This is a genomic window from Streptomyces sp. NBC_00554 (genome assembly GCF_041431135.1).
Classification (GTDB): domain Bacteria; phylum Actinomycetota; class Actinomycetes; order Streptomycetales; family Streptomycetaceae; genus Streptomyces.
In genome coordinates this window covers 5271498-5502183 of record NZ_CP107799.1, presented here as the reverse complement: position 1 = coordinate 5502183, position 230686 = coordinate 5271498, and the positions used below count along the sequence as shown (strand labels likewise).

At 69.4% G+C, this 230686-nt stretch carries 203 protein-coding genes, 9 tRNA genes, 3 rRNA genes, 1 pseudogene and 1 riboswitch (2 of these 217 only partly in view); of the genes and pseudogenes, 108 read left to right on the top strand and 108 right to left on the bottom strand.

Annotation, left to right across the window (positions count from 1 at the left end):
- Positions 1-1355: the 5' portion of a M1 family metallopeptidase gene (locus OG266_RS24225; protein ID WP_371548373.1), read on the bottom strand. 127 nt of this gene lie to the left of the window's left edge; the window shows 1355 of its 1482 coding nt (coding positions 1-1355); it begins with the start codon at positions 1353-1355; the stop codon falls past the left edge of the window.
- Positions 1356-1362: 7 nt separating this feature from the next.
- Here OG266_RS24225 and OG266_RS24220 point away from each other — a divergent pair, with 7 nt between their 5' ends.
- The gene (locus OG266_RS24220; protein ID WP_266464097.1) at positions 1363-1863 is read left to right on the top strand and encodes a hypothetical protein; all 501 of its coding nucleotides are present in this window, start codon (positions 1363-1365) and stop codon (positions 1861-1863) included.
- Between the two features lie 221 nt (positions 1864-2084).
- Here the strand turns inward: OG266_RS24220 and OG266_RS24215 are convergent, their stop codons facing one another.
- On the bottom strand, positions 2085-2765 hold the full coding sequence (locus OG266_RS24215) for a pentapeptide repeat-containing protein (protein ID WP_371548372.1): 681 nt from the start codon (positions 2763-2765) through the stop codon (positions 2085-2087).
- Between the two features lie 143 nt (positions 2766-2908).
- Between OG266_RS24215 and OG266_RS24210 the strand changes: the two genes are divergently transcribed.
- From OG266_RS24210 to OG266_RS24200, 3 genes are all read left to right on the top strand, one after another.
- Complete coding sequence (locus OG266_RS24210) at positions 2909-4072, top strand: NAD(P)-binding protein (protein ID WP_371548371.1); 1164 nt, start codon at positions 2909-2911, stop codon at positions 4070-4072.
- 39 nt (positions 4073-4111) lie between these two features.
- The gene (locus tag OG266_RS24205) at positions 4112-5092 is read left to right on the top strand and encodes a zinc-binding dehydrogenase (protein WP_266459477.1); all 981 of its coding nucleotides are present in this window, start codon (positions 4112-4114) and stop codon (positions 5090-5092) included.
- Between the two features lie 185 nt (positions 5093-5277).
- Positions 5278-6711 (top strand): MFS transporter, encoded by a 1434-nt coding sequence (locus OG266_RS24200; protein WP_371552930.1) that lies wholly within the window; start codon positions 5278-5280, stop codon positions 6709-6711.
- A 41-nt stretch (positions 6712-6752) separates the two neighbouring features.
- Here OG266_RS24200 and OG266_RS24195 read toward each other — a convergent pair whose 3' ends face one another.
- The 3 genes from OG266_RS24195 to OG266_RS24185 all read right to left on the bottom strand — a co-directional run bounded on the left by OG266_RS24195 (position 6753) and on the right by OG266_RS24185 (position 9348).
- On the bottom strand, positions 6753-7229 hold the full coding sequence (locus OG266_RS24195; protein ID WP_371548369.1) for an N-acetyltransferase family protein: 477 nt from the start codon (positions 7227-7229) through the stop codon (positions 6753-6755).
- A 64-nt stretch (positions 7230-7293) separates the two neighbouring features.
- A complete protein-coding gene (locus OG266_RS24190) occupies positions 7294-8691 on the bottom strand; it encodes an NAD(P)/FAD-dependent oxidoreductase (RefSeq protein WP_371548367.1) in 1398 nt (465 codons plus the stop codon).
- Between the two features lie 9 nt (positions 8692-8700).
- A complete protein-coding gene (locus tag OG266_RS24185) occupies positions 8701-9348 on the bottom strand; it encodes a rhomboid-like protein (protein WP_371548366.1) in 648 nt (215 codons plus the stop codon).
- 3 nt (positions 9349-9351) lie between these two features.
- Here OG266_RS24185 and OG266_RS24180 point away from each other — a divergent pair, with 3 nt between their 5' ends.
- On the top strand, positions 9352-10194 hold the full coding sequence (locus OG266_RS24180; protein ID WP_371548364.1) for an aminoglycoside phosphotransferase family protein: 843 nt from the start codon (positions 9352-9354) through the stop codon (positions 10192-10194).
- A 76-nt stretch (positions 10195-10270) separates the two neighbouring features.
- Here the strand turns inward: OG266_RS24180 and OG266_RS24175 are convergent, their stop codons facing one another.
- Positions 10271-11323, bottom strand: coding sequence for a PucR family transcriptional regulator (locus tag OG266_RS24175; protein WP_371548362.1), 1053 nt, complete (start codon positions 11321-11323; stop codon positions 10271-10273).
- Between the two features lie 522 nt (positions 11324-11845).
- On the opposite strand from OG266_RS24175, the gene OG266_RS24170 reads away from it, so the two are divergent.
- Positions 11846-12439: an ALF repeat-containing protein gene (locus OG266_RS24170; RefSeq protein ID WP_371548360.1), complete on the top strand. Its 594-nt coding sequence runs from the start codon at positions 11846-11848 to the stop codon at positions 12437-12439.
- A gap of 72 nt (positions 12440-12511) precedes the next feature.
- Here the strand turns inward: OG266_RS24170 and OG266_RS24165 are convergent.
- Positions 12512-12590: transfer RNA gene (locus OG266_RS24165), tRNA-Thr, on the bottom strand.
- 175 nt (positions 12591-12765) lie between these two features.
- Here OG266_RS24165 and OG266_RS24160 point away from each other — a divergent pair.
- The 4 genes from OG266_RS24160 to OG266_RS24145 all read left to right on the top strand — a co-directional run bounded on the left by OG266_RS24160 (position 12766) and on the right by OG266_RS24145 (position 17240).
- Positions 12766-14172: an RNA-guided endonuclease InsQ/TnpB family protein gene (locus OG266_RS24160; RefSeq protein WP_371548359.1), complete on the top strand. Its 1407-nt coding sequence runs from the start codon at positions 12766-12768 to the stop codon at positions 14170-14172.
- Positions 14173-14566: 394 nt separating this feature from the next.
- Positions 14567-15703: an ABC transporter ATP-binding protein gene (locus tag OG266_RS24155; protein WP_266459456.1), complete on the top strand. Its 1137-nt coding sequence runs from the start codon at positions 14567-14569 to the stop codon at positions 15701-15703.
- Between the two features lie 262 nt (positions 15704-15965).
- The gene (locus OG266_RS24150; protein WP_326722273.1) at positions 15966-16424 is read left to right on the top strand and encodes a hypothetical protein; all 459 of its coding nucleotides are present in this window, start codon (positions 15966-15968) and stop codon (positions 16422-16424) included.
- 84 nt (positions 16425-16508) lie between these two features.
- On the top strand, positions 16509-17240 hold the full coding sequence (locus OG266_RS24145; RefSeq protein WP_266459453.1) for a nucleotidyltransferase family protein: 732 nt from the start codon (positions 16509-16511) through the stop codon (positions 17238-17240).
- Positions 17241-17322: 82 nt separating this feature from the next.
- On the opposite strand, the gene OG266_RS24140 is transcribed toward OG266_RS24145, so the two are convergent.
- From OG266_RS24140 to OG266_RS24115, 6 genes are all read right to left on the bottom strand, one after another.
- Positions 17323-18999: a DoxX family protein gene (locus OG266_RS24140; RefSeq protein ID WP_266459451.1), complete on the bottom strand. Its 1677-nt coding sequence runs from the start codon at positions 18997-18999 to the stop codon at positions 17323-17325.
- A 117-nt stretch (positions 19000-19116) separates the two neighbouring features.
- Positions 19117-20061 carry a 23S rRNA (guanosine(2251)-2'-O)-methyltransferase RlmB gene (rlmB, locus tag OG266_RS24135; protein ID WP_266459450.1) on the bottom strand — a complete coding sequence of 315 codons (945 nt, stop codon included), beginning with the start codon at positions 20059-20061 and terminating at the stop codon, positions 19117-19119.
- Between the two features lie 143 nt (positions 20062-20204).
- Positions 20205-21605: a cysteine--tRNA ligase gene (cysS, locus tag OG266_RS24130; RefSeq protein ID WP_266459448.1), complete on the bottom strand. Its 1401-nt coding sequence runs from the start codon at positions 21603-21605 to the stop codon at positions 20205-20207.
- 329 nt (positions 21606-21934) lie between these two features.
- Positions 21935-22456 carry a 2-C-methyl-D-erythritol 2,4-cyclodiphosphate synthase gene (ispF, locus tag OG266_RS24125; RefSeq protein WP_371548355.1) on the bottom strand — a complete coding sequence of 174 codons (522 nt, stop codon included), beginning with the start codon at positions 22454-22456 and terminating at the stop codon, positions 21935-21937.
- Complete coding sequence (ispD, locus tag OG266_RS24120) at positions 22446-23216, bottom strand: 2-C-methyl-D-erythritol 4-phosphate cytidylyltransferase (protein WP_329546884.1); 771 nt, start codon at positions 23214-23216, stop codon at positions 22446-22448. Before ispD ends, ispF begins: the two co-directional genes overlap by 11 nt.
- A 358-nt stretch (positions 23217-23574) precedes the next feature.
- Positions 23575-24057: a CarD family transcriptional regulator gene (locus OG266_RS24115; protein WP_006380568.1), complete on the bottom strand. Its 483-nt coding sequence runs from the start codon at positions 24055-24057 to the stop codon at positions 23575-23577.
- Between the two features lie 656 nt (positions 24058-24713).
- Between OG266_RS24115 and OG266_RS24110 the strand changes: the two genes are divergently transcribed.
- Positions 24714-25379, top strand: a complete 666-nt coding sequence (locus tag OG266_RS24110; protein ID WP_371548353.1) for a DUF461 domain-containing protein — start codon at positions 24714-24716, stop codon at positions 25377-25379.
- Between the two features lie 90 nt (positions 25380-25469).
- Here the strand turns inward: OG266_RS24110 and OG266_RS24105 are convergent, their stop codons facing one another.
- Together OG266_RS24105 and OG266_RS24100 are read right to left on the bottom strand one after the other, a co-directional pair.
- Positions 25470-26150 carry a response regulator transcription factor gene (locus OG266_RS24105; RefSeq protein WP_009340348.1) on the bottom strand — a complete coding sequence of 227 codons (681 nt, stop codon included), beginning with the start codon at positions 26148-26150 and terminating at the stop codon, positions 25470-25472.
- Positions 26147-27421 carry a cell wall metabolism sensor histidine kinase WalK gene (locus OG266_RS24100; protein ID WP_266459440.1) on the bottom strand — a complete coding sequence of 425 codons (1275 nt, stop codon included), beginning with the start codon at positions 27419-27421 and terminating at the stop codon, positions 26147-26149. The genes OG266_RS24105 and OG266_RS24100 overlap by 4 nt, the downstream gene beginning before the upstream one ends.
- Positions 27422-27658: 237 nt before the next feature.
- Between OG266_RS24100 and phoU the strand changes: the two genes are divergently transcribed.
- From phoU to OG266_RS24085, 3 genes are all read left to right on the top strand, one after another.
- A complete protein-coding gene (phoU, locus tag OG266_RS24095; RefSeq protein ID WP_371548350.1) occupies positions 27659-28360 on the top strand; it encodes a phosphate signaling complex protein PhoU in 702 nt (233 codons plus the stop codon).
- 174 nt (positions 28361-28534) lie between these two features.
- Entirely contained in the window at positions 28535-28687 is a 153-nt protein-coding gene (locus OG266_RS24090) for a hypothetical protein (RefSeq protein WP_266459435.1), read from the top strand.
- Positions 28688-28868: 181 nt separating this feature from the next.
- Positions 28869-29816, top strand: a complete 948-nt coding sequence (locus OG266_RS24085) for an SMP-30/gluconolactonase/LRE family protein (RefSeq protein WP_371548348.1) — start codon at positions 28869-28871, stop codon at positions 29814-29816.
- 44 nt (positions 29817-29860) lie between these two features.
- On the opposite strand, the gene OG266_RS24080 is transcribed toward OG266_RS24085, so the two are convergent.
- The gene (locus tag OG266_RS24080) at positions 29861-30541 is read right to left on the bottom strand and encodes a hypothetical protein (protein ID WP_371548347.1); all 681 of its coding nucleotides are present in this window, start codon (positions 30539-30541) and stop codon (positions 29861-29863) included.
- Between the two features lie 202 nt (positions 30542-30743).
- On the opposite strand from OG266_RS24080, the gene OG266_RS24075 reads away from it, so the two are divergent.
- The 3 genes from OG266_RS24075 (at position 30744) to OG266_RS24065 (ending at position 33678) form a co-directional block, all read left to right on the top strand.
- Entirely contained in the window at positions 30744-31244 is a 501-nt protein-coding gene (locus OG266_RS24075; protein WP_266459430.1) for a hypothetical protein, read from the top strand.
- A gap of 230 nt (positions 31245-31474) precedes the next feature.
- Positions 31475-31684: a hypothetical protein gene (locus OG266_RS24070; protein WP_371548345.1), complete on the top strand. Its 210-nt coding sequence runs from the start codon at positions 31475-31477 to the stop codon at positions 31682-31684.
- Between the two features lie 719 nt (positions 31685-32403).
- Entirely contained in the window at positions 32404-33678 is a 1275-nt protein-coding gene (locus OG266_RS24065) for an ice-binding family protein (RefSeq protein ID WP_371548344.1), read from the top strand.
- Between the two features lie 408 nt (positions 33679-34086).
- Here the strand turns inward: OG266_RS24065 and OG266_RS24060 are convergent, their stop codons facing one another.
- Complete coding sequence (locus OG266_RS24060) at positions 34087-34848, bottom strand: phosphoglyceromutase (RefSeq protein ID WP_266459427.1); 762 nt, start codon at positions 34846-34848, stop codon at positions 34087-34089.
- Between the two features lie 148 nt (positions 34849-34996).
- On the opposite strand from OG266_RS24060, the gene OG266_RS24055 reads away from it, so the two are divergent.
- The 3 genes from OG266_RS24055 (at position 34997) to OG266_RS24045 (ending at position 38027) form a co-directional block, all read left to right on the top strand.
- On the top strand, positions 34997-36256 hold the full coding sequence (locus OG266_RS24055) for an MDR family MFS transporter (RefSeq protein WP_371548343.1): 1260 nt from the start codon (positions 34997-34999) through the stop codon (positions 36254-36256).
- 133 nt (positions 36257-36389) lie between these two features.
- Positions 36390-36893, top strand: a complete 504-nt coding sequence (locus tag OG266_RS24050) for a hypothetical protein (protein WP_371548341.1) — start codon at positions 36390-36392, stop codon at positions 36891-36893.
- Between the two features lie 162 nt (positions 36894-37055).
- On the top strand, positions 37056-38027 hold the full coding sequence (locus OG266_RS24045) for an N-acetylmuramoyl-L-alanine amidase (protein WP_371548340.1): 972 nt from the start codon (positions 37056-37058) through the stop codon (positions 38025-38027).
- Between the two features lie 48 nt (positions 38028-38075).
- Here the strand turns inward: OG266_RS24045 and OG266_RS24040 are convergent, their stop codons facing one another.
- Positions 38076-38531: a DUF2000 family protein gene (locus OG266_RS24040; RefSeq protein WP_371548339.1), complete on the bottom strand. Its 456-nt coding sequence runs from the start codon at positions 38529-38531 to the stop codon at positions 38076-38078.
- A 50-nt stretch (positions 38532-38581) separates the two neighbouring features.
- Here OG266_RS24040 and OG266_RS24035 point away from each other — a divergent pair, with 50 nt between their 5' ends.
- Both OG266_RS24035 and OG266_RS24030 read left to right on the top strand, forming a co-directional pair.
- Complete coding sequence (locus OG266_RS24035) at positions 38582-39412, top strand: AraC family transcriptional regulator (protein ID WP_371548338.1); 831 nt, start codon at positions 38582-38584, stop codon at positions 39410-39412.
- A gap of 38 nt (positions 39413-39450) precedes the next feature.
- Entirely contained in the window at positions 39451-40098 is a 648-nt protein-coding gene (locus OG266_RS24030) for a methyltransferase domain-containing protein (protein WP_371548336.1), read from the top strand.
- A 1-nt stretch (position 40099) separates the two neighbouring features.
- Here the strand turns inward: OG266_RS24030 and OG266_RS24025 are convergent, their stop codons facing one another.
- From OG266_RS24025 to mshA, 3 genes are all read right to left on the bottom strand, one after another.
- On the bottom strand, positions 40100-41800 hold the full coding sequence (locus tag OG266_RS24025; RefSeq protein ID WP_371548335.1) for a glycosyl hydrolase family 28-related protein: 1701 nt from the start codon (positions 41798-41800) through the stop codon (positions 40100-40102).
- A 137-nt stretch (positions 41801-41937) separates the two neighbouring features.
- Positions 41938-42438: a YbjN domain-containing protein gene (locus tag OG266_RS24020; RefSeq protein ID WP_371548332.1), complete on the bottom strand. Its 501-nt coding sequence runs from the start codon at positions 42436-42438 to the stop codon at positions 41938-41940.
- Positions 42431-43768, bottom strand: coding sequence for a D-inositol-3-phosphate glycosyltransferase (gene mshA, locus OG266_RS24015; RefSeq protein ID WP_266459404.1), 1338 nt, complete (start codon positions 43766-43768; stop codon positions 42431-42433). The genes OG266_RS24020 and mshA overlap by 8 nt, the downstream gene beginning before the upstream one ends.
- A 279-nt stretch (positions 43769-44047) precedes the next feature.
- Here mshA and OG266_RS24010 point away from each other — a divergent pair, with 279 nt between their 5' ends.
- From OG266_RS24010 to OG266_RS24000, 3 genes are all read left to right on the top strand, one after another.
- Positions 44048-44866 (top strand): class I SAM-dependent methyltransferase, encoded by an 819-nt coding sequence (locus OG266_RS24010; protein ID WP_371548331.1) that lies wholly within the window; start codon positions 44048-44050, stop codon positions 44864-44866.
- Positions 44867-45053: 187 nt separating this feature from the next.
- On the top strand, positions 45054-46151 hold the full coding sequence (locus tag OG266_RS24005; RefSeq protein ID WP_371548330.1) for an NlpC/P60 family protein: 1098 nt from the start codon (positions 45054-45056) through the stop codon (positions 46149-46151).
- A 340-nt stretch (positions 46152-46491) separates the two neighbouring features.
- Positions 46492-47826 carry a PP2C family protein-serine/threonine phosphatase gene (locus tag OG266_RS24000; RefSeq protein WP_266459397.1) on the top strand — a complete coding sequence of 445 codons (1335 nt, stop codon included), beginning with the start codon at positions 46492-46494 and terminating at the stop codon, positions 47824-47826.
- Between the two features lie 80 nt (positions 47827-47906).
- On the opposite strand, the gene OG266_RS23995 is transcribed toward OG266_RS24000, so the two are convergent.
- The 3 genes from OG266_RS23995 to OG266_RS23985 all read right to left on the bottom strand — a co-directional run bounded on the left by OG266_RS23995 (position 47907) and on the right by OG266_RS23985 (position 49709).
- The gene (locus tag OG266_RS23995; RefSeq protein WP_266464082.1) at positions 47907-48245 is read right to left on the bottom strand and encodes a DUF2516 family protein; all 339 of its coding nucleotides are present in this window, start codon (positions 48243-48245) and stop codon (positions 47907-47909) included.
- Between the two features lie 152 nt (positions 48246-48397).
- Entirely contained in the window at positions 48398-48997 is a 600-nt protein-coding gene (locus OG266_RS23990; protein ID WP_266459390.1) for a hypothetical protein, read from the bottom strand.
- Between the two features lie 163 nt (positions 48998-49160).
- Positions 49161-49709 carry a helix-turn-helix domain-containing protein gene (locus tag OG266_RS23985; protein ID WP_266459380.1) on the bottom strand — a complete coding sequence of 183 codons (549 nt, stop codon included), beginning with the start codon at positions 49707-49709 and terminating at the stop codon, positions 49161-49163.
- A 220-nt stretch (positions 49710-49929) separates the two neighbouring features.
- Between OG266_RS23985 and OG266_RS23980 the strand changes: the two genes are divergently transcribed.
- From OG266_RS23980 to OG266_RS23965, 4 genes are all read left to right on the top strand, one after another.
- The gene (locus OG266_RS23980; protein ID WP_371548329.1) at positions 49930-50433 is read left to right on the top strand and encodes an NUDIX domain-containing protein; all 504 of its coding nucleotides are present in this window, start codon (positions 49930-49932) and stop codon (positions 50431-50433) included.
- A gap of 223 nt (positions 50434-50656) precedes the next feature.
- Entirely contained in the window at positions 50657-51349 is a 693-nt protein-coding gene (locus OG266_RS23975) for a hypothetical protein (protein ID WP_371552928.1), read from the top strand.
- A 330-nt stretch (positions 51350-51679) separates the two neighbouring features.
- Positions 51680-52270 (top strand): Clp protease N-terminal domain-containing protein, encoded by a 591-nt coding sequence (locus OG266_RS23970; protein ID WP_371548328.1) that lies wholly within the window; start codon positions 51680-51682, stop codon positions 52268-52270.
- Positions 52267-52878, top strand: coding sequence for a DUF6461 domain-containing protein (locus OG266_RS23965; protein ID WP_371548326.1), 612 nt, complete (start codon positions 52267-52269; stop codon positions 52876-52878). Before OG266_RS23970 ends, OG266_RS23965 begins: the two co-directional genes overlap by 4 nt.
- 89 nt (positions 52879-52967) lie before the next feature.
- Here OG266_RS23965 and OG266_RS23960 read toward each other — a convergent pair whose 3' ends face one another.
- On the bottom strand, positions 52968-53765 hold the full coding sequence (locus tag OG266_RS23960) for a maleylpyruvate isomerase family mycothiol-dependent enzyme (protein ID WP_371548324.1): 798 nt from the start codon (positions 53763-53765) through the stop codon (positions 52968-52970).
- A 540-nt stretch (positions 53766-54305) separates the two neighbouring features.
- On the opposite strand from OG266_RS23960, the gene OG266_RS23955 reads away from it, so the two are divergent.
- Both OG266_RS23955 and OG266_RS23950 read left to right on the top strand, forming a co-directional pair.
- Entirely contained in the window at positions 54306-55157 is an 852-nt protein-coding gene (locus OG266_RS23955; protein ID WP_371548322.1) for a nitroreductase/quinone reductase family protein, read from the top strand.
- Entirely contained in the window at positions 55154-55822 is a 669-nt protein-coding gene (locus tag OG266_RS23950) for an SDR family NAD(P)-dependent oxidoreductase (RefSeq protein WP_371548320.1), read from the top strand. Before OG266_RS23955 ends, OG266_RS23950 begins: the two co-directional genes overlap by 4 nt.
- Before the next feature lie 27 nt (positions 55823-55849).
- Here OG266_RS23950 and OG266_RS23945 read toward each other — a convergent pair whose 3' ends face one another.
- Positions 55850-57889: an AAA family ATPase gene (locus tag OG266_RS23945; protein WP_371548318.1), complete on the bottom strand. Its 2040-nt coding sequence runs from the start codon at positions 57887-57889 to the stop codon at positions 55850-55852.
- A gap of 54 nt (positions 57890-57943) precedes the next feature.
- Positions 57944-58576, bottom strand: a complete 633-nt coding sequence (locus tag OG266_RS23940) for a TetR/AcrR family transcriptional regulator (protein WP_371548316.1) — start codon at positions 58574-58576, stop codon at positions 57944-57946.
- 101 nt (positions 58577-58677) lie between these two features.
- Between OG266_RS23940 and OG266_RS23935 the strand changes: the two genes are divergently transcribed.
- Positions 58678-59649 carry a zinc-binding dehydrogenase gene (locus tag OG266_RS23935; protein WP_371548314.1) on the top strand — a complete coding sequence of 324 codons (972 nt, stop codon included), beginning with the start codon at positions 58678-58680 and terminating at the stop codon, positions 59647-59649.
- Positions 59650-59670: 21 nt separating this feature from the next.
- On the opposite strand, the gene OG266_RS23930 is transcribed toward OG266_RS23935, so the two are convergent.
- From OG266_RS23930 to OG266_RS23905, 6 genes are all read right to left on the bottom strand, one after another.
- Positions 59671-60477, bottom strand: a complete 807-nt coding sequence (locus OG266_RS23930) for a hypothetical protein (RefSeq protein ID WP_371548312.1) — start codon at positions 60475-60477, stop codon at positions 59671-59673.
- A 122-nt stretch (positions 60478-60599) separates the two neighbouring features.
- Positions 60600-62729, bottom strand: a complete 2130-nt coding sequence (locus OG266_RS23925) for a phosphotransferase (protein WP_371548310.1) — start codon at positions 62727-62729, stop codon at positions 60600-60602.
- A gap of 240 nt (positions 62730-62969) precedes the next feature.
- Positions 62970-63842 carry a winged helix-turn-helix domain-containing protein gene (locus tag OG266_RS23920; RefSeq protein WP_371548308.1) on the bottom strand — a complete coding sequence of 291 codons (873 nt, stop codon included), beginning with the start codon at positions 63840-63842 and terminating at the stop codon, positions 62970-62972.
- 380 nt (positions 63843-64222) lie between these two features.
- Positions 64223-65305 carry a phosphotransferase family protein gene (locus tag OG266_RS23915; RefSeq protein WP_371548306.1) on the bottom strand — a complete coding sequence of 361 codons (1083 nt, stop codon included), beginning with the start codon at positions 65303-65305 and terminating at the stop codon, positions 64223-64225.
- A 130-nt stretch (positions 65306-65435) separates the two neighbouring features.
- Positions 65436-66143: an HAD family hydrolase gene (locus OG266_RS23910; RefSeq protein WP_371548304.1), complete on the bottom strand. Its 708-nt coding sequence runs from the start codon at positions 66141-66143 to the stop codon at positions 65436-65438.
- Positions 66144-66187: 44 nt separating this feature from the next.
- Positions 66188-67069, bottom strand: a complete 882-nt coding sequence (locus OG266_RS23905) for a winged helix-turn-helix domain-containing protein (RefSeq protein ID WP_266459353.1) — start codon at positions 67067-67069, stop codon at positions 66188-66190.
- A 170-nt stretch (positions 67070-67239) separates the two neighbouring features.
- Between OG266_RS23905 and OG266_RS23900 the strand changes: the two genes are divergently transcribed.
- Positions 67240-67428 carry a hypothetical protein gene (locus OG266_RS23900; RefSeq protein WP_266459350.1) on the top strand — a complete coding sequence of 63 codons (189 nt, stop codon included), beginning with the start codon at positions 67240-67242 and terminating at the stop codon, positions 67426-67428.
- Between the two features lie 42 nt (positions 67429-67470).
- Here the strand turns inward: OG266_RS23900 and OG266_RS23895 are convergent, their stop codons facing one another.
- Positions 67471-68394, bottom strand: a complete 924-nt coding sequence (locus tag OG266_RS23895) for a winged helix-turn-helix domain-containing protein (protein WP_371548302.1) — start codon at positions 68392-68394, stop codon at positions 67471-67473.
- Between the two features lie 207 nt (positions 68395-68601).
- Here OG266_RS23895 and OG266_RS23890 point away from each other — a divergent pair, with 207 nt between their 5' ends.
- Positions 68602-68787 (top strand): hypothetical protein, encoded by a 186-nt coding sequence (locus tag OG266_RS23890; RefSeq protein WP_266459344.1) that lies wholly within the window; start codon positions 68602-68604, stop codon positions 68785-68787.
- 167 nt (positions 68788-68954) lie between these two features.
- On the opposite strand, the gene OG266_RS23885 is transcribed toward OG266_RS23890, so the two are convergent.
- The 3 genes from OG266_RS23885 to OG266_RS23875 form a co-directional block, all read right to left on the bottom strand.
- A complete protein-coding gene (locus OG266_RS23885) occupies positions 68955-70244 on the bottom strand; it encodes a GNAT family N-acetyltransferase (RefSeq protein ID WP_371548299.1) in 1290 nt (429 codons plus the stop codon).
- Between the two features lie 147 nt (positions 70245-70391).
- Positions 70392-71378: an asparaginase gene (locus OG266_RS23880; protein WP_371548297.1), complete on the bottom strand. Its 987-nt coding sequence runs from the start codon at positions 71376-71378 to the stop codon at positions 70392-70394.
- Positions 71379-71505: 127 nt separating this feature from the next.
- The gene (locus tag OG266_RS23875; RefSeq protein WP_371548295.1) at positions 71506-72171 is read right to left on the bottom strand and encodes an AmfC protein; all 666 of its coding nucleotides are present in this window, start codon (positions 72169-72171) and stop codon (positions 71506-71508) included.
- 218 nt (positions 72172-72389) lie between these two features.
- On the opposite strand from OG266_RS23875, the gene dtd reads away from it, so the two are divergent.
- Positions 72390-72815: a D-aminoacyl-tRNA deacylase gene (dtd, locus tag OG266_RS23870; protein WP_371548293.1), complete on the top strand. Its 426-nt coding sequence runs from the start codon at positions 72390-72392 to the stop codon at positions 72813-72815.
- 3 nt (positions 72816-72818) lie between these two features.
- On the opposite strand, the gene OG266_RS23865 is transcribed toward dtd, so the two are convergent.
- From OG266_RS23865 to OG266_RS23835, 7 genes are all read right to left on the bottom strand, one after another.
- Entirely contained in the window at positions 72819-73784 is a 966-nt protein-coding gene (locus OG266_RS23865; protein ID WP_371548291.1) for a folate-binding protein YgfZ, read from the bottom strand.
- Between the two features lie 9 nt (positions 73785-73793).
- Entirely contained in the window at positions 73794-74231 is a 438-nt protein-coding gene (locus OG266_RS23860) for a Fur family transcriptional regulator (RefSeq protein WP_326722218.1), read from the bottom strand.
- Between the two features lie 21 nt (positions 74232-74252).
- Entirely contained in the window at positions 74253-74603 is a 351-nt protein-coding gene (locus tag OG266_RS23855; RefSeq protein ID WP_266459317.1) for a response regulator transcription factor, read from the bottom strand.
- 90 nt (positions 74604-74693) lie between these two features.
- A complete protein-coding gene (locus OG266_RS23850) occupies positions 74694-75269 on the bottom strand; it encodes an FABP family protein (RefSeq protein ID WP_329546850.1) in 576 nt (191 codons plus the stop codon).
- 215 nt (positions 75270-75484) lie between these two features.
- Positions 75485-76462: a hypothetical protein gene (locus OG266_RS23845; protein ID WP_371548287.1), complete on the bottom strand. Its 978-nt coding sequence runs from the start codon at positions 76460-76462 to the stop codon at positions 75485-75487.
- On the bottom strand, positions 76459-77313 hold the full coding sequence (locus OG266_RS23840; RefSeq protein WP_371548285.1) for a hypothetical protein: 855 nt from the start codon (positions 77311-77313) through the stop codon (positions 76459-76461). Before OG266_RS23840 ends, OG266_RS23845 begins: the two co-directional genes overlap by 4 nt.
- Positions 77310-78044: a hypothetical protein gene (locus OG266_RS23835; protein ID WP_371548283.1), complete on the bottom strand. Its 735-nt coding sequence runs from the start codon at positions 78042-78044 to the stop codon at positions 77310-77312. Before OG266_RS23835 ends, OG266_RS23840 begins: the two co-directional genes overlap by 4 nt.
- A 193-nt stretch (positions 78045-78237) precedes the next feature.
- Here OG266_RS23835 and OG266_RS23830 point away from each other — a divergent pair, with 193 nt between their 5' ends.
- Entirely contained in the window at positions 78238-78600 is a 363-nt protein-coding gene (locus OG266_RS23830) for a DsrE family protein (protein WP_266459308.1), read from the top strand.
- Positions 78601-78632: 32 nt separating this feature from the next.
- Here OG266_RS23830 and OG266_RS23825 read toward each other — a convergent pair whose 3' ends face one another.
- The 9 genes from OG266_RS23825 to OG266_RS23785 all read right to left on the bottom strand — a co-directional run bounded on the left by OG266_RS23825 (position 78633) and on the right by OG266_RS23785 (position 84271).
- A complete protein-coding gene (locus OG266_RS23825; protein ID WP_371548282.1) occupies positions 78633-79016 on the bottom strand; it encodes a VOC family protein in 384 nt (127 codons plus the stop codon).
- Between the two features lie 10 nt (positions 79017-79026).
- On the bottom strand, positions 79027-79287 hold the full coding sequence (locus tag OG266_RS23820) for a DUF3099 domain-containing protein (protein ID WP_266459303.1): 261 nt from the start codon (positions 79285-79287) through the stop codon (positions 79027-79029).
- 89 nt (positions 79288-79376) lie between these two features.
- The gene (locus tag OG266_RS23815; RefSeq protein ID WP_054232391.1) at positions 79377-79664 is read right to left on the bottom strand and encodes a DUF1416 domain-containing protein; all 288 of its coding nucleotides are present in this window, start codon (positions 79662-79664) and stop codon (positions 79377-79379) included.
- A gap of 36 nt (positions 79665-79700) precedes the next feature.
- Positions 79701-80540, bottom strand: coding sequence for a sulfurtransferase (locus OG266_RS23810; protein ID WP_266459300.1), 840 nt, complete (start codon positions 80538-80540; stop codon positions 79701-79703).
- Between the two features lie 145 nt (positions 80541-80685).
- Positions 80686-80766: a putative leader peptide gene (locus OG266_RS23805; protein ID WP_350310325.1), complete on the bottom strand. Its 81-nt coding sequence runs from the start codon at positions 80764-80766 to the stop codon at positions 80686-80688.
- Positions 80767-80985: 219 nt separating this feature from the next.
- Positions 80986-81729, bottom strand: coding sequence for a DUF2993 domain-containing protein (locus OG266_RS23800; protein ID WP_266459297.1), 744 nt, complete (start codon positions 81727-81729; stop codon positions 80986-80988).
- Between the two features lie 140 nt (positions 81730-81869).
- Positions 81870-83069, bottom strand: a complete 1200-nt coding sequence (locus tag OG266_RS23795; RefSeq protein ID WP_371548281.1) for a hypothetical protein — start codon at positions 83067-83069, stop codon at positions 81870-81872.
- Positions 83070-83077: 8 nt separating this feature from the next.
- Positions 83078-83332: a MoaD/ThiS family protein gene (locus tag OG266_RS23790; protein WP_266459291.1), complete on the bottom strand. Its 255-nt coding sequence runs from the start codon at positions 83330-83332 to the stop codon at positions 83078-83080.
- Between the two features lie 87 nt (positions 83333-83419).
- Entirely contained in the window at positions 83420-84271 is an 852-nt protein-coding gene (locus tag OG266_RS23785) for a S9 family peptidase (RefSeq protein ID WP_266459288.1), read from the bottom strand.
- A gap of 252 nt (positions 84272-84523) precedes the next feature.
- On the opposite strand from OG266_RS23785, the gene OG266_RS23780 reads away from it, so the two are divergent.
- The 11 genes from OG266_RS23780 to OG266_RS23730 all read left to right on the top strand — a co-directional run bounded on the left by OG266_RS23780 (position 84524) and on the right by OG266_RS23730 (position 96671).
- Positions 84524-85342: a response regulator transcription factor gene (locus OG266_RS23780; protein WP_266459285.1), complete on the top strand. Its 819-nt coding sequence runs from the start codon at positions 84524-84526 to the stop codon at positions 85340-85342.
- Between the two features lie 23 nt (positions 85343-85365).
- Positions 85366-86388 (top strand): LacI family DNA-binding transcriptional regulator, encoded by a 1023-nt coding sequence (locus OG266_RS23775; RefSeq protein ID WP_266459282.1) that lies wholly within the window; start codon positions 85366-85368, stop codon positions 86386-86388.
- Between the two features lie 198 nt (positions 86389-86586).
- Complete coding sequence (locus tag OG266_RS23770) at positions 86587-87792, top strand: S1C family serine protease (protein ID WP_371548279.1); 1206 nt, start codon at positions 86587-86589, stop codon at positions 87790-87792.
- A 33-nt stretch (positions 87793-87825) separates the two neighbouring features.
- Positions 87826-88011, top strand: coding sequence for a hypothetical protein (locus tag OG266_RS23765; protein WP_266459277.1), 186 nt, complete (start codon positions 87826-87828; stop codon positions 88009-88011).
- Positions 88012-88122: 111 nt separating this feature from the next.
- Positions 88123-88854 carry a response regulator transcription factor gene (locus OG266_RS23760; RefSeq protein WP_266459274.1) on the top strand — a complete coding sequence of 244 codons (732 nt, stop codon included), beginning with the start codon at positions 88123-88125 and terminating at the stop codon, positions 88852-88854.
- A complete protein-coding gene (locus OG266_RS23755) occupies positions 88851-90284 on the top strand; it encodes an ATP-binding protein (RefSeq protein ID WP_371548278.1) in 1434 nt (477 codons plus the stop codon). Before OG266_RS23760 ends, OG266_RS23755 begins: the two co-directional genes overlap by 4 nt.
- Positions 90285-90375: 91 nt before the next feature.
- On the top strand, positions 90376-93135 hold the full coding sequence (locus OG266_RS23750) for an AAA family ATPase (RefSeq protein WP_371548277.1): 2760 nt from the start codon (positions 90376-90378) through the stop codon (positions 93133-93135).
- A 135-nt stretch (positions 93136-93270) separates the two neighbouring features.
- Positions 93271-94095, top strand: coding sequence for an alpha/beta fold hydrolase (locus OG266_RS23745; RefSeq protein WP_371548276.1), 825 nt, complete (start codon positions 93271-93273; stop codon positions 94093-94095).
- Between the two features lie 18 nt (positions 94096-94113).
- Entirely contained in the window at positions 94114-94962 is an 849-nt protein-coding gene (locus tag OG266_RS23740; protein ID WP_371548275.1) for an alpha/beta fold hydrolase, read from the top strand.
- A 31-nt stretch (positions 94963-94993) separates the two neighbouring features.
- Positions 94994-95797: an alpha/beta hydrolase gene (locus OG266_RS23735; protein WP_326722199.1), complete on the top strand. Its 804-nt coding sequence runs from the start codon at positions 94994-94996 to the stop codon at positions 95795-95797.
- Between the two features lie 82 nt (positions 95798-95879).
- Positions 95880-96671 carry an MBL fold metallo-hydrolase gene (locus tag OG266_RS23730; protein ID WP_371548274.1) on the top strand — a complete coding sequence of 264 codons (792 nt, stop codon included), beginning with the start codon at positions 95880-95882 and terminating at the stop codon, positions 96669-96671.
- A gap of 88 nt (positions 96672-96759) precedes the next feature.
- Here the strand turns inward: OG266_RS23730 and OG266_RS23725 are convergent.
- Together OG266_RS23725 and OG266_RS23720 are read right to left on the bottom strand one after the other, a co-directional pair.
- A pseudogene (locus tag OG266_RS23725) lies at positions 96760-96903 on the bottom strand (sigma factor-like helix-turn-helix DNA-binding protein); the annotation flags it as partial.
- A gap of 104 nt (positions 96904-97007) precedes the next feature.
- Entirely contained in the window at positions 97008-97769 is a 762-nt protein-coding gene (locus OG266_RS23720; RefSeq protein WP_371548273.1) for an SDR family oxidoreductase, read from the bottom strand.
- 171 nt (positions 97770-97940) lie between these two features.
- Between OG266_RS23720 and OG266_RS23715 the strand changes: the two genes are divergently transcribed.
- Positions 97941-98708 carry a response regulator transcription factor gene (locus tag OG266_RS23715; protein WP_371548272.1) on the top strand — a complete coding sequence of 256 codons (768 nt, stop codon included), beginning with the start codon at positions 97941-97943 and terminating at the stop codon, positions 98706-98708.
- Here the strand turns inward: OG266_RS23715 and OG266_RS23710 are convergent.
- The 3 genes from OG266_RS23710 to OG266_RS23700 form a co-directional block, all read right to left on the bottom strand.
- Positions 98621-100504, bottom strand: coding sequence for an ABC transporter ATP-binding protein (locus OG266_RS23710; protein ID WP_371548270.1), 1884 nt, complete (start codon positions 100502-100504; stop codon positions 98621-98623). The genes OG266_RS23715 and OG266_RS23710 overlap by 88 nt on opposite strands.
- A gap of 132 nt (positions 100505-100636) precedes the next feature.
- Positions 100637-100759 (bottom strand): hypothetical protein, encoded by a 123-nt coding sequence (locus OG266_RS23705; protein ID WP_266459256.1) that lies wholly within the window; start codon positions 100757-100759, stop codon positions 100637-100639.
- A 294-nt stretch (positions 100760-101053) separates the two neighbouring features.
- Positions 101054-102853 carry a bifunctional UDP-sugar hydrolase/5'-nucleotidase gene (locus OG266_RS23700; protein ID WP_266459246.1) on the bottom strand — a complete coding sequence of 600 codons (1800 nt, stop codon included), beginning with the start codon at positions 102851-102853 and terminating at the stop codon, positions 101054-101056.
- Between the two features lie 201 nt (positions 102854-103054).
- Between OG266_RS23700 and mshD the strand changes: the two genes are divergently transcribed.
- On the top strand, positions 103055-103981 hold the full coding sequence (mshD, locus tag OG266_RS23695) for a mycothiol synthase (RefSeq protein ID WP_371548268.1): 927 nt from the start codon (positions 103055-103057) through the stop codon (positions 103979-103981).
- 165 nt (positions 103982-104146) lie between these two features.
- Here the strand turns inward: mshD and OG266_RS23690 are convergent, their stop codons facing one another.
- Together OG266_RS23690 and OG266_RS23685 are read right to left on the bottom strand one after the other, a co-directional pair.
- On the bottom strand, positions 104147-104812 hold the full coding sequence (locus OG266_RS23690; RefSeq protein ID WP_371548267.1) for an ABC transporter: 666 nt from the start codon (positions 104810-104812) through the stop codon (positions 104147-104149).
- 71 nt (positions 104813-104883) lie between these two features.
- A complete protein-coding gene (locus tag OG266_RS23685) occupies positions 104884-106461 on the bottom strand; it encodes an ABC transporter permease (RefSeq protein WP_371548266.1) in 1578 nt (525 codons plus the stop codon).
- 227 nt (positions 106462-106688) lie between these two features.
- On the opposite strand from OG266_RS23685, the gene OG266_RS23680 reads away from it, so the two are divergent.
- Positions 106689-107888 carry an IS110 family transposase gene (locus tag OG266_RS23680; protein WP_371548265.1) on the top strand — a complete coding sequence of 400 codons (1200 nt, stop codon included), beginning with the start codon at positions 106689-106691 and terminating at the stop codon, positions 107886-107888.
- A gap of 8 nt (positions 107889-107896) precedes the next feature.
- Here the strand turns inward: OG266_RS23680 and OG266_RS23675 are convergent, their stop codons facing one another.
- The 3 genes from OG266_RS23675 to OG266_RS23665 all read right to left on the bottom strand — a co-directional run bounded on the left by OG266_RS23675 (position 107897) and on the right by OG266_RS23665 (position 110375).
- Positions 107897-108793, bottom strand: a complete 897-nt coding sequence (locus tag OG266_RS23675; protein ID WP_266464067.1) for an ABC transporter ATP-binding protein — start codon at positions 108791-108793, stop codon at positions 107897-107899.
- A gap of 68 nt (positions 108794-108861) precedes the next feature.
- Positions 108862-109704 (bottom strand): zf-HC2 domain-containing protein, encoded by an 843-nt coding sequence (locus OG266_RS23670; protein WP_371548264.1) that lies wholly within the window; start codon positions 109702-109704, stop codon positions 108862-108864.
- Positions 109705-109832: 128 nt separating this feature from the next.
- Entirely contained in the window at positions 109833-110375 is a 543-nt protein-coding gene (locus tag OG266_RS23665) for an RNA polymerase sigma factor (protein WP_329546828.1), read from the bottom strand.
- Positions 110376-110498: 123 nt separating this feature from the next.
- On the opposite strand from OG266_RS23665, the gene OG266_RS23660 reads away from it, so the two are divergent.
- The 11 genes from OG266_RS23660 (at position 110499) to pstB (ending at position 122208) form a co-directional block, all read left to right on the top strand.
- Complete coding sequence (locus tag OG266_RS23660; protein WP_266464063.1) at positions 110499-110888, top strand: GntR family transcriptional regulator; 390 nt, start codon at positions 110499-110501, stop codon at positions 110886-110888.
- Positions 110885-111805 (top strand): ABC transporter ATP-binding protein, encoded by a 921-nt coding sequence (locus OG266_RS23655; protein ID WP_266459229.1) that lies wholly within the window; start codon positions 110885-110887, stop codon positions 111803-111805. The genes OG266_RS23660 and OG266_RS23655 overlap by 4 nt, the downstream gene beginning before the upstream one ends.
- Positions 111802-112791, top strand: coding sequence for an ABC transporter permease (locus OG266_RS23650; protein ID WP_371548263.1), 990 nt, complete (start codon positions 111802-111804; stop codon positions 112789-112791). The genes OG266_RS23655 and OG266_RS23650 overlap by 4 nt, the downstream gene beginning before the upstream one ends.
- The gene (locus OG266_RS23645) at positions 112788-113789 is read left to right on the top strand and encodes a hypothetical protein (protein WP_371548262.1); all 1002 of its coding nucleotides are present in this window, start codon (positions 112788-112790) and stop codon (positions 113787-113789) included. The genes OG266_RS23650 and OG266_RS23645 overlap by 4 nt, the downstream gene beginning before the upstream one ends.
- A 305-nt stretch (positions 113790-114094) precedes the next feature.
- The gene (locus tag OG266_RS23640; RefSeq protein WP_266464061.1) at positions 114095-116326 is read left to right on the top strand and encodes an RNA degradosome polyphosphate kinase; all 2232 of its coding nucleotides are present in this window, start codon (positions 114095-114097) and stop codon (positions 116324-116326) included.
- Positions 116307-117347: a CHAD domain-containing protein gene (locus tag OG266_RS23635; RefSeq protein ID WP_371548261.1), complete on the top strand. Its 1041-nt coding sequence runs from the start codon at positions 116307-116309 to the stop codon at positions 117345-117347. Before OG266_RS23640 ends, OG266_RS23635 begins: the two co-directional genes overlap by 20 nt.
- Positions 117348-117376: 29 nt before the next feature.
- Positions 117377-117799: an NUDIX hydrolase gene (locus tag OG266_RS23630; RefSeq protein ID WP_266459217.1), complete on the top strand. Its 423-nt coding sequence runs from the start codon at positions 117377-117379 to the stop codon at positions 117797-117799.
- 280 nt (positions 117800-118079) lie between these two features.
- On the top strand, positions 118080-119204 hold the full coding sequence (gene pstS / locus OG266_RS23625; RefSeq protein WP_266459214.1) for a phosphate ABC transporter substrate-binding protein PstS: 1125 nt from the start codon (positions 118080-118082) through the stop codon (positions 119202-119204).
- 109 nt (positions 119205-119313) lie between these two features.
- Positions 119314-120324 carry a phosphate ABC transporter permease subunit PstC gene (gene pstC, locus OG266_RS23620; RefSeq protein ID WP_266459211.1) on the top strand — a complete coding sequence of 337 codons (1011 nt, stop codon included), beginning with the start codon at positions 119314-119316 and terminating at the stop codon, positions 120322-120324.
- A complete protein-coding gene (pstA, locus tag OG266_RS23615) occupies positions 120321-121379 on the top strand; it encodes a phosphate ABC transporter permease PstA (protein ID WP_266459207.1) in 1059 nt (352 codons plus the stop codon). The genes pstC and pstA overlap by 4 nt, the downstream gene beginning before the upstream one ends.
- 52 nt (positions 121380-121431) lie before the next feature.
- Complete coding sequence (gene pstB, locus OG266_RS23610) at positions 121432-122208, top strand: phosphate ABC transporter ATP-binding protein PstB (protein WP_266459204.1); 777 nt, start codon at positions 121432-121434, stop codon at positions 122206-122208.
- A 111-nt stretch (positions 122209-122319) separates the two neighbouring features.
- On the opposite strand, the gene OG266_RS23605 is transcribed toward pstB, so the two are convergent.
- Positions 122320-122481, bottom strand: a complete 162-nt coding sequence (locus OG266_RS23605) for a hypothetical protein (protein ID WP_266464380.1) — start codon at positions 122479-122481, stop codon at positions 122320-122322.
- A 119-nt stretch (positions 122482-122600) separates the two neighbouring features.
- Between OG266_RS23605 and OG266_RS23600 the strand changes: the two genes are divergently transcribed.
- Positions 122601-123428 (top strand): hypothetical protein, encoded by an 828-nt coding sequence (locus OG266_RS23600; RefSeq protein ID WP_371548258.1) that lies wholly within the window; start codon positions 122601-122603, stop codon positions 123426-123428.
- A gap of 124 nt (positions 123429-123552) precedes the next feature.
- The gene (locus OG266_RS23595; RefSeq protein ID WP_266459200.1) at positions 123553-123756 is read left to right on the top strand and encodes a hypothetical protein; all 204 of its coding nucleotides are present in this window, start codon (positions 123553-123555) and stop codon (positions 123754-123756) included.
- 74 nt (positions 123757-123830) lie between these two features.
- Here OG266_RS23595 and OG266_RS23590 read toward each other — a convergent pair whose 3' ends face one another.
- Positions 123831-124190, bottom strand: a complete 360-nt coding sequence (locus OG266_RS23590; RefSeq protein ID WP_266459198.1) for a metal-sensitive transcriptional regulator — start codon at positions 124188-124190, stop codon at positions 123831-123833.
- A gap of 290 nt (positions 124191-124480) precedes the next feature.
- Between OG266_RS23590 and OG266_RS23585 the strand changes: the two genes are divergently transcribed.
- The 3 genes from OG266_RS23585 to OG266_RS23575 all read left to right on the top strand — a co-directional run bounded on the left by OG266_RS23585 (position 124481) and on the right by OG266_RS23575 (position 127921).
- Positions 124481-125101, top strand: coding sequence for a DUF47 domain-containing protein (locus OG266_RS23585; RefSeq protein ID WP_266459195.1), 621 nt, complete (start codon positions 124481-124483; stop codon positions 125099-125101).
- Between the two features lie 7 nt (positions 125102-125108).
- A complete protein-coding gene (locus OG266_RS23580; protein ID WP_266459193.1) occupies positions 125109-126107 on the top strand; it encodes an inorganic phosphate transporter in 999 nt (332 codons plus the stop codon).
- A gap of 260 nt (positions 126108-126367) precedes the next feature.
- The gene (locus OG266_RS23575; RefSeq protein ID WP_371548255.1) at positions 126368-127921 is read left to right on the top strand and encodes an FAD-dependent oxidoreductase; all 1554 of its coding nucleotides are present in this window, start codon (positions 126368-126370) and stop codon (positions 127919-127921) included.
- Positions 127922-128005: 84 nt separating this feature from the next.
- Here OG266_RS23575 and OG266_RS23570 read toward each other — a convergent pair whose 3' ends face one another.
- Positions 128006-128707 carry a phosphatase PAP2 family protein gene (locus OG266_RS23570; RefSeq protein WP_371548253.1) on the bottom strand — a complete coding sequence of 234 codons (702 nt, stop codon included), beginning with the start codon at positions 128705-128707 and terminating at the stop codon, positions 128006-128008.
- Positions 128708-128900: 193 nt separating this feature from the next.
- A complete protein-coding gene (locus OG266_RS23565) occupies positions 128901-129908 on the bottom strand; it encodes a bifunctional lytic transglycosylase/C40 family peptidase (RefSeq protein ID WP_266464059.1) in 1008 nt (335 codons plus the stop codon).
- A gap of 262 nt (positions 129909-130170) precedes the next feature.
- Here OG266_RS23565 and OG266_RS23560 point away from each other — a divergent pair, with 262 nt between their 5' ends.
- Positions 130171-130917, top strand: a complete 747-nt coding sequence (locus OG266_RS23560; RefSeq protein WP_371548252.1) for a cyclopropane-fatty-acyl-phospholipid synthase family protein — start codon at positions 130171-130173, stop codon at positions 130915-130917.
- A 65-nt stretch (positions 130918-130982) separates the two neighbouring features.
- Here OG266_RS23560 and OG266_RS23555 read toward each other — a convergent pair whose 3' ends face one another.
- From OG266_RS23555 to OG266_RS23545, 3 genes are all read right to left on the bottom strand, one after another.
- Positions 130983-132893, bottom strand: coding sequence for a hypothetical protein (locus tag OG266_RS23555; protein WP_371548250.1), 1911 nt, complete (start codon positions 132891-132893; stop codon positions 130983-130985).
- A 109-nt stretch (positions 132894-133002) separates the two neighbouring features.
- Positions 133003-135654 (bottom strand): LuxR C-terminal-related transcriptional regulator, encoded by a 2652-nt coding sequence (locus OG266_RS23550; RefSeq protein ID WP_371548248.1) that lies wholly within the window; start codon positions 135652-135654, stop codon positions 133003-133005.
- A gap of 57 nt (positions 135655-135711) precedes the next feature.
- On the bottom strand, positions 135712-136173 hold the full coding sequence (locus tag OG266_RS23545; protein WP_371548246.1) for an ATP-binding protein: 462 nt from the start codon (positions 136171-136173) through the stop codon (positions 135712-135714).
- 205 nt (positions 136174-136378) lie between these two features.
- Here OG266_RS23545 and OG266_RS23540 point away from each other — a divergent pair, with 205 nt between their 5' ends.
- The 12 genes from OG266_RS23540 to OG266_RS23485 all read left to right on the top strand — a co-directional run bounded on the left by OG266_RS23540 (position 136379) and on the right by OG266_RS23485 (position 150073).
- Complete coding sequence (locus OG266_RS23540; protein ID WP_371552925.1) at positions 136379-137224, top strand: helix-turn-helix domain-containing protein; 846 nt, start codon at positions 136379-136381, stop codon at positions 137222-137224.
- A gap of 11 nt (positions 137225-137235) precedes the next feature.
- The gene (locus tag OG266_RS23535) at positions 137236-137421 is read left to right on the top strand and encodes a DUF397 domain-containing protein (protein ID WP_371548245.1); all 186 of its coding nucleotides are present in this window, start codon (positions 137236-137238) and stop codon (positions 137419-137421) included.
- Complete coding sequence (locus OG266_RS23530; protein WP_371548244.1) at positions 137414-137650, top strand: DUF397 domain-containing protein; 237 nt, start codon at positions 137414-137416, stop codon at positions 137648-137650. Before OG266_RS23535 ends, OG266_RS23530 begins: the two co-directional genes overlap by 8 nt.
- Complete coding sequence (gene bla / locus OG266_RS23525; protein ID WP_371552923.1) at positions 137644-138549, top strand: class A beta-lactamase; 906 nt, start codon at positions 137644-137646, stop codon at positions 138547-138549. Before OG266_RS23530 ends, bla begins: the two co-directional genes overlap by 7 nt.
- A gap of 78 nt (positions 138550-138627) precedes the next feature.
- A complete protein-coding gene (locus OG266_RS23520) occupies positions 138628-140847 on the top strand; it encodes an MMPL family transporter (RefSeq protein WP_371552922.1) in 2220 nt (739 codons plus the stop codon).
- Positions 140848-141131: 284 nt separating this feature from the next.
- Complete coding sequence (locus OG266_RS23515) at positions 141132-142448, top strand: peptidase S8 (protein ID WP_371548243.1); 1317 nt, start codon at positions 141132-141134, stop codon at positions 142446-142448.
- A 401-nt stretch (positions 142449-142849) separates the two neighbouring features.
- Positions 142850-143158, top strand: a complete 309-nt coding sequence (locus OG266_RS23510; RefSeq protein ID WP_266459173.1) for a hypothetical protein — start codon at positions 142850-142852, stop codon at positions 143156-143158.
- A 178-nt stretch (positions 143159-143336) separates the two neighbouring features.
- Entirely contained in the window at positions 143337-144191 is an 855-nt protein-coding gene (locus OG266_RS23505; RefSeq protein WP_371548240.1) for a hypothetical protein, read from the top strand.
- On the top strand, positions 144181-145494 hold the full coding sequence (locus OG266_RS23500) for a hypothetical protein (RefSeq protein WP_371548239.1): 1314 nt from the start codon (positions 144181-144183) through the stop codon (positions 145492-145494). The genes OG266_RS23505 and OG266_RS23500 overlap by 11 nt, the downstream gene beginning before the upstream one ends.
- Positions 145491-147050, top strand: a complete 1560-nt coding sequence (locus OG266_RS23495; protein ID WP_266459169.1) for an SCO6880 family protein — start codon at positions 145491-145493, stop codon at positions 147048-147050. The genes OG266_RS23500 and OG266_RS23495 overlap by 4 nt, the downstream gene beginning before the upstream one ends.
- Positions 147051-147064: 14 nt before the next feature.
- Entirely contained in the window at positions 147065-148489 is a 1425-nt protein-coding gene (locus tag OG266_RS23490; RefSeq protein WP_266459167.1) for an ATP-binding protein, read from the top strand.
- Between the two features lie 15 nt (positions 148490-148504).
- Positions 148505-150073 (top strand): type VI secretion protein, encoded by a 1569-nt coding sequence (locus tag OG266_RS23485; RefSeq protein ID WP_371548237.1) that lies wholly within the window; start codon positions 148505-148507, stop codon positions 150071-150073.
- On the opposite strand, the gene OG266_RS23480 is transcribed toward OG266_RS23485, so the two are convergent.
- The gene (locus OG266_RS23480) at positions 150070-150663 is read right to left on the bottom strand and encodes a GNAT family N-acetyltransferase (RefSeq protein WP_266459162.1); all 594 of its coding nucleotides are present in this window, start codon (positions 150661-150663) and stop codon (positions 150070-150072) included. The two genes, OG266_RS23485 and OG266_RS23480, sit on opposite strands and share 4 nt — an antisense overlap.
- 149 nt (positions 150664-150812) lie before the next feature.
- On the opposite strand from OG266_RS23480, the gene OG266_RS23475 reads away from it, so the two are divergent.
- The gene (locus OG266_RS23475; RefSeq protein ID WP_371548234.1) at positions 150813-151574 is read left to right on the top strand and encodes a CDP-alcohol phosphatidyltransferase family protein; all 762 of its coding nucleotides are present in this window, start codon (positions 150813-150815) and stop codon (positions 151572-151574) included.
- Between the two features lie 45 nt (positions 151575-151619).
- Here OG266_RS23475 and OG266_RS23470 read toward each other — a convergent pair whose 3' ends face one another.
- The 5 genes from OG266_RS23470 to OG266_RS23450 all read right to left on the bottom strand — a co-directional run bounded on the left by OG266_RS23470 (position 151620) and on the right by OG266_RS23450 (position 161018).
- Entirely contained in the window at positions 151620-154424 is a 2805-nt protein-coding gene (locus OG266_RS23470; RefSeq protein WP_371548232.1) for a hypothetical protein, read from the bottom strand.
- Positions 154425-154629: 205 nt separating this feature from the next.
- Positions 154630-154746, bottom strand: a 5S ribosomal RNA gene (gene rrf, locus OG266_RS23465).
- Positions 154747-154833: 87 nt separating this feature from the next.
- Positions 154834-157958 (bottom strand): 23S ribosomal RNA (locus OG266_RS23460).
- 320 nt (positions 157959-158278) lie between these two features.
- A 16S ribosomal RNA gene (locus OG266_RS23455) occupies positions 158279-159806 on the bottom strand.
- Together the 16S, 23S and 5S rRNA genes form the textbook arrangement of a ribosomal RNA operon.
- 663 nt (positions 159807-160469) lie before the next feature.
- Entirely contained in the window at positions 160470-161018 is a 549-nt protein-coding gene (locus tag OG266_RS23450) for a MarR family winged helix-turn-helix transcriptional regulator (protein ID WP_266459156.1), read from the bottom strand.
- A 147-nt stretch (positions 161019-161165) separates the two neighbouring features.
- Here OG266_RS23450 and OG266_RS23445 point away from each other — a divergent pair, with 147 nt between their 5' ends.
- Entirely contained in the window at positions 161166-162437 is a 1272-nt protein-coding gene (locus tag OG266_RS23445) for an MFS transporter (protein ID WP_371552920.1), read from the top strand.
- Positions 162438-162503: 66 nt separating this feature from the next.
- Here the strand turns inward: OG266_RS23445 and OG266_RS23440 are convergent, their stop codons facing one another.
- The 3 genes from OG266_RS23440 to OG266_RS23430 all read right to left on the bottom strand — a co-directional run bounded on the left by OG266_RS23440 (position 162504) and on the right by OG266_RS23430 (position 166725).
- Complete coding sequence (locus tag OG266_RS23440; protein WP_371548231.1) at positions 162504-163331, bottom strand: class I SAM-dependent methyltransferase; 828 nt, start codon at positions 163329-163331, stop codon at positions 162504-162506.
- A 234-nt stretch (positions 163332-163565) separates the two neighbouring features.
- The gene (locus OG266_RS23435) at positions 163566-165224 is read right to left on the bottom strand and encodes a SpoIIE family protein phosphatase (RefSeq protein ID WP_266459152.1); all 1659 of its coding nucleotides are present in this window, start codon (positions 165222-165224) and stop codon (positions 163566-163568) included.
- Between the two features lie 124 nt (positions 165225-165348).
- Positions 165349-166725 (bottom strand): NAD(P)/FAD-dependent oxidoreductase, encoded by a 1377-nt coding sequence (locus OG266_RS23430; RefSeq protein WP_371548228.1) that lies wholly within the window; start codon positions 166723-166725, stop codon positions 165349-165351.
- A 376-nt stretch (positions 166726-167101) separates the two neighbouring features.
- Between OG266_RS23430 and OG266_RS23425 the strand changes: the two genes are divergently transcribed.
- Together OG266_RS23425 and OG266_RS23420 are read left to right on the top strand one after the other, a co-directional pair.
- Positions 167102-167881 (top strand): TetR/AcrR family transcriptional regulator, encoded by a 780-nt coding sequence (locus tag OG266_RS23425; protein ID WP_266459148.1) that lies wholly within the window; start codon positions 167102-167104, stop codon positions 167879-167881.
- 295 nt (positions 167882-168176) lie between these two features.
- Positions 168177-170162, top strand: coding sequence for a sigma-70 family RNA polymerase sigma factor (locus OG266_RS23420; RefSeq protein ID WP_371548226.1), 1986 nt, complete (start codon positions 168177-168179; stop codon positions 170160-170162).
- A gap of 58 nt (positions 170163-170220) precedes the next feature.
- Here the strand turns inward: OG266_RS23420 and OG266_RS23415 are convergent, their stop codons facing one another.
- Together OG266_RS23415 and OG266_RS23410 are read right to left on the bottom strand one after the other, a co-directional pair.
- On the bottom strand, positions 170221-173745 hold the full coding sequence (locus tag OG266_RS23415; protein WP_371548224.1) for a BTAD domain-containing putative transcriptional regulator: 3525 nt from the start codon (positions 173743-173745) through the stop codon (positions 170221-170223).
- A gap of 480 nt (positions 173746-174225) precedes the next feature.
- Positions 174226-176322, bottom strand: a complete 2097-nt coding sequence (locus tag OG266_RS23410; protein WP_371548223.1) for an asparagine synthase-related protein — start codon at positions 176320-176322, stop codon at positions 174226-174228.
- 703 nt (positions 176323-177025) lie between these two features.
- Between OG266_RS23410 and OG266_RS23405 the strand changes: the two genes are divergently transcribed.
- From OG266_RS23405 to OG266_RS23390, 4 genes are all read left to right on the top strand, one after another.
- Entirely contained in the window at positions 177026-178450 is a 1425-nt protein-coding gene (locus OG266_RS23405; protein ID WP_266459137.1) for an MFS transporter, read from the top strand.
- 192 nt (positions 178451-178642) lie between these two features.
- Complete coding sequence (gene lhgO / locus OG266_RS23400; protein ID WP_371548221.1) at positions 178643-179857, top strand: L-2-hydroxyglutarate oxidase; 1215 nt, start codon at positions 178643-178645, stop codon at positions 179855-179857.
- Positions 179858-180064: 207 nt separating this feature from the next.
- Positions 180065-180880 (top strand): tRNA (guanosine(46)-N7)-methyltransferase TrmB, encoded by an 816-nt coding sequence (trmB, locus tag OG266_RS23395; protein ID WP_266459131.1) that lies wholly within the window; start codon positions 180065-180067, stop codon positions 180878-180880.
- A gap of 69 nt (positions 180881-180949) precedes the next feature.
- Positions 180950-182299, top strand: a complete 1350-nt coding sequence (locus OG266_RS23390; RefSeq protein ID WP_371548219.1) for a PrsW family intramembrane metalloprotease — start codon at positions 180950-180952, stop codon at positions 182297-182299.
- A gap of 30 nt (positions 182300-182329) precedes the next feature.
- On the opposite strand, the gene OG266_RS23385 is transcribed toward OG266_RS23390, so the two are convergent.
- The 6 genes from OG266_RS23385 to OG266_RS23360 form a co-directional block, all read right to left on the bottom strand.
- A complete protein-coding gene (locus tag OG266_RS23385; RefSeq protein ID WP_371548217.1) occupies positions 182330-183274 on the bottom strand; it encodes an aldo/keto reductase in 945 nt (314 codons plus the stop codon).
- 111 nt (positions 183275-183385) lie between these two features.
- The gene (locus tag OG266_RS23380; protein WP_266459118.1) at positions 183386-184417 is read right to left on the bottom strand and encodes a M23 family metallopeptidase; all 1032 of its coding nucleotides are present in this window, start codon (positions 184415-184417) and stop codon (positions 183386-183388) included.
- 11 nt (positions 184418-184428) lie between these two features.
- A riboswitch (cyclic di-AMP (ydaO/yuaA leader) is annotated at positions 184429-184587 on the bottom strand.
- Between the two features lie 277 nt (positions 184588-184864).
- Entirely contained in the window at positions 184865-186100 is a 1236-nt protein-coding gene (locus OG266_RS23375; RefSeq protein WP_371548215.1) for a PP2C family protein-serine/threonine phosphatase, read from the bottom strand.
- A gap of 128 nt (positions 186101-186228) precedes the next feature.
- Positions 186229-186302: transfer RNA gene (locus tag OG266_RS23370), tRNA-Met, on the bottom strand.
- A gap of 82 nt (positions 186303-186384) precedes the next feature.
- Positions 186385-187596 carry an alginate lyase family protein gene (locus tag OG266_RS23365; RefSeq protein WP_266459112.1) on the bottom strand — a complete coding sequence of 404 codons (1212 nt, stop codon included), beginning with the start codon at positions 187594-187596 and terminating at the stop codon, positions 186385-186387.
- 236 nt (positions 187597-187832) lie between these two features.
- On the bottom strand, positions 187833-188972 hold the full coding sequence (locus tag OG266_RS23360) for a dihydrofolate reductase family protein (protein ID WP_266459109.1): 1140 nt from the start codon (positions 188970-188972) through the stop codon (positions 187833-187835).
- Positions 188973-189086: 114 nt separating this feature from the next.
- Between OG266_RS23360 and OG266_RS23355 the strand changes: the two genes are divergently transcribed.
- Both OG266_RS23355 and ribA read left to right on the top strand, forming a co-directional pair.
- Positions 189087-189596, top strand: a complete 510-nt coding sequence (locus OG266_RS23355; protein WP_266459106.1) for a MarR family winged helix-turn-helix transcriptional regulator — start codon at positions 189087-189089, stop codon at positions 189594-189596.
- A 167-nt stretch (positions 189597-189763) separates the two neighbouring features.
- Entirely contained in the window at positions 189764-190390 is a 627-nt protein-coding gene (gene ribA, locus OG266_RS23350; RefSeq protein ID WP_266459104.1) for a GTP cyclohydrolase II, read from the top strand.
- A 31-nt stretch (positions 190391-190421) separates the two neighbouring features.
- Here the strand turns inward: ribA and OG266_RS23345 are convergent, their stop codons facing one another.
- The gene (locus OG266_RS23345) at positions 190422-191009 is read right to left on the bottom strand and encodes a hypothetical protein (RefSeq protein ID WP_266459100.1); all 588 of its coding nucleotides are present in this window, start codon (positions 191007-191009) and stop codon (positions 190422-190424) included.
- Between the two features lie 645 nt (positions 191010-191654).
- Here OG266_RS23345 and OG266_RS23340 point away from each other — a divergent pair.
- Positions 191655-191915 carry a hypothetical protein gene (locus OG266_RS23340; protein ID WP_371548212.1) on the top strand — a complete coding sequence of 87 codons (261 nt, stop codon included), beginning with the start codon at positions 191655-191657 and terminating at the stop codon, positions 191913-191915.
- 372 nt (positions 191916-192287) lie between these two features.
- Positions 192288-193469: a hypothetical protein gene (locus tag OG266_RS23335; RefSeq protein WP_266459094.1), complete on the top strand. Its 1182-nt coding sequence runs from the start codon at positions 192288-192290 to the stop codon at positions 193467-193469.
- A gap of 400 nt (positions 193470-193869) precedes the next feature.
- Here the strand turns inward: OG266_RS23335 and OG266_RS23330 are convergent, their stop codons facing one another.
- From OG266_RS23330 to OG266_RS23320, 3 genes are read right to left on the bottom strand one after another with little or no spacing between them, the layout of a single operon-like run.
- Positions 193870-194724 (bottom strand): helix-turn-helix domain-containing protein, encoded by an 855-nt coding sequence (locus OG266_RS23330; protein WP_371548210.1) that lies wholly within the window; start codon positions 194722-194724, stop codon positions 193870-193872.
- Between the two features lie 33 nt (positions 194725-194757).
- Complete coding sequence (locus tag OG266_RS23325) at positions 194758-195285, bottom strand: DUF6879 family protein (protein ID WP_371548208.1); 528 nt, start codon at positions 195283-195285, stop codon at positions 194758-194760.
- The gene (locus tag OG266_RS23320) at positions 195257-195517 is read right to left on the bottom strand and encodes a hypothetical protein (RefSeq protein ID WP_266459079.1); all 261 of its coding nucleotides are present in this window, start codon (positions 195515-195517) and stop codon (positions 195257-195259) included. Before OG266_RS23320 ends, OG266_RS23325 begins: the two co-directional genes overlap by 29 nt.
- A gap of 242 nt (positions 195518-195759) precedes the next feature.
- Between OG266_RS23320 and OG266_RS23315 the strand changes: the two genes are divergently transcribed.
- Both OG266_RS23315 and OG266_RS23310 read left to right on the top strand, forming a co-directional pair.
- Positions 195760-195960: a hypothetical protein gene (locus tag OG266_RS23315; RefSeq protein ID WP_371548206.1), complete on the top strand. Its 201-nt coding sequence runs from the start codon at positions 195760-195762 to the stop codon at positions 195958-195960.
- Positions 195961-196434: 474 nt separating this feature from the next.
- Complete coding sequence (locus OG266_RS23310) at positions 196435-196842, top strand: hypothetical protein (RefSeq protein ID WP_266459070.1); 408 nt, start codon at positions 196435-196437, stop codon at positions 196840-196842.
- 162 nt (positions 196843-197004) lie between these two features.
- Here OG266_RS23310 and OG266_RS23305 read toward each other — a convergent pair.
- The 6 genes from OG266_RS23305 to OG266_RS23280 all read right to left on the bottom strand — a co-directional run bounded on the left by OG266_RS23305 (position 197005) and on the right by OG266_RS23280 (position 206301).
- Positions 197005-197077, bottom strand: a tRNA-Lys gene (locus OG266_RS23305).
- 121 nt (positions 197078-197198) lie between these two features.
- On the bottom strand, positions 197199-198758 hold the full coding sequence (locus tag OG266_RS23300) for an amino acid permease (protein WP_371548204.1): 1560 nt from the start codon (positions 198756-198758) through the stop codon (positions 197199-197201).
- Positions 198759-198819: 61 nt separating this feature from the next.
- Complete coding sequence (locus OG266_RS23295; RefSeq protein ID WP_371548202.1) at positions 198820-201942, bottom strand: FG-GAP repeat domain-containing protein; 3123 nt, start codon at positions 201940-201942, stop codon at positions 198820-198822.
- Positions 201943-202156: 214 nt separating this feature from the next.
- Positions 202157-204370: a DEAD/DEAH box helicase gene (locus tag OG266_RS23290; RefSeq protein WP_371548200.1), complete on the bottom strand. Its 2214-nt coding sequence runs from the start codon at positions 204368-204370 to the stop codon at positions 202157-202159.
- A 304-nt stretch (positions 204371-204674) separates the two neighbouring features.
- A complete protein-coding gene (locus OG266_RS23285; protein WP_371548199.1) occupies positions 204675-205196 on the bottom strand; it encodes a hypothetical protein in 522 nt (173 codons plus the stop codon).
- 256 nt (positions 205197-205452) lie between these two features.
- A complete protein-coding gene (locus tag OG266_RS23280; RefSeq protein WP_371548197.1) occupies positions 205453-206301 on the bottom strand; it encodes a dipeptidase in 849 nt (282 codons plus the stop codon).
- 90 nt (positions 206302-206391) lie between these two features.
- On the opposite strand from OG266_RS23280, the gene OG266_RS23275 reads away from it, so the two are divergent.
- From OG266_RS23275 to OG266_RS23255, 5 genes are all read left to right on the top strand, one after another.
- A complete protein-coding gene (locus OG266_RS23275) occupies positions 206392-206742 on the top strand; it encodes a metallopeptidase family protein (protein ID WP_266459059.1) in 351 nt (116 codons plus the stop codon).
- 208 nt (positions 206743-206950) lie between these two features.
- Positions 206951-208624 (top strand): metallophosphoesterase, encoded by a 1674-nt coding sequence (locus OG266_RS23270; RefSeq protein ID WP_371548194.1) that lies wholly within the window; start codon positions 206951-206953, stop codon positions 208622-208624.
- Positions 208625-208704: 80 nt separating this feature from the next.
- A tRNA-Glu gene (locus OG266_RS23265) sits at positions 208705-208777 on the top strand.
- A gap of 49 nt (positions 208778-208826) precedes the next feature.
- Positions 208827-208901, top strand: a tRNA-Asp gene (locus tag OG266_RS23260).
- 24 nt (positions 208902-208925) lie between these two features.
- A tRNA-Phe gene (locus OG266_RS23255) sits at positions 208926-208999 on the top strand.
- 101 nt (positions 209000-209100) lie between these two features.
- Here OG266_RS23255 and OG266_RS23250 read toward each other — a convergent pair.
- A complete protein-coding gene (locus OG266_RS23250; protein ID WP_371548192.1) occupies positions 209101-210162 on the bottom strand; it encodes an ABC transporter permease in 1062 nt (353 codons plus the stop codon).
- A 126-nt stretch (positions 210163-210288) separates the two neighbouring features.
- On the opposite strand from OG266_RS23250, the gene hrpA reads away from it, so the two are divergent.
- The 3 genes from hrpA to OG266_RS23235 all read left to right on the top strand — a co-directional run bounded on the left by hrpA (position 210289) and on the right by OG266_RS23235 (position 214931).
- On the top strand, positions 210289-214257 hold the full coding sequence (gene hrpA, locus OG266_RS23245; protein WP_371548191.1) for an ATP-dependent RNA helicase HrpA: 3969 nt from the start codon (positions 210289-210291) through the stop codon (positions 214255-214257).
- A 95-nt stretch (positions 214258-214352) separates the two neighbouring features.
- Positions 214353-214427: transfer RNA gene (locus OG266_RS23240), tRNA-Asp, on the top strand.
- Positions 214428-214712: 285 nt separating this feature from the next.
- Positions 214713-214931: a DUF6274 family protein gene (locus OG266_RS23235; protein ID WP_326722131.1), complete on the top strand. Its 219-nt coding sequence runs from the start codon at positions 214713-214715 to the stop codon at positions 214929-214931.
- Positions 214932-215322: 391 nt separating this feature from the next.
- On the opposite strand, the gene bldC is transcribed toward OG266_RS23235, so the two are convergent.
- The gene (gene bldC, locus OG266_RS23230) at positions 215323-215529 is read right to left on the bottom strand and encodes a developmental transcriptional regulator BldC (RefSeq protein WP_027749187.1); all 207 of its coding nucleotides are present in this window, start codon (positions 215527-215529) and stop codon (positions 215323-215325) included.
- 523 nt (positions 215530-216052) lie between these two features.
- Positions 216053-216901, bottom strand: a complete 849-nt coding sequence (locus OG266_RS23225; protein WP_371548189.1) for a hypothetical protein — start codon at positions 216899-216901, stop codon at positions 216053-216055.
- A 247-nt stretch (positions 216902-217148) separates the two neighbouring features.
- Here OG266_RS23225 and OG266_RS23220 point away from each other — a divergent pair, with 247 nt between their 5' ends.
- Together OG266_RS23220 and OG266_RS23215 are read left to right on the top strand one after the other, a co-directional pair.
- On the top strand, positions 217149-218231 hold the full coding sequence (locus tag OG266_RS23220) for a Leu/Phe/Val dehydrogenase (protein ID WP_371548188.1): 1083 nt from the start codon (positions 217149-217151) through the stop codon (positions 218229-218231).
- A 280-nt stretch (positions 218232-218511) separates the two neighbouring features.
- A complete protein-coding gene (locus tag OG266_RS23215; RefSeq protein ID WP_266459026.1) occupies positions 218512-218769 on the top strand; it encodes a DUF3073 domain-containing protein in 258 nt (85 codons plus the stop codon).
- Between the two features lie 113 nt (positions 218770-218882).
- Here the strand turns inward: OG266_RS23215 and purM are convergent, their stop codons facing one another.
- The 5 genes from purM to OG266_RS23190 form a co-directional block, all read right to left on the bottom strand.
- Complete coding sequence (gene purM, locus OG266_RS23210) at positions 218883-219956, bottom strand: phosphoribosylformylglycinamidine cyclo-ligase (RefSeq protein ID WP_371548187.1); 1074 nt, start codon at positions 219954-219956, stop codon at positions 218883-218885.
- A 34-nt stretch (positions 219957-219990) separates the two neighbouring features.
- Positions 219991-221520 carry an amidophosphoribosyltransferase gene (gene purF, locus OG266_RS23205; protein WP_371548186.1) on the bottom strand — a complete coding sequence of 510 codons (1530 nt, stop codon included), beginning with the start codon at positions 221518-221520 and terminating at the stop codon, positions 219991-219993.
- 61 nt (positions 221521-221581) lie between these two features.
- Complete coding sequence (locus tag OG266_RS23200) at positions 221582-222385, bottom strand: META domain-containing protein (protein ID WP_371548185.1); 804 nt, start codon at positions 222383-222385, stop codon at positions 221582-221584.
- Positions 222386-222456: 71 nt separating this feature from the next.
- Positions 222457-223257, bottom strand: coding sequence for a sterol carrier family protein (locus tag OG266_RS23195; protein WP_371548184.1), 801 nt, complete (start codon positions 223255-223257; stop codon positions 222457-222459).
- A gap of 73 nt (positions 223258-223330) precedes the next feature.
- Positions 223331-223969: a TetR/AcrR family transcriptional regulator gene (locus tag OG266_RS23190; RefSeq protein ID WP_371548183.1), complete on the bottom strand. Its 639-nt coding sequence runs from the start codon at positions 223967-223969 to the stop codon at positions 223331-223333.
- Between the two features lie 79 nt (positions 223970-224048).
- On the opposite strand from OG266_RS23190, the gene OG266_RS23185 reads away from it, so the two are divergent.
- Positions 224049-225533 carry an MFS transporter gene (locus OG266_RS23185; RefSeq protein WP_371548182.1) on the top strand — a complete coding sequence of 495 codons (1485 nt, stop codon included), beginning with the start codon at positions 224049-224051 and terminating at the stop codon, positions 225531-225533.
- Positions 225534-225654: 121 nt separating this feature from the next.
- Here the strand turns inward: OG266_RS23185 and purL are convergent, their stop codons facing one another.
- Genes purL through purS form a run of 3 tightly spaced genes read right to left on the bottom strand, consistent with a single transcriptional unit; the run spans position 225655 to position 228850 of the window.
- The gene (gene purL, locus OG266_RS23180) at positions 225655-227913 is read right to left on the bottom strand and encodes a phosphoribosylformylglycinamidine synthase subunit PurL (protein ID WP_371548181.1); all 2259 of its coding nucleotides are present in this window, start codon (positions 227911-227913) and stop codon (positions 225655-225657) included.
- Entirely contained in the window at positions 227910-228590 is a 681-nt protein-coding gene (purQ, locus tag OG266_RS23175) for a phosphoribosylformylglycinamidine synthase subunit PurQ (RefSeq protein ID WP_371548179.1), read from the bottom strand. The genes purL and purQ overlap by 4 nt, the downstream gene beginning before the upstream one ends.
- The gene (gene purS / locus OG266_RS23170; protein ID WP_060898438.1) at positions 228587-228850 is read right to left on the bottom strand and encodes a phosphoribosylformylglycinamidine synthase subunit PurS; all 264 of its coding nucleotides are present in this window, start codon (positions 228848-228850) and stop codon (positions 228587-228589) included. Before purS ends, purQ begins: the two co-directional genes overlap by 4 nt.
- Positions 228851-229211: 361 nt before the next feature.
- On the opposite strand from purS, the gene OG266_RS23165 reads away from it, so the two are divergent.
- From OG266_RS23165 to OG266_RS23150, 4 genes are all read left to right on the top strand, one after another.
- Positions 229212-229529, top strand: a complete 318-nt coding sequence (locus tag OG266_RS23165; protein WP_266458997.1) for an Lsr2 family protein — start codon at positions 229212-229214, stop codon at positions 229527-229529.
- 191 nt (positions 229530-229720) lie between these two features.
- A tRNA-Gly gene (locus OG266_RS23160) sits at positions 229721-229792 on the top strand.
- A 79-nt stretch (positions 229793-229871) separates the two neighbouring features.
- Positions 229872-229947 (top strand) — tRNA-Gly (locus tag OG266_RS23155).
- 137 nt (positions 229948-230084) lie between these two features.
- Positions 230085-230686: the 5' portion of an ATP-binding cassette domain-containing protein gene (locus OG266_RS23150; RefSeq protein ID WP_371548175.1), read on the top strand. It continues 379 nt past the right edge of the window; the window shows 602 of its 981 coding nt (coding positions 1-602); the start codon lies at positions 230085-230087; its stop codon lies off the right edge, out of view.

Genomic DNA, 230686 nt, shown 5'->3' with positions numbered 1-230686 from the left:
GCGGCGGCCCAGCCCTGGAGGATGTCGTAGAAGGTGTCGTCGCCGACGGTCTGGCGGATCTTGTGGAGGACCATCGCGCCGCGTTCGTAGACGGGGCTGTCGGAGATGTGTGCCGCGCTGGAGGGCTTGGCGGGCGGGAAGGACCAGAGGGCCTCGTCGAGGTCCGGGTCGTCGTAGTAGTCGCCCTGGTAGAGGGAGTTGAAGGTCTCTTCGGCCGTGTCGCCGTCGTGGTCCTCCTGCCACAGCCACTCCGCGTACGTGGCGAAGCCCTCGTTGAGCCACATGTCCCGCCAGGTCCTGGGCGTGACGGAGTCGCCGTACCACTGGTGGGCCAGTTCGTGGACGAGGAGTTCGGTGTCGGGGGCGCCGGGGAAGACCGGGCGGGTCTGGGTCTCCAGGGCGTAGTCCACATCGTCCTGGCGGTCGACGATCGCACCCGTCGAGGAGAAGGGGTACGGGCCGAAGTTGTACTCCTCCCACTCCATGATCTCGGGGATGCTCGCGAGCGGCTTCTTGCTCGCCGCGGCCTGCGTCGGGTCGACGGCGACGATCACGGGCAGGCCGTTCTTCGTCGCGGTCCGGGTGATGTCGTACGTCCCGATCGCGACCGTCGCCACATAGCTCGCCATCGGTTCCGCGGAGTGCCAGGTGAAGGTGGCGCGACCGTTCAGCGTCGTCTCGTCCTTCAACTCTCCGTTGGAGACGGCCTGCAGGCCCTCGGGGACGGTGACCTTGATGTCGTACGACGCCTTGTCGGAGGGGTGGTGGTTGCCGGGGAACCAGGTCATCGAGCCGGTGGGTTCGCCGAGGGCGAGGGCGCCGTCGGCCGTGCGCAGCCAGCCCTCCTCCGAGCCGTCGGGGTCGGTGAGTGTCTCGGGGGTGCCGGAGTAGCGGACCGTCGTGCGGAAGGTCTCGCCCTGGTCGAGGTCGTCGTGCGGGCGCACGGTCAGCTCGTGGCCCGCGCGGTTCCAGCGGGCGTCCGCCTGGTCTCCCCCGCTTCCGACGCTTCCGACGCTTCCGACGCTTCCGACGCTTCCGACGGTGACCTCGTCGACGTCCAGGCCCTTCAGGTCGAGGTTGAAGGCGCTGAGGTCCTGGGTGGCCTTCGCCGTGATCTCCGCGGTCCCCTTCAGGCGCTTGGTGCCCGGGTCGTAGGAGAGGGTCAGGTCGTAGTGCGTGACGTCGTAGCCGCCGTTGCCCAGCTTCGGGAAGTACGGGTCGCTTACGCCGGAGGCGCCGGGCTTGCCCTGCACGCCGCCGCTGCACGCGGTGAGCGCCAGGGCGATGGCCAGGGCAAAGGGGGCGGCGGCGGAGGATCGGGGCACGTCCGTGATCCTACGAGCACGTGACACCATCACCTACGTGCTCGACATCGGCTACGCCCTCTCCAACCGCTTCCCCGACCCCCCGCAGACCGACTACCGCCGTGCGGACGTTCACGCGCTGCGCCACGACCTGTTCTGCGGGGACGTCTATCTCGCCGATGCCAAGGCGGACCGGGAGCTGTCCACAGCCTGGGGATGGGTGCCGGTGCTGGACTTCGCGTGGGCGTTGTGCGACATCGTGGAGCAGCTGGACCGGGATCCGCGGGGGAGCCGGGCCTCGCGGCCGCAGCGGGCGGAGCTGGACTTCACCGAGTCGACCGACCGGATGCTCTTCGAGCGGCGCTTCGGGTGGGTGGATGTCGAGGCCGACTGGATGCGGGTCGAAGAGGCGCCGCTCACCTTCTCGCACGCCGAGCTTCGGCGTGAGGCGCGGGACTTTCTGCACGACCTGATCGCCGACCTCGTCGACCTTCACGAAGGGCTTCGCGAGAATCCGGCGGTGTGGACGCTGGAGGCTCGGTTTCCTCGGGTGCCGTGAGGTGACGGCGGGGAGTTTTTTCGCCCCCTCCGCCCCTACCCGTCCCGTACCTGGGGGCTCCGCCCCCAGACCCCCGTATCGCGCTGACGCGCTCGTCCTCAAACGCCGGACGGGCTAAAAACGGCACAATCCAGCCCCTCCGGCGTTTGAGGAGCGGGGTCTGGGGCGGAGCCCCAGGGACAAGGGACGGGTAGGGGCGGAGGGGGCGAAAAACCACCCCCCTACTCCACCCGCACCCCCATCTCCGCCGCCAACACCGGCGCCAGATCAATCAGTTGCCCCGCACTGATGACCGCCCCCGCCAGCCGATCCACCCCCCGCGCGATCGTGAACTCGGCGGCCCCCCGCAGGTCGACATCCGTCAGGCTCGCCCCCGTCAGATCCGCCCCCTTCAGAACACAGTCCACAAACTCGACCCGCTCCAGCCGCGCACCCCCAAAGTCCGGCTCCACCAGCACGCACCCCTGGAACACAACGTCCTTGAGGCGGGCCTTGCGCAAGTTCAGATAGTCGATCTTGCCGCCACGCACAAGCACCCGCTCCAGGACCGAGCCGTGAAGCTGCACCCCGCCCAGGCGCGCGTCGACCAGCTCGACGTCCCGCAGCGTCGACTCGGCGAGATCGGTGCCCACACCCCGTATGCCCGTCAGAACCGAGTCCAGGAAGCGCGCGTGATGCAGCCGCGTCTCGTCGAACGCGCACCCCGTCAGCGCGCAGTCCATGAACCGCGCTCCCCCGCCGTCCTGCCCGACGAAGTCCACGTCCCGGAACTCGAGACCGTCGTAATCCCCGTCGGGTTCCAGCCCGGCACCGCCGTACGGCTCCAGGGGCGGCAGCCGCAGCTCCGGCCGCCGCGCCCCCTTGACCGGTTTCTTCGCCTCGCCCGCCGCTTTGCCCACCATGCCCCCATGGTGCACCCCACCACTGACAACAGCCCTGACCTGCCAGTACCTGCCAGTTCACCTCCCCATGTCACATTCCGGCCCCCGCAATCAGTCAACACACAAGAGAGGCAGCGCACCCGGAGCAGAGGGAGACCCCAGCCATGCCCCACATCACCGTCATCGGCGGCGGCTTCGCCGGACTCACCGCCGCTGTCACCGCCGCCGAGACCGGCGCCAAGGTCACCGTGTACGAGGCCCACCACACGCTCGGCGGCCGGGCCCGCACCGCCGAGGGCCCCTACAAGACCAACGAAGGCCCGCACGCCCTGTACAGCGGCGGCCCGCACTGGAGCTGGCTCAGGCAGCGGAACCTGCTCGGGCCGCTCGCCCCGATCCCGCCCCTGGAAGCGGCCCGCCTCAGGCTCCACCACAAGGGCGCCCTGCGCCGCACCCCGCCCTTCGCGATGCTCAAGCTCCTGCGCCGTACGTCCCGACAGGCGCCCGTGGACGTCGACTTCATGACCTGGGCGACGGAACAGGCGGGCGAGGAGGGCGCTTTGGCCGCGGCGCACTACTCCGCCGTCGCCCTCTTCCACCACGACCCCGGCTCCCTCTCCGCGGCCTTCGTGCAGGAACGCCTGCGCCGCGCCACGAAGTTGCCGCCGGAGGCGCACTATCCGCGGGGCGGCTGGGCATCCGTCATCGACCGGATGGCGGCCCGCGCCTGGAATCTCGGTGTCCGGATGGAGACTCTGTCGAGGGTCGACGCGCTGCCCCAGGACGGCCCCGTCATCGTGGCCACCTCCCTCGAATCCGCCCGCCGCCTCCTCAGGGACGACTCGCTGACCTGGACGAGCGGTCGTACCGCGCTCCTCGACGTGGCCGTCCGCACCCGGCGCGGCGACGCGTTCGCCGTCTCCGACCTGGACGCGCCGGGCTGGATCGAACGCTTCACCGCGCAGGACCGCACCCTCGCCCCGGCCGGGGAGCAGCTCGTCCAGGGGCAGATCCCGATCGCCCCGCACGAGTCCCGGGCCGACGGGATCGCCCGCGCCGAGCACCTGCTCGACCTCGCCTTCGACGGCTGGCGCGAGCGCGTGACCTGGCGGAGCGAGGCCACCGCGAACGGGCGTACCGGCGCGGTGGACCTGCCCGGCACGAGCTGGCGCGACCGGCCGGCCATCGACCGCGGCGACGGCGTCTACCTCGCGGGCGACCAGGTCGCCGCCCCCGGCGTGCTCTCGGAGGTCTCCTTCAACAGCGCGCTCGAAGCCGTGACTCTGGCCCTCAGGATCCGGGAACGCCTTGACCTCAAGCATGCTTGAGGTCGGAGGCTGGCTGTACGACGACTCCGAGGAGCTCCCATGCACGCCATCCGCCAGCACGCCTTCGGCCCGGCCGAGAACCTCTCGTACGAGAGGACCGAGGACCCTCGACCGGGCCCGGGCCAGGTCCGTATCGCCGTCGCCGCGGCGGGCGTACACCTTCTCGACACCGCGATCCGGGAGGGCCTGCGGGGCCCGCTGCCCGAGCTGCCCGCCCTGCCCACGATCCCCGGCCGCGAGGTCGCCGGAACCGTCGAGTCCCTCGGCGAGGGTGTCGCCGGACTCTGGCTCGGCAAGCGCGTGGTCGCGCACCTCGGCTTCGCCCCGGGCGGTTACGCCGAACTCGCCGTCACCGACGTCGACCGCCTCCACGAGATCCCCGGCAACCTGGACTTCGCGCAGGCCGTCGCGATGATCGGCACCGGGCGTACGACGATGGGGATCCTCCAGTTCGCCGAGCTCGGCCCCGACTCCGTGGCCGTGATCCTGGCGGCCGCGGGCGGCATCGGCACCCTGCTCGTGCAGTACGCGAAACACGCGGGTGCCACCGTGATCGGGCTCGCGGGCGGCCCGGAGAAGGTGGCCCGGGTGGAGAAGAACGGCGCCGACCTGGCCGTCGACTACAAAGACTCGGACTGGCCGGAGAAGGTCCGCGCCTTCCTCGGCGGCAGAGAGGCGACCGTCGTCTTCGACGGCGTGGGCGGCGACACGGCCCGCAAGTCCGTCGCGCTCCTGGGTCCCGGCGGCACGCACCTCGTCTTCGGCTGGTCCGCCGAGGGCCTGCACAACGGCACCCCGCTGCTCGTCGAGGGCGTCTCCCAGGAGGTCCTCGGTCCCGAGATGATGCGGAGGGCGGGCGGCCCCAACCCCGTCCAGACCCTGGAACTCCGCTCCCTCAGCCAGGCCGCCGCGGGCCGGCTGACCCCGGCCGTGACACGCTTCCCGCTCGCCGAGGCGGCCGCCGCCCACCGCGCCCTGGAGAACCGGGCCACGGTCGGCAAGGTGGTGCTGGAGCCGTGAATCACCACAGGACCGGAGACAGCGACCACAAGACCGGAGACATGGGCCACAAGACCGGAGACAGCGACCAGCGGACCGGAGATGCGATACACCCGGATTCATGGTCTTCTGACCGGGTGAACGTCACCCGGACAGGTGAACCGGGCGTCCCGGCGGGCGCCGACCCCCGCCGCTGGTGGGCCCTGGTGATCATCGCTCTCGCCCAGCTGATGGTCGTCCTCGACGCGACCATCGTGAACATCGCTCTCCCCTCCGCACAGAGCGATCTGAACATGTCCGACGGCAACCGCCAGTGGGTCATCACCGCGTACACCCTGGCCTTCGGCGGGCTGCTCCTGCTCGGCGGCCGCATCGCCGACCTCGTCGGCCGCAAACGCACCTTCATCGTCGGGCTCATCGGCTTCGCCGCCGCCTCCGCACTCGGCGGCGCGGCCACCGGCTCAGGCATGCTCTTCGCCGCCCGCGCGCTCCAGGGCGTCTTCGCCGCCGTACTCGCCCCCTCCGCGCTGTCCCTCCTCACGACCACGTTCACCGACCCGAAGGAGCGCGGAAAGGCCTTCGGGATCTACGGCGCCCTGGCGGGCTCGGGATCCGCGATCGGGTTCATCCTCGGCGGCGTACTGACCGAGTACCTGAACTGGCGCTGGTGCCTGTACGTCAATGTCCCCATCGCCGTCATCGCGGTCTTCGGCGCGTTCGCGCTGCTGCAGGACCGCCCGGGAAACAAGGGTGCGCGTCTCGACGTACCCGGTGCGCTGATGGGCTGCGGCGGCCTGGTCGCCATCGTCTACGGGTTCAGCGAGGCCCAGCCGCGAGGCTGGACGGACTCACTGGTCCTGGGCCTCTTCGCGGCGGGCGTCGTACTCCTCACGACCTTCGTGTGGTGGCAGACCAGGGCCCCGAGCCCGCTCCTCCCCCTGCACATCGTCAAGGACCGCAACCGCGCCGGCTGCTTCCTGACGATGGGGCTCGCCGTCATCGGCATGTTCGGCATGTTCCTCTTCATGACCTACTACCTCCAGGTCATCCTCGGCTACTCCCCCGTGAAGACGGGCCTGGCCTTCCTCCCCATGACCGCCGCGATCATCATCGGCTCGACGCAGATCTCCGCCCGGCTGATGAACCACGTGGCACCCCGCACCCTGATGGTCCCCGGCATGATCATCGCCGCCTCCGGCATGCTGGTCTTCACCCAGCTCACCGTCGACTCCGCCTACGCGACCCACCTGCTGCCCGGCCTGCTCCTCACCGGCCTCGGCATGGGCCTGACCTTCATGCCGGTCTTCGCCACCGCCACCGCCGGAGTCGCCCCGCAGGACGCGGGCGTGACCTCCGCGACCGTCAACACCTCGCAGCAGGTGGGCGGTTCGATCGGTACGGCGCTGCTGAACACCATCGCCACCACCAGCGGCACGGCGTACATCGCCGCCCATCTGACCGACCCCGCCCAACGGGAGCTGATCACCCGCCAGGGCATCGTCCACGGCTACACCGTCGCCCTCTGGTGGGCCGTCGCCGTCCTGCTCCTGGCCGGCCTGATCGCGGGCCTCATGGTCACCGCGAAGGCCCCCAAGTACGCGGCGACCACGGCAGCCCCGCTCCCCGAGTCAGTCCCTTGAACCGGTCAGTCCCTTGAACCAGTCGGTCCCTTGGAGCCCAGTCAGTCCCGTGAACCAAGTGTCGCGAGCGCGCCATCCGTCAGCCGGTACACCGTCCACTCGTCCTGCGGCCGCGCGCCCAGCGCCTCGTAGAACTCGATGGACGGCTGATTCCAGTTCAGCACCGACCACTCCAGCCGCTCGTACCCGCGCTCCACACAGATCCGCGCCAGCTCGGCCAGCAACGCCTTCCCGTGCCCACCGCCGCGCGCCTCGGGCCGTACGTACAGGTCCTCCAGGTAGATCCCGTGCACCCCGCGCCACGTCGAGAAGTTCAGGAACCACAGCGCGAACCCGACCACCTCCCCCGACGCATCCTCGGCGACATGCGCGAACGCGGCCGGCCGCTCCCCGAACAGCGCCTCCCGCAACTGCTCCTGAGAGGCCCGCGCCTCCTCCAGCGCCTTCTCGTACTCGGCGAGTTCACGCACCAGGGCGTGGATGACGGGGACATCGGCGGGGGTGGCTGGGCGAATCATGGCCGCAGTTTCACATACGGGCGCGGGCCGGACCCAACGGGTTTCAGTCCCCCGGGGCACGGGGTCAGTGCCGCCCCGCCACCCGATCAGCCACCCGCGCCAACCGCGACGACTCCGCGCTGTGCGTGGTCAGTTCACGCCGGTCGGCCGTGCGGTAGGTGGCGTACATCCCGTGCACCCCGATCCAGCGGAACGGCTCCGGCTCCCACTTACGCACCTTGTGGTTGACCCAGGGCAGCCCGGTCAGCTCCGTGGCGCCCGACTGCCCGGAGTCCTGCTGGACGAGGTCGCGCAGGGTACGGGCGGCGAGGTTGGTGGTGGCGACACCGGAACCGACGTACCCGCCGGCCCAGCCGAGCCCCGTAGAACGGTCCAGGGTCACCGTCGCGCACCAGTCGCGCGGCACACCGAGCACTCCCGACCAGGCGTACTCCACCCCCACCCCGGTAAGGGACGGGAAGAAGCGGACGAGGATCTCGCGCAGTGCCTCGACGGTCGCCGGCTGCGTACGGCCGTCGTTGTCGGTGCGCGACCCGAAGCGGTACGGGAATCCGCGACCGCCGAGCGCGATCCGGCCGTCAGCGGTGCGCTGGGCGTACATGTACGCGTGCGCCATGTCGCCCAGGGTCTCCCGCCCCTCCCAGCCGATGGTCTCCCACTGCTCCGCGGTCAACGGCTCCGTCGCGATCATCGACGAGTTCATGGGCAGCCAGGTCCGCTTCTGACCCTTGAGGGACGCCGTGAAGCCCTCCGTGCAACGCAGCACGTACGGCGCCCGGACCGTGCCGTACGGAGTCACCGCATGCTTCGGCCGGATCTCCGTGACCGGCGTCTGCTCATAAATCGTCACGCCCAACGCCTCGACCGCGGCGGCCAGCCCCTTCACCAGCTTCACGGGATGCAGCCGCGCCCCGTGCGGCGTCCACGTGGACCCCACCACGTCCGCGACCCGGATCCGCTCGGCGGTCTCCACCGCGCCGAACAGCTCACGGTCCTTCTCCCCGTACGACAACTCGTCCTCATGGAACGCCTTCAACCGCGCCAACTGCGCCGGGGTGTACGCCACTTCGAGCACACCACCCTGGTGAACATCCGCCTCGATGCCCTCCTCGACGGCAACCCGCACCACCTCGTCGACCGTCTCGTTCATGGCCTTCTGAAGGCGTACGGCCGCCTCCTGCCCGTGCAGCTTCGCGTACCGGTCCCGCCCCGCGATGCCGTTGTACAGCCAGCCGCCGTTGCGCCCCGAGGCCCCGTACCCGCAGAACTTCTGCTCCAGGACGGTGATCCGCAGGAAGGGCGCCGCCTTCTTCAGGTAGTACGCGGTCCACAGACCCGTGTAGCCGCCGCCGACGATGACGACGTCCGCGGAGGCGTCACCGGGCAGGGGCTCACGCGGCGCAGGGAAGCCGTCGTCCGCGTACCAGAAGGAGATGCCGCCGTTGACCGTGCTGCTGCTCATGGCGGGACGCTAACCCCTGAGGGCGGCCACTGTCTCCTTCGGATTCCATGCTTTTCCGCGCCCCCTGACCAGCGGATAACAGCCCAGACCGATCAGCACCGAGGTGAAATGCCCGAGATCGGTGAAGGTACGGCCGGTCACCAGCGGCACCCCGTACACAACCAGCACCACCGCCACGTACGGGTACCTCCAGGGCGCCGCGATCCGGTACGTCAGCACCGCGATCACCCCCGCCAGCGCGTAACTCACCCCGATGTCCAGGGTGTTGACCGCCGAATGCGGCGCCACCCCGTGCCGGATCGCAAGCAGCAGCGCCCCCTCACTGATCAACGTCGCCAGCACATGCGCGGCCACACAGACCACCAGCCACCGCGCGGTACCCAGCCAGTGCTCCGCCTGCGCGTGGAACACGGTGTACAGAACGGCGTACGGCAGCCAATGCCCGCCGTCGATCCACATCGCACTGGAGAAGAGCACCCGCACCGGATTGCTCGACAGCTCATGGATGTTGGTGGACCGCTGCCGCAGGAACTCCTCCTCGAACTCCGGCGACATGTGGTGCATCGCCACGGTCGTGATGAAGAGGATCGCCAGCCAGATGTACGTTCCCGGGGCACGGCCGATGTACGACCGGGCGGCGCGCGAAACTCGACTCATGGGGTGATTGTCGTGGTGTGGGACGTCCGGCTGCTGGAACGGGGAGCGGAGTTTCTCGAGCGCTGGGGACTCCGGCAGGAGGGCCGGCCGATGAGCGGACGGGCCTCGGTCGTCCTGCCGGTGGTACGCGCCGACGGAACCCGGGCAGCGCTGAAACTCCAGAACCTCGACGACGAGACGGCCGGTGAGGCGCTCGCCCTGCGCACCTGGGGCGGCGACGGCGCCGTCCACCTCCTCGACTACGACCCGGACTCCGGCACGCTGCTCCTGGAGCGCCTCGACGAGAACCGCCCACTGGCCGCCGTACCGGATGTGATGGAGGCGACCGGGATCCTCGCGGACCTCCTCGCCCGGCTGACGTCTCTTCCGGCACCGGCGGGCCTGCGACGGCTCGGCGATCTGACCGCGGGCATGTTCGACCGACTGCCGGCGGTGCTCGATGCGCTGCACGACGAGAACGACCGACGGCTGCTGCGGGACTGCGCCGCCGCGCTGCGCGAGGTCGCGGACGAGCCGGGAGACCGGCTCCTGCACTGGGACCTGCACTTCGAGAACATCCTCGCGGCCGACCGCCAACCCTGGCTGGCCATCGACCCGAAGCCACTCGCCGGAGACCCTTGCTTCGAGCTGCTGCCCGCACTCTGGAGCCGCTTCGAGGAGGGACACCTGCTACGCCGCTTCGACCTGATGACGGAGACGCTGGGCGCCGACCGGGAGCGGGCGCGGGCCTGGACGCTGGGGCGGGTGCTGCAGAACTCGCTGTGGCGGGTGGAGGACGGGCTCGGCTTGGTCGCGGAGCAGCTAGCCATCGCAAGGACGCTGCTGGATTCGCGGGGGCGGGGCTGACTCGGGCGGAGACGCGGCCGACCCCGGCGGGGGTGAGACGCGGCGCCCACTCCGTGAACTCAGAACTCCTTCGAACTCAGAATTCCTTCGCCGGCCAGTCCAGCAACCGGGCCCCGATGACCGCGGTCTGGAGCGTGTAACGGTTCACCGGGTCGGCCGGACTCGCGCCGGTGAGCTTGTGGATACGGTCCAGCCGGTAGGTGAGGGCACGGACGCTGAGCGACAGACGCCGGGCGGCCTCCGCGGCGACACAACCGGACTCGAAGTACGCGGTAAGGGTGTCGAGCAGCGGCTGAGCACCACCGCGGGCCTGCCGAAGGGGGCCAAGGGTACTGAGGACCAGGTCTGCCATGGCCTGCCGGTCGCGGGTGAGGACCGGGTAGACGAGCAGGTCGGCGGCGCGCAGCACAGGTGCGTCGAGTTCCAGGCGCTCGGCCAGGTCGAGAGCGTTCAGGGCCTCCTCGTACGAGTGGACGACCCCGCCGGGACCGGGCTGGGGCCGGCCGATGGCGACCTGCCCTCCGTCCATGACGGCGTACGCCTGCTTCGCGAAGTAGGAGAGCACGTCGTCCTGGTCGCCCGGCGCGATGCACACCAGGCGCCCGTCCTTGGTCGTCACCAGGACGCTGCGGTCACCGAACCGCCCGATCAGCGCACGCTCCACCTCGCGCGGCACGGTGTCCCCCTCGTCGTACCCGGAATCACCCTGGGCCACGGCGACGGCATGCGCGTGCGACAGACGCAGCCCGAAGCGTTCGGCCCGCTCGGCGAGCAGGCCCAAGTCACTGCGCCCGTACAGCAGATCGTCGATGAACTCCCGGCGCGCGGCCTCCTCCTGGCGTACGGCGAGGAGTTGCGCACGCTCATAGCCCTCGGCGACGGCGTCGACGGCCTGCTCCACGGCGGCCAGCGTGCTGTCGGAAGCGGCGGCCGGCCAATGGACACGAGTGGCGGCCAGGTGCGCAACAACGAGAGCACGCAGCCCGTACCCCGCCTCGGCCGCCCGCTCACCCAACGCCCGGCGGGAGTCCAGCTCGTCACGGGTCAGCCGACGACCGGTCGCGGAGGCCTCGGCAAGGATCCGCGCATACCCGTCCAGAAACTCCTCGGGTATGCCCCGCCCCGTCATCTGCGCCCCCGGATTCCTGATGAGCCGTTGACGCCTTTCTAACGCATGGGGCTGTGGCGCGACCCGACGGGGCACGGGCTCACTGCCGGGACGCGGCAACCCGAACGGCCCCCCGGGCGACGGCGGAACCCTCACCGCCGTGCGGTACGCCGACCACCGGCGACACGATCCATCCGAGAGCCGCCTCCCAACACCCTTGCCACTCAACGGGGTTGACCCCCGATGCCGGCGTCTCCCCCGTCGACGCTCCGGCACCGGAGGTCCATCCGTCCCCCCGTTTCTGCCCTCCCATCCTGACCCGCCGCCGGCACCCGCCGCATTGCCGGAACCCGGCAGCATTTACGCGCCCTTGATGCCGGACACCACTACCTCCCAACACGACGTCAAGAACGCCCAGTCGGCAGCGAACGGGTCACGATGACTGCCGATTCCAATCTTGTGTCGCGATATCGCCCCTTGAAACGATCTCCCCCGCCGGCGACGAACAGCCGGCCACTCTTAAACCACTGGGGGATGGAACACATGAAACTGACCCGCGCGGCACTCATAGTGACCGCGGGCGCACTGGCCCCGGCCCTGCTGCTCTCCACACCGACCTTCGCCGCCGACACGACGACCTCACCCGTCGCGGCGTCGGCCACGACGGCCGACGCGGACTCGCCGTACGACTCGATGACGGACGAGGAACTCCGCATCGAGATCGCCCGCATCCTGGCGGACGAAAGCACCGGCAAGGCCGTGGCCAGAGAGGCCCAGGAGGCCCTCGACGGCACCGCCGAGGACATGCGCTACTTCCTGGAGACGGGCCGCTGGATAGCCCAGGACGAGGACAACTCCTTCGCCATAGTCAAGATCCTGGCCGACCCCACCACCGGCAAGGCCGTACGCAGAGAGGCCAACAAGGCCCTGGACGGCACCGCCGCAGACAGGACCTACTTCCTCGAAACCGGCCGAGCACTCGCCCAGGCCGAGGACGACCGAGTAGCCATCGCCACAATCCTGGCCAACCCCAACATCAGCGCCGCCCTGCGCGCGGCAGCGGAAGACGCGATAGACGGCACCCCGGAAGAGATGCGCTACTTCCTGGAGGTCGGGCAGTACGAGGTGGAGGGCTAGGACTGATCAGGTCAGCCAGCAGGAAGCCGAGACAAAAGGCCAGGTCAGATTACTTCTGACCTGGCCTCAAGGTGGAGCCTCCTGTCGGATTCGAACCGACGACCTGCTGTTTACAAGACAGCCGCTCTGGGCCGGACTGAGCTAAGGAGGCGCTGCGCACCACAACCCCGTACGCGAAGCGGCTCCACTGTACACAGACCCGGTTTCCCCAAGCCACGAAGTTCGTGACTCGCCTCAGCCTCGAAAACTGCGCGTAACCATCCGAGCACCCGTTCGTTGATCGCTCTGACGTGCTGTTCCGAGATCGGATCGTCGGGGAGGGATTCATGGGGGAGCCGGTGGCCAAGCCGAAGCCGGAAGCGGTGAAGGGCAAGGAGGCCGAGCGGATCAAGCGCGAGGCGCTCGGTATCGGCGAGCGCCGCAAGCACCACGCGCGCGAGGCGACTCCGCTGAAGGGGCATGCCAAGGAGCCCGACAGCCACCACCGGCTCTACCGGTTCCGCTTCTATCCGACCGCCGAGCAGGCCGGGCAGTTGGAGCGGACCTTCGGCGCCTGCCGGTGGGTCTACAACGAGGGGCTGGCTCTGCGGTCGGGCGCCTGGGAGCAGCACCGGGTGAATGTGGGGTTCGCGGAGACGTGCCGGGCGTTGACGGGCTGGAAGCGGGCGGAGGGGACGGCGTGGCTCAAGGAGGTGTCGTCGACGGTGCTTCAGCAGGCTCTGCGGCATCTTGATCAGGGGTACACGCGGTTCTTCAAGGGGTTGGCGCAGTACCCGAAGCGGAAGAAGAAGGGCCGGTCGCGGGATGCGGCGATCTATGTGCGTACGGGTTTCAGATGGGTCGAGGATCCGGAGCGGCCCGGTACGGGGTCCGTCACGTTGGCCAAGCAGTCGCAGCCGCTGGATATTCGCTGGTCGCGGGCGCTGCCCGCCGGGGTGTTCCCGGTGCGGTTGTCGGTGACGCGGGATCGGGCGGGTCGCTACTTCGTGTCCACGCTGGTGGAGGAGCAGATAGCACCGCTGCCTGCCGCGTTCGAGCCGGGTTCGCGGGCGCCGAAGGCGGTGGGGCTGGATCTGGGGATCGCGTCGCTGGTCACTCTGGACGACGGGACGAAGCTGGATCATCCGCGGTTGCTGAAGCGGTACGCGGAGAAGTTGGCGCGGTTGCAGCGTGAGCTGCACAAGAAGGTGAGGGGTTCCAGGAACCGGGACAAGGTCAGACAGAAGATCGCCCGCCTGTATGCGCTCATGGGCGACGTACGCAGGGACATGCTGGACCAGTTCACCACCCGCCTCGTGCGCGAGAACCAAGTGCTCGTGGTGGAGGACCTGTCCATCGTGACCCTGCTGCGTCCGGCGCGCGGCAAGGGCAGGCGGCGCAAGGCGAAGCTGAATCAGGCGATCATCGACGCCGGGTGGGGTGAGCTGCTTCGGCAGCTGCGGTACAAGTGCAAGTGGTACGGCCGAACGCTGGTGATCGTCGACCGTTTCTTCCCCTCGACACGGCGGTGCTCGGCCTGTCACACCAAGGGGCCGAAGATGGATGTCTCGGTCCGCGAGTGGATGTGCACCGAATGCGGTGTGGTCCACGATCGGGATGTGAATGCGGCCGTGAATCTCCGGGATGAGGGGATGCGGCTGTACTGGCTGGTGGCGGCCGGGCTGCCGCCGGGTAAGAAGGTTCCGGCCGTGATCAAGGCATCGGAGCTGGAGAAGTGTCTGCTGGCCGCGTAGGAGCGGCCGGTGCGGTACGGACCGACGGGCCGTCGGCCGGAATGCCTGTGGAGCGCGTGTAAGACCGCTCGGGCGCAGCTCTTCAGGGCTGTGTGTGTACGGCAGTGCGTGTTGAAGCAGGAAGTCGCTGTCTGCGAGCAGGCCAAAAGGCGATGACTCGGCCGGCCAGCATGGCGAAGGTGGCGAAGGTCAAAAGTGCGGTGCTCTGCCCCCTCGAAAATTTCCGCGAAATTCACAACCCCCCACCTACTGACAGAACAGGCAAACGCCGGGTACCGTCGCGGCCAGTTCACTCTTGTGGACTACACCACCGGCGTGGGTCCTCCCGTGCCGTGACACCACCTTCCACTACGGATCGTCCGGCACGTTCCTGCCGGTGAAGGGGGCCCTCACCATGGCCACTGTCTCGTTCAACAAGGCGACCCGCATTTACCCGGGTGGCGACAAGCCCGCCGTCGACCAGCTCGAGCTCGATGTCGCGGACGGCGAGTTCCTCGTCCTCGTCGGTCCCTCCGGCTGTGGAAAGTCGACCTCCCTGCGGATGCTCGCGGGTCTCGAGGACGTCAACGCCGGCTCGATCCACATCGGTGACCGTGACGTCACGCACCTGCCGCCCAAGGACCGGGACATCGCCATGGTGTTCCAGAACTACGCGCTGTACCCGCACATGACGGTCGCCGACAACATGGGCTTCGCGCTCAAGATCGCCGGCGTCAACAAGGCCGAGATCCGCCAGAAGGTGGAGGACGCGGCGAAGATCCTGGACCTCACGGACTACCTGGCGCGTAAGCCTAAGGCGCTCTCCGGTGGTCAGCGCCAGCGTGTGGCGATGGGTCGCGCCATCGTGCGTGAGCCGCAGGTGTTCCTCATGGACGAGCCGCTGTCGAACCTCGACGCCAAGCTCCGTGTCTCCACCCGTACGCAGATCGCGTCGCTGCAGCGCCGTCTCGGCATCACCACGGTGTACGTCACCCACGACCAGGTCGAGGCCATGACCATGGGCGACCGGGTGGCCGTGCTGAAGGACGGTCTGCTCCAGCAGGTCGACTCGCCGCGCAACATGTACGACCGGCCGAACAACCTCTTCGTCGCCGGGTTCATCGGTTCCCCGGCCATGAACCTCGTCGAGGTCCCGATCACCGACGGCGGTGTGAAGTTCGGCAACAGCGTGGTGCCGGTCAGCCGTGAGGCGCTGTCCACCGCGGCGGACCGCGGTGACCGCACCGTCACGGTCGGCGTCCGCCCGGAGCACTTCGACATCGTCGAGCACAACGGCGAGGCCGCCAAGTCCCTGACGAAGGACACCGAGGACGCTCCGGCCGGCCTGGCGGTCTCCGTGAATGTCGTCGAGGAGCTCGGCGCCGACGGCTACGTCTACGGCACCGCGAAGGTCGACGACAAGCCCACGGACCTGGTCGTCCGCGTCAGCGGCCGTGCGGTCCCGGAGAAGGGCTCCACGCTGCACGTCGTGCCGCGTCCGGGCGAGCTGCACGTGTTCTCGACCTCCACGGGCGAGCGCCTCTCCGACTGAGGCGGGCTGAGGCGGACTGAGGCCGCAAGGCCGAGGCAAGCCACGGCCGTTCAACACCCCCGTACGGGGTGAATTCACCCAAGTTGACGAAGAGGGCCCCGCAGCCTGCTGCGGGGCCCTCTTCGATGTCGACAAATACCCCGGCAGACCGGTCATTTCGATATGTGTACGTCAACGCGGTACCCCAAATTCGCCGCTTCCCCATCCCCCGAACCGGTGACTAAATGTCGCCAAATCATCACCCCACGCTACCCTCACTCGCGTGAAGCACTCCACCACTAACCAACGGACCCGGCGTGGCCGTGGCCCCGCCCGTCGGGTCGGCCGCACCCTCGCCCTCGTTCTGCCTGTCGTCCTGGTACTTTCCGGGACCCTCGCGGTCACCCGAGTCAACTGGTCGGGGACCACCTCGAACTCGGTGCTCACCGCCGCCGAAGCGTCCTCCGCGGATGTCTCCACTCGCGCTGTGTCCCGCACCCCGCAGGACGTCCTGCGCGACAAACTCCTCCTGGAACTCCAGGAGAAGAACCCGGGCGTCGCTCTCACCCACCTCCAGGAGGCGGTGAACGGCCGCCCGTCGCTCGCGAAGCACTGCGTCTCCATCGCCCGGGCACTGGGCCGCGCCGCGGTCCGTGCGTACGGCCCGACGCGCGCCCAGTCGTTCGCCAGGCCGGTCTGCGACACGTCTTTCGCCTCGGGGGTCGCGACCACGCACTTCTGAGCCGAGGGCGACCATTCAAGTACGGCCGGTTACGGAACGGTTGGGGACCGAGGCCGCGAGCGGGGTGCGACGTACAGTTCGGGCATGACCGATCCGAACGCCGCGTCGCGCCCCGTTCAAGCCGTTGTCCTGGCCGGCGGTCAGGGCTCGCGGCTGCGTCCCTACACCGACGACCGGCCCAAGCCGATGGTCGAGATCCCCGGCACGGGGACCCCGATCATCGGCCATCAGCTGACCTGGCTGGCCGAAGAGGGCGTGACCGATGTGGTCGTCAGCTGCGGTCACCTCGCCGAGGTCCTGCAGAAGTGGCTGGACTCCGCCGACCTCCCGGTGAACGTGACGACGGTCGTCGAGTCGGAGCCCCTGGGCCGCGGTGGCGGCCTCAAGTACGCCGCCGCGCACCTCCCCCACCCGGACCGGCCCTGGTTCGCGACGAACGGCGACATCTGGACCCGTTTCTCGCTGCGCGACATGGCGGACTTCCACACCGAGCGCGACGCCGTCGCGACCCTCGCGCTGGCCCGCCCGCGCATCCCGTGGGGCGCCGTGAAGACGGACGGCTTCGGGCGGATCACGGACTTCATCGAGTCCCCGCCGACCCAGTACGAGATCAATGCGGGCGTGTACGTCTTCTCCCCCGAGTTCGCCGATCTGCTCCCCGAGCGCGGCGACCACGAGCGCACCACGTTCCCGCACCTGGCCCGCGAACGCCGCCTGGCCGGCTTCTCGCTCCCGCAGGGCGCCTACTGGCGCGCCATCGACACCGCGAAGGACCTCACGGAGGCGGCGAAGGAGCTTGCGGCGCTGGGGCGTTGAGCGGCCCCTGCAGAGCTACGAGGACGGGGCCCCGCACGTGAATCGTGCGGGGCCCCGTCTTCGTACCGTCGTCCAGAGGGAGTTACCCCAGGAGGCCGCCCACCAGCCCAGGCTGCCCGGTGGAGCCGCCGCTGTCGGAGCCGCCTCCCGTCGAGCCCGAGCCGCCCGTGGAGCCGCCGCTGGACGTGCCTCCGCTGGACGTCGGGCCCGCGCTGGTGCTGGGCGCCTGGTTGGCCGGTGAGGACTGCTGGGGCGGGGCCTGGCCGCTGCTGCCCTGGGTCTGGCTGGGGCCGCTGGTGGCGGTGCCCGTGCCGGTGTCGCGGGCCGCGCCCGGCGTGGTGGCCGTCGTGTCCGGCGGGGCCGAGGCGGCGCCCTGGGTGGGTGCCTCGGAGGCCGACGGGGTGGGCTTGTCGCTGCGCTTGCCGGGCGTCTCGGGGAGCGGGGAGCCGGGCAGTTCGTTGCGCGGGGCCTCGCCGGGGCCGGGGACGACGATCCGGTCGGCGTCGCGGACGGCTCCGCCGAGGAGTGAGCCGACGAGCAGTGTGACGCCGACGGCGAGGGAGGCGATGAGCGCGCCCCTGCGCAGTACGCGACGGCGCAGGTCCCAGATGTCGGCGCGCGGTCCGAGGGTTCGCCAGGCCTCGCCTGCGAGGCGTCCGTCGACGGAGTAGACGGGGGCGCCCGCGATGATCAGCGGGGACCAGGCGGCGAGGTAGATGATGTCGGGCGCGTCGTAGGCGGGCACCGTCTTCCAGCTGACGGTGAGCAGGAGCGCGGCCGACAGGAGCGCGCCGACGACGGCGGCGACCCGCTGCCACAGGCCGAGCACCGTGAGGACGCCCACGATGACCTGGAGGAAGGCGATGACGAGCCCGGCGCCGACGGGGTGCTGGAGTGCGAACTGCCGCAGTGGCTCGGCGACTTCCCAGGGGTGCAGGGTGTTGAGCCACTTGACCATGGAGCCGCGCTCGCCGCCGTCGAAGTAGACGGGGTCGCAGAGTTTGCCCATGCCGGCGTAGATGGAGATGAAGCCGAGGAAGACGCGCAGCGGGAGGAGGACGACGCCGAGGTTCATCCGGCGGCCGGGGTAGTAGGCGTGCCGCACGGGGTCGGCGCCGTGCCGCCTGGCGGGGGTGTCGCCGTCGTCGAAGCGCTCGGGGTCTTCCTCGAACTCCTCGCCCGGGTAACCGGGTTCGTCGTACGCGCTGCCCACCGAGCGCATGTTCGGCAGCAGGCGGGTCTCGCCGGAGTCGTGGCTGCGCTGGCTGCCGACGATGGGCGTCTCGACGGTTTCGACGGTCATGTCGGCGTCGTAGTCATGGTGTTCGTCGATGCGCGGGATGACCTGGGTCGCTCCGGCGTCGCCCGCCGGGGCGGGGGCGCCGTGGCCGACACTGGTGCTCCGCACGGCTTGGAGCAGGCGGTGGGCGCCGGTGTCGTCCGGGGCGGACTTCCCGCTCCAGACGACGGGGGCGCGTCGGCGGCCACCGGTGGCGCCCGCCCCACCGGCCGCGCCCGTTCTGCCCGCCGTACCGACGGCGGCGATGCGCGCGGTGTCGTCGGTGGAACTCAAGTGCCGCGCGATACGCGGGGATTGGCTCCGCGGTGGGGCGCCTAGCTGCACGCGGAAGCTCGCATGATTGACGATGACCTGCGCCGGATCGCTCGGCACCTTCACCATGCTCAGCGCGGGAGCGTCGTCGAATCCCGACGAGCGGTCCCCCGTGGGTGTGCGGGGTGTTCTGGTGTCCACACTCATCTAACCGAGTGACGTGTGTTTAGGACACTGCTTTGACTGCGCCGATGTGTCCGGACCGCGTCAACATCAACCTGAACATCCTGATTAGCCCACGGGGGTGACTACGCGCACATGCGTTCAGGCGCGTCGCCGCGCCGCTTCGTAGAGCACAACTCCCGCTGCGACACCGGCGTTCAGCGACTCGGCGCCGCCGGGCATCGGGATCCGTACCCGGTAGTCGCAGGTCTCCCCGACGAGCCGGGACAGCCCCTTGCCCTCGCTGCCGACGACGATGACGACGGGACCGCCGAGGGCCGCCAGCTCGCCGACCTCGGCCTCACCGTCGGCGGCGAGACCGACGACGGCGATGCCCGCCTTCTTGTACGCCTCCAGGGTGCGCGTCAGGTTCGTGGCGCGGGCGACGGGTGTACGGGCGGCGGTGCCGGCGGACGTCTTCCAGGCACCGGCGGTCATGCCGGCCGCGCGCCGCTCGGGCACGACCACGCCGTGGCCGCCGAAGGCGGTGGCGGACCGGACGATGGCGCCCAGGTTCCGGGGGTCCGTGATGCCGTCGAGGACGACGATCAGCGGGTCCTCGCCGGCGTCGTAGGCGGCGGCGGCGAGGTCCTCGGGGTGTGCGTACTCGTACGGCGGGACCTGGAGGACGAGGCCCTGGTGGTTGAGTCCGTTGGTCATCCGGTCCAGCTCGGGGCGCGGCGCCTCCATGAGGTGGATGCCGCCGCGGTCAGCCACGAGCTGCAGCGCCTCGCGCACCCGCTCGTCGTTGTCGATGAACTGCTGCACGTACAGCGTCACCGCGGGCACGCCCTCGCGCAGCGCCTCCACGACGGGGTTGCGTCCGACGACCATCTCGGACGTGCCCTTGCCGCCGCGTCCCCTGGTGGGGGCGGGACGGCGCACGGCCTGCTTGGCCTTGGCGCCGGCGATGCGGTTCTTCTTGTGTCCCTTGCGCGCCTCGGCGGGCGGGGTCGGGCCCTTGCCTTCCAGGCCCCGGCGTCGCTGGCCGCCACTGCCGACCTGCGCGCCCTTCTTGCCGGACATGCGGCGGTTGTTAGCGGCCATGACCTACCCGTCTCTACTCATTGCTCGTTGCTCATCGCTCATGGAAAAGCGTGACGCGTGCGTACGTACGTATATGCAGTGTGCCGCCCGGAGAGCCGGGCGGCACAATCGATCAAGGTCGACGGGGGTCGACCGGGGGATGTTCAGCGTGGCCCGAGTGTCCAGCGCGGGCCCTGCGGGCCGTCCTCGATGACGAGCCCGGACTGGTTGAGCTGGTCGCGGATCGCGTCGGCGGTGGCCCAGTCCTTGCGGCCGCGCGCGGCCTCGCGCTGCTGGAGCACGAGGCGTACGAGGGTGTCGACGACGCCGTGCAGGTCTTCGCCGCGGTCGCTCTCGCCGGCCCAGTGCGGGTCGAGCGGGTCGAGGCCGAGGACGCCGAGCATGGCCCGGACCTCGGCGAGGCGCGCCACGGCGGCTTCCTTGTCGTCGGCGGCCAGTGCGCTGTTGCCCTGCCGGACCGTCGTGTGCACGATGGCGAGCGCCTGCGGCACGCCCAGGTCGTCGTCCATCGCCTCGGCGAAGGCGGGCGGAACCTCGGCGGCGGGCTCGACTACGCCCCCCGCCTTCTCCACCACTCGCTGCACGAAGCCCTCGATGCGCGCGAACGCCGACTCGGCCTCGCGCAGGGCCTCTTCGCTGTACTCGATCATCGAGCGGTAGTGCGGGGTGCCGAGGTAGTAGCGCAGCACGATGGGCCGCCAGTGCTTCACCATCTCGCTGACGAGCACCGAGTTCCCGAGGGACTTCGCCATCTTCTCGCCGGCGATGGTGACCCAGGCGTTGTGCACCCAGTACTTGGCGAACTCGTCGCCGAACGCCTTGGCCTGCGCGATCTCGTTCTCGTGGTGCGGGAAGATCAGGTCGAGGCCGCCGCCGTGGATGTCGAAGGCGGGACCCAGGTACTTGTGGGCCATGGCGCTGCACTCGAGGTGCCAGCCGGGCCTGCCGCGCCCCCAGGGCGTCTCCCACGTCGGCTCGCCTGGCTTGGCGGTCTTCCACATGGCGAAGTCACGCGGGTCGCGCTTGCCGGTCTCGCCGACGCCGGACGGCTGCTGGAGGTTGTCCAGCTCCTGGTTGGACAGCGCCAGATACCCGTCGTACGACCGCACGTCGAAGTAGACGTTCCCGTCCGCCTCGTAGGCGTGCCCGCGCTCGATGAGGCCGCGCATCATCTCGACCATCTCGGTGATGTGCCCGGTGGCGCGCGGCTCGTACGTGGGCGGCAGGCAGCCGAGTACGTCGTAGCCGTCGTTGAAGGCGCGCTCGTTCTCGTACCCGATCGACCACCAAGGGCGGCCCTGCTCGGCCGACTTGGCGATGATCTTGTCGTCGATGTCCGTGACGTTGCGGATGAACGTCACGTCGTAGCCGCGGTGCTCGAACCAGCGGCGCATGATGTCGAAGTTGAGACCGGACCGGATGTGCCCGATGTGCGGTGCGGCCTGCACGGTGGCACCACAGAGGTAGATCGAGACACAGCCCGGAATGAGCGGGGTGAAGTCACGGATCTGCCGGGCGCTGGTGTCGTACAGGCGAATCGTCACCACTCCAGGGTAGTGGGCGGTGGGTAGTGCCCCGCGACCCTTCTGGCCCATGGGGCATGTATTCGTGACATACGAGGCCGACGGCTGACTCCGCCGGAGCGGGTTCGCGCCTGTACAGCGGTTTTCGCCCCCTCCGCCCCTGCCCATTCCCGTCCCCTGCGGGCTGCCGCCCCCAGACCCCCGTATCGCGCTGACGCGCTCGTCCTCAAACGCCGGACGGGCTGAAGAAGCAGGATTTTCAGCCCCTCCGGCGTTTGAGGAGCGGGGTCTGGGGCGGAGCCCCAGGAACAAGGGACGGGAAGGGGCGGAGGGGGCGAAAGAACCACCCGTCAACCCACCCGCACCACCAACGCCGTAGCCACCGCCATCAGCCCCTCACCCCGACCGGGAAACCCGAGCCCATCGGTGGTCGCCCCGGAAACCGACACCGCCGCCCCCACCGCCTCGGACAGAACCTTCTGCGCCTCGTCCCGCCGCTTGCCGATCTTCGGCCGGTCCCCGACCACCTGAACAGCGACGTTGCCGATGACGAACCCGGCCGCACGCACGATCCGGGCAGCCTCCGTCAACAGCGTCACGCCCGACGCCCCGGACCACTCCGGCCGCCCGGTACCGAAGTGCGCACCGAGGTCACCGAGCCCGGCCGCGGAGAACAGCGCGTTGCACGCGGCGTGTGCGACGACGTCCGCGTCGGAGTGCCCCGCGAGCCCGGGCCCCTCCCCCTCCCACAACAGCCCGGCGCACCACAGCTCACGCCCGTCCTCGAAGGCGTGGATGTCGGTACCGATGCCGACCTGGGGCAGCAGCGGACCCCCCGGCGGCAGCCGGACGTCGGACGCTTCAGAACCCATCGTTGGCCCTCCTCCGTGCGAGAACCGCCTCCGCCAGCACCAGGTCCAGCGGCCGGGTCACCTTGAACGCCTCCTCGTGACCGGGCACGACCACGACCCGCAGCCCGAGCTGCTCGACCATGCTGGCGTCGTCGGTCACGTTGTCGGTGACGGTCTCGTGGGCCCGTACGAGGGTGGCCCGGTCGAACCCCTGCGGAGTCTGCACGGCCCGCAGCCGGGCCCGCTCGGGCGTGGCCACGACGGGCTCGGGCGCGCCGGGAACGGTCGCGGGCTCGACCTCTTTGACGGTGTCGGCGAGCGGCAGAGCCGGTACGACGGCGGGGGCGCCGTCCCGTACGGCCTCGATGACCGCGTCGACCGTGTCGACGGGTACGAGGGGGCGGGCCGCGTCGTGCACGAGGACGATGTCGATGCCGGGGGGCAGCGCGTCGAGGCCGTATTTCACGGACTCCTGGCGGCTGTCCCCGCCGGGGACGACGAGGAAGTCGGTCCGCTCGGGCAGTGCGTGCGCGTCGAGCAGGGTTTTCACCTCGGCGGCGCCGTCGGGCGGGGCCACGACCACGACCAGCGAGACGGCGCGGGACGCGGCCATCGCGCGGACCGCGTGGACGAGCATCGGCGTGCCGTTCAGTGCGCGGAGCGCCTTGGGTGCGCCCGGACCGAGGCGCACGCCCCGGCCGGCGGCCGGAATCACGGCCGCGGTACGGAGGCCCGGAGGGATGGCGGCTTCCGAAGGCGAGGGACGCGAATCGTCAGACATCGGTTCCTGTCAGGTTTGTGTGCTCGGCCGAGGTGGGTATGGCCACAGCGTGCCGGGCGCGACGCCTTGACCGGACCCTTCCGTGACATCTGGTCGAGGCAGCTGCCCGGGCCCGGCACACCAAGTGCGCGGGGCTCTGGTAATTCTGGCACCGTGCAGTTCCGGTTCCCGGACCGGGTGCGGGTACGAACATGCCGCAGCGCCCGGCGACAGCTAATGCGTCATCGGGCACCGCGGCATTTCATTGCACGCATCTCAAATTGAACTGCGCAGACTTACGCGTACGTCAAGACGGCTACGACTACCGTCTCGGCGGTTGCATACGTCGGGACGATTTCCGTCTCGGCGATTGCCGGCGTCAGGACGCGAGAACCTCGTCGAGCAGGGCCTCGGCCTTGTCCTCGTTCGTGTTCTCCGCGAGAGCGAGCTCGCTCACCAGGATCTGGCGGGCCTTGGCGAGCATGCGCTTCTCACCGGCGGAGAGTCCACGCTCGCGCTCACGACGCCACAGGTCACGTACGACTTCCGCGACCTTGATGACATCGCCGGAGGCGAGCTTCTCCAGATTTGCCTTGTAACGGCGCGACCAGTTCGTGGGCTCCTCGGCGTACGGCGCACGCAGCACCTCGAAGACCCGGTCCAGCCCTTCCTGACCGACCACATCACGCACGCCGACGAACTCCGCATTGTCCGCTGGCACACGCACCGTCAGGTCGCCCTGAGCGACCTTCAGCACCAAGTAGGTCTTGTCCACGCCTTTGATCTGGCGAGTTTCGATAGCCTCGATCAGCGCGGCCCCGTGATGGGGATAGACCACGGTGTCGCCAACCTTGAACGTCATGTGACAGGTACCCCTTCCGTGGCTATCCAGGGTAACACGGAAACGGCAGCTTCTGAATGGCGTTTTCGCAGGTCAGGGCATATCTCGGGGCTTGACAACCGCAACAGGAACGTGCTGCGAGAGGCGGGCGGAAGAGGGTATTCGCAGGTCGGGGCGGCTGTCCAGGGGAAGTGAAACGCGCACGTTACACACACCGGAAGCCCCTGACCAGGGTCTTAACGTCCCGTTTTGTCCGGCCCCAAGAGATCGACTTCCGCTACTCCGTTCGATGTCCGGAGTCGGGTACGAGACGAATCCGGAATTGATCACGGCCTTCGGTGAACTGCCGATGATCTACCGATGATCTACCGATGATCAATTTTTCTGGACCGCCGGACATTCCTTGCGCGAAATCCGCAAGCGGCAGTCGGTGGGAGTTATGTGAATGACGGACGAGTGACGGCCGAGTGCGGGCTCAAAGTAGCCGAAGAGACGGAAGAGGCGGGTGCGACGGACGGGGCGCGCGCACGGCGCACGGGAGCCCGTCGGTGCGTAGGGGCGGGTCGGGTGCGGTAGCTCCGGAACGGCTCGGTAACCTAAGGCCGCTGACAGACCCTTAGGGCGGCTTTACAACGGAGCCGTCCTGCTTCGCCCACGTTCAAGGAGTTGCCGCAGCCGTGAGCAGCAGCCTTCGACGCGGCGCTCTCGCCGCCGCCGCCCTAGCGTTCTCGATCGCCTCACTCGCCGCGTGCGCCGCCGGCAACAACGCTCAGACCCTGGAAGTGAAGCCGGACAACGCCGCGACCTCCGTCGGCGACATCAAGATCCAGAACGCCGTCGTCATCACCCAGCCGGACCTGGAGGCGACGGGCCCGGCCGCGATCTCCGCGACCGTGTTCAACAACGGTGACACCGCGCAGACGCTGGACTCGATCACCGTCGCCGACAGCGGCAAGACCGCCGAGATCAAGCCCGCCGAGGGCTCCGGCAAGCTGACGATCCCGGCCGGCGGCTACGTCATCCTCGGCGGCAAGGGCAACGCCGCCGCGGTGCTGGCCAGCGGCAATGACGCCATCAAGGACGGCAACGCCCAGAAGATCACCTTCACCTTCAGCCAGACGGGTGACGTGAACCTGCGCGCGTTCGTCATTCCGGCCGAGAGCTACTTCACCGGCTGGGGCCCGAGCGACGTGCCCGCGACGCCGGAGGCCACGGCCACCGCGAGCACCGAGCCGTCCGAGTCGGCCTCGGAGTCCGCCTCGGCCTCGGAGCCGCCGGCCGAATCCGTGTCGGGTACGCCCACCGACGCGGCCTCGGCCTCGGTCTCCGCAGCCGCCCATTGAGCCACGCACGCACGAAGGGCGGTACCCCGAGGGGTGCCGCCCTTCGTCGTGCGTCAGCAGTCGACGTACGGACTCGGTATCGGTGTCGGTTTACGGCTCAAACTTGTAGCCGAGACCGCGCACCGTGACCAGGTACCTGGGTGCCCCCGGGTCCGGCTCGATCTTCGCGCGCAGACGCTTGACGTGGACGTCGAGCGTCTTGGTGTCACCGACGTAGTCGGCGCCCCACACGCGGTCGATGAGCTGCATGCGGGTCAGGACACGGCCCGCGTTGCGCAGGAGCATCTCCAGGAGGTCGAACTCCTTCAGGGGGAGGTCGACCTTGGAGCCGGAGACCGTGACCACGTGGCGGTCGACGTCCATCCGGACGGGCCCGGCCTCCAGGGCGGCCGGAGTGACCTCCTCCGGCTCCCCGCGGCGGCGGAGCACGGCACGGATGCGGGCGACCAGCTCGCGGGAGGAGAAGGGCTTGGTGACGTAGTCATCGGCCCCTATTTCCAGCCCGACGACCTTGTCGATCTCGCTGTCCTTGGCGGTGACCATGATCACCGGAACGTTGGAGCGGCCGCGCAGCTGGCGGCAGACCTCCGTGCCGGGCAGGCCCGGCAGCATCAGGTCGAGGAGGACGAGGTCGGCGCCGTTGCGCTCGAACTCGTCGAGTCCGTCGGGCCCGGTGGTCGCGATGGCGACCTCGAAGCCCTCCTTGCGGAGCATGTACGACAGGGCGTCGGAGAAGGACTCCTCGTCCTCGACGACGAGCACACGGGTCACGGAAGGACCTCCGGGGCAGGAAGCGGGTCATACGGGGATGTGACGGTGGTCGTCCCGTCGGTGGGCTGCTCGTCCTCTTCGTCGAGTCCGGGCATGTGGTGTGTGGTCACGCGGTCGCGGGCCGGGCCCGCCTCCGGCAGCCGCAGGGTGAACGTGGAGCCCTGTCCCTCGGAACTCCACACCGTGACCTCCCCGCCGTGCGAGGCCGCCACGTGCTTGACGATCGCGAGCCCCAGCCCCGTACCGCCTGTGGCACGGGAACGGGCCGGGTCGACGCGGTAGAAGCGCTCGAAGACGCGCTCCTTGTCCTTTTCGGAGATGCCGATGCCCTGGTCGGTCACGGCGATCTCGATGAGGTCTCCGCCGGGCGCGTTCACCCGGCGCGCGGCTATGCCCACCCGGGTGCGGGCGGGCGAGTAGTTGACGGCGTTCTCGACGAGGTTTCCGAGGGCGGCGGCCAGCTGGCCCCTGTTCCCCCAGATGCTCAGGTCGGCGGTGCCGCCCGCGGCCATGGTGATCTGCTTGGCACCGGCCTGGTGGCGGCAGCGGTCGATCGCCTCGGCGACGAGTTCGTCCGCCCGTACCGGCTCGGCGTCCTCGAGGGGGTCGTCGTTCTGGACCCGCGAGAGGTCGATGAGTTCCTGTACGAGGTTGGTGAGCCGGGTGGCCTCTATCTGCATCCGGCCGGCGAAGCGTTCCACCGCCTCCGGGTCGTCGGAAGCGTCCATGACAGCTTCGGAGAGCAGGCTGAGCGCGCCGACGGGGGTCTTGAGCTCGTGGCTGACGTTCGCGACGAAGTCGCGTCGTACGGCCTCGATGCGCCGGGCCTCGGTGAGGTCCTCGACGAGGAGGAGTACGAGCCGGGAGCCCAGCGGCGCCACCCGGGCGGAGACGGCGAGGGCTTCCCCGCGTCCCGTTCCCCGCCTCGGCAGATCCAGCTCCACCTGTCGTATCTCCCCGTCACGACGGGTGTCACGCGCCATCTGGAGCATCGGTTCGACGGCGAGTTTGCCGCCGCGGACCAGCCCGAGGGCGTACGCGGCGGAGCTGGCCTTGACCACGGCGTCCGCCTCGTCCAGTACGACGGCGGAGGAGCGGAGCACGGAAAGGACCGTGTCCACGCCGGGCGGAAGCACTGGGTCCGTATGCAGCGAAGTGCGGGTAGGGCGTTTCTGGTCGCGCTCGCTCCAGCGGAACGCCAGCATGGCGATGACACCGGTAAGCACTCCGGCGATCGCTGCCGCTGCGGCGACCGCCGCGTTCACGTCCATGCCCCCAGGTTAGGCATGTCGTCACGCCAGGCCACAGCCATCCGGGTGCGACCTCGAACACTCGTCGCCCAGAGTTCACCCAGGAGCCAGTGATGGTTCATTTGGGGTGACTGAAACGGACGCGTACGGGCCTGAACGTGGGAGCGTGGGGTTCACGGGGCCTGCTCGGTGGCTATTTCCGATGGTCAGGGTCCAGCCCCCGGACCCCCGAAGCTGACGTGAGAGAGGGACAACCTGATGCGGGACGCGTACCACGAGGAACTTGACTCGATCGGCGAGGGCCTGGTCGAGATGGCCCGGCTCGTCGGGTCGGCGATCGGACGCGCCACGACGGCCATCCTCGACTCCGACCTGAAGCTGGCCGAGAGCGTGATCGCCGCCGACGAGAAGGTCGACGACCTTCAGCACGAGCTGGAGGCCCGGGCGATAGCCCTGCTGGCCCGCCAGCAGCCGGTGGCGACGGATCTGCGGATCGTGGTCACCTCGCTCCGTATGTCGGCCGACCTGGAGCGCTCCGGCGACCTGGCCCAGCACGTCGCGAAGCTGGCCCGGCTGCGCTTCCCCGAGCGGGCCATCCCGCACGACCTGCACGCCACGATCCTGGAGATGGGCCAGCTCGCCCAGCGCCTGATGGCCAAGGCGGCCGAGGTCATCATCACCAAGGACGTCGACCTCGCGCTCCAGCTGGAGCAGGACGACGACGAGATGGACCTCCTGCACCGCACGCTCTTCCAGCACCTGCTGGACGACAAGTGGAAGCACGGCATCGAGACCGCCGTGGACGTGACCCTCCTGGGCCGTTACTACGAGCGCTTCGCCGACCACGCGGTGTCCGTCGCCAAGCGCGTCGTGTTCCTCGTGACGGGCGAGCACGCGGACGAGCTCCAGCCCGACATCCAGCCGGAGATCCAGCCGGCGACGGGGGCCGAAGGGGCCTGATCCCGGCGGGGTGACCTGCCTGTGGGGATCTTGCTCCCGCACTCCGGGGCGCGTGCGAGCCTCGGTGCGCCGAGCGTGCGCCGTTGATGCACCCGCCGGAGTGGGCATGAAATGGGCGACAGGAGCTGTGCGGTGCAGCGTGCCTCGCACACCTCGTGCCTGAAGGAGGGACCCATGGCCGATTCCCCCAGCACGCCCGACCCCACACAGGACAGCGACACCCAGCAGCCCGCCGAGATCAAGAACCTTCCACTGTTCGGCGCCTGCGGCTGCGGTTCGGGGTGCGGGTGCGGTTGCCAGTCCGGCAATCCCTGCCAGTGCGGCTGACCGGGTAGACACGTACGTACGCCGAAGGGGTCCCGTCATCGTGACGGGGCCCCTTCGCGTTGTCCCGCGGGGAGTGCGCCGGGGAACCCCGGAAGCCGGCGGTCCGTTGCGAACTCATAGAACTCTTAAGCGAGTTGGAGTCTCTGAGTCCCACCCCCACTCTTCACGGAGGCCTGGAACCATGACCCGGAACCACCGCACCCAGCCGTCCCGGCGCGCCGTTCTCGGCGGCAGCGCCCTCGCCGCACTCGCGGTCACGGCAGGCACCGGCACGGCCAGCGCCGCCGCCCCGCGGGCCTCGTGGCCGACCGAGTTCCCGCTCCCCGACGGTTTCCTCCCCGAGGGGATCACCATCGGCAGAAAGCCGTACGCGTACATGGGCTCGCGCGCGAACGGCGCCGTCCTCCGTACCGACCTGCGCACGGGCGAGGGCAAGGTCTTATTCGCGGGCGGCACCGGCCTGGTCTCCGTCGGCCTGAAGCTGGACGACGACGGCCTGCTCTACATCGCCGGAAGCACGGGCATCGCGCGGATCCACGACTCCCGTACCGGCGAACTGGTCGCCACGCACCAACTGACCGAGGCGACCGGCCACTTCATCAACGACGTCATCCTGCTCGGCGACCGCGCCTGGTTCACCGACTCGCGCGACGCGGTGCTCTACGGCGTACCGCGCGGCCGCGACGGAGCGGTCCACGCCCTGCCGCTCACCGGCGACTGGGTCCAGACCCCGAACGTGAACAACGCCAACGGCATCGTCGGCACCCCCGACGGCCGCGGCCTGATCGTCGTCAGCAGCAGCCCGGGCGTGCTCTACAACGTGAGCGTCAAGACCGGGTACGCCACCAAGATCACGCTGGTCGGTGCGGACACCGTCGTCAACGGCGACGGCCTCGTCCGCATCGGCCGCACCCTGTACGTCGTACAGAACCGCCTCAACATCGTCACCGTCTTCGACCTCGACGCCAAGGCCACCACCGCCACCCTGCGCCGCACGATCACCGACCCGCGCTTCGACGTCCCCACCACCGCCGCCCGCTTCGGCGACCGCCTCTACCTCGTCAACGCCCGCTTCACCAGCCCGCAGCTGCCGGACACGACGTTCAACGCGGTGGCTGTCTCCCTCTGACCGGATGGCTCGGTGTGTGGCCCGGCGGTTTTTCGGGACCTGGCTCACTTCATCTGCTGGAAGAGCCAGTCCCTGATGCCCTCGATGGTGTAGGCGGCCCGCCAGGTGCAGATGTGGTTGCTTCCGCTGTCGTCCGACAGGCCGGGCCGCACCACCGTGCCCTTCTTCAGCGCCACGAAATTGACCGGGGTGCCCTTGGCGCTCATCTCGGCGGCCAGAGGGGCGAATTCCGAGACGGTCGACTGGCCGTCCCACACGGCACGGCTGATCTTCGCCCCCTCGTCCGCCAGGGTGTCCATGATCCCGGTCATGCCCGGGTACGCCTTCGTGTCGCCCTGCGAGACCACGGCCCAGATCTTCTGCTCGGCCAGCGGCTTGACGGCGTCGAGGTCCTCCCACTGGCCGGCCACCAGGAAGGACGCGGCGAACAGGTCGGGGTAGTTGAAGTCCAGCGCGCTCGACGTCATCGCGCCGCCGGACTGGCCGGTGGTGTAGAGCCGACCCGTGTCGATGCTGTATTTGCCGGTGACCGAGTCGATCAGGCCCTTGATGGTCTTGAGGTAGGTCGTGTTGCCGTCGCTGCCCTCGTCCTCGCCGGTGAACTGCGGTGCGAGCACGAACGACTCGTGCTTGGCCTGCTCCGTCGGACTCGCCCACACCACCGCGCCGAGGCCCTGCGTCAGCGTGATCAGCGGGTTCGAGCTGACCGTGCCGGCGTCGTGCATGAAGAGGACCATCGGATACGACCTGGTCCTGTCCTAGTTCTTCGGCACGAAGAGGTTGTACTGCAGGGACTTCCCGGTCTCGGCGTCCGTGCCGTACGGGGCGCCGAGACAGCGAGGGGCACCCCATTCACAGCAAAGGGTCCCTGCTCCGAGGACGCCGGAGGCGGGGGCCCTGGAGCCGGGTTCGCGTACGCTGCGCGCCATGGAGTGGGGGACTCTCGCGGTTGCGGCACTCGGCGCTGTCTTCGGGGTGGGGGCGACGGTGGTCGCGGACGTGTTCCGTTCCCGTCGCGAGCAGAACCAGCAATGGACCGACACCAAGCGTGCTGTCTACGTGCGCTTCCTGATGTCGCTGGCCCAGGCGCACAGCCGCATGGTGGTAGTCGCATTCCGCGAACAACCGGACGCCGTGCGCCGACAGGCCGTCCACGACGCGTTCCACAACGATCCGCAGCAGAGCGACGCCAAATCGGTGCTCCGGGAACTGGCCATCTCCGCCCCGGATCACATCTACAGAGCCGCACAGCCGGTCTACGACCAACTCCGAATCGCCCGCGACCTGCTGGCCGAACAGCCTGTCGGCGTCGAATCCGCCGAGTACCAACAGGTCATACGGCCCTTCTTCACAAGCCTGGAAGCCCTCCAGCAACTGATGCGGGACGACCTGAAACCGACGACATCCCGCCGTGCGGGTAGGGCCTGACTCTCTGCCACGGTTCCCGGTCACGCTCTCCGCCACGGTTCCCGGTCACGCCGACGACGCACCGACGTCCCCCAATTCACCGCGACAGGGGGGAGAGCAGCCCTCCCGGGGTGCAGCCACCCACACCCTTGATTCGGTGGGGCACTCCATGGTTCCGGCAAGCGCACCACGGCATCGTTCAACCCAACGGATCCCAAAGGCTCGCAGCCCCCATCCGGAAGGAAACGACCATGAAGTCGCTGCTGTCCGCCAAGACGAGCACCACGATGGACGACCACCCGTCCGAGATCCCCCACGAGAGCGACCTCGCCCCGCTGCTCGCCGCCTGGGATCTGGCCCACCCGGATGTCACCGACCCCGACTGGCGACACCTTCTGGAAGAGATCGCCCACCCTCGCACGACCCGGGCGTTCCAGAGCCTGGCCACGGTTGCGGCTTGAGCGCACAGCAGCGAGCCCCCCGCCTGCGAAGAAACCGCAGGCAGGGGGCTTCTTCAGCTCTGCTTACTTCTTCTTGCCCTGGGTCTTGTCGGGGATCTTGGTGAGCTGGGATCTCGCAGCTCAGGGCGGGTGCCATGTGCGGCGGAGCTGTCGTCATTGGTCGTCGTTGGTCCCTGTCGAGCAGCCTCGGACGGCCCAGGGACTGCCCAGCAATGGAGTGGATGCGCATCCTCAAAGTGCCGGCCGCAGGCGGGTAACCAGGCACATCTACTAAGAGGTGCGCTCGGGTCGGCCTGCACCTCAGCCCACGACAGTCAGCCACGACGGTGGGTGCGCCGGCCGAGCAGGCGCGCGTGTGCCTCGCTGTACCCCCACCGGCACCGCCATGATCCGGCCGGTGACCCGGCCCTCCCCGAGAACGAGCCGATGGCTCGGAATCAAGCACCGACACGACCGGCAGGGTGAATAACGCACTCCCGCCCCCCTTTTGGCCTCTTATCTGTATGTGCTTTATGAGGCTATTGCTAGCTTTTGAGTGGTCAATAACGGCTCGTCACCTCATCGGCAGGTGCCCGCCCCAGCGTTCCTCTGTTTTCGGCTGATTCCGCGGAACCTCGACACGAGACGCGGCTTCCGGCCCGACCGGAACTCGCTACGGGGATCGGGGATCCCCTTATGTCGGGGCGACTGAGCTCAACGGCGACAAGAAAGGTCAGTCCATGACAGCGGCCACATCGTCCCCGCCGCCAGGCAAAATCCGTATACATCGCCGGCTCAAGGCGCGTTTCGCGCTGGTGCCCGGAGTAGTACTGCTGGCCACGGCCACTGTGGCCTTGGGCACCGCGCAGGCCGCAGAAGCCCCTGTTGACCTGGGGACTGCCAAGACCTACGCGATCCTGGCCGGTTCAACGGTCACCAACACCGGCCCCTCCGTCATCAAGGGCGACGTGGGACTCGATCCGGGCTCTTCGGTGACGGGCTTCTCGTCGTCGACGCCCTCCGGCCCCGGACAGATCTTCGGCGACCTGAACATCTCCAACGGCGAGTCCCTTACGGCGAAGGCGGATCTGGGCACCGCCTACACCAACGCGGCCGGCCGGGGACCCGGGGCTGCCATTACGGACGACCTCGGCGGAAAAGTACTGGTACCCGGCGTCTACACGGCCACGACATCGATGGGACTCACCGGAGCCCTCACGCTCAATGCCAAGGGTGACCCCAACGCCGTCTTCATCTTCCAGGCCGGATCGACCCTGACCACCGCTACGGCGAGCAGCGTCATCCTCGTCAACGGTGCGCAGCCCTGCAACGTGTTCTGGCAGGTCGGCAGTTCCGCCACCCTCGGGACCGATTCCAAGTTCGTGGGCACGATCCTGGCCCAGGAATCCATCTCGTTGACGACCGGCGCCGAGATCCAGGGCCGAGCCCTGGCGCTGACCAGCGCGGTAACGCTGGACACCAACGTCATCACGTCGCCGACCTGCGCGACTGGCCCCACCGGGCCTGCCGGTCCCACCGGACCTGTCGGCCCCACCGGATCTGTAGGTCCCACCGGACCTGAGGGTCCCCAGGGGGACACCGGACCCACCGGGCCTCCCGGATCTGTAGGCCCCACCGGCCCCACCGGACCTGTCGGTCCCACCGGTCCCACCGGATCTGTCGGCCCCACCGGACCTGAGGGTCCCCAGGGGGACACCGGGCCCACCGGGCCTCCCGGATCTGTAGGCCCCACCGGCCCCACCGGCCCCACCGGACCTGTCGGCCCCACCGGACCTGAGGGCCCCAAGGGAGACACCGGACCTCAAGGCCCTGAAGGGCCGCAGGGTCCTGTGGGACCTGAGGGTGGCCACGGCGAGCACGGGGAGCACGGGGAGCACGGAGACCATGAGGAGCACGGCGGTAAGCCCCCCTGCCCCAAGCACGACGGTCCTCCCCCCTGGGAGCAGCACGACAAGGGCGGGCCGGGTAAGACGCGGGCCACGTGCGAGGGCTGAGCGAAAACACGGCCTCATCTTCTTGAGGAGAAAAGCGAGTTGAGTAAGGGGCGTCCCTCCGGGAGGACGCCCCTTACTCAAAACGAGACGGACAACGTCGAAGGGCCCCGCCGTGAACGGTGGGGCCCTTCGAGTCACGGCGGGACAGACATGCCGCAGTTGCTGAGTGGCGACAGGCGCGCCGCGAGTTGTACGGATCGTTCCTCAGCGCACTCACCAAAGGCCGAGGCGAGTCATGGACGATCAGCCGGGATGATCAGATGGCGAACCGGGAGCGAGCAGTGGCCCCCGCGACGTGCCCATCGCGCTCATCGGCACAGCCGGCGTCGCCGCACCTGACGGCCCAGACACAACAACAAGCCCCCTACCAGCGGACAACCCGCAGGTAGAGGGCTAGATCGTTCAGGCTTACTTCTTCTTGCCCTGATTCTTGACCGCCTCGATCGCCGCCGCCGCAGCGTCCGGGTCGAGGTAGGTGCCGCCCGGGTTGAGGGGCTTGAAGTTGGCGTCCAGCTCGTAGGAGAGGGGGATGCCGGTGGGGATGTTCAGGCCTGCGATGTCGGCGTCGGAGATGCCGTCGAGGTGCTTGACGAGGGCGCGGAGGGAGTTGCCGTGGGCCGCGACCAGGACCGTACGGCCGGTGAGGAGGTCGGGGACGATGCCGTCGTACCAGTACGGGAGCATGCGGAGGACGACGTCCTTCAGGCACTCCGTGCGGGGGCGCAGCTCCGGGGGGATGGAGGCGTAGCGGGGGTCGCCCGACTGGGAGAACTCCGTGCCGTCCTCGAGGGCCGGCGGCGGCGTGTCGTACGAGCGGCGCCACAGCATGAACTGCTCCTCGCCGAACTCGGCGAGGGTCTGGGCCTTGTCCTTGCCCTGGAGGGCGCCGTAGTGGCGCTCGTTCAGGCGCCAGGAGCGGTGGACGGGGATCCAGTGGCGGTCCGCGGACTCCAGCGCGAGCTGGGCGGTGCGGATCGCGCGCTTCTGGAGCGAGGTGTGGACCACGTCGGGCAGCAGGCCGGCGTCCTTGAGCAGCTCACCGCCGCGGACTGCCTCCTTCTCGCCCTTCTCGTTGAGGTTGACGTCCACCCAACCGGTGAACAGGTTCTTCGCGTTCCATTCGCTCTCGCCGTGGCGGAGGAGGATCAGCTTGTACGGTGCGTCGGCCATGCGTCCGAGCGTAATGGAAGGCTTCGTCACCTCGCGCGCCTGCCCGGAAGCCGGACAGTTGACGGCATCTGTTAATTGAGTGGCCGGGCAGGGCTGCGCATTTGTAAGTTGCGCTCATTGCCCGAGCCGCTTACTCCGTGGGGTCCCGATGTCATTCGCCGTCATGAGACGCGCCGCCCGTGAGAGCGTCTCCGGGCTCCCCCGCGAGTTCTGGTGGCTGTGGACCAGCACCCTCGTCAACCGGCTCGGGGCCTTCGTCGCCACGTTCATGGCCCTGTACCTGACACTCGACCGCGGCTACTCCGCCTCGTACGCCGGTCTCGTCGCCTCTCTGCACGGCCTCGGCGGCGTCGTCTCCTCGCTCGGCGCGGGGGTGATGACCGACCGGCTCGGGCGGCGGCCCACGCTGCTGATCGCGCAGGTGTCCACGGCCCTCTCAGTCGCGCTGCTCGGCTTCATGCAGCACCCCGTGGCCATCGCCGCGGTCGCGTTTCTGGTGGGGATGGCCTCGAACGCCTCGCGGCCCGCCGTGCAGGCGATGATGGCCGACATCGTGCGGCCCGAGGACCGGGTGCGGGCCTTCTCGCTCAACTACTGGGCCATCAACCTCGGCTTCGCAGTCTCCTCCATGGCCGCCGGCTTCATCGCCGAGTTCAGCTACCTCGCGGGCTTCCTCATCGAGGCCGGCATGACCCTCGTCTGCGCGCTCGTCGTCTTCGCGAAGCTCCCGGAGTCACGGCCGGTCCAGAGCGTCAAGGAAGCCGCGGCCGAAGACGGTGTCGGGCTCGGGACCGTGCTGCGCGACCGGCGCTTCATGAGCGTCGTCGGGCTGTCGTTCCTCGTCGCCCTCGTCTTCCAGCAGGGGTTCGTCGGACTCCCGGTCGCGATGGGCCAAGCGGGCTTCACCCCGGCCGACTACGGCATGGCGGTCGCCGTCAACGGCGTACTCATCGTCGCTCTGCAGATCCCGGTCACCCGTTTCATCGAGCACCGGGATCCCAAGCGGCTGCTCGTCGTCTCCTCACTCCTCGCGGGGTACGGCTTCGGGCTCACCGCCTTCGCCGGGTCGGTCGGCGTCTTCGCGCTCACCGTGTGCGTGTGGACCCTGGCGGAGATCGTCAACGCGCCCACCCAGACGGGGCTCGTCGTCCGGCTCTCCCCGGTGCACGGCCGCGGCCGCTATCAGGGCATGTACACGCTGTCCTGGGCGCTCGCCGCGCTCATTGCACCGCTGATGTCCGGCCTGGTCATCGACCGGTTCGGCGCGGAGTGGCTGTGGGGGCTGTGCGCGGTGGTGGGGACGGTGGCGGGCGTCGGGTACGGGGTGCTGATGCGGCGGCTTCCGGCGGAGGGCGATTGGGCCCCTCCGGCGCCCGTCACCGCGAAGACCGAGGTCAGCGCGGCGTGAGGACGCGCGCGGGGAGCGGGGTACGGGGGCGCGCACTCGGAGTCGGTACGGCGCGCGCACCTGAGTGCTCCGCCCACAGCGGCTGAGTACGCGTGCTCATGTCGCCCCGACCCCGCCCCGCCACGCTGGGCACATGATGAACCGAGGAACGCTTCTGTCCGCCGCCGCCGTCCTGGTCGCGGCCGTACCGGTCGCCGCGTGGGGGCTGCTGGGCCAGCAGAACTCCGGGGAGCTTCCGGCGTCCCAACTCGACTACACCTTCCAGCCGTTGGGGGTTCCGGACGGCCTGGACACGGTGCTCGGCGTGGTCGCCCTGGTGCTGGCGGGAGTCGGCGCGACGCTGCTCGTAAGTGCCTCGCGGAGCGGCGGGATGGACAAGAGCTGGTGGGGGGTTCTCGTTCCGCTGGTCATGGCCGGGCTGCTGGTCGGAGTGGGCTGGCGGGTGCTGACGGCCGGTGTGATCGGCGCCAACATCGGGGCCGGTCTCGTCATCATCTTCGGCGGTCCGGTGGTGGCGGGGCTGCTGCTGTGGGCGCTGGGCCGCGGTGTGTGGCTGGCGAACCACCGCCCGGGCCACCGTCCGGGCGGTGACAACAGGGGTGGCCAGTGGACCGGTTTCGCCCCGCGCGGCGCATAGGTTCCGCAATGCTGAGCGGTGCACACGACATGGCTCGACTCCCAGGCACCCGCGTCTCAACTCCCGTCCCGGGCTGAACACTTACGGCCCGGTACGAGTACCACCAGTACCCGCACCCGCACGACCGCCTGATGACCGCGCCGCCCCGAAAGGAACACAGCCATGGCCACACCTCTGACCGCCGCTGAGACCCTCGCCGCGATGAAGGCCGAAGGCCTCACCGTCCACGAGCACACCGGCTGGAAGACCCACAACCGCGACTCGGCGACGGGTAAGAAGTTCGGCCCCGTCATCGGCGTACTGATCCACCACACGGCGGGACACGACGACAGAGAGCTCTGCTTCAAGGGCAGGTCCGACCTCCCCGGCCCGCTCTGCCACGCCTGGCTGGGCAAGACCGACGGCCTGTGGCTGATCGGCCACGGCCGCGCCAACCACGCCGGCTCAGTCGACCTCGACGTCCTCAACGCGCTGCGCGAGGAGACCACGCTCCCGAAGGACAACCAGGCCAACGCCGACGGCAACGATGTCCTGTACGGCCTGGAGATCGAGAACCGCGGCAACGGCAAGGACCCGTACCCGGACGCGCAGTACCGCAAGGCCGTGCTCTGGGCCGCCGCCCTGTGCCGGGCCCACGGCTGGTCCGAGAAGTCGATCGCCGGGCACAAGGAGGTCCAGCCCGGCAAGGTCGACCCCAGCTTCGACATGGACGACTTCCGGTCCGACGTGAAGAAGCAGCTCGCGGACACGCCCATCAAGACCACCCCGGCCAAGCCGGGCACGCCCAAGCCCACCAAGCCGACGAAGCCCACCAAGCCCGGCACCGGTACCGCGTCCAAGCCCCGCGTCGACCTGTCCCGTCTCATCGGCGCCGCGAAGAAGGACCCGGCCGCCAAGCAGGGCCACGTCAGCTACATGGCGGGGACGAACCTCACCGAGGCCGCCCTGGTCAAGCTCGGCTACCTCGCCAAGACCTACGCCGGCGACGGCTCCTTCGGCTCGAAGACCATCGCCGCCTACGCCAAGTGGCAGCGCCACCTCGGCTACGACGGCGCCGACGCCAACGGCATCCCCGGCAAGATCTCCCTCAGCAAGCTCGGCTCCCAGAGCGGGCTGTTCGAGGTCGTCGCCTGAAGCAGGTCGTCGCCCGAGGCAGTGCGTCGCCTAAGGACTCAGGGGGCCTCAGGGATGCATCCGCGCCCCCTTCAGCACCTTGTCCACCGCGTTCCGCGGCCCGTACACCGCGAGTCCCACGAGGTCCAGATCCCCGGTCCGCACGGCCTTCACGGCCGTGCGGTTGTCCCGGTCGTTGCCGGTGGCGAACAGGTCGGAGGTGAAGACGGCTCGCGGCAGCACCCGCGTGAGGGCCCGGCCGTGCGCGGCGGTCAGGGTCTCCTTCGAGCCCTCGAAGATCAGCACAGGCTGGCGGAACATCGGCAGGTAGGGGACGCCGTCCGCATCGGCGTACGGCTCCCCGATCACCTCGGGAACCGTCGCCCCCAGGCCGCTGACCAGGAAAGCGGTCACATTCAGTCGTTGCCAGGGCTCCAGGTCGTCCCGCAGCAGGACGGCGATCTTGGTGTCGAAACGGATGGGGACGTTGTCCGCGGCGTTGTCGGCAGGGGTCTCGGTGCTCATGCCATCGAGACTGCCGACGTCCATGCGACGACGTCTTGTACGTTCTTTGCATGGCCCCGCAGCGCCCGCAGCACCGTCCCCCGCGCCCCCAGCGGGAGATCTCCGCGTGGCGCCCGCGCGTCCCGGGTGTCGTGGAGGTGTTCCACGCCCACTACACCGAGTACGCGTACCCGATGCATGTGCACGAGGCGTGGACGCTGCTGATCGTCGACGACGGGGCCGTACGGTACGACCTCGACCGGCATGAGCACGGCACCCCGCACGACACGGTCTCGCTGCTGCCGCCGTACATCCCGCACAACGGTTCCCCGGTCACCGAGGACGGCTTCCGCAAGCGCGTCCTGTATCTGGACCTGAGCCGGCTCGACAAGAGCTTCATCGGGCCCGCGGTGGACGCGCCGGACCTGGTGGATCCCGTACTGCGGCGCCGCGTGGGGCAGTTGCACACCGCGCTCGCGCATCCCGGGGACGAGCTGGAGGCCGAGAGCAGGCTGACCCTGGTGGGAGAGCGGCTGCGCGGGCATCTGCGGCCCCACCTGCCCGGAGAGCCCTCGCGCCCCGACCGCACCCTCGCCCACCGGCTGCGCGAGCTCCTCGACGCGCGGCTCGTCGAAGGCATCGCCCTGGAGGAGGCCGCCCGTCTCCTGCAGGCCCATCCCGCCCATCTGGTACGGGCGTTCAGCGCGGCCTTCGGGATAGCCCCGCACCAGTACCTGATGTCCCGCCGCGTCGAACGCGCCCGCCGCCTGCTGCTCGACGGACGGCCGCCGGGCGAGGTGGCACCGGCGACCGGCTTCTTCGACCAGTCCCATCTCACCCGCCATTTCAGGAAGTTGGTGGGAGTGCCCCCGGGGCGGTACGCGCGGTCGGGAAACAATTGAATTCCGCGGGCTCCGGTGATCGCCGTAGGCTCCCGCGCATGGACTGGCACGAATGGCATGCCGCGTACGACACTCCCGGCTCCTGGCTCGAACAGCGCCTCGCGCTCGTCCAGGCGCGCGTCCGCCTCGCCCTCGACGAGGCTCCGCCGGGACCGCTCACGGTCATCAGCCTCTGCGCCGGACAGGGGCGCGACCTGATCGGCGTACTCGCCGAACACCCGCGTCGCAGCGATGTCCGGGCGCGGCTCGTCGAGTTGGACGGGCAGAACGCCGAGGCGGCCGTGCGCGCGGCCGAGGCCGCCGGGCTGACGCAGGTCGAAGTCGTCGTCGGGGACGCCTCCTTGACCGACCACTACGCGCGCGTGGCGCCCGCCGATCTGGTGCTGCTCTGCGGCGTGCTCGGCAACCTCGCCGACGCGGACGTCGAGCGCGCGATCGACCACTGCACCATGCTGTGCCGGCCGGGCGGAACGCTGGTGTGGACGCGCAGCCGGCAGATCGAAGTCACGCGGGACCTGGTCCCGCAGGTGTGCGCGTGGCTGGAGGAGCGCGGGTTCGAGCGGCTGTGGGTCTCCGACCCCGAGCTCGGATTCGCCGTCGGGGCCCACCGGTACACCGGCGAGCCCCGCCCACTGCCGCCCGGCGAACGGATGTTCACCTTCGTCGGGTACGACGCCCTCCACTGAGTCAGAAGGCCCGCTGAGCCTCGTACAGGTTCCGCGGGCGTACGACGTCCGTGGTGCCGTACAGCTCCACGCGCGCGTGGAGGTCGCCGGTGAAGTCGGGTACGTCGATCTGGCCGAACTCCGTCACCTCGTTGATGCCGACCGTGGCGCTGTGGGGCGCGAGGCCGTCGATCTTCATCAGGCCGGCGCGGGAGTTGGTGACGCGGATGTTCCAGTGGGTGAAGCGGGCGCCGAAGAGGGGGCCCGCCGAGTAGTCGCCGCCGTGCGTGCCGGTGTTGTCGACCGTGATGTCGGTGCGGACGTTGGCGAACGGCAGGCCGCGGTGGGAGTCGAAGGTGCCCATCTTCATGTCGCCGCGGGACCAGACGTTGTACGAGGAGAGGCCTTCCACGTTGATGCCGTGGAGCTGGGTTCCGGCGGGCGCCGGGACCGTGCGCTGCTCGATGGTGAAGTCCTCGACGAGGTTGTCGTGCGAGCCCTCGCGGCAGAAGTACGGATGGTGGGCGCCGCGGCCCGCAACGCGCGTGCGGCGCAGGGTGCAGGCGGAGGCGGCGACCAGGCCGAAGCCGTTGTCCACGTGACGTACGACCACGTCGTCGGCCCAGCAGTCGTACGCACACTGGAAGGTGACGCCGTTGTAGCCCTTGTCCAGGAGGTGGGGGCTCTGCGGGGTTTCCACCGCTTCCAGGGTGAGGCCTTCGACGCCGGAGCCCGTCAGCGGCTCGACGTGCGTGGTCAGCCGCGGGTCCCATTCGGGGCGTACGTCCAGCGGAAGTGGCCTCTCCAGGGTGACCTTTTCGCCCTGCATGCGCGCGATGCGTACGGGCCACTCGTAGGGGACGTAACTCGTCAGCTTCGTCTTGTCGTCCCAGACGTACGCCTCGGTGCCCGGGCCGCCGCCCGACATGTGCTCCAGGAGCGTGTGGTCGGCGTCGTCGGCGAGGCGCAGGAGGACGAGTTGGCCGGGCTTCAGTTTCCCGGGGTCCGCCACGCGCACCGAACGGGAGCCCTGGCGCGCCGGTGCGAGGGTCGTCAGCGTCTGCCACTCGTCGCGCTTGTTGCCGGTCCAGCCCTCGAAGGGCCATGCCTTGGCCTTGATGGCGGTCGTGAGGGTCGTGAAGCGGTCCGTCGGGCAGAGCCAGATCAGGCCGCCGGCCCAGGACCAGGACGACTTGTCGCCGCCGTAGCGGGAGCCGTAGACGCCGATGAGCTCGGTGAGGTTCCTGGTCGCGTACAACTTCGTACGGCCGCTGCCGGCGCCGCGCAGGACGACGTTCGAGTACCCGATGCGGATCAGGTCGTCGATGCGGAAGGTGCCGGGCGGGATGAGAACCGTGCCACCGCCGGCCTTTCCGGCGGCAGCGATGGCACGGTTGATCGCGGGGGCGCAGTCGGTGGCCCCGTCGTCCGCGACGGCTCCGTAGTCCCGTACGTCGGTCACCACGGGGCGGCGGGGGAAGCGCGCCGCGCCGGCGCGGTAGCCGGCCCTGCCGACGTACGGGATCTGCGGGTGGGTGAAGGGGGTGCGGGTGAACTCGTGCCAGAGAGCGGGGACTTCGCCCCGCTGTGATGCCCCCTGGGACGCCCTTGGGGATGCGGACGTGGCGGCCGTCGCCGTTCCGCCGGTCGCGGCTGCGGCCGCCACGGCGATGGCGCTGCCGAGCAGGCCGCGTCTGCTGACCCCCATGTGCTGGTTGCCCATACCCGCCCGCCTTCCGTCGACTTCAGCTGAAGTTCATGGATGTAAACGACGTTCATATCTGCGTCGGCGGTGAGCATGCCACGGGGACCCCAGGCGGGGAAGGGGTCGTGCAGCGCTTGATTAGCGGATGACGGAGGTCAGTTGGCGGGACGCTGGGTCAGGTGGCTGAACGCGTCCAGGTTGCGGGTCGATTCACCGCGGGACATCCGCCAGGCGTACTCCTTGCGGATCGCGGAGGCGAAACCGAGCTCAAGGAGGGTGTTGAAGGAGCCGTCGGCGGCCTCCAGGACCGAGCCGAGCAGGCGGTCGATCTCGTCCGGCGTGACCGCGGCCAGCGGCAGCTTCCCGGCCACATAGATGTCACCGAGGGAGTCGATCGCGTAACTCACCCCGTACAGCTTGAGGTTGCGCTCCAGGAGCCAGCGGTGCACACCCGGTTCGTTCTCGTCGGGGTGGCGGATCACGAAGGCGTTGATCGACAGAGAGTGCCTGCCGGCGATCAGCGAGACGGTCGTCGACAGCTTCCGGGTTCCGGGGAGCTTCACCACGAAATTGCCGGGCCCGGGGCTCTCCCAGTCGAGTTCGGCGTCCTTGAGGACCCCCTCGATGACCTGTGCCGCCTGCCGTACATCAGCCATGGTGGGAGCGTACGCGACGCCTGTGTTCCTGCATCGCGGCCGTGTAGACGTCCGCCGTGGCCGCGGCCGAGGTGTCCCAGCCGAAGCCCATCGCGTGCCGGGCGGCGGCCCCGCCCATACGGGCGGACAGGTCGGTGTGGTCCGCGAAATCGCGCAGCACGCGCGCGTAGGCGGCGGGATCGTGCCCCTTCACCAGGAAGCCGGTCTCCTGGTCGCGGACGGCGACGGGCAGCCCGCCGACGGAGGCCGCGAGCACCGGCGTACCGGCCGCCTGAGCCTCTATGGCGACCAGCCCGAACGACTCGCTGTACGAGGGCATCACCAGCACCGACGCGGCCCGGAACCAGTCCGCGAGCTGCTCCTGCCCGACGGGCGGGTGGAAGCGCACGACGTCGGCGATACCCAGCCGCGAGGCCAGCTTCTGCAGCCCCTCGGGCTTGGCGAGGCCGCTGCCGCTGGGACCGCCCACTACGGGGACGACGATGTTCGAGCGCAGGTCGGGCCGCTCGTCGAGCAGGACGGCGACCGCGCGCAGCAGCACGTCCGGGGCCTTCAGGGGCTGTATGCGGCCCGCGAACAGGGGGATCAGGGCGTCCTGCGGGAGACCGAGGCGGGCGCGCGCGGCGGCACGGCCGTCGGCGGGGCGGAAGCGGTCGAGGTTGACGCCCGGGTGGACGACGGCGACCTTGCCGCGGTCGGCCTCGTAGTGGCGTACGAGCTCGTCGGCCTCTTCGGCGGTGTTGGCGATGAGACGGTCGGCGGCGCGCACGATCTGGGTCTCACCGATGACACGCGCGGCGGGCTCGGGGGTGTCGCCCTCGGCGAGCGCGGCGTTCTTGACCTTGGCCATGGTGTGCATCGCGTGCACCAGGGGGGCGCCCCAGCGTTCGGCGGCGAGCCAGCCGACGTGGCCGGAGAGCCAGTAGTGGGAGTGCACGAGGTCGTAGTAGCCGGGCCGGTGGCCCGCCCAGGCCTGCATGACGCCGTGCGTGAAGGCGCACAGCTGGGCCGGGAGGTCTTCCTTGGCGAGGCCTTCGTAGGGGCCCGCGTCGACGTGGCGCACGAGGACGCCGGGGGCGAGTTCGACGGTCGGCGGGAGGGCGGCCGTGGTGGCGCGCGTGAAGATCTCGACCTCGATGTTGATCGCGGCGAGGCGCTGGGCGAGTTCCACGATGTACACGTTCATGCCGCCCGCGTCGCCCATTCCGGGCTGGTGCAGGGGTGAGGTGTGCACGGAGAGCATCGCGACGCGGCGGGGCCTGCGGTGCAGCCTGAGGCGGCCGGACGCCGCCGGGGAGCGACGCCCGAGCCTGCTGACGTACTGGCTCACGTGGCGGTTCCTCCTCGCTGCGGGCATGCCTGCCGGAGGATGTGGGACACCCTCCAGAGAGGGAGAACGCCGGATCCGTCCGCTCCATTTCCTCTTTGCCGAATCATTACTCCTACTCGCTCAACCGTTCGAGGATCTTTTGCGTGCCGCGGGGCTGCCGGGGGCATCCGCGCCATCCGAGTCGTCCAGGTTCTCGCGGGTTCTCGCGGGTTCTCGCAAGTTCTGGGGGTTATCCACAGGCCCGCACGGCCTCCGTCGCGCCCGCATACCCTCGTACGCATGACAGCCCGCGCCGCGTCCCGCCCCGTGGGAACGGTGACGCGCGGGACGACCAACCCCAACCGCCTGCGCCGTATGGACCGCTGGATCGCGGCCACCCACGGAGCCGAACTGCGCCGTGCCGACGACCCTGTCGCGGTCGACCTCGGCTATGGCGCCGCGCCCTGGACCGCGGTCGAACTGCTCCAGCGCCTGCGTACCGTCGCTCCACGCACGCGCGTGGTGGGCGTCGAGATCGAACCGGCCCGGGTCGCGGCCGCGCACCCGTACGAGCGCGAGGGGCTGGTCTTCCGGCACGGCGGCTTCGAGGTCCCGGTGCCGGGCCGCCCCCTGCTCATCCGGGCGGCCAACGTGCTCCGGCAGTACGACGAGGAGCAGGTCGCCGCCGTCTGGGCACGCCTGTGCGCCCGCCTCGCACCGGCGGACCCCTCGGCCGGGTCGCGCGGCGGCCTGCTGGTCGAGGGCACCTGCGACGAGATCGGGCGCCGGCACGTCTGGGTCGCCCTCGGCCCGGAGGGCCCGCGCACGGTCACCTTCGCCACCCGACTCGGCTCCCTGGACCGCCCGTCCGACCTCGCCGAGCGCCTCCCGAAGGCCCTCATCCACCGCAACGTCCAGGGCGAGCCCGTGCACGCGTTCCTGCGCGACTTCGACCGCGCCTGGGCCGCCGCCGCGCCCTACGCCTCCTACGGCGCCCGGCAGCGCTGGATCCGGGCGGTCCGCGACCTGACGGCCGACTGGCCGGTGACGGACGGGATATCCCGCTGGCGGCAGGGCGAAGTGACGCTGCGCTGGGAGGCGTTGGCTCCCCGGGCGTGACCTGCGGGGGAACGATGGGTGTGAGCCGTTCGTCACACAGGCGGGGAGATCACGGGGAGATCGTCTTGCCGGGGCGAGGAGGGGGAAAGGGAGTTCTTGCTCGCCTCTGTCGTGTTGCGCGCCGACATGGCACGATCCCGGGGGCGTCCGTAAGTTACTGACGGTCAATCAGTTTGGGGGCGGGGAAATGGGATCCGGCAAGCGGAGCCTGACCACGGTGACCATGGCGCTGGCCTGCGCATGCGCCTGCGCGGTACTGGCGACATCCGGCCCGGCGTACGCGAGCCCGACACCGACTCCGACATCGACCCGGACGACGAGTCCGGATCTGTCGCTGCCCCCCACTTCGCCAACCTCCGTGAGCAACAAGGAGCTTGAAGCCGTACGCACGAAGCTGGACACCCTCTATCACTCCGCCGCGGTGGCGACGGACGCGTACAACGCGGCGGAGGAGAAGGTCAAGGAGCAGTCCGCCCAGATCGTCGGACTGGCCCGCGAGATCGTCGAGGGCCAGGAGAGACTGGACGACTTGAAGGACCTCGCGGGCGCCGCGGCCCGCGCGCAGTACCGCAGTGGCGGGCTGACGCCCGAGGCGCAGCTGTGGCTGAGCGAGGACCCGCAGGAGTTCCTGGACGGCGCGGGCCGGGTGCGCCAGGGCGAGCACGCGACCGAGGGCCTGCTCGCCGAGATGACGCGCACCCAGCAGGACTTGGAGCAGTACGCGAAGGACGCCTCCGCGCAGTGGACGAAGCTGGAGTCCAACCGCGAGGCCAAGGACGAGGCCAAGAAGAAGGTCAAGCAGCAGATCGCGGCCGCGGAGAAGCTGGAGGCGGACGAGAAGGCGCGGCTGGCGAAGCTGGAGGAGGAGGCCGCGTACCAGGCGCAGACGACCTGGCTGAACTCCGGCGTCACCCTGGGCAGCGGCGAGACGTCCGCACAGGGCAAGAAGGCCGTGGCGTACGCGACCGCTCAGATCGGCAAGGCGTACGAGTGGGGCGCCGAGGGCCCCAAGACGTACGACTGCTCGGGGCTGACCTCCCAGGCCTGGGCGTCCGCCGGCGACGGGATTCCGCGCACCTCGCAGGAGCAGTGGAAGCAGCTCACCCGTATCGACATCAAGGACATGCGCCCCGGCGATCTGATCATCTACTTCGACGACGCCAGCCATGTCGCGATGTACATAGGCGACGGCGCCATGGTGCACGCTCCCCGGCCCGGGCGCACGGTGACGATCGCGGGCGCGGGTTCGATGCCGATCCTGGGGGTCGTGCGTCCGGACGCGTGACGCGTGACCCGTGACTCGCACGGCGATGCCGGTGTCCACCCTGACCAGCGAACTGCCCGAATTGCCCTACTCGGTGCGGCCTGTCCGGAGTGACCTGTCCCACGTGACACAGCGCACGGTTGTGTTCGCCGCGCAACCTCGGTGACGTGACCTTCGTCATCCCTGTCGGAGCCCCGTCCTGTCCAAGTGCGTTACAGGATGCGGCATATGACGGTGGCTGTTTGCCAGACCCCGTGCGGTACACCATTCCGTTACGGCACCGGCTAACGCTATGGTCCCGGTCGGTGGTGCGAGGCCTTTCGCCCCACCAGCCCTCGGGGGGAGGGAAGGAACCCAGACGATGCCCGCACCCATACCGCGGCAGAGAGCGATCCCGGCCGTGGAAAGTGGTCAGGCTCCTGCCGCCTTCTCACCCGGCGGTCCACCCGGAGTCGAACCCGGCGAGCCCGCCGGGTCGGGATCGGCGACCGGCGCCGCGGCCCCTGCCGACAGCGCCGCCACGACCCACCTGACCCTGCTGGTCATCGAGGACGACCCGGCGGGTTCGCTCAGCGTGCCCGAAATGCTCGACGCCACGGGCAAGCCGATCCGGATCCGCAGCGCCCGCAACCTCACCGAGGCCGAGCGGCTGCTCACCGACGACGTCCACTGCATCCTGCTCGACCTCGCCCTGCCGGCCCCGGGCCGCTCCCCCGAGGCCGACGACGAGCTGGCCACGCTCAAGCACGTGCTGCGGCTCGCGCCCCGGCACGCCGTCCTCGCGCTCACCGCGTCCGGGGACGCCGAGCGCGGCACCGAAGCGGTGCGCGTCGGCGCCCAGGACTACCTGTTCCGCGACGAACTGGACGCACGGCTGCTGAGCCGCGCGATCCGGTACGCGGTGGAGAGGAAACGTTCCGACAGGGCCGAGCGGCGCCTCACCGAGTCCCGCCTGCGCGCCCAGGAGAACGCCCGTCTGGAGCGGGGGCTGCTGCCCACGCCGCTCCTGGAGGGCTCCCCGCTCCGCTTCGCCGCGCGCTACCGCCCCGGCCGCTCCCGGGCCCTGCTCGGCGGCGACTTCTACGACACGGTCCGTACGTCCGACGGCACCGTGCACGCGATGATCGGCGACGTCTGCGGGCACGGGCCCGACGAGGCGGCGCTCGGCGTGGAGCTGCGCATCGCCTGGCGCGCGCTGACCTTCGCGGGCCTGTGCGGGGACGAGCTGCTCTCCACCCTCCAGCAGGTCCTGGAACACGAGCGCGACAACGACGAGATCTTCGCGACGCTCTGCACGGTGGACATCTCGCCGGACGGCCGCCGCGCCGGGCTCTGCCTGGCCGGCCACCCGTCCCCGCTGATCGCCCGCCCGGGCCGCCCGGCCCAGCTGCTGCCGTACGAGAACGGCGGTCCGGCGCTCGGCCTGCTGCCCGGCGCCCGCTGGCCGCGCCAGCAGGTGGAGCTGGGCGGCGCCTGGAGCCTGATGCTCTACACCGACGGCCTCATCGAGGGCCGCATCGGCCAGGGCAACCAGCGGCTCGGCCAGGACGGCATGGTGGACATGGTCCGCCGCCAGCTCGCCCAGGGCCTCGAGGGCGAGGAACTCCTGCGCGCGGCGGTGAACGAGGTGCGCGAACTCAACGGCGGTGAGCTGACGGACGACGTGGCGGTGCTGTTGCTGGACCGCAAGCAGTAACCACCACAAGCAGTAACCGCCACAGGCCGCCGTACGACTGTTGCAACAGTCGTACGGCGGCCTGTGGCGGTCTGTGGTGTTTACCGGCCGCCGTTGTAGGGGCCGTACGGGCCGTCGCTGCTGCTTCCGCCGCGGCGGCCGCCGCCACCGCCGGAGACCTGGCGGATCGCGGGGCGTACGTCCACGAAGAAGACAATCGTGGCGACCAGGCCCGCGATCTGCAGGAAGATCATCGGGACCAGGAGGTTCACGGCGACCGTGACGCCCAGGATGATCAGCCAGAACATCTTGTTCTGCTTGTCTGCGGCGCGGTACGCGTCGTCGCGGGCCAGCGCGGCCATCACCAGTGCCACCACGGCGAGCACCAGCATGGCAAGGAAGATCACCGACATGAAGCCGCTGAATGCCGTCAACAGCACAATGCCCACCGCCCGATTCGAGTCGTCTCTACGCCACCGTACCCGGAGAACGGGCCGGGAACTCTGAGAGTGCCCGGCCCGTTGTCATCGGCTTGATGCGGCCGCCGCCGTCGGCGTGACGCCGACCGCTTGCCACCGCTGCCCGCTCCCGCCTACTTCGCCGGCGGAGTGGTCTTCTTGGCGGCGGTGGTCGTCTTCTTGGCAGCCGGGGCCTTCTTCGCCGCGGTCTTCTTGGCCGGAGCGGGCTCGGCCACGACCGCGACCGGCTTCGGCTCGTCCTTGACCTCGACCGGCTCGGCCTTCGGCTCGACGGCGACGGCCAGCTCCTCGATCTCCTCGGCGGCCTCGCCACGCCAGGTCTTCACGGCCTGCTCGCCCTGCTCGGCGACCTTCTCGTAGGTCTCGCGGGCCTTCACGGCGTACTCGGCGGCGACGCCGACGCTGCGCAGGGCGAGGTCCTGAGCGGACTCACCGATCTTCTTCAGGTCGGTGTCGAGGGTGCTGATGAACTCCGTCACCTTGGACTGGATCGTCTCCTGCGCCTCCTTGGCGCGGGTGGCGGCCTTCTCCTGGGCGGCGTTCGGGTCGAAGCTGCGGACCGTCTCGATCCGGGCCGGGGCCTCGGTACGGATCTGCTCCACGATCCCGGGCACCTTCTTGGCCTGCTGAACGGCCAGTTCAGCGGTGCCGGCGAGGAAGTAGAGCGGGGTCGGGTCCGTGGCGGCCTTGCGGATGTCGTCGGTGATGGCCATGCGATGGTCCTCCCGGATTCGCGTTCAGCTGAGGGTTTGGTCGGTCCGCGGGGAGACCTGCCGGTCGGCGGTGCTGCCTGCGGTGCTGGCGGTGCGTGTCGTTCGCGTCAACCGGTGTTGCGTGTGGTTCTCGTCGACCGAACTGGTGTTGCTGTGGATCTCGTCAACTGGCGGTCTGCTGCGGACCGGCATCACTGCCGTCGGTCGTGCGCGGGCCGCGGACGGCGGTGTCCGCTGCGCTCCCCGGTCCCGGGTGTTCCGCATCCGATATGTCCTGATCCAGATGTACGTCGTCGTGCCGTACGTCAGCGTGCCGCACATCGGCGTCGACACCCTGATCGCCCTCGTCCACCTGGGTGATCTCGAACCCGTTCTCCTTGCGGAAGGACTCGTAGATCTGGAGCAGCACCTGCTTCTGCCGCTCGTTCAGCGTGGGATCGGCGAGGATGACGGCGCGCGTCTCCACCTCGTCCCGGTCCCGCTCGGCGTCGAGGATGCCGGCTCGCACGTACAGCGTCTCGGCGGAGATCCGCAGTGCCTTGGCGACCTGCTGCAACACCTCCGCGCTCGGCTTGCGCAGCCCGCGCTCGATCTGGCTCAGATACGGATTGGACACCCCGGCGGCATCGGCGAGCTGCCTGAGCGACAGCTGCGCATTGCGCCGCTGTTCACGCAGATACTCACCGAGATTGCCGACGTTGAGCGATGCCATGCCTCTACCCTGCCGCACCCCTGCTAACAATTGCAAGCAGCCGCTTGCAAAAGTGCGCTACGCCACGCCGGCCGCGGTGACTGAGCCTGAGCACGATAGGTGTCGTATTTGCACGACAACTGTCGTCATCCGCGTCCGGCCTCCTGGTGCAGGTTCGCCTGGGTCAGCCTCGGGGCTCCGAGAAGCGGCGTTGTCAGTGGGCTCTGCCAGGGTGTGCGTCGTGGACGAGCTGGTGGAGCGTGTCGACGATCAAGATCGTGTGCTGGGGGTGGTGGTCAGCCGCCGGCAGGCCATCCGGGAGGGTTGGCTGCACCGGGTCGCCGTGACGGTGTGTCGTGATGAGCGTGGGCGGATCCTCGTTCACCGGCGGTCGGAGCAGCTGTCGCGCTTCCCCGGGCATTACGAGGTCGTGGTCGGTGGCGCCGTGGATGTCGGTGAGTCCTATGAACAGGCCGCCGCGCGGGAGCTGGCCGAAGAGCTGGGCATCCGCGTGCTGCCGCGCTTGCTGTTCACGTTCCTCAACCGCAGCGGTTTGAGCCCTCACTGGCTCGGCGTGCACGAAGCCGTGGTGCCGGACACGGTGGCCGCCGATCCTGATGAGGTCGCCTGGCATGGCTGGCTGACCGAGCCGGAGCTGCGGTCGGCCCTGCTGGAGTGGCGCTTCACCTCCGACAGCCACGAAGCCTTCAACCGGTATCTCGCGTTCCGGACCGCGCGGTCCTGACCTTGCCCGCCTCGCGGGTTGGGACGCCCGCTTGCTGCCAACGCGCCTTGTGAGGGCGGCTGTTCGTGATAGGGCGTACGGATGCTCGGTCGACTCCCGCTCGTTGAGCAGCTCGATGGCTTGCGGTCCGTGCTCTCCCAGAACGAGGTCCTGACCGACGTATCGGCACCTTCGTGCGCCGAGTCGCCCGATACTCCGCGCCGCCATGGCTGTCAGACCCCTGATGTTGGATGCAGACGTGACCATTCACGATGTTGCTCGGCAACTGCCCGAGATTTCCGCGCTTCGCGATCACTGCCGCTCGATGGCGATGCTGGAAGCGATACTCAGCCCGGAATGGGCCGATCGGCACTACTCCTTCGACGCGCACTGGTCCGCCGGGAAAAAGGTGGCCTCGATGCGCGACGGATCGGGCGACGAGTTTTCCATCGTCTTCTCGGCCGTCGGTGCCTACATCCGTGGCTTCGCACACGAGTCACACATGAGCCCCTATGCCAACGACGGGCCGTGGCCGGGCGTGCTGGACAACGTCCCGGAAGTCTTCCGCTCCTGCGTCGAGGAGCCCGCGTTCGCCGACGAGGACGGGATGCCCGTCGTGACCGCCTGCGCATGGCGGGAGGTGGGCGATGGAGCTTGGAATGTGGGGACGATCGAGTTCCCTGACGACGGTGCCGGCGATCCGGATGGCTCCGAACACTTGTTCCGGTTGCTGGCCGACCGGTCTCCGGAAGCGTTCCAGCGCTTCGCCGAGGACTACTACGAAATCCCGGTGTCGCTCGCAGCCATTCAGCACGTGTTTGCACTGCATCCCCTGACGAGCGACGTGGTTGCCGCTTTGAACCCTGAGGTCGCGATGGACGCCCTGACAAAGGACATTGCCGAGATCGGCTACCCACTGGGCAACGAAACCACCTGATGCCAGAAGAGCAACTGCCTACGGTTGAGTGGGACGCCAGCCGTCAATTCGTCCCGAACAACCTCCAGGCACCGCAGGTCAGGACATCGCCCCGCCCACACTTATCTGGGACAGGACGACACGGACCCCGTGCCCTGCCCCTGTGATGTCCGGGCAGTCTCGGAGATCTCCGGGCGAGTGAGTTGACATCTCACCCGGCTCGGCAAAACCATCGCCGCCACGGCCGAACAGATCGAAGCCTTCCTGGACCTTCCCCAGAGCACCCGACTCGCAGGCCAACTGCAGGCACTGGCAGACGACCTGGTCGAGGATTACGTCGAGCACTGCCGGATGCACGGCAACCCATGGACAGACATCGGCACCGCCCTGGGTGTCACCCGACAGGCGGTCCAGCAGCGCTTCCACGCCCCTCACAAGCGCTACAGCCCCGAGGCGATGACCGACGAACTCCGCCAGGCGATGGTCCACGTCAAGCAGGCGGCAGTGCACCATCGCAACAACTACATCGGCACCGAGCACCTGTTGTGGGGGCTGACCGCAGAGGACAACAGCGCCACCCGGCTCCTGCAGACCGCCGGCGTCTCACCGGAAACGGTCCACCAGTCTGTCGGAACCCACCTGAGCATGGGGGCATCCCAAGCAGCCGAACGGATCGCCTGGACTCCCTACTCCCGCAAGGCCATCGACATCGCGGAGGCACGGTCCGAACAGCACGGATCCGACCGCATCGACTGCGAGGACCTGCTGATCGGTCTTTCCCGGGTCGGCCGAGGAGTGGCCGCCGCTGTCCTGACCGACGCCGGCTTCGACCCGGAAACGCTCGACCCCGCGCCTGCCGGCGCCGACCACGCCGCTCCGCCGACAGCTTTGGCGGATTGGCTCCGCCGATGTCAGAGGCATGAGCGAGGATCTCGGCCATGACTGCGACTGCTGCCGACTACGTGTGGTTCGAAGAGCGCTTCCCTGACCTCGCGGAAGCGTATTGCTTCACCCTGGTGCACAACCTGCCACCTTCAGACCTACTTGCCCGCCTCGGAGGTCAGACCGAGCCCTCCCAGACCGGGACGGCGGCGATAGTGGACGCGGCCTTCGACCTCCTCGGCCGTTCGGACAACGCTCGGCAGTTCATCGCCATGACCACCGTCGGCGACTGGACCCTGCTGATCGAGCCCAACGGCTATCTCGGCGTCACCGAAGAGAAGGCCCTGCCCGCATCCGCGGGAACACGCTGGGTCTCGCACTTCGTCAACATCAACGGCGTCGATTCCTTCCTCTGGGCCGAGGACTCAACGAAGCGCCTGACATTCGAGCCCGGGTTCCCCGACCACCGATGGGGAACAACCCCTGACGAACTCCTGGACGCCATGCACCACAGCGGCTTCCAGTTCTCGGACGAGACCTCCGACACCGCAGAACACCTGTCCACGGAAGCAGCGTTCGCCCTCGCCGAGCATCTGACGGGCGCGCGCATCACGCCGGAACTCCTACGGGACACCACCTTCGTCTGCGGCAGCGCGGAGATCAGGTGAGCGCGTGATGACCTCCCTCCTCGACGACATCCACACGAGCGCCCAGTGGATCGCCAGCGTGCGTCGGCCGCGGCCCCGAACCCGGCGCTCTACTCCTCCGGCTCCCAGGCCTGAAGCAGGTCGAAGAGACCGAGGTCGCCGTCGACCTTCAGGGAGTCCGCCGGGATACGGCCGTACACGAAGAGGACCAGCTCACTGGCCGTGCCGCGGACGGAGACGCCAGGCGCGTTCGGGCCCTCGTCGGCAGCGGCGACAGGCGTCGTGCCGGGCGCGGAGATACGGGTGGAGCGCGCGCCGTCGCCGTCGACCGTGAGGCGCCAGGAGTGGCCCTCGGTGGCGTGGAAGTCGAAGGCAGTGGGCTTGTGCGGCCAGGCACTCGTCGTTGCGACGCAGGTGGACAGGAACTCCTCGACACCGTCGAGTGCCACCTCATCCGGCAGCGGCTCCGGGGCACCCACAGTGACCTGGGCGTCGTAGGTGTGCACCGCGATCTGCTGGAGCTGGTGCCGGGCGACGGCCCCACAGGTCTGCGGCGACTGGGACGCACCCCACCACGTCCAGCAACCGCGATCCGGGCCGGCCTCCCGCAATGCGTCCAGCAGCTGCTCCATGGACTCCGCCAACCAGGCCAGCAGTGCCTCGCGCTCCCGAGGCGCAGCCGGAGCGCCCTCCGCTGCGGACTTGGCCGGAGCAGGCCCCGCGGCGACGGTGGCGGCCCAGGCGCGACGCCCCTCGCCGATGTGCTGCACCAGATCGAACAGCGTCCACTCCGGGCAGGTCGGCACCTGCACGTCGAGGCTGGGCGCGGAGGCGACCGCGGCGCGGAAGGCGGTCGACCGTTCGTCGATCAGTCGCAGCAGGACGGCGAACTCAGGTGTCGTTGTCACGCCGACTCTCTATCACCGTGTTCCGACAACCTGCCAGCGATTTTCACAGCCGCCGCGGCGGGCTCGCGGCACGGGCCCCGCGCCCACCCGACTTGAAATCGCCACACTCGACGCCCGAAATCGGCCGGGCCCGAAATTGGGCATTGCATCAACGCCCGTACGGGCATTACCTTTACCTCCATGACTGCCGGGTCGGCCTTGCGCCGCGCACGAGTTGGGCACCCGGCCTCCGAGTGAGGCCGGGGCGGGGTAGAGCCCCGCCCGCCGTTTCTTCGCACGACTTCTCCTCGTGCGAATTATCTTCGTACGACGTCTCCTCGTACGACGTCTCCTCGTGAGACTTCACGTACGACTCCTGCGTGCGACCTCTACGTACGTCCTCCACGTACGTGCGTACGTCCTCTGCGTACGACTTCTGCCTGGGTCACCCCCTGCGCACAGAACTTCCTCCCCTTCGGAATTCCGCGCGCCGGCGTGCCTTTACGCACCCATTCCCACCCTCCGGGTTTCCCCCTGCCCGAAAACAAAAGAAAGCAGCGAATGCCCAACCCCTTCAACCAGCAAGTCATCGAGGAATTCCGCGCCAACCACGGACGGGTCGGCGGCTATTTCGAGGGAGCACGTCTGCTCCTCCTGACGACCACCGGCGCGCGCACCGGAACCCCGCACACGACCCCCGTCGGCTACTACCCCGACGGCGGCGAGCAGGTCCTCGTCATCGCCTCGGCCGGTGGCGCGCCCCAGCACCCTGACTGGTTCCGGAACCTCCTCGCGAACCCCCGGGCGACCGTGGAGGACGGCCTCTTCACCTACGAGGCGGAGGCCGTCGTACTCGAACGCGCGGAACGCGACCGCGTCTTCGCCCGGGCGGTGGAGGCCGACCCGGGATGGGCCGAGTACCAGGCGAAGACGGACCGCGTCATCCCCGTCGTGGCTCTGCGCCAGGTCCCCCAGGACGGCCCGCCGAGCATGAACGCGGGCTCCATCGCCGAGCACCTTCAGGTCGCCCACGACGCCTTCCGGCGCGAACTCGCCCTGATCCGCGAGGAGTTCGGGAAGACGGGCACCGCCCTGGGCGCCCAGCTCCGCGTCAACTGCCTCACCCTCTGCCAGGGCATGCACAACCACCACACCGGCGAGGGCCTCGGCCTCTTCCCGTTCCTCGCCGACCGCCATCCCGAACTCGCCCCGACCCTGGACCGCCTGGCCAAGGAGCACGAGCGGATCGCCGAACTTCTCGAACAACTGCGCGGGGTCATCGCTGGCGGGCAGCCGGAACCCGGCCGCGTACTCTCCCGGGTGGAACACCTCACAGCCGAACTCGAAGCCCATCTGACCTACGAGGAAGAGCAGTTGATCCCCCTCCTGACCGCCGTGGGAGCGCCGGAGTGATCGCGCTCGTCACCGGCGCGAACCGCGGTATCGGCCGCGAGGTCGCCCGGCAGCTGGCCGCCGCGGGGCACACCGTGCTGGTGACCGCCCGTTCGGCGGAAGCCGCCGCCGAGGCGGCCCGGTCCATGGGCCCGAACGCGCGCCCGCTGCGCCTGGACATCACGTCCGAGGCGGACATCGCCGAAGCGGCACGGGACCTGGAAGCCCTCGACGTACTCGTCAACAATGCGGCGATCACGTACGACACCTGGCAGCACGCGGCCACCGCCGACCTGGACGTCGTACGCGAGGCGGCCGAGACCAATCTGTACGGTCCCTGGCGGCTGATCCAGGCGCTGCTCCCCCTCCTCCGCGCGAGCCCGCACCCGCGCATCGTGAACGTCTCCAGCGAGGCCGCGTCCCTCACCGGCATGGGCGGCGGCACCCCCGCGTACTCCGCCTCCAAAGCGGCCCTCAACGCCCTCACCCGCATGCTCGCCGCCGAGCTGCGCGCCGACCGCATCCTGGTGAACTCCGTCTGCCCCGGCTGGGTCGCCACCGACATGGGCGGCCCGGGCGGGCGCCCGGTCACGGAGGGCGCCGCGAGCGTCGTATGGGCGGCCACCCTTCCCGACAACGGCCCCACCGGCGGCTTCTTCCGCGACGGGCAGCCGCTTCCCTGGTAGTCCGCCACCGTCGTCAGCCGTGATCTGTCACCACGGCAGGGGCCGCGCGTGCACCACGTCCAGCCGCGAAACCGCCCGCGTGAGCACCACGTACAGGCGGTGCGGCCCCCGCGACTCCGCCTCCGCGACGGCCGCGGGTTCGACGGCGACGACATGGTCGTACTCGAGTCCCTTGGCGAGCGTGGCGGGCAACACCGTTACCCGGGCGCCCAGTTCATCGGGTCCGGCGGTCTCGACACCCGCGGCGCGGAGCGCCTCCCGTACGCGTACGAGATCGGCATCGGCGGCGATGACGCCGATCGAGCCCTCGTGCGTGAGCGCTCCGCGCACCGCGTCGACCGTCGCGGCGCACACGTCGGACACCTGCCGGACCCTCAACTCGCCGTCCTGCCGCAGTGATTGAGCCGGAGGTACTCCCACGTCGAGCCGTGCAAGGAGCCGGTTGGCGAGTCCGACGACGGCCTCCGGGACCCGGAAGCCGATCGTCAGGGGTACGACCGGGGCATCCGGCTTGCCCAGGTGCGCGAGCAGTTCGTCCCACTCCCGCGCCGCCCACGGAGTCGTGCCCTGCGCGAGATCGCCGAGCACGGTCAGCGACCCGAACGCCGCCCGTCGCGCGATCGCCCGGCACTCCATCGGCGACAGGTCCTGTGCCTCGTCGATCACCAAGTGGCCATATCCCTCGGGGTGTTCGATGAGCCCGGCGATCTCGTCGAGGAGGACGAGATCGGCGGCCGACCAGCGCGCCGACTTGTACGAACGCGGCGGCTTCACCCACTCGATCGCCTTCCGCTCGTCCGGGTCCAGGAGTTCGCCGACCGCTGCCTCCAACACATCGGCATCGGTGAGGAGTTCGGCGAGAAGCTCCTCGGGCAGCACCCTGGGCCACACCGCGTCGACGTACGCGCTGACGGACTTGGCCCGCGAGATCTTCCGCACCCAGGCGTTGCTACGCGGCCCGGCGCGCCGTTCCGCCCGCTCCCGCAGCCACCCCACGACCCGCGTCCGCACCCGCTCACGCCCGACGGCGTACGGAGGTTCCTCGGCTCGTACGCCGTCCACGATGCTGCGGAGCACCTCGGCCGGAACACGCCAGTGGTACGAACCGTCCGGCACGGCAAGGGAGTCGACGGGCCCCCCGACCTTTCCGTACAGGGCCCGACGCAGCACCTGCGCCATCCGGGCGTCGTGCTTGACGACGGCGGCGCGCTCGTCGTCCTGCCCCGAGACGGGATGGCGGGCGATCTCGTCCTCCACGGTCGACTGCCGTACGCCGGTCTCGCCGAGCGCGGGCAGCACCTCGGAGATGTACGACAGGAAAGTGCGGTTGGGACCGAGGATCAGCAGGCCGCCGCGGCGGATGCGCTGCGGGTAGGTGTAGAGGAGGTACGCGGCCCGGTGCAGTCCGACGGCCGTCTTGCCGGTGCCCGGGGCGCCCTGCACACAGACCGAGGACGCGAGATCGCCTCGTACGAGTTCGTCCTGTTCGGGCTGGATGGTCGCGGCGATGTCGCGCATCGGGCCGACACGCGGGCGCTCGATCTCACCCGCGAGGATGCGGCTCGGCTGCTGAGGGCGGGCCTGCGCGAGGTGCTCGTCCTCCAGGCCCGTGAGGTCCGCGGAGTCCCCGAGGCTCCCCGGCGCCCAGCCGAACCGCCGCCGGACGGCGACGCCCTGCGGCGCGCGGGAACTCGCCTGGTAGAAGGCGCGTGAGACGGGGGCACGCCAGTCGACGACGAGGGGCGGGGCGGCGGGGTGCTCGGTGATCCGCAGCCGCCCGAGGTGATAGCTCTGCCCGGCATGCTCGCCGGCCGCCTCGCGCGCGCTCTCGAAGTCCAGCTTGCCGAAGAACAGCGGCCCTTCGGGCAACTCGCGCATCTCCTTGGCCTTGCTGCGCAGCACATAGCCGAGCACTTCGGCGTCGGCACCGGAGGCGGAGACGTCCTCGCCGGTGACGACGTGTTCGTCGGCACCGGCGACCATGGCGTCGAGGGCCGCGCGACAGGTGTCGTGGTAGGCACGTTCGCGGATGAGGGAGTGAGCGAGGGCAGGGTGGCGTGACGTCATTCCATCCAGGGTAGCGGAATAACGTAACCGAGTAACATTTTTTACTAGGTAATGCTAGCTGGGTGGGGTGCCGTTCGCCCCCGCCTGCATCCCCGCCTCCAGCCGCGCGAACGCGCGCCGGGCCGCCGCCACGGCATCCCGCCGCACCTCCGCCACCAGCTCCCCCTCCGCGATCCGCCGCCAGTTCTCCAGGGCGAGGATGCGCTGTACGGCGATGATCTGACCGGCGGCGAGCCGGGCGTCGAGGTCGCCGCCCAGGGCCTCGGCGAGCGCGGCCTCGGAGCGCTCGACGTACGCGGACATCCGTGCCGCCAGCGACGGCGTCCCGTAGAGCAGCCGGTGGAAGGCGAGGACGTTCGGGTGATCGTTGAGCCCGGTGACGGGGTCGTCGCGGCGCAGGCCGTCCAGGAAATGCTCCAACAGAGCGTCCGCGGCCGACTGCCCCTCCGCCCGGCCGGCGACGACCCGCGCAGCCTCCGTCTCATGATCGGCGAAGCGGTGCAGGACCAGATCCTCCTTCGCCGGGAAGTACCGGAAGAGGGTCGGCTTGGAGATCTCCGCGGCGGCCGCCACCTCGGCGACGGACACGACGTCGAACCCCTTCTCCAGAAAGAGCCCGATCGCGATGTCGGACACGGCCTGGTACATCCGCTGCTTCTTGCGCTCCCGGAGCCCGATCTCACCCATGCCCCGAGCCTACGCACGACGCCGGCCGGCCCTTGACCTCAACCGGGCTTGAGGCCGAAGACTGCGCGGCGACAGCCCTTCTGCTTGCGATGAGGTGACCCATGCGTGCGGCACAGGTGAAGGCGTTCGGCGGGCCCGAGGTTCTCCTTCCGGTGGAGATCCCGGACCCGGTTCCAGGACCCGGCGAGGTGTTGATCGATGTCGCCTACGCGGACACGATCTTCGTAGAGACCCAGATCAGAAGCGGCTGGGGCCGGGAATTCTTCCCGGTGACGCCGCCGTACGTCCCCGGGGGCGGCGTTTCGGGTGTCGTCACCGCCCTCGGCGCGGACGTCGCCGACGAGTGGCTGGGCCGGCGGGTCACCGCCTTCGTGACCGGCAGCTACGCGGAACGGGCCGTAGCCGCGACCTCGGCCCTCTCCGTCGTACCGGACTCCCTGGATCTCCTCCCGGCCGCGGCCCTGGTCCACGACGGCCTCACCGCCACGGGCCTCCTCGAACTGACCGGCGTCGGCCCCGCCGACCGTGTCCTCGTCCTCGGCGCCTCCGGAGGCATGGGCACACTGCTGATCCAGCTGGCCCACGCGCGCGGGGCACGCGTGGTGGGATTGGCCCGCGGCGCGGCGAAACTCGCCCTGGTACGCGAGCTGGGCGCGGACGCGGCCATCGACGCCACCGACCCCGACTGGCCCTCGGCCGCCCGGCACGCCCTCGGCGGCTCCACCCCGGCCGCCGATGTCGTCCTGGACGGCGTCGGCGGCCAACTCGGCGCCACCGCCTTCCCGTTGACCGCCGAGGGCGGCCGCTTCTCGGCCCACGGCGCCCCGTCGGGCGGCTTCTCCCCCATCGACCCGGCGGCAGCCACCCGCCGCGGCATCACCCTCTTCGGCATCGCAGACGTCCAGTTCACCCCCGCCGACCTGCACCGCTTCACGTCCACCGCCCTCACGGAGGCCGCGGCGGGGCGGCTGCGGCCGGTGATCGGTGAGGTGTTTCCGCTGGAGCGGGCGGGGGAGGCGCATGCGGCTGTGGAGGGGCGGGGGGTGGTGGGGAAGGTGGTGTTGGGGGTGTGAGGGGGCGAGCTTCGGCCTCCGTCACGGGGGTGTCACTCGCCGCCAGTGCGGTACCGCCGCCAGACTCCACAGGTCGTCGAGATGCTTGTTCCAGGTGGCGACGACGGCTTTGGAGTCGTCGCCACCGGCCCGGGACCACACGCTGAGGTCGGTGCGGTAGCCCTTGGGGTCGTAGAACTCGGGCTCCGAACTGCGCTGCACCGTCCGGGCGATCACGTTGTAGAGACCGTGCAGCACCTGCTCCCGGTTGAAGATGCAGATCTTGTCCCGCGGTATGCCGGGATAGAGGCGGTACTCACACTCCGCGCTCACCCGCCCCACGACGGTGAGCCGCTCCGCGATCGCCGACAGCGTCTGCTCGTACTCCTGACACTTCAGCTCCAGGCGCCTGCGGAAATCGGGATCGTCCACCGGCTCACCGTCCGGCCCCACGCGTGAGGGAACGGTCATCGGCTGCCCGAAGTCCGGAATCAGTACCCTCACTGAGACGTGTCTTGTCGGTCCGGGATCGTCGAGAAGGCCCTCCAGCCGGTGATAAAGCTCGTTGTAGAGCGTCTCCCCGGTGTAACCGAGAAACCGGATCTCCACCTCTCGGGCACGGAACGCCTCGCTCACGAAACTGCCCAGATCCCTCGACTCGACCTGGACACGCGGTGGCAGCCGGAGCGATGTGGCCAGTTCCTTCACCGAGTCGTACAGCACATAGCCGACCAGGCTGAGCAGTGCGCCACCGAGGAACGCCTTGTCCTGAAGGGCGTCTCCGACCGGTTTGACGAACTGCGCGGTCAGCCCGGTGACAAAGATCCCGATGAGCAGAACACGCGTCACCAAAGGCTCGAACCGCGCCTGATACCGCCTCAGACGTTCACCACCGCTTTCCGCCGGACCTCGCCGCGCACCGGACATGGCCGGCCCCTCTCCCCCGAGGCCCAGCGGTCCGACGCGGCACCTCACATGCCCACGGGCAACCCGGCCTGACTAGTTGTGCCATGGTCCCCATCCGGCAACGCGCGGGCAAGATACGGGTTCGACAGCAAACGCGTAGGCAGCCCGAGCGCTCCCTTCACCATCCGCAGGGTCATCCCGTACGAATCCACCGCGCGGCTCACGTTGGGAGCGTCGAGGCTTGCGCCTGTCACCAGGCGGTCCAGGTCCACATAGGCGGAGCGGACGTTCTCGATCCACCGGTAGAGGTGCCAGTCCCGCTCCCAGTCCTTGGTGTGGGTGGCGGGCAGCGTGCTGCTCCAGCGCTGGAGCATGCGGGCGCGGATCTCGGGCCGTGTCGGGGTGAGATGCATGTGCCTGACCAGGTCGTACAGGGGGTCCCCGACCATCGCCATCTCCCAGTCGATGATCGTGAGGGCGAGCTTGTGGTCCCCTCGCACCAGGTTCCAGGGGTTCAGGTCGCCGTGCAGCAGGGTCGACTGGCGCGGCGTCACCCGGTGACGGGCCAGCATCTCCCACAGGCGGCGTGCGTTGGGCAGCCCCAGGACACCGGCCAGTTGTTGCGTCTCCTTGGGAAGCTCGTCCACCAAGTGGACGAGCAGCTCACTCAGCCAGTCGAAGAAGTGAACGTCGTTCGCGGTGGGGTCCAGCGGCCGGTAGTCCACGACGGTCAGCGCCCGGAGCTGGTCGACCAGTCCGTCCGCCTCATGCGGCAGCAGGCCGTGCACGGGGTGGCTGGGGGGCTGGTCGCTGTCGGACGGTCCGACATATGTGTGGATCGCGAAAGGGTCCTTCGCATGGCTGGTGCCCAGCGCCAGCACCCGAGGTGCCGCAACGTCGGCTCCTGACCGCTCGATGGCCCGCAGGACCGCGTGCTCGCTGAGAAATGTGGGTTCGCGACGGCTGACGGCAGCCACCTTGCGGCGCACCATGACGGGGAAACCGACACCCGGCACAAGCACCACCGTGTTGAGATGCGCCGTGCCCTTGAACACCTGAGCGGCCGGCGCCGCGCCCTCCGCCCGCAACGCGTCGAGCACCGCGGTGTGAGGGAAGTCGGAAGGCTCCCGCAGCCTTCCGTCGGGCTGCCAGCCGATGGCGGTGACGGCCCGGTGGTCGTCGTGCCATTCCCTCCGGGACATCTGCCATCGGCGCAGGACCCGCTCGATCTCGGCCTCGTCGGGCACGTTGACGAGGCCCAGCGGCTGGGCCGCCGCCGCCAGGGCACGACGCACCGCCTGCGTCGCCATCGCCAGGCATTTCTGGTCGAGCGACGCCTCCAGCGACTTCGCCGCACGCATCACATCCGGATACACGGACTGCGCCCGTTCAAAGGCTACGTAGTGTCGGAGATCTCTGGCGAGGCCGGCAGCCGCCGCCGGCCTCGCCGTCTGAACGGCGTCGGCCCAGGCATCGACGACCTCGTCCCACTGGGACTCCGGGTAGCGCATGCGGACGAGGTGGGTGGCCAGGTCGTGCAGCGGGTCGCCGTAGGTCGCGAGTTCCCAGTCGACGCAGATCAAGGGCGGTTCGCCACGGTAAGTGACGATCACGTTGTCGCGGTGCAGATCCGTATGGAGCAGGCTGTGCGGACGGCGTGCCATTACGGGCACCCGGTCCGCCAGCCGGACCAAGGCGTCCTCTGGGATACCCAGAGCGGCGAACAGTCCGCCGAATTCACTCCAATTGGGCCGACGGATCTGCCGGTCGGTGAGATGCGCCAGCGTACGCAGGAACCCTTGGCTGTCCTTGTTGCTGCGCGGCCACCCGTCCGGGAGCGGCGGTAACGCCTCCCTGCGCACCCGTGACATCTGCGCCAGCAGACCCACCATCGCCTTGACCAGTACACCGTCCACAGGCTTGCCGTTGGGGCAGATCGCGGAGAGCGGGAGGCCCTCCACATAGCTGTGCACAGCCGTGCCGGCACGGCTTGCGACGCAGCGTGGTACGTGCGGCAGAGTGCCTTCGACGGCCCGGAGAATGTCCGGTTCGCGCCACGTCCTGATGACCACCGGCAGCGCTTCCGCTCTGCGCGTCCGCACGATCACCGAGGTGCCCGGATCGCAGCTCACATGGCGCGCCATGGCCTCGGTGAGCGGCAGAACGTAGTTCCGGTTGTGATGGCCGCGGCTCATCAGTCCGTGCTGTTTTGCCAGCCGTACGAACGTGTCGTAGGCATCGTTGGCAATACGTTGCTCCCTGGGCACAGGCCCGGGCGCAGGAGACGCGCCCACTGGCCACTCCTGGAAGTGAAAGGTGAGCACACCCTAGCCGGGTCGTAGATCACTCACGAGCGGAGACCGGAAGCGGTTGGTCTCAATGAGGTAACCGAGGTGTACGAGACGCCTGGGATGGGCAACCGTCGGTCGGTTCCCTCACTTCGCGAGTGCGCCCCAGATCGAGTCGAACCAGGACTGCATGCTGCTGACGAAGACGCTTCCCGTGGAGTCCGGGTCGTCGGTCTTCTCGTAGTGCGTCAGCGTCGCCCCGAGCCCTAGGACGTCCAGCGCCAGTACCTCTTCCCCGTCGTCCAGCTCGATGGTCCGCTCGATCACTTCGTACGGACCGTGCAGTGCCTCGCTACCGTTGAGCAGGTAGAGCTTGAATGTCGGCGCCAACGGCACATGGCGGATCTCGACATCGACGAAGGGGACCAGCCCGTCGGCCCGCAGGTCCCGCAGGGCGCTTTTCAGCGAGGCCGAATGCCGCTGGGTGATTCCGTGCAGTCGGTCCTGAAGACGCAGGTCGTCAGGAGCGCCCTTGGTACTCGGGTAAGGCAGCCTCAGCTCACTGGACGGCAGTAGCATGCGCAGCGCAATCCGCTCGGGGGAGATCTCCCGGTCGCGTATGCGTTCCGCCTGCATACGAACGTGCGCGTCCAGGGACTCCGATGTCAGCGTGTAGACGTCCAAGGTCACTTTGGGCGCTTCGAAGGCCTCGTTGATGAATGACCGCAGGGTCACGGCTTGCGCGGGGCGCACGTTCCGCGTCCCCGAGGAGTGGATTCGCTGCGACTTGATCACCCTGGATCCACTGCCCTGACGGGTCTCGATCCACTTCTCATTGCGCAGTGCCCTCAGGACGCGCTGCACGGTGTCCCGGGAGACCCCGAGTTCGTCGGCCAGAAAGCGCTGAGGGGGCAGCAGGGTTCCCAACGGATAGACGCCCAAAGCCATGCGCTCCCGCAATACGTCCGAGACCCTCTCGAACTCCCTGCCGCCACCGTCCGCGACTCCCTCTCCGCTCACAGCTGGACCGTACCGCTTCCGGACGACGAGCAAACCAATTTCAGTCAGGTGACCGGCCCAACGCGGCCGTCAGTTAAGGGATCTACGCACACGGGCAGACCCAATTCAAGGCAACCAGTCCAATTGGTCGGCCAGTTGATCGCTTCACTGAAAGTGGCAAGAAGGGTGGGGGTCCATGCTCTTTCAACTGCTGTGGAACGCTGTCGCGGTCGCCATGACACTGGTGATGCAGTGGGCGTTCGAGGCTCTGAGGCTTTGGCTCCGCAACCGACGACGCTCCCCGCGGCTACGGGGCGGGACCCGTCAACCGACAACGGAGAGCATGGTCCCGTCTTCGGACGGATGCTCGGATCCGGTCTCCGAGCGTCCGGAACACCGGCTCAGGTAAGTGCGTGGTCGCTTCGCCAGCGCGTCAACGCGGCCTCGGTCTCCAGCAGACCGGGAGCGGACTCCAGGCCCAACGGCTCTGCGGCGGCCGTCAGCACCCCCTGCAGCTTCCAGGCCGCCCGGCGGAGCCGTCGGCGTTCGAACTTCCCCTGGGCGTCCAGGGATTGCGACTCCCGGATGACATCGGTGAACACCGACTGCGCCTTCTTGAAGTCCAGCAGCCGTGGCAGGTCTTCACACCAACCCTGTGAACTGCCCGGCCGGATCTCCTCGACAATCCCGCACCACCGCTGGATCATCAGCCGTTCCTGCGCCTGCGGATACCGCATCAGGTACAGATGAGTGGCCAGGTCGTAGAGCGGGTCGCCGAACATCGCCAACTCCCAGTCGATGGCCCAGAGTTTGCCGTCCTGGTCAACGATGAAGTTCTCGCGGTGCAGATCCGCGTGGAGGAGACTGAACGGCCGGTCCCGAAGTCCGGCCACCCTCTTCCTGAGCTGCCGAAAGGCATCGGTGTCGAGACCTAGATCGGCGAACAGGCCTTCGTACGCGATCAGATTCTCTTCGTACACCCGCTCTTGAGTGAAACAGATGAGCCTCTCGAGGAATCCCGCGCTGTCACCTTCCTCCGCGCGATCCTGCCGCTCACACCTCCGCTCCACGAGCAGAGTGGACGCGGTGACGGTCACCAACTGCCCGAACAGGCCAAGGATCTGTTCGAAGAGCGCGTCCGGAACGGCCCCACCGGACGGATGCAACTCGCCCAGCGTCGAGCCCTCGATGAACCGCTGCAGGTCCACGCCGCCCACCCGGGCGACCTCGGGGACGACGTCGATACGCCATTGCAGGTCGTACAGCAGGCGTTCCTCCGACTCGAAGCAACGCCGGTCGAACCAGAGCAGGTTCGCGCGCGGCTCGCGGCACTTCCACCGCCCCTGGAAGCCCGTCCCCGCCTCGGCCGGCAGTGGAAACACATACGTCTCGTGGTGGTATCCGCTGAGGGGACCCTCGACCGCGTCGAGGGCAGCACTCGCGGCTGCGACACGCGGCGGGATTTCGGGCGCTTCGGGTGACATCGCCCCGTTTCTCTCTGAGACCAGTCGGCGGAAGGTGGAGGCACGCTACCCCCTCGACGTGTCGTAGCGTGTCAGAACCGTTTCGTCAGATCTTGGCCGTCACTTCAGTGAGCGATAGCGCGTCCAGAACTCAGAGTTCGCCGCGCAGCACCTGGAGTACTGGCTCGAGGGAGCCGACGATCACCTCCGCGCCAGCCTTCCTCAACTCCTTCTCCTTGGTGGCGTTACGCGCGTAGCCCAGGAACGGAACCCCCGCTTCCCGGGCGGCGAGGAAGTCCGACGGAGTGTCGCCGATCATGAGGGCGGCCGAAGGGGCGGCACCCAGGGCGTTCAGCGCCCGGTTGAGGCAGTGCGGGTGGGGCTTGAGGTGGTCCAGGTTTCGGGTGCGGCCGTAGACGTTGGGGGCGAAGCACTCGGTGAGGCCGCGGCCCTCGAGGTAACGGGCCACCACGCGGGGGGAATTGTTGGTGGCCACCGCGAGGCGGACGCCGACGGCGGTCCAAGTCCGTATCAGCGGATCGGCGAACGGGGTGGGCCAGGCGGACGGCACCGCCTTGAGCTCATGCTGGGTGAGCAACTCCTCGAGTTCGACCACCAGGTCGCTGCTCGGATGCCTCCGGTTGACCACGCGAAGCACGACGTGCGGGTCGGGATGGCCACGTTCCTCTTCGGTCAACAGCCCTCGTAGCCCCTGCGCTTCCAGCCACTCCACCAGATCCTTCGCCACATCCTCCGCGGAATGCCCCGCGAACAGCCGGCAGATCGGCCCGTCGAAGTCGAAGAGCACGACGCGGGCGCGTTTGATCACTTCCCGCAGTTTCTCTGTCTCTGCTGTCACCGGTTCGGACTGTGTCGTATCGGGCTGCGTCGTATCAGGAGTCACTAGGAGAGTGTCAGGTCAGTGGTGATGGTTTCCCAGAGGGCATCGAACCACTTCTGGGATTCCTCCACGAACGAGGCATCGCGATGGCCGGCCTGCTTCTCGAAGGAGAAGAGCAGCGAGGTGGAGCCGAGGGCGTCGTACATGTCGAGTACTCCGCCGGTGTCCACCGTCTCCTCGCGTCTGGTGATCATGTAGTACCCCATCAGCGCTTCCGACTCGTTGAGGAGGTACAGCTTCACCGGTGGGGTGAACGGCAGGGCGCGGAAGGTCACGCGGACGTCGATCTTGTGCGAGTGGCGCAGGGTCTGGAGGTTGTGGCGCAGGACGTGGCCCTGGGCGTTGCGCTGGGCGAGCCAGCGCTTGTGGACCGGGTCGTCGTCGGTGCGGCCCTCCACCGGGACCGGGAACGCCAGGGTGATGTCCCTGGAGGGCAGCAGGATCCGGACGTCGATCGACTTCGGGAGGATGGTGCCCTCGTGGATCAGGCGCACCGGTTCACCGAGGGCCAGCATCAGGGTCTCCGCGGTGAGGCATGCCGCGTCTATGCGGACGTGCGGGGCCGCGAACGCCTCGGCGAGGCGCGGCGCCAGGCCCACCATCGTCGTCTGGGGTTCGTCGCGGACGGCCGGCACCTCGGCGATCCGCGGCGGGCTGCCCCTGCCGGTGTTGCTGAGGAGCCCGTCGCTCTGGAGGGAGCTGAGGGCCTGGCGGACGGTGCCGCGCTCGACGCCGAACTCCTCCGCCAGCTCCGCCTGGGTGGGCAGGCGGTCGCCCGCCTTGAGGTCACCGGCGCGGATGCGGTCCCGCAGGGCGTCGGCGATGTCCTGGGACGAGAAGTTTCTGCTGCCGTTCACTGCCACGTTCTCCTGGGTCACGACCAAACGCTACAACTCCCATCCATCTATGGGGAGTTGTTTGAAAGTTGTTTATGAGTACCAGCCAAGTGGGGACAACTTAAGCATAGTTGGTTGCCAACTTGGTCAAGTTGGCGGAAGTTTTGCCTCCCCTCCTCCCAACCGGCCCGTCTCCCTCAGAAGCAGGAGGAACCACCATGCCCGTCATCGCCCTCCTCTCCGCCGTCTTCGTCGTCGGCTTCGAGCAGCTCGTCCAATGGCACTACGGCCCGTCGGGCATCGTCGGACTGCTGCTGCTCACCATCGGGATCAAGGCGAAGAGCCCCACCTGCTACTCCATCGGGGCGGTCGTGCTCGCCCTGATGGTCGCGGGACCCGCCCTCTGACCCGCGTGGATCCCAACCGGACCCACTCCCACCCGGGAGACCTCAGTTCGTGAGCACCAGCTCGGAACTGATGGTCTCCCACAGTGCGTTGAACCACAGGTGGGACTGCTCGACGAAGGTCGTGTCCCGCAGCCCGGCCCCCTGTACGAAGGGGAAGAGCATGGACTGGGTGCCCTGGACGTCGTACATCTCCAGGTGCACGTGATCGATCTCCTCCTCGCGCTTGGTGAGGGTGTAGTACGCGAAGAGCGCCTCGGACCCGTTGAGCAGGTACAGCTTCACGGGCGGCGTGAAGGGAAGCGCGCGGAAGGTGACGTTGACCTCGATGCCGTGCGTGGCGCGCAGCGCGAGCAGGTTGTGGCGCAGCACCTGCCCCTGGGCGTTGCGGTTGGCCAGCCAGTTGCGCTGGAGCCGGCCGTCGGGGGGCTGGCCCTCGGCCGTCGCCTCCACCGGAGCCGGGAAGGCAAGCGGGATGTCACCGCTGGGGAGCATCACGCGGACATCGATCCTGGCTGGTTTTATTCGCTCGGCGTGGATCTGACGCAGCGGTTCGCTCATGGCGAGGGTGAGTGAGATCGACGTCAGGCACAGCGCGTCGATCTCCACATGAGAGGCCGAGAAGGCCTCCGTTATCCGCGCGCCGAGCGCCACCGTGGTGGGCTGCGGTGGAGCTTCGGGACCGGTCAGGGCCCTTCCCAGGTCGTTCGCCACGGTCGCCGGGCTCCCCTTGGACACATTGACGAGCAGACGCTCCGACTGCAGGATGCGCAGCGCCTGCCGTACGGCCCCGCGCTCGACGCCGAACTCGTCCGCCAGCTTGGCCTGCGTGGGCATGCGCTGTCCGGCCCGCAGCTGACCGGACCTGATCCGGCTGCGCAGCTCGTCGGCCACCTCGCGGTGCGACGTCAGTGGCCGTGGCGACCTGTTCCGCCCGTTGACGGCGGCGAGTTCCTGGTCCACGACCAAACCCTACAACTTCCCGCCATCTTTGGGCAGTTACCTGATAGGTGGTTATGAGTCGACCCAACGCGGAGATAACTACCATTGAGTTGGTCACCAACTTGAGCAACATGGTCAAACTTCCCGGGGGTTGGCCGCCAGGGTCGCAACTGTCGACCAGGTGGACGGATCCCAGCGGGGGTCCGCTCGCCCCGTCCCCAAGGAGGGACCGTCATGCCGCTCATCGCCATCATCGTCGCCGCCCTCGCCATCGGATTCGAACAGCTCATCCAGTGGAAGTACGGGCCGATGGGCATCATCGCGTTCGTCGCGCTGACCGTCGGCATCAAGGCCAAGAACAACATGATCAGCGGCATCGGAGCTGTGATCCTCGTGATGCTGCTCGCCCAGTCCGGCTGAACGGGCGCCACCGCCCGGACGGTCCGGCTGACCGGGCTCCCCCCTGGAGGGGAGCCGGGAGCCCGGTCAGTCAGCACCACCCACAACCACAACTGAATAGCTACAGCTACGGATCAACGGCACTCACCGGCACTCACCGGCACGGAAGGAGCACCAGCCGCATTCGTTCAGAAGATGTCCGGGCACCACGGTCGCCTGGACGTGCGCAGCAGGGCGTCGGCCACGGAGGCGGCGCCCGCTCGTTCTTCCCGGACCCGCCCCAGCGCAGCGAGCCGTACCGCCGACTCGTCCCCGAGCCACAGCCGCGCCAACTCGCCCACGTCCAGCGTGAGTTCGGCGTCCTGCGTGGTCGGCGCGCAGGCCGCCCCGTCCGGCCCGGCGTCCAGCCGGTACCGCCCGGCGGACAGCCCGTCCCGGTCGGTCACCTCCAGCACCAGCGTCCCCGTACCGCCGTACGTACGTGCCTCCAGAGCCTGTACGACATCCAGGATCCGCACCCACAGCCAGTCCGCCTGCGTGGAGATCCTGGCCGCGCGCGGGTCGGGCAGGAAGTGCGGCAGCAGGTCGTCGGGGGACCGCCAGCCCGTCTTGACCTTGGTGATCCAGTCGATCGAGCAGAGGTACTGCCACAGGGCGCGCTCCGCCGCCGGCGTCACCGCGATCAGCCAGTTCACGTCCGCCGTGTCGTGCGGCTGCTTGTCGTGCCACTTGTCGTCCGACTCGTACGAGACGAGGCCCTCGACCTCGCCGGCCGCCGAGCGGTACACGGCGTAGAACGGCTCCGTCCACGGTGCGCGGTCCAGGATCAGCACGCCGGTGTTGGTCTGCCACCAGCGCTCGTCGCGGCTGACCGCGCCCGGCTGGGTGCGCCTGAGCCGTTCGTGCAGTTCGGGGCCGATCTTGCGGACGTCCTCGCCGTCGACGAGGTCGATACGGGCGCCGTCGGCCGGGCCCGACCAGCGGGGGTCGAGGCCTGTCCTGGGTACCTCGATGGTCCACGCGGCGGCGGTGGTGGCGGGGCCGAAGCCGTACCGGCCGTAGATCGGGTACTCGGCGGCGATGAGCGTCGCCACCACGTCGCCGCGTTCCTTGGCCGCCGCGAGGTCCGTCGCCATCATGCGGGTGAGGAGGCCTCGGCGGCGGTGTGTGGCGGTGACGGTGACGTTCGTGATCGCGTCCGCCGGGACGGGGGTTCCGCCCACCGTGGTGAGCTCCTGCGGGAACGATCTGAAGGTCGCGACGATGGGGGTCCCCCCGCTCGAGCGAAGCCGAGAGTGGGGGAGGCCTGCGTCGAACGCGGCGAGGGTTCGCTCCGGGATGATGTACGAGCTCCGATCCGCGATCTCGGTCTCCGTCACCGCGGGGGAGCGCAGGAAGCCGGTGTTCAGGGCGCGGATCCAGTCCGGTGTCTCGGCTTCGGTGATCGCTCGTACGTCGATGGCGTCGCGGTGGGTCATGGGAACACGCTAGGTGTACGACGGTGGGGTGTCGCGGGGATTTTTCTCGCCCCCTCCGCCCCTGCCCGTCCCGTTCCTGGGGGCTGCGCCCCCAGACCCCCCTGTCGCGCTGCGCGCTCGTCCTCAAACGCCGGACGGGCTAGAACCTCAGAACGCCGCCCGCACCTCCCCCACCTCCCTCCCCCCACCCGTCAACGGCTCCCGCCCGATCCGCGCCACCACCGGTGCGTCCACCCCCAGCAACCCCAACGCCCTCGCCAGCACCGGTCCCAGCGCCCGTCCCCCACCGTCCTCGACCTTGAACGCGAGCGCCCGCCCGTCCGGCAGGGCGACCGCCTGGACCGCCTCCGCGCCCATCTTGGAGAGGGCGCCCGGCACCTCGCGCATCAGCCAGGTGTCGGGACGGCGGGTGCCGGCGACGTACTCGGGGTGGGCGCGCATGGCGTCGGCGACGCGGCGTTCGGCGGAGCCGGGGGGTGCGAGGACGAAGGAGCGGAAGGCGCGGGCCAGGCCCGTCAGGGTGATCGCGAGAAGCGGCGCCCCGCACCCGTCCGTACCCACCGCGGCTACGGACTCCCGGGCCGACTCCTCGACCACGGAGTGGATCTGCTGCTGGAGCGGGTGCCCGGGGTCCAGGTAGGAGTCGAGCGGCCAGCCCCGCTGCGCGCACACCGCCAGCATCGCGGTGTGCTTGCCCGAGCAGTTCATGGTGACCCGGTCGCGTACGGCGCCGGCGGCGAGGTAGGTCTCCGCCTCCACCCGGTCCAGCGGGAGGTCCGGCGGGCACTGGAGCTGCGCGGCGGTCAGCCCGTGCTCGCCCAGCATCTTCCGTACGAGGTCGCGGTGGAAGATCTCTCCGGAGTGGCTGGCGGCGGCGAGGGCGAGGCGCTCTCCGGCGAGGTCGAGCCCGGCGCGCAGTATCCCCGCCGCCTGCATGGGCTTGTTCGACGAACGCGGGAACACCGGCACCGCCGGATCGCCGAGCGCCAGCTCGACCGACCCGTCCGCGGCCAGCAGCACCAGGCTGCCCCGGTGGCGGCCCTCGACGAAACCGGAACGTACGACCTCGGCGAGGACAGGAGGTGCAAGGGGTATGGCAGACGGCACAGGGACTTCAGGGCGGGCGGCGGACATCGGCGGTGGCCTTCCGTGACGGAGACCCGCCCCGGCAGCCGTACCGGGACAGCCCCGGGATCACCGGGGCGCCACGTCACACGAACAGGTCCGTCGTACGAACACGTCCGCCACGCGAACAGGTCCGTCACATGAGCAGGTCATCGACTTGCGCTTCGCCCTCACGGTACCTGCGGGCGATCTCGGCGCTGCAGTCGTCCGCCGTGCGCTGGAGCTGCTGGCGCCGCCGGGAGACCTGCTGCTCGTACCGTACGAGCCGTCCCATTCCCGCGCCGAGCTCTTCGTCCGTACGGGCGTCGAGGTCCGACAGTTCCACCTCGGAGAGCATGTCCGAGGCCAGCCGCCGGTACTCCTCGCCGTGCGGTGTGCCCACCGTCACATGGCGGGCCGAGGAACGGTGCCGGGCGGGCGCGTCCGTGAGGATCTCCGAGAGCCGCTCGATGACCGACAGCTCCCCCGAACCGACGACCCGCGGCTGCCCCGCACCGGGCGCCCGCACTCCCCCGCGGCGCGCCAGCTCGGCCCGCAGGATGTCGATGCGCCCCTGGAGCAGCCGCCGCACATAGCTGAGGTCGGCCTCGTCCCGCTGGGCATCCCGGCGCAGCACGCGCAGCTCGGGCAGCCGCAGCAGGGCCAGGTCGTGCAGCGGGTCTTCGGGGGACAGAGGGCTGTCGATGCGCTGGACCGGCGGCCGGGCCGGCATCCCCGCCGTCCGCCCTGTCCGTCCCGCCCGCGGGCTCGTACGGGTCAGTGACACGACCCCGGGCGGCTGCCCACTACTCGGTGTGCTCATGTGCCTCTACCGTCCCCTCGACCGGCGCGGTCCATCCCATGAATGCGCCATGGATGCGCCCATGAATGCACCGCAACACCCCGCATGGTGCCACCCCGAGTGGTCGCTATGTGACCGAGTGCCCCCGATCGGCCCCAGATGGGGGTTTGGCGAACCTGAGAAATCACACGAAGGGCCCGCACCGGGTGCCCGTCCGCGCGCACGGCATGATGGTCCGCATGCGTGCGGTGGTGCAGAGAGTGGACGGCGCGAGCGTCGTCGTCGAAGGCGAGACGGTCGGCGAGATCAGCGGCGAGGGGCTGTGCGTCCTCGTCGGGGTCACCCACGAGGACACCAAGGAGAAGGCGGCCCAACTCGCCCGCAAACTCTGGTCGGTTCGCATGCTGAGCGAGGAGCGCTCCTGCTCGGACATCGACGCTCCGCTGCTGGTCATCAGCCAGTTCACCCTGTACGGCGACGCCCGCAAGGGCCGCCGCCCCACCTGGAACGCGGCCGCCCCCGGCGACATCGCGGAGCCCCTGGTCGACGAGGTCGTCGCCCAACTCCGTTCCCTGGGCGCGACGGTGGCGACGGGCCGCTTCGGCGCGAAGATGCGCGTCTCACTGACGAACGACGGCCCGTTCACGGTCCTCGTCGAGATCTAGCCGCTAGGGCTCGACCACGACTTCTTGCGCCGCCGCGGTCGTGTCCGCGAGGAGCGGCGCGTCCAGCGGCACGTTCCGCTTGATGACCGCCAGGGCGATCGGGCCCAGCTCGTGGTGGCGTACGGAGGTGGTGATGATGCCGATCTTCCGGCCGTCGGGGCCCTCGTCCGCGCGGCGCAACTCGGTGCCGTGCGGCGGGAGATGGACCTCGCTGCCGTCGAGGTGGAGGAAGACGAGCCGGCGCGGGGGCTTGCCCAGGTTCTGTACGCGGGCGACGGTCTCCTGACCCCGGTAGCAGCCCTTCTGCAGATGGACCGCGCTGTCGATCCAGCCCAGCTCGTGCGGGATGGTGCGGTGGTCGGTCTCGAAGCCGATGCGCGGCCGGTGGCTCTCGACACGCAGGGCCTCGTACGCGAGCAGTCCGGCCGCCGGACCGCTCTTGGCGGCGTACGACTCCAGCTCCGTACGCGGGAGGAAGAGATCACGTCCGTACGGCGTCTCGCGTACGACGACACCCTCCGGGACCTCGGCGATGGAGCCGGCCGGCAGGTGCACCACCGCGAACTCGTCCGTCCGGTCGGCGACTTCGACCCGGTAGAAGAACTTCATCGACTCCAGGTACGCGATCAGCGCTTCCTGGCTGCCGGGCTCCACATGGGCCCAGGTCGTGGTGCCGTCGTCGACGAGGTACAGCGCGTGCTCGATGTGGCCGTGCGCGGTGAGGATCAGAGCTTCGGTGGCCAGGCCCACCGGGAGGTCAGTCACATGCTGGGTGAGCAGCAGGTGCAGCCAGGTCAGCCGGTCGTCCCCGGTGACGGTGACGACGCCGCGGTGCGAGAGGTCCACGAAGCCGGTGCCGTCAGCGAGGGCACGCTGTTCGCGGAACAGTTCTCCGTAGTGGGCGGCGACGCCTTCGTCCACGCCCTCGGCTGAGACGGCGCCGGGCAGGGACAGCAGAGGGCTCTTCATATGCCTAGCCTACGACTTGGTATTTGAATTCTTGAGCGAGCAGTCCTTGCAGAGGCCGAAGATCGCGAAGTGCTTCATGTCGGTCTCGAAGCCGAACGTCGCGCGGAGCTTCGCGGTGAACTCGGCGGCGACCGAGGTGTCGGCCTCGATGACGTTCTTGCACTCCCGGCACACCAGGTGGATGTGGTGGTGCCGGTCGGCCAGGTGGTACGTCGGGGCGCCGTGCCCGAGGTGCGCGTGGCTGACCAGGCCGAGCTCTTCGAGGAGCTCCAGCGTCCGGTAGACCGTCGAGATGTTCACGCCCGACGCCGTTTTGCGCACTTCGACCAGAATGTCGTCCGGGGTGGCGTGCTCCAGCGTGTCCACCGCTTCGAGCACAAGCTGCCGCTGCGGGGTCAGCCGGTAACCGCGCTGCCGCAGATCGCTCTTCCAGTCGGTGCTTACCACGCCGCCCAGTGTAGGCCGCTGCTAGGCGGTCAGGATCTGCCGTACGCGCGTGACGATGTTCTCGAGGACGAAGGGCTTGGGGAGGAAGACCACCGGGACGTCGTGGCCGTCGTCGCGCAGGATGCGGGCGACCTCCAGGCTGTCGAAGTCCGGGAGGCGGATGTCGAGGACGACGAGGTCGGGGGGCTCGGCATACGCGGTGTTCAGCGCGGCGACCCCGCTGGCGACGGCGGTGACGTCGAAGCCGGCCAGGCGGAACGTTTCCGCGAGCAGCTCGCGGACGGCGTGCTCGTCGTCGACGACGAGCACCTTGGCGCTGGGGGCGCCGGGAGCGCCGTGGGTACTGCGGGAAACAGCTGTGGGGCCGGTCACTCCAGCAGAGTTGCCGACCCCGATCAGAACAGCGTGAAGTTCGTCTGTGTGCTGCTTAAGAGCGCCCGAAGCCGGTCCCGGGAAGATCTCTTACTTGAAGAACGCGATGCCGTCGTCCGGCATGTCGTCCGGGAGGGCCTTGGCCCAGCGCTCGACGTCCTCCGGGGTGACGACCTTCTTCAGGTGCGCGGACATGTAGGGGCGCAGCTCGACCTCGGGGGTCTGCTTCTCGCCGACCCACATGAGGTCGCTCTTCACGTACCCGTAGAGCCGCTTGCCACCGGTGTACGGGCCCGACGCGGCGGTGCGCGCCACGGCGTCCGTGACCAGGTCGATCTGCGGCTGCTTGGCGGCCAGGTCGCCGTACCAGATCTCCACGACACCGTCGTCGCGGGTCATGACGACCTCGACCTTGCGGTTGGCGTCGATCCGCCAGAAGCCGGACTCGGACTCCAGGGGCCTGACCTTGTTCCCGTCGGCGTCGAGGACCCAGGTGTGCGAGTGGTACTCCAGGAAGTCTCGCCCGTCATGGGTGAAGGTGACCTCCTGCCCGAAGTTGCACTTCTCGGAGCCGGGGAAGTCGTGGACACCCGCGCCTGCCCAGTTGCCGAGCAGGAAGGCAATGGGGAGCAGGTCCTTGTGCAGGTCGGACGGGATCTCGATCATGAGCAGCTTTTCTTCGTGGGGGTCAGCGCTGGCCCTGGTACAGCTTCTTCACGGTCAGCCCGGCGAAGGCGAGAACGCCGACACAGACAAGGGCCAGCAGGGCTTCGAAGAATGCCTCAAGCACGGGGTGCTCCTCGGGTGACACGGTGAAGGCGGTAAAGGGCCGGGCCCCAGCTTAGACGGCTGGGGCCCGGCCTTCTCTCTCAGGTCCGGGCTCAGCCGAGCAGCTGACTCTGCAGTACCACCGTCTGCTGGAACGGCACGGCCTTCGCGGTGCCCTTGCGGGACTGCAGGACCACGGCGATGGTGTCCGCCGCCGAGAGGTACGCCTGACGGACCTGTTCGGGGCCGTAGGGCTTGGTCTCCGCGTACGCGTAGCGCGTGACGTCGGGGACCTGGGCGACCTCCGCGAGACCTGCGTCCGCGCTGACCAATTCGGTACCGCGCGCCGCGTACACCGGGGAGTTGAAGCTCATGAGCTCGTTGGAGACCAGCTCGTCGGCCACGGCCGCGGTGCCGAACTGCAGCAGGTAGATCCGCGTGTGCGTGCCGTCCGGCGTGGTCCAGCCGCGCGCCGCGATGTGCCGCAGCCCGTAGTCGGTCAGCAGCTGCCCGACGGAGTCCCGCTCGTACTTCGTGGAGTACTCCGTCAGGAAGGTCTTCGTCGCCAGCCAGCCGTCCTCGCCGCGCAGCGCCGCGTCGGCCTTCGCGCCCTTCGGGGCGGGGAGCAGGAGCTTCCGCAGGTCGGCGTAGTGGGCGCCGGCCGTGTTCTCCTCGGCGAACGGACCCGGGCTGCCGGAGGGCAGCGGCGGCTTGCTGATCGTCGGGTACTCCCAGCGCCCGTCCGGCTCGGTCGCCAGACCCGGTACGTCGGTGCGCTCCATCCGCGTGATGCCGTACGCCGCCGACGTACCGACCGCCGCGAAGACCACGACGGCGGCGGTCCAGCGCAGGACGGCACGGAGGACCCGGCGGTCCTTCTTGACGGGCGGGACGGGCTCGAAGACCACGGCGGGCGGCGCTTCGGGCATGGGTGGCAGGGGAGGAGCCACAGTCGGCGTCTCTGCCGGAGCCTCAGCCGACTCCTCCGCCGGAGGCTGATCCGCAACCGGCACCTGATCCTCAACCGGCACCGGCACCGGCGGCTCGGCCTGCTCGCCCTGCCCTGCCTGTTCACTCTGCTCGGTCGTCATACCGCCTCCCCCGGCTCCGCGATGCGGTCGAGCTGCTCGCGCAGCAGCGCGGCGACTCCCTTGGTGTCCAGTGGCTTGACCCCGTACGCGGTGGCGCTGACCAGCACGTCACCCTGGTAGGCGGAGCAGACCATCATGTCGAGCTTCTCGTCGGAGTCCGTGTCCGGCAGGAAGCACTCGGCGTTCTTGTAGCCCTCGATCTTCGGACCCTTGCGGGAGGTGCCGAGAGCGTCGAAGAACTCGTTCTGGAACGTCGACATGCCCCGGACCGCCTTCTTGTCCTCCATCTGCGCCAGCACGATGCTCACGGTGGAGACGCCATCGGCGTAGCTGCGCATCGCCATGCCCTTGGTGCGCTGCTTGTCGATCTCCTTCTCCAGCTGCCGCCGCTCGGAACGGGGCAGGTCGCTCAGCGCCTTCTTGCGCAGGGCGGCGGCCTGGGCCCCGCTGAGCGAGGCGTCGGAGCCGTACTCGGCGATGTCCGGACCCCGGGTCCAGCCGTCGGTGTCGTACGGCACGAGCATCGCGGCCAGTCCGGAGGCCGCCTTCGCCGTCTTGGCGTCGTCCTTCGCGGCCTTCGGGAAGGTCCAGGTGGGCGCGCCCGCGTCCCGGTCGGCGTCGCCGACGGTCACGACCGTGTACCCGGCGCCCGCGACGACGGCACCGAGCAGCACCACGGAACCGGCGACGGCGGCGATACGGCCCCAGCGCACGGGCTTCTTGCCGGGCGCGGGTTCCGGTGACTCAGGAGCGGAGTCCAGTACCTCCGGTACGGGCTCCGGTGCGGGCTCCACAGGGCCGAACTCACCCGCAGGCCCCGGGTTCACAGGTTGCTCGATCTGCTCGCTCACAGCCGTCCCACCTGCCGCTCGGCCAAATCCATGATCTTCGCCTTGGAGATCGGCTTGGTGTCGTAGACCCAGATCTCCACGGCGATGTCACCGCGGTAGGCGTGCGCCTCGGCCCCGTACAACGGCAGGTAGCCGGGCTCTGTATCGGCCTTGGTGTGGACGTACGCCATGCCGTCACGTGTGCCGGGAATGGCCCAGCTGTCGGTGCCTTCCTCGTCCTGCGCCCAGTAGTGGCCGTCGTCGGCGGCCTCGGCGGCGGCGAGGTACTCCTCCTGGCGGTACTGAACGAGCCGGATGTCGACGGTGTACGTGCTGCCCACGCTCCAGCCGGTCTCGGCGACGCGCCGGAACTCCTCGCCGGCCAGCTCCTCGAAGGCGCCGTCCGGCTTCTCGAACATGTCCGCGTACTCGGCGATGTCCATCCAGCCGTCACCGGTGAGCCAGTCGGCTTCCTTCGCCCCCTTCGGCTTCGCGAGCAGCAGCTTGCGCAGGTCGCCGTCGGTCTTCACCTGGCGGTCCTGCGCGGCCGACAGGGGCTCGGGTCCCTCGCCCTTGGCCTGCGTCAGCACCGGCTGCGAGAGCGACGGCAGCTTGGTGGGCTCGCGGTCGGCCTGGATCAGGAAACCGGCGCAGGTACCGGCGCCGAGCCCGAGCACCGCGGCCGCGGCGATCAACAGGGTCGTACGACCCCGTCGCCGGCGCCGCGCGGGAGCGGGCACAACCTCGGGCACCGCGGATATCCCAGGTTCTTCGGATATCCCAGGCTCTTCGGGTAGTTCGGGCACTTCGGGTACTTCCACAACGTCCCCCCACGAACGCGAAGCACGGATTCCGTATCCGCGCGCACAGGAGACTCATGGCCGGCGCCTTGGGTTGCACGGGAGCTGATCACGGTTCGGACTACCGCGCGACTACGATTCGGGCATGGCGAAGAAGCTCGTGATCAAGGTGACGGCTGGGGCCGATGCGCCCGAGCGCTGCTCGCAGGCATTCACGGTCGCGGCGGTGGCCGTGGCCAGCGGTGTCGAGGTGTCCCTGTGGCTGACCGGGGAGTCCGCGTGGTTCGCGCTGCCGGGCCGCGCCGCCGAGTTCGAGCTGCCGCACGCGGCGCCGCTGCCCGATCTGATCGACTCGATCCTGGCGGCAGGCCGCATCACCCTGTGCACGCAGTGCGCGGCCCGGCGCGAGATCACCGAGAAGGACGTCCTGGAGGGCGTACGCATCGCGGGCGCCCAGGTGTTCGTACAGGAAGCGATGGCGGAGGAGACGCAGGCGCTCGTCTACTGAGGCGGCCGAAGCCTCGGAAGCGGCTGAGGCGGCTAGGACTCCTGAGGCGTCTGCACCCAGAGGCAGAACGGATGCCCCGCCGGGTCGAGAAGGACCCGTACGTCCTCCTGCGGCTGGTAGTCGGCGAGCCTCGCGCCCTCGGCGAGGGCGCGGGCCGTCTCCGCCGCCAGGTCGTCCACCTCGATGTCGAGGTGGAGCATCATGCGCTGGTCGCCGGGGCCCGCGGGCCAGACCGGCGGGACGTAGCCGCGCGAGGTCTCGAACGCGAGCGCGGTACCGCCCTGGGGCGGGCCGATCAGCATCCAGTCGGGCTCCTCCGCGCGGACCACGTAGCCGAGGAGCCGCATGTAGAACCCGGCGAGCGCATGCGCGTCGGGGGCCTCGAACGCGACGGTGGACAGCCTCACGGGCGACATGGGTCCCTTCCTACTGGCGCCGCTTCTTCCCGTCCAGCTCGTCCCACCAGTCGTCGGACTTGGGATCACCCGAGGGGTCGTCCCACCAGCGGTCGTCGGGTCCCCGCCGGTTGGCCGCCATAGCGGCCAGCGGCGGGATCACCATCGCCACCACACACATCCCCACGGCCACGGGAATCGACCAGATCCGTACGACCGCCCAGGCCAGGACGAACAACCCGATGCACGTCCCCATCATGGCGAAGTACACGTGACGCCGTCGTGCGTACATGTATCCAGCGTAGGCCCGCGCACGCCAAAGGGCCGCACCCCGGGCGTCCAGCCCTGGGGTGCGGCCCTTCAGTGTGTTTTTCGGTGCCGTCAGACGGCGATGGCGACCTCGGCGAGGCCGCCCGTCTGGGCGACGACCGTGCGGTCCGCGGTGCCTCCGGGGACCAGGGCCCGTACGGTCCAGGTGCCCTCCGCCGCGTAGAAGCGGAACTGGCCCGTCGCGGAGGTGGGGACCTCCGCGGTGAACTCACCGGTCGAGTCCAGGAGGCGTACGTAACCGGTGACGGGCTCGCCGTCGCGGGTCACCTGGCCCTGGATCGTGGTCTCACCGGGCTTGATCGTCGAGGCGTCGGGGCCGCCGGCCTTCGCTCCACACATGTTTCGTTTCCGTCCTTCAGGCCTTGACTTCGAGGGTTACTTGTTGGCGCCGAGCTCGATCGGGACGCCGACCAGGGAGCCGTACTCGGTCCAGGAGCCGTCGTAGTTCTTGACGTTCTCCACACCGAGCAGCTCGTGCAGCACGAACCAGGTGAGCGCGGAACGCTCACCGATACGGCAGTACGCGATCGTGTCCTTGGCGAGGTCGACCTGCTCCTCGGCGTAGAGCTCCTTGAGCTCGTCGTCCGACTTGAAGGTGCCGTCGTCGTTGGCGTTCTTCGACCACGGGATGTTGCGCGCGGACGGGACGTGACCCGGACGCTGCGACTGCTCCTGCGGGAGGTGGGCCGGCGCGAGCAGCTTGCCGCTGAACTCGTCGGGCGACCGCACGTCGACCAGGTTCTGCGAGCCGATGGCCGCCACGACGTCGTCGCGGAAGGCGCGGATCGCGGTGTTCTGGGCCTTGGCCTTGTAGTCGGTCGCGGCGCGCTCGGGCACCTCGACGACCAGGTCGCGGGAGTCGAGCTCCCACTTCTTGCGGCCGCCGTCGAGAAGCTTCACGTTCTCGTGGCCGTACAGCTTGAAGTACCAGTAGGCGTACGAGGCGAACCAGTTGTTGTTGCCGCCGTAGAGCACGACGAGGGTGTCGTTGCCGATGCCCTTCGCCGACAGGAGCTTCTCGAAGCCCTCCTGGTCGATGAAGTCACGGCGTACCGGGTCCTGGAGGTCCTTGGTCCAGTCGATCCGGATCGCGTTCTTGATGTGGTTCTTCTCGTAGGCGGACGTGTCCTCGTCGACCTCGACGATGGCCACGCTGGGGTCTTCCAGGTGGTCCTGGACCCAGTCGGCGTCTACCAGGACGTCGCTGCGGCTCATGCTTGTTCTCCTCCGGGGCAGTTGCGGCGGGGCGGTGCGTGTGGAGAGGGGTGCGCGGTCATGCCGTTGGCGGCTGTGCGGCGCAGGGGTGGCCCCGACGCAGGAGGTCGAAGGGCCCGGCTCGCGGAAGTAACGAAGCTTCCGCTCAGAAGGTGCGACAGAGCATGGCGGCGACGCGGCACAGGTCTACTGCCCGCCGCTTCGTGAGATCCGCCTGACGCTTCATGTGTCCGATCGTAGGGACGGACAGGCGGGCATGTCACCGGCGTGTCGGATGCTGAGACGCGATCGTCCGCAATGTGGGATGAGTGGATCGACCGGGCCGTGTCCGTACGGTTTTCGGGCGCCCGTGCCCGTGTTGTATCCGCCATCACATCTGCTGGACGGACGGGAACGTCTCGCTCTTCGGACGAACAATCCACCCCGGGGAGGTCCGGGGACCCTCCTACCCGACCAGCCTGATGTCCGAACCCTTCACCGAGATGTCGACGCCGTCCTTGGCCGCCACGACCTTGTCGAGCTGGATGCCGCCGGGCAGTTCGTCGATCTTCTGCTCGAAGTCGGTGACCGTGCGGACCGTGTCCTCGGCGAGGTCGACGCCCAGATTCGGCAGCGAGTCGGCGTGCACCTTCACCGTGTCGCCTTCGACGCTGACCGAGCTGAGCACGGAGACCGGCTGGGGCAGCTTGGTGCCGAGGACGGTCGCCTCGACGGAGACCTTGATCTTGCCGTTGCCGCCGTCGGAGAGGCCGACGACCTCGGCGGTGACGCCGGTCGTGACATCCGTGGGCCCGGACTGGGCGGCCTTCAGCAGCTCGGCGTACGAGATGGTCGCGGTGCCGGTGGCGGTGCTGGCGGTGGCGGAGCTGTAGTCGCCGCTGAAGACCACGCCGTGCATCTCGGCGTTGAGGTCGTCGATGCGGATGGAGCTGACGGCGTCGCCCGTGCCGGTCGTCGACGCCTCGTAGTCCTTGATGCCGATCTTCACGTCGTCGAACTCGCCGCCGACGACCTGGGTGAGGAAGGGGAAGCCCTCGATGGACACGTCGGGGGTGCTGGCCAGGCCCTCGGTGGTCCTGATCCGGTCCGCCGCCTCGTCCTCCGCGAAACCGACCGCCACCCGGTCCGCGATGACGAACAGGCCGCCCAGGATGACAGCGACGATCAGGAATATTCGCAGTGCGCGCATGCTCGGGGTTCCCCGTCTCGGCCAGGTCTCAACGGCCTGAGTGGCCGTCCAGCGCGAGCCTAAACCCGAAGAACCCCCGAATCGGGGGCTCTTCGGGACAGTTGTCGATCACCTGTGACGATCAGCCGGTGCCTGGAGGCTCAGCCGAAGGCGCGCCCCAGCAGGTAGACGGCCGGGGCCGCGACGGCCAGCGGAAGGGCGACGCCCGCGGTGAAGTGGACGAAGCGGGACGGGTAGTCGTAGCTGGCGACACGGTGGCCGATCAGTGCGCAGACGCCCGCGCCGAGGCCGATGAAGGCGCCCTGCGTGCCGATGTCCGTGATCCCGCCGACCGCGATTCCGGCGCCCGTGGCGGCCAGCAGCGCCACCACGACGGAGGCCGCCGTGGGCAGCGGCAGCGCGCGGGCGAGGACCGCCACGGCGACCGCGGCGGCGCCCACCGTCACGGCGTCCGGCTCGGCGGCCAGGTACCCGGTCGCGACGATCGCCAGGGCCGCCGAGGCGACGGTCGCCATCAGACCGGACATACGGGTGTCCGCGTCGGCTTGACTGCGCAGCTGAAGCACCAGGGTGAGCAGGACCCACACGCCCAGGGTGCCGAGGATCGCGGCGGGCGCGTTCTCCCGGCCCGCGGCGAGCAGCGCCACGTCCGCCGTCAGCGCGCCCGCGAACGCCAGCGCGATGCCCTGCCGGGCCGGCCACATCCCGTTCAGCCGGAACCATCCGGCCGCGGTGACGGCCTGCAGCAGTACGAGGGGTACGACGAGGGCGTACTGCCCGACCGCCGCCGTACCGGAGAGCAGCAGCCCGAGCAGCGCGGTGAGCGCGGCGGGCTGGATCCCGGGTTCGATGATCGGCGACCGGCCCTCGGCACGGGCGCGCTGGGCGTCGGTGACGCGGGGGTTGCCGGTGATGGTCGGGGGGCCGTAGTCAGGGCCGCCGCTTCCGCTGTGGGCATGCGTTCCGCTCGGGGCGGAACGGGTGGGCACAACGGAACCCGCAGCGCCGGGCTCCCTCTCCCACCCCCCGGCCGCGGCACCGGGCGCCTCATGAGCAGAGGGCTCGGGAGCAGGCGTCCACCCGTACCCCGGCGTCTCGGGCGGCAGAGGTTGCCCTACGGTTCCGTACCCCTGCGGAGGCAGATACGCCGTGTCCGCCGCGGTCACCGGAACGTGCGCCTGCGTCTCCCAGGTCTGCCCCTCCCACTGCTGCGTGTGCTGCTGCCACTCGGGCTGCGGCGCGGGCTGCTGGGGTTGCTGGGGCTGCTGATACGGGTCGTATCCCTCGTACGGGGAGTCGTACGAAGGCTCGTACGGGGGCTCATACGGCTGGTTGCTCATCGTCTCGGTCACCCTCCTGCGAACGGCGGGAGCACCTCGACCGTGCCGCCCTCGGCCAGCCGTACCGTCTCATGCCCGCGGGTCCCCACGGGGTCACCGTCGATGAGGAACGAGCATCGCCGCAGGACGCGGGGGAGTTCGTCGGGGTGTCGCTCGCGGGCCGCGTCGAGCGCCTCGGCGAGGGTCTCGGCCTCGTACGGCTCCTCGGCGACGCCGGCCGCGGACTTGGCGGCGGCCCAGTACCGCACCGTGCCCTTTGCCATCTCGTTCCTCAGTCAGTCGCGAATCAGTGGTCGGTCGTGAATCAGTGGTCGGTCGTCAATTCAGTGGTCGCTGTGAACACGGTCAGGCTAGCCCGCGTGGGTGGCTGCCCATTCCCCGATGCGGGCCAGCAGCTCGTCGTCGGCCGCATGCTCGGCGTGACCCATTCCCCGCTCGAGCCACAGTTCGGCGTGCCCGTCGGCGGCTTCGGCCAGCATCCGCGGGTGGTCCACGGGGAAGTAGCCGTCGATGTCGCCGTGGACGATCAGCAGCGGTGTCGGCGCGATCAGGGGGACCGATTCGACCGGGGAGGCGGGGACCGGGTCCCAGCCGCGGCCGTGGATCCGGGTGTGCAGGTAGCAGCGGGTGACGGCGCGGCCCATCGGCTGGGTTACCAGCCAGTGCACGCGCCGCATAGGGGCCGTCCCCCGGTAGTACCAGCGGGCCGGTGCGCTCACCGAAACCACCGCGTCCGTACGCGCTTCCGTACGCCCCCCGTGCTCCTGCCCCGCCGCCCCGTACAGCGCCGCGTGCCGCAGCACCACGGAACCGCCCATCGAGAAGCCGACGGTCACCACCCGCTCGTGCCCCAGCTCCCGCGCCCAGGCGACCACGGCCGCCAGATCGTGGACCTCGCGGTCGCCGACGGTGGACCGGCCGCCGGATCTGCCGTGACCACGGAAGGAGAAAGTGACGACCGCCGCATTCCGGGCCAGGGCGTCCGCCGCACGGCGCACGTGCGGGCGGTCCAGATCGCCCGTGAAACCGTGCGCGACGACGATCGCCAAGTCACCGGATGGCCGCGTTCCAGGGTCGTACGCCGCATCGATCGTGACGTCGTCGACCGTACGCAGAAACCTCCGCAAAGGGGTGCGCCGGGTCGTCTCAAGGGATGGACGATGGGGAGATCCCGTGACTTGACCTGCCGAACCTGAGCTCATGTGGGCTATTCTGACGGCCAGAGGACTCGGGCAGAGTAGCCCCCGGGTCCTTTTGTGCTTTCTTAACCGTTGTATACGAAGCGGGAAACCGCAGGTGTACGAAGGCCACGAACGCATAGCGGCTCCCAGGGGCGCGGGAGACGCGAGTACCGAGCAGTGCCGCAAACGTCCTCGCAGGGACCGAGGAGGAACCGACGTTATGGGCGAGCGAAACGTGCAAGGCCGTAAGACGACCCAGGCAGGTGGGGCGCGATGAGTTCTCTTCTGCTCCTGACCAATGCCCTTCAGCCGTCGACGGAGGTGCTTCCCGCTCTCGGCCTGCTCCTGCACAACGTGCGAGTGGCTCCGGCGGAAGGCCCCGCTCTCGTCGACACCCCGGGTGCCGACGTCATTCTCATCGACGGACGCCGTGATCTCCCTCAAGTGCGCAGCCTTTGCCAGCTGTTGCGCTCCACGGGACCCGGCTGTCCGCTGATCCTCGTCGTGACGGAGGGCGGTCTCGCGGCCGTCACCGCCGACTGGGGAATCGACGATGTCCTGCTGGACACCGCCGGTCCGGCCGAGGTCGAGGCGCGGCTGCGTCTCGCCATGGGCCGGCAGCAGATCGTCAACGACGACTCCCCCATGGAGATCCGCAACGGCGATCTCTCCGTGGACGAGGCGACGTACAGCGCGAAGCTCAAGGGCCGGGTCCTCGACCTGACCTTCAAGGAGTTCGAGCTCCTCAAGTACCTCGCGCAGCACCCGGGCCGCGTGTTCACGCGCGCCCAGCTGCTCCAGGAGGTCTGGGGCTACGACTACTTCGGTGGTACGCGGACGGTCGACGTCCACGTACGACGGCTGCGCGCGAAGCTCGGAATCGAGCACGAGTCGCTGATCGGGACCGTCCGGAACGTCGGTTATCGATTCGTTACGCCGGAGAAGGTGGACCGCCCCACGGACGAGGCGAAGGCCAAGGCGGCCCAGCCAAAGCCGGAGGATGCGGACGAGACGGCGCACCTCGACGCCGTCGACTCCGCGGAGGCCACAGCTCCGGCACAGGAAGTCGCCGTACGGCCTGCCCAGCGGTAGGTCCATCCGCGTAGACTCCGCGCGTGGCCAAGGTAACTCGGGATGATGTGGCGCGGCTGGCGGGTACTTCCACCGCCGTGGTCAGCTATGTCATCAACAATGGACCGAGGCCGGTTGCCCCGGCCACGCGCGAGCGCGTTCTCGCCGCGATCAAGGAGCTGGGGTACCGGCCCGACCGGGTCGCCCAGGCCATGGCATCGCGGAGGACCGAGCTCATAGGCCTGATCGTGCCGGACGCACGCCAGCCCTTCTTCGGGGAGATGGCGCACGCGGTCGAACAGGCCGCCGCCGAGCGCGGAAAAATGGTGCTTGTCGGCAACTCCGACTACATCGCGGAGCGCGAGGTCCACTACCTGCGCGCCTTCCTCGGTATGCGGGTCTCCGGGCTGATCCTCGTCAGCCACGCGCTCAATGACAACGCTGCCGCCGAGATCGATGCCTGGGACGCCCGCGTCGTGCTGCTGCACGAGCGGCCCGAGGCCATCGACGACGTCGCGGTCGTCACGGACGACATCGGCGGCGCCCAGCTCGCCACCCGCCATCTGCTGGAGCACGGGTACGACTACGTCGCCTGTCTCGGCGGTATCGCGGAGACTCCGACCGTCGGCGACCCGGTCTCCGACCACGTCGAGGGCTGGCGGCGCGCGATGCAGGAGGCCGGCGTCTCCACGGAGGGGCGGCTCTTCGAGGCGCCGTACAACCGCTACGACGCCTACCAGGTCGGGCTTCAGCTGCTTGCCGGGCCCGATCGGCCGCCCGCCATATTCTGCTCCACCGACGACCAGGCGATCGGCGTGCTGCGGGCGGCTCGTGAGCTGCGGATCGATGTGCCCGGGCAGCTTGCCGTGGCGGGGTTCGATGACGTCAAGGAAGCGGCGTTGACCGATCCGCCGATGACGACGATCGCGTCCGACCGGTCGGCCATGGCGCGGGCGGCTGTTGATCTTGTGCTTGATGACGGGCTGCGGGTTGCCGGGTCCCGGCGGGAGCGGTTGAAGGTGTTTCCTTCGCGGCTCGTGGTGCGGCGGTCCTGCGGCTGCGAGTAGCTCCGCTGGGGGGCGGTTTTTTGACTGCGGGTGCGCTGTGGCTGGTCGCGCAGTTCCCCGCGCCCCTGAAGGGCGCTCCCTCACCTGAACCCCTGTTTTACGGGCCCCTCGCGTCTTTATATCGGGCATACGAGCTTCTATCGGGGTTCTCAGCGGGCGCTCAGGGAGCTCTCATGATGGGGCGACAGGCTCTGTTCCATGACCGAGAGCTTCCGCCGCAGCGGCGAGTACGAGCACCCCCAGCAGGGCGACGAGTCCGGGTATGTTCAGGGCCACGAGCAGCCCGCGTACCCCCAGCAGCAGCACGCTTCCTCCCCCGTGAACCCCGAGTGGCCGCCCCCGCCGGCGCACCGGCCGGCCGAGCCCGTCGCCGTTGAGCCGGGCACCACCGTGTGGCCGGGCTCCGGCTCCGGTCAGGGTGGCGACGGCGGCCAGGGCGGGGGCGCCTTCGGCGGCTACCCCGAGCCGGCCGCGGCGAGCACCGCCGTACTCACGGCCGAGCCCGTGCCCCCCACCCACCACACCCCGAAGAAGCGCGCGAAGGGTCCGCTGGCCCTCCTCGCCGCCGTGGCGATAGTCGCCGCGGCCATCGGCGGCGGCACCGCGTACGGCATCCAGGAGCTGACCGGCAACGACACCGTGTCGAGCAGCACCAGCACCAGCGTCGTACCCACCGCCGACAAGGGCACCGTCGCCGGCGTCGCCAAGGCGGTCAGCCCGAGCATCGTCGAGATCACCGCCTCCTCGAACGCCGGTGAGGCCACCGGTTCCGGCGTGATCATCACGACCGACGGCGAGATCATCACCAACAACCACGTCGTCTCGGGCGCCTCCTCGATCAAGGTGCAGCTGAGCAACGGCAAGTCGTACACCGCGAGCGTGGTCGGCACCGACAGCGCGAAGGACCTTGCGCTGATCAAGCTGCAGGACGCGCCCTCCGGTCTGACGGTCGCGACACTCGGCGACTCCTCCGGTGTCCAGGTCGGCGACGAGGTCGTCGCGATCGGCTCCCCCGAGGGCCTGACCGGCACCGTCACCAGCGGCATCGTCTCCGCTCTGAACCGTGACGTCACCGTCTCCACGGACGAGAGCCAGGGGCAGAGCGGCGGCAGCGGCGGCCAGTGGCCGTTCGAGTTCGGCGGCCAGCAGTTCAACGGCGACACCGGCTCGTCCACGACGACGTACAAGGCGCTCCAGACGGACGCGTCTCTCAACCCGGGCAACTCCGGCGGCGCCCTCATCGACATGAACGGCAACATCATCGGCATCAACTCCGCGATGTACTCCGCCGCCGACGCCACCTCCAGCTCGAGCGCCGGCAGCGTCGGCCTCGGCTTCGCCATCCCGATCAACACCGTCAAGTCCGACCTGGCCACCCTGCGCGCCGGCGGCTCTGACAGCTGAGCCGCCCCCCGGCGCCGGAGCAAGGAGTTCGACATGATCCAGCAGATCAAGCAGGTTTCGCACAGCACCGTCGGCAGCGACCCGGCCGGGCTCGGCCTGGCCCTGGAAGTTGCCCGTCAGCTGCACGCGCCGGTGAACCGGGCGCCCGAGGTGTCCACGGCCGCCGCCCACCGGACCCGCCGGACCCCGGCCCGCCGCCGTACCGTCGTACGAGGCTGATGCCCCGTCCGTCCATGGGGCTGATCCTTTTCCGCCCTACGACGCAGCCCGGAAACGTGCGAGGCTGAAAGCGACCGGCCCCGTCCCACCGCACCCGAGGAACCCGAGCCCATGAGCCCCGCCGAAGGCGACCGTGAAACCCAGCGCATCCTGATCGTCGACGACGAGCCGGCTGTACGTGAAGCACTCCAGCGCAGCCTCGCCTTCGAGGGATACGACACCCAGGTCGCGGTCGACGGAGCGGACGCGCTGGAGAAGGCGACCGCGTACCAGCCCGACCTGGTTGTCCTGGACATCCAGATGCCGAGGATGGACGGTCTGACCGCCGCCCGCCGGATGCGCGGCGCGGGCACCACCACGCCCATCCTCATGCTCACCGCGCGCGACACCGTCGGCGACCGCGTCACCGGGCTCGACGCCGGCGCCGACGACTACCTCGTCAAGCCCTTCGAACTCGACGAACTCTTCGCCCGCGTCCGGGCGTTGCTGCGGCGCAGCTCGTACGCGGCCGCCGCGGTCGGTGCCCCCGAGGACGACGCCCTCACCTTCGGCGACCTGCGCATGGACCTCGCGACCCGCGAGGTCACCCGCTCCGGCCGCCAGGTGGAACTGACCCGCACCGAGTTCACCCTCCTCGAGATGTTCCTCGCCCACCCGCGCCAGGTCCTCACCCGCGAGCAGATCCTCAAGGCGGTCTGGGGCTTCGACTTCGAGCCGTCCTCCAACTCCCTCGACGTGTACGTCATGTACCTGCGCCGGAAGACCGAGGCGGGCGGAGAGCCGCGCCTTGTGCACACGGTGCGGGGTGTGGGGTACGTGCTGCGGTCGGGCGGCGCGGAGTGAAATCGGTGGTACGCCGGTTCCGGTCCCTGCCGATCCGGGCTCGGCTGTCGATGCTGGTGGCTGCGGCGGTGGCGTTCGGGGTGGCGGCGGTTTCGGTCACTTGCTGGTTCATCGTGCAGGGGAAGTTGTACGACCAGGTCGACAGCGATCTGAAGGAACTGGTGCGCAGGCCCGGCACCATCCAGTCGCTCCTCCAGAACTGCACCACGACTCCGCAGGAGAACCCCGAGGGAATCCGGCACAACGGCTATGTCCAGCTGATCAAGGAGGAGGGCGACCCCTGCGTCGACCCGAGCTCGGAGGGCACGGTCAAGGTCACCAGCTCCGACAAGGACGTGATCAAGAGCAGGAAGAGCGGCGAAGTCTTCATCCGCAGCGGCACCGACGAGAACGGCAACGCGGTACGCGTGCTGACCCTGTACCTGGGGGTCGACTCATCCGACTCGCAGCCCGTCGCCCTGCTCCTCGCGACCCCCCTCAAGAGCACCCAGTCCACCCTCAACGAGCTGGCCCTGATCCTCCTCCTCGTCTCCGGCATCGGAGTGGTCGGCGCCGGAGCCGCCGGCCTGGCGGTGGCCCGTGCCGGCCTGCGCCCGGTCGACAAGCTCACCGAGGCGGTCGAGCACGTCGCCCGCACGGAGGACCTGTCCATCCGCATCCCCGTCGAGGAGGACAGCGAGGACGAGATCGCCCGCCTCTCCCGTTCCTTCAACTCGATGACCGCGTCGCTGGCGAACTCCCGCGAGCTGCAGCAACAGCTCATCGCCGACGCCGGCCACGAACTCCGCACCCCCCTCACCTCCCTCCGTACCAACATCGAGCTCCTGGCCCGCAGCGAGGAGACGGGCCGGGCGATCCCCCCGGCGGACCGCAAGGCGCTGCTGTCGTCGGTCACCGCGCAGATGACCGAACTGGCCTCGCTGATCGGCGACTTGCAGACCCTGTCGCGTTCGGACGCGGGGCAGCAGGCGGACCGCCTTCAGGTGGTCGCGCTCCAGGAGACGGTGGACGCGGCGCTGCGCCGTGCTCGCCTGCGCGGCCCGGAGCTGACGATCAGGGCGGACATCCAGCCCTGGTACGTACGGGCGGAGCCGTCCGCCCTGGAGCGGGCCATCGTGAACATCCTCGACAACGCGGTGAAGTTCAGCCCGCCCGGCGAGGCCATCGACGTGATCCTCAAGGACGGCGAACTCACCGTCCGCGACCACGGCCCCGGCATCCCCACCGAGGATCTCCCGCACGTCTTCGACCGCTTCTGGCGCTCCCCGAGCGCACGAGCGCTGCCGGGCTCGGGCCTGGGCCTGTCGATCGTCGCGCGTACGGTGCAGCAGTCGGGCGGCGAGGTGTCCCTGACGCCCGCCCAGGGCGGCGGCACGGTGGCGACGATCCGGCTGCCGGGGGCGCCCACGCCTCCGCCCGAGGTGGCGTAACCAAGCGGAGCGAGGCATCGCACTTCTGGATGTTCCACGTGAATCCGGCCGTAACTGTGCAGGATGTGGAGCACCGGCGAAGGGTGCGGGCGTGGTGCTCAAGGGGCGGGTCGAAGAGCGGCATGCGCTGACACGGTTCGTGGGGGATCTTCGTGAAGGTCTGAGCGGCGTGGTGGTGCTGCGGGGGGACGCGGGGATCGGGAAGACCGTGCTGCTGGAGCACGCGGCGGACGAGGCGTCCGACTTGAGGGTGGTTCGGGTCGCGGGGGTGGAGCCGGAGGCCGCGGGGTTCGCCTTCGCCGCTCTGCACCGGCTGCTCATTCCGCTGCTGGGCGGGCTCGACGGGCTCAAGGAGTCCGGGGCGCTGCCCGCCAGTCAGCATGAGGCGTTGCGGGTGGCGTGCGGGCTGGCCGACGGGCCGCCCGCCGACCGGTTTCTCGTCGGGCTCGCAGCGCTCACCGTGCTCGCCGAAGTCGCCAAGCAGCGGCCGGTGTTGTGCTGTGTGGACGACGCGCAGTGGCTCGACGGTGAGTCGCTGGCGGTGCTGGCGTTCGTGGGGCGGCGGGTGCACGCCGAGGGGGTGGGGCTGCTGTTCGCCGCGCGGACCGGGTTCGAGGTGCCCGCGGGGCTGCCCGTCACCGAAGTGGGCGGACTGGAGGACGAGTTCGCGCTCCAGGTTCTGACCGAGGCCGTCCCCGGGCCGCTGGACTCCCGGGTCGGCGCGCGCATCCTCGCCGCCACCGGAGGCAACCCCCTCGCGCTGACCGACCTCGGGCAGGAACTGTCCGCCGACCAGCTCTCCGGAGGGCTCGCGCTGCCCGAACCGCTGCCCGTGGGCGGTCGGCTTGAGGAGCACTACCTCCGGCAAGCGCACGAACTGCCGCAGCCCACACAGACCTGGCTGCTGCTCGCCGCGGCCGAGCCGGGCGGCGACCTCGGGTACGTCACGAGCGCGGCGCGGCAGCTCGGCGGCGGCCCCGAGGACTCCGGGCCCGCCGAGACCGTACGGCTCGTGACACTGCGGGCGGCCGTGGAATTCCGGCATCCGCTGGTGCGGTCCGCGGTGTACGGCGGTGCCACCAGCGTGGCGCGGCGGCGCGTCCACCGTGCGCTGGCCGAGGTCACCGACCGGCCCGCGGACACCGACCGGCGGGCCTGGCATCTCGCGGCGGCCGCGATCGGGCCGGACGCGGAGGTGGCCGCCGAGGTGGAGCGAGCCGCGGACCGGGCGGGGGCGCGCGGCGGATACGCGGCCCGCGCCACCTTCCTGACCCGGGCCGCCGAGCTGACGCCGGGGGGCGAGGTCCGGGCCGGGCGGCTGCTGGCGGCGGCCGAGGCCGCGTTCACCGGCGGAGCGCTGCTGCAGGCCAGGACGCTGCTGGACACCGTCAGCCTGGAACTTCTCGGCGACGTCCCGCGAGGCCGCGCGCTGCTCGTGCGTGCCGGCGCCCTCAACGGCCTGGGCGAGCCCGACTCGCACGCCAAGGCGGCGACGCTGTGCCTGGCGGCCGCGGCGTCCTTCGACGGGCAGGCACCGGAGCTCGCCCGCGAAGCACTGTTGCGGGCCGCGCAGTGGGCGCTCACGGCCCGCCACCTCGCCCCCGAGGCAACGCCCTCCGACATCGCCGCGGCCGCGCTGGCCCGGGCCCGCGTTCCCGACCCGCCGACACCGGTCGACCGCCTGCTGCACGCTTTCGCCGTGCTCGCCACCGGGGGCTACGAACAGGCCGTGCCCCACCTACGCGGCGCCCTCGACGCACTGCTCGCCGCGGACACCACCGACGAGGAACTCCTGCACGGGTACCAGCTGGGCGTCTGGTTCTCCACCATGCTCTGGGACCACGAGACACGTTCCGCCCTGCTCCTGCGTGCCGACGCCGTCGCACGCAGGGCCGGAGCCCTGTGGCATCTCAACATCATCCTGTTCTGCGCGGCCATGGCCGAGACCACCCTCGGCCGGCTGCCCTCCGCCGACGCCCTGGCGGCCGAGGGCCATCAGGTCCGCGCGGCGATGGGGGCGACCACCCCCCAATGGGAGGTCTACCAGCATCCCGAACTGCTCGCCTGGCACGGGGGCGTCGACCGACTCGACGAGACTCTCCGCGGCTCGATCAAGTCGGCGAGGGCGCTCGGCAACGGCGTGATGGAGTCCATCACCCGCATCGGCATGACGATCCATGCCCTGAGCCGCGGCGACTACGCCGAGGCCCGCACCATCGCGCACGAGCTGGTCGATCAGGATGTGCTCGCGGTGCACTCCCGCCTCCTCCCCCACCTGGTCGAGGCGGCCGTACGCTCGGGCGACCGCGTCCTGGCCACCGCCACTCTGCGGACGCTCACGTCCCGTGCCACGGCTTCCGGCACCCCGTGGGCCCTTGGCCTGCTGGCCCGCTCGCAGGCCCTCCTCGCCCCGCCGGGCGAAGCCGAGCCGCTGTACCGCGAGGCGGTCACCCTGCTGTCCGCCACCCGTGCCCGCGCCGATCTCGCCGTCGCCCATCTCCTCTACGGGGAGTGGCTGCGCCGCCGCAGGCGCCGTAAGGACGCGCGCGAGCAACTGCGTACGGCGGTGGGGATGTTCGACGGGATGCGGGCCACCGGGTACGCGGCCCGCGCCGCCCAGGAGCTGGCCGCCACCGGGGAGCGCCCGCAGCGCGGGACGGCCGGGGCGGCGAGCGCGCTCACCCCGCAGGAACTCACCATCGCGCGGCTCGCCAAGGGCGGCGCCACCAACGCCGAGATCGCCGCCCAGCTCTTCATCAGCGCGAGCACCGTCGACTACCACCTGCGGAAGGTGTTCCGGAAGCTCGATGTCACGTCCCGACGGCAGCTGGACCGGGCGCCGGAGCTCTGAGCACCGGCACGCCGGGACACCTGGCAGCCACCTGGGCCCCGGTCACGACTACGCGCTCCACGTGATTCGAGCACCGCCCGCCCCCGCCGAAGATCGGGTGGTCGCATCCGAATCCGCAGACGGGAGCACCCCCGCATGCCCTATGTCACCGCCGCAGACGGAGCACAGATCCACTACAAGGACTGGGGCCGTGGCCGTCCGGTCGTGCTCAGCCACGGCTGGCCGCTGAACGCGGACAGCTGGGAGGCGCAGCAGCTGTTCCTCGCCTCGAACGGTTTCCGGGCCATCGCCCACGACCGGCGCGGGCACGGCCGCTCCAGCCAGACCTGGCACGGCAACGAGATGAACACCTACGCCGACGACCTCGCCGCCCTCATCGACACCCTCGACCTGCGTGACGCGACGCTCGTCGGATTCTCCACCGGCGGCGGCGAGGTCGCCCGTTACGTCGGCCGGCACGGCACCGCCCGGATCGCGCAGCTCGTGCTCGTGTCCGCCGTACCTCCGTTCATGCTGAAGACCGACGACAACCCCGGCGGCGTACCGGTCGAGGCGTTCGACGCGATCCGCGCCGGTTCGCTCGCCGACCGCTCGCAGCTGTACCGGGACCTGGCCGACGGCCCGTTCTTCGGGAACAACCGGCCCGGTGCCAATGTCTCCCAGGGCGTCCGGGACGCCTTCTGGCTGGCGGGTCTGCAGGCCGGGCACCGGGGCGCCTACGAATGCGTCGCGGCCTTCTCCGCCACCGACTTCCGCGCCGACCTGGACGCCTTCGACGTGCCCACGCTCGTCATCCACGGCGACGACGACCAGGTCGTGCCCTTCGAGGTCGGCGGCAAGGCCTCGGCGGCCCGCGTCAAGAACGCGACGCTGAAGGTCTATCCGGGCGCGCCGCACGGCATCACGGACACCCACAAGGATCAACTCGGCGCCGATCTCCTCGAGTTCCTCAACTCCTGACCCGGAAGGAACCACGCCTTGACCTCCAACGCCCATCCCCGCCGCCGCGTCCTCGGCGGGCTGCTCGCCGCCGGCACGTTCACGCTCACCGGCGCCGCCGCGACCACCGCCTCGGCGACCCCCCGTACAGGCTCCGGACCGAAACCGACCATCGTCCTCGTCCACGGCGTCTTCGCCGACGCCTCCGGCTGGAACGAGACCATCGCCCGCCTCCAGAAGGCCGGCTTCCCGGTCATCGCCCCCGCGAACCCGCTGCGCGACCTGGCGGGCGACTCGGCCTACGTCTCCAGCGTCATCGACACGATCACCGGACCGGTCATCCTGGTCGGCCACTCCTACGGCGGCGAGGTCATCACCAACGCCGGGCGCGGGCACGGACACGTGAAGGCCCTGGTGTACGTCGGTGCCTTCGCGCCCGACGAGGGCGAGAGCGCGCTGCAGCTGGCCGGCATGTTCCCGGGGAGCCAGTTGCAGGGCGCGCTGCTGACCCGTCCGTTCCCGTTGCCGGTCCCCCTGCCGGACGGCACCCGCGACGGGCTCGACGGTTACATCGATCCGGCGAAGTTCCACGACGTCTTCGCCCAGGACCTGCCGCCCGCCACGACCAGGGTGATGGCGGCGGCCCAACGGCCGGGCAGTGTGGGCGGGTTGGGCGCCGGCAGCGGCGTACCGGCCTGGAAGAGCCTGCCGTCCTGGTTCGTGATCCCCACCGCCGACAACGTGATCCCACCCGCGCTCCAGCGCTTCATGGCCGAGCGTGCCGGAAGCACGACCGTCGAGGTCAAGGGCGCCTCGCACGTCGTGATGATGTCCCGCCCGGATGTCGTCGTCCGCCAGATCCTGGCCGCCCACCGCGCCACCGTCTGACCGGCGCACCGCCCGACCGGAAGGAAGACCAATGAGCAGTGCACCACCGGACACCATCGTCCTGATCCACGGCTTCTGGGTCACGCCCCGCAGCTGGGAGCACTGGGCCGACCGCTACGAGAAGCAGGGCTACCGCGTGCTCGCGCCCGCCTACCCCGGCTTCGAGGTGGAGGTCGAGTCCCTGAACGCCGACCCGGCCCCGATAGAGAAGATCACCGCCCCGCAGATCATCGAGAGCCTGGCGAACGTGGTCCGCGGGCTCGACAGGCCGCCGATCCTGATCGGCCACTCGGCGGGCGGGGCGTTCACCCAGGTCCTGCTCGACCACGGTTTCGGCGCGGCCGGGGTGGCCATCAACTCCGCGCCGACCGAGGGCGTTTCGGTGGTCCCGCTGACCCAGGTGAAGTCCACGTTCCCCGTGCTCAAGAACCCGGCCAACCATCACAAGGCGGTCGGTCTGACCCACGACGAGTGGCACTACGCGTTCACCAACACGTTCACCGAGGAGGAGTCGCGGGCGCTGTACGAGCGTTACGCGGTCCCCGCGTCGGGGCGCATCCTGTGGAACAGCGTGCTGGCCAACCTCCAGCCCGGCCACCAGGACATCTGGGTGAACTACCACAACGACGACCGTGCGCCGCTGCTGTTCCTCTCCGGCGAGCTGGACCACCTGATGCCGCCCAAGGTCCAGGCGTCCAACGCCAAGCACTACAAGTCGGACACCGTCACCGAGGTGAAGGTGTATCCGGGTCAGCCGCACCTGATGCCGGCCTCGCCCGGCTGGGAGGAGATCGCGGACTACGCGCTTTCATGGGCGCTGGCCCACGCCCGATAGAGGACCGCGAGGGAACCGGGGACGGCCGCACATCGGCCGTCCCCGGCCCGGGGAGGGAACCGCACATGACAGAGACCCGCGCATGACAGAGACCCGCATCACCCACATAGGCGGTCCGACCACCCTGATCGAGGCAGGCGGCTGGCGCCTGCTCACCGACCCCACCTTCGACCCGCCGGGCAACCGCTACGCGTTCGGCTGGGGAACCTCCTCGCGCAAGACCGCAGGACCGGCACTCAGCACCGCCGAACTCCCCCCGATCGACGCCGTTCTGCTCAGCCACGACCACCACGGCGACAACCTGGACACCGCCGGACGTGCCCTGCTGCCGTCCGCCGGCATCGTGCTGACGACCCGGGCCGGCGCCCGCCGCCTCGGCGGCAACGCACGGGCCCTGGCCCCGTGGACCACGTACCGCCTGGAATCCCCCTCCCGCCCGACGATCGAGATCACGGCCACGCCCGCCCGCCACGGCCCGCCCCTGTCCCGCCCGGTCACGGGCGAGGTGACGGGCTTCGCCCTGCGCTGGGAGGGCCAGCGCCACGGGGTGCTGTGGATCTCGGGCGACACGGTCCTCCACGACGGCGTACGACAGGTCGCGCGCCGCTTCGACGTGGGCACGGCCCTGCTGCACCTGGGTGGCGTGCGCTTCCGGCTGACGGGCCCGGTCCGCTACTCGATGACAGCCGCCAAGGCCATCGAGCTGTGCCGCCTGCTCGACCCGCACACCGCCCTCCCCGTCCACTACGAGGGCTGGCTCCACTTCAAGGAGAACCGCGCGGCCGTGGAACGCCGACTGGCCGCGGCCCCCGCCGACATCAGGGACCGCTTCCGGTGGCTGCCGGCCGGGACGGGGGTCGACATCGGCGTGTGACGGCGCTTCAGGGTGGTGCCGTTGACGTCGTCCTCGACGAGTTCCATCTCGGGTTCCCTGCGCATGAGGCCGAGGACGAAGCGGGCCACCGGCGACGAGGGCGTCGAGGTCGGCGGGCGGAGGATGCGAGCTGGCGGCCGGGGGTCCGGCCCACCGTCTCCGCGATCTCGGTGAACGGCATGCCGAAGATGTCGTGGAGGACGAAGGCGACGCGTTCGGCGGGAGTTGTCGAGCATCCGGTACCCGAGGTCGAGCAGTCTGCGCCGCTCGGCCCTCAGGGCGCCGGGGGTCCCAGGGGTCCCGGGGGCGGGGTCCTGGCCGGTCCGGACGGCGTGGTCACGGCGTCGTCGTACTCCCCACATGCTCGGCGAGCCATTCGTCGAAGGTCTGGCTGCCCCGGGGCCCCGGTCCGAGCGGCAGCTGACCGTCGCCCGCCATGGCCGCACCCGCGGGGCCGGGCAACCTCACCGGCAGCACCAGTCGGCGCTGCTGCCGGGCCCGCAGCAGCCGGCGCACCATGTCGACGAGCTGCTCGACGCGCGGTCCGGCGAGCTCGGGGGCCATGCCCTGCGCCGGGGCCAGAGCGAGTTTCACGAGGTGCTGGGCCACTTCGCGGGCCGCGACGGGCTGGGTCCGCATCCGGGGCACCACCGCGAGGGGTTTGGGCATCCGGTCGAGGATCTGCTCCACGAACTCGTGGAACTGCGTGGCACGCAGCACGGTCCACGGCGTCGGACCTTCCTTCACCACGTCCTCCTGGCGCACTTTCCCCTGGTAGTAGCCGTGGCCGACCCGCTCGATGCCAACGATCGACAGCACCACGTGGTGCCGTACGCCCGCCCGTGAACCCGCGTCCAGGAGGTTGCGGCCGACGGTGTCGAAGAACGGGACCGCCTTCTTGGCGCTCATGGTCTCCACGTTGCTCACGTCGACGACCGCCTCCGCACCCTCCATCGCCTCGTCGAGCCCCGCGCCGCCCGAGAGGAGGTCCACTCCCCGCGACCGGGCGAGGACCACGGGCTCCTGCCCCGCCGCGGCCAGCTCCTCGACCACATACCGGCCGACCATCCCGGTCCCGCCTGCCACCGCTACTCGCATGACGTACCTCCTTCTGTCCTGATCGTCCCGTACGTCATCGTGTTCCGCGCGGAGCGCAGGGCGATGAGCGTCAGGACGGCCGGCGCCGGCTGCCCGGAGGGCGGCCCGACCCCCAGCCTCCCCACACCCCTCTCCAAGCTCTCCCACAGCCCCCCGTTACACGTTTGACGGATGGCGCGGAAGATCCTGCTGGCCGATGACGACGAGGCCGTACGAGAGGGGCTCGACAGACTGCTCAGGTTCGAGGGGTACGAGACCGTTCTCGCCGGGGACGGCCGGGAGGCCCTCGATCTGGTCGCCGGGGTGGACGGGCTGCCCGACCTGGTGCTGATGGACGTCACCATGCCGGGCCTCGACGGACTGGCCGCCACGCGGCGGATCAGAGCCTCCGGGTTCACCGTGCCCATCCTGATGATCACCGGCCGGGACGCCGTCGGCGACCGTATCGTCGCCCTCGACAACGGCGCCGACGACTACCTCATGAAGCCCTTCGCGACCGAGGAACTCCTCGCGCGGGTAAGGGCGTTGCTGCGCCGCAGCCCCGAGCGGAAGCCGGCCGCGCCGCGCCCCGGCGACCAGCTCGCCTTCGACGACGTCACCATGGATCTGCGCGCCCACACGGTGACCCGCGACGGCCGGCCCCTCGACCTCACCAAGACCGAGTACGGCCTGCTCGAGTACCTGCTCCGGCACCCGGCCAAGGTCCTCAGCCGCGCCCAGATCCTCAAGGCGGTGTGGGGCTTCGACTTCGAGCCGGCGTCCAACACGCTGGACGTGTACGTGATGTATCTGCGCCGGAAGATGGAGCACCGGGGCGGACCCCGGCTCATCCACACCGTGCGGGGTCTTGGCTACACGCTCCGGACGCCCGAGGCGTCCTCGGGCAGGTACGGGACGCCGGGCGCAGACGCGAGGCCCGGCACACTCGGGATCAAGTAGCCGCCGAGCACCAGCGTCGAGTCGGCCGGCGTCTTCACCGAAGAGCCCAGTGCCACCCCCGAGCCCCCCAGCTCCGGCGTCGCCAGTCGCGCGTACGCCCCGCGCCGCTCCATCAGCTCCTCGTGGGTGCCCTCCTCCACCAACCGTCCGCCGTCCACGACGAGGATGCGGTCGGCGTCGGGGGCCAGGCTCAGATCGTGCGTGATCATGATGGTCGTACGGCCCGCCATCAGGCGTCGCAGCGGCTGCACCACCCGGCGTGCGGCGACCGAGTCGAGGCCAGTGGTGGGTTCGTCGAGGACGAGGACGGGGGCGCCGCGCAGCATGGCGCGGGCGATGGCGATGCGCTGGAGCTGGCCGCCGGAGAGGGTGGCCGTGCCGGGTGCGATCTCCGTGTCGTAGCCGTCGGGGAGCGCGCTGATGAAGTCGTGCGCGAAGGCGTCGGCCGCGGCCCGCTCGATGTCGGCCGCGGAGGCTCCCGGCCGTCCGCACCCGATGTTCTCGCGGATCGTGCCGTTCAGGATGAGGGTCTCCTGCGGCAGCAGCGCGACGTTCTCGCGCAGGAACTCCAGGGGTACGTCGGCCAGCGGGACTCCGTCCAGGCAGATCACGCCCGAGGTGGGGTCGTAGAAGCGGGTGAGGAGTTTGGAGAGCGTCGATTTTCCGGCGCCGCTCGGGCCGGTGACGATGACGAGTTCGCCGGGTGCGGCGGTGAAGGTCACGTCGTCGAGGGAGTCGCGTTCGGCGCCGGGGTAGCGGAACGAGGTGTTGTGGAGGCTGACCCAGCCGCGTACGGGCCAGGCCCGGACGGGGTCGGCGGGGTCGGTGACGGCGGGCTCGGTGTCCAGGATCTCGGCCAGGCGCTCGGCGCCCGCCGTCGCGGCGGTGAGCGTCAGTCCGAGCTGGCCGAGGCTGCGGATCGGCGGATACAGGTACCCGAGGAAGGCGGCGAAGGCGAGCAACTGGCCCAGCGACATGCGCCCCTGGGCGATCTCCCAGACGCCCAGGCCGATCACCGCGAGCACGCACAGCGTCTCGACGACCTCGACGAACTGCTCGTACATCTCGCTCGCCCGCGCCCCGCGCACGCTGGCCCGCATCCAGGCCCGGGCTTCCGTGTCGAGCCGCTTCTCCTCGGCGCCGCGGCGGTTGTACGCCTGGGTCAGCACGATGTTGCCGAGGGACTCCTCGACCACGGAGGTGATCGCGCCGTCGGCGGCACGCTCCTCCTGGGACGACTTCTTGATGCGGCCGGCGAAGCGGCGGGCGGCGACGAGGAAGAGGGGGGCGAGGAGGAAGGTGACGAGGGCGAGGTCCCAGCGGAGCCAGAGGGCGGCGGCGGCGTAGAAGACGGCCGAGAAGGCGGCGGAGACGGTTCCGACGACGCCGGACACGACCATCTGCTCGATGGCTTCGACGTCTCCGGTGAGGCGTTCGACCAGGTCGCCCTGGCGGTGCTTCTGGAAGAAGTCGGGGGGCAGGTCCTGGACATGCCGGAAGACGCTCGCGCGCAGCCGCAGGACGAACCTCTCGGCGGTCCACACGGCGAGCGAATTGCCGAGGTAGCCGACGATCGCGCCGAGCACGGCGACCGCGAGCCAGGTGCCGGCCGGTCCCCAGAACGCACGGAGCAGACCGCGCTGCAGTGCGTGGTCGGTGAGATTCGCGAAGAGCAGGATCGAGGCCGTCTCGGCGAGTGCGGCCACGATCACGCAGGCGATGATCAGCACCAGCCATTTACGGTCGCCGCGTGTCAGCGGCCAGAAGCGTGCGAACGCCTCGCGGACTTCCCGCATGTCGGCTCAACTCCCCTTTCCGGTCCGGAACACGACCGGGGTCTTTGTCCGAACACGGCCGAGACCCTTGTCCGGAACATGGCCGAGGCGGGGTCTCCGGGAAATTCCGGAGACCCCGCCTCGTAGCGGCTGCTAGCGGCCCTGCTGGCCCACCGGGCGCTTCGGCGCGGGCTTCTTCGTGGCCTTCTTCTTCGGAGCAGGCTTGGGCGCGGCCTTGCTGCTCTTCTTGACCGGGGTGATCTTGTGGAAGCTCATGGCGTTCTCCCTTTTTCGCTGCGATGACAGTGTGTTGAATTCCTTTTGCCGTAAGCCCTGTTCGCTTTCGACATGGAAAACACTACGGGACACCGAACCCCGAAATCGCCAATTCGCCTTAGACCTCGATGAATTGCACCTGAAAACAATTTTCAGCCCGGAGCGGGAACCAACCCACCGCTCACACAGAACTTATTACGGGCCTCACTTGGAACTTACCGAGGTAATTGCCAGGATAAAACAAAGGGGCCGGTACGCATAGGCGTACCGGCCCCGCTGCTCTTCTTGCTGTTCCTACTTCACGATCGTGATCCGGTTCGCGGCCGGCACCGGGTACGGCGTCGTCGCGGACGAGTTGGCCGTCAGGTAGGACTCGAAGGCCGCGAGGTCGTCGCCGCCGACGAGGACGTTGGCGCCCTGGCCGAGTGCGGTGAAGCCGTCGCCGCCGCCCGCGAGGAAGGAGTTCATCGCGACGCGGTAGGTGGCGGCGGAGTCGATGGCCGTGCCGTTGAGCTTGACCGAGTCCGCGACCAGGCGAGCCGCGCCCGTCTTGGTCAGGTCCAGCGTGTAGGTGAGGCCCGCGGAGATCTGCAGGATCTTCGGGGAGGCCTCGTTCAGGCCGCTGACCTGCTGCTGCAGTGCGGTGATCACCTGGGCGCCGGTGAGGTCGACCAGGTTCACGGTGTTGGCGAACGGCTGGACCGTGTACGCCTCGCCGAAGGTCACCACCCCGTCGCCCTCACTGCCGCTCGCCGCGTAGGTGAGCCCGGCGCGGATGCCGCCCGGGTTCATCACCGCGAGGTCGGCCTCGGGATCGAGGGACTTGGCGTACGCGAGCTGCGCGTCGGCGATCAGGTCGCCGAGCGGGGACTCGGTGCCGGTGCTGGGGATCTCGCCCGCGATGTAGCCGATGGGGCGGGAGGCGATCGGGGCGGAGAGGGTCTTCCACCGGTCGATCAGGGCCGTCATGTCGGCGGCCTTCGCCACGGTACGGGTGACCACGTGGTTCGCGGACTTCACCGCGGTACGGGCGATGTCGCCGGTCCAGCGGTCGTACGTCAGCGTGGTGTCCGTGTAGAGACGGCCGAAGGACGCGGCCGAGGTGACCATGCGCGGATTGCCCGCCGGGTCGTTGATCGTGCAGGCGTACGCCTGGTGGGTGTGGCCGGTGACCAGCGCGTCGACGGCCGGGGTGACATTCTTGGCGATGTCGACGATCGGGCCGGAGATGCCGTCACCGGCGCCGGGGCTGTCGCAGTTGTAGTTGTACGCCGTCGAGGCGGGCGCGCCGCCCTCGTGGATGAGCGCGACGATGGACTTCACGCCCTGCTTCTGGAGCTCCTTGGCGTACTTGTTGATCGTCGCGACCTCGTCGCCGAACTTCAGGCCCTTGACGCCCTCGGCGGAGACGATGTTCGGGGTGCCTTCGAGGGTCACGCCGATGAAGCCGACCTTGACGCCGTTCTTCTTCCACACCCAGTAGGGCTTGAGGATCGGCTTGCCGGTCTTCTCGTTGGTCACGTTCGCCGCGAGGTAGGGGAAGTTGGCGCCCTCGAACTCCTCGCTGTCGTTGTAACAGCCGTCCGTCGGGTGGCAGCCACCGTTCTGCAGACGGGCCAGCTCCTTGGCGCCCTCGTCGAACTCGTGGTTGCCGACGGAGGTGACGTCCAGGTCGAGGCCGTTCAGCGCCTCGATGGTCGGCTCGTCGTGGAAGAGGCCGGAGATCAGCGGGGAGGCGCCGACCATGTCACCGGCGGCGGCCGTGATCGAGTACTTGTTGTCCGCGCGGGCCTCGCGCAGGTGGGTGGCGAGGTACTCGACGCCGCCCGCGTCGACGGTCTTCGTGGTGCCGTCCGCCTGCAGCTCGGTCACCCGGCCGGAAGAGCCCGACGGGGCCTCCAGGTTGCCGTGCAGGTCGTTGAACGACAGCAGCTGTACGTCCTGGTAGCGGCTGCTGCCGGGCTTGTGACCGGCGCCCTTCTCCGTGACCTGGCCGGCGCTGGCGGGCAGCGCGGCGGCGAGGGCGCCGACCGTGGCGAGGCCCGCGGCGCCCGCGAGTATGCGATAGGTACGTCTGTGCCGGGGAGTCGGCATGGGTTCCCCCCAGGGAGGTGTGAGAGCTCCGAGAGCTGAGCGGGCTCCGGGATACCTGAGAACTCCGGGAGCCGTGCGACAGCTGAGGTCTTTGCGTGCACTTTAGAATCAACGCGCGTAGCGCAACAGGGGGTTCGTGGTTACAGACAGGTTGCCGTTGCCTCTCGATCCATCCGGGCGGCTCGCCGTACCCTCATATGCATGACCAGCGACGACACCGCACAGCCCGGCCTCTCCCGCGCCATCGAGACCTACTCCGAGCTCTCCCCGGCCCAGGCCGAGGGCGTGCTCCGGCTGCTCGCGGAGGCCGCCGCGGCCGACGGGCAGCAGGCGGTGTCCGAGCAGGGGCGCCTGTATCTGAAGGGCGGCGCCCGTCCGGGAGTACGGCATCTGCTGCTGACCCTCGGCGACGAGCTGGTCGGATACGCGCAGTTGGAGGACACCGACCCGGTGGAGGCTCCGGCCGCCGAGCTGGTCGTGCACCCGGGGCACCGCGGGCACGGGCACGGGCGGGCGCTGGGCTCCGCGCTGCTCGCCGAGTCCGGGAAGCGGCTGCGGGTGTGGGCGCACGGCGGGCACTCCGCCGCGCGGCATCTCGCCCAGGTCCTCGGGCTCACCCTCTTCCGCGAACTGCGCCAGATGCGGCGCCCGTTGACCGGCCTCGACCTGCCCGAGCCGAAGCTCTCGGACGGGGTCTCCGTCCGCGCCTTCGTGCCGGGGCGGGACGACGCGGCCTGGCTCGCCGTGAACGCGGAGGCCTTCGCCCACCATCCCGAGCAGGGCTCCCTCACCCAGCGGGACCTGGACGACCGGATGGCCGAGCCGTGGTTCGACCCGTCCGGCTTCTTCCTCGCCTTCCGGGCCGGTGAACTGATCGGCTTCCACTGGACGAAGGTGCACGCGGAGGAACAGATCGGTGAGGTGTACGTCGTCGGTGTGCGCCCGGGTGCCCAGGGCGGGGGTCTCGGCAAGGCCCTCACCACGATCGGGCTCCGCCACCTCGCCGGCCAGGGCCTGCCGACGGCCATGCTCTACGTCGACGCCGACAACAAGGCCGCGGTCACGGTCTACGAACGCCTCGGCTTCCACACCCACGAGACGGACCTGATGTACCGCAGCGAGTCCTGAGCCTGGGGGTGCGGGCGGGGCTCTTCTTCGCCCCCTCCGCCCCTACCCGTCCCGTGCTTCCGGGCTACGCCCGGTTTCAGCCCCTCCGGCGTTTGAGGAGCGGGGGTTTGGGGGCGGAGCCCCCAAGGGACGGGAATGGGTAGGGGCGGAGGGGGCGAAAAACTCTCACGCCCCGCCGACGGACCGCCGCGCCGCACCGCGGACGGGCATCACCCTGCGCCTCCGCAGGGGCTCTGCCCAGGCGGCGGCCCCCACCACCACCGCCACAACCAGAACCCCCGCCCACCGCTCATGCGCACCGTCCCACCGCGGGTCGTGAACCGACACGACGAGCGCCCACCGGTCGGGAAGCAGCAGAGCCGCGCCGAGGCCACCGCCCAGCAGCCCGGCCGACACCCCGATCCCGGGCTCGGCCGACTCCGTGAACCGCACCGCGAGCCCCGCACCGGCCAGGGCGAGCGCGGCAACGGCGGCGGCCTCCAGGGTGACGGCACCGACCGGCGGCCGGACGTCCTCCGGTACGAGGAGCAGCACAACCGTCCACCAGAGCGCGGCGAACGGGACGGCGAACGCCACCCGGACACCGACCCGCACCGGCCGCCGCGTCGGCACCGCCGCGGTGGTGTGCCGGGCCGGATCGTCGAGGAGGAAGGCCAGGCCGAGCCCGAAGGCGAGCGCGGCGGCCCGCAGGATGTTGAGGCCGGGCCAGCTGTCACGGGAGACCGACAGCAGCCACGGGGCCCCGGCGATCAGCAGTCCCAGGAGGGCGCCGGACACGAGGGCCCGGCGCGGCAGGGAGCGCCACACGGGATGGAGAAGGGCGCGGACCACGGCGTACGTACGCTTCCTGGACGGGCCAGGGGGGCCGGGCAACGGGACCCGCGCACCCACGCCGGCAGCGGCTACTCGCACGACTCGTCCTCCGTCGTGTCCGCCGGTCCCTTGGACGCGGCCGGCACTCCCAGCAGCTCGGCTGCCCGGGCCAGGGACGTCTTCGGGGAGGTGAGTTCCGTCCAGTGGGACTTCACCTTGGGGATGACGCTGTAACGGGGCTTCTGGAGCAACTCCCGTACGATCCGGGTCTGTTCGGCGCTCAAGGAGATGCTGTTCGTGGGCGCGAGGACATACGCGGAACCCTCGATGCTGTCGTCGAGCCGGACGTTGCGGAACGCGGTCATCGGGTCGGACTCGGCGCCCAGCGCGAGCCACATGACGGTGACCGCGCGGACGTCCCCCTCGCACCATTCACTGGCGGCCGCCTCGTTGCCCGCGACCAGGACCGAGGCGACTCCGACGGCGAACTCGGGGACCCGGTTGCCGCCCCATCGCGTGCCGACGGTCACCGTGCCCGGTGTGCTGGACGCTTCGAGCGTGGTGTCGCTGGTCAGGTCGTAACGGGCGTCGATCCGCTGCCGTACGGTCAGCCGCTCACCCCCGGCGGCGCCTCCCGCGAGGGACTGGACGCGGTCGACGAGCGGGGCCCAGTCCAGGGCGGCGCGGGCGTCCCACTCGGGGAAGGCGCAGTACGTGGACCTGCCGTACTCGTGGCACGTCTGGAACTTCTCCGGGCTGACGGACATCTTGGTGCGGGCCGCCAGCAGGGCGGCCGAGTCACCCTGGGACTGCCCGGCGACACCCGCGACCGTGGCGGCGAGGGTGACGGCGGTGGCCGCCTGCACGATCCGGTTGCGACCGCCGCTGACCAGGACCGCGGCGCAGACCAACACCCCGATGAGCCCCGCCAGATACAGCGCGTGCCAGGCGGCCGGGCGGCCGAGCAGCTCGGACGGGAACGGGTCGGCGCCCGACTCGGTGACGACCGGCCACAGCCACTGCTGCCAGCGCGGGCCTCCGTCGGCGGAGAGCAGCAGGCCGGGCAGGATGACGGCGCCGACGACGAAGAGCGGAGCGGCGAAGGGGGACCGGACCAGCCGCGCGAGCAGTACGCCGAGTACGCCGGACAGGAGCACGGCGAGCGGCCCCACGGCCAGTTCGGCGGGCGAGGGGTGGCCGACGGCGCCCAGCTTGTGCCCGGCCCAGACGATCTGGACGGCGACGACGAGCGCGGTGAGCGCCGCGTACGGAACGACCGACAGCGCGTGCGCGACCGTACGCCGCCACGGTTCCATGACCAGGACGTCGAAGTGCCGGTCGGTGCCGCGCCGGTGGGAGCGCAGGACGGTCCGGTTGACGCAGACGAGCAGTGCGACGCCGAGGAGCTGCGGGGCGGCCTGGGTGGCCCGGTCGACGTCCTGGAGGGCCGGGAACTCGTCCATGCCCTCGCGGCCGTTGAACAGGTCCCAGCCGGTGAAGGCGAGGTAGAACCCGAGGAAGGCGAACACCGGTATGTGGAAGAGGAGTTGGCACGCCTCGAAGCGGGCGAGGGCGATGACGGCCGCCGCTCTGTGCCGCTTGGCCGCCGGAGCCGGCTCCACCCCCGCGGGCGCCGCTTCCTCGACCAGTTCCGTCGTGCTGCTCATGCGGCCCTACCTTCTTGAGTGCGTCCCGTGAGTTCGCGACTCTGGGATGGCGCGAGCGGGGCAGGGATGGTTTTCATGCTGGCTGCCGTCCATGGCTCGGGTGGCTGATCCCCCTGCTCCGCCACTTCTTCCGGACTGCTGATTAGGCTCTGCGGACCATCGCTTGGTAGGGCGAGGACGGGCGGAAGGAGTCGCGCCGCACGCCCGTCAGCGAGGGGAACACCGCCATGAGCGCAAGCGCCGGATTCGACATCGCCAAGGACTTCCACTGGCTCGCCGTCATCGACGACCGCGGCCATCTGCTGCTCAGCCACCGGGTCGGCAACGACCCCGACGCCATCGAGGAGGCCCTTGGCGAACTCAGGGCCCTCGCCGCCGAACACGACAACATCACGGTCGGGCTGGACATCATCGGCGGCATCGCCGCCCTGCTCACCGCCACGCTGCTGATCGACGGCTTCCCCTGCGTCCACGTGCCGGGCCTGGCCGTCAACCGGGCCCGCCAGGCCACCCGCGGCGGACAGAACAAGTCCGACCCCCGCGACGCCAAAGTCATCGCCGAGCAGGTCATGTTCCGCACCGACCTGCGCCGCATCGAGCTGCCCGACGACCGGGCGGCGGAACTGCGGCTGCTGGCCGGCCACCGCACCGCCCTGGTCAAGGAGGCCACCGCCCGCACCGCGCGGATGCGGGACCTCCTCACCGGCATCCACCCCGGCCTGGAACGCGTCATCGATGCCACCACCCGCAGCGGGCTGATCCTGCTCGGCCACTACGTCACTCCGGCTGAAATCCGCCGGGCCGGGCCCACCCGCATCGCCGACTACCTGCGCAAACGCGGCGTCAGGCAACCGGCTCTGACCAGCCTGGCCGACGCCGCCCATGCCGCTGCCCGCGCCCAGCACACCAGCCTGCCCGGCGAGCGTCGCACCGCGACGCTCATCCGCGAACTGGCCGCCGAACTCCTCGCCGGAAAAGACCGGCTGAAAACCCTGGACGCCGAGATCGCGCGCCTGGTGGCCGGCCACCCTGACGGAGCCCTCATCCAGAGCCTGCCCGGGATGGGGGCCACCCTGACCGCCGAACTGATCGCCTGCGTCGGCGACATACACCGCTTCGACAGCGGCGACGCACTCGCCGCCGCGGCCGGCGTGGCCCCGGTCCTCACCCAGTCCGGCAGAATCCGCTACTCGCGCAGCGCGACCGGCGGCGACAAGGCCCTCAAACGGGTCTTCTACCAGGCCGCGTTCTGCTCCATCCAGCGTGACCCCGCCTCGCGGGCCTTCTACGACCGCAAACGAGCCGAGGGCAAACGGCACCACCAGGCCCTGATCGCCCTGGCCCGCCGCAAGGTCAACGTCCTCTACGCGATCCTGCGCGACCGCCACCCCTACCAGGCCCGGCCACCGCTCCGTCTCATCGCTTGACAACAGCATTAGGCAGCCACCCCCGTGGTCTCGTCGCTGTCGCCGGTCTCGCCCGGTTCGCCCGTCTCGCCGTCGAGGGTGAGCAGGTAGCCGTCCTCCAGGGTCGGTTCGAGGAGGTCGGCACCCTCGGGCGGGTCGCCGACGTTGCGGAAGGAGCCGGTTCCCGTGCGCCATCCGGCGCGGGCGGCCGGGTCGCGTTCCGTGCTGCTCCACACCCGGCCCGCCGCGCGTGCGGTCAGTTCGGCCGGGGTGCCCTCGAAGCGGACTTGCCCGAGGGCCATGACGATCACGCGGTGGCAGAGCATCGCGACGTCCTCGGTCTGGTGGGTGGACAGCAGAACCGTCCGCCCTTCTCCCGCCTGGGCGATCAACTCCCGGAAGCGCATGCGCTGTTCGGGGTCGAGTCCGACGGTCGGCTCGTCGAGGACGAGGAAACCGGGGTCGCCGACGAGCGAGGCGGCCAGCGCGACCCGCTGGCGCATGCCGCCGGACAGCTTCTTGATGCGCTTGCTCCGTACGTCGGACAGGTCGACGGCGTCGAGCACGCGGCGCACCTCCCGGTGCCGGGCGGCGCGGTCGGTCAGTTCCTTCAGGATCGCCACGTAGTCGACGAACTCGAAGGCCGAGAAGTCCTCGTGGAACCCCGGGGTCTGCGGCAGATAACCCAGCTCGCGCCGCAGGTCCAGGCGCCCGGCGGCGGTAGCCGGGTCGTGCCCGAGCACCGTGAAGGCACCCCGGTCGGCGGGCACGGCGGTGGCGAGCACCCTCAACAGGGTGGTCTTTCCCGCCCCGTTGGGACCGAGCAGCCCGGTGACGCCCTCGCCGAGGCGCAGCGAGACGTCGTCGAGGGCGAAGGTTCCGCCGTAGCGGAGGGTCAGGCCGGAGGCGGAGACGGTGGGCGTCATACGTACGGCGCTCCTGTCGGAGAAATTGGTGAAGTCCGTGGCGTTCATGGGGTTCGCGAAGGGGACGGTCACACGACGCCCCCGCCGGAGAAGGGAACGTGCGCGGGCGCCGAGTCGAACCGGTCCCGTACGAGATAGAGCAGCCCGGCGGCGACCGCGGCGACCGCCCCGGCGACCCCCTGCCCCGCGGCCGTGAACGGCGCGAGCGTGGCGTGGTCGGCGGCCGTCGCCTGCGCCGCGAGGAGCAGTGCGACCCAGGCCCCGCCGACCAGTGAGGGCGCGAGGACAGGACCGAGGCGGGGCGTCAGCGCGAGCCCGGTGCCGGTGAGGGCGAGCGCGGGCAGCAGCCAGGCGAGCGCGCGCAGCCCGTAGGTGGGCAGTGCGAGGGTGGCGAGCCCGTTCAGGCCGAGGCCGACGGTGAGGACGGCGACCGTACGGATCAGCAGCAGCCGGAAGCCGTGCGTCGGCGTGACGACGGCCATCTCGTACGTCGGGTCGAGCGTGGGCCCGTAGGCCAGGGCGACCCCGGCGAGCGGGAGCAGCGGGGCGAGGGCGAGGAACAGCTTGGGCGTGGCCCCGGCGCCCACCGAGTAGGTGGCCGCCACGGTCATCAGGAGGACCACGGCGACCGCGCACAGCCAGGAGCGGCGCAGTACAGGCGTGGCCGCGAGCAGTCGCGCCGTGTGATCGGCGACGCCGACCCGCACGAGCAGCGACTCCGCAAGCCTCGGTCGCGGCGCGTCCAGCTCGGCGTCGAGCCGTTCCCAGCCCGCGTCCAGCGCGACCGGATCGCTCACGTCAGCCAGCGCCTGACGGCACCGCGCGCAGGCGGCGAGGTGAGTGTCGGCGGACCAGAGCCGGGGAGGGGTCAACTCGCCCTGTGTGTAAGCCCGGAGATCGGCATCGTCCACGTGCCACTGGCCGTCGGCCTCGGGCGCAGCAGCGGTTTTCGCCCCCTCCGCCCCTTCCCGTCCCGTCCTTGGGGGCGCCGCCCCCAAACCCCCGCTCCTCAAACGCCGGAGGGGCTGAAATTTGCCGCTCATGCCAGTGCCTCCCGCAACTGCTTGCGCGCACGCAGTGCCCGCGTCTTGACCGTGCCCGGCGGGATGCCGAGCAGGACGGCCGCTTCCCGGGTGGTGAGCCCGTCGATCACCGTGGCCTGGAGGACCGCGCGCAGTTCGGGCGAGAGCCGGGTCAGGGCGCCCGCGAGGTCGCCGTGCTCGACGCCGGCCAGGACGCGTTCCTCGGCGGAGACCTCGTCGCGGTGGCGCAGGCGGGTCAGTGCCTGCCGCAGCCGCCCGCGCGCCCCGTCGCCGCGCAGGGTGTCGATGAGCCGCCGGGAGCCGATGCGCCACAGCCAGCCGGCCACGTCACCTTCCTCCCGGTAGCGGGCGGTGCCGCGCCACACGGCGAGGAACGTCTCCTGTACGACGTCGTCGACGACCCCGGCGTCGGCGCACCGGCCGCGCAGTCGCGCGGTCAGCCATGGCGCGTACCGCCGGTACAGCTCCTCGAAGGCGCGCCGGTCCCCGTCCGCCGCGATGGCCCGCAGCAGCTCCCCGTCGCTTCTCGTTTCCCTCACGCCCCCTCATCGGACGAGCCCTGCCGTTCGGTTCACGCCCGCCGGAAAAATCTCGTGCTTGACAGTCATGACCATTCTGCATCACCCTTTCACTACTCAATTAGTGAAAGGGTGGTTGCCGTAGTGGTGGAGTACCGCATCGACCGGCGCAGCGGTGTTGCCACGTACGTCCAGATCGTCCAGCAGACCAAGCAGGCCCTGCGCCTGGGCCTCCTTGAGCAGGGCGACAAACTCCCCACGGCCCGCGAGGTCGTGGAGGCCACCGCGATCAATCCGAACACCGTCCTGAAGGCCTATCGCGAGCTGGAGCGCGAGGGCCTGGTCGAGGCCAGACGCGGCCTCGGCACCTTCGTACGCAAGTCACTGAGCAGCACCCCCGCCGACTCGCCCCTGCGCGCCGAGCTGGACGCCTGGGCGTCCCGGGCCCGCAAGGCCGGGCTCCAGCGCGAGGACGTGGCAGCGCTCTTCACCGCCGTACTCGATGAACAGTTCACCAAGGGAGACCAGGAATGACGGACACCGCCTTGGAGGCGGCCGGACTCGGCAAGCGGTTCGGGCGGCGAGGGAACTGGGCGCTGCGCGAGTGCACCTTCCGGCTCCCCGCGGGACGCGTCTGCGCCGTCGTCGGACCGAACGGCGCGGGCAAGTCGACCCTGCTGGCCCACGCGGCCGGGCTGCTCGCCCCCACCGAGGGCTCCCTGACCGTGCTCGGCACGCACCCGGCCGCCGCCCGCGAACGCATCGCGTACGTCGCGCAGAGCAAGCCGCTGTACCCGCAGCTCACCGTCGCCGACACGCTCCGCCTGGGCCAGGAGCTCAACCCGGCCCGCTGGGACGCCTCGGTCGCCGCGCGGATCGTGGCGAAGGGCGACCTCGACCCGAAGAGCAGGGTCCGCTCACTCTCCGGCGGCCAGCGCACCCGCGTCGCGCTCGCCCTCGCGCTCGGCAAGCGGCCCGAACTCCTGCTCCTGGACGAGCCGATGGCCGACCTCGACCCGCTCGCCCGCCACGAGCTGATGGGCGTCCTGATGGCCGAGGCCGCCGAACACGGCACCACGGTCGTGATGTCCTCGCACGTGGTCGCCGACCTTGAGGGCTCCTGCGACCACCTGCTCCTGATAGGCGGCGGCCGGGTACGCCTGGCGGGCGACCTGGACGACCTGCTGGCCGCGCACACCCTGATCACCGGCCCCGCGCACTCCCCCGGCACCGACACCGTCCGCGGCCTCGCCCCGCACACCGTCGTCGAGTCCCGCACCACCGGACGCCAGCTCACCGCGCTGGTACGCCCGAACGGCCCGCTCGGGGACGAATGGCAGACCGCGGAGCCCTCCCTCGAGGAGCTGGTCCTCGCGCATCTGCGCAGCCCCGATGCGCCCACGCTGACCTTCGACGCCACCCGCACCCCCGCTCAGGAGCACGCCGCATGACCGCCGTCCTGCCCTTCACCACGACACGGGTGATGCTGCGGCTGCACCGCCCCGCCCTGTACGTCTGGGCCGGAGTGTTCCTCGTCGCCGGAGCCCTGCTGCTGTGGCTGTACGGCCCGCTCACGGACGCGGCGGCCTCGGGGTGGCGGCAGTGGAACGCCTGCTCCAAGCCCGTCTGCGCCTACGACCAGGACGCGATCCTCACCTACAAGTCGCTCTCGCAGTACATGAGCATCGCGGTGAACGTCGTACCGCTCCTCGTCGCCGCCTGGGCGGGCGCCTCGCTGACCGGCCGGGAGATGGAGACCGGCACCGCGCAGCTCGCCTGGACCCAGTCGCTCTCCCCGGCCCGCTGGCTGGCGGTCAAACTGGCCGTCCCCGCCGCGCTCGTCACCGCAGGAACGAGTGTGCTGGTCCTGCTGCACAACCTGGTGTGGTCCAAGGGCCGCGGAAAGATCGACAACGCCAAGTCCTGGACCGACCTCCTCACCTTCCACGCCAACGGCACGACGACCGTCGCCTTCGCCCTGTTCGGCCTGGCCGCCGGCGCCCTGGCAGGCCTCGTGCTGCGCCGCTCGCTGGCCTCGCTCGCCGTCACGGTGGCGGCGACGGGAGCCGTCTGGGGCGCGGTCAGCGCGGCGCGCCCCTACTTCTGGCCCCCGGTGACCACCGTCACCGGCCTCACCGGCAACGGCCCCAACCCCGGCCTCACTCTCGAAACAGGGCTCCTCACCGCCTCCGGCGCACGCATCCCCAACCCGAACTGCGGCAGCAGCGAGTTCGCCGAGTGCCGCGACCTGTACGACCGGCTCGGCGCCGTCAACTACTACGCCGACGGCCACCCCTTCTCCCACTACTGGCCCCTCCAGCTCACGGCGACCGCCCTGGTACTGGCCCTCGCCGCAGTCGCAGTCCTGGCCGCCTTCCGTCTGCTGAAGCGGCAAACGGGCGGCGCCCCCGTCGTCACCGCCAAGGAGCCCGCATGACCGCAGTCACCACCGCGCGGCCACTCGCCGAGCGTCGCTCCCCACTCACCCCGCGCGGCGCCGTCTGGGCGGCACTGAGGCTGCACCGCACCCCACTGCGGATCTGGTGCGCCCTGGTCGCGCTGACCGCGGCGGGCATGGTGTGGGCGTACGTCCTCGGCGCGGACGCCGTACGGGAGTGGAGCCACTCGGTGGCCTCGTGCGCCATGGCCACCGGCTGCGTGGACACCCTCGACGGGACGTACGAGTTCTACGACCTGGTCACCGGGCTCGCCACCTCCGCCATCGCCTACCTCCCCTACCTGGTCGCCGCCTGGGCGGGCGCCACCCTGGTCGCCCGCGACCTGGAGAGCGGCACGTCCGCCCTCGCCTGGACGCAGTCCGTCACGCCCGCGCGCTGGCTGGCGGCGCAGCTCGCGGTCCCGGCCGCTCTGATCACCGCCGGCACGACCGTGCTGGTGCTCCTGCACCGCCTGGTGTGGGCCGACGGCCGCGACCTCCTCGGCGTGGACTGGTACAACTCGGACGTCTTCCGCGCCAACGGCCCGGTCGCCGTCGGCTCCGCCCTGTGCGCCCTCGCCGTGGGCGCCCTGGCAGGCCTACTGGTGCGCCGTACGCTGCCCGCGCTGGGCCTGGCCCTCGCCGTCACCGTGGCCGTGCACACCCTCGGGGACCTGTACCGGGTGAGCCTGTGGCCGTCGGTGACCGTCACCGGAGCGGCCGCCTCCAACCTCCCGGCCGACGCGGCGCCGCTCGAGCACGGCGTGATCCTCACCTCCGGCGAGCGGATCGGCAACAACCTGGCCTGCGTCGACAACGACACGGCCGTCGACCTCAACAGGTGCATGAGCAAGAACGGCATCTCCGACCTGTGGGCCACCTACCACCCGCCGTCCCACTTCTGGCCCCTCCAGCTCATGGAATCCGCCATCCTCCTCACCCTCACCGCCCTCGTCGTCTTCCTGACCTTCCGGGTCCTGAAGCGGCGTACCGCCTGACAAGCGGCCTACCGCCTGAATGCGGGGTATGGACGTGTCTCCCGGCTCCACGGACGTCCGGGAGACGCCCCTCCATATCCCGCACGTCATGTCCCCGTAACCATCGATTCAGACGACCTTGCAACGCTCGACCAATGAACCCCCCCGCCGCGCCAGAGCCTCCGCCCTCCGAGGAGAGCGAGCCCCTGCCGTCGACGGTGGACGAGCACGAGCTGGTGTTGGCGAACGGGAACATCCGCCTCGCTCCGCTGCCGTTCGCGCTCTCCGACGCGCCAGTAGTGCTCCCGGGGCGGAAGAATGGGTCCATGAACCAGCCAAGCGCCCAGGCCCCGGTCCAGCACGCACAGCCGTCCGTCGGCTCCATAGCCGCGCACCGCCCGCACACGGTGGCCGCGAACGTCTCCGACCTGGAACCGGACCTCGACGCCGACCTCGACGCGTACGAGGACACGGTCGAGGACGGCATCCAGCTGCCGCAGGGCCGGTTCCTGGACCGGGAGCGCAGCTGGCTGGCGTTCAACGAACGCGTGCTCGAGCTCGCCGAGGACCCGAACACACCACTTCTGGAGCGCGCCAACTTCCTGGCGATCTTCGCCAGCAACCTGGACGAGTTCTTCATGGTCCGGGTGGCGGGACTGAAGCGCCGCATCGCGACCGGCGTGGCCACCAAGTCCGCCTCGGGCCTCCAGCCCCGCGAGGTCCTGGAGATGATCTGGGCCCGCTCGCGCGAGCTCATGGCCCGGCACGCGGCCTGCTACCAGGAGGACGTGGCCCCCGCGCTCGCGGAGGAGGGCGTCCACCTGGTCCGCTGGAGCGAGCTGACGGAGAAGGAGCAGGCCCGCCTGTTCACCTTGTTCCGGCACCAGATCTTCCCGGTCCTCACCCCCCTCGCGGTCGACCCCGCGCACCCCTTCCCGTACATCTCGGGCCTGTCCCTGAACCTGGCCGTCGTCGTACGGAACCCGGTCAGCGGCCACCGCCACTTCGCGCGCGTCAAGGTCCCGCCGCTGCTCTCCCGCTTCCTGGAGGCCTCCCCCAGCCGCTACGTCCCCATCGAGGACGTCATCGCGGCCCATCTGGAGGAGCTCTTCCCGGGCATGGAGGTGTTGGAGCACCACACGTTCCGCCTCACCCGGAACGAGGACCTCGAGGTCGAGGAGGACGACGCCGAGAACCTGCTCCAGGCCCTGGAGAAGGAGCTCATGCGGCGCCGCTTCGGGCCGCCGGTGCGCCTGGAGGTCGAGGAGTCCATCGACCGGTACGTACTCGACCTGCTGGTACGGGAGTTGAAGATCTCCGAGGCCGAGGTGTACCCGCTGCCGGGTCCGCTCGACCTGACCGGCCTCTTCGGCATAGGGGGCCTGGACCGGCCCGAGCTGAAGTACCCGAAGTTCATCGCGGGCACCCACCGCGACCTCGCGGAGGTCGAGTCGGCGTCCGCGCCCGACATCTTCGCCGCCCTGCGCGAGCGCGACGTACTGCTGCACCACCCGTACGACTCCTTCTCCACCTCCGTCCAGGCCTTCCTGGAACAGGCGGCGGGGGACGACGACGTACTGGCCATCAAGCAGACCCTGTACCGGACCTCGGGCGACTCGCCGATCGTCGACGCGCTGATAGACGCCGCCGAGTCCGGCAAGCAGGTCCTCGTCCTGGTCGAGATCAAGGCCCGCTTCGACGAGCAGGCCAACATCAAGTGGGCCAGGAAGCTCGAAGAGGCCGGCTGCCATGTCGTGTACGGGCTCGTGGGCCTGAAGACCCACTGCAAGCTGTCCCTTGTGGTCCGCCAGGAGGGCGACACGCTGCGCCGCTACTGCCATGTCGGTACGGGCAACTACCACCCCAAGACCGCCCGTCTGTACGAGGACCTGGGACTGCTCACCGCCGACCCGCAGGTCGGCGCAGACCTCTCCGACCTCTTCAACCGGCTCTCCGGCTACTCGCGCCGCGAGACCTACCGCCGGCTGCTCGTCGCCCCCAAGTCCCTGCGCGACGGCCTGATCTCGCGGATCAACAAGGAAGTCCAGCACCACATCGCCGGACGCCCCGCGTTCGTCCGCATCAAGGTCAACTCGATGGTGGACGAGGCGATCATCGACGCCCTCTACCGCGCCTCGCAGGCCGGCGTGCCGGTCGACATCTGGGTGCGCGGCATCTGCGCGGTCCGGCCCGGCGTCACGGGCCTGTCCGAAAACATACGAGTCCGCTCGATCCTCGGCCGCTTCCTGGAACACTCCCGGGTCTTCGCCTTCGGCAACGGCGGCGAACCCGAGATCTGGCTCGGCAGCGCCGACATGATGCACCGCAACCTCGACCGCCGCATCGAGGCTCTGGTGAGGATCACCGACCCGGCCCACCGGGCAGCCCTCAACCGGCTGTTCGAAACCGGTATGTCCGACACCACCGCTTCCTGGCACCTGGGCCCGGACGGCGAATGGACCCGGCACGCGCTCGACGCCGAGGGCCAACCCCTGCGGAACGTCCAGGAGATGCTCATTGACGCCCGGAGGCGCCGGCGTGGCACAGCAACAACTTGACCCCACCGACCCCAGCACGGCCGGGCCGGTGTCCTGTGACGCCCTGGCGGGCTATCTACGGGCGCAGGCAACGGAGTTCCTCCGTTCACTGCGCCAGCACCGGGAGACCGGCGGCGCGTCCAGCGGCTCGGACGGCTCCGTCGACGCGGCGCGCGCCCTGCGCCGCTCGGCCCGCCGGATAAGCGGTTCGCTGCACACCTTCCGGCCGCTGCTCGACGCGGACTGGTCGGAGGGCATGCGCCCCGAACTGGCCTGGCTGTCGGGCACGTTGGCACGCGAGCACGCGTACTCGGCCCGTCTGGAGCGGCTGCTCGGCGCACTGAACCGGCTGTCGGGGCCGGGCACGCCCGCCGGTTTCCCGGCGCAGGCCGGACCGGAGAAGAGCCCGGAACCCAAGGGCAATCTGACCATCGGCGCGGCGAAGGCGGGCGCCCTGCTCGACCGCCAGCTGACCCTGGCCCGCACCCGGGCCCACTCGGCCGCCCTCCAGGCACTGGGCTCCTCCCGCTTCCACGCCGTCGCGGACAGCGTCGCCGTCCTCGCCAGCGAGGTGCCGCTGACCCCGACGGCGGCCATGGCCGACCTGCGCCCGTCGGCCGCCGCCGCCGAGGGCCGCCTGATCGACGCCGTCGGCACCCTGCCGCTGCTCACCGCAGGGCACCCCTACAACGCGGAGGCCCTCGTGCACGGCCTCTCCGCCGACACCGCGCCCCAGCCGCAGGACGCCCCCTGGCACCAGGTCCGCCTGCTGCTGCGCCTGCACCGCTACGCCCGCGAGGTCCTGCACGGCGAGGAGTGCCCCGTCGACCCCAGGCTGCTCGGCGCCGGCCAGGCCCTGAACCAGCACCGGGACGCCGCGGAGGCCGCCTCGGCCGCGGCCTCGGCGGCCCGCACCCCGCGCATCGCCCCGGCGACGGCTTACGCACTCGGCGTGCTCCACGCCGACCAGCGGCACGAGGTGGAGGCGGCGCGCTTCGCGTTCCAGCAGTGCTGGCAGAAGGAAGCGGTACGCACTCCGTAGAAGACCCGCTTGAAGGGACTGGAGGTCCGATGACCGACGACGACACCATCCAGGCGGCCGGCTGCGTCCTGTGGCGCACCTCCCCAATGGACGTACCCGGCGAGCTGGAGATCTGTCTGGTCCACCGGCCGAAGTACGACGACTGGTCGCACCCCAAGGGCAAGCTCAAGCGCGGCGAGGACCCACTCGCCGGCGCGCTGCGCGAGGTCGAGGAGGAGACCGGGTTCCGCTGCGTGCCCGGCGCCCGCCTCCCCTCGGCCCTCTACTACGTGGACGGCCGCCGCAAACAGGTCGGCTACTGGGCCGCGGAGGCGACGGACGGCCACTTCATCCCCAACCGCGAGGTCGACCACATCAGCTGGCTCACCCCGGACGCGGCCCGCACCCGCCTGACCCAGCCCCGCGACCGCGACTTGGTGGACGCGCTGCTGAGCGCGCTGCATCTTGCGTAGTGGTGCCGGAACGTGTGCGTAGCCGATCGATTACGTAGAGTTCCCTTTCGGGTCCCCCGGTTCGGGATCTCTCCGTGTCCTCGACGTAAGCGTTCCGTGACCTCACCGCACCGCCCTCAGGGGTTCACCCCCCGTTCACTTTTGGCCATCGGCGCCTTCACCTGATCTGCCTAATTTCGGCCTTACACGGTGCGAGGCGGCCTGACGGATGTCTCCTCCGCATCACACAGACTTCGCACGCCGCCACCAGACGGCGGCTCCTGGAAGGAACACCCGAAAAGTGAAGCTTCAGCAGCGCATGAACCGGCGGGCCCTCACCCTCGGCGCTCTCGCGGTCTCCGGCGCCCTGGCCCTCACGGCGTGCGGCTCGGACGACACCGGCACCACCACGGACTCGAGCGCCACGACCGGCGCGGCCAGCTCGATCAAGTGTGACGACGCCAAGGGTCAGCTCCTCGCCGACGGCTCCTCCGCGCAGAAGAACGCGATCGACGCCTGGGTGAAGGAATTCAGCACCGCCTGTGGCGTGCAGATCAACTACAAGGGCGGCGGCTCGGGCGCCGGCGTCACCGCGTTCACGCAGGGCACGGTCGCCTTCGCCGGCTCCGACTCCGCGCTGAAGCCCGAAGAGGTCACGGCCTCCAAGGCGGTCTGCACCGGTGGCCAGGCCATCGACCTCCCGATGGTCGGCGGCCCGATCGCGGTCGGTTACAACGTCCCGGGTGTCGACAACCTGGTCCTGGACGCGACCACCATCGCGAAGATCTTCGACAGCAAGATCACCAACTGGAACGACGCCGCGATCAAGGCGCTGAACCCCGACGCCACGCTGCCCGACCTCAAGATCCAGGCGTTCCACCGTTCGGACGAGTCCGGCACCACGGACAACTTCACCAAGTACCTGATCGCCGCGACGCCGGACAACTGGAAGTACGAGGGCGGCAAGGCCTGGCAGGCCAAGGGCGGCCAGTCCGCGAGCGGCTCCAGCGGTGTCGCCGCGCAGGTCAAGCAGACCTCCGGCGCCATCAGCTACATGGAGCTGTCGTACGCCAAGGACGGCATCGCCGCCGCCTCCCTGGACACGGGTGCCGCGGCTCCGGTCGAGGCCACCGTCGACAACGCCACCAAGGCGATCGCCGCCGCCCAGGTCGTCGGCACGGGCTCGGACCTCGCGCTCAAGCTGGACTACGCGACCAAGGCCGAGGGCGCCTACCCGATCACCCTTGTCACCTACGAGATTGTCTGCGACAAGGGCAACAAGGCCGACACCCTGCCGGCCACGAAGGCGTTCCTGACCTACATCGCCAGCGAGGACGGCCAGAAGCTCCTCACCGAGGCCGGCTACGCGCCGATCCCGGCCGAGATCATCGCCAAGGTCCGCACCACCATCGCGGGCCTGAGCTAAACCCCGACGGTGCGGTCCGGCCCCGTCCCGGGGCCGGACCGCACCGCGTCCGGTGCACCGCCGCCAGGAGCCCCACATCTCGTGCGACTCCGCAGACCGGAGAAATCTGATGGATATATCGACGAAGAACGACGCCGAAGCGCCTCCGCCAACCCCCCAGCCTTCCGCGGTCGAGCAGAAACGTGCCGGCCGCGGCGCCACCCGACCCGGTGACCGGATCTTCCTCGGTCTCTCCCGCGGCTCGGGCATTTTCCTGCTGGTGGTCATGGCCGCCATCGCGATCTTCCTGACCTATCGCGCCACCCTCGCGATCAGCAAGGACGAGAGCAACTTCCTCACCACGTTCGAGTGGAACCCCACCGCGATCCCGCCGGACTTCGGCATCGCCGTCCTGGCCTTCGGCACGGTGGTCTCCTCGATCGTCGCCATGGTCATCGCGGTCCCGATCGCGGTCGCCATCGCGCTGTTCCTCACGCACTACGCCCCGCGCAGGCTCAGCGGCCCCATCTCGTACGTCATCGACCTGCTCGCCGCCGTGCCGTCCATCGTGTACGGCCTGTGGGGCGCCCTCATCCTCGTCCCGCACATGAACGGCCTCTTCGGCTGGCTCGACGACTACCTCGGCTGGACCGGCATCTTCGAGTGGCAGGGCGGCGCCCCGCGCTCGATGCTCACCGTCGGCATCCTGCTCGCGATCATGATCCTGCCGGTCATCACGAACGTGAGCCGCGAGGTCTTCCGGCAGTCCCCGCAGATGATCGAAGAGGCGGCTCTCGCCCTCGGCGCCACGCGCTGGGAGGTCATCCGCATGTCGGTGATCCCCTTCGGCCGCTCCGGCGTGATCTCCGCCTCGATGCTGGGCCTCGGCCGCGCGCTCGGCGAGACGATGGCCGTCGCCACGGTCCTCTCGCCGACCTTCGACATCCAGGCCAGCCTGCTCGACCCGGGCGGCGGCACCTTCGCCCAGAACATCGCCAGCAAGTTCGGTGAGGCATCCGAGCAGGGCCGTGACGCGCTCATCGCCTCCGGCCTGGTCCTCTTCGTCATCACCCTGCTGGTCAACGGCGCGGCCCGCGCGATCATCGCCCGTCGCAAGGAGTACTCGGGGGCCAACGCATGAGCCACACCCTGAACGCGAAGCGTCCCAGCACCCTGCAGGGCGCGACGCTGCCCAAGTGGACCCCGTGGGCGATCGCCGCGGGCTCGGTCGCCCTCGGCATCGGTATCAGCGCCGCGGCCGGGCTGGACAGCAGCGTCCAGTGGGGCCTGATGGCCGCGGTCCTCTTCGTCCTCGGGACGTACGGCATCGCCGCGCGCATCGAGGGCCGTCGGCAGGCCAAGGACCGGGTGGCGACCAGCCTGGTCTGGGTCGCCTTCATCCTCGCCGTCGTGCCGCTGGTCTCCCTGGTCTGGACGACCATCGTGCGCGGTATCAAGGTGCTCGACGTCTACTTCCTGACCCACTCGATGGGAGTCGTCACCGACACCGAGCCGGGAGGCGGCATCTACGCCGCCATCATCGGCAGCCTGGAGCAGGTCGGCCTCGCCGCACTGATGGCCGTGCCGGTCGGTGTGCTCACCGCCGTCTACCTCGTGGAGTACGGGCGCGGCAACCTCTCCCGGGCCATCACGTTCTTCGTCGACGTCATGACCGGCATCCCGTCGATCGTCGCCGGCCTGTTCATCCTGAGCCTGATGCTGCAGTTCGACATGCAGCCCTTCGGCTTCGCCGGCTCGCTCGCCCTGGCGATCCTGATGATGCCGGTCGTCGTCCGCTCCACGGAGGAGATGCTCAAGCTCGTTCCGAACGAGCTGCGCGAGGCCTCCCTCGCCCTGGGTATCCCGAAGTGGCGCACCATCCTGAAGGTGGTCCTGCCGACTTCCCTCGGCGGCATCATCACCGGCATCATGCTGGCAGTAGCCCGTATCGCGGGCGAGACCGCACCGGTGCTGCTGCTGGTGTTCGGCAACCCCTTCATCAACAACAACCCGTTCGAGGGTGCGCAGGCCTCGTTGCCGCTGTACATCTACCAGCAGTACGCGAACAGCGCCGGCTCGGGCGCGGCGTACGACCGTGCCTGGGCGGCGTCGCTCACCCTGATCGCCTTCATCATGATCCTCAACCTGGCGGCTCGCGGCATCGCCCGCTGGAAGGCGCCGAAGACAGGTCGCTGACGCGGCCATATCAGCGACCGACGTCTCCCCCTCGAAAGAAGCAGTGATTGAAATGGCCAAGCGAATCGACGTAAGCGGACTGACCGCTTACTACAGCGCCCACAAGGCGATCGAAGACATCTCCATGACGGTCGAGCCGCGCTCCGTGACGGCCTTCATCGGCCCCTCCGGCTGCGGCAAGTCGACCTTCCTGCGCACCCTCAACCGCATGCACGAGGTCACCCCCGGCGGCCGTGTCGAGGGCAAGGTGCTCCTGGACGACGAGGACCTGTACGGGAGCGGGGTCGACCCCGTCGCCGTGCGCCGCACGATCGGCATGGTCTTCCAGCGCCCCAACCCCTTCCCCACCATGTCGATCTTCGACAACGTGGCGGCGGGCCTGAAGCTCAACGGCTCCTACAAGAAGTCCGAGCTGAGCGACGTCGTGGAGAAGTCCCTCAAGGGCGCGAACCTCTGGAACGAGGTCAAGGACCGCCTGAACAAGCCCGGTTCGGGCCTGTCCGGTGGTCAGCAGCAGCGTCTGTGCATCGCGCGGGCGATTGCGGTGGAGCCGCAGGTGCTCCTCATGGACGAGCCCTGCTCGGCCCTGGACCCGATCTCCACCCTCGCGATCGAGGACCTGATCGGCGAGCTGAAGGAGCGCTTCACGATCGTCATCGTGACGCACAACATGCAGCAGGCCGCCCGCGTCTCCGACCGCACCGCCTTCTTCAACCTGTCGGCGGTCGGCCAGCCCGGCAGGCTCATCGAGATAGACGACACGGAGCGCATCTTCTCCAACCCGACGGTCCAGGCCACCGAGGACTACATCTCGGGCCGCTTCGGCTGAGCCGACGCTTCAAGAACCCCTCGCGGTGCTGCATGGCGGTGCCACCGCGAGGACGAGAAGGGCCCGCCCCCGGCTACCGGGGGCGGGCCCGCTCCTTTTCTCACCGTGTTCTTACCCCTGGATGTGCCCCTCCGCGTCCGTGCGGGCCAGACTCCGGGCTCTTCGCGCCGGGCCGCGCCAGCCGCAGGTGCAGCGGGCCAGGCAGAAGCGGCCCTGCTCGACCGTTGTAGTGCGATGTTCCTGGCTCTGGGCGATCCCGTCCTGCTGTGCCACGCCAACAACGTTACCCAAGGCAAGTGAACGGAGTGCGCACGCGTGACGAGCACCCCCACACGTCGTTAAGCGGAGCGACGGGGAGGGCCCGGGACGGACCGGCTGGGGGTCGGCAGGCGATGGTGGCGCAGGAGGAGCGGCGTAACGGTTGGATGGCCGCCGCGGTGGGGCTGATGGTCTGTGTCACCGGATGCTCGGGCGGTCCGGGCGTCACCGAGGACGCCCGGACCGGTGCCGACAGCGTCGAGGTGCTGCACCGGGCCGCCGACACCCTGAGGCGGGCGGGCAGCGCGAAGACCCGTACGTCCATGGAGATGGCCACCGGCGGGACCAGGGTCACCATCCGGGGCGAGGGTGTGTACGACTTCGAGGAGCAGCGGGGCCGGCTGAAGGTACTGCTGCCGCAGGACCCCGCGGGCGCCGACGAGCACCGGCCGATCACCGAACTCCTCGCGCCGGGCGCCCTCTTCATGAAGAACCGCGGCGCCGGTGTCCCCTCCGACAAGTGGGTCCGCGTCGACACGGCCGGCCTCTCCGACGGGAACCTGGTGACGGGCGGCGCCACCGACCCGTACGCGGCGGCCGAGTTGCTGCGCGGGGCGCGGACGGCGGCGTACGTCGGGAAGACCGAGGTCGCCGGGGTTCCGGTGCGGCACTACCGCGGTACGGCCGACCTCGACCTGGCCGCGAAGAGCGCGTCGGAGGGCAACCGGGACGCGTTGAAGGCGGCGGCGAAAGGGTTCGCCAGCGCCCAAGTGCCGTTCGACGCCTATCTCGACGACGAGGGGCGGCTGCGCAAGGTCCGCCACCGCTTCAGCTTCGTCAACGGACGGCAGAAGGGCACCGTCGCCGTCGCCTCGACGACCTTGCTGTACGAGTTCGGGGTCGCCGCCGACGTGACGCTTCCGGAGTCCGCGGACATCTTCGCCGGGAAGATCGCGGAGTAGGAACGCCCGGCCGGGGCAGGGGCGGGCGTAGGAGGAGTTGGGGGCCGGAAATGGCCCTTCCGTGCCATGCGCGGTGTGTAGGCCGCTACCTACTCTAGGAAGTCGGTGACGGCAGGAAGAGGTGATGCACGTGGCTCCGGTCGGCGGTACTGCAGTTCAGGACCACGTGGCCCTCGCCGAGATCGAGCTGTGCGGAGACCTGATCATCGCGGCCTCGGCCGCTGACGAGGACCGGCTCAGTCTTGAGAGCATCGACGAGGTGCTGAAGGTGTCCGAAGCGCGCACCTACGAGCGTGACCATCAGCAGACAAGGGACGCGGACCTGTAGCCCGTCCCGTCCGGGCGTGGCCGGGTCCCCGCCACGCCGCCCCCCATGTACGTACCCAAGTGGGCAACCCCACATCACGTACGCAGCAGTCGTCCGATCGCCTTCGTCGCTTCCTCGACCTTCGCGTCGATCTCGTCGCCGCCCTTGACCGCCGCGTCCGCGACGCAGTGGCGCAGGTGCTCCTCCAGGAGCTGGAGGGCGAAGGACTGCAGGGCCTTCGTGGAGGCGGAGACCTGGGTGAGTATGTCGATGCAGTAGACGTCCTCGTCGACCATCCGCTGCAGACCGCGGATCTGGCCCTCGATCCGGCGCAGGCGCTTGAGGTGTTCGTCCTTCTGCTTGTGGTAGCCGTGGATACCCCGGTCGTGGTCGGTCACGACCTGCTGCACGGGTTCGCCGGAGGGCGCCGTCGCGCCGGCCTCGGTGGTCGTCATCGCGTCCTCCTGATGAGTCTGTCGGCGGTCCCGGAGGGCCCCGGGGACACCTCGGGGGATATACCGGAGGCCCTTGTCGAGATCCCGTCCGGTTCGCCGCTTACATATACCCCTGGTAGGTATATGGTATCGAACTTTGCTGGGTATAGGGCCCTTGCCCGATGGCGGAGCCGGACCCTGTGCTGATCACTGTGCCTGATGGGCGACACTGGGAGACGGCCCATTAGCCGTGGCCGGATGATGCGCCTAGCATCAGCCTGACCGAACCGAAGCACCCCGAGGACCCCAACGTGCGCTTTCGTCTGACCCCCAGGGAGACGAGCTTCTACGACATGTTCTCCGCATCCGCGGACAACATCGTCACGGGCTCGAAACTCCTCATGGAACTGCTCGGGGCGGACGCCTCCGGCCGGACCGAGATCGCAGAGCGTATGCGGGCCGCGGAACACGCCGGTGACGACGCCACGCACGCGATCTTCCACCAGTTGAACTCCTCGTTCATCACGCCGTTCGACCGCGAGGACATCTACAACCTGGCCTCGTCCCTCGACGACATCATGGACTTCATGGAGGAGGCCGTCGACCTGGTCGTGCTGTATCAGGTCGAGGAGCTCCCCAAGGGTGTGGAGCAGCAGATCGAGGTGCTGGCCCGGGCGGCCGAGCTGACGGCGGAGGCCATGCCGAACCTCCGCACGATGGACAACCTCACCGAGTACTGGATCGAGGTCAACCGCCTGGAGAACCAGGCCGACCAGATCCACCGCAAGCTGCTCGCCCAGCTCTTCAACGGCAAGTACGACGCCATGGACGTGCTCAAGCTCAAGCAGATCGTGGATGTGCTGGAGGAAGCGGCCGACGCGTTCGAGCACGTGGCGAACACGGTGGAGACCATCGCCGTCAAGGAGTCCTGACCTCTTCATGGACACCTTCGCCCTGATCGTGACCATTGGCGTCGCGCTCGGATTCACATACACGAACGGCTTCCACGACTCGGCGAACGCGATCGCGACGTCCGTGTCGACGCGGGCGCTGACACCGCGGGCGGCGCTCGCCATGGCCGCGGTCATGAACCTCGCGGGTGCCTTCCTCGGCAGCGGGGTCGCCAAGACGGTCAGCGAGGGCCTGATCCAGACGCCCGAGGGCTCCAAGGGAATGGGAATCCTCTTCGCGGCCCTCGTCGGCGCGATCACCTGGAACCTGGTCACCTGGTACTTCGGTCTTCCGTCCTCCTCCTCCCACGCCCTGTTCGGCGGCATGGTGGGCGCGGCGCTCGCCGGCGGCACGACGGTCTACTGGGACGGGGTGCTGGACAAGGTCGTCATTCCGATGTTCGCCTCGCCGCTGGTCGGCCTGGTCGTCGGCTATCTGGTGATGTGCGCGATCATGTGGATTTTCCGCCGCTCCAACCCCCACAAGGCCAAGCGCGGATTCCGTATCGCCCAGACCGTCTCGGCCGCCGGCATGGCTCTCGGCCACGGTCTCCAGGACGCCCAGAAGACCATGGGCATCGTGGTGATGGCGCTGGTCATCGCCGATGTGCAGGGGCCGGGCGATCCGATTCCCGTCTGGGTGAAGATCGTCTGCGCGGTGATGCTGTCGCTCGGGACGTACGCCGGTGGCTGGCGCATCATGCGGACGCTGGGCCGGAAGATCATCGAGCTCGATCCGCCCCAGGGCTTCGCCGCGGAGACGACGGGCGCGTCGATCATGTTCGCCACGGCCTACCTCTTCAAGGCCCCCATCTCCACGACGCACGTCATCACCTCAGCCATCATGGGCGTCGGCGCCACCAAGCGCCTGAACGCCGTCCGCTGGGGCGTGGCCAAGAACATCATCCTCGGCTGGTTCATCACCATGCCGGCGGCGGCACTGGTAGCGGCGCTGAGCTTCTGGGTCGTGAACCTGGCGGTTCTGTAGGGCAGTTTTCTCGCCCCCTCCGCCCCTACCCGTCCCTTGCTTCCGGGCTACGCCCGATTTCAGCCCGTCCGGCGTTTGAGGACGAGGCCGTCCAGGCCGAAAGCGGGGGTCTGGGGGCGCAGCCCCCAGGAACGGGACGGGTAGGGGCGGAGGGGGCGAAAAACCCCACCCCCGACCCCACCCAACCCGCAGACGCTCCCCCGGTGGAACCCCCGAACCCGGGGACCCGTCTCCCTCCACAGAACCAAGGGGAGGCGCACATGCAACGGCGTACGTTCATAGGCGGAGCCACAGCCGCACTCGCGGCGGCGGCCACAGCCGCGTGCAACGGCGAAACGGACGCGCCCCAAGGCGCGGCCGAAACAACCGGCACCCCCATACGCACGGCCACCACCAGCACAGCAACCCCCGCCAACTGGACCGCCCTGTCCAGGGACCTGGACGGCACCCTGATCCGCCCGAGCGACCAGGCCTGGCCAACCGCCCACCAGCTCTACAACACCCGCTTCGACACCCTGAAGCCCACCGCAGTCGCCTACGTCGCCCACGCAGAAGACATCCGCACCACCATCGCGTACGCCCGCGCCCACGCCATCAAGGTGTCGATCCGCAACGGCGGCCACTCCTACGCAGGCTGGTCCTCCGGCAACAACCGCCTGGTCATAGACGTATCGAAGCTGAACAAGATCCGGGCAAGCGCCAACGAGGCAGTCGTGGGCGCCGGTTCCAAACTGATCGACGTGTACCGCGCCCTCGCGGCGAAGGGCGTCACGATCCCCGCCGGATCGTGCCCCACCGTCGGCGTCTCCGGCCTGACCCTGGGCGGCGGCCACGGCGTGGTCTCCCGCGCGTACGGCCTGACCTGCGACAGCTTGACGCAGGCAACCCTGATCACGGCCGACGGCAAGCAGCTCACCGCGAACGCGACGGAGAACAAGGACCTCTTCTGGGCCCTGCGCGGCGCGGGCAACGGCAACTTCGGCATAGTCACCGAGCTCCGCTACAGGACCCACCCTGCCCCCCAGGCCGTATCGGCGTACATGACCTGGCCCTGGTCGAGGGCAGCCGCCGTGATCAAGGCCTGGCAGGAGTGGGGCCCGACCCAGCCGGACGAGATCTGGTCCTCCTGTCACCTCGCGAACGCGACCGGCGGCACGCCGACGATCTCCATCGCCGCGTTCTCCCTGGGCACGTACGTCGAACTCCAGAACGCCGTGGACCGCCTGGCCGACACGATCGGCGCCCCCGCGAGCAGCGTCTCGCTGAAGCGGCGCTCGTACGAGGACTCGATGGAGGTGTACGCGGGCTGCTCGTCCTTCTCCACGGACGCCCAGTGCCACCTGCCGGGCTCGACCCCGGGCCGCTCGACGCAGGGCGCCCTCGGTCGCGAAACGTACGCGGCCCGCTCGGATTTCTTCGACCGTTCGATATCGTCGGCCGGGATCCAGGCCCTCATGAAGCAGCTCTCGACGGTAAGAGGCGGCTCGGGCAGCATCGCCCTGACGGCACTCGGCGGCGCGGTCAACCGCGTCTCCCCCACCTCCACGGCCTTCGTCCACCGCCGCTCGCGCATGCTCGCCCAGTACATCGCCGCTTGGCAGGCCGGCACCTCCGGCACCACCGCCCAGTCCTGGCTGACCACCGCCCACAAGGCCATGTCCCCCTACGCCTCGGGCGCCGCGTACCAGAACTACACGGACCCCACCCTCACCAACTGGCGCAAGGCGTACTACGGCGACGCGGCCCCCCGCCTGACAGCCCTGAAGAAGCAGTACGACCCGAACCGCTTCTTCGACTTCCCGCAGGCGCTGTAGTACGGCCGTTGCGCGGCGGTGCGGTCTTACGTGACAGCGCGGTGCGCACTCCGCGCGACAGTGCGGGCTCGGGCGGTACGGCCTTTACGCGGCCAGATCCCGGTCCTCGGCCCGCTCCACCCGAGCCCCCGCGATCACCGCTTCCTCACCCGCGAGAGCCGCCCCCCGCGCCCGGATCAGCCCGCCGGCCCGCGCGGACCCTTCCACGGCCTTGGCCACCGGCGTCAGCAGAAGCATGGCGAGCGGGGACAGCAGCAGGGCGACCGCCGTGCCGAGGGCGAAGCCGCCGATCACGTCGGTCGGGTAGTGCACGCCCATGTAGACCCGGCAGAAGCCTTCGAGCAGCGCGAGCCCTATTCCGATCAGCCCGAACTTCCGGTTCGCGATGAAGAGCCCGACCGCGACGGCCATGGTGAGCGTCGCGTGGTCGCTGACGAAGGAGTAGTCGGTCTTGCCGGACACCAGCACGTCGAGGCCCTGGTGGTCGGCGAAGGGTCTGGGCCGCGCCACGAAATCCCGTATCGGCATGTTCACCAGCAGCGCGATCCCGGCGGCCAGCGGCGCCCACACCACTGCGGCCACGGACGGCGCGGCATCCTCGCCGCCCCGCCGCCGCACGGACCACCAGCACCCGGCCACCAGCAGGACCATCGCGATCAGCAGCCCGTACTCACCCACGAACTCGACCCCCCGGTCGAACCACCGGGGCGCGTCCTTGGCCAGGCCATTGATGTCGTAGAGCAGGTCGACGTCGGGATTGGAACCGGATTCGGCGAGTCCAGCCATAGCGCTGCGGCTCCTTCGTCGTCGTGCCCGCGCGCGCAGCCTTTCGTGCGGCGCTCTGTCCCACCCCCGTGGTCGTAGATCCGCTCTACGTCAACAGGAACGCACAGTCCCCTCCAGTACGTTCCACCCTCCACCGAATGATCACTCAGACGTTATCGAAGAGAGATACATCGCCGCAGCTCAGAGGGTGGGTTCAGACCGTCGTGGGCAATGCTTTCGCGCCATCTTCGGTCACTCGCGTGGCTCCGAAGTAGTCGGGGGTGTCGACGGGGTCGAAGCGGATGACGGCGCCCGGCTTCGGCGCGTCGATCATGTACCCGCCGCCCACGTAGATGCCCACGTGCCGGATCGCCCGCGAGTTGGTGAGGTCGTCCGAGAAGAACACCAGATCGCCCGGCAGCAGCTCTTCTCGCGCGGGGTGCGGCCCGGCGTTGTACTGGTCGTTGGCGACCCGCGGAAGCGTGACCCCGACACTCTCGTACGCGGCCTTCGTCAGCCCCGAGCAGTCGAAGCGTCCGCCCTGGTCAGCGGTACCGTTCCCGCCCCACAGGTAGGGCGTGCCGAGCTTCTCCTGCGCGTACGAGATGGCCGCCGCGGCCTGCTTGGAGGGGTCGACGCGGGTCACCGGCGCGGCGAAACTCGCCTGCAGAGTGGTGATCGTCTTCACGTAGTTCTGGGTCTCCTTGTACGGCGGTACGCCCCCGTACTTGATGACCGCGTACGCCCCCGCGTTGTAGGCGGCGAGCATGTTGTGCGTCGGGTCCCCCGGTGCGTCCTTCACGTACGAGGCGAGCTCGCAGTCGTACGAAGCGGCCGATGGAATCGCGTCATTCGGATCCCATACGTCGCGGTCGCCGTCCCCGTCGCCGTCGATTCCGTGAGTGGCCCAGGTTCCCGGGATGAATTGCGCTATTCCCTGCGCCGCAGCGGGGCTCTGGGCGCTCGGATTGAATCCGCTCTCCTGATAGAGCTGCGCGGCCAGCAGCGCCGGGTTGATGGCGCTGCACAGATTGCCCCACTTCTGTACGAGCGTCTGGTACGCGGCCGGCACAGCGCCCTTGGCCAGCGTGACCGCTCCGCCGGCCGCCCCACCCGCGAGGTTCCCCGCGACCAGGTACACACCGACGACGAGCACCATCACAAAGCCGAGCCCGGTGCCGACGGCGGCGATCGCCACGATCCATGCCTTACGCACCGTCAACCGCCCCTCGCCGCCCAGGAGTCCGCCGAGGTCAGTGTAGAGGCGGCTCCCGTGCGACGGGATGATCACACACAAGGTCGTACGGGGCGAAAACCGATGGACGCGACCGGCCGGCCGGTCCTACTCTCGGCCGGTCCAAGCGTTGTTGCTTCCGATGAGGTGCATTTGATGACGGTTCAGGCGAGCGCGGCCGAGTTCCACCGGCCGCCGACCGAAGGCATCACCACCATCGCAACCACCTTGGACCGAAGGAACCCCAGAAGTGGATCTTCCACGTATTTTCACCATCCGCGAGAGTAGCCATCGCATCCACAACCCGTTCACCAGCGAGAAGCTGGCGACTCTGGGCGAGGCGCTCAGCCCGCCGCCGGGGACTCGCGTGCTCGATCTCGCCTGCGGCACGGGCGAGATGCTGTGCACCTGGGCACGCGACCACCAGATCACCGGCACCGGCGTGGACATCAGTACGGTGTCCATCGCCACCGCCCGCACCCGAGCCGTCGAGCTGGGCGTCGCCGACCGAGTCACCTTCACGCACGGGGACGCGACGGGCCATGTCTCCGACGAACCGGTGGGCATCGCCGCGTGCATCGGCGCGACCTGGATCGGAGACGGACCGGCCGGCACCGTCGAACTCCTCCGCCGCAGCCTGGCCCCCGGAGGCATGATCCTGATCGGCGAACCGTACTGGCGCCTCGACCCCCCGGACCAGACCACCATCGAGGCCTGCCACGCCACCACCAAGGACGACTTCCGCCCCCTGCCCGAGCTCCTCGAGCAGTTCGGCGAACTCGGCTGCGACGTGGTCGAGATGGTCCTCGCCGACCATGACAGCTGGGACCGCTTCGCCGCCGCCCAGTGGCTCAACATCCGCCGCTGGCTCGACGAGAACCCGGACGACGAACTGGCCCCCGTATTGCGCGCGGAACTCACCACCGCCCCCGCACGCCACGTCCGCTACCAGCGGGAGTACCTCGGCTGGGGAGTCTTCGCCCTGATGAACCGCTGACCCACGTCAAGTGGGGTGTGGTGCGTGGCGTAGGCCACGCACCACACCCCTCCCGCCGTTGTGGTTCAGCTACGCGTCAGCGTGTAGTCGCCGCCGACGTTGTCGAAGGTGACCACGATGCCGTACTCGCCGGTCCGCGTCGGCGTGAAGGTCACCGAGACCGGCTGCCCACCGGAATTGGACCCGGCAGCGGACGCCACCGCGGAGCTGCGTCTCTGGACGAACGTCGCCGGATTGCTCGGATCGTCGCCCATGACGAACAGTCTGGCCACCGAGATCGGGTCCGTCGTGGTCAGCGTGATAGTCACCGGCACACCCGCGGTCAGCGGTGTGTCCTGCACGGCGGCGACCTGCGAGTCGTCGAGGTGGAAGCTGGTGGACGACCCCGGTTGCAAGGTGGTGAAGCCCATCACGGACTCGATGGTGTAGGTACCGGGTCCCCGGAACTGGTGCACCCGTGGGTAGTAGTCGCCCACCGGCCGCAGATTCGAGTCGATCGCGACGAAATCGACCGCCTGGTCGTTCAATGCGCTGCTGTTGAGAAACGCCGTCTGCGCCCGGTCGTCGTACAGCTGGAGGTCGAAATCGGTTGGATTCGACGGCCGCACCGCGACCACGGACCACGACTGGACCGCGGTGTTGAGGCTGAAGTTCTGCGGCGGTGTGGGAGAGGTGAACGTCGGGAGGAACTGGCCCCGGCCGTCGAGCAGGGGCCTGCGGTAGCCGTAGTCGATCGTGTTCTGGTAAAGCGACCCCAGCGAGGAGTCGGACACGTCGAATCCCTCCGTGCCACGACTGCTCCAGAACGACGCCAACGTGTTGTCGACGTGACGCGCGAGCGGGAAGAAGACGGCTCCGAAGCCCTCACTGTGCTGATCCCAGGTTTCGGCACCGCCGGAGTTGATGTCTATGAGATCCCACAACGCCCCGGCGACCCGCGTCTCCGTCACGTCACCATTGCTGACACCGTTGAACCCCCAGGTCGGAAACTCGAAATTCATCGAGGTTCCGATGCCGAACTGAAAAACCGGGGTGTGGTACATGGCCAGTGAGAAGAAGTCCGCCCATCCCTCGATCCACGCGCATACGGCGGTGCTGGCCTGGTTGGGAGGATGCGGCCTGGGGCAACCCACGGTCGACGGAAACGCGTCGTTGTAGACGTCGTCCATCAGCGCGTGGCCGATCTCGTGCATGACCTCCATCGGGGCGTCCGGGGTTACGGCGAGCAGCTGCACCACGTTGCCCACCTGGTCATAGAAATCCGTGTCGCCGACTGCGGTGTTCGACCAGTTGATTCGCAACTGCCGGCACGTGGTGTCCTTCGGATCCCAGCAGCCGTTCGTGTGCGGAACCCCCACCCACGCGTCGTTGGCCTCGTCGAAGGCGTGAGCGGCCCGGTGGCCCGCCGTGCCGTCGCCGGGAACCTGGGTGCCGAAGTTCACGGTGCTGCCCGCTACCGGATTGGCGCGGACAGGCGTACTCCAGTTGTAGATGTTCGTGCCGTTCTGCACCCGCCACGCGCCGTTCTCGGCCGCGAACGTGATGTACAACTGCGTGAACTGCGCGGCCGTGAAACAGATGTCGTAGCGGCCGGCGGAGTTCGTGAGCCCGGCGATCAGCGCGCCGGTCCGCAGATCCCGCACCTGGACCTGCATGTTCATCCCGTTGTGCTGCACACCGGCCTGGTCGTTGTAGGCCCAGGTGCCGACCGCGTGCGTGTCACAGGCCAGCAGCGACGGCGAAGCGCCGGAGCTCTGCTTCTGTGCCGGAAGTCCCGGGCTCGGCGTACTGCTCGTCGCCTGCCAGGCCGGACGTTTCGCCGCGTCGGGCGATGCCGCTACGGCGGATGGTCCACCGCCCGAGTCCGCCCATCCGACGCCGACTCCGGGACCGACCAATGCGCACAGCACTGTCAGCACGACAACGAAGACGGTTCTTCGTGCCGCGCCAGGTGGTTTCCCGCTTTTGTTGATCATGCTCAGTCTCATGTAGTCATCCCCCGATGACGAGAACTGGGTTTCCGGCGACAACGTTGCCGCCGTGGGAAAGCGTGCCCGCGCAGCCGTGACAGGGGATGAGTAACCGCTACTCAACTACCCCGAGCGCCTGCGCGAGTTGGTGCCGGGTGGTGACGCCGAGTTTGGCGTAGGCGTGCTGGAGGTGGTTGTCGACGGTGCGCACCGACAGTGCCAGGACCTGGGCGATGTCCTTGCTGGCGGTGCCGACGGCGGCGAGCAGGGCGATCTCTCGTTCGCGGGCGGTGAGCGCGGCCGTGGCCTGGGCGGTGGTCAGCAACGGTGTGCGGGCGCCTTCGCAGCGGGCCCGGGCCATGGCGGCCCGCTGGGTGGCCGCGGCGGCACGGCGGGGCCGGGCAGCCCTGCGCCAGGCGGCCGCGGCAGCGGTGGCCGCCTCGGCGTCGAGCAGGTCCGCGCCGATGGCCCGGCAGGCGTCGGCGGCCAGAAGGAGCTGGTCGGGGTCGTCGGCGGCCAACGCCCTCGCCAACTGGGCTCGCGCGGGGGCGAGTTCGCCGTCACAGGCCTGGGCGATCGCGGTCAGTCGGCCGGTGACCTCCTTGGCCCCGCCGAGCCGGGCGACATCGGTCAACAGCAGTGCCTCGCCGGTGACATGACCACTGGCGCGGGCGATACCGGCAGCGTCGGTGAGCACGGACCGGGCCCGCCCCAGCTGCCCGCGGGCGGCCAACAGCCATGCCTCGCCCAGGCGTTCCTCCCCGGCGGACAGCAACCCCGGTTCCACCGGCGGCAGGGCGCGGTGCTCGGCCAGCGTCGCCTCGGCCGCGTCCAGGTCTCCCAGTACGGCCGCGCAGGCGGCGAGACCGGCGAGCACCAGGCGCAGTGCCATGGCGTGGTCGATACCGCGGGACACGGTGGCGGCCTCGGCCCACCAGCGGCGGGCGGTGGCGGGATGGCCGGCCAACCAGTGCGTACGGCCCAGGAGGACGGCCAGCCAGATCCGCACGCGGGAACCGGCCGCGGCGAGTTCGGCGTAGGCGCGCTCGCCCTCCCGACAGGCTTCGGCCGCCGGGAGACCGGCCTCGGTGAGGGCGAGGACGAGCGGGACGCGCTGGAAGGCGGGATGGGAGGCCAGGGCCCGTTCCTGGACCCGCCGGTGCGCGTCGTGGGCGCGCCGCGCCCAGGTCGTGGCCTCGGCGGTACGGCCCACCAGGGCCAGCGCGGCGGGCTTCATCCAGGCTCCGCGCAGCCAGGCGTTGACGTCGGGCGCGTCACCGACCTCGGTCTCCAGATCCGCCAACAGGGCCAGGCCCTCGGCCGGCCGGCCGCCGACGATCCGCAGGAAACCCTCGTTGACCGTGAGCTTGCGGCGGTCGGCGGGGCTGCTGACCTGTTCGCGGGCGGCGTCGTTGACCGCGAGCGCCTCGGCGACGGGGGCGTTGCTCCACAGCAGGTTCGTCGTCCGGACCAGGGCGACCGCGAGCTTGTCCTGCTCGTCGACGGCAAAGGCGTCGGCCCGGGCGAGAGTCGCCTCGGCCCGGTGCCAGCGGCCCAACTCGAACAGGGCCTCGCCGAGCCTCAGGTCGGTGGCGGTGGTCCGGTGCTTCTCGGGCAGGGCTTCCAGGAGGGCGACGGTCTGGGGTAAGTCGTGGGCGTGGCGTGCCAGTACGGCGGCCTGGGCGAGGAGGGCCGGGTCGGCGGTGCCGGTGGCCGCCAGCCGCCAGCTGGCGATGTGCAGCAGGTCGGCGCGGCGGCGGGCTCCGCGGGCCTCGACGCGCTCGGCCTGGTCAAGGAGCAGAACCCGGCGGCGCAGGACCGGCAGACCGGCCCGCAGCACCTCGCCGTACAGGGGATGGGCCAGGGAGACGGCGGTGCGCCGCCCGTCCTGGGTGACCCGTATCAGCCCGGCCTGTTCCAGGGCCGCCGTCACCTGCGGCGGGGCGAGCGCTTCGACGTATGCGAGGGACAGCGGTTCGCACAGCGCCAGCAACTCCAGGACAGGGCGTCCGGCGGAGTCGGCGGTGGCCAGCCGCGTCGAGATCATTTCGGTGAGCCGCGCGGTGCCCGGCAGCCGGTCCTCGACCAGATGCCAGATCTCGCCGTCCTCGGTCAGATTTCCGGCGGTCAGGGCGCCGAGGACCAGTTCGCGCAGGTAGAGCACGTTGCCGCCGCTCGCGGCCGACAGCTTGTGCAGGGGTCTTCGGGCGACCGGTCTCCCGAGCGCGGCCTGCAGCAGCGCCTCGATCTGCTCCGGTCCCAGCACGGTCAGGTCGACCCGGTACACCGCGTCCCCACCGCGCAGCGCGGCGACGGCCTCCCCGTAGGGCTCCCCGCTGCGCACGGTGCCGATCAGCAGGAGCGCGCCGGTGTCCATCAACTGCCGCAGCAGTACGGCCGAGGCGGCGTCCAGCAGATGCATGTCGTCGACCATCAGCACCCACTGCCACCCCGGCCCGGCGGCCAACTCCCGGGCGACAGCATCGAATCCGGCGACCGGGTCGGACAGATCCACCCCGACCGGCAGCAGATGCGCGATCGCCCCCAACGGCACCGCGCCGGCCGCGACGCTCGCGGTGGCCCGCCCCACCCGGAACCCCGCCGCCGCGGCACGCTCAAGGCACTCCTCGGCCAGCCGTGACTTGCCCACGCCGGCCGCCCCGCCCACCACGAACCCGCGACACCCCCGGTCCGCCAACGCCGCGGCGAAGTACTCCAACTCCGCCTCACGCCCCACCAACGGCCAACGCCCCGCCCATTCCCGCACTCCGGCTCCCCCGTCCCCGGCAGCCCGTCATATGCCGCTGGGCACCATCCCATCAGCTCACGGCCCATCCTTGGGGCTGGGTTTCGGGCCATCGTTGAGGTCCGCCCAGAGCAGCTTCCCGCCTTTCGAAGCCCCCAGATCCCGCAGCACGGACACGCCCCACGCGTCCGCGCAGGCCCGTACGAGGTGCAGGCCGCGTCCGTGTTCCGCGTCCTCCGGGGGTACGAGGACGGGGGCGCCCTTCTCCGAGAAGCCCGGCGGGACGGTCGGATCGGTGTCCCAGACCGCGATACGGACCCGGTCGGGGTCGGCGGCCAGGAGGCGCAGGGCGTACGGGCCCCGGGTGTGCAGATGGGCGTTGGTGAGCAGCTCGGAGGCCAACAGCTCGGCGGTTGGGGCGAGTTCGGTGAGGTCGTGGGCGGCGAGGATGGTACGGAGGGTGGCTCGGGCGATGCCCGGGGCACGGGGATCGTGCGGGAGTTGAAGGGTGTAGGACCAGGTGGGGGATACGGTTGCCATGGAAGTCTCCCGGTTCGGTGGGGAGTTGGGTGATTTGGTTACGTTGCCCAGTGACCGCGGCCGCTCCGTCGAGCGGGGTGCTTCTGGGGCAGGGGCCCAGGTACTAAAGTAGCGGCGCTCAGTGAACCCATTCACTGGTTTCGAGGAATCCCATGCACTATCACTCGTGTGAGTGACCAGTAGCATCGAAGAAGCGGAGAAGTCCTTGAGGAGCAACCCGACGGGTCGCCAACTCCGATTCGGCGCGGAGCTGCGCAAACTCCGGGAGCGCGCAGGCCTGACTGCCACCGAGGCGGGTCAACTCATGGGCATCAAGCAGACTCAGGTCAGCAACACGGAAGCTGGGCGTGTGGGCGTGAGCGCAGAACGCGTGCGCACCCTCGCCTGCCACTACGACTGCTCCGACAAGGCCCTCGTCGAGGCTCTCAGCGACATGACCACCGAGCGGTCGCGTGGCTGGTGGGAGGAGTACCGCGAGATCCTGCCCAGCGGGCTGATCGACCTGGCCGAGATGGAGCACCACGCGACGCGTCTGCGTGCCGGGATCACGGCCCACATTCCTGGCCTGCTCCAGATCCACGATCACGCCCGCGAGGTCATCCGCCAGGTCGTCCCGGAACTCTCGCCCCCCGACATCGAGCACCGGCTCTCGTTCCGGATCAAGCGCCAGACCGTCCTCTACAAGGACTCCCCCACCCCGTATCAGGCAGTCATCCATGAAGCTGCCCTGCGGATGCAGTTCGGCGGCCCCGCCGTCACGCGGAAGCAACTGCAACACATCCTCGACATGGGCGAGCGCGCACACATCACCGTGCAGGTCATCCCGTTCGCCGCCGGCGCCTACCCCGGGTCGGGCCAATCGATCCTGTACGCCCACGGCCCCGTACCGCAGCTCGACACGGTGCACCTCGACCAGTCCCACGGCTCAGCGCTGATCGACGCCGAAGCACAGCTCGACAAGTACCGCGTACTGCTGGAGCGCATGGAGGCCACAGCCCTCACGCCCAACGCGTCACGCGACCTCATTCACGCCATCGTCCAGGACCTGTGAAGGGAACCGAGATGCCCAGCGACACCTGGCAGAAGTCCTCGTACTGCGGAGAGGGCGAGGCCTGCATACATGTCACCGGAACCGGCTCAATCCATCTCACCGAAAGCAGCGACCCCACCGCAGCGATACTCACCACCGCCCCCGCCACCTTCCACTCCCTCCTCCAAACCCTCAAGAAGGACCCGAATCGTGGCTGACATCCCCCCGAACCTCGACTGGGTCCGAGCCGCCCCGGACGACGCGACCGGCCCCGGCCCCTGGATCGAACTCGCCTTCGGCGAAGACGACTTGGTCTACATCCGCGAAACCGGCAACCCCACGAACATCGTCACTACAACCCAGAAGAAGTGGGACGCGTTCGTACTGGGCGTACAGGCAGGCGAGTTCGACCACTTCGTAGAGGGACTGGAGGACGAAAAATCTTAGGTACGACAACAACACGCCGCACCCTGCTCACCACAGCAACGGCAACAGCCGCACTCGCGCTCACAGGGAACCCGGCACAAGCGACCCCCCGTACCCGGAACACCACACACACCCGCCTGCGCGAACTCGAGGAACAACACGGCGCCAGAGTCGGAGCGTTCGCCCACAACCTGGGGACAAAGGCGACCGTGGGGTACCGGGCGTCGGAGCTCTTCCCGATGTGTTCGGTGTTCAAGACGCTCGCGGTCGCGGCCGTGCTGCGGGACCTCGACGAGCACGGCGAGACGCTCGCCAAGCGGATCCACTACACGGCGGCGGACGTGGAGGCGGCCGACGGCGGGGCGGTCACCAGCAGGCCGGAGAACATCGCCTCCGGCCTGACCGTCGAGCAACTGTCCGACGCCGCGATCCGCTTCAGCGACAACGCCGCCGCCAACCTCCTGCTCCGCGAACTCGGCGGCCCCACCGCAGTGACCCGGTTCTGCCGCTCGCTCGGGGACCGGACGACCCGACTGGACCGCTGGGAACCGGAGTTGAACTCGGCGGAGCCGGGCCGGTTGGAGGACACGACCACCCCGGGCGCCATCGCCCGGACGTACGCACGGCTGGTACTCGGCAACGCCCTGAACGACGAGGACCGGACCCGCCTGACGGCCTGGCTCCTCGGCAACACGACCGGCGGTGAACGCCTGCGCAAGGGCCTGCCGCAGGACTGGACGGTCGGCGACAAGACGGGCACGGGCCAGTACGGGACGGCCAACGACGTGGGGATCGCCTGGACCCCGGACGGCACCCCCGTCGTCGTGGCCGTCCTGACCACCAAGCCCGACCCGGCGGCCGGCGCGGACAGCCCGCTGGTCGCGAAGACGGCCACGGTCCTGGCGGAAGCGGTGAGCTGACCCGAGCGGCGGGGGCGGGCGCCTCAACAGGACACCGTGATCAGCGCGACGTCTAATGGTCGTGACTGAACGTTCCGCCTGGAGCGCTGGGAGCGACCCGTGCGACTGCGTCGGCTGGGTGAATGGTGTGCGCGGCACTTCGTGATCGTCATCGTGCTGTGGCTGGCCGCCCTCGTCGCCCTGCAGATGCTCAACCGTTCGTTCGGCGGTGAGTACGAGGACAACTTCTCCCTGTCGGGAGTGCAGTCCCAGCAGGGCCTGGACGTCCTGAAGGAGCACGATCCGGCGGCCGGCGGCTACAGCAGCCAGATCGTGCTCCAGGACAAGTCGAAGCCGCTGACCGACGTGGACTCGCAGATGTCGCAGACGGTCGGCGACCTGCAGAAACTGCCGCACGTCCTGGCCGTACAGAACCCGTTGCAGTCCTCCTCGGGACAGTCGAGCCAGTCCTCCTCACAGCCGAACGTCGGCCCCATCACCTCCGACGCCAAGACCGCCTACATCACCGTCCGCTTCGACGTACAGCCCTCCACCCTCGGCGACGACTACCTCACCGGCGTGGACACCTCGGTGCAGCCCCTGCGCGCGGCCGGTGTCGACGTCGAGTACGGCGGACCGCTGGGCGAGCTGGCGAGGCCTGAGGCGGACGACCGGGTCAGCGAGCTGATCGGGTTCGCGGTGGCGATCGTCGTGCTGCTCGTCGGGTTCGGGAGCGTGATCGCCGCGGGCATTCCGCTCCTCTCCGCGCTGATCAGCGTGATCGGAGGGCTGGCCTGCCTGGGACTGCTGGCGTCCGCGTTCACCTTCGCCACCGTCTCGCCGACCCTGGCCACGATGATCGGGCTCGGCGTCGGCATCGACTACGCGCTGTTCCTGATCACCAGGCACCGGCAGAACCTCATGGACGGCGCCGATCCGGTCCAGGCGGCGGGCCGCGCCACCGCCACCAGCGGCCGGGCCGTGCTCGTCTCCGGCTGCACGGTGATCATCGCCCTGGCCGGCCTGTCGGTCTCCGGGGTCTCGTTCATCGGCTTGCTGGGCGTGGCCGCCGCCGTCACGGTGGTCTCCGCGGTCCTGGGCGCCCTCACCCTCGTACCGGCGATCCTCGGCCTCATCGGCAAACGCATCGACCGCTACCACGTACGCCGCCCGGTCGCCGAGACCGACGCGGAGCCCGGAGCCCCGGCGCACGGCACCTGGCACCGCTATGCGCAACGCGTGGAGCGACGCCCCTGGTGGTTCCTGACCGGCGGAGTCATCGTCGTACTCGTACTGGCGATCCCCGTGCTGTCCATCCAGCTCGGCCACATCGGGGACGGCGCGGACCCGAAGTCGTTCACGGACCGCCGGGCCTACGACATCATGGCGACGGCCTTCGGCCCCGGCTCGAACGGCCCGCTGACGGTCGTCATCGACCAGACCGACGTGCCCTCCGACCAGCGCTCCGCCCTCTCCTCCCAGGCGCAGAAGGAACTCAACGGCGTAGCGGGCGCGGCCACCGTCACTCCGCTCACCCCGACGCAGGACGGAGACGTACTCGTCGGCACGGTCTACTCGAAGGAAGCCCCGCAGAGCGCCACGACCACCGACCTCACCAACCGCCTGGTCGACGAGACCCTGCCGCAGGCCGTCTCCGGGACCAAAGCCGACGGCTATGTGACCGGCACGACCGCCGCCCAGGTCGACTTCCGCGACATCGTCGCGAGCCGCCTCCCCCTGATCATCGGGGTCGTCGTAGCCCTAGCCTTCCTGATCATCCTCATCGTCTTCCGGGGCCTCCTTGTCGCCCTGAAGGCGGCCGTCCTCAACGTGCTCTCCATCGCCGCGTCGTACGGCGTCGTCGTCGCCGTCTTCCAATGGGGCTGGGGCGGGCCCGCGTTGGGCGTCGAGGGCAAGGTGCCGATCGAGAGCTATGTGCCGATGATGATGTTCGCGATCATCTTCGGCCTGAGCATGGACTACGAGATCTTCCTGCTCTCCCGCGTCCACGAGGCCTGGATCCGCACCGGCGACGCGAAGGCCAGCGTCGCGCACGCCCTTGAAATCACGGCCCGCGTGATCACCTGCGCCGCCCTGATCATGGTGAGCGTCTTCGCCGCGTTCATCGTCAGCGACAACGTCGTCGTCAAGATGCTGGGACTTGGGCTCGCGGTGAGCGTGCTCATCGACGCGACCGTCGTACGCCTGCTGCTGGTACCGGCAGTCATGACCCTGCTCGGCCACCACGCCTGGTGGACCCCCCGCTGGCTCGACCGTCTCCTCCCCCATGTGGACACGGAGGGCGAGAAGGCGGCCTGAGCTCGTACCCATAAGTCACCGGTGTGCCGCTGATGCGGCCCCGGTGACTTTCCTGTGAGCGGAGTCAAGCCGCCGTCAGCTTCCGGCCATCGAGGCGCCATTGAGCGGTAAGCCGACGGCCTTTGTTCGGTAAGGCGGAAGTCAGGATTCCAGAAGTCTCTTGTTGTCGCGTACTCAACAAGGGATGGTCATCCGCGGGCCGATCAAGCCCACCGCCGGGGACACCGGACCGGCGGCGCACGGCACCCGCACTGCCCCTGTCAACCACTCTCAGGAGCTGTACGTTGCGTATCGAATCCCCCCAAATATCTGTCACGCGTGGCAGATGGCGCCGCATAGGCGCAGCCGCTCTCGGCACCGCCGCACTGGTCATAGCCGGCCTCGGCACCGCAGCCCCCGCAGGCGCCGCCCCCGCCAAGTCAGCCTCTTCCCAGGTGACTTGGACCCGCGCCTGCGCCACCCCCACCAAGGGCCAGATGGCCTGCAAGGCACTCCGCGTCACCGGCGGCACGACCGCGTTCCAGAAGGAGCAGCAGGCCCAGGCCCGCACGGACGCCGTCACCCCCAACGCGGCCGACGCCTCGACCCCCTCCGGCTACGGCCCCAGCGACCTCCAGGACGCCTACGGCCTGACCTCCGCCGCCGCCTCCAACGGCTCGGGCGAGACCATCGCGATCGTCGACGCGTACAACGACCCGAACGCCGAAGCGGACCTCGCCAAGTACCGTACGTACTACGGACTCTCGGCCTGCACGACCGCCAACGGCTGCTTCAAGAAGGTCAGTCAGACGGGCTCCACGACCTCCCTCCCCACCAGTGACTCCGGCTGGTCCGAGGAGATCTCCCTCGACCTGGACATGGCCAGCGCCGTCTGCCCGAACTGCAGCATCCTGCTCGTCGAGGCCAAGTCCGCCACCATGGCCAACCTCGGCACGGCCGTGAACGAGGCCGTCACCCTGGGCGCGAAGTACGTCTCCAACAGCTACGGCGGCTCCGAGTCCTCCTCCGACTCGACGTACGACACCTCGTACTTCAAGCACACGGGCGTCGCCATCACCGTCAGCGCGGGCGACGCGGGCTACGGCGCCGAGTACCCGGCGGCCTCCCAGTACGTGACCTCCGTCGGCGGCACCGCCCTCTCCGCCGACTCCTCCAGCCGCGGCTGGAGCGAGAGCGTGTGGGAGACCAGCAGCACCGAGGGCACCGGCTCCGGCTGCTCCTCGTACGACGCCAAGCCGGCCTGGCAGACCGACACGGGCTGCACGAAGCGCACCATCGCCGACGTCTCGGCCGTCGCCGACCCGGCGACCGGCGTCTCGGTCTACGACTCCTACGGCGTCACGGCCGGCTGGTACACCTTCGGTGGTACGAGCGCCTCCGCTCCGATCATCGCGGGCGTCTACGCCCTCGCCGGCACCCCGTCCTCCGGCTCCTACCCGGCCAAGTTCCCGTACACGGCGGCCGGTACCTCGGCCCTCAACGACGTGACCAGCGGCACCAACGGCAGCTGCGGATCGACGTACCTCTGCACCGCCAAGTCGGGCTACGACGGCCCGACCGGCTATGGCACCCCGGAGGGAGTCGCGGCCTTCACGGGCTGACCTCCGGGCAACGGGGGCTGTCGGCGGAAGCAGTGGGGACCACCGGCGGCACATGAGAACGGGCCGCGGCTACCAGCCGCGGCCCGTTTCCCTGTCCCACAACGACCCGGGATAGCCTTCGGACTGACGGTCACTCGGCCACACCCCGCGTACGCGCGACCGTCCGCAGTTCCATGAAGAGGGGTTAACGACGGAACCACACGACAGGTTCCGCACCGACTTCATTGCTCGGCGTAACCAGCCGTGATACACAGAGTGACCATACGATCCTTTGCATACCAAACCCGCCAATCAATGACGCCCAAGTCGACATCCGACAGCGTCATCGTCGGCGAGAATGGGCTCGACCTCTGCGCACAGGGCAGAGGGTGCGGAACTACCCACTAGGGGCGGTGACTTACATGCTTTTCGCAGCCGAAAAGGGCGACATCACCACAATCATCGGCGGGATCGCTCCGGACTGGGGTCCCTTCGGCAGCCTGGGCAACGAAGCCAAGACGATGGTCCAGGTTGTGATGGCGGTCGCCATCATGCTCTGCCTCGGGATCGCTATCTGGGGTGCGGCCAAGCAGCGCATCGGCGCGACGGCCCTCCGGGACACCTTCAGCGCCGAGCAGGGCAAGGGCCTCATCATCGCGGGCCTCACCGGCGTCTTCATCATCGGATCCCTCGGCACGCTGTTCACCATCGTGTACGGCATGGCCGTCTAGGCCGGGCCGGGTGCGCCCGGATCCTCTCTCCTCCCCCTCCGACCCACCCATCCGTCGTGCCCACCGGCTGAGGTTGCGTTTCCCTGATGTCGAGTCACCACACCGCGCCCGCGCGGGAAGCAGCACGGCTACCGTCGTACTACGCGGTCCGGCGAGAGGTTGAGGGGGCGTACGCGGCATGAGTCTCGGTGACGAACCCGGCTACGGCGACAGCTCGCGCGGCGAGGACGGTGGGTACGGCGGCTCCGGCCAGACCCGCACCCGCCTTCCCGGCGGTGGTGGCGGCGACGTGTACGGCGGTGCCCGCCGCGGGCGGTCCTCCTCGCGGAGCCTGGTCACGGTCGTCGGTGTGGTGGTCCTGCTGATCGCCGCGATCGCCTTCGCGAACCGCGGGGGCGACGATTCGTCGTCCTCCGGGGGAGGGGGCTCCGACAATGCGGGGACTTCGCCTACGGCGGCTTCGGGGGAGCGGCCGGTGGGATCGAAGGACTCGGGGATTCCTTCGGGGTTTGCGCACAGTCCGGTTGGCGCGGAGTCCGCCGCGGCGAACTACGCGGTGGCGCTGGGCTCGGCGGACATGTTCAACAAGGCCAGGCGGGACCAGATCCTGTCGGCCGTCATCACCCCGTCCAAGGTCGCCGAGTTCGAGGCGTCTCTGGACCAGGCGTACACGCCGCAGTTCAACCAGAACGTCGGGCTGAACGCGGACGGCTCGACCCCTCAGGGCTACACGTTCGTCTCGCGTACGAGCCCGATCGGCACCAAGGTGACCGAGTCCTCGGCCGACACGGCGACCGTCGAGGTCTGGTGCAGCGGTCTCCTCGGACTCGCGGGCGACAACTCCACCAATCCCGTCACCAGTACCTGGTTCACCATCACCGCGCAGCTGGAGTGGACCGCAGGCGACTGGAAGATCGTGACGCACTCTCAGAAGGAAGGCCCCGCGCCCGTACCGGGCGACGACCGGGCCTCCAGCGCCGATGACATCGCGAAGGCTGTCGAGGAGTACGGAGGGTTCACGTATGCCCGCTAACCATCGCGTACTCAAACTGACCGCCGCTGTCGGCGCCGTACAGGCCACGGTGTTGCTGCTGGCCACCCGGGCTGTCGCCGCACCCACACCTACACCGACCCCGAGCAGTGACCCTTGCAGCCTCATCAAGGGCCCCGCCAAGGACTACTGCGAGGACGGCAGCGGAACCGGCGGCACGGGCGGGACCGACAACCCCCTCACCTCCACCCTCGACCCCCTCTCCTCCCTCGCCCAGGGCTGCGCCGACGCCGCCTCCTGGACCATCGACAAGCTCAGCGCGGCCGTCAAGGACACCGCGAACGTCGACTTCACGAACCCGAAGTTCCTCCAGCAGTACGCGGTGGTCTTCGCGGCGTCGACGATCCTGACGCTGGTGCTGTGGCTGCTGGCCGTGGCGAAGAGGGCGGTGCGGGGCGTCCCGCTCACCACCGCGCTCGGGGAGGCCGTCGGGTTCCTGTGGCTGACGGTGCTGGCGTCGGCGTTCACCCCGCTGATCCTGTACACGGTCGTGTCGGCGACGGACGGCGTCACGGAGGTCCTGTCGGCGACGACGGGCAACCAGACGGACACGTTCTTCGGGAACTTCTCCGGCGCCCTGGCCAAGGGCGAGGACATCGGCGGCGGCCCGATCATGCTGATCGTCGTGTCGATGGTGTCGATCCTGGCGGCCGGAGTGCTCTGGCTGGAGCTCGTCATCAGAGCCGCGCTTCTCTACGTGGGCGCCCTGCTCGGCACCGTCGTGTACGCGGGCCTGGTCGACAAGAACCTGTGGGGCCACGTCCGCCGCTGGGCGGGCATCATGATCGCGGTGATCCTGGTCAAACCGGTGATCGTGATCGTGCTGGGCCTGGCCGGCGCCCTGTCCTCCGCGGACGGCCCGGACGCGTTCTCCGCCGTCGTCTCCGGCCTCGCCATCATCCTGCTCGCCATCTTCGCGAGCGCGATGATCTACCGCTTCGTACCGGGCTTCGGCGACGAGATCGCCAACTCCCGCAACAACCGCATCATGCAGGGCGCCGAGGGCAAGGCGGCAGCCGTGATGAGCTCCCCGGCGACCCTGGTCGCGCAGGGCATCAAGACCCACAGCACCCGCGCCGACAACGGCGGTGGCGGAGGCGGCAACAGCCAGCCGCGCCCCGCCAACCCCGCCTCCGGCGGCGTGGCCGCACACAGCACCCGTACGTCGAACGGAGGCGGCGGATCTGTCCCCTCCGCCGCACCCGCACCCCGTACCAGCCCGGCCAACACCCCGCACGCCAGCAACACCCGCAACAGCAACCGCACAGGAGGTGACGGGCGTTGACGACCGAGTCCCACGTGTCCCACGTGGTCACGCCCCGCCGTACATATCTGATCGGCCGCGCCCGGCCCAACGCGATCGTCGGCCGGAACCGCGAGTCCGGCGAGATCGCGCTGATCATCGCGGGCGCGTTCCTGGGCATGATGTGCGGCCTGCTCGTCCCGGTGCTGTCCCTGCGGATCGTGCTCCTTATGGGCTTCCCGCTGGTCGCCCTCGCGGCGGTGTACGTCCCCTACAAGCGCCGCACGTTCTACAAGTGGTTCGAGATCAACCGCAGTTACAAGCGGAGCCTGCGCCGCGGAACGGCGTACCGCAGCAGTGTCATGGAGGCCGGCACGAGCGCCGACGGGCGCGAGGTCGAGATCGGTCCGCCCCCGGGCATCGGACGGATCAACTGGCTCGCGGCGCCCTTCGGCCCCGACGAGATCGCCGTACTCCTGCACGCCGACCGCCGCACGGTCACCGCGGCGATCGAGATCGAGGGGCCCGGTGTCGGCCTGCGCGACTCCGAGGACCAAGAGGCCCTCGTCGACCGCTTCGGCACGCTCCTCAAGCACGTCGCGAACGGCGACGGCTTCGTCACCCGCATCCAGATGCTCGCCCGCACCCTCCCCGCCGACCCGGACGCGCACGCCAAGGACGTCTCCGTACGCGGCGACGAGCGCGCCCCCGGCTGGCTGCAGCAGTCGTACGACCAGCTCGCGTCCATGGTGTCCACGAGCAGCGAGCAGCACCGCGCTTACCTCGTCGCGTGCATGCACTTCAACCGCGAACTCGCCGCCGAGGCACAGGCGATGGCCCGCGCGGCCCGCCCGCACGGCGGCCGGAAGCTGGACCGCGACGCCGGCCTGGCCGTCGTCATGGCGCGTGAGCTGACCGACATCTGCTCGCGGCTGCAGGAAGCCGACATCCGCGTACGGCAGCCGCTGGGCCAGGGCCGGCTCTCCTCCCTCGTCCACTCCATGTACGACCCGGACCACCCCATCGACCACATCCAGGCGATGACCAAGCGCAACGCCTGGCCCGCCGAGCTCGACGCCATGGAGCCCACCTACCTCCAGGCGAAGACCCGCGAGTCCTCCACCCGCGCGCCCTGGTGCCACTCCACGGCCTGGGTGAAGGAGTGGCCGATGACACCGGTGGGCGTCAACTTCCTTGCCCCGCTGCTCGTCCACACCCCGGACGTCATCCGGACCGTGGCCGTCACGATGGACCTCGAACCCACCGAGATCGCCATCGAGCGGATGCTGACCGAGAAGACGAACGACGACGCCGAGGCCAGCCGCGCCGCCAAGATGAACCGGACCGTGGACCCGCGCGACGTCGCCGCCCACGGACGCATGGACCAGCGCGGCGAGGACCTCGCGAGCGGCGCGGCGGGCGTGAACCTCGTCGGCTACATCACGGTCAGCTCGCGCTCCCCCGAGGCCCTCGCCCGCGACAAGCGGACGATCCGCGCCTCGGCCGGCAAGTCGTATCTGAAGCTGGAGTGGTGCGACCGCGAGCACCACCGCGCCTTCGTCAACACACTGCCGTTCGCCACCGGAATCCGCAGGTAGGGGCTGATGTTCTGATGCGGGATCCGCTGTCCACGGCGACCGACGCCTTCACGTCCTTCCTCTTCGGCAAGATCGAGACGACCCGGCTCCCGGTGCGCACGTCCACCGGCCAGGCCCAGGCGGTCTATCTGCCGACCGCCGCGCCCGGCCTCGGCGACTCCGGCGTCATCATCGGCCGCGAGGTGTACTCCGGGAAGGGGTACATCTACGACCCCTTCCAGCTGTACGGGCAGCAGCTCCCGGCGCCGCACTGGCTGGTCCTCGGCGAGTCGGGCAACGGCAAGTCGGCCCTCGAGAAGACGTACGTCCTACGGCAGTTGAGGTTCCGCGACCGCCAGGTCGTCGTCCTCGACGCGCAGGGTGAGGACGGCGTCGGCGAGTGGAACCTCATCGCCCAGGAGCTGGGAATAACCCCCATCCGCCTGGACCCCACAGCCGCCCTGGACATGGGCATCCGCCTCAACCCGCTCGACCCGGCGATCACGACGACCGGGCAGCTCGCGCTGCTCCGGACCATCATCGAGGTCGCGCTCGGCCACGGCCTCGACGAGCGCTCCGGCTTCGCGCTGAAGGTCGCGCACGCCTACGTGAACGAGACGATCGTCGAGCGCCAGCCGGTCCTGACCGACATCGTGGAGCAACTGCGCCACCCCGAACCGGAGTCGGCCGAGGCGATGAACGTCGCCATAGACGACGTACGGGCGTGGGGCCTGGACGTGGCCCTGGTCATCGACCGGCTCGTGGACGGCGACCTGCGGGGCATGTTCGACGGCCCGACGACGGTGGGGATCGATCTCGACGCACCCCTGATCGTCTTCGACCTCTCGCACATCGACCGGAACTCCATCGCCATGCCGATCCTGATGGCGATCGTGGGCGTGTGGCTGGAGCACACCTGGATCCGCCCCGACCGGAAGAAGCGCATCTTCCTGGTCGAGGAGGCCTGGCACATCATCAACAGCCCCTTCGTGGCGCAGCTCTTCCAGCGCCTGCTGAAGTTCGGGCGCCGCCTGGGCCTGTCCTTCGTCGCGGTGGTCCACCACTTGTCCGACGTCGTGGACGGGGCGGCGGCGAAGGAGGCCGCCGCGATCCTGAAGATGGCGTCGACGCGAACGATCTACGCGCAGAAGGCGGACGAGGCGAGGGCGACCGGGCGGGTGCTCGGCCTGCCCCGGTGGGCAGTGGAGATCATCCCCACCCTGACCCCCGGCATCGCGGTCTGGGACGTCAACGGCAACGTCCAGGTCGTCAAACACCTGATCACGGAAACCGAACGCCCCCTCGTCTTCACCGACCGCGCCATGACCCAGACCTCCGCCGAACTCATCGCCGACGACGCGCTGCACGCCGCGGAACTGGAGGCGGAGGAGCGCGCGGCGGCCTTCATGGAGCAGCACCTCGGCGATCTCGACGGTTCGTCAGAGTCCACGGTGGCGTGAGAACGGTGGCGTGAGATGAGACGCGAAGAACACCAGGAGGGACGGGGAGTCCCCGACGGCCTGCTGGTCGGGGTACTGGCCTTCCTGCTCGGCATGACCCTGATGGTGTGGACGGCCACGGGCCTCGCAGGCCTGTTCTCCAAGGGCGCCTGGCCGGACGCGGTCACGTTCCCCCACACGCCCCTGGCCATGCGCCATCTCGTCGGCCAACCACACGACTTGGCCGGTGCATGGCCAGAGACTCCCGCGAACCAGCTGTCGGGTTGGGGCCTGTTCTGGGGCCTGTTCATCGGCCAGTTGATGGTGCTGCTGGTGCTTACGGTGTTCGTGCTGGGGACGGTGGCACGGTGGCGGGCGGGGCGTAGGACGAAGACGGTGGCGACGGTACCGAGACCGGCAGGTGAGCCGGGCGCGACGGGCGCGCCGAGACCGGCAGGTGAGCCGAGCCCGACGGGCACGCCGAACCCGACGACGGCGCCTCAGCCGCCGACGCACGAGCAACCACAGCCGGCAACGGCTCCCTTGTCATCGGAGGGTGAACGGGCGGGCGGGCGGGAAAACGTTCGTACCGAAACCACGACGCTCCCGCAGGCGACGATGCACAGCCAACCCCTGACAGCCGCGGCGCAGCCGCTGGAACAGGCCGAACGGGCGGGCGGGCGGGAGAACATCCGACTGGGCCAGCCCCAAGACCGCCACCCCCAAGCCGTCCAGGCCATCCAGGACGCAGAGGGCCCCGCCCTGGTAGTCACCTCGAACCCCAGAACCTGGTCGGACACCAAGGACGCCAGAGCCAAGCTCGGCCCAGTCCTCCTCTACGACCCCTCGCACCTGTGCGACACCCCGGCCCGCCTCCACTGGTCCCCCTCCACCGGCTGCGAGGACAAACCCACCGCAGCGGCAAGAGCGGCAGCGCTACTCGCCCCCGTACGCCCCACCGCCAAGGTGGACCAGGCCATGGCGGACGTAGCGGAAACGCTCCTGCGCAGCTACCTGCACGCCGCCGCAGTGGAGGGCAAGCCCTTCCGCCACGTCCACCGCTGGTCCCAGGGCACGCAGGTACAAGACGCAGTACGAGCCCTCCGTACCAACCCCAAGGCCGCATCCGGCGCGGCGGGCGAACTGGAGGCGGCCCTCACCTCGCACCCCCAACGCAGGGACATCGCACAGGAGCTGGCGGCCCGCGCCCTGTCCTCCCTCTTCACGGTCAACGTCCGCGAATCCTGCACCCCAAACCGAACTGACACCCTCACTCTGGATTCCTTCGTGAACGAAGGGGGCACGCTTTATGTGGTCGGTGAACCCATCGAGGACCCCCGAGCGAATCCCGGCGCCATGCCGCTCCTGACGGCCCTCGCCTCAAGCGTGGTCGAGCGCGGCCGGCGCATGGCCGAACGGTCATCCTCCGGTCGCCTCGACCCACCACTGACCCTCGTCCTGGACGACGTGGCGGCCGTGGCCCCCCTCCCCCAGCTCCCGGACCTCCTGGCCACCGGAGCGACCCGAGGCCTCCCGACCCTGGCCCTCCTCCGCTCCCACGAACAGGCCCGCTCCCGCTGGCCGCAGTACGAACTCCCGGTCTAGCTCGGACCCTTCACCGGACGATCGATCACGAACTCCAACTCCCGTTCCCCCGAATCACCCAAATCTCCCGTGTCCCCCGAACCCCCCGACGACAGCACGGTCACCCCGCTCGGCAGAAACCCCGCCTTCCGATAGAACGCCTCGGCACGCCCGTTCTTCTCGTGCACGAACAGCCGTACGCGCTCAAGCCCGACCCCCCAGCTCCACTCCAGCGCGGCATCGAACAACGCCCGGGTCACCCCGGCCCCACTCCCCCGATGCTCGGGCCGCACATACACCCCCACCAGATGCCCCTGGCGCCGCTCGACCACGCCCCCGAAGAAGTCCCGCTCCCCGGCCTCCTCCACGAGCACGGCGACAGACCCGTCCCACACCCCGCCCTGCCCCACGGCCACGAACTGCCGCCGCTCGGCCGTTCCCTCGGAGGCTCCGGCCGCCCGCTCCTGCCAGAACGCGTCCGGCCTGGCCGCGGCGTCCTCGTACGTCTCCAGGAACGCGAGATGAGCGACGGGGTCCCGCAGCGCGGCGAGCCGCAGCTCCCGCACCTGGGCCCACTCGTCGGAACGTATGGAACGGATCACGTGATTCATGGAAACCACCGTAATCCGCGCCTACGACAGCGCCCACCGGATATCCACCGGTGACCCACCCGCCACCCTGCCGACACCAGCCGTCGGACCTCCCGTCATGATCTCCCTGTAAGACGTCGAACACCCAACCCCCCATGGAGAAGCGCCGCATGCCCAAGGTCCAGCTCGACGAACTCCGCAATGTGATCCACCCCCCGGGCAAGCTGGACAGCAGAGCGGAACACTGGGCCGGCCGCCTCTACATGCGCGCCCTGTCGCTCCGGGTGACCCGTCTGATGCTCGGCACCAGCGTCTCGCCGAACCAGATCACGACGGTGATGGTGTTCGCGGGCGTGCTCTCCGGGGTGGCGCTGCTCCTGCCGGGCCTGGCCGGCGCCCTACTCTCCGTCCTCTTCATGCAGCTCTACCTGCTGCTCGACTGCGTGGACGGCGAAGTAGCCCGCTGGCGCAAGCAGTTCAGCCCCCTCGGCGTCTACCTGGACCGCCTCGCCGCCTACCTCGCCGACGCCGCGGTGATGGTCGGCATGGGCCTGCGCGCCTCCGAACTCGGCCTGGACCCCTACCTGGTGGCCGGCCTGGCGGCAGCCATCGGCGTCCTGCTCCTCAAGTCGTCCTCCGACCTCGTCCACGTGGCCCGCTCGGACAGCGGCATGCAGAAGGCCACCGACCAGTCCGTGGTCCCCCGCTCCAGCGGCCTGGCCCGCGTACGCCGCCTGGCCTCGTCCGTCCAGCTCCACCGCCTGTGCAACGGCATCGAGGCCACCATCCTGCTCCTGGTGACCGCGATCGTGGACACGGCACTCGGCGACCTGACAGCAACGAAGATCGCCACCGTCGCCATCACGGCGATCGTGTGGCTGCTCGTCCCCGCCCACATCGTCTCGATCGTCTCGTCGTCCCGCCTGAAGTGACCACCCGGCCCTCAGCTCCGAGGAGAGCTGAGGGCCGGGCCCCGGTCAGCTCACCGGCTTGTAGCCGAGCACGAAGGTGCTCGGCGAACCACTGCCCGGATTGCCCGGCGTATTCGGCTTGGCCAGCGAATAGACCGGCGCACCCACCGCGGCGAGAGCCTCAAGTGCCTTGTCCTGGCTCGGTGCCGCACCGTAGTAGAGGTGGAAGCTCCCCTCGACCCACGTCTCAGGCCCGGGAATGTCCGCGAGCGGCACATTGAGATCGAAGACCGTGCCCTGGTCGTACGGACCCGCGTCGGTGAAGGACCCCGAGTTGTGCAGCACCGGCCGGCCGGACGCCGGATCGGGACCGGCGAGCCCGTAGTCGCTGGCGAACTCCACGTTTTCGTGGTCGGCCTTCACCGTCACGTACTCCTCGGTGGGCGTCGGCTCCACGTCCCAGTCGACGACCCGCCGGTACGTGATGTGCGGTACGTCCGCCTCCGGAGCCAGCGAGGTGATGGTGACCTCGACGTCGTACAGCTCCGGCCGCGAGGACGGCCGGAAATCGTGCTGCACATAGACCGGATAGTCCGTACCGACGAGCCTCACGACGGACGTGGCGGTCGTCGGCGTCGTGGTGAACGACACGATCTCGGCGTTGGCGGACAGCCCGTGCACACCGTGCGACCAGCCACTCCACTGTCCCACCCCGCCCGGCGGTGTGACCTGGATGCCCCAGCCCTCGCAGTGGCAGGCCACGGCCGATACGGCCTCGAGGTTCGTCGGCTTGTAGCGCAGCCCGACCTCGGTGGTCCTGGTGCCGGCGCTGGGCGAGCCGCCCGGCGTGATCAGGTTGCCGCCCGGCTGGACGCCGATCTCGACGTCCGTACCGCCGACGGCCCCGCCGAAGAGAGAGGTGTACGCCGTCTCCCACCGGCCTTCCTCCGACTCCTCGTCCAGGTCGCCATGACTGATCATCAGCGTCACCACGTAGCAGGTGTCGCCGCCGATCCTGGTGTCGATCGTCGCGTCCTGAGCCCGCGCGCTCTTGTCGTCGGCGTAGCAACGCTTGGGAATCCGCTCCCAGTTGACGACCGTGAAGGTGAGCCGCCGGTCGTCGTCCTGCATGGTCCTGACCGCCATGTTCCACAGCTTCGAGGGGTCCTTCTGGCCCACCAGGTCCACGTAGTGCACACCGCCGTCCTCGACGGTCGCCGCGCCCGAGGCCTTTCCGTCGGCGGGCAGAGCGATCGTCTCGTGCTTGGGCCGCGCCACGGGGAACGTGGCGTCCGAGCCACTGCCACTCAGCCTGGTGCACCACTCGGACACATCAGCATCCTGATAACGCCAGTACGTGCCGTAGTCGGCTGCCGTACTCCCGCCGCACAACTGGTAGTTGGCGACCCCGAAGACCCGGAACTCCTCATACGGGTCCCCGCCGAAGTCGTCCTCGATCATGTCCTCGATCTGGCTCGCCGCGTCCGGGAACCAGGAGTCCCCGATCCGCTCCCACGTACGCCTGATGGCCTGCGCGCCAAGCCGTTCCTCCAGGAACTCGGCGAAGATGAACGCCCCGTACTGACGCCCCTCCCCCTCGTCGAGGTTCTTCCCGAAGCTGTCCTGATGCGTCAGCTCCTGCTCGGGCCGCTCGAAGAACAGCTTGAGAGCCGAGGCGTACGAAGTCGCCGAAGTGGCCGGCACATGGGCGAGGTCGTCCTGCAGCGCCTGATGGGCCGCCCACTCCGCGGTGGCCTCCATCCAGGCGTTCACACCGCGTACGTTGAACACGGTGCCCATGTCGATGTGCTTGTACTGCATGACATGGAAGAGCTCGTGCCGCGGCAGGTAGAACTCGTTGGAGCTCAGCCCACTCTCGTTGAAGTCACTGCCGATGTGGATGACGTTCGCGCCGGCGGCCTGCGGCGGCGGTACGAACCCCACACCCCGGTCGACCAGCCGCGAACCGATGAGCACAGCGATCTTCTGATCGGGATCCTGTTCCTCGTAGCCGAGGCCGTGGAACTTGGTCAGCGCCACCCTGAACGAACGGTCCAGCCTGTCGATGTAGTTGGGCACCCCGTTCTCCGGGATGTCTCCCCTGCTGAGGTCCGCGCCCACCGCATCGTCGTCCGGGTCCACGCTCCGCGAACCCTCGATGTTGTAGAAGATGACGAAGTCGTCCATCTGGTGGGCACAGTCGAAGACGACCGCCCCTCCGACCCCCGCAGGCAGGAAACCCCCGCACTCGACGGGCGCCGCGAGAACCGACACGTCCCCCGACGACTCCTGGGCGGATGCGGACTGGTCGACCGCCGACTCGTCCGTCGACTCGTCCGTCAGGTCGTCCTTCGGGTCCTCCTTCAGGAACCGTTGCAGGTCCTTTGCGTGTGCCAGCCGGTTCTGGATGCTCTTGCGCACCGGATGGGGCAGCTTCTCGATCTCCCGCCCGATCGCCATCCCCAGAATGATCTGCTCCCCCTCGGTCAAGGCGTCGTCCCGGTAACGGGCCGGCACCCCCTTGCTCTGGTAACCGAGCTTCGCGTAGGCGTGGTTGATGAACGCCTCTTCCTTCAGATCACCATTCCGCAGGTCCTCGAGCATCAGCCGCAGTCCGGTGGCCCTGAGGTCCGCGTAGTCCTCGGGCTCCGGCGTCGCCGGCGGCTCTTCACCTTTGCTCAGCGGTACGGGGTTGTACTCAGGAATCTCGTACGGCGCGGACTCCGCCGGTTCCGAGGCCGCCGCCACGACGCTCTGCTTCTCCACGGCCCCGGCCCCGCCAACAGCATCGTCGGCCGAAACGGAAGGCTGGAACAGAGACACCGACAACGCGGCCGCCGCCGCGATGACGAGCGATCTTCGACGCCACATCAGGGATCCTCCCCCAGGATCAACAGCCCCTGCACAACCCGGTGTCGGCAGACGACTGTGGGTGCGGTGGTGCTGGGCAGAGAGAGTAGAGGCACCTGAGGCTCATCCGCCATGCCCCTGACAAGATCGCGTCATAAGGAATCGGGCCAAAACAAATAGACCCCCGTACCGATTTCTCGGTACGGGGGTCTATTTTCTAAATTTAGTTCGGCGGCGTCCTACTCTCCCACAGGGTCCCCCCTGCAGTACCATCGGCGCTGTGAGGCTTAGCTTCCGGGTTCGGAATGTAACCGGGCGTTTCCCTCACGCTATGACCACCGAAACACGGTGAAACTTGTCAACCGGAGCCGTGGCATGGCTACGACGGTTGTTCGTGGTTTCAGAACCAACACAGTGGACGCGAGCAACTGAGGACAAGCCCTCGGCCTATTAGTACCAGTCAGCTTCGCCCATTACTGGGCTTCCACATCTGGCCTATCAACCCAGTCGTCTACTGGGAGCCTTAACCCCTCAAGGGGGTGGGAATACTCATCTCGAAGCAGGCTTCCCGCTTAGATGCTTTCAGCGGTTATCCCTCCCGAACGTAGCCAACCAGCCATGCCCTTGGCAGGACAACTGGCACACCAGAGGTTCGTCCGTCCCGGTCCTCTCGTACTAGGGACAGCCCTTCTCAATATTCCTGCGCGCGCAGCGGATAGGGACCGAACTGTCTCACGACGTTCTAAACCCAGCTCGCGTACCGCTTTAATGGGCGAACAGCCCAACCCTTGGGACCGACTCCAGCCCCAGGATGCGACGAGCCGACATCGAGGTGCCAAACCATCCCGTCGATATGGACTCTTGGGGAAGATCAGCCTGTTATCCCCGGGGTACCTTTTATCCGTTGAGCGACGGCGCTTCCACAAGCCACCGCCGGATCACTAGTCCCGACTTTCGTCCCTGCTCGACCCGTCGGTCTCACAGTCAAGCTCCCTTGTGCACTTACACTCAACACCTGATTACCAACCAGGCTGAGGGAACCTTTGGGCGCCTCCGTTACTCTTTAGGAGGCAACCGCCCCAGTTAAACTACCCATCAGACACTGTCCCTGATCCGGATCACGGACCCAGGTTAGACATCCAGCACGACCAGACTGGTATTTCAACGACGACTCCACCTGAGCTGGCGCTCAAGCTTCACAGTCTCCCAGCTATCCTACACAAGCCGAACCGAACACCAATATCAAACTATAGTAAAGGTCCCGGGGTCTTTCCGTCCTGCTGCGCGAAACGAGCATCTTTACTCGTAGTGCAATTTCACCGGGCCTATGGTTGAGACAGTCGAGAAGTCGTTACGCCATTCGTGCAGGTCGGAACTTACCCGACAAGGAATTTCGCTACCTTAGGATGGTTATAGTTACCACCGCCGTTTACTGGCGCTTAAGTTCTCAGCTTCTGCCACCCCGAAGAGTGACTAACCGGTCCCCTTAACGTTCCAGCACCGGGCAGGCGTCAGTCCGTATACATCGCCTTACGGCTTCGCACGGACCTGTGTTTTTAGTAAACAGTCGCTTCTCGCTGGTCTCTGCGGCCACCCCCAGCTCAAGCAGCAAGTGCTATCACCGGTGATGGCCCCCCTTCTCCCGAAGTTACGGGGGCATTTTGCCGAGTTCCTTAACCATAGTTCACCCGAACGCCTCGGTATTCTCTACCTGACCACCTGAGTCGGTTTAGGGTACGGGCCGCCATGAAACTCGCTAGAGGCTTTTCTCGACAGCATAGGATCATCCACTTCACCACAATCGGCTCGGCATCAGGTCTCAGGCTATGTGCTGTCCGGATTTACCTGGACAACGCCCTACACCCTTACCCCGGGACAACCACCGCCCGGGATGGACTACCTTCCTGCGTCACCCCATCACTCACCTACTGCAGGTCTGGTCCGTCGGCTCCACCACTCCCCTTTGCCCGAAGGCTCCGGGGCGGCTTCACGGACTTAGCATCGCCTGGTTCAATGTTTGACGCTTCACAGCGGGTACCGGAATATCAACCGGTTATCCATCGACTACGCCTGTCGGCCTCGCCTTAGGTCCCGACTTACCCTGGGCAGATCAGCTTGACCCAGGAACCCTTAGTCAATCGGCGCACACGTTTCTCACGTGTGTATCGCTACTCATGCCTGCATTCTCACTCGTGAACCGTCCACCACTAGCTTCCGCTGCGGCTTCACCCGGCACACGACGCTCCCCTACCCATCCCAGCCCCCGTTGGGGGTATGTGCTGGAATGACACGACTTCGGCGGTACGCTTGAGCCCCGCTACATTGTCGGCGCGGAATCACTAGACCAGTGAGCTATTACGCACTCTTTCAAGGGTGGCTGCTTCTAAGCCAACCTCCTGGTTGTCTGTGCGACTCCACATCCTTTCCCACTTAGCGTACGCTTAGGGGCCTTAGTCGATGCTCTGGGCTGTTTCCCTCTCGACCATGGAGCTTATCCCCCACAGTCTCACTGCCGTGCTCTCACTTACCGGCATTCGGAGTTTGGCTAAGGTCAGTAACCCGGTAGGGCCCATCGCCTATCCAGTGCTCTACCTCCGGCAAGAAACACACGACGCTGCACCTAAATGCATTTCGGGGAGAACCAGCTATCACGGAGTTTGATTGGCCTTTCACCCCTAACCACAGGTCATCCCCCAGGTTTTCAACCCTGGTGGGTTCGGTCCTCCACGACCTCTTACAGCCGCTTCAACCTGCCCATGGCTAGATCACTCCGCTTCGGGTCTTGAGCGCGCTACTAAATCGCCCTATTCGGACTCGCTTTCGCTACGGCTTCCCCACACGGGTTAACCTCGCAACACACCGCAAACTCGCAGGCTCATTCTTCAAAAGGCACGCAGTCACGACGCACCAAGTAAACTTGATGCGCGACGCTCCCACGGCTTGTAGGCACACGGTTTCAGGTACTATTTCACTCCGCTCCCGCGGTACTTTTCACCATTCCCTCACGGTACTATCCGCTATCGGTCACCAGGGAATATTTAGGCTTAGCGGGTGGTCCCGCCAGATTCACACGGGATTTCTCGGGCCCCGTGCTACTTGGGTGTTTCTCAAACGAGCCGTTGACGTTTCGACTACGGGGGTCTTACCCTCTACGCCGGACCTTTCGCATGTCCTTCGCCTACATCAACGGTTTCTGACTCGTCTCACGATCGGCAGACCGTGAAAGAGAAATCCCACAACCCCATATACGCAACCCCTGCCGGGTCTCACACGCATATGGTTTAGCCTCATCCAGTTTCGCTCGCCACTACTCCCGGAATCACGGTTGTTTTCTCTTCCTGCGGGTACTGAGATGTTTCACTTCCCCGCGTTCCCTCCACATACCCTATGTGTTCAGGTATGGGTGACAGCCCATGACGACTGCCGGGTTTCCCCATTCGGAAACCCCCGGATCAAAGCCTGGTTGACGGCTCCCCGGGGACTATCGTGGCCTCCCACGTCCTTCATCGGTTCCTGGTGCCAAGGCATCCACCGTGCGCCCTTAAAAACTTGGCCACAGATGCTCGCGTCCACTGTGCAGTTCTCAAACAACGACCAACCACCCACCACCCCACCCTGAAGGGCGAGTTCACTGGGGCCGGCACTGAAGATCCAGACTCAAAGTCCGTACCCTCAGACACCCAACAGCGTGCCCAACACCCTCGCCACTCATGATCAGCTTTCCACGCTCCCTTGCGAGAACAGTACTTGCAGCCCGAGATGACTGAGAGTGCCGAATAATCAACGTTCCACCCATGAGCAACCAGCACCGGACGTACGCCGATGTACTGGCCCTGGACCACCAGACAATGCCTGGCGGCCTAGATGCTCCTTAGAAAGGAGGTGATCCAGCCGCACCTTCCGGTACGGCTACCTTGTTACGACTTCGTCCCAATCGCCAGTCCCACCTTCGACAGCTCCCTCCCCACAAGGGGGTTGGGCCACCGGCTTCGGGTGTTACCGACTTTCGTGACGTGACGGGCGGTGTGTACAAGGCCCGGGAACGTATTCACCGCAGCAATGCTGATCTGCGATTACTAGCAACTCCGACTTCATGGGGTCGAGTTGCAGACCCCAATCCGAACTGAGACAGGCTTTTTGAGATTCGCTCCGCCTCGCGGCATCGCAGCTCATTGTACCTGCCATTGTAGCACGTGTGCAGCCCAAGACATAAGGGGCATGATGACTTGACGTCGTCCCCACCTTCCTCCGAGTTGACCCCGGCAGTCTCCTGTGAGTCCCCATCACCCCGAAGGGCATGCTGGCAACACAGAACAAGGGTTGCGCTCGTTGCGGGACTTAACCCAACATCTCACGACACGAGCTGACGACAGCCATGCACCACCTGTACACCGACCACAAGGGGGGCACCATCTCTGATGCTTTCCGGCGTATGTCAAGCCTTGGTAAGGTTCTTCGCGTTGCGTCGAATTAAGCCACATGCTCCGCTGCTTGTGCGGGCCCCCGTCAATTCCTTTGAGTTTTAGCCTTGCGGCCGTACTCCCCAGGCGGGGAACTTAATGCGTTAGCTGCGGCACCGACGACGTGGAATGTCGCCAACACCTAGTTCCCACCGTTTACGGCGTGGACTACCAGGGTATCTAATCCTGTTCGCTCCCCACGCTTTCGCTCCTCAGCGTCAGTAATGGCCCAGAGATCCGCCTTCGCCACCGGTGTTCCTCCTGATATCTGCGCATTTCACCGCTACACCAGGAATTCCGATCTCCCCTACCACACTCTAGCCTGCCCGTATCGACTGCAGACCCGGGGTTAAGCCCCGGGCTTTCACAACCGACGCGACAAGCCGCCTACGAGCTCTTTACGCCCAATAATTCCGGACAACGCTTGCGCCCTACGTATTACCGCGGCTGCTGGCACGTAGTTAGCCGGCGCTTCTTCTGCAGGTACCGTCACTTTCGCTTCTTCCCTGCTGAAAGAGGTTTACAACCCGAAGGCCGTCATCCCTCACGCGGCGTCGCTGCATCAGGCTTTCGCCCATTGTGCAATATTCCCCACTGCTGCCTCCCGTAGGAGTCTGGGCCGTGTCTCAGTCCCAGTGTGGCCGGTCGCCCTCTCAGGCCGGCTACCCGTCGTCGCCTTGGTGAGCCACTACCTCACCAACAAGCTGATAGGCCGCGGGCTCATCCTTCACCGCCGGAGCTTTTAACCCCCACCCATGCAGGCAGGAGTGTTATCCGGTATTAGACCCCGTTTCCAGGGCTTGTCCCAGAGTGAAGGGCAGATTGCCCACGTGTTACTCACCCGTTCGCCACTAATCCACCCCGAAAGGCTTCATCGTTCGACTTGCATGTGTTAAGCACGCCGCCAGCGTTCGTCCTGAGCCAGGATCAAACTCTCCGTGAATGTTTTCCCGTAATCGGGACGACACCACGAGAGCGGAACAACCGGTCGGAATAGGACCGGTCGTTCACAGCGTCCTCGCTGATGCGCCTGCCCCCAAGAGGGACAGGACTTTTTCAAAGGAACCTCGTCCCAGCCGAATGGCTGGAGACGGGGTATCAACAAACTTGGCGTTGATTTTTGGCACGCTGTTGAGTTCTCAAGGAACGGACGCTTCCTTTGTACTCACCCGAGAGACTCTCTCAGGCTTTCCTCCGGGCAGTTTCCCTTCGGTCTTGCGTTTCCGACTCTATCAGACCGTTTCCCGATCCGATTTCCTCGGTGCTTTCCAGGTTTCCGCTTTCGCGTTTCCCTTTCCGGCGGTTCCGACTCTATCAGATCCTTTCGGGCCTGATTCCCAGTCAGTGGGGCTTGTCTTCGCGGCTGTTGGGCCGTTCCGACGTCCCAAACTTTAGCGGATCCTCTCGGCAGTTCCTAATCGGGCTGCCGGGCCCAAATCGAATTGAATTCGGGCACGCCGAATTCGACCCCGTTGGGAGATCGTGCTGGTGGTTTGGTTGCCGCTTTTGCGGCGGAGGTGCTGCCGCAGAACCGTTACGGCCCCGTGGCAACTCGAAGAACCTTACGTGTCGGGGAAGGGGGTGTCAACCTCCCCTGTCAAGATCTTTAATCGAGGTCGGTGAGCCTGCCGCCGGCATCCGGCTGGGCGTGCTCCACGCGGCGCAGGAGGCGGGTCAGGACCTCACCCAGGACACCGCGCTCGTCGGCGGAAAGGTCCTGGAGCAGGTCTTCCTCGAAGCCTGAGGCAAGGCGCATGACCTCCAGCCACTTCTCGCGACCCTCGTCGGTGAGCTCCACGATGACGCGTACGCGATTCGACTCGTCGCGCTCCCGGGTGACCAGCCCCTCCCCGACCATGCGGTCGATGCGGTGGGTCATCGCGGCCGGTGTCAGACCCAGCTGCTTGGCAAGGTCGCTCGGGCCCATGCGATAGGGGGCGCCGGAAACGACCAGGGCCTTGAGGACCTCCCACTCGGCGTTGCTGATGCCGAGCGCGGCGGTCTGGCGTCCGTAGGCGACGTTCATCCGGCGGTTGAGGCGGGAGAGGGCCGAGACGATCTTCTCGACCTGGGGGTCGAGGTCCTGGAACTCGCGCTGGTAAGCGGCGATCTGTTCGTCGAGTGTCGGCTCGCTGACGCCGGGGGTGTCGCCCATGGCGGCAGTATGGCACGGCCTCACTTGGCGTTGAAGTCCTTCGATGTGTACTGTTTAGATCCTAACTTTAGCTTCGAAGTCTTCAGGTCTGCATCCTTACGCATCCTGACGACCTCACGACCAAGGCAGGTGAAAGTGACCAGGGCGATGGGCGCAGCGATGCGCCGGATCCATGTGGGCAACGCACTCAGTGCGTTCGGGCTCGGCTTTACCGTCCCCTTCCTCTACGTCTATGTGGCGCAGGTGCGGGGACTCGGCTCCATGACGGCGGGCATCGTGCTCGCCGTCTTCGCCGTGGCCGCGCTCGTCGTGCTGCCGTTCGCCGGGCGGGCCATCGTCCGGCGCGGTCCGCTGCCGGTGCTGCTCACCGCCCTGCTCACCGCCTCCCTGGGAGCGCTGAGCCTCGGGCTCGCGAACAGTGCCACGACCGTGCTCCTTTCGGCGGCCGCGCTCGGTGCAGGCCAGGCCGTGATGCAGCCGGCGCTCGCGACGATGATCGTGGACTGCTCGTCGGCGGACACCCGGTCTCGTGCCTTCGCGACGCAGTTCTTCCTGCAGAACCTGGGACTCGGCGTCGGTGGTCTGATCGGCGGCCACATCGTCGACACGTCACGCGCGAGCTCGTTCACGCTGCTGTTCTCGATCGAGGCGGCGATGTTCCTGCTGCTGGTCGTGATCATGTCGACGGTACGGCTGCCGCACGCGCCGAAGGTCGAGGGTGCGCCGCAGGCCAAGGGCGGCAGCTGGAAGCAGCTGCTCGGCAACCGGGCCATGGTGCAGCTGTCCGTGCTGGGCTTCGTGCTGTTCTTCGCCTGCTACGGACAGTTCGAGTCGGGGCTCTCGGCGTACGGCGTCGAGGCGGCCGGGATCTCCACCTCGGCGCTCGGTACGGCGATGGCGGCGAACACCGCGATGATCGTGGTCGCGCAGTTCGCGGTGCTCAAGTTCGTCGAGCGCCGGAAGCGGTCGCGGGTGATCGCCGCGGTGGGGCTCATCTGGGCGGTCGCATGGCTCACGGCCGGTTACGCGGGCCTCGGGCACGGCAGCCAGACCATGGCCACCGCCGCGTTCATCTCGACGTACGCCCTCTTCGGTCTTGGCGAGTCCATGCTGTCGCCGACCATCGCGCCGCTGGTCGCCGACCTTGCGCCTTCGGGCATGGCGGGGCAGTACAACTCGGCCTTCGCCCTGGTGAAGCAGCTCGCGCTGGCGGTCGGTCCGGCGGTGGGCGGGCCGATGGGAGCCTCGCTGCACGGGCCGTACATCGTGACGTTCCTGCTCTTCTCGCTGGGCATCACCTACCTCGCGATACGGCTGGGCCGGCAGCTCACACCCGTACAGAATCAGCCGTCTCTCGCGCGGAGCCGGGTGGTCGCGCAGGGCGGGGCCACGGCGGAGCCGGTGCGGGCCGGGGCCTGACGGACGTACGACGGCCGCCACCACTTCTCGAAGTGGTGGCGGCCGTTTTCGCTTGTCGTCTTGTCGTCAGCGGATCCCGGTCACCAGGTTGGCCGCGAAAGGGAGGGTCGCGGTGCCGTCCGGGGCGGTGCGGTCCTTGAGGTGGGTGTGGACCGCGCGGCCTGCCTGTACGAGGGCTTCGTGGCCGCCGTGGTCGACGATGGCCTGGCCCCAGGGCACGGACGAGAGCTGGGCCGCGGCGTAGTCGGCAAGGGGCGGGAGGGCGATGCCGAAGGTGACCTCGTGGACGGTGACGTCGTGGAAGCCGGCCTCTTGGAGGGTGGTGGTGAGGCGCTCGGAGGTGCCGGAGAAGGCGGCTTCGTAGCTCGCGGCGACCTCTGGAACCCTCTCCGGAGCCACGTACTTCTTGACCGCTTCGTACTGGGCCACGAAGTACGGGATGAGCTTTCTGTCCGCCCAGGCGGTGGCCACGAAGCGGCCCTTGGGGCGTGTGACCCGGGCCGCCTCCGCGAGGGCCGCGGGCAGGTCGGGGAAGAACTGGACTCCCTGCTGGCAGACGACCGCGTCGAAGGTGGCGTCCTGGTAGGGGAGGTCGTCCGCGGAGGCCGCCGTGAACTCGATGTCCGGGTACATACGGGGTGCGTGTGTCTTGGCGACCCTGAGCATGCCCTCGTTGATGTCCGCGCCCGAGACGCGGCCGGTGGGGCCCACCCGGGCCGCTGCCGCGCGGGCCACGAAGCCGGTGCCGCAGGCGACGTCGAGGACCGTGGCGCCGGGCGAGAGGTTCGCGGCGTCCAGGATCGCCGCCACGAAGGGCGCCATGATCGGCGCGGCGTACTGCTCGTAACGCTCAGGCGCGCTGCCGCTGAGCTGAAAACCCGTTTCGTCTGCCATGGGTGAGCTACTAGCAGCGGATGGGGTGGGGGGCTAGGTGGCGCGCAGGGGTGGGTGCCGGGGGTGGGTTTTTCGCCCCCTCCGCCCCTACCCGTCCCGTTCCTGGGGGCTCCGCCCCCAGACCCCCGTATCGCGCTGACGCGCTCGTCCTCAAACGCCGGACGGGCTGACACCGGGCGTAGCCCGGAAGTGCGGGACGGGAAGGGGCGGAGGGGGCGAAAAAACACCCCTCGCTCACCCCTCGCCCCGCGGCAACGCGAACTCGCACCACACCGCCTTCCCCCCGCCCGGGGTACGCCGCGACCCCCAGCCGGAGGCGATCGTGGCGACGATGGCGATGCCGCGGCCGGCCTCGTCGGCGGGCTCGGCGTGGCGGCGGCGCGGGAGGTGGTCGTCGCCGTCGGTGACCTCGATGATCAGGCGGCGGTCGGTGCGGCGGAGGCGCAGACGCATGGGCGGGGTGCCGTGCTGGAGGGAGTTGGCGACGAGCTCGCTGGCGGCGAGGACGCCGAGGTCGTGCAGGTCGGAGGGAAAGCGCCAGCTCGTCAGGACGCCGGAGGCGAAGGCACGCGCGCGTGGAGCCGCTTCCACCCCGCCGAGCAGCTCCAGGGCGGCGTTGCGGAAGAGGTCGGCGTCCGGGCCCGTACGAGCGGGGTGCTGAAGGACCAGGACGGCCACGTCGTCGTCGTGGTCGGCGGTGACGCCCGCCGAGCGGACCAGGCGGTCGCAGACGACCTGGGGGGTGCCGGTGGCGCCGGCGAGGGCACGCTCCAGGGAGGCGATTCCCTCGTCGAGGTCCTCGTCGCGGCGCTCGACGAGGCCGTCGGTGTAGAGGACGGCCGTCGAGCCGGGGCCGAGCGGGATCGAGCCGGAGGCGTGCAGCCAGCCGCCGGTGCCGAGCGGCGGCCCGGTGGGTTCGTCGGCGCGCAGGACGGTGCCGCTCTCGTCGCGGACGAGGATCGGGAGGTGGCCCGCGGAGGCGTAGATCAGCCGTCCCTCGTTGGGGTCGTGGACGGCGTACACGCAGGTGGCGATCTGGTTGGCGTCGATCTCGGTGGCGAGGCCGTCGAGGAGTTGCAGGACCTCGTGCGGGGGCAGGTCGAGGCGGGCGTACGCGCGTACGGCGGTGCGCAGCTGGCCCATGACCGCCGCCGCGCGGACACCGCGGCCCATGACGTCGCCGATGACAAGTGCGGTGCGTCCGCCGCCGAGGGTGATCACGTCGTACCAGTCGCCGCCGACCGCGGCCTCCGTGCCGCCCGGCTGGTAGGTGGCCGCGATGCGCAGGTCGTCGGGCTCCTCCAGCTCCTGGGGGAGCAGGGAGCGCTGGAGGGTGACGGCGGTCTCGCGCTGGCTGCGCTCGCTGGCGCGGAGCCGTTCGGCGGCCTCGGCGTGGTCGGTGACGTCGGTCGCGAAGATGAGTACGCCGCCGCCCTGGCCTTCCGGGGAGGTGTCGACGGGGGTGCAGGTGAAGGTGTACGAGCGGCCGTTGGAGGTCTTGCGGGACTTGACCGTGCGGGACTTGGCGCTGCGCAGGACCTGGTCGAGGAGCGGGAGCAGGCCGAGTTCGTCCAGTTCGGGGAGGGCTTCGCGCGCGGGCTCGCCTGCCGGCCGGGCGCCGAAGGCCGCCGTGTAGGAGTCGTTGACGTACGCGACGCGGTGTTCGGGGCCGTGGACGAGGGCGACGAGGGCTGGGACGCGGTCGAGGACGTCGCGTACCGGCAGTTCGTCGACGGCGGGCACGGGCGGGGCGTCGTCGGTCAGCTGCTCGGCGCGGGCCGCCGGCACGGGAGCGCCTTCCCCTCGCCGGTCCGGGGAGACCGTGTGCTCGGTCCGCGCCGCGGTGCGGCGCTGCGTTCCGGGGAGCCGGGCGCTCCAACGCGTGAAGTTCACTGTGGGGAAGGCCTCGTGGGTTAGAAGGGCGAGCGGTGGGCCCGCCCAAGGTCGTGGACCAGTCTGGCCGACCGGACCGACATCCGTCAGACGCCGTCCTGACCGGTGGAGTTCCAGGGTCCGGTCAGGACGACCCCTTCGGGCCGAGCTTCGGGTCGAGAGGAGGCTTTCCACCGGCCGCGAGTTCGAACTCCGCGCGGGGATGTTCGAGTGAACCGAGAGAGACGATCTCCCTCTTGAAGAGTCCCGACAGGGTCCATTCGGCGAGCACACGGGCCTTGCGGTTGAAGGTAGGCACCCTGCTCAGGTGGTAGACGCGGTGCATGAACCAGGCAGGATAGCCCTTCAGCTTGCGCCCGTAGACGTGTGCGACGCCTTTGTGCAGCCCCAGGGACGCGACCGAACCGACGTACTTGTGGGAGTACGTTTCGAGCGGCTCGCCGCGCAGGGAGTGCGCGATGTTGTCGCCGAGGACCTTGGCCTGGCGTACCGCGTGCTGGGCGTTGGGCGCCGTGTCGGTGCCGGGTTCCATGGTGACGTCGGGGACGGCGGCGGCGTCTCCCGCGGCCCACGCGTGCGTGGCGCCGTCGACGGTCAGCTGGGGGGTGCACTTGAGCCGGCCGCGCTCGTTCAGGGGGAGATCGCTGGCGGCGAGGATCGGGTGCGGTTTCACTCCGGCGGTCCACACGACCGTACGGGTGGGGAAGCGGGCGCCGTCACTGAGGACGGCGATCCGGTCGGCGCAGGAGTCGAGGCGGGTCTCCAGGCGTACGTCGATGTTGCGGCGGCGCAGCTGGGTGACCGTGTACTTGCCCATCTCCTCGCCGACCTCGGGGAGGATGCGGTTGGAGGCCTCGACGAGGATCCACTTCATGTCCTCGGGCCGGATGTTGTGGTAGTAGCGCGCGGTGTAGCGGGCCATGTCCTCGAGTTCGCCCAGCGCCTCCACGCCCGCGTAACCGCCTCCTACGAAGACGAAGGTCAGGGCCGCGTCGCGGATCGCGGGGTCGCGGGTGGAGGAGGCGATGTCCATCTGCTCGATGACGTGGTTGCGCAGGCCGATGGCCTCCTCGACGGTCTTGAAGCCGATGGCGTACTCGGCGAGACCGGGGATCGGCAGGGTGCGCGAGATCGAGCCGGGGGCGAGGACGAGTTCGTCGTACGAGACCTGTTCCGCGCCCGCGCCCTCTTCCTCGGTGGCGAGGGTCGTGAGAGTGACGGTGCGCTTGGCGTGGTCGATCGACCGGGCCTCGCCGATGACGATCCTGCACTGGTCCAGCACCCGGCGGAGCGGGACGACCACGTGGCGCGGCGAGATGGAGCCCGCGGCGGCCTCGGGAAGAAACGGTTGATAAGTCATGTACGGGTCCGGGGAGAGGACCGTGATCTCGACTTCGCCCCGCTTAAGTTCGGCCTTCAACTTCCGTTGGAGGCGCAGAGCGGTGTACATCCCGACGTAGCCGCCGCCGACCATGAGAATGCGCGTACGTTCCTTCACCATCCCATGACGCACCTACCTCTGGAGTTTGTCCACAGCCCCGACAATTTGTGTGACCGGCCGCCGTCAACACGCGGGGGTGAGCGAATTTCCGGAACGCAGGAAAGACACGCAGGTCAGTGGGGGTGCATAGGGTGTCGGATGGGGGTGCAAACGGGACGTAAACGATCCATACTCCGATCGGGCGGCGCTCCGTGCGGAACCTGCCCCTTCTGAATTGACCCCCTCTCAACTATGTTCGTGTGTCGACGGGGTGTAGGGGGATGCGCTAGTCGAGTCCGTACGACGGACTCGTGCACACATGCTTGTTCCCGCACGCTCCGGCTGCCGATGGCGGGGAGAGTCTCCGGGGGGAGACGTCATTACCGGGGGAACACATATGCACATTCAGGAATCTCATTGGTCATCCGCGTCCGCCACCGCGTCCGGTGGCATGGTCGGCGCGGCAGCGGGCGGCGACGGCCGCGGTCCGGGCAACGGATCGCGTACGACGCCGCTGCGCGTGGACGCACAGCGCAATCTTGAGCACGTACTGCGCGCGGCTCGCGAGGTCTTCGGCGAGCTGGGGTACGGCGCACCGATGGAGGACGTGGCACGGCGCGCCCGGGTCGGTGTCGGCACGGTGTACCGGCGCTTCCCGAGCAAGGACGTCCTGGTCCGCCGGATAGCCGAGGAGGAGACCTCCCGGCTGACGGACCAGGCGCGCTCGGCGCTCGGGCAGGAGGACGAACCGTGGTCGGCGCTCTCGCGCTTCCTGCGCACGTCGGTGGCCTCGGGCGCGGGACGGCTGCTGCCGCCGCAGATACTGCGGGTCGGCGTCGCGGAGGACGGTACCGAGGCGGACGAGGCCCGGGTGCCGCAGCAGCGGTCCCAACTCGCTCCCGAGCTGCGGCTCGTCGAGCAGCGGTCGGCGCCCGCGGACGAGGTGCTGGTCGCGGCGGCGGACGACGCCGGTGCGGCGCAGCTGCTCGACGTGGTGGGACGGCTCGTCGAGCGGGCGCGTGCGGCGGGCGAGCTGCGGGCGGACGTGACCGTGGCGGACGTACTGCTGGTGATCGCGACGGCGGCGCCCTCGCTGCCGGACCCCGCCCAGCAGGCCGCGGCCTCGGCCCGGCTTCTCGACATCCTGCTGGAGGGGCTGCGCTCGCGCCCGGCGTGAGCGGATCCTCGAACACCGGACACAGAACACCGGACACCGGGCTTTCCTGGGCGCGGGTGCCGCATCACTCGCGTACCAGGTGCCACGGGCAACACTCCGGACATTTCAGGCATGGCGCCAACTCCCCACCGGGAGCCGTTCGTTGACTATTCCCCAAAAGAGTGACCGCTAGTGCTGTCGTATGGGAAGTCCCCACGGACGAGTGGTTGGTCCGTACTGGGGCGTCACGCCCGTGAAGCCTGTGGCAGTCTTGCCCGGTATTCGGGTCCGAGTGTGCAGGCGGGGGCTTTCCGCAATGAGCGTTGACGGTCGGGACGAGTCACTCGGTGACGGTGACGCGGACGGCGACACGGAAACCGGCGGGCTGCCGTCCAAGCAGGTACCCAGCCAGGGCGGACCGCAGGGCGGCACCCCGGGTGCCGCGCCCTCCGGTGCCTTGCCCGGCGCTTTGCCCTCCGGTGCCGCACCCTCAGCACCCGATCCCAGCGTCCCGCCGCAGCGCGACCGGTTCGACCGGCGGGAGGGCGGCGGTTTCCTGCCGCCTCCGGTCGATCTGCCGCCGTCCGACGCCGATCTGATCGAGCGGATGCGCGCGGGCGACGACACGGCGTACGAGGGGCTGTACCGGCGCCATGCCGAGGCCGTGCGCCGTTACGCCCGCACCTGCTGCCGGGACGCACACACCGCGGACGACCTCACGGCCGAGGTGTTCGCCCGCATGCTGCAGGCCGTACGCGGCGGCAGCGGCCCCGAGCACGCCGTACGCGCGTATCTGCTCACCACCGTCCGCCGGGTCGCCGCGAACTGGACGAAGACGGCAAAGCGGGAGCAACTGGTCGACGACTTCGCGGTGTTCGCCGCGCAGGCCGCCCGTGGCTCCGAGGTGTCCGACGACGACACGCTCGACCTCGGCGCGGATGTGCGCGCGATGCACGAGGCCGAACAGTCCATGGCCATGCAGGCGTTCCGGTCGCTGCCGGAGCGCTGGCAGGCCGTGCTGTGGCACACGGAGGTCGAGGACGAGTCGCCGAGCGAGGTCGCCACGCTCTTCGGGCTCGACGCCAACGGCACGCGGGTGCTGGCCAGTCGCGCCCGCGAGGGCCTCAAGCAGGCCTACCTCCAGGCGCATGTGAGCGCCACGCTCACCATGGACGGGGAGTGCGCGCGCTACGCCGACCGGCTCGGCGCCTACGCCCGCGGCGGGCTGCGTACGCGCGCCGAACGCGGGCTGCGCAAGCACTTGGAGGAGTGCGCCAAGTGCCGCCTCGCGGCGGGCCAGATCAAGGAAGTCGCCAGCGGGATCCCGGCGCTCGTGCCGATCGCGGTCATCGGCTGGTTCGGTGCCGCCGGGTACGCGAAGGTCGCCGCGCTCATCGCCGGTGGCGCCGGCGCGGGTGCGGCCGGAGCGGCGGGTGCCGCCTCCGCGGCGGCCGGCGGCTCCGGCGGAGCGAGCGCGGGTGGCGGCGCGGCGGCCTCGGAGGGGCTCGGCGCGCCGGTCAAGGCCGGTATCGCGGCGGGTGTCGTCGCGGTGGCCGCGACGGCGATCGCGCTCGCCCTGGCAGGCAACGAAGCCCCGCCCAAGAAGCCCGAGGCCAAGCCGGCCACCTCGCCCGCCGTCGAGGTACCGCTGCCGTCGCCCAATCCGCCGAAGAAGGACCCTGCGCCGAAGCCGCCGGCGATGGCACCCGCGCCGGCTCCGACACCGACCCCCACTCCGACGCCCAAGCCCACCCCGAAGCCCACACCCAAGCCATCGCCCACGCCGACGAAGCCGAAGCCCACGCCGACGCCCACCCCTACTCCGACCCCCACCCCCACCCCTAAGCCGACGCCGCCTCCGCCCGCGCCGGCCGTCTACCAGTGGAGCGAGCTGGACTACGGCGTCAACGGCGACGGCACCAAGCCCGAGATGCGGCTCGGCGAGAGCAGCTGGGTGTGGCAGCGCTACGGGGTGTCGATCGCGGACAAGCAGTACACGCACGGGGTGACCGTCCACGGCCGGTCCTCCGTCACCATCGACCTCAACCGCAGCTGCTCGGCGTACGACGCGGTCGTGGGCATCGACGACATGACGCTTGGCCTGGGCCAGGTGCGCTTCTCCGTGTACACAGACGGTTCACGCATGTGGCAGTCGCCGCTGATCAAGGGCGGCGACCCGGCGGTCCCCGTCCATGTCAACCTCACCGGCCGCAAGACCATCCGCCTCGTCGTCGAGCCCCACTCCGTCTTCGACACGACGGCGCTGGCGGACTGGGCGGAGTCGAAGTTCCTGTGCGAGTGAGCTCCCTCGCGCCACGGGGTTGTGTTCGTGCGCGAGTGACCACCTCAGCGCCGCGCTGCTACGAGGCGGCGGCGGGATGCTCCTTCAGCGCCTCGGCCAGGTCCCGCAGGGCGTCGTCCCTGCTGAAGTCCGTACCCGTGGCTCGCTCCGACTCGTAGCCGACGGGACCGAGGGCCGCGATCGCGGCGGCCTCCGTGCGCTCGGCCACCGCACACTCCATGGCGGGCCGGAGATGGCCGCCACGCCACCGCGTACCGACGCCGAGCAGACGGACCGCGCGCGGATGGTCGCCCAGCTCGGAGAGCAGGCCCGCGGCGCCCTCGACGAGACCCGCCAGCACCACATCGGCGCAGCGTCCGGCCACCGCGGCCAGCAGGGCGTCGGACAGCTTCCGCAGACCGCGCTCCTGGCCGCACTGGGCGGCCAGGACGAGCGCGTCGACCCCGTCCAGCGCCGCCACGAACTGCGGGGGCGGGGTACCACGGGCACTCTCCACGCGCGCCTGCTCACACAGTTCGCGGGCGTAGGCGAACTCCCCGTCGTCCAGGGCTATTTGGGCACGCAGCAGATGAACGAACGCGCGGGCGTCCGGCACCCCGTACCGATCGGACGCGTCACTCGCCTCGTCCAGAGCGGTCAGCGCCCGGGACCGTTCGCCCGCGCGGTAGGCGATCTCGGCCAGCCGCGCCAGGAGGAAGGGCGCCTCGGCGTACGCGCCCACCTCGTACGCGAGCCGCAGCGCCTCCGCGTACTCCCCTTTCGCCTCCTCGAAGAGACTGCGCGCCATGGCCGCCTCACCGGCCGCGCTGCACACCTGGGCCCGCATCCAGCGGTCGCCCACCCGTCGGCTGAGCACTCGCAGCTCCGCCAGGTCGTCGTCCACTCCCGGCATCCCGCCCGGGGCGTCGACGACCATGTGCGTACGGAACATCAGGGTGACGCCGATCTCCCACTCACCGCCGTACAGACGGCAGTTGGCGACCGCCGCGTCCATGGCGGGCCGCATGTCCTCCGCGCTGCTGCCCATGAAGTGGACGGTCATCGGCCAGATGATGCCCGGAATGCTCGCCGCCACCGGACCGCCCTTCGCGAAGACGGAACGCACACGCCCGATGTACTCCCGCATCCGCTCATCCCCATGCCGGGCCAGCGGGTCGGTCTCCACCGTCATGAACAGGTGCAGCATGCGCAGCCTCATCCGCATGCCGTACAGCGGGTGCCGTTCGTCGTGGTCGGAAGTGGGGGTGGCGAGGTAGGCCGCCACCGGGTCGACGGCTGCCAGATAGGCGAGGGGGGCGTCCCGGCCGGGGTCGCGCGAGGCACCCGGGTTGTCGCACCGACCGGGGCCGGACGGTGCGGCGCCGCCGGTGACCGTGCACAGCCGCAGCACCAGGTCCGTCCATTCCGCGCCCTCGCGGCGGAAGTTGCGCAGCCACCAGAACCAGCCCACGGCGAGGACGAGGGCACCGGCCTCCTCCTCGTCACGGGCGACGACGGCGCGGTAGAGGGCCGCCCGGATGTTGTCGAGCTCGGCCTCCAGGCGCCGGATCCAAGGCAGTTGCTCGGCGGAGCGCAGCAGCGGCTCGGCCTCCTCGACCAGCGCGCGCACCCAGGCGCGATGGCGCCGCTCGGCAGCGGCAAGCAGCTCGGGCACCTCGGCGGCGCGCTCGGCGGCGTATTCGTGGATCGTCTCCAGCATCCGGTACCGCATACCGCTGACGACACCCGCACGACCGTCGCTTCCCTCACCACCACCACTGCCACCACCACTGTCACCGCCATCACTGCCGTCGTACGGCGTCGCGACGACCAGGGACTTGTCGACCAGTGCTCCGATGAGGTCGGCGGCGGGCCCGGTGCACACGGCCTCCGCGGCCGCGAGGTCCCAGCCGCCCGCGAAGACGGACGCCTCGCGCAGCACGGTCCGCTCCCGCTCGTCGAGCAGGTCCCAGGACCAGTCGACGACGGCGCGCAGGGTCTGCTGGCGGGGCAGCACGGTGCGGCTTCCGGAGGTGAGGAGCCGGAAGCGGTCGTCGAGGCGGTCGGCGATCTGCCGGGCCGTGAGCATCCGCAGCCGCGCGGCGGCCAGCTCGATGGCCAGGGGCAGACCGTCGAGCCGCCGGCAGATCTCGTCCACCGCCGCGGAGTCGTGGAGCGCGGCGTCGGCGTCGGGACGTACGACCGAGGCCCGCTCCAGGAAGAGGCGGCGCGCCGGATCGGGCGGCAGGGGCTCGACCGGGCGCAGCAACTCGCCGGGCACGCCCAGGGGTTCACGGCTGGTGGCGAGGATCGTGAGCCCGGGGCAGCGCGTCAGGAGGGTTTCGGCGAGCTCGGCCGCGGCGCCGATGACGTGTTCGCAGTTGTCAAGGATCAGGAGCTCGCTGCGCTGGGCGCAGTACTCGACGAGCAGGGCGACCGGGTCGTACTGCTGGGGCGCCAGCTCGTTGGTGATCAGCACGGTTTCGCGCAGACCGAGGGCGCTGACCACGGCGCCGGGGACCGCTTCCGGCCGGTCCAGCGGGGCGAGTTCGACCAGCCACGCCTGCGGAAGCCCGGCGGCGGCTTCCTCGGCGAGGCGGGTCTTGCCCGAACCCCCCGGTCCGGTCAGAGTGACCAGTCGTGCCCTCTGCACATCCGAACGGATGGCGTCGATTTCGGGTTCCCGCCCCACGAAAGAGTTCAAACGCGGACGAATGTTGCCGTTACGTGCGGCGCGGGAGGAGTCCCTGGGTGCCGCGTCCTGAGCCGACGCGCCCCGCAACATCGGATCCGCACCTGTCCGAGGCCGCGCCCCATTCACCGACCGCGTCTTCCCCGACCAAGACCCGGACCCCGGTCTCCCCAGCTCAACCCCTTCCCCCTCCCCTCCCGCCTCCAACAACACCGCATGCAGGGCACGTAGTTCCGGACCCGGATCCGTGCCCAGTCCGTCCATCAGGGTGCGCCGTACCCCCTCGTACGCGGCCAGGGCGTGCGCGCCGCGGCCGGTCTCACGCAGGGCGCGGATGAGCAGTGCTTGCAGCGCTTCGTCGTACGGGTGAGCCTCCGTCAGCTCCTTCAACTCCGGTACGACGTCGCCGGCGCGGCCGAGTCGCAGGTCGGCCTCGACTCGGGTCCGGGTCGCCTCCAGGCGCAGGGCCTCCGGGCGGGTCGCGGCGGTGCGGTCCGGGAGGTCCGCGAGGGCGGGGCCCCGCCAGAGGGCGAGTGCGTCGCGCAGGTGGTCGGTGGCGGTCGCGGCGTCTTCGTGTGCGAGGGCGGACTTGCCCTTCCCCACGAGGTGTTCGAAGACGAACAGGTCGACGTCCTCCTTGGCGGCCCTCAGTCGGTAGCCGCCGGTCTCCGAGGTGACCGTGTCCTTCCCGACCGCCCGGCGCAGGCGGCCGACCAGGGCCTGCAGCGCGGCCGGGGCATCCTGCGGGGGCTCGTCCGCCCACACCTCGTCGATCAGCGTCTCCGGTGCAACCGTCCGGTCGGGGCGCTGGGCCAGGGCAGCGAGCAGCGCCCGTACCCGGGGGCCGCCCACAGCCACCAGGGCCCCCCGGTCGTCCTCCACCTGGGTGACCCCCAGAATCCCGTACCGCACCCACCCATTCTCCCCGCCCCCACCCCGCGGAGCACCGCCTTTCTCCGGCGAGCCCCCGAGGCACCCCGTCGCGAGCGGGCGAACAAGCTTCTTTCGCCCCCTCCGCCCCTACCCAACCCTTGCTCCTGGGGGCTCCGCCCCCAGACCCCCGCTCGCCCGAAGGGCTCGTCCTCAAACGCCGGACGGGCTGGGTGGTGCCGGAGGCGGTCCCTCCGAGGTTTGGGGAGCGGGTCTGGGGCGGAGCCCCAGAAACAAGGGACGGGTAGGGGCGGAGGGGGCGAAAAGCTCCTCAGCCGGCGCAAGCCGAGACGCCCCGCAGCCACCCACCGGCGGGAGGGGGCGTGCCGGTACGTCCAAAGCCCGTCGCGTACGTTCGCGTCACCGGACGCTTCCCTGCCCGGCCAACGTCTGATCCGGCGGCGACGGGCGGACGTACCGGCACGCCCCCGACCCACCCACCGAGCAGCAGACGAACCCCCGCTAACCGCGGCCAGCAGCCCCCGCCCCCAACGCCCGCCCCTGCGGCACAATCCCCGCAGGCACCGCCCGCTGCCGAGCCGGCGTCCCCGTCCAACAGGTCCCCCGCCGAGCCAGCAACCGCCGCAACCACAGCTCCAGGGAGACCAGGTCCGCCAGCCCGTCCAGGGGCAGCGGCTCCCCCTCCGCAGCCGCCCGCAGCGCCTTGCGGACGACGCGCGCCTCCACCAGCCCCGCCTGCGCCAGCAGAGGCGTGTCGAACAGAGCGATCAGGGAATCCGCGGCCACCCGCAGCCCCGTACGCGCGGCAGCCGCCGAGGACGCGTGCGAGGGCGCGCCCCACCCGGGCGGCAGATCCCCCACGCCGGCCCCCTCCAGCACCGTACGGAGGATCGCGGCCCGGGCACCGGGCTGAACCCGCAGCGCCTCCGGAAGGGCACGGCACGCGCGTACGACCTGGTTGTCCAGGAACGGCGCGTGCAGCCGCTGGAAGCGGATTTCGGCGGCCTGTTCAAGGACGCGCAGATCGGACGCGTGGCGCGCGAGAGCCGCACGCGCGCGGAAGTCGCCCGGCCGCTGGCCGGGACCGACCCCGGGCCGACCCGACGCAGCCCCCAGGCGAACCGATACTTCAGCAAGCGCCTCACCGGTCAGCCAGCGCGCCGCAGGCCCGGGCCTGGCCCAGGTGAGCGCGGCAAGCGAGGCTCCGACCGCCCCGCCCGGCTCCTCGAACCGCCGCTGCATCAGCCGGTCGGCGAGGACGTCGACCCCGGTCCGGTACGGCGTACGGGCGAGTTTGCGTGCCGCGCCGTACACGCGCGCGGGGACCATGACGGACCCGTCCGCCTTGGCCAGCGCGGCGACGGGCTTCACCAGGTGGCGGCGTTTGCGGTCCATCAACAGGTCGGCGAGCCGGGCGGGATGGGCGTCCAGGACCTGCCGGGCGCCGTACCCCGTGAAGTGGTCGGCGCTCCCGGAGGAGAGCCGCGCCCGGTGCCGGGCGGCGGTCACCAGCGAAGGCCCCGGCTCGTCGGTGAGCGGCCCGTCCAAGTCGGCGTAGGGAAGCGTCTCTTCGCCCCCGGTGACGACTACGTGGTGCAGCCGAGGATTCGCGGCCAGGGAGCCCGCCCGCTCCAGCTCGGACTCCCGCCCGCTGACGGCGAGGTCGTTGAAAGTGACCGCAAGGAGACGCTCACCGGCCCCGGTGCCATGCCCGAGTACCGTCCCGGGCGCCCCCGGCAACCCCGCCGCGAGCAGCGCCAGCGTCCCCGAGGCGGGCCCTCCGGAGAGGTCGGCGCCGATCCCCGGAACGGGCATCCCGCGCGCGGCCCGCCGCTCGGCGGGCCCCATCCCGGGTACGGGCCCGGGGTCCACATCGGTGCCCGGCACATGCCGGGGCGCGGCGAGACGGGCGCGTACGGCCTCTACGAGGGCGTCGCGCACGGCGTCCACCGCGCTGGTGGGATCGGCCGAGGGGGTGGCGACGGCGAGGGAGGCGGTCTGCTCGTAGCTTGCGATCTCGCGCGCCCCGGTGCGCAGGATCAGCGCGTGCCCCGGCGGAATGCGCCGTACGCCCTCGTACGGGGTCGAGTCGTGCACCGCGGCCGGTACGTCGGGGGCGGCGAGCAGCGCGGCCAGGTGCCCGAAGTCGAGGTTGGCCTCGATGAGGTCGGCGAGGGGCAGGGCGGCGGTCGCATACGCCGTACCGCCCGCCCAGGGGGTGTAGAAAACGGGCCGCGCGCCCGCGAGGTCGCCCGCGACCATGAGGCGACGGCCGACCTGGACGACGGCGGTGTAACTGCCGGACCAGGCGGTGAGATGGCGAAGTGCCCCTCCGCGCGCGGCGAACAGTCCCACTCGCAACTCTTCGTCGGAGGCTCCGCAGATGCCGAGTACGGCCATCCGGTTCTGCTCGTCGGCCTTCACAACGCGCACCTCGTCGGGACGCCAGTCGCCGACGGCCCAGAGCGGATCGGGGTCACCCCACAGGAGTTGGGAACCCACCGGGTGAACGGTCTCCCCGTCGCTGCCCGTTGCGCCCGCCGAGCCGATCTCAGGCGCTCTGGCGGCGGTACTGCTCCACCCCACCAACCACCGCATCGCCGCCTCCACAGGCTGTGGACAACCAGTGCACCGTACGAACTGGGCACCATGCTGCCACGAAGGAGGCACACCGGAGGGCACCTGGGGCGGCTTGCGCTCCCTGAAGTGCGCCCCACCGGGGCTTTACCAGCGCGTCACCGGCGATGGAACGGCGACGCACCGACGACGGACCAAGAACCAACCACCGACGAATCTGCGACGTGAATGCGCCCCCGATACGCTCCCCAAAAACACCCCGCGCGCCCTCAAGTGACGTGGTAGGAGCGCTAATTGCCCGCAAAGACCACCGTCGATTTTCGGCCAAATCGACTTTTGGCGGGCAGGCGCGCACACGCTCCGTACAGGCCTTCCGCACCACTCGGCCAACGCACAGTCCGGGAGGCGGAGTTCGCCTCCCGGACCGGTCCGCCGCCCGCGGGGATGTAGGCGGCGGTGTCCCCCAGCCCACTGGATCCAGTACAGCGGGCCGACCCACGCACCATCCATGGAAGCGCTCCCCCGGTGGCCGGAGAAGAGCGCACGGACGGGCGCACGGCCACACAACGGGAGCACACCGCAACCGTCCGTACTGTCGTACGGACCACAATCCCGCCATCCGGAACTATGCCTCTTAACGCTTGGGATGCAGCGAACTACGCTGGGTTTACGAATGCCGCGTGGTTATGCCAGCGCGGCAGCCGTCTGTGTCGAGGGGTGGCGCATGTCCAGGGAGCAACGCGGGCCGAACGAAAAACTCGGCACCGTTCTCGCCCTCGCGGGAATCAGCAACGCAGGACTCGCGCGTCGCGTCAACGATCTTGGCGCTCAACGCGGGTTGACTCTTCGCTACGACAAGACGTCGGTGGCGCGCTGGGTGTCGAAGGGAATGGTGCCCCAAGGTGCCGCGCCGCACCTCATCGCGGCCGCGATCGGCCAGAAGCTCGGCCGCCCGGTGCCGCTCCACGAGATCGGCCTGGCGGACGCGGATCCCGCGCCGGAGGTGGGCCTCGCATTCCCCCGTGACGTCGGGCAGGCGGTGCGGTCGGCGACAGAGCTGTACCGCCTCGACCTCGCCGGGCGCCGGGCCGGCGGCGGTGGCATCTGGCAGTCGCTGGCCGGATCGTTCGCAGTGAGCGCTTACGCAACTCCCGCTTCGCGATGGCTGATAACCCCGGCCGACAGCTCGGTGGCGCGCGAGGTGAGCCCCGGTGAGGGCTCCGGAGCACCGCAGAAAGTCGGCCACAGCGATGTGCTGAAGCTGCGCGAGGCAGCAGAGGACGCCAGGCGCTGGGACTCCAAGTACGGGGGCGGTGACTGGCGTTCGTCCATGGTGCCCGAGTGCCTGCGGGTGGAGGCGGCGCCGCTGCTGCTCGGCTCGTACTCCGACGAGGTCGGAAGAGCCCTCTTCGGGGCGTCGGCCGAACTCACCCGCCTGGCCGGATGGATGGCCTTCGACACCGGCCAGCAGGAGGCGGCCCAGCGCTACTACATCCAGGCTCTGCGCCTGGCCCGGGCCGCCGCCGACGTGCCCCTGGGCGGCTATGTGCTGGCCTCCATGTCCCTCCAGGCCACCTACCGGGGCTTCGGCGACGAGGGCGTCGACCTCGCCCAGGCCGCCCTGGAACGCAACCGCGGCCTCGCCACCGCCCGCAACATGAGCTTCTTCCGCCTCGTCGAGGCACGCGCCCACGCGCGCGCCGGTGACGCCCACGCGGCCGGCGCCTCCCTGCGGGCCGCCGAGGGCTGGCTCGAGCGGGCCCGCGACGGCGACAACGACCCGTCCTGGCTCGGCTTCTACTCGTACGACCGTTTCGCCGCCGACGCGGCCGAGTGCTACCGCGACCTGAAGGCGCCGCGCCAGGTGCGCCGCTTCACCGAGCAGGCGCTGTCGCAGCCGACCGAGGAGTTCGTACGGTCCCACGGTCTGCGTCTGGTGGTCTCGGCGGTCGCCGAGCTGGAGTCGGGCAACCTGGACGCGGCCTGCGCGCAGGGCGTCCGGGCGGTGGAGGTGGCCGGGCGGATCTCCTCCGCGCGCACCACGGAGTACGTGAAGGATCTTCTGCACCGGCTGGAGCCGTACGGGGACGAGCCTCGCGTGGTCGAGCTGCGGGAGCGGGCGCGGCCGCTGCTCATGGCTCCTGCGTAGGCGCTCCGCTTGTGTGGGCGGGTCTCGGAGCGTCTGCCTGGTCAGCGCCGCATTGGGAGTGCGGGTGAGCCGTGGCTGGTCGCGCAGTTCCCCGCGCCCCTAACTGCCCCTGCGGGGCATCCGGGGCGCCCGGGGCCCTCTCCCGGGTTTGAGGGCGTTGTCAGTGGCGCAGTGCACTCTTGAAGCCGGGAGGTGGTGCGGGTGGGGATCGGGTACGACTGCGATGTGCTGGTGATCGGTGGCGGGATCGTCGGGCTGTCGACGGCGTATGCGATCACGCGTGCCGCGCCGGGTACACGGGTGACGGTGCTGGAGAAGGAGCGGGCGCCGGCCCGCCACCAGACGGGGCGCAACAGCGGGGTGATCCACAGCGGGATCTACTACCGCCCGGACTCCCTGAAAGCCCGGTACGCGGTGCGGGGCGCCGCCGAGATGGTCAAGTTCTGCATGGAGTACGACATCGCGCACGCCGTCACCGGCAAGCTGATCGTCGCGACCGAGAAGGCCGAGCTGCCCCGGCTGCACGGACTGGTCCAGCGCGGCCGGGAGAACGGCATTCCGGTACGGGAGCTGGGGCCCGCCCAGATAGCGGAGTACGAGCCCGAGGTGCGCGGGCTCGCCGCCATCCATGTCGGCACGACCGGGATCTGCGACTTCGTCGCGGTGACCCGGCAGCTCGCGGAGTCCTCCGGGGCGGAGATCCGGTACGGGGCCGATGTCGTCCGTATCGACCGGCGGCCCGGGCTCGGGGTCGCCGTCCTCACGGCCGACGGGACGGTCGTTCGCGGGCGCGTGCTGGTCAACTGCGCGGGGCTGCACTGCGACGAGATCGCCCGGCTCGCGGGGGACGATCCCGGGATGCGGATCGTGCCCTTCCGCGGCGAGTACTACACGCTCGCGCGGCCGGAGCTCGTCCGCGGGCTGGTCTACCCCGTGCCCGACCCGGCGTTCCCCTTCCTCGGGGTGCATCTCACCCGGGGGGTCGACGGGGGTGTGCACATCGGGCCGAACGCGGTGCCCGCGCTGGCCCGGGAGGGGTACGGGTGGGGTGTCGTACGGCCCCGGGAGCTGGGCGCGACGCTGGCGTGGCCCGGGGCCTGGCGGATGGCGGGGCGGCATTGGCGGTACGGGGTGGGGGAGCTGCGGCGGTCTGTGTCCAAGCCGGCGTTCACGGGGGCCGTGCGGCGGCTGTTGCCCGCGGTGACGGCGGGCGACCTGGTGCCCGCGCGTGCCGGGGTCCGGGCGCAGGCGGTGCTCCGTGACGGGGCCCTCGTGGACGACTTCCTCATCCGGGAGGGGCCCCGGACGGTGCATGTGCTGAACGCGCCTTCGCCTGCGGCGACGGCTTCGCTGCCGATCGGGCGGGAGATTGCGCGGAGGGCGTTGGCTGCGCTGGCCGGGGCATGAGGTTTTTCGCCCCCTCCGCCCCTACCCGTCCCTTGCTCCTGGGGGCTGCCGCCCCCAGACCCCCGCATCGCGCTGACGCGCTCGTCCTCAAACGCCGGACGGGCTGAAACCGGGCGTAGCCCGGAAGCAGGGACGGGCAGGGGCGGAGGGGGCGAAAAACCCACCCCACACCGGCCCCCACCCGCCTCGCCTAAAATCGACCCCACTGTGTCTGAGCCCAATAACTCTCCCGAAGCCCTCCAGCCCCCCACCACCCCCCGCCCCAAGGGCGAGCCCCGTTTCCCCGACGGTCCGAAGCCCGACCCCGCCGGGTCCCACTTCGAGCGGCGGATTCGGAGTTTTCAGCCGCGGCGGAGCCGGGTGACGACCGGGCAGGCGGACGCGTTGCAGCGGCTGTGGCCCAAGTGGGGGCTGGACATCGACGGGCAGCGGAAGCTGGACCTCGCCGAGCTGTTCGGCGGCGATCGTCCCGTCGTGCTCGAGATCGGGTTCGGCATGGGCGAGGCCACCGCACAGATGGCGGCCGAGGACCCGGAGACGGGGATTCTGGCCGTCGACGTGCACACCCCCGGCCAGGGCAACCTGCTCAATCTCGCGGAGCAGAACGGGCTGTCCAACATCCGGGTGGCCAACGGCGACGCGATCATCCTGCTCAGGGAGATGCTCACGCCGGACTCCCTGAGCGGCCTGCGCGTGTACTTCCCGGACCCCTGGCCAAAGAAGCGGCACCACAAACGACGGCTGATCCAGCCGGAGTTCCTCAGCCTCGCCGCGGCCCGCCTCAGGCCGGACGCCCTCGTGCACTGCGCGACCGACTGGGAACCGTACGCCGAACAGATGCTCGAAGTGCTGAGCGCGCACCCGGACTTCGAGAACACCCGGCCCGAGGGCGGTTACGCGCCACGTCCGACGTTCCGGCCGCTGACCCGTTTCGAGGGCCAGGGACTGGACAAGGGCCATGTGGTGAACGACCTTCTGTTCCGGCGCGTACAGCACCGGGAGCAGCAATCCGTCGGCGACTGAGCCCGGAAGACGGCACCAGGCACTACGCACCGTCGCGGGCAGCGCCCCTCCCTCGTTAGGGTCGATGCCGTGGCCACCTGCCCTCCGTACCCGACGCACCCCACCGGCCCGGCCGAAGGTGCACCGCGGCGGCATGCGCACTGGTGGCAGAGAAAGTGGGTGCGGTACGGCGCGCTGGTCACCCTGCTCGCGATCTCCGGGCTCGTGATCCTGGCCCTGGTCCGCCGGCAGACCGGCACTGAGGGCTTCCTGGTCGGCCTCGGCCTCGCGGTGTTCCCCGTCCCACTCCTCGTCGCCGCGTTCCGCTGGCTGGACCGCGTGGAACCGGGCCCCTGGCGGAACCTGCTCTTCGCCTTCGCCTGGGGCGCGTGCGCGGCCGCGCTCATAGCGATCGTCGCCAACAGTTTCGCGACCAGATGGATAGCGACCGCGACCGCCGACCCGACCAGCGCCGACACCCTCGGCGCGACCGTCATAGCGCCCATCGTGGAGGAGTCCGCGAAGGCGGCGGCCGTCCTGCTGGTCTTCCTCTTCCGCAGGCGGGACTTCACCGGGATCGTCGACGGGGTCGTCATCGCCGGGGTCACCGCCACCGGCTTCGCCTTCACCGAGAACATCCTCTATCTCGGCACCGCCTTCGGCACCGACCAGCTCAGCGGCGACAGCGGGCTGACATCCGTCACGGCCGCGACCTTCTTCGTGCGCGTGGTGATGTCCCCCTTCGCGCACCCGCTGTTCACGGTCCTGACCGGCATCGGCTTCGGCATCGCGGCCCTGTCCGCCGAACGCCACCATGTGCGCCGCGTCCTGCTGCCCCTGGCCGGACTCGTGCTCGCCATGGGCATGCACGCCATGTGGAACGGCTCGTCGAGCTTCGGGGAGCTCGGGTTCTTCGCGGTGTACGCCACGTTCATGGTGCCCGCGTTCGCGCTGCTGACTTGGCTGGTCGTCTGGACCCGGCAGCGGGAACTGCGCACGGTGCGTGCGGAACTGCCCGCCTACGCCACCGCCGGGTGGCTGTCCGCGTCCGAGCCGTACGTGCTCGGCTCGATGCACGCGCGCCGGCTCGCCCGCCAGTACGCCGCCCGCCACCTGGGAGGCAGGCCCGCCGCCCGCTCCGTCGCCGAGTACGAGGCGTACGCGACCTCGCTCGCCTTCCTGCGGCACCGGGCTCGCGACGGCCGCGCGGGCGCCGACTTCCTCGTACGGGAACGGAAGTTGCTCCACGAGCTGTGGCTCCGCCGGGATGCCGCGCGCCCGGCCCTGGCGTACGCGGCCAGGGCGACGGCTCCGGTTCCGGTGGTTCCGGTGCCCCCGCCCTGGCCGACGTACGGCTACCCGCCCACGTACGGCCAGCCCCACCCGGGGCCGTACGGGACCGCGGCGCCGTACCCCGCGTACAACCCGTATCGCTCGTAGAACCCTCGATCGATCCCTCGCGGGCGACGGTTAAGCCGACGCCTCAGTCAGCCTGCCCAGCTCCGCGTCCGTGAGGACGAGGTCCGCCACCCCCACAAGGGCCGGAAGCTGCTCGACCACCCGTGCCGAGGCGATCGGTGCCGCGACCGTCGGCTGGGCGGCGAGCCAGGCCAGGGCGACCGTGGCGACCGGGACGTCGTGGGCCTGGGCGGCCTCGTCGAGGGCGGCCAGCACGCGAAGGCCCCGCTCGGTCTCCAGGTGCTTGCCCGCGCCCGCCGCACGCGGGGAGTCGACCGTCGTACCCGGCCGGTACTTGCCGGTGAGGAAGCCGGACGCGAGGGCGAAGTACGGGACGGCAGCGAGGCCCGAGCGGGAGGCGATGTCGCGCAGCGGGCCCTCGTAGGTGTCGCGCGAGACGAGGTTGTAGTGCGGCTGGAGGGCGACGTAGCGGGCGAGGCCCTCGCGGTCGGAGAAGTCGAGGGACTCCTGGAGCCGCTCGGGCGAGATGTTGGAGGCCGCGATGTGGCGCACCTTGCCCGCCTTCACCAGCTCGTCGAGCGCGCCGATGATCTCCTCGACCGGCACCTCGGGCTTGTCGAAGTGCGTGAAGTAGAGGTCGATGTAGTCGGTGCCCAGGCGGTGCAGGGACGCGTCGGCCGCGGCCTTGATGTTGGCGCCGGACAGCCCCGGGTACTCGGGGTGCTGGCTGACCTTGGTGGCGATCACGACGTCGGCCCGGTTGCCGCGCGCCTTGACCCACTTGCCGATGATGGTCTCGGACTCGCCGCCCTTGTTGCCGTCGATCCACGCCGAGTACGAGTCGGCCGTGTCGAGGAAGTTGCCGCCCGCGGCGGCGTACGCGTCGAGGACGGCGAAGGACCGGGTCTCGTCTGCGGTCCAGCCGAAGACGTTGCCGCCGAGGGCGAGCGGGAAGACCTCGAGGCCGGACGAGCCAAGCTTGCGAAGAGAAGTCATGCTCGATCTCAACGCCACCAGCGGATGGCTGTATTCCGCACATACCTGACCGGCAGCCCTGACGTCGGGGGGTGTGTCGTCAGAACCGCCGGGGATCAGGAAACGTACGTATCAGGGATTGATGCCCTTGCTCTGCAGCCAGGCCATCGGGTCGATCCCGGTGTCGGCGCCGCCGGGGTGGACCTCGAGGTGCAGATGCGCCCCGGTGACATTGCCCGTCGCACCCACGCGCCCGATGACGTCACCGGTGGCGACCTTCTGCCCCACGCTGACGCTGATCGAGGACTGGTGGGCGAACCACAGCTCGGTGCCGTCGTCGAGCGTGAGCACCGTCTTGTAGCCGTACGACCCGTCCCAGCCTGCCGAGGTGATCGTGCCGCTGTGGATCGCCTTGATCAGCGTGCCCGTGGGCGCGGCGAAGTCCAGACCGGTGTGGTAGCCGGAGGACCACAGCGAGCCGGCCTGACCGAAGGTCGAGGTGATGGTGTACGAGGAGGTCGGCAGCGTGTAGCTCTTGGCGAGCTCGGCGAGGCGCTCGGCCTCTGCCTTGGCCGCTGCCTCCTCCGCCGCCTTCTTCTTCGCGGCGGCTTCCTTGGCATCGGCCGCCTTCTTCACGGCGGCGGCGTCGTCGGCGGCCTTCTTCACCGCGGCGGCCTGGGCGGCCTGCTGGGCCGCGGTGTCGGCCTGGTCCTTCTGGACCTCGGCCTGCTGCATGATGCGGGCGCGCAGGACCTCGCCGGCGTCCGCGGTGCCCTGCTCGGTCTCGGCAGTGGTCAGACCGGCGCTGCTGAGCGGAGTGGTGGAGCCCTCTGCCTCGTCGTCGGAGGTGTCGTCCGAGAGGATCGTGCTCACGGACGGCAGGTCGGGCAGCGAGATCGAGACCGGCGGCTTGTTGGGCGCCGCGGTGGCCATGCCGCCCGCGCCGACCGCGGCTATGACGCCGACGCCCAGAACGGTGGAGCTGCGCGCGAGTCCGCCGCCTCCGCGCTGCTTGCCGACACGGTGCCGGCCGCGGATGGGACGGAGGGAGTCCTCGGTGGGATTCCACTCCTCCCGGGGGCCCTCGTCTTCTTTGCCGTAAACGAAGGTGTGCGTTTCGCTCGGCGGATACGAGGTTGCCTGGGCAGGCGGGTTGGACGCCACGTGGGCGTGCTCCTTTCCTTCCTTCTCGCCTACCGGGTTAGCTGACGGGTTCGGAGCAGGAAGGTCTCCTACGCGCGTCAACCGCTGGTGTTCCCACCTGCGAAAGACGCTCGATTCACCCCAAGTTGGTGGTTCCCCGGCTCCCTTGCGGGATTAGGCGCATGCGCACGGAGCCGTCTCTCGTGACGGCTGGGACGACCGCGCTGCGTTATCGAACGTTAATAGACGCGGGCACCGGATTCCAAGCCGTTCGGACTGATCATTAACGCTTCTGGCCAGGACTTTCGGGTCATCACCGGCGTAAAACGGGCGAGTTGACCACACCTCATCAGTCACAACACTCTTGACGGTATGTCAGTTGTTATGCGGAGGGGCGTCACTCGATCACCCCGGTGACAACGGGGGCCAGAACCCCTCGAGGCCGGAACCTTTCGGGGCCAGAACCTCTCACGGACGCCGTACGGCGAGCAGCGCCATGTCGTCCGTCGTCCCGCCGCCCGAGTGCCGGCGGACCTCGTCGGCGAGCGCGGTGAGCAGTGCGCCGGGCGCGGGGAAGGTCCGTCCGGTGAGGAACGCCGCGGGATCGTAGAAGCGCCCGCGCTCGTCGCGGGCCTCGGACAGCCCGTCGGTGTGCAGGAGCAGCGTGGCCCCCTTCGGGAACTCCGCCTCCTGCGCACGGTCGGGCAGGCTGCCCAACTCGCCCAGCCCTAGCGGCAGTGCGGGCTCCCCGGCGTCGAGTGTGACGAGCGTGCCGTCCGCGTGCAGGAGCAGCGGCGGCGGATGGCCGCGGTTGACGATCCGTACGACCTCCTCGCCGCGCGGGATCTCCGCGAGGACGGCCGTCGTGAACCCCTCGAAGGCGTCGAGGCCGTCGCGCCGGGCGCCCTCGCGCTCCAGCGCCCGCTCGAGCCGCCCGGCGACCGCCTCCAGCGTCGCCTCCTGCTCGGCGGCCTCCCGGAACGCCCCGATGACGACGGCGACGGCCGCCACGGCGCCCATCCCCTTGCCCCGTACGTCACCCACGACCAGCCGTACGCCGTACGGGGATTCCTGCACCGCGTACAGGTCCCCGCCGATGAACGCGTCCTCCTGCGCCGCCTCGTACCGCGCCGCGACATCGAGCGCGCCGATCCGCTCGCCGGGCTCCGGCAGTACGGCGCGCTGAGCGGCCTCGGCGATCTCGCGGACGGAGGCGAGGCGGGCGTTGCCGCGCCGGACGAGGACGTTGATGAGGGCGGCCAGCACGGCGGCCGTCGCCACCGTGGCCATCTCGGTGACCGCCTCGGCCTGCGTGACGACGCCGAGCCGGGTGTGGACCACCAGCGCCGCCACCACGGCCGATACGCCGGTGAGCACGGTGCCGCGCAGCGAATAGAGGGGAGCCGCCACCAGCGGGGCGGCAGTGAAGAGGGGCCCGCCGGTGAAATCCCTCGGCGTGAGGTACTCGTACAGGGCGCCGGCGGCGATGAGCAGCACGGGGAGCACCCGGACGAATCTGCGCGTGTACGAGATCCTGCGCGGGTTCGCTCCGGCCGACCGGGCGGGCTCTCCGTCACCCAGCCCGGGATCGGGCACGGGGTCCCCGGGCAGCCGCCCACCGGACCGGTCGTATGCCGGGTCGTACGAGCCGTCGCGCGGGTCGTACGGATCCCCCGCCCGCTGCGTACCTGTTCGCTGCCCCACCCGTCCAGGTTTCCCGGAGCGGGGTCGGGGGGCGACCCCTGTGGACCTTCCGGGGGATGCGTACACGTCCCCCGGAATACACCAAGGGCCGGAACTCGTGAATCCGAGTTCCGGCCCTTGGCCTTCAGTAGCGGGGACAGGATTTGAACCTGCGACCTCTGGGTTATGAGCCCAGCGAGCTACCGAGCTGCTCCACCCCGCGTCGTTAAACCCAACTATACGCCACTCGCGGGACACCCATTACCAACGTTGCCGTCACCCCTCGGTCGGCCCTCGGTCGGCCCTCAGTCGGCAGGATTCCCGGCGTGCGTGAGCGTCTCCCAGGAGACGAACAGATCGTCCGTGCCGGACGGCCTCGTCTGCTCGGCCAACCGGTGGGCGGCCGGGACGTGGACGTCGAGCCGGTCCTCCAGATGGTTGAGCGCGACCTCCAGGTCGGGCCCCATGTTCCGGTCGACCCGCCCACCGCACAGCCACCCGGGCGCCGTCTCCCCCATCTGGTACCTGGCGTGGAAGTCGAGCGCGGCCTTCAGCCGGTCCTTGACGTCGCGGTAGAGGTCGATGCCCTGGTGCCAGGCGGTCTCGGCGATGTGTGCGGTGGCGGCGAGCGAGTACCCGACGTGCTTGAAGTTGCGGCAGGTCTCCTGCGAGACACCGTCCGTGTACCGCCGCTGCCCGAACCAGTACGTGGTCAGCTTCTGCGGGGTGTCGACGGTGCTGCCGACGGGCGTCAGCGGCACCTTCCCGTCCTTGGCCAGGTAGAAGTACGCGGGCACGCGCTGCCGGAACCGCTCGACGGCGTCGCCGAACGCCTTGTGGTCGTCGAGGAACACGGCGATACCGATCGCGGCATCGGTCATGACGAGATCCCAGTTCCCGTTGAAGTCCGGGACTTTTTTGCTGACCTCGGGAAGGTAGGCGGTCCGCAGCATGCTCTGGAACCGCGCGACGCTCGCCGCCGGCCAGGTGGCTCCCGTGTGCCGCACGATCTCCCCGGCCCGCGCCCAGGTGGACCCGGCCCACGCGGTCTGCAGCCCGGCGTTCCCCGCCGTGTGCTTCTTCACCTTCCCCGACCAGGCGTCCATGATCTGAACCGCCTTGTCGGCGTGCTCCTGCTTGCCCGTGATGCTCCACAGCAATGCCTGCGTGTACGCCGCGATGGCGTCCTCGCGCTCCTCGACGCACCCGTGCCCGGCCCGGCTGCCCGGCGGGCACTCGACGGTCGCGTACGGCTCAGCCCGGTACTTGTACGACCCGTACTTGCTGTCCCGCATGTCCAGGAACGCCTGCAGCCACGGCTGCTTACCCGCGTCCACGTGCTCGCGTACGGCGGCCAGCTGGTCCTTGCTGACGAGCACCCCGGGATGCTCGAACGCCGCGTCCTCGGGCCGCGCCCGCACGGTCCGCGTCTGCCCCGTCATCCCGCACGACGCCACCAGCCCGACCATCAACGGCGCCAACAGCACCACCACCACACGCCGCCCCACTGAACCCATCGCTGCTCCTGCCTCCGAGTCGGCTCAGTTGCAGCCTGACGCGTGGGTGACGGGGCCGCAGGATCTCTTAGGCCGCACGGGCGCGGGGTGACTTTTTCGCCCCGGCCGGGGCGAAATCCAGCCCCCCCGGCGTTTGAGGAGCGGGGTCTGGGGCGGAGCCCCAGGAACAAGGGACGGGCAGGGGCGGAGGGGGCGAAAAACCCACCCCACACCAGCCCCCACGCACCCCGCCCGCGCTACCCCACCAGATGCCGATTGGGCGCCACCGCCCGCTCCTCGTACTCCGGAAGCACAACCACGTAAGCCCCCGCCCCCTCAAGAACCCCGCTCCCGTCGGCCCCCGCCACGAACGTGTCCGGCTCCCGCCAAGCGGTGACAACCCGCCGCACCCCGGCGTCAAGAATGAGCCGCGCACACGGCAGGGGCCGCGACGCCCGCCGAGCACACGGCTCAAGACTGCTGTACACCGTGGCCGACGCCAGCCGCGGATCACCGGCATCGACCTTGGCAAGCGCCGCCTCCTCCGCGTGCACCACGGAATCACCCCCCTCCCGGGAGTACCCGCGCGCCAGCTCGGTCCCGTCCGCCGCCACCACGACCGCCCCCACACTGAACGCGGTCTCCGACACGGGACACAACGCCGCCAGCTCACAAGCGACCCCCAGCCAGTGCCGGTCGGCGGCGGAGGCGAGCCCCCCGACCCCGGGCGCGGTGGGGACGTACCGAATGAGCACGACGTCCCCGACGGCCCGCGTCTCCACCATCCGCATCCGCCCGAGGGGATACGGGCCGGGCCCGAAGAGCCGAGGCGCGTCCGCCTCCCCCACGAAGAGCGGCGCGACGGCAAGCTGCAACTCGTCCGCGAGCCCCTCCCGCATCAACTGCGTGTGCACCCGCCCGCCCCCCTCGACCATGAGGCGCCGCACACCTCGTACGTCATGAAGGTGCGCAAGGACGGCCCGCCAGTCCACCTCGGTCCCGACCGGGACGACGTCGGCGTCCAGCCCCAGCGCACGCAGCCCGCGCAGCCGGTCGGCGCCCTTGTCCGTCGTATAGACGACCTTCTCGCCGCCGGTGTGCCAGAACTGCGCACCGGGATCGAGGTCACCGGACCCGCTGACCGTGACCTTCAACGGGTACTCGGAGCGCCCCGCGGCGACCCGGGCCGCGCGCCGCTCGGCCGAGTTGACCAGCAGCCGGGGGTTGTCCGTGCGGAGCGTGCCGGCGCCGACCAGGATCGCGTCGCTGGACGCCCGTACCTCGTCGACCCGGTCGAAGTCGGCCGCGCCGGAGAGCAGCAGCCGTTCGGGGCCGGTGTCGTCGAGGAAGCCGTCGAGGGAGACGGCGGCGGACAGCAGGACGTAGGGGTGGGGCATGGGGCGCACCCTCCAGCTCCGAGCTCTCGGCTCTCAGTGGTTCAAGTAGTCGATCAGGCTGATTCAAGTTGCTTCAAGTTGGTTCAACTTTTAAACAATACCTACACTGGGGGCATGACGACCCGCTGGCTCTCCCCCGCCGAACAGCGCGCCTGGCGCTCGTACATCTCCGCGACCTCGCTCCTGGAGGACGCGATCGACCGGCAGCTCCAGGCACAGGCGGGAATGCCCCACCTTTACTACTCCATCCTCGCCATGCTCTCGGAAGCGCCGGACCGGCGGCTGCGGATGACCGACCTCGCCGAGGTCCTGAAGATCACCCGCAGTCGGCTGACGTACGCCGTGACCCGGCTGGAGAACGACGGCACGGTACGCCGGGAGGGCTGCCCCACCGACAAGCGCGGGCATGTCGCCGTGCTCACGGACGAGGGCATGGCCGTCCTGGAGCGGACGGCGCCGGGGCATGTGGAGACGGTACGGCGGGCGCTCTTCGACCGGTTGACCCCCGAGCAGGTGGGGCAGCTGGAGGAGATCTGCGAGAGCATCGCGCGGGGGATCCAGGGGGAAACTCCCGGGACTTACGGGGAAGATCTGCCGTGGCGGCGGCGTTCATCCACACCATGAGGCGCGGGCCGCGCGAGCGGTGAGACGTACAAGACGCTTACAAGTGACTGCGTAAGCCGCAAAACGTATTGCTTGAACTTTAAAGCAGCGTGTACTGTCTCCCTCCAAGGATGTGCTTCAAATCTGAAACACAAGCTGGCACGAACCCGCCGGACCGGAGAGACAACATGCGCGACTACCCCACCGCCACGGTGCGCACCCGAGTCACCGTGCCCCTGCGTTTCGGCGACGGCTACTCGGTCGACGCGGAGCTGGTCACCTTCCACGGCCTCACCGACGGCCTGGAACACCTGGCCGTCGTCCTGGGCGAACCCGGGGCGAACCCGCTGGTGCGACTGCACTCCGAGTGCCTGACCGGCGACGTCTTCGGCTCGGCCCGCTGCGACTGCGGCCCGCAGCTGCGCGAGGCGGTGGAACGGATAGCGGAGCGCGGCGGCGTCCTGCTCTACCTCCGCCAGGAAGGCCGCGGCATCGGCCTCTACAACAAGCTCGACGCGTACGCCCTCCAGGACCAGGGCCTCGACACCTACGCCGCGAACGCCGCGCTCGGCCTCCCCGAGGACGCCCGCGACTACACGGCGGCCGCCCAGATGCTCCAGGCCCTGGGCATCGACTCCCTGGACCTGCTCTCCAACAACCCCGACAAGGCCGAGCAGCTCCGCGACTTGGGCATCGACGTCTCCCACCGGGTCCCGACAGGCGTCTTCACCACAGCCCACAACGTCCGCTACCTCCGCGCGAAGGTCCTCCAGACCCACCACACGCTTCCGCTCCCGGAGCTCACGGCGGGCTGACCCCTCCAACTCGCGGCACCGGACCGGCGGCCTAGGCCCCGCTGTGCCGCGTCAGGCAGGTGAAGTACACCTCTCCGCCCCACCACCCTGAGCTCTCCGCGAAGCTCAACACCGCGGCACGCGCCGGGGTCTGGCACAACACCGGAACTTCCGAGAACGCCCCGCCGTCCTCCGGCGCGTACCGCAGCAGGTCGGTGCACTGATAGGCCGGTGCCTCGATCAACAGGACCGCCTCCCTGGCGCCGCTGCTCCACGAGCCGGTGTAGACGAGGCAGAACGAGGTGGCCACATCGCCCTGGACCTTGGGCGCCTGGATCACGCTGACCTGTTCGGGCCCGGCCTCCGGCTCGGACTCCCGCAATGGCGTGCTCCCGACCGCAGATGACTTCCCGTCATCCTGCGCCGAGCTGTCACTGTCACCCTCGATGTGAGCGACAGCGGCCCCGGCAAGCGCACCGAACACGGCCACAGGCACGATCACGGCCCCCCACCACAGGAACGGCCGACGACTCGACGGAATCGGCAGCCGGACGATCGGGATGTTGTCGAGGGTGTCGCCGTTGTGGAAGCGGACGAGTTCCTCGTCGGGGCGCAACGGGCGCTGAAGCTTGTCGGTCATGGTCCCCCTCGGCGTGTGGCATGCCGCGCGGTGCGCGAGAGGGGAAGTCTTCCGCGCCGCTACGCCCGTCGCGGCCGCTATGGGGCACTGTCACCACTCCGTGCGAATCGGACGGGCGGGATGACTGCGGACCACGGACCACCCCGCCCCCGAAACACACCAAAGCCCCAGCTCAGAACGCTCTGAACTGGGGCTTCCCGGTAGACCCTGTGGGACTCGAACCCACAACCAATGGATCAAAAGTCCTGGCCAGAGCATGACGGGTGATTCCGGATGCTCTCTTGGCGTCCGAAACCGCCTGGCCAGGAGGACTTCGCCATGCGTCGGGGTTCGGTGCCTGACGGCTCCTGCCGGACCGTCCGCTCACGCCGAGCACCCCGCATGAACTGCACGGAACACCCCGGACGGGCCACGCTTGCGGATCCATCCAAGATCACAAAAATTAGGCTCGACCCTACGGACACCGGCCCGTTCGACGGGCAGCCTGGGTGCATCGGCTCAGCCTCGTTCCCGTGACGCGGATCTTCAAGATCAGCAAATGCATCAACTCTGATGCCGACCCGCGCCCTCACGGCGGCGAGTCTTGTACGCAGTGCCTTAAAGAAGCTCGGCTCGTTGGGTTCAGCCGCGTGTCCGTCTGATCGCGTGGGTGAAGCCGAGGTGATCACGAAATTTGCCCAGCGGGGTAAGGACTTCGCGGTGCGAGGCGGAGAGGCTGGTGCCCGAGGTGGGGAGCAGTCGATGAGCGGGCTCGCGGTGGAAGTCGAAGTCGTTACTGCCATTTGTGCTGCGCGGGTTCTGATTCGCCAACTCCGAGGGCTGTTGGTGGACATCGGTAACGCAATCCGCGCCTGGCGCTCCGTGCGCGACGCCTTGCGGGACGAGCAGGAGGAACACCAGGGCTGACCCCTGCGCTCGCTCCGACTTGGCTGCGGGCGGTCGGCGCCAGGCCAGGGCGCTCGGCAGCCGAGACCGCTGTCACCGCTGGGCTGGATCGCTGCGGCCGGCCTGGTGGCGAAAGGGCGCGGCGTTCCGTTCGGAGCGGAGCCGACGTTCCGAGTCGGCGCGTTCCGTTTCGGAACAGCCGCAGGTGCTGGTCAGTTCTGAACAGGCACCGCTGATCATTTACTCTGCGTCTCCGTCGGCAGCGAGTGACGGCGCACGGTCGTCAAGGGCGTGCGGACGACGGCGACACCTCGGAATCAACCCAAGGGGGTCACCGGGACGCTGCAGAAAACGGGTGAGAGCGCCGCGCGGAGCAATCTACGATCGTTCGTCATGGGCGTGTACATAGGCCGACATCGGACAGATGCGGCACCGAAGCGAGCATCAGAGTCGGATGCCGAGTTCTTCGAACGGATCGCCGGTCCGTTCTGGGACCAGGTTCGAGATGTGATCAACGAGTGGTGGTCGCACTTTCCCCCCGATACTCAGCCCGGCCTGCGTAGTCGGCTACGGGATCGCAATTCCGACGCGAACGTCTTCTCCGCGTTGTGGGAGCTGTACGTACATGAGATGCTGCTCGGCTCCGGTTGCACCGTGGAGATCGAGCAGCAAGTAGGCACAGGAGGCAAGTACCCAGACTTCCTGGTCACCCGTGGCGACAATCAATTCATTGTCGAGGCGATCTGGACAGCCGAGAATCTGGACGCAACCGGGAGCAGCTCGCTCCCGCCTCAGGTGGTGGACGCGATTGACCGCGTTCCGAGCCCAAACTTCTACGTGGCATACAAGGTTGACAGCGTTGGCTCGACCACGCCGCAGCAACGGCGGTTGAAGAACGAGCTGACACGATGGCTGGCAAGCTTGGACCCCGACCAGGTCACTGCCGAGTATGAGCAGAAGGTGCCGCTACCCAGGCATACCTGGCAGGAGGCAGGTTGGCGCCTCAGCTTCGAGGCGATCCCCCGCAGCCCCGGCAGGCGAGGCGATCCGACGAGCAGGACAATCGGCTTCCATCCCTCTGTGTGGGTCGCCGATGACTCAGATCGAGTACTCAAAGCCGTGAGAAAGAAGGGCAGCAAGTACGGCGACTTGGCGCTGCCATTCATCGTGGCGGTTGGTAATTCGGCGGTCTTTCCCGAAGATGAGGACACCGAGAGCGCGTTGTACGGGACCTCGGTCGAGTCCGTCCACCGCACCGGATCGACGTTCGGTCGCAATGCCGACGGCTACTGGACTGCTGCGCAAGATCACACCCATAGCCGGGTCAGCGGCGTACTGACCGTCGACAACCCGGCACCTTGGACCTGGGCGAAGAAGGTCCCAGTCCTCTGGCAAAGCCCCGCACCTGACTCGCTCCCGGCCCCCGTTCTCCCCACCTGGGAAACGGCACAATTGGTCGATATTCGCATCGAACGCCAGCCCGCGGCTCGCCCCATCCACACGTCTCTTGGTCTGCCTGAGCACTGGCCGATCGGGGACGCTTTTCCCCGGCGTCAGCCAAGCACCGAAAGCTGAGGGCCCGACGCGAACGGGCGGATGCGCCACCTGTGGAGAGTGCCCGGGGACCAGAGCAGGTCCCCTTGTCGACCGGCTACTGCTCACCGTCGAACGTGCGACCGCATCCATACCAAGACAGGGGCCACCGTCCCCAACGCGTCACCGCAGGTCGCATCTCTTCCTCCTGTATGCCCTACCTCGCGCACCCCAACTGCCAGACTGCAAAGTTCTGTTGTGCGCCCTCGGCAGACTGGCCGCGCTCTCGACGCGACCCTTGCGCTGTTCGGCTCGTAAACTTCTCTGACCACTACTACGGCACCAACTCCTCGTGCATCATGGCCTCTTGTGGAGCCGGGCTCTGATGACGCGGGCCTCGTTGTTGCCGCCTGAGGAGCCGTGAACTGCCGCGTGCCTGGCGTCATCGCAGCGCGTCGATGGCCTTCACAATCAAGGCGCGCGCATCGGCCCCGTACACGGCCATGCTGTGCAGCTGCTCGAAGGCCTTCAGGTACAGGACGATCTCCGACGGCTGCGTGATGTTCACCTCCGCCGACAGGAACTCCACCGACACGAGAGTGTCGTCGTACACATGGAACGTCTCGATGGGCCACTGCCGTCGCTCGCGCGCGGCCATGGGGACGATTCCCAGCGACACCTGAGGCAGCGCCCCAGCGGTGAGCAGGTAGCCGAGCTGCGCGGCCATCGCGTCCTCGTCACCCAGCTGCGGGTACAAGACGGACTCTTCCATGAGCAGGACGAAGCGATGCCCTGGTTCGTGGATGATGCGGGAGCGTTCGACCCGGGCAGCTGCGGCCGCGGCGCCGTCGTTGAACGGGATGCCGCGGAAGTCGGCAATGTTGCTGAGCAGCGCGGCCGCGTACCCCTCGGTCTGCAGCAGGCCCGGGACCATCGTCGAGGAGTAGACCCGGAACAGGCGGGTGTCGTGGAAGAACTGCACCACGCTGTCCTGTAGCTGCTTCATCCCCCTGCGCACCTGGTGTCGCCACTCGCTGTACATCGACTCGGCGTTCAGGGACTGGGTGATCAGGTCTTGGGCCTGGTCGGCCGCGTCGCAGGCGGTGGCCCAGGCTCGTATGTCCTTGGCCGAGGGGGCGGTGACAGCGTTCTCGACGCGGGACGTCTTGGAGTGATGCCAGCCGCACCGGCCGGCCAGCTCAACGACCGTCAGCCCAGCGTTCTTTCGGAGGTCGCGCAGCCGGAGGGCGACGACTTCGCGCGCGGCTTGGGCGGACGAGGACGGGGAAATGGGCATGAGCTGGCCTGTCCGGTGCGTGCTGTCGGTCTGTCAGTGGATTTCGTACTGGTCGTGCGGGGTGGCGCGCGCCCACACCGCTTCGAACGCCTCGGTGCAGAGCTTGGCGGCGGACGGGTCGTCCGTGATTTCCTCGCCGGTCCAGGAGCCGTCGCCGGCGAAGTGGTTCCAGTGGACCCACCGCTCGTCGAAGAGCCAGAAGTCGTTGCCCGGGAGGGCGATGTCGGAGGCACGTCGGCGCGGCAGCCACCGCACCTGCTCGCCCGCGGCGACGTTCGTGAAGGTGCCGTCGTACAGGAACTTCGTGTACTCGCTGACCGGCTCGGACACGATCCGGGCTCGGCGCACGACGATGCCGCGGCCTACGGTCTCCTGGATCAGGTCCAGCCACGGACGCCACCAGGACTCGCGGTCGCCGGGGTTGTGACGGAACCCGTTCCGCCAATCGGCGAACGGACCCTCCTCGTAGTCGACGGCGTAGGAGTCGCGCATCTCCAAGTGCACTGCGGAGCGCGTGCAGCTGGCGATCAGCTCATCGAATGTCGGCACGCTCGACGGCATCGCACGCCTCCCTGATCATGTGCACCATCCTGGCGGGGATACGGATCACTGCCTCGCCTTCCGGGATCCCCTGCGCATGGCCGGGAACCTCGAATGCGGCGCATTCCGCCTCCAGTTCGGGCCCCGGCGTCCAGCCCTGGAAGACGAGTTCTTGCTGCTCCTGGTCGACCCACACCGTGGGACTCTGCTTGTCCCCGGTGTTGGGGTCGATGCCGATGAACAGTAGCGACATGGCTGCCTCCGTCGATGGGATGTGCAGTTGTGTGCAACACCGTCACCCTGGAGGCGGAGTCGGTCAAGAGGGCAAAGTAGCCACCACTTGGGCCGATGAAGCCGCGTAAGCAGATCTGCACATTGCTGGCTACACCGCACACCGCGCTCCTAGCGTCGTGACCAGCGGCAGCCCGACCCTTCTGCCCGTGCACACGCCGCGCACCGGTGCCTGGGCACGCCCACGCCAGCGGAGGCACACGGATGAAGACGACCATGGACCCGCCCATCACGCTCGAACTTCCCCTCAGAGACCCCGACCCGGTGCCCGACTGTGGTGTCTGCCAGGCCCTCGCTCGGCAGCGGGCCGACGCTGTGGCGGCCGGGAACGCGTCGCGTGCGACGGACTGCAGTGTCGAGATCCGCAATCACCCGCACCCCGGGCGCAAGCGGCAGCGGGCGTGAGCGGCACGCGGTGGGAGTGGCGGGACTCCGGGAGCTCGTCCGGCCACATGCAGAAGGTCGCCGACAGCGGCACGTTCAACCGCGTGCAGGCCGCGTACCGCGCCTTCCTCGGCCACGCCTCAGGGTGCGGCGACTGCGGGCACGGGGCGACGCGGTGCCCGACAGCAGACGATCTGTGGCGCGCGTACCGCGCTGCGCAGAGGTAGACCGCCCGGCCCGTACCCCGCGCCAAAGGGGGCGGGCGGGACAGCGAACGGCCCCGGACGGTTGCGCGTCTCCCGTCCCGGGGCCGTTCGTGTGAGACGGGGTCCGGCCTGGTCCGGACCCCTGTGTGGGGCAGTGACCCATGCAGGTCGAGAAGGGGAGCCCACCCGCCCACATCACCCCACAGGGTCACAACACGGCCATACCTGCCACACAACGGTGCTCCTCCCACGATGATGCGACTCCACCGCACACGTCCTGGGGGGACCCATGCGCCGCACCACTGGCACCGTCCTGCTCGTCGCTGTCCTCGCACTGGCGGGCTGCTCCAGCCCGGACGGCAACACAATGTCCGAAGCCAAACCGAGCCCCACACCGACCATCGAACCTGGCGAGAAGTTCGTCGCAGCCGTCATCGACGCGCATCTGGACTCGTACTCGACCGGCGTACCGGCGGCGGACGAGCTGCGGTTGTTCCCGCCGGAGTGGTGTTCTGCGCTGGGTGGCGGTCACAGTGTGGAGTGGATGCTCGGTGACGGGGGTCTGTATCCGGTCGGGCAGGAGTGGGGTACGGAGAAGTCTGATGCGTATGAGCTGCTGGTGTTGGGGGTGGAGTCGCACTGTCCGAAGTACTTGGAGGCGGTGTTGGAGGAGTTGCGGGCGTCGGGCGAGTACTGAGCCGTGGCGTGCAGGGCCCCGCTCCGGGAGTTGTCCAGGCGGGGCCGCTCAATGTCATGATCGTCTGCACTTCGGTTGAGCGTCGGCTGAGCTACCGATCTCCAGACCCTCAAAACGCACTCAAGGCCCAGATCAGATTGCCTCTGACCTGGGCCTTGTCGGTAGACCCTGTGGGACTCGAACCCACAACCAATGGATTAAAAGTCCACTGCTCTGCCAATTGAGCTAAGGGTCCACGCACCGGTCCACGGCGATCCCGTGGAGGATCCTGTGGCGATGCATCCCCGAGCATAGCGGGACGCGGCCGGGACTCCGATCGGGTATCGGTGACCCGGCCACGCCAAAAGCGCACAAGGTTACGGATCGACCGGTTCGGGCAGCCCCTTGCGGGCCGCCTCGCGGGCGAGGGTGCGTTCGTGGTCGGGGTTGAGGAACCAGTGGCGGGCCGAGACCAGCCACCAGGTCGTGGCGAAGCCGAGGACGACGAGGACGGCGACCGGGGCGTAGTTGAAGGTCTCCCAGGTGACGGGGGAGACCTGGGGGAGCATGAAGAGGATCGTGATCACGACGACCCAGAGCACCGACACCACGCCGATCGGGCGGGACCAGCGGCCCAGGTGCCAGGGCCCGCGTTCGAAGGCGTCGCCCTTGCGAATCCGCAGGAGGGTCGGGATGACGTACGCGATGTAGAGGCCGATGACGGCGATCGAGGTCACCGCCGCGTACGCCGTGACGTTGATCAGGTACGGGAGGCCGAGGACCAGGGCGCCCAGCGCGGCCAGCCAGACCGCCGCGACCGGCGTCCGCGTGCGCGGGTTCACCGTGTGCCACAGGTGCGAGAAGGGCAGCGCGCCGTCGCGTGAAAAGGCGTAGATCATGCGGGAGTTGGCCGTGACGGACGCCATTCCGCAGAAGAGCTGCGCGCCGATCACCACGAGCAGGAGCAGTTTGCCCGCCGTCGCGCCCAGCGCGTCGAGCAGGATCTGGGCCGGCGGCACCCCCGTCGGCGACCCGAGGGCACCGTCGTACGACTGGATCGCGAACGTGAAGCCGAGGAGGAGGACGAAGCCCGCTATCCAGGAGGTCCAGATCGAGCGGACGATGCCCTTGGGGCCGGCCGTCGACGCGTCGTGCGTCTCCTCCGTCATATGGGCGGAGGCGTCGTACCCGGTGAAGGTGTACTGCGCCATCAGCAGGCCGAGGGCGACGACGTACACGCTGCTGCCCCAGCCCGTGTTGTTCACGAACTCCGTGAACACGAAGGAGGCGGACTGGTGTTGGTCCGGTACGAAGGTCAGCGCGCCGACGATGACTCCCACGCCCAGCACGTGCCACCACACGCTGACGTTGTTGAGGAGGCCGACGATGCGCACGCCGAAGGTGTTCAGCAGCCCGTGCAGGACCAGGATCCCTGCGAACAGCAGCACCGTGCGGCCCGGTGTGACCTCGAAGTCGAACTGCAGGTTCAGATAGGCGCCCAGGAAGGACGCCGCCCCGAAGTCGATGCCCGCCGTCACCGCCACCTGGCCGAGGACGTTGAACCAGCCCGTGAACCAGGCCCAGGCGGCGGCCGTACGGGACGGGGCCAGCCGGTGGGCCCAGAAGTACAGGCCCGCGGAGGTCGGATAGGCCGAACAGATCTCGGCCATCGCGAGGCCGACGAAGAGTGTCATCAGGCCTACGGCGACCCAGCCCCAGGTGATCACGGCGGGGCCGCCGGTGTTCATGCCGAACAGGTACAGCGTCAGGCAGCCCGACAGGACCGAGATGATCGTGAAGGAGACCGCGTAGTTGGAGAACGCCGACATGCGGCGGGCGAGAACCTGCGTGTAGCCGAGCTGGGCAAGCCGTTCTTCGTCAGAGAGTTGTGCATCCGACAGCCCACTCGCTCTGGCATCAGGCGTGGAGTTTGTCATGCCCCCAGCGATTCCCTCGCCGGGGGCATGACATGCGTCACGCGATGGCCGAAAACTGCGGCTAGAAGATCCCCTTGTAGCCCTGCCAGCCAGTGGCGATCTTCGTACGCGCCCCGAACGACCCTGCGCCGTTGCCGTAGTTGCGCCAGAGGTTGCCGGCCGTGTCGCGGGAGACGAGGTCGGCCTTGCCGTCGCGGTTGAGGTCACCGGCTCCGACGATGACGTTGTAGGAGCCGCCCCAGTTGACGAAGACCTTCACGCGGGACGCGAAGGTGCCGTTGCCCTTGCCGTAGTAGCGGTAGAGGTTGTTGGCCTTGTCCTGTGCAATCAGGTCACCGATGCCGTCACCGTTCAGGTCCCCGACGCCGACGACCTTCTTGTACGTCTTCCAGTTGTCGTAGAGCTTCACGCGGGCGGAGAGCTTGCCCGCGCTGGTGCCCTTGTACAGGTAGACCGCACCGGTGGAGGTGTTGCGGGCGATCAGGTCCGGGAGGCCGTCCTTGGTCACGTCTCCGGGCGAGGTCAGCACGTCGTACTGGTTCCAGCCGCTCGCCCCGAGTGTCGTGTACGACGTCGACGGCTTCAGCGCCGCGTCACAGCCGGGCTTGTAGAGGCGCAGGGCGCCACTGCTCAGCCGTACCAGGACGTCGTTGCAGCGGTCCCCGCTCAAGTCCCCGAACGGCACCGCCTTGATGCTGGTGGCCCAGCCCGAGCCGCTGACCTTCCCGGAGAACGTGCCCGTACCCGTGCCCTGCTGGAAGGTCAGGGCGCCCGAGGAGTTGAGGGTGAGCAGGTCGCCGACGGCGTCGCTGCCGAGGTGGTCGTGGCGGACGGGCTCGCCCTTCACCAGCTTGACCGTGCCGCTCACCGTCAGCGGGGCGCCGACGCCGTCGGCCGGAGTGACGGTCACGGTCCAGTCGTAGGAACCGTTCGGCAGGTACGCGTCCCCGGTCCTCTTCGGATCCAGCCCGTGCCAGCCGACGCTCAGCTCGCCCCGCGCGGCCGTGCCGTCCCTGCCGTCGCCGTAGACCTTGCCGGTCGCGCGGTTGCGCACCGTCAGGTCCCAGCCCGAGGACGGCTTCGACAGCAGGAGGGTGGTGAGGGTGTCGGGCGTCGTGTCGACGGTGTGCGCCTCTACGGACGACACGCTCTCGGCCGGCGCCAGCAGGCTCAGCGGCTGCTGCGCCACACCGGACGGCACCAGGTGCACCTGCTCCTGATCGTCCACGTAGGCCGCGTTCGCCCCGGACTCGTCGACCGTCCAGCGCACATCGCGCTGCGAGACGCCGGTGTCGGGCAGCTCCCCGATGACCCGGCTCGCGGCCGTCCCGTCGGCGACCGTGGTGAGCGTCAACTGCCCGGCCTGCTTGTCGTGCGTGACGACGAACCCGTCGCCGAGCTTGGCCTCGCCCGTCGGCACGGGCACGGACTTCTTCGCCGTACGGTCGTAGACGCCGGCCTTGCCGTCGCAGGTCCAGTAGAGATAGCGGCCGAGCGCCTGGAGCTCGGTGGGCGCACACCCGGCGTCGGTGGTGACGGTCTCGGTGGTCTTCTTCGTCGTCAGGTTGTACGCGGTGACGGTGCCGGGGGTCGTGCCGGCCGTCCAGAGAATGTCGCCGGACAGGGCGGCGGCGCCGGAGGTGCGGGTGACGACGGGGGTGTCCCCGCCGTCGATCTTGTAGACGTTCTGCAGGGTCGAGGTCGTGTGGATCACGTACTGGCCGGACACGTCGGTGATCTGCCCGCCGGCAGGGACACGGATCTCCCTGAAGCCGTACTCAGCGGGCCCGTTGACCCGGAGAAGGTCGTATTCGGCCGAGCCCTTCATCAGCCAGACGGCACGGTTGTCGGCGGTGCCGTAGATCCGGCAGCCGCCCTCCGCCGACGGGCAGTCGTAAAGCAGCGTGTCCGTCCCGTCGTACGAGGAGCGCGCACCGAACTGGGGCGTGCCGGTCGCGGTGACGGTCCGGACATAGGTGTCCCGGTACCCGGCCCAGCTCTCGTCGGCGACCAGGAGCCGCCCCTGGTCCAGCGCGAGGCCCTGGATCTCGTACGGCGGCTTCGGCAGCGCCTTGATCTGCGTGACGACGGGCTTGCCGTCCTCGCCGGCGTGGATGCGCTGGATACCCCAGTCGTCGACGCCGGCGCCGGTGCGGCCGATGACGACGGCGTTGCCGGACGGTGAGGCGGATATGCCGTCGTTGGAGGAGGTGAGCAGGGTGATCGGGTCGCCGCCCTTGATCGGAACGGCGGTCACCTTGGTGCCGCCGGCGGGCCGGTGGACGAGCCAGTCGCCGACCACCGAGAGGTCGTCGGCGGGGGACACGCCGTCGGTACCGTCCAGGGTCACCTCGACGGGGGCTGCCGAGAGGTCGGCACGGGAGTAGACGTACACCTTCGAGGCGGACGGGCCCCCGTACTGGACCAGGTAGTCGGGCGACAGCTCGGTGTAGGCAGTGCCGCTGGGCCGGGCCTGGGTCCAGCTCTGGACCTGGCCGGTCTGCGGGTCGACGGCCACCGACCGGTGGGTGCCGTCGATCGCGCCGCTGAAGATGAGCGAGGTGGCGTCAGCACGCAACGGCCCTCCGAGCTTGAGCTCCTCGGGGATACCTGAGACGACCACGTCACGGGTGGTCCCGTCGGGGCCCGCGCTCAGCAGGTGGTTGACCCGCGTAGTGGTCCCGTCCTCGGCGGTGACCGTCTCGAAGGTGGCGACGATGTCGCCGAAGGTCCCGGACCACACGCTGCGCCCCTCGGGGATCTGCAAGGTGCTCATCGTTCCGTCGACGGCGTTCCACAGGTCGACGTGACCGTCCTGGTAGCGGAACGCCGCGACGTCGCTGCCCGTCCCGTCGTCGACGGCCAGGCCCGTGGAGGCCGCAGGCACCTCGAAGGACTTGCCGTCCGAGTACCGCGTCCACACCAGCCGGGTGGGGTCGTAGAGCCGGTGGAAGACTCCCTGACTGCCCGCCCCGTCCCCGCCGTAGGTCTCGTCGGAGTTGAAGAGACTCGCCCGCGTGTAGCTGCTCTGGAGCGTCGCCGGTACCACCGTCTCCTGCGCCGCGTCCGCCGCTGAAGCGACCGGCAGCAGCGGGCTCAACCCGCCCCCGAGAACCGCGGATGCCGCCACGACGACGGCGACGCGTCTGACGCGCGAGTGACGTACGAAGGCATGACGAATCAAGGCGAACCCTCCCCAGAAGCCACGAGAGGAAGCGGGCCCTGCATCAGATGTCCCCGGCCCCGGCCGTCGCATCCCTCTCAGAAGTCGGCTGATCTTACAGCCAGTTCGAAAGCACTGGGGAGAGCTTTTTTCCAAGCGGCCGAACGACAGAGCGCCGTGGCCCACCCGGAACGGGTGGGCCACGGCGCTCTGCCTAGGTGCTTACTGCCCGGCGTCAGCCGTTGCGCTTCCAGCGCGGCTTGTCGTCGCGGCGGCCGAAGGAACCGGTCGCGGTGCCGGTGCCGGTGCCACCGCGGTGGTCGTCACGACGGCCGGTCGGGCGGTCGTGGCCGCCGGAGCGGAAGCCGCCGGTGGGACGATCGCCCTGACGGTCGCGGTTGAAGGGACGGTCGCTGCCCCGGTGGGTGGACGGACGCTCGTCACGACGGTCACGGTTGAACCCACCACTCGAGCCGCCCGAGGGACGGTCGTCGCGACGGAACCCACCGCGGTCGCCGCCACGGTCGTTGTCACGACGGTCGTCGCGACGGAAGCCGCCCGACGGACGCTCGTCACGACGGTCACGGTTGAAGCCACCACCCGAGCCGCCCGAGGGACGCTCGTCACGGCGGAAGCCACCGGAGGGACGGTCGTCACGACGGAACCCACCGCGGTCGCCGCCACGGTCGTTGTCGCGACGGAAGCCACCACCCGACGGACGCTCGTCACGACGGTCACGGTTGAAGCCACCACCCGAACCGCCCGAGGGACGGTCATCGCGACGGAAGCCACCGGAGGGACGGTCGTCACGACGGTCACGGCGCTCGTAGTTGCCCCGGTCGTCACGGCGCGGACGCGACTCGTACGACGAGGAACGCTCCTCGCGCACCGGCGCGGCGACCGGCTCCACCACTGCGGCCTCGGCAGCCGCGGCCTCCACGACGAGCGCGGCCTCGGCGAGCGCGGCATCCGGGTCGTCCCCACGCTCACGCGCGGCACGGGCGACCAGGCGGTCGGCCTCGCCACGAAGCTCGACCGCACGACGCTGCGCGCGCTCCAGTTCCTTGGTGAGCTGCGTGACCTCACGCTCGGCCTGCTGAGCGGCGTCGCCCGCGGACTGGGCCTGGACCTCGGTCATCGACCGGGCGCCGGTGATCTCGGCGACCTCGGGCTCGAAGGCCGTACCGGAGTTGATGATGTGACGCGTGGCGTCGACGCCCGCGTCCTCCATCAGCCGGAAGATCTGGCGGCGCTGGTGCGGCAGGGAGAGGGATACGACGGTGCCGCTGCGGCCCGCGCGGGCCGTACGGCCGGAGCGGTGCAGGTAGTCCTTGTGGTCGCCGGCCGGGTCCACGTTCAGGACCAGGTCGATGCCGTCGACGTGGATACCGCGGGCGGCGACGTCGGTGGCGACGAGGGCGTTGACGTAGCCCTCCTTGAAGTCGGCCAGCGTCCGCGTCCGCGCGCCCTGCGTCATTCCGCCGTGCAGCGCGTCGGCCTTCACACCGGACTCGCGAAGCTGCTCGGCGATACGGTCGGCGCCCAGCTGGGTGCGGACGAAGATGATCGTGCGGCCCTTGCGGGAGGCGATCGCGGCGGTGACCGGCGCCTTGTCCTTGGGCTTCACGATGAGGATGTGGTGCGACATGGTCGTGACGTTGCCCTGGGCGCTGTCGACCTCGTGCGTGACCGGGTTGCTCAGGTAGCGCTTGACCAGCGTGGAGATCTCGTTCTCCATCGTGGCCGAGAACAGCATGCGCTGGCCGCCGCCGGGGATCTGGTCGAGCAGCTCGGTGACCTCGGGCAGGAAGCCCAGGTCGGACATCTGGTCGGCCTCGTCGAGGACGGCGACCTGGACGTTCTCGAGCGAGCAGGCGCCGCGGTTGATGATGTCGCGCAGACGGCCCGGGGTGGCGACGAGGACGTCGACGCCGCGCTCCAGGGCGTACATCTGGTTGCTCATCGACGTACCGCCGCAGACGACCTTCATCTTCAGGCCGAGTACGTCGCCGTACGGCTGAAGCGCGTCCGCGACCTGCATCGCGAGCTCACGCGTCGGCGTGAGGATGATGCCGCGCGGCTTCTTCTTGTCGGTGTGGCCGCCGGACAGCGTCGCGAGCAGCGGCAGACCGAAGGAGAGGGTCTTGCCGGAGCCGGTGCGGCCGCGGCCGAGGATGTCCTTGCCGGCCAGGGCGTCCGGGATGGTCGCGGCCTGGATCGGGAAGGGGGCGGTCACGCCGTTCTGCGCGAGCTTGCGGACGATTCCGTCGGGGAGACCGAGGGAGCCGAAGGTGATCGCGGGGGTCTCGGGAGCGGACTCGACGCTCGTGTCGGCAACCGTCTCGACGGTCGTCTCTGCGGTCTCGACGAGCTGGGTGCCCTCGGTGTCGGCCTCGATGTTCTCGTTGTTCTCGGGCACGACGACGTGATCAGTACTGGAAACAGACATGCGAAATGCGAACCTTCCGGAGTTCTACGGCACGCGCCCAAACTCCGTGAAGTCGCAATCGACCGCCTCTATGCGGTCCGGCCACGGCAAGGGAGAGTACGCGCCACGCGACGCTCTCTTCTTGGCGCCGGGCAATTGGTATCAAACGATCTACTACCATACGCACCCCTGCCCCCCAAAGGCAAACCGAGCCTCATAAGCCCAGGTCAGGGTGGTTTTGCAGCCCGATTGGCGCTTGCGGACGAGACCGTCCAGGCCGATACGGGGTCTGCCCCTGACCATACGGGGGTCCGGACCGGGCCGACTACACGGGCTCCCCCGCCCGAGGCGCCGGCTCCCGCTCCATCAACTGAGTGGCCTGCTCATGCGCCGAGGACGACGGCTCCGCCGTACTCGGCTCCGACACCGGCGGCGAGGACACCGGCGGCGGAGGCGGCTCGGGCGTCGGCTCCGCCGTCGTACGCGTGGGACTCGGCTCCGCCTTGGTCGGCCCCGGCTCCACGGGCCGCCCCGGCCCGCCCTTCTCCGTCGCCTTCGCGGACGGCTTCACACCCGCGGACACCGACGCTGTCGGGGACGCCGACCCGGACACGGACTCACCGGGCTTCGGCGAACCACCGTCCCCCTTGGCCCCCTTCGCCCCATGGAACCCGGAACCACCCCCACTCACCCCGGTCCCCCCGTCGGGCGCCTCCCCGCCCCGATGCCCCGCCGAATGCGACGGCGCGGGCCGGTCCCCGTCGTCACCCACGCTCATACAGCCGGCGGCCGCGGCGACGGCCATGACCGTGGCGGCCAGACGGACGGGTACGTACAAGGCGCGCACGGGCAGCCACCTCCGAGGGCGGGTCGGGGAGTCCCCCTGCCCAACTCCCCCCGCCCACAAGAAGACACGCGCACCCCAAGAGCGACCGGGGGAACGGGACGAACGTCACCCGTACCCGCTCCCGCACGGCCGACAGTCACCCATAACCGAGCGCATGCAGCCGAGCGTCGTCGATCCCGAAATTACGGGCGATCAGCACTTGGTGATCACAGGGTCAGGAAATGTCGATGAGAACTGACACCGGCTGCTGGTCGAGCTACTGCCACACCAGTTCGGCGACGCGGCGGAAGTTGCCGCCAAGGATCGCGGCGACGGCATTGTCGGGGTATCCCCGGGCAAGAAGTGCGTCTTCGACGGTCAGCAGGCCCACCGGGGGCATGAAGTTGATCGGCCCCCAGCGGGTGTAGCAGTCGGGGAACAGCTCCGGACTCTGTTCGAGCATCGCGTTGAAGTCCTCGTGGTCGAACGGGTAGTCGGTCGACACTCCGACGTGTTCCGGACCGACGAGGTCGACGGCGTAGTCGATGTGCCGTACGAGTGCGTCGATGGTGGCGTCGTTGGGGCCGAGGAAGATTCCGACACCGGTGATGCCGATGACTCCGCCCGTGGCGGCGCACTCCTTGGCCTGTTCGTCGGTGATGTTGCGGGGGTGGTCCCACACCGAGCGCATGCAGGAGTGGCTGTAGATCATCGGCTGCTCGGAAACCTCGCACATGTCCAGCCCGGTACGGGCGCCGCAGTGGGATCCGTCCGCCACCATGCCGACGGTGTTCATCTCCCGTATCAGCGCACGGCCGTAGGCGGTGAGGCCATCGTCGACTTCGTCCAGGCAGCCGCCGCCGGCCGCGTTGCGGTTGTTGTAGCTCGGCAGCATCGTGCGGACGCCGAGATCGTAGAAGTGGCGCACTCGGTCCAACTGCCCATCGAGCGGACCGGAATCCTCCAGGTCGAAGGCCACTGCCACGTCACAGGCACGACCAGCGGCTTCGACGTCGTCGACGCTCACAGCCGGCCGCAAACGGTCATCCGTCGCGATCCGCTCCCGCCAGCTTGCGATCAGACCGGCGACGTCATCGGCGCTGTGGGGGGCATAACCCACGTTCACCGAAACGAAGCTGCCCCCGGGCCTGCGGTAGCGGGCCAGTTCGCCGACTGAACCGCACCCACTAGAGCGATCGTCCCGGACAATGGCCTAGTGCTGGAAATGACGCGCGAAGCCTTCGAAGAGCTCGTAAGCCAAGCCCTCGACCAGATCCCGCCCGAGCTGACCCGGGTCATGGACAACGTCGCCGTGTTCGTCGAGGACGAGCCTCCAGCCGACGACCCCGAGCTGCTGGGCCTCTACGAGGGCACCCCGCTCACGGACCGTGGCGAGTGGTACGCGGGCGTGCTCCCGGACCGCATTTCGATCTACATGGGCCCCACACTGCGGATGTGCAAGACCCCGGACGAGGTCGTGCACGAGGTCGCCGTGACCGTGATCCACGAGATTGCCCACCACTTCGGGATCGATGACGAGCGGCTTCATGAGCTGGGCTGGGGCTGATCTCAGGGACGCCGGGACCGCGGGCTAGCAGCAAGCCCTACGGGCCGCTCACCCGATCAGCCGAAGGCCTTCCGAAGAGGTGTACGACGGAATCTCGTGCACACGGCCATTTCACGGTACGAAGCCCCGCTACGAGAGTCGCGGACGCCCCCGTACGAGAGCCGGGGCGGCGCCGCATACCCACGCCCACACTGGGCATACGGGACCAATGGCCCGCGTCCTCGCTGCCGTGACCACCGCCCTGCACCGCATACGAAGGACTCGACGGAACCGCGCCCGGAGTCTCCGGACGGCCCCCCGAGCCCTCGCACTCACCCGCCGCTACCGCGCCCGCCGCCCCCACCCGGCGACCGAACTCGTCGACCAGCCCCACCCGTACGCCCGAGTCCTCGGCCTCATGACCGTCGTACTGCTCGGCGCCTGGCTGGGGCTGCTGATCGTGGGCAACGTACGCGTGCCGGTCGGCCCCATGGACACCACCATGACCCTGCGGCCCTCCCTCGACGGCGGCACGAAGATCAACGTGGCCCCGCTCGGCGCGCTGGAGCTGCGCAGCCACCAGGCCCCGCTGCGGCTCGACGTGGACGTGGACCGGCTCGACCCGGTGCGCTCGCAGGCGCTGGTCGATCACCCCGAGCGGCTCTCCGGTCTCCAGGAGGAGGTCGCGCAGGACGTGGAGCACGGCACGCTCGACCTGGCCGTACGGTCCTGCGTGGCCGTCGTCTCCGGCGCCACCGCGCTCGGTCTCGCGGTCTACCGCCGGCCCCGCCGGGCCCTCGCGGCGGGCGGCCTGGCCCTCACCCTCCTCGCCGCCTGCGGCGGGACGGCCTTCGCCACCTGGAACCCCAACTCGGTCCTGGAACCGAAGTTCTCCGGACTCCTCTCCTCCGCACCCTCCCTCGTCGGCAACGCCCGCAGCATCGTCAGCGAATTCGACGTCTACCAGAAGGAGTTGGCGCGCCTGGTGACGAACGTGACGAAGCTGTACGACGTCACCTCCACGCTCCCCGGCTACGAGCCGGACCCGACCACCATCCGGGTCCTGCACGTCTCCGACATCCACCTCAACCCGGCGAGCTGGAAGATCATCGCGTCGCTCGTCGAGCAGTACGACATCAATGTGATCGTCGACTCCGGCGACACGATGGACCACGGCACGGCGGCCGAGAACGGCTTCCTGGATCCGATCGCGGACCTGGGAGCGCCGTACGTCTGGGTCCGGGGCAACCACGACTCCCTCCTCACCCAGAGCTACCTCGAAAAGATCAAGAACGTGCGCGTCCTGGACGAGGGCCGGGCGGTCACGGTCGCGGGCCTGCGTTTCGCGGGCATCGGCGACCCGCAGTTCACCCCCGACCGGTCGGCCGACCCGGAGGGCGGCCAGGCGCAGCAGGAGGCGGGCGCGCTGCTTGCGTCGGTGCTGCGCGACCAGCGGGTGGCGGGTACGCCCGTCGACATCGCCGTCGCCCACGAACCGGAGGCGGCCCGTCAGACGGACGGGGAAGTGCCGCTGGTCCTGGCGGGGCATCTGCACCACCAGGAGATGGAGGTCATGAAGGGCGGCACCCGCCTCCGCATCGAAGGCTCGACGGGCGGCAGCGGTCTGCGTGCCCTGGAGGGCAAGTACCCCGACCCCATCGAGGCCTCGGTCCTCTACCTCGACCGCGACACCCGCCGACTCCAGGCCTGGGACGAGATCAAGCTCGGCGGCCTGGGCCTGACAACGGCCGAGGTGAGCCGCCACCTCCCCGAGGAAAACAAACCGGGCGCCGTCCAGTCCCCCACCCAGTCCCCCACTCCCTCACCCACGCCGTCGTCCTCCACGCCCCCACCCACACCGTCCCCAACCCCCTCTCCCACGCCCTCCGCGGGCACCCCCTAAACCGTTTTGGCGATACCTCCCGCCATCCCATATGCTTCTCACGTCCCCGACGCGCTGAGAAGCGCCCAGGCGGGCCGATAGCCCTCATCGTCTAGCGGCCTAGGACGCCGCCCTTTCAAGGCGGTAGCACGGGTTCGAATCCCGTTGGGGGCACGTAATACCGTGTGCGACACTGTTTTACGCATGTCGCGCACAGCAGCTTGGTCCTGTGGAGCAGTTTGGAGTGCTCGCCACCCTGTCAAGGTGGAGGCCGCGGGTTCAAATCCCGTCAGGACCGCTGAAGTTCCGCGAGGAACTTCGTGGCTGGGTAGCTCAGTTGGTACGAGCGATCGCCTGAAAAGCGATAGGTCGCCGGTTCGACCCCGGCCCCAGCCACAACCCCCGAAGACCCCGTCCATACGGACGGGGTCTTCGTCGTATGGGAAGTTGCATGAGGAGCCCACGCCCGTCAGCCCCTGCCCGTCGGCCCTTGCCCGTCAGCCCGCCGCGTGCGCCGGCTCCGCCTCCCTCCCCCCGGGATGCCGATGCCGCCACGTCCAGAAGACCGCGCACGACACCAGGGCCCACCCGGCGAGGACCAGGAACGGGAACACGTGCTGGTGGCCGGCGAAGTACACGGCTGTGTGCTGGGCGTTGACGGAGGCGCCCGGTGGCAGCCAGCGGCCGATGTAGCCGAGCACGGACGGGAGCAGGGGCCAGGAGACGGCGCCGCCCGAGGACGGGTTGCCGAGGAGGACCATCAGGCCCCAGGTCGGGATCATCGCCCAGCGCCCGAAGAGGGTGTTGAACATGGTGAAGACCATGCCCGACGTGAACATGGTGAACGCGAGGATCAGCCAGGACTCGACGAACGGCAGATCCAGGGCGCCCAGGAGCCAGTCCACCACCGCCGCGATCGCGAACCCGCCGAACAGGGCGTACGCGGCCGTGAACGCGATCCGCTCCAGCGGGTTCAGCGCCCGCGCGTGCACGCTGAGCTGGATCGCGCCGATGAATCCGATGACCACGGCCGCGAGCGAGATGTAGAAGATCGCCAGCCCTCGCGGGTCGCCCTTCTGCAGGGGCTTGATGTCCCTGACGGTGACCGCGACCCCCGTCTCCTTGCCGACGGCCGGCGCGGCCTCCGCCAGCAGCTCCGCGACCGAGGCACCGGACGCCCCGGAGACGTCGAGGGTGACCGCCCGCCCCGGCTCCCGCACTTCGAAGATCGCGAAGACCTTCTGGTCGTTCACCGCCTCGACGGCCGCCGCCCTGCTGTCGTACGTGTGGATCTTCAGCGAGGCGTCGAGCGCCTTCTCCATCCCGTCGAGGAACACCTTGCCCCGCGCCTCGTCGTACGCCCCCACGATCGCCGTCGGCACATGACGCGGCGTCGGATTCGCCATGGAGTACGTGTACGAGCCCGCGAACAGGCCCGCCGCCGCGGAAATGATCAGCACGAGCACTGTCGCGGGCAGGAACGGCGACTCCTTGAAGTCCGCCCAACGTTCACGACGGGTGGGCGGCTTGCCATGGGCACCGTGCGGCATCTCGGACATATCGACCAAGCTAGAGCCGTGGGAGCGATATTTCTCCGCGAGAAGGACCCGCGGCAACCCCGGTCGGCGCCCGCCACGCAAAAGCGTTCGCCAGTCATTTCGCCGAGGTGAGATCCTGGACGGCGTATGTCTACGCATCCCGCCCCCGCCCTCGGCGATCTCGCCGCCCGCCTGACCGAGCTGTCCCTGCGCGACGCGCACCGGCTCGGGCGCAGGCTCGAAGGCGCACGCAAGATCCGCAAGCCCGAAGCCCGGTCCGCCGTGCTCGCCGAGATCGACGCGGAGGTCACCAAGGGCGAGGCCCGGATGGCCGAGCGTCGTACTCGGGTGCCCGCGATCACCTATCCCGAGCAGCTCCCGGTCAGCCAGAAGAAGGACGACATCGCGGCCGCCATCCGTGATCACCAGGTCGTCATCGTCGCGGGCGAGACCGGTTCCGGTAAGACGACCCAGATCCCCAAGATCTGTATGGAACTCGGCCGTGGTGTCCGCGGCATGATCGGGCACACCCAGCCCCGCCGTATCGCCGCCCGTACCGTCGCCGAGCGCGTGGCGGACGAGCTCGACGTCCCGCTGGGCGAGGCCGTCGGCTGGAAGGTCCGCTTCACCGACCAGGTGAACCCGGACGGCACCTTCGTCAAGCTCATGACCGACGGCATCCTGCTGGCCGAGATCCAGACGGACCGCGAGCTGCGCGCGTACGACACGATCATCATCGACGAGGCCCACGAGCGGTCTCTGAACATCGACTTCCTGCTTGGCTATCTCGCTCAGCTGCTGCCCAAGCGTCCTGACCTCAAGGTCGTCATCACCTCCGCGACCATCGACCCCGAGCGCTTCTCCCGCCACTTCGGCGAGGCGCCGATCGTCGAGGTCAGCGGCCGTACGTACCCGGTCGAGGTCCGCTACCGCCCGCTCCTGGAAGAAGAGGGGGACGACTCCGACCGCGACCAGATCACCGCGATCTGCGACGCCGTCGAGGAGCTCCAGGGCGAGGGCAAGGGCGACATCCTGGTCTTCCTCTCGGGCGAGCGCGAGATCCGCGACACGGCGGACGCGCTGACGAAGAAGAACTACCGGTTCACCGAGGTACTCCCCCTCTACGCCCGGCTGTCGCACGCCGAGCAGCACCGCGTGTTCCAGCAGCACACCGGGCGCAGGATCGTTCTGGCTACGAACGTCGCCGAGACCTCGCTCACCGTCCCGGGCATCAAGTTCGTCATCGACCCGGGCACCGCCCGTATCTCCAGATACAGCCACCGCACCAAGGTCCAGCGGCTGCCCATCGAGCCGGTCTCGCAGGCCAGCGCCAACCAGCGCAAGGGCCGCTGCGGCCGTACGTCCGACGGCATCTGCATCCGGCTGTACTCCGAGGACGACTTCCTGGCCCGCCCGGAGTTCACGGACGCGGAGATCCTCCGTACGAACCTCGCCTCCGTCATCCTCCAGATGACCGCCGCCGGTCTCGGCGACATCGAGAAGTTCCCCTTCATCGACCCGCCGGACCACCGCAACATCCGTGACGGCGTCCAACTCCTCCAGGAACTGGGCGCGTTGGACCCGGCCCAGAAGGACCCGCGCAAGCGGCTCACGGAGAGCGGCCGCAAGCTCGCCCAGCTGCCCGTCGACCCCCGGCTCGCCCGGATGGTCCTGGAGGCCGACAAGAACGGCTGTGTGCGCGAGGTCATGGTGATCGCGGCCGCGCTGTCCATCCAGGACCCGCGCGAGCGCCCGGCCGAGAAGCAGGCGCAGGCGGACCAGCAGCACGCCCGGTTCAAGGACGAGACGTCCGACTTCCTCGCGTATCTGAACCTGTGGCGGTACGTCCGTGAGCAGCAGAAGGAGCGGGGCTCGTCCGCGTTCCGCCGGATGTGCAAGCAGGAGTACCTGAACTTCCTGCGCATCCGCGAATGGCAGGACATCTACACCCAGCTCCGCACGGTCGCCAAGCAGCTGGGCATCCATCCGAACGAGGACGACGCCGCCGAGCACAGCGTCCATGTCTCGCTGCTCGCCGGTCTCCTCTCCCACATCGGCATGAAAGACGTGAAGGAGGCCGCGGGGGAAGGCGCGAGGAGCACGGGCAAGAACGAGTATCTGGGCGCCCGCAGCGCGAAGTTCGCGATCTTCCCGGGTTCGGCCCTGTTCAAGAAGCCCCCGCGGTTCGTGATGTCCGCCGAGCTCGTGGAGACCTCCCGTCTCTGGGCCCGCGTCAACGCCAAGATCGAGCCCGAGTGGGTCGAGCCGCTCGCCGGCCATCTCCTCAAGCACACGTACAGCGAGCCGCACTGGGAGAAGGACCAGGCCGCGGTGATGGCGTACGAGAAGGTCACGCTGTACGGCGTACCGATCATCGCCCAGCGCAAGGTCAACTACGGGCGGATCGACCCGGAAGCCAGCCGTGAGCTTTTCATCCGCAACGCGCTCGTCGAGGGCGACTGGCGTACGCACCACAAGTTCTTCGCGGACAACCGCCGACTCCTCACCGAGGTCGAGGAGTTGGAGCACCGGGCGCGGCGCCGCGACATCCTCGTCGACGACGAGACGCTCTTCGACTTCTACGACCAGCGGGTGCCCGAACACGTCGTATCCGGGGCGCACTTCGACTCCTGGTGGAAGCACCAGCGGCACGAGGAGCCCGAACTCCTCGACTTCGAGCGGTCGATGCTCATCAACGAGCGGGCCGGGGACGTCAGCAAGGACGACTACCCCGACTCGTGGCGCCAGGGCCCGCTCAAGTTCCGTGTCACCTACCAGTTCGAGCCGGGCGCGGACGCGGACGGCGTCACCGTCCACATCCCGCTGCACGTCCTGAACCAGGTCACGGACGAGGGCTTCGACTGGCAGATCCCGGGGCTGAGGGAAGAGGTCGTCACCGAGCTCATCCGCTCCCTCCCGAAGCCGATCCGCCGCCATTACGTGCCCGCGCCGAACTATGCGACGAAGTTCCTGGAGCGGGCCGTGCCCCTCCAGGAGCCGCTGCCGATGACGATGGCGCGCGAGCTGAAGCGCATGGTCGGTGTGCCGGTGAGCGCCGACGACTTCGACTGGTCCCGCGTCCCCGACCACCTGAGGATCACCTTCCGGATCGTCGACGAACGACGCCGCAAGCTGGCCGAGGACAAGGACCTGGAGGCGCTGCAGCTCCAGCTGAAGCCGAAGGCGCGCCAGGCGATCTCACAGGCCGCGGCGGCTACGGCGGAGCGCGAGGGCGGGGAGTCCCTGGAGCGCAAGGGCCTGACCGACTGGACGATCGGCTCGCTCACGCGCGTCTTCGAGACCCGTCGGGCCGGCCAGCCGGTGAAGGCGTACCCGGCGCTCGTGGACGACGGCGACACCGTCTCCGTACGGCTCTTCGACACGGAGGCCGAGCAGGCGCAGGCGATGTGGAAGGGCACGCGGCGCCTGATCCTGCGCAACATCCCGGTGAACCCGGGCAAGTTCGCCTCGGACAAGCTCACCAACGTCCAGAAGCTCGCCCTGTCCGCGAACCCGCACGGCTCGATCCAGGCCCTCTTCGACGACTGCGCGATGGCGGCGGCGGACAAGCTGATCGGGGACTTCGGGGGCCCGGCGTGGGACGAGGAGTCGTACCGGAAGCTCTACGACAAGGTGCGCGCCGAGATCGTCGACACGACGGTCCGCACCGTCGGGCAGGTGCAGCAGGTCCTTGCCGCCTGGCAGGCCTGTGAGCGCCGGCTGAAGGGCATCCAGAGCCCGACGCTCCTGACGAACCTCACGGACGTACGGACGCAGCTGAACGCCCTTGTGAAGCCCGGCTTCGTCACCGCGACCGGGCTGCGCCGCCTGGCGGACCTGATGCGCTACCTGGTCGCGGCCGACCGGCGCCTCCAGCAGATGCCGACGAACGTCCAGCGGGACACCACCCGCATGGAGAAGGTCCACGAGATGCAGGACGAGTACGCCTGGCTCCTGGAGCAGCTGCCGCAGGGCCGGCCGGTCCCCCAGCAGGTCCTGGACATCCGCTGGATGATCGAGGAGCTCCGCGTCAGCTACTTCGCCCACGCGCTCGGCACGGCGTACCCCGTCTCCGACAAGCGCATCGTGAAGGCGATCGACACCCTGGCCCCGTAACGGCGTATGTACGGTGGGTGAGTTCGACCCCGGACCCACCCTCCTGTACAGTCTCTTTTCGCAGCCCAGCGCAAGACCAAGTGGCTGTGAAACCTGGTCCTGTGGAGCAGTTTGGAGTGCTCGCCACCCTGTCAAGGTGGAGGCCGCGGGTTCAAATCCCGTCAGGACCGCAGTGAGGAAGGCCCCGTATCCGGCAAGGATGCGGGGCCTTCTTCGTGCCCTGCATGCGACCCGACCTCGCTCGCCACCCTGTCAAGGTGGAGGCCGCGCCCGCGGCGCAGCCGCAATCGGATGCAGCAAATCCCGTCAGGACCGCATGAACGAAAGGCCCGGAGCTTCGGCTCCGGGCCTTTCGCGTGTCGTGAGCTCGTCTCCGCATGTCTTGACGTCGTCACATTCCGCCGGTACCCAGGGAACCAGGGCCCTCGACCCCGTGAGGCCCCCTGGAGGTGCGTATGGCGGCGACCGCCCGGCACGAGACGCGCGCGCTGCTCCGCGCCCATCTGGCGGCCGCTTCCGGGTACCGGCATCTGACGCGGCACTGCCCGATCTGCCACCGGCTCCTGCGGCTGGCCATGGAGCCCGCCCCGCGCGGCGTCGAGGACGTCGATGGTGTCGATGAGGCCGAGGAGGCAGCCGGGGCCGAGGCCGCCGTGCGGCCCCAACTCCCTTAGCGCAGAAGCATCACAGGCGACAAGGACTGTGGCATGTGACGGGTGTCACCGCATAGGTTTTAGAAACCGAGGAACTTACACCTCACCTACAACTGGTCAATTTAATATGTGCAATTGCACCAGCTGCTGGGGCCGCCCACAGGAGATCCGACACCCCTCCCCAGACTCCGACAAGCCCACTCACAGACCCATCACCCAGGGCACTGCCGGCGCACAAAAAAGATCGCGCTGGACCCGGCGGAGTCCAGCGCGATCTACGACGCACCCTTGTCGCTTGTGAAATTGGGTCGGGCGTGGGTCCCGTTGGGGCAGGACACGCGTCGCTTGGAGCTGTGGTTCGGGCGTGACGGCGGGTTGGGGGACCTACCGAAATGCCCTGCTATGCGCTTGTTCAGACCTCGCTGCGCTGCTGCGGGATACCCGCGAGTAGCGCGCGGACCTCAGCTTCGCGGTAGCGGCGGTGTCCGCCGAGCGTGCGGATGGACGTAAGCTTGCCGGCCTTCGCCCACCGCGTGACCGTCTTCGGGTCCACGCGGAACATCGTGGCGACCTCAGCCGGGGTCAGCAGCGGCTCGGCATCAGGGGTGCGAGCGGTCATGAGCGGCCTCCTCGGGAGAACCGAACCTTCTCGGTTCATTCCTCTAAATTCTGCACCTTGACCCGCGTTGCCCGAAATGGCGGACGCGGGCCGAGTCGGTTATAGGACGAACGGCTTGTCCTCGGCACTACAACTACACCATCCGTCCAGCCACGTCGGCCAAACCGATGGAATTGCCCTCCCAGGTGTTCATCAGCGACGGAAGCCGATGGACCATGCCATAGCGGACAGTCACGCCACTGTGACGATCAGTCACAGGGCGATCAGGAGTCACGAGACCCCCCATAGCGTGCAATGCTGAGATTCCACCCATACGTGGGCGGGCGGAGCCCTCCCCCGGGCTCCTTGTCCTATTTTGGCACGAGGATGGGCAAGGGGCGCAAGGGCCAGGTAAGTGCCATCCGTCACGCTTGACACGCCATTGACGCAAAAGCCCGGATCGGGACCTACGTCCCGCGATGAGGCACCTTCAGAGCGTAAGCACGCCGGGTGAGTTCACGGCGCCGCCGAGACCGGGATCACGTCAGTTCGCCGAGCGCCGGTCCCTGACCGACCGCCAGCGTTCCACAAGCCGCCCGTACGCCTCGCCCGCCGCCGCCCCGTCCCCGGTGCGCAGCGCGTCGATGCCCTCGTGGACGTCCGCGGCCGAGTGGTCCCCCTCGAGCTCCCCCGCGGGCACGACGTGCACAAGGCCGCCGTAGTCCAGCTCGACCAGCGAGCGCGGGTGGAACTCCTCCAGCCAGCGCCCCACGTCCAGCAGGCCGTCGATGAGCGGCCCGTCCTCGATGGTGTCCTTCAGCGTCTTCAGCGCCCGCGCAGTCCGCCGCCGGGCCTGCACCATCGGCGTCCGGTACCGCAGCCCCGGCGCGGCTCCGTCGGGCCCCGCACCCTTCTCGTACAGCCGCTCCTCGTCGGAGACGAGCACGAACCAGTTCAGCGGCACCTGCCAGGTCGAGGTGCGGATCCACGGGCGGGCGTCGGGGTTGCGCTCCAGCCAGCGTTCGTAGTCGAGGGCGGCCTGACGGCGTACGAGCGAGGGCAGGACCGCGTCGAGGACCGACTCCGGCAGTTCCTCACCCAGCTCGCCCAGGGCCTGCCAGCCGCGCAGCCGGGTGCGCCAGGGGCATACGCAGAGCACCCCGTCGACCTCCGCCACGAACGCGTCGCCGCTCTCGTGCACCGGCACGGGGATCGGCGGGGTGGGCAGCAAGTCGGCCAGGGAGCGCCGTAGTTCGTCCTGGTACGAGGGGCGCTCGGGGCGGCGGGCATAACGGGCCCAGTGGCCGCGCTCCGGCTCGGGGAAGGCGGCCAGCGGTTCGTACACGCGCAGATAGGACGCGTACGGGACGATCACGGAGGACACCTTGGGCACGCCTGCTCCCTCCCCAACCGGCCGGACCCGAAACCCGGGCTCCGATCCCGCTCGACCCACGCACACAAGACCGGGAAAACACTGCAAATCGTGCCACGGCCGAAGAGGACCGTACTCCGGTGGAAGGTGATCCTGAACACTGCGCGGATGGCGGCCGGGCACAGGCTCTAGTCTCATGCCCACGGGCGCCCGCCACCCGTACGGGACCCGCACGTCAACCGCCGCTTATTACCTGGGAGTCACCACAGTGACCGACGTATCCGACGGCGTCCTGCACACCCTGTTCCACTCGGACCAGGGCGGTCATGAGCAAGTAGTGCTCTGCCAGGACCGCTCCAGCGGCCTCAAGGCCGTCATCGCCATCCACTCCACCGCCCTGGGCCCCGCCCTCGGCGGTACGCGCTTCTACCCGTACGCGAGCGAGGAGGAGGCCGTCGCCGACGCCCTGAACCTCTCGCGCGGGATGTCGTACAAGAACGCCATGGCCGGCCTCGACCACGGCGGCGGCAAGGCCGTCATCATCGGCGACCCCGACACGCTCAAGAGCGAGGAACTGCTCCTCGCGTACGGCCGGTTCGTGGCCTCGCTCGGCGGCCGGTACGTCACCGCGTGCGACGTCGGTACGTATGTCGCCGACATGGACGTCGTGGCGCGCGAGTGCCGCTGGACGACCGGGCGGTCCCCGGAGAACGGCGGCGCGGGCGACTCGTCCGTGCTGACGGCCTTCGGTGTCTTCCAGGGCATGCGGGCGAGCGCCCAGCACCTGTGGGGCGACCCGACGCTGCGCGGCCGTACGGTCGGCATCGCGGGCGTCGGCAAGGTGGGCCGCCATCTGGTCGGGCATCTGCTCGAGGAGGGCGCGCGGGTCGTGATCACTGACGTGCGGGACGAGTCCGTCCGGCGGATCGTCGACGAGCACCCGTCCGTGGCGGTGGCGTCGGACACCGAGGCGCTGATCCGCGTCGAGGGCCTCGACATCTACGCCCCCTGCGCACTCGGCGGGGCCCTCAGCGACGAATCCGTGCCGGTGCTCACCGCGAAGATCGTGTGCGGCGCCGCCAACAACCAGCTCGCGCACCCGGGTGTCGAGAAGGACCTCGCCGACCGCGGCATCCTCTACGCGCCGGACTACGTCGTGAACGCCGGCGGCGTCATCCAGGTCGCCGACGAACTGCACGGTTTCGACTTCGACCGGTGCAAGGCGAAGGCCGCGAAGATCTTCGACACCACGCTGGCCATATTCGCACGTGCGAAGGAGGACGGGATTCCGCCGGCCGCCGCGGCCGACCGGATCGCCGAGCAGCGGATGGCCGAGGCGCGCCGCGGCTGACCCCCGGGAGGTACCCGCCGGCGGGTGTTGGAGAGAACTCTCACGTCTGTCGGCGGGTCGGCCGCCAAGAAGAGGTTAAAATCGCGGTTGACCAGCGAGGACAGGGCTCCTCGCAGGTTCTGCGCACACGCGCGTCCTGCGGGCGACGTACCGTATGGGCGCGGGAGCAGGTACCGTGGAAGCCCTACGGACCGGTCTCTTCACGGAGAGCCCGTTCCAGATCATGAACGCGTGTCAAGACTCTGGGGCCACCGAGCCCCGTATCCGAGGGGGTCGAGCCATGGGGCGCGGCCGGGCAAAGGCCAAGCAGACGAAGGTCGCCCGCCAGCTGAAGTACAGCAGCGGCGGGACTGACCTCTCGCGTCTGGCCAATGAGCTGGGCGCTTCGACTTCGCAACAGCCGCCGAATGGCGAGCCGTTCGAGGACGACGACGAGGAAGAAGACGACCCGTACGCGCAGTACGCGGATCTCTATAACGACGACGACGAGGACGAGGACGACGAGTCCGGTCCCCAGTCGCAACGTCGCGGCGCGTAGCGCTACCAGCGGGTCAGCAGGTTCGGCGTTCTCGTAGAGCCTCATAGCATCTGCACCTCACCCGGTCCGGGGTGGTTCCACACCGGACCGGGTTTTGTGCTGCCTTGGGTGGCTTACTTGCTGTAGTCGCCGATCAGCGCCGCGCCCGTCTCGTGATCGCCGCGCTCGGTGATCTCACCGGCGATCCAGGCGTCCACACCGCGGTCCGCGAGGGTGGCGAGCGCCACGTCCGCCGACTCCTCGGGGACGATCGCGATCATGCCGACACCCATGTTGAGGGTCTTCTCCAGCTCCAGGCGCTCGACGTCTCCGGTCCTGCCGACGAGGTCGAAGACCGGGGCCGGGGTCCAGGTCTCGCGGTCGACGATCGCGTGCAGGCCGTCGGGGATGACGCGGGCCAGGTTGGCCGCGAGTCCGCCGCCGGTGACGTGCGAGAAGGCGTGCACCTCGGCGGTGCGGGTGAGGGCCAGGCAGTCCAGCGAGTAGATCCTGGTGGGCTCCAGGAGCTCCTCGCCGAGCGTGCGGCCGAACTCCTCGATGTGGCTGTCGAGCTTCAGCTTCGCCCGGTCGAGGAGGACGTGCCGGACGAGCGAGTACCCGTTCGAGTGAAGCCCTGAGGACGCCATGGCGATCACCGCGTCACCCGTACGGATACGATCCGCGCCGAGCAGCTGGTCGGCCTCGACCACGCCGGTGCCCGCGCCCGCGACGTCGAAGTCGTCCGGGCCGAGGAGGCCCGGGTGCTCGGCCGTCTCGCCGCCCACGAGGGCGCAGCCCGCGAGGACACAGCCCTCGGCGATGCCCTTGACGATGGCGGCGACGCGCTCGGGGTGGACCTTGCCGACACAGATGTAGTCGGTCATGAAGAGCGGCTCGGCGCCGCACACCACGATGTCGTCCATGACCATCGCGACCAGGTCGTGGCCGATGGTGTCGTACACGCCGAGCTGCCGGGCGAGGTCGACCTTCGTGCCCACGCCGTCCGTGGCGGAGGCGAGCAGCGGCCGCTCGAAGCGCTTGAGGGCCGAGGCGTCGAAGAGACCGGCGAAGCCGCCGAGGCCGCCGAGGACCTCGGGGCGCTGCGTCTTCTTCACCCACTCCTTCATCAGCTCTACGGCGCGGTCGCCGGCTTCGATGTCGACGCCGGCGGACGCGTAGGAAGCACCGGTACGAGTGGTCTCAGACATTGCCTGGGATCTTTCGGGTTGGGATACGGGGCGCTTACGGGCGACGGATCGCGTCGGCCGCGGCCGTGGCTGCGGGACCCGCGGCCAGCTCGGTCTCCAGGAGCTGCTTGCCCAGCAGTTCGGGGTCCGGGAGGTCCATCGGGTACTCGCCGTCGAAGCAGGCGCGGCACAGGTTCGGCTTGTCGATGGTGGTGGCCTCGATCATGCCGTCGATGGAGATGTACGACAGGGAGTCGGCGCCGAGCGAGGTGCCGATCTCGTCGATGGTCATGCCGTTGGCGATCAGCTCCGCGCGGGTCGGGAAGTCGATGCCGAAGAAGCAGGGCCACTTCACCGGGGGCGAGGAGATCCTGATGTGGACCTCCGCCGCGCCGGCTTCGCGCAGCATCCGCACCAGCGCGCGCTGTGTGTTGCCGCGCACGATCGAGTCGTCGACGACGACCAGGCGCTTGCCCTTGATGACTTCCTTCAAGGGGTTCAGCTTCAGACGGATGCCGAGCTGGCGGATGGTCTGCGAGGGCTGGATGAAGGTCCGGCCGACGTAGGCGTTCTTGACGAGACCCGCGCCGAAGGGGATCCCGCTGGCCTCCGCGTAACCGATCGCCGCGGGCGTCCCGGACTCCGGAGTAGCTATGACCAGATCTGCCTCGACGGGAGCTTCTTTGGCGAGTTTGCGGCCCATTTCGACGCGCGAGAGGTACACATTCCGACCGGCGATGTCCGTGTCGGGACGGGCCAGATAGACGTACTCGAAGACGCAGCCCTTGGGCTTTGCCTCAGCGAATCGCGACGTACGCAGGCCGTCCGCGTCGATGGCGACGAACTCGCCCGGCTCGATCTCACGGACGAAGGAGGCGCCGCAGATGTCGAGGGCGGCGGACTCCGAGGCGATGACCCAGCCGCGCTCCAGGCGGCCGAGGACCAGCGGGCGGACGCCCTGCGGGTCGCGGGCCGCGTACAGGGTGTCCTCGTCCATGAAGACGAGCGAGAAGGCGCCCTGGACCTGCGGAAGGATCCTGGCGGAGGCCTCTTCTATGGTCAGCGGCTTGCCGTCGTCGTCGACCTGGGCGGCGAGGAGCGCCGTCAGGAGGTCGGTGTCGTTGGTGGCCGCCACGCGCGGGGAGCGGCCGTCCTGCTGCTTGGGGAGGTCGGCGACCATCTCGGCGAGCTGCGCCGTGTTGACCAGGTTGCCGTTGTGGCCGAGCGCGATGGAACCGTGCGCGGTGGCACGGAACGTCGGCTGGGCGTTCTCCCAGGTGGAGGCTCCGGTGGTCGAGTAGCGGGCGTGACCGACCGCGATATGACCCTGGAGGGAGCCGAGAGAGGTCTCGTCGAAGACCTGGGACACGAGGCCCATGTCCTTGAAGACGAGGATCTTGGAGCCATTGCTGACCGCGATCCCCGCGGATTCCTGGCCTCGATGCTGGAGGGCGTAGAGCCCGAAGTAAGTGAGCTTGGCGACCTCTTCGCCCGGAGCCCAGACTCCGAAGACGCCGCAAGCGTCCTGGGGGCCTTTCTCACCGGGGAGCAGATCATGATTGAGTCGACCGTCACCACGTGGCACGGCACCGAGTGTAGGCGAGATCGACCACTGGTCCGAATTGGGGATACGGGACCCTGACGGCTCACTTACCGGCGACAGCCGTCACGCTCTCGCCGTTTGTGCTGGTCAGCGTGAGGGAGCGGTGATCCAGTTCGTAGCCGATCTTGCTGTCGAACAGGCCGAGCAGTGTCTTCTCGGTGTCCATGAGTGAGCTGTCGCACATCATGCGGGTCGTCTTCGGCGTTCCGAGGGTGATATGTCCGTCGCTGACGGTGGCTTTCGCGGACACGTCGTTGCAGCCGAGGTGGCCGGAAACCGTCCCTTTCTCCTTGTCGAGGACGAGGTACGGGTCGGCGCCCTCCGGGAGGGACTGGGCCACTTCCCCGTCACCGAGCGCCGTGACGGCCCACTTGGTGCCGTAGAGCGGGGCGGCCTGCTCCTTGGTGAGGTGGACTCGGTCGCCTGTGCCGGTGGTGAGGGTGAGCTCGTCGCCCTTGACCGCCGTGGTGAGCGCGCCGTCGGCGAGCGTGCGGGCGAGGGTCCGCTCGAACTCCATGGGGCCTTCCTCGCAGGCCATCTCGGTCATCGACGTCTCGCCGACGTCGATGCTGCCGTCCTTGAAGGTGGCGGTCGCGCTGAAGTGGTTGCAGCCGTAGTTCCCCTGGACCTTGCCGTTCTCGCCGAACTCGACGTTCGCTCCCGCTGGGGCGGCATGACTGGTGCCGTCCACGGTGACGCTGTCGACGATCCAGTGGGCGCCGGTGACGTCCGCATTCGCGCCCGAGCCGACCGAGCCGCTGCCGGTTCCGTCGCCGGTTTCGTTCCCGCAGGCCATGGCGAGCGGGATGAGGGTCAGGGCGGTGAGGGTGAGTCGCTGCCTGTACATGCCGATGTGACGGGGCGGGTGGGGTGGTTGGTTCCATCCAGGTCAGACGATCCCGTCTTCCCCGCCTCCGCTCAGCCCATGAGAGGCAGCAGTCCGCCCAGGTCCGCCCGCTCCCCGCTCGCGCTGACCTTGGCGTCCGCCAGCGCCGCCTGCCACTCCGTACGTCCTGTCGCGAGCCGGATCCAGGTCAGCGGGTCGGTCTCGACGACGTTGGGCGGGGTGCCCCTCGTGTGCCGCGGCCCCTCCACGCACTGCACGACCGCGTACGGCGGAATCCGCACCTCCGTCGACGCCCCGGGTGCCTTCACCGCGAGCGCGTCGGCGAGCAGCCGGGTGCAGGCGGCGAGCGCCTGACGGTCGTACGGGATGTCCAGGCCGGGTACGGCGCGGTTCAGGTCGTCGGTGTGCACGACGAGTTCGACGGTGCGGGTGACGAGATAGTCGGCGAGGGTCATGGCGCCGGTGCGGGCGGCGAGGACGCGATCGCCGGGGGCCTCTGCGAGCCTGTGCGTGAGGCGTTCCCCGGTGCGGGCGTAGAGGGCGTCGAGGTCGGGGTTGGCCGCAGCCAGCTCCCGTGTGCCGTCGGCGATGTCACCGGCCCGCGCGGCGGTCGCGAACGGCCAGTCGAGCAGGGCGAGTTCGGCCTTGCCGGGCTCCGGCCGGTCGATGTTCCGGCTGACCGTCTCGACGGCCATCGTGACGTGCGCGGCCAACTCCCGTACGGTCCAGTCCCCGAGGTTCGCGGGAAGGGCCAACTCCTCGTCACGCAGGCCGCGTACGGCTTCGCGTACGTTCCCGAACTGGGCCGGCACCGCGGCGCGGATCTTGGCGGAGTCGTACGTACGGGTGCGTCGTTTTTTGGCCGGAGGCATGGCGTGAGCCTAGTCCGCGTGGAGGCGGTGAGCCTGGTCCGCGTGGAAGGCCGGGGCGGACCCCGCGGACATCTCACTCCTTACGCGCGTAGTCCTTGAGACCCCCCTCCACCAGCGCGAAGGCCCGCTCGGCGAGCTGGGCGGCGTCGGCGGCGACCTCGTCGACGGTTTCGCCGGCGTCGATGCGGAGGTGGTGCTCCTCGACCAGGGCCTGGCGGGCGGCGGTGAGTGTGGCGGCGGCGATCAGGGCCAGCGTGGTGTCGCCGGTCTCCTCGGTGAGCAGGTCGGCCAGTTCGCGTGCGCCCTTCTCGGACAGCAGGTACGCGCGCTCCCTGAGGACCGGCGTCGCCATGACGACCGCGCGGATCCGGCGGGCGAACGGCTCGCTGTGCAGGCCGACCGAGGGGTCGCGCGCCTCGATCATGTCCAGGAGCTGACGGCGTACGGCCTCCACCGCGGACTCGCCCGGCGCCCGCTCGCGCACGGCACGGGCGGCGTCGGAGAAGTGCTCCTCCATGGGCTTGAAGACCAAGTCCTCTTTGGTGCCGAAGTAGTTGAAGACGGTCATCTTGGAGACGTCGGCGGCGTCGGCGATCTCCTGCACGGAGACGTGGTCGAAGCCCTTCTCGGCGAACAGCGCGACGGCCGTCCGGTAGATCCGCATCGCCGTCTGCAGCTTCTTGCGTTCACGCAGCCCCATCGCCTCAGCCATGCAATCACTGTACCAAGATGAAATTTGATCCCAGATAAAAGATTGACCCGGTACATATTTCTCGTTCATGGTGGTGCCCATGACCGAAACCCAGCGAAAGATCGGCTTCCTCGTCTGCCTCGTCACGATCGTCCTGGCCGTCCTGGACATGCAGATCGTGTCCGCGGCCACCGTCCCGATCGTCCGCGACCTCGATCCGGGGCACGGCATCGACAAGATCCCTTGGCTGATCAGCGCGTTCTCGCTGGCGTCGGCCGCGGTGCTGCCGCTGTACGGCAAGCTGTGCGACGTCCTCGGCGCCAAGCGGGTGTTCCTGGGAGCCGTCGGCACCTTCATCCTCGGCTCGGCGTTGTGCGGGGCGGCCCAGTCGATCGGCCAGTTGATCGCCGCGCGGGCCGTGCAGGGCATCGGCGCCGGCGGCCTGATGAGCGTGACGATGGTCGTGATCGCCCAGCTCAGAGGGGAGGGCGAGAAGGACGCCAAGGGCGCGGGCATGGGCGGGATCATCGCCGGCGGCGGCATGGCGGTCGGCCCGTGGATCGGCGGTGTCCTCGCCGACCACGCGAGCTGGCGCTGGATCTTCTACATCAACCTGCCGCTCGGCCTCGCCGTCCTGGCCCTCGGCGCCCTCGTCCTCAAGCTCCCCCGGCCCACCGGTGGTTGGGGCGGCCACCGCATCGACTTCCCCGGTGCGGGGCTCGCCGCCGCCTTCTCCACCTCGCTGCTGCTGGTGACGGAGTGGGGCGGCAAGCAGTACGCCTGGTCCTCACCGCAGATCGTGGGCCTGGCCGTGCTGTCGGCGGCCGCCCTCGGCCTGTTCCTGTGGCGCCAGGTCACCGCCGCCGAACCGATCCTGCCGCTGTCCATGTTCCGGGTTCCGGAACTGCGCTGGGGCTTCGCGATCCAGGGCCTGATGGGCGCGGCGATGGTCGGCTCCATGTACTACGTGATGGTCTATCTGCAGGTGGCGCGGGGCGTCGCGAGTTCGTCCGCCGGGCTGTACCTGCTCCCGATGGCGTTCGGGATGACGGCCGTCGGCATCGTCTCCGCGAAGCTGGCCGAACGGGGCTGGGCGGAGCGGACGTTCACCATCGGCGGCTCGGCCGTCGCCACGGTCGCCTTCCTGCTCCTGTCCACCCTCGGCACCCACACCTCCCTGTGGCTGCTGCGCGCCGACATGCTCCTCGTCGGCCTCGGCTTCGGCATGCTCCTCGGCCAGCTCATCCAACTCGTCCAGGAGGCGGCCCCCGCCCACCAGTTGGGCGTCGCCACCACCTCCATCCGGTTCTTCCAGACCCTCGGCACGGCGTTGGGCGCGGCGCTCTTCGGCACGCTCATCACGCGCCTGTACGACGGTCCGGGCGGCGGCACCGACGCGCTGGCCTCGCTGACGGGGGCGGAGCGGGTGGCGGGGATCTCGGCCTACGTCTCCGCGATGGACACGGTGTTCCTGTGCGGGGCGGGACTGATGGCGGTGTGCGTGCTGTTGGGGCTGCTGCTGCCCAAGTCTCGCCCGGAGCAGGCGACATCGGAGGGAGCGCGGCCCGTCGCCGTCGGGACGTGAACCAGGACGTGAACAGCGAAGGCCCCGCCCGTGGAAACGGACGGAGCCTTCAACGCCGTACGGCCGAAGCTCCGTAGAGCCGAAGCTCCGTATGACCGAAGCCCCGTATGGCCGAGGGCATTTACGCCAGCAGCGCCGGGATCGTCGCCTCGTGCGCGGTGCGCAGTTCGGCCAGGGGGAGGGTGAACTCGCCCTGGACCTCCACCGCGTCTCCGTCGACGACACCGATGCGGGTGACGGGCAGCCCCCGCGCCCCGCACATGTCGTTGAAGCGGAGCTCCTCCGAGCGCGGGATCGCGACGACCGCGCGGCCCGCCGACTCCGAGAACAGGAAGGTGAAGGCGTCGAGGCCGTCGGGCACGACCAGCCGCGCGCCCTTGTCGCCGAGCAGTGCGGACTCGACCACGGCCTGGATCAGACCGCCGTCGGACAGGTCGTGCGCGGAGTCGATCATGCCGTCGCGGGAGGCGGAGATCAGGATCTCGGCGAGGAGTCGCTCGCGCTCCAGGTCGACCTTCGGGGGCAGGCCCCCCAGGTGGTCGTGGACGACCTGCGACCAGGCCGAACCGCCGAACTCCTCGCGGGTGTCGCCGAGGAGGTAGAGCAGCTGCCCTTCCTCCTGGAAGGCGACCGGGGTGCGGCGGGCCACATCGTCGATGACGCCGAGGACGGCGACCACCGGCGTCGGGTGGATGGCCACATCGCCCGTCTGGTTGTAGAGCGAGACGTTGCCGCCGGTCACCGGGGTGCCCAACTGCTGGCAGGCGTCGGCGAGTCCGCGGATGGCCTCCGCGAACTGCCACATCACCGCCGGGTCCTCGGGCGAGCCGAAGTTCAGGCAGTCGGAGACGGCGAGCGGCTTGGCGCCGGTCGTCGCGACGTTGCGGTACGCCTCGGAGAGCGCGAGCTGCGCGCCCGCGTACGGGTCGAGCTTCGCGTAGCGGCCGTTGCCGTCCGTGGCGATGGCGACGCCGAGCCCGGTCTCCTCGTCGATGCGGATCATGCCCGAGTCCTCGGGCTGCGCCAACACCGTGTTGCCCTGCACGAAGTGGTCGTACTGGGAGGTGATCCAGGACTTGGAGGCCTGGTTGGGCGAGGCGACGAGCTGGAGAACCTGGTCCTTCAGCTCTTCTGAAGTGGCCGGGCGCGGAAGCTTGTTGGCGTCGTCCGCCTGGAGGGCGTCCTGCCACTCCGGACGGGCGTACGGGCGCTCGTAGACCGGGCCGTCGTGCGCGACCGTGCGCGGGTCGACGTCGACGATCTTGCCGCCGTGCCAGTAGATCTCCAGACGGTCGCCGTCGGTGACCTCACCGATCACCGTGGCGATGACGTCCCACTTGTCGCAGATCTCCAGGAACCGTTCGACCTTCGCCGGCTCGACGACCGCGCACATGCGCTCCTGCGACTCGCTCATGAGGATTTCCTCGGGCGAGAGAGTCGAGTCGCGCAGCGGTACGTCGTCCAGCGTCACGAGCATGCCGCCGGAGCCGTTGGACGCCAACTCGCTGGTGGCACAGGACAGTCCGGCCGCACCGAGGTCCTGGATACCGACGACCAGCTTCTCGGCGAAGGCCTCGAGCGTGCACTCGATGAGCAGCTTCTCCTGGAAGGGGTCGCCGACCTGGACCGCCGGGCGCTTGCTCGGCTTGGCGTCGTCGAAGGTCTCCGACGCGAGGATCGAGGCGCCGCCGATGCCGTCGCCGCCCGTGCGAGCCCCGTACAGGATGACCTTGTTGCCCGTGCCGGACGCCTTCGCCAGGTGGATGTCCTCGTGCCGCATGACGCCGATGGCACCGGCGTTGACCAGCGGGTTGCCCTGGTAGCAGGCGTCGAAGACGACCTCGCCGCCGATGTTCGGCAGGCCCAGGCAGTTGCCGTAGCCGCCGATGCCGGCGACGACGCCCGGCAGGACGCGCTTGGTGTCGGGGTGGTCGGCCGCGCCGAAGCGCAGCGGGTCGACGACCGCGACCGGGCGGGCGCCCATCGCGATGATGTCGCGCACGATGCCGCCGACGCCCGTGGCCGCGCCCTGGTAGGGCTCCACGTACGAGGGGTGGTTGTGCGACTCGACCTTGAAGGTGACAGCGTAGCCCTGGCCGACGTCGACGACGCCGGCGTTCTCGCCGATGCCCACGAGCAGCGCATCGGACTGGGGCGCCTTCTCGCCGAACTGGCGGAGGTGGACCTTCGAGGACTTGTAGCTGCAGTGCTCGGACCACATGACCGAGTACATGGCGAGCTCGGCACCGGTGGGCCGGCGGCCGAGGATCTCCACGACCCGCTCGTACTCGTCCTTCTTCAGGCCCAGTTCGGCCCAGGGCAGCTCGACGTCGGGGGTCGCGGCCGCGTTCTCGACCGTGTCCAGAGGCGTGCGGCTCATGCGTTGACCAGCTTCTTGAGGATCGAGGTGAAGAAGGGGAGGCCGTCGGTGCGGCCGGTCCCGACGAGGGGCTCGACAGCGTGCTCCGGGTGCGGCATGAGGCCTACGACGTTCCCGGCGGCGTTCGTGATGCCGGCGATGTCGCGCAGCGAGCCGTTCGGGTTGAAGTCGACGTACCGGAAGACGACCCGGCCCTCCGCCTCCAGCTCATCGAGCGTGCGCTCGTCGGCGACGTACCGCCCGTCCATGTTCTTCAGCGGGATGTGGATCTCCTGGCCGGCTTCGTAGTCGGCGGTCCAGGAGGTCTCCGCGTTCTCCACCCGCAGCTTCTGGTCACGGCAGATGAAGTGCAGGTGGTTGTTGCCGAGCATCGCGCCCGGCAGGAGGTGCGCCTCGGTGAGGACCTGGAAGCCGTTGCAGATGCCGAGAACCGGCATTCCGGACTTCGCCTGCTCGATGACGGTCTCCATCACCGGCGAGAAGCGCGAGATCGCGCCGGCCCGCAGATAGTCGCCGTACGAGAAACCGCCGGGCAGCACCACGGCGTCGACCTGCTTCAGGTCCTTGTCCTTGTGCCAGAGGGCGACGGGTTCGGCACCGGCGAGCCGGATCGCGCGCTGCGTGTCCCGGTCGTCCAGGCTGCCGGGAAAGGTGACGACTCCAATACGAGCGGTCACTTTCCCGCCTCCGCGACTTCCTCGACCTTGACGGTGAAGTCCTCGATCACGGTGTTGGCGAGGAAGGATTCAGCGAGTTCATGGATGCGGGCGAGCGCGGCGTCGTCCACCGGTCCGTCCACTTCCAGTTCGAATCGCTTTCCCTGACGTACGTCGGAGACACCGTCGAAACCGAGACGCGGCAGTGCACGCTGCACCGCCTGGCCCTGGGGGTCGAGGATCTCCGGCTTGAGCATGACGTCGACTACGACGCGTGCCACTGGCACTCCCGGTGTGTGGTGCTGAGCAGGTCGCTTCAGACTACCCGCACAAAATTTCTACTCGCGTAGATTCGTAGAATCCTACGTGACCCCGATCACGATCTCGCATCGACGCGGGGGCCTCCACTGAAAATCCTGGGAAAAACCGCAGAAGAACGGCGGGACCCCATTGCGTCCTGACACGCGGAAGGATTTAGTCGGGCTTCACAATGCAATGCCGGGCACTGTACAAAGGAAATGGCAATAGCCGATACTTTGCCCAATAACAGCCGGACAGTCGACATCTCGCCGACAACTCCGTGACGTCTTCGCACGTCATGACGGTTGATCGCAGAGGTGCCGCACGAAGGGACCGATATTCGTGGCGCAGCGTGTCGTGGTCACTCTCTCTGACGACATCGACGGCTCAGAAGCGGCGGAGACGATCGCCTTCGGACTGGACGGCAAGTCGTACGAGATCGACCTGAATCCAGCCAATGCCAAGAAACTGCGTAAGGTGCTTGAGCCCTACCTGGAGGCCGGCCGCAAGCAATCGAGGTCCGGGAAGGCGTACACGCACACCGCGTTGACCCCCGACCCCGCGGCCGTCCGCGCCTGGGCCCGCTCCAACAAGCTGGACGTGCCGCCGCGCGGACGCATCCCCAAGAAGGTGTACGAGGCGTTCGCCGAGGCGCACTGAGCCGGAGCCGCGGCTCAGTGGGACCGAGGTCGGGGCTCACTGAAACCGGGGGCCCGCGGACCGGCCGAGCTCTCGGCCCGGCCGGTCATCCGCCCCTGGGAAGAGTCGACTTGCGCTGACCCCCCGCTGGTCAGCTAGAGTCTGGAGCACGCCGAGGGGCGAGGCCGCAAAGCCGAACCTCACGGGGTCACGCGGGTGTAGTTCAGTAGCAGAACATCCCCCTTCCAGGGGGAAGGCGCAGTGTGCAATTCCTGTCACCCGCTCTGCATCCCTTACCGGGCATCCATTTGGATCAGGTAAGGTGGTGCTCGCGCCGATCGGTGAGAGCCCGTCGGAGGCAATGCGGACGTAGCTCAGTTGGTAGAGCGCAACCTTGCCAAGGTTGAGGTCGCCAGTTCGAACCTGGTCGTCCGCTCCAGAGAAAACAAAGGCCCCGGTCATCGACCGGGGCCTTTGTCGTGCCTCCTCCGCCCGGTAGTGGCTTCTGACATATGTCATGCGGAGTGATGACACCGCGCACTGCTGCCGGGGGCCCTCCGCGGGGACGCTGAATCCATGAAGACGAATGAGCACAACGAGCGCGATGACGTGATCGAGGTCACGGATCTGCGGCGTGTGTACGGGGGCGACTTCGAGGCGGTACGCGGAATCACGTTCTCCGTGGGCCACGGTGAGCTCTTCGCGCTGCTGGGCACGAACGGGGCCGGCAAGACCAGCACGGTCGAGCTCCTCGAAGGCCTCGCACCCCCGGCGGACGGGCGGGTGCGGGTCCTCGGGCACGATCCCTACGAGGAGCGCGCGGTCGTACGGCCCCGGATCGGCGTGATGCTTCAGGAGGGCGGTTTCCCCTCCGAGCTGACGGTCGCGGAGACCGTACGGATGTGGGCGGGCTGCACGAGCGGAGCGCGCCCCACGGCGGAGGCCCTGGACATGGTCGGGCTCGCGAGGCGGTCCGGCGTACGGGTGAAGCAGTTGTCCGGGGGCGAGAAGCGGCGCCTGGACCTGGCACTCGCGCTCCTCGGCCGCCCCGAGGTCCTCTTCCTCGACGAGCCGACGACCGGACTCGACGCCGAAGGACGCCGGAGCACCTGGGAGTTGGTACGGGAGCTGCGCGACGGAGGTACGACGGTGCTGCTGACCACCCACTACCTGGAAGA

What these genes read in the sequence shown, in the direction of transcription:
- OG266_RS24215 (WP_371548372.1), bottom strand. Translation starts at nt 2,765, where the DNA reads ATGGTGGGCAAAGCGGCGGGCGAGGCGAAGAAACCGGTCAAGGGGGCG.
- OG266_RS24210 (WP_371548371.1), top strand. Translation starts at nt 2,909, where the DNA reads ATGCCCCACATCACCGTCATCGGCGGCGGCTTCGCCGGACTCACCGCC.
- OG266_RS24205 (WP_266459477.1), top strand. Translation starts at nt 4,112, where the DNA reads ATGCACGCCATCCGCCAGCACGCCTTCGGCCCGGCCGAGAACCTCTCG.
- OG266_RS24195 (WP_371548369.1), bottom strand. Translation starts at nt 7,229, where the DNA reads ATGATTCGCCCAGCCACCCCCGCCGATGTCCCCGTCATCCACGCCCTG.
- OG266_RS24190 (WP_371548367.1), bottom strand. Translation starts at nt 8,691, where the DNA reads ATGAGCAGCAGCACGGTCAACGGCGGCATCTCCTTCTGGTACGCGGAC.
- OG266_RS24185 (WP_371548366.1), bottom strand. Translation starts at nt 9,348, where the DNA reads ATGAGTCGAGTTTCGCGCGCCGCCCGGTCGTACATCGGCCGTGCCCCG.
- OG266_RS24175 (WP_371548362.1), bottom strand. Translation starts at nt 11,323, where the DNA reads ATGACGGGGCGGGGCATACCCGAGGAGTTTCTGGACGGGTATGCGCGG.
- OG266_RS24170 (WP_371548360.1), top strand. Translation starts at nt 11,846, where the DNA reads ATGAAACTGACCCGCGCGGCACTCATAGTGACCGCGGGCGCACTGGCC.
- OG266_RS24160 (WP_371548359.1), top strand. Translation starts at nt 12,766, where the DNA reads ATGGGGGAGCCGGTGGCCAAGCCGAAGCCGGAAGCGGTGAAGGGCAAG.
- OG266_RS24155 (WP_266459456.1), top strand. Translation starts at nt 14,567, where the DNA reads ATGGCCACTGTCTCGTTCAACAAGGCGACCCGCATTTACCCGGGTGGC.
- OG266_RS24145 (WP_266459453.1), top strand. Translation starts at nt 16,509, where the DNA reads ATGACCGATCCGAACGCCGCGTCGCGCCCCGTTCAAGCCGTTGTCCTG.
- OG266_RS24140 (WP_266459451.1), bottom strand. Translation starts at nt 18,999, where the DNA reads ATGAGTGTGGACACCAGAACACCCCGCACACCCACGGGGGACCGCTCG.
- rlmB (WP_266459450.1), bottom strand. Translation starts at nt 20,061, where the DNA reads ATGGCCGCTAACAACCGCCGCATGTCCGGCAAGAAGGGCGCGCAGGTC.
- ispF (WP_371548355.1), bottom strand. Translation starts at nt 22,456, where the DNA reads ATGGGTTCTGAAGCGTCCGACGTCCGGCTGCCGCCGGGGGGTCCGCTG.
- ispD (WP_329546884.1), bottom strand. Translation starts at nt 23,216, where the DNA reads ATGTCTGACGATTCGCGTCCCTCGCCTTCGGAAGCCGCCATCCCTCCG.
- OG266_RS24115 (WP_006380568.1), bottom strand. Translation starts at nt 24,057, where the DNA reads ATGACGTTCAAGGTTGGCGACACCGTGGTCTATCCCCATCACGGGGCC.
- OG266_RS24100 (WP_266459440.1), bottom strand. Translation starts at nt 27,421, where the DNA reads ATGGACGTGAACGCGGCGGTCGCCGCAGCGGCAGCGATCGCCGGAGTG.
- phoU (WP_371548350.1), top strand. Translation starts at nt 27,659, where the DNA reads ATGCGGGACGCGTACCACGAGGAACTTGACTCGATCGGCGAGGGCCTG.
- OG266_RS24090 (WP_266459435.1), top strand. Translation starts at nt 28,535, where the DNA reads ATGGCCGATTCCCCCAGCACGCCCGACCCCACACAGGACAGCGACACC.
- OG266_RS24085 (WP_371548348.1), top strand. Translation starts at nt 28,869, where the DNA reads ATGACCCGGAACCACCGCACCCAGCCGTCCCGGCGCGCCGTTCTCGGC.
- OG266_RS24080 (WP_371548347.1), bottom strand. Translation starts at nt 30,541, where the DNA reads ATGCACGACGCCGGCACGGTCAGCTCGAACCCGCTGATCACGCTGACG.
- OG266_RS24075 (WP_266459430.1), top strand. Translation starts at nt 30,744, where the DNA reads ATGGAGTGGGGGACTCTCGCGGTTGCGGCACTCGGCGCTGTCTTCGGG.
- OG266_RS24070 (WP_371548345.1), top strand. Translation starts at nt 31,475, where the DNA reads ATGAAGTCGCTGCTGTCCGCCAAGACGAGCACCACGATGGACGACCAC.
- OG266_RS24065 (WP_371548344.1), top strand. Translation starts at nt 32,404, where the DNA reads ATGACAGCGGCCACATCGTCCCCGCCGCCAGGCAAAATCCGTATACAT.
- OG266_RS24060 (WP_266459427.1), bottom strand. Translation starts at nt 34,848, where the DNA reads ATGGCCGACGCACCGTACAAGCTGATCCTCCTCCGCCACGGCGAGAGC.
- OG266_RS24055 (WP_371548343.1), top strand. Translation starts at nt 34,997, where the DNA reads ATGTCATTCGCCGTCATGAGACGCGCCGCCCGTGAGAGCGTCTCCGGG.
- OG266_RS24050 (WP_371548341.1), top strand. Translation starts at nt 36,390, where the DNA reads ATGATGAACCGAGGAACGCTTCTGTCCGCCGCCGCCGTCCTGGTCGCG.
- OG266_RS24045 (WP_371548340.1), top strand. Translation starts at nt 37,056, where the DNA reads ATGGCCACACCTCTGACCGCCGCTGAGACCCTCGCCGCGATGAAGGCC.
- OG266_RS24040 (WP_371548339.1), bottom strand. Translation starts at nt 38,531, where the DNA reads ATGAGCACCGAGACCCCTGCCGACAACGCCGCGGACAACGTCCCCATC.
- OG266_RS24035 (WP_371548338.1), top strand. Translation starts at nt 38,582, where the DNA reads ATGGCCCCGCAGCGCCCGCAGCACCGTCCCCCGCGCCCCCAGCGGGAG.
- OG266_RS24030 (WP_371548336.1), top strand. Translation starts at nt 39,451, where the DNA reads ATGGACTGGCACGAATGGCATGCCGCGTACGACACTCCCGGCTCCTGG.
- OG266_RS24025 (WP_371548335.1), bottom strand. Translation starts at nt 41,800, where the DNA reads ATGGGCAACCAGCACATGGGGGTCAGCAGACGCGGCCTGCTCGGCAGC.
- OG266_RS24020 (WP_371548332.1), bottom strand. Translation starts at nt 42,438, where the DNA reads ATGGCTGATGTACGGCAGGCGGCACAGGTCATCGAGGGGGTCCTCAAG.
- OG266_RS24010 (WP_371548331.1), top strand. Translation starts at nt 44,048, where the DNA reads ATGACAGCCCGCGCCGCGTCCCGCCCCGTGGGAACGGTGACGCGCGGG.
- OG266_RS24005 (WP_371548330.1), top strand. Translation starts at nt 45,054, where the DNA reads ATGGGATCCGGCAAGCGGAGCCTGACCACGGTGACCATGGCGCTGGCC.
- OG266_RS24000 (WP_266459397.1), top strand. Translation starts at nt 46,492, where the DNA reads ATGCCCGCACCCATACCGCGGCAGAGAGCGATCCCGGCCGTGGAAAGT.
- OG266_RS23990 (WP_266459390.1), bottom strand. Translation starts at nt 48,997, where the DNA reads ATGGCCATCACCGACGACATCCGCAAGGCCGCCACGGACCCGACCCCG.
- OG266_RS23985 (WP_266459380.1), bottom strand. Translation starts at nt 49,709, where the DNA reads ATGGCATCGCTCAACGTCGGCAATCTCGGTGAGTATCTGCGTGAACAG.
- OG266_RS23975 (WP_371552928.1), top strand. Translation starts at nt 50,657, where the DNA reads ATGTTGGATGCAGACGTGACCATTCACGATGTTGCTCGGCAACTGCCC.
- OG266_RS23970 (WP_371548328.1), top strand. Translation starts at nt 51,680, where the DNA reads ATGCACGGCAACCCATGGACAGACATCGGCACCGCCCTGGGTGTCACC.
- OG266_RS23965 (WP_371548326.1), top strand. Translation starts at nt 52,267, where the DNA reads ATGACTGCGACTGCTGCCGACTACGTGTGGTTCGAAGAGCGCTTCCCT.
- OG266_RS23955 (WP_371548322.1), top strand. Translation starts at nt 54,306, where the DNA reads ATGCCCAACCCCTTCAACCAGCAAGTCATCGAGGAATTCCGCGCCAAC.
- OG266_RS23945 (WP_371548318.1), bottom strand. Translation starts at nt 57,889, where the DNA reads ATGACGTCACGCCACCCTGCCCTCGCTCACTCCCTCATCCGCGAACGT.
- OG266_RS23940 (WP_371548316.1), bottom strand. Translation starts at nt 58,576, where the DNA reads ATGGGTGAGATCGGGCTCCGGGAGCGCAAGAAGCAGCGGATGTACCAG.
- OG266_RS23935 (WP_371548314.1), top strand. Translation starts at nt 58,678, where the DNA reads ATGCGTGCGGCACAGGTGAAGGCGTTCGGCGGGCCCGAGGTTCTCCTT.
- OG266_RS23925 (WP_371548310.1), bottom strand. Translation starts at nt 62,729, where the DNA reads ATGAGCCGCGGCCATCACAACCGGAACTACGTTCTGCCGCTCACCGAG.
- OG266_RS23915 (WP_371548306.1), bottom strand. Translation starts at nt 65,305, where the DNA reads ATGTCACCCGAAGCGCCCGAAATCCCGCCGCGTGTCGCAGCCGCGAGT.
- OG266_RS23900 (WP_266459350.1), top strand. Translation starts at nt 67,240, where the DNA reads ATGCCCGTCATCGCCCTCCTCTCCGCCGTCTTCGTCGTCGGCTTCGAG.
- OG266_RS23890 (WP_266459344.1), top strand. Translation starts at nt 68,602, where the DNA reads ATGCCGCTCATCGCCATCATCGTCGCCGCCCTCGCCATCGGATTCGAA.
- OG266_RS23885 (WP_371548299.1), bottom strand. Translation starts at nt 70,244, where the DNA reads ATGACCCACCGCGACGCCATCGACGTACGAGCGATCACCGAAGCCGAG.
- OG266_RS23880 (WP_371548297.1), bottom strand. Translation starts at nt 71,378, where the DNA reads ATGTCCGCCGCCCGCCCTGAAGTCCCTGTGCCGTCTGCCATACCCCTT.
- OG266_RS23875 (WP_371548295.1), bottom strand. Translation starts at nt 72,171, where the DNA reads ATGAGCACACCGAGTAGTGGGCAGCCGCCCGGGGTCGTGTCACTGACC.
- dtd (WP_371548293.1), top strand. Translation starts at nt 72,390, where the DNA reads ATGCGTGCGGTGGTGCAGAGAGTGGACGGCGCGAGCGTCGTCGTCGAA.
- OG266_RS23865 (WP_371548291.1), bottom strand. Translation starts at nt 73,784, where the DNA reads ATGAAGAGCCCTCTGCTGTCCCTGCCCGGCGCCGTCTCAGCCGAGGGC.
- OG266_RS23850 (WP_329546850.1), bottom strand. Translation starts at nt 75,269, where the DNA reads ATGATCGAGATCCCGTCCGACCTGCACAAGGACCTGCTCCCCATTGCC.
- OG266_RS23845 (WP_371548287.1), bottom strand. Translation starts at nt 76,462, where the DNA reads ATGACGACCGAGCAGAGTGAACAGGCAGGGCAGGGCGAGCAGGCCGAG.
- OG266_RS23830 (WP_266459308.1), top strand. Translation starts at nt 78,238, where the DNA reads ATGGCGAAGAAGCTCGTGATCAAGGTGACGGCTGGGGCCGATGCGCCC.
- OG266_RS23825 (WP_371548282.1), bottom strand. Translation starts at nt 79,016, where the DNA reads ATGTCGCCCGTGAGGCTGTCCACCGTCGCGTTCGAGGCCCCCGACGCG.
- OG266_RS23820 (WP_266459303.1), bottom strand. Translation starts at nt 79,287, where the DNA reads ATGTACGCACGACGGCGTCACGTGTACTTCGCCATGATGGGGACGTGC.
- OG266_RS23815 (WP_054232391.1), bottom strand. Translation starts at nt 79,664, where the DNA reads ATGTGTGGAGCGAAGGCCGGCGGCCCCGACGCCTCGACGATCAAGCCC.
- OG266_RS23810 (WP_266459300.1), bottom strand. Translation starts at nt 80,540, where the DNA reads ATGAGCCGCAGCGACGTCCTGGTAGACGCCGACTGGGTCCAGGACCAC.
- OG266_RS23805 (WP_350310325.1), bottom strand. Translation starts at nt 80,766, where the DNA reads ATGAAGCGTCAGGCGGATCTCACGAAGCGGCGGGCAGTAGACCTGTGC.
- OG266_RS23800 (WP_266459297.1), bottom strand. Translation starts at nt 81,729, where the DNA reads ATGCGCGCACTGCGAATATTCCTGATCGTCGCTGTCATCCTGGGCGGC.
- OG266_RS23795 (WP_371548281.1), bottom strand. Translation starts at nt 83,069, where the DNA reads ATGAGCAACCAGCCGTATGAGCCCCCGTACGAGCCTTCGTACGACTCC.
- OG266_RS23790 (WP_266459291.1), bottom strand. Translation starts at nt 83,332, where the DNA reads ATGGCAAAGGGCACGGTGCGGTACTGGGCCGCCGCCAAGTCCGCGGCC.
- OG266_RS23785 (WP_266459288.1), bottom strand. Translation starts at nt 84,271, where the DNA reads ATGAGCTCAGGTTCGGCAGGTCAAGTCACGGGATCTCCCCATCGTCCA.
- OG266_RS23780 (WP_266459285.1), top strand. Translation starts at nt 84,524, where the DNA reads ATGAGTTCTCTTCTGCTCCTGACCAATGCCCTTCAGCCGTCGACGGAG.
- OG266_RS23770 (WP_371548279.1), top strand. Translation starts at nt 86,587, where the DNA reads ATGACCGAGAGCTTCCGCCGCAGCGGCGAGTACGAGCACCCCCAGCAG.
- OG266_RS23765 (WP_266459277.1), top strand. Translation starts at nt 87,826, where the DNA reads ATGATCCAGCAGATCAAGCAGGTTTCGCACAGCACCGTCGGCAGCGAC.
- OG266_RS23760 (WP_266459274.1), top strand. Translation starts at nt 88,123, where the DNA reads ATGAGCCCCGCCGAAGGCGACCGTGAAACCCAGCGCATCCTGATCGTC.
- OG266_RS23745 (WP_371548276.1), top strand. Translation starts at nt 93,271, where the DNA reads ATGCCCTATGTCACCGCCGCAGACGGAGCACAGATCCACTACAAGGAC.
- OG266_RS23735 (WP_326722199.1), top strand. Translation starts at nt 94,994, where the DNA reads ATGAGCAGTGCACCACCGGACACCATCGTCCTGATCCACGGCTTCTGG.
- OG266_RS23730 (WP_371548274.1), top strand. Translation starts at nt 95,880, where the DNA reads ATGACAGAGACCCGCATCACCCACATAGGCGGTCCGACCACCCTGATC.
- OG266_RS23720 (WP_371548273.1), bottom strand. Translation starts at nt 97,769, where the DNA reads ATGCGAGTAGCGGTGGCAGGCGGGACCGGGATGGTCGGCCGGTATGTG.
- OG266_RS23715 (WP_371548272.1), top strand. Translation starts at nt 97,941, where the DNA reads ATGGCGCGGAAGATCCTGCTGGCCGATGACGACGAGGCCGTACGAGAG.
- OG266_RS23710 (WP_371548270.1), bottom strand. Translation starts at nt 100,504, where the DNA reads ATGCGGGAAGTCCGCGAGGCGTTCGCACGCTTCTGGCCGCTGACACGC.
- OG266_RS23705 (WP_266459256.1), bottom strand. Translation starts at nt 100,759, where the DNA reads ATGAGCTTCCACAAGATCACCCCGGTCAAGAAGAGCAGCAAGGCCGCG.
- OG266_RS23700 (WP_266459246.1), bottom strand. Translation starts at nt 102,853, where the DNA reads ATGCCGACTCCCCGGCACAGACGTACCTATCGCATACTCGCGGGCGCC.
- mshD (WP_371548268.1), top strand. Translation starts at nt 103,055, where the DNA reads ATGACCAGCGACGACACCGCACAGCCCGGCCTCTCCCGCGCCATCGAG.
- OG266_RS23685 (WP_371548266.1), bottom strand. Translation starts at nt 106,461, where the DNA reads ATGAGCAGCACGACGGAACTGGTCGAGGAAGCGGCGCCCGCGGGGGTG.
- OG266_RS23680 (WP_371548265.1), top strand. Translation starts at nt 106,689, where the DNA reads ATGAGCGCAAGCGCCGGATTCGACATCGCCAAGGACTTCCACTGGCTC.
- OG266_RS23675 (WP_266464067.1), bottom strand. Translation starts at nt 108,793, where the DNA reads ATGACGCCCACCGTCTCCGCCTCCGGCCTGACCCTCCGCTACGGCGGA.
- OG266_RS23655 (WP_266459229.1), top strand. Translation starts at nt 110,885, where the DNA reads ATGACGGACACCGCCTTGGAGGCGGCCGGACTCGGCAAGCGGTTCGGG.
- OG266_RS23650 (WP_371548263.1), top strand. Translation starts at nt 111,802, where the DNA reads ATGACCGCCGTCCTGCCCTTCACCACGACACGGGTGATGCTGCGGCTG.
- OG266_RS23645 (WP_371548262.1), top strand. Translation starts at nt 112,788, where the DNA reads ATGACCGCAGTCACCACCGCGCGGCCACTCGCCGAGCGTCGCTCCCCA.
- OG266_RS23640 (WP_266464061.1), top strand. Translation starts at nt 114,095, where the DNA reads ATGAACCAGCCAAGCGCCCAGGCCCCGGTCCAGCACGCACAGCCGTCC.
- OG266_RS23630 (WP_266459217.1), top strand. Translation starts at nt 117,377, where the DNA reads ATGACCGACGACGACACCATCCAGGCGGCCGGCTGCGTCCTGTGGCGC.
- pstC (WP_266459211.1), top strand. Translation starts at nt 119,314, where the DNA reads ATGGATATATCGACGAAGAACGACGCCGAAGCGCCTCCGCCAACCCCC.
- pstA (WP_266459207.1), top strand. Translation starts at nt 120,321, where the DNA reads ATGAGCCACACCCTGAACGCGAAGCGTCCCAGCACCCTGCAGGGCGCG.
- pstB (WP_266459204.1), top strand. Translation starts at nt 121,432, where the DNA reads ATGGCCAAGCGAATCGACGTAAGCGGACTGACCGCTTACTACAGCGCC.
- OG266_RS23600 (WP_371548258.1), top strand. Translation starts at nt 122,601, where the DNA reads ATGGTGGCGCAGGAGGAGCGGCGTAACGGTTGGATGGCCGCCGCGGTG.
- OG266_RS23595 (WP_266459200.1), top strand. Translation starts at nt 123,553, where the DNA reads ATGCACGTGGCTCCGGTCGGCGGTACTGCAGTTCAGGACCACGTGGCC.
- OG266_RS23590 (WP_266459198.1), bottom strand. Translation starts at nt 124,190, where the DNA reads ATGACGACCACCGAGGCCGGCGCGACGGCGCCCTCCGGCGAACCCGTG.
- OG266_RS23580 (WP_266459193.1), top strand. Translation starts at nt 125,109, where the DNA reads ATGGACACCTTCGCCCTGATCGTGACCATTGGCGTCGCGCTCGGATTC.
- OG266_RS23575 (WP_371548255.1), top strand. Translation starts at nt 126,368, where the DNA reads ATGCAACGGCGTACGTTCATAGGCGGAGCCACAGCCGCACTCGCGGCG.
- OG266_RS23570 (WP_371548253.1), bottom strand. Translation starts at nt 128,707, where the DNA reads ATGGCTGGACTCGCCGAATCCGGTTCCAATCCCGACGTCGACCTGCTC.
- OG266_RS23555 (WP_371548250.1), bottom strand. Translation starts at nt 132,893, where the DNA reads ATGATCAACAAAAGCGGGAAACCACCTGGCGCGGCACGAAGAACCGTC.
- OG266_RS23545 (WP_371548246.1), bottom strand. Translation starts at nt 136,173, where the DNA reads ATGGCAACCGTATCCCCCACCTGGTCCTACACCCTTCAACTCCCGCAC.
- OG266_RS23535 (WP_371548245.1), top strand. Translation starts at nt 137,236, where the DNA reads ATGCCCAGCGACACCTGGCAGAAGTCCTCGTACTGCGGAGAGGGCGAG.
- OG266_RS23510 (WP_266459173.1), top strand. Translation starts at nt 142,850, where the DNA reads ATGCTTTTCGCAGCCGAAAAGGGCGACATCACCACAATCATCGGCGGG.
- OG266_RS23505 (WP_371548240.1), top strand. Translation starts at nt 143,337, where the DNA reads ATGAGTCTCGGTGACGAACCCGGCTACGGCGACAGCTCGCGCGGCGAG.
- OG266_RS23500 (WP_371548239.1), top strand. Translation starts at nt 144,181, where the DNA reads ATGCCCGCTAACCATCGCGTACTCAAACTGACCGCCGCTGTCGGCGCC.
- OG266_RS23490 (WP_266459167.1), top strand. Translation starts at nt 147,065, where the DNA reads ATGCGGGATCCGCTGTCCACGGCGACCGACGCCTTCACGTCCTTCCTC.
- OG266_RS23485 (WP_371548237.1), top strand. Translation starts at nt 148,505, where the DNA reads ATGAGACGCGAAGAACACCAGGAGGGACGGGGAGTCCCCGACGGCCTG.
- OG266_RS23480 (WP_266459162.1), bottom strand. Translation starts at nt 150,663, where the DNA reads ATGAATCACGTGATCCGTTCCATACGTTCCGACGAGTGGGCCCAGGTG.
- OG266_RS23475 (WP_371548234.1), top strand. Translation starts at nt 150,813, where the DNA reads ATGCCCAAGGTCCAGCTCGACGAACTCCGCAATGTGATCCACCCCCCG.
- OG266_RS23470 (WP_371548232.1), bottom strand. Translation starts at nt 154,424, where the DNA reads ATGTGGCGTCGAAGATCGCTCGTCATCGCGGCGGCGGCCGCGTTGTCG.
- OG266_RS23450 (WP_266459156.1), bottom strand. Translation starts at nt 161,018, where the DNA reads ATGGGCGACACCCCCGGCGTCAGCGAGCCGACACTCGACGAACAGATC.
- OG266_RS23445 (WP_371552920.1), top strand. Translation starts at nt 161,166, where the DNA reads ATGGGCGCAGCGATGCGCCGGATCCATGTGGGCAACGCACTCAGTGCG.
- OG266_RS23440 (WP_371548231.1), bottom strand. Translation starts at nt 163,331, where the DNA reads ATGGCAGACGAAACGGGTTTTCAGCTCAGCGGCAGCGCGCCTGAGCGT.
- OG266_RS23430 (WP_371548228.1), bottom strand. Translation starts at nt 166,725, where the DNA reads ATGGTGAAGGAACGTACGCGCATTCTCATGGTCGGCGGCGGCTACGTC.
- OG266_RS23425 (WP_266459148.1), top strand. Translation starts at nt 167,102, where the DNA reads ATGCACATTCAGGAATCTCATTGGTCATCCGCGTCCGCCACCGCGTCC.
- OG266_RS23420 (WP_371548226.1), top strand. Translation starts at nt 168,177, where the DNA reads ATGAGCGTTGACGGTCGGGACGAGTCACTCGGTGACGGTGACGCGGAC.
- OG266_RS23410 (WP_371548223.1), bottom strand. Translation starts at nt 176,322, where the DNA reads ATGCGGTGGTTGGTGGGGTGGAGCAGTACCGCCGCCAGAGCGCCTGAG.
- OG266_RS23405 (WP_266459137.1), top strand. Translation starts at nt 177,026, where the DNA reads ATGTCCAGGGAGCAACGCGGGCCGAACGAAAAACTCGGCACCGTTCTC.
- OG266_RS23385 (WP_371548217.1), bottom strand. Translation starts at nt 183,274, where the DNA reads ATGACTTCTCTTCGCAAGCTTGGCTCGTCCGGCCTCGAGGTCTTCCCG.
- OG266_RS23365 (WP_266459112.1), bottom strand. Translation starts at nt 187,596, where the DNA reads ATGGGTTCAGTGGGGCGGCGTGTGGTGGTGGTGCTGTTGGCGCCGTTG.
- OG266_RS23360 (WP_266459109.1), bottom strand. Translation starts at nt 188,972, where the DNA reads ATGCCCCACCCCTACGTCCTGCTGTCCGCCGCCGTCTCCCTCGACGGC.
- OG266_RS23355 (WP_266459106.1), top strand. Translation starts at nt 189,087, where the DNA reads ATGACGACCCGCTGGCTCTCCCCCGCCGAACAGCGCGCCTGGCGCTCG.
- ribA (WP_266459104.1), top strand. Translation starts at nt 189,764, where the DNA reads ATGCGCGACTACCCCACCGCCACGGTGCGCACCCGAGTCACCGTGCCC.
- OG266_RS23345 (WP_266459100.1), bottom strand. Translation starts at nt 191,009, where the DNA reads ATGACCGACAAGCTTCAGCGCCCGTTGCGCCCCGACGAGGAACTCGTC.
- OG266_RS23335 (WP_266459094.1), top strand. Translation starts at nt 192,288, where the DNA reads ATGGGCGTGTACATAGGCCGACATCGGACAGATGCGGCACCGAAGCGA.
- OG266_RS23330 (WP_371548210.1), bottom strand. Translation starts at nt 194,724, where the DNA reads ATGCCCATTTCCCCGTCCTCGTCCGCCCAAGCCGCGCGCGAAGTCGTC.
- OG266_RS23325 (WP_371548208.1), bottom strand. Translation starts at nt 195,285, where the DNA reads ATGCCGTCGAGCGTGCCGACATTCGATGAGCTGATCGCCAGCTGCACG.
- OG266_RS23320 (WP_266459079.1), bottom strand. Translation starts at nt 195,517, where the DNA reads ATGTCGCTACTGTTCATCGGCATCGACCCCAACACCGGGGACAAGCAG.
- OG266_RS23315 (WP_371548206.1), top strand. Translation starts at nt 195,760, where the DNA reads ATGAAGACGACCATGGACCCGCCCATCACGCTCGAACTTCCCCTCAGA.
- OG266_RS23310 (WP_266459070.1), top strand. Translation starts at nt 196,435, where the DNA reads ATGCGCCGCACCACTGGCACCGTCCTGCTCGTCGCTGTCCTCGCACTG.
- OG266_RS23300 (WP_371548204.1), bottom strand. Translation starts at nt 198,758, where the DNA reads ATGACAAACTCCACGCCTGATGCCAGAGCGAGTGGGCTGTCGGATGCA.
- OG266_RS23290 (WP_371548200.1), bottom strand. Translation starts at nt 204,370, where the DNA reads ATGTCTGTTTCCAGTACTGATCACGTCGTCGTGCCCGAGAACAACGAG.
- OG266_RS23270 (WP_371548194.1), top strand. Translation starts at nt 206,951, where the DNA reads ATGGCCCGCGTCCTCGCTGCCGTGACCACCGCCCTGCACCGCATACGA.
- OG266_RS23250 (WP_371548192.1), bottom strand. Translation starts at nt 210,162, where the DNA reads ATGTCCGAGATGCCGCACGGTGCCCATGGCAAGCCGCCCACCCGTCGT.
- hrpA (WP_371548191.1), top strand. Translation starts at nt 210,289, where the DNA reads ATGTCTACGCATCCCGCCCCCGCCCTCGGCGATCTCGCCGCCCGCCTG.
- OG266_RS23235 (WP_326722131.1), top strand. Translation starts at nt 214,713, where the DNA reads ATGGCGGCGACCGCCCGGCACGAGACGCGCGCGCTGCTCCGCGCCCAT.
- bldC (WP_027749187.1), bottom strand. Translation starts at nt 215,529, where the DNA reads ATGACCGCTCGCACCCCTGATGCCGAGCCGCTGCTGACCCCGGCTGAG.
- OG266_RS23215 (WP_266459026.1), top strand. Translation starts at nt 218,512, where the DNA reads ATGGGGCGCGGCCGGGCAAAGGCCAAGCAGACGAAGGTCGCCCGCCAG.
- purM (WP_371548187.1), bottom strand. Translation starts at nt 219,956, where the DNA reads ATGTCTGAGACCACTCGTACCGGTGCTTCCTACGCGTCCGCCGGCGTC.
- OG266_RS23200 (WP_371548185.1), bottom strand. Translation starts at nt 222,385, where the DNA reads ATGTACAGGCAGCGACTCACCCTCACCGCCCTGACCCTCATCCCGCTC.
- OG266_RS23195 (WP_371548184.1), bottom strand. Translation starts at nt 223,257, where the DNA reads ATGCCTCCGGCCAAAAAACGACGCACCCGTACGTACGACTCCGCCAAG.
- OG266_RS23190 (WP_371548183.1), bottom strand. Translation starts at nt 223,969, where the DNA reads ATGGCTGAGGCGATGGGGCTGCGTGAACGCAAGAAGCTGCAGACGGCG.
- OG266_RS23185 (WP_371548182.1), top strand. Translation starts at nt 224,049, where the DNA reads ATGACCGAAACCCAGCGAAAGATCGGCTTCCTCGTCTGCCTCGTCACG.
- purL (WP_371548181.1), bottom strand. Translation starts at nt 227,913, where the DNA reads ATGAGCCGCACGCCTCTGGACACGGTCGAGAACGCGGCCGCGACCCCC.